Genomic DNA, 230,686 nt, shown 5'->3' on the forward strand with positions numbered 1-230,686 from the left:
CGGGCTGCTCTCGCGCGGACAGGGCCTCACCCTCGGCGGCGAGGAGACCTGCGACCTGCTGGGCACGTACGGCATCCACGTCCACCGGTCCCTGCCCGCCCCCACCCCCGACGCCGCGGCCGAGGCCGCGCGCACCCTCGGCCACCCCGTGGCCCTCAAGGCGACCGCGCCGCACCTCAGGCACCGCGCCGACCTGGGCGGCGTACGCCTGGACCTCGCGGACGAGGAACAACTGCGCAGGGCGTACGCCGAGTTGACCGAGCTGTTCGGCGCGCCGCAGGAGCTGCGCCCCGTGGTGCAGCGGATGGCACCGCGCGGCGTCGACACCGTCGTACGGGCGGTCATCGACCCCGCCGCCGGAGCCGTGCTCTCCTTCGGTCTCGCCGGGCCCCCCTCGCAGCTGCTCGGGGACATGGCGCACCGGCTGATCCCGGTCACCGACCGGGAGGCGACCTCGTTGGTGCGATCGATCCGGACGGCTCCGCTCCTGTTCGGTTGGCGCGGCTCGGCCCCGGTCGACACCCCCGCGCTGGAGGAGCTGATGCTGAGGGTGTCGCGGTTGGTCGACGACCACCCGGAGGTCGTGGCGGTCACCCTCGAGCCGGTCGTCGTCGCCCCGCACGGCGTGAGCGTCCTCGGCGCCTCCGTGCGCCTGGCCCCGCCCCCCGCCCGCGACGACCTCGGCCCGCGGACCCTCCCGGTGGCGTACTGAGGGCGCGCGGAGAGCCCGGAAAGCCGGGGGAGCGGGCCGGGGGCGGCCCCGCGCACGTGGAGTGCGCCGAGCGGTGCCTCGCAGTCAGCGGTCCCCCGTAGGATGGACGGCATGGCCAAGACCAGTACGACGACCCAGGGGCTGCGGGCGGCGATCGAGCGCAGCGGCTACTACCCGGCCCTCGTGGCCGAGGCGGTGGAGGCCGCCGTGGGCGGCGAGCCCATCCGGTCGTACCTGGTCCACCAGGAGACGACGTTCGACCAGAACGAGGTGCGGCGGCACGTGACCGTGCTCGTCCTCACCGACCACCGCTTCATCGTCAGCCACACCGACGAGCAGGCCGCGGACAACACCTCCCCGACGCCGTACGCCACCACCTCCACGGAGTCGGTCAAGCTCGGCCGGATCTCGTCGATCGTGGTCAGCCGCGTGGTCGCCAACCCGGAGTCGTACACGCCGGGCACACTGCCCCGCGAGATCGTGCTCACCATCGGCTGGGGCGCCGTCTCCCGCATCGACCTCGAACCGGCCGCCTGCGGCGATCCCAACTGCGAGGCCGACCACGGATACACCGGCAACTCGACGGCGGACGACCTGAGCCTGCGCGTCAGCGAGGCGGGTGACGGACCGGAGACGGTGCGCCAGGCGCTCGCCTTCGCGCAGGCGCTCTCCGAGGCGACCGCGGACCAGACGCGCTGATGGCCCAGCCCACCCAGCCCGCGTCCGCCGCGCAGCCCGCGCCCCCCTCGCACACCGCCGCCTGGGACCTCCACCCGCAGCCCCTCCCCCTGGACACCGCACCCCGGCCCGAGTACGGCACCGGTTCGCTCGCCGACCTGCTGCCCACGCTCGCCGCGGGGATGGGCGTCCCCGGGACGACCGCCGCGATCCCCGAGCTGACCCCCGCCGACCGGAACTGCGTGTTCCTGATCGACGGGCTGGGCTGGGAACAGCTGAAGGCGCACCCGGAGGAGGCCCCCTTCATGACGTCCCTGCTGGCCGCCTCGCGCGGCGGCACCGGACGTCCGCTCACCGCCGGCTACCCGGCGACGACCGCCACCTCCCTGGCCTCCGTCGGCACCGGCCTGCCGCCCGGCGCGCACGGCCTGCCCGGCTACACCGTGCGCAACCCGGACACCGGCGAGCTGATGAACCAGCTGCGCTGGCAGCCCTGGGCCCCGCCCGGCCCGTGGCAGCCCTACCCCACCGTCTTCCAGCTGGCCCACCGGGCGGGCGTGCACGCCGCCCAGGTCACCTCCCCGGCCTTCGAGAACACCCCGCTGACCAAGGTCGCGCTCAGCGGAGGCACCTTCCTCGGGCGGCTGTCCGGCGAGGAGCGGATGGACGCCGCGGCCGAGCAGCTGGCCGCCGCCGACCGCGCCCTGGTCTACACGTACTACGCCGAGGTCGACGGCGCGGGGCACCGCTTCGGCGTCGACTCCGACACCTGGCGCGGCCAGCTCATGTACGTCGACCGCCTGGTCCAGCGCCTGGCCGAACAGCTCCCGCCGCGCAGCGCGCTCTACGTCACCGCCGACCACGGCATGGTCGACGTCCCGTTCGACGAGGAGCACCGCATCGACTTCGACGAGGACTGGGAGCTGAGCGCCGGGGTGGCCCTGCTCGGCGGCGAGGGGCGCGCCCGCCACGTCTACGCCGTGCCCGGCGCCGCGAACGACGTGCTGACCTGCTGGCGCGAGGTGCTCGGCGAGCAGTTCTGGGTGGCCTCGCGGGACGAGGCGATCGAGGCGGGCTGGTTCGGACCGGCGGTCGACGAGCGCGTGTACCGGCGGATCGGCGACGTGATCGCCGCCGCGCGGGACGACGTCCTGCTGATCGCCTCCGAGCGGGAGCCGAACGAGTCGGCGATGGTCGGCAACCACGGTTCGATGACCCCCGCCGAACAACTGGTCCCGCTGCTCGAAGTACGCTCCTGAGGCCTGTCCCGACCCACAGCCCCGACCCGCCGTCCCGTCCCCGACAACCCAGGCCGAAAGGTGCCCGACCCCCCATGCCCGAGCTGGTGTTCTTCTCCGGAACGATGGACTGCGGGAAGTCGACACTGGCTCTCCAGATCGAGCACAACCGCTCGGCACGCGGCCTGGTGGGCATGATCTTCACCCGCAACGACCGGGCCGGCGAGGGCAAGCTCTCCTCCCGCCTCGGCCTGGTCACCGACGCGGTGGAGGTCGGGGACGGCACGGACCTGTACGCGTACCTCGTCGACCACCTCTCCCGGGGCCGGCGCGCGGACTACGTGATCGCGGACGAGGCGCAGTTCCTGGCGCCGGAGCAGATCGACCAGCTCGCGCGCGTGGTGGACGACCTGGAGCTCGACGTCTACGCCTTCGGGATCACGACCGACTTCCGCTCCAAGCTCTTCCCCGGCTCCCAGCGGCTGGTGGAGCTGGCCGACCGGGTCGAGGTGCTCCAGGTCGAGGCCCTGTGCTGGTGCGGCGCCCGCGCCACGCACAACGCCCGCACGGTCGGCGGGGTCATGGTCGTCGAGGGCGCCCAGGTGGTCGTCGGCGACGTCACCGACTCCGCGGACGAGGTCGGCTACGAGGTCCTGTGCCGTCGTCACCACCGCCGCCGCATGACGGCGGCGACGGCCCGCGCGGCGGCACTGGCCCCGGACGTCCTGCCCGTGACCCAGGGCTGACCCTCCCTTCGACCCGCCGCAGCTCCGTCCGACGCCCCGCGGTACCGGCCCGGAGCCCGTGCCCGTCTGAGCGGCCGGGCGCCGGCCACGCCTCGAGACGCGGCCGGCACCCGGGAGCCGTCACGCGGCGCACTACGGCGCTTCAGCCGATGCGGGCCCCCGCGCCGCCGACCCGGATGCGCGGGTCGCCCGCGCGCAGCGTCACCGTGAGCTCGCCGGGGCGGCCCAGGTCCTCGCCCTGGTACAGGGTGAGGACGGCGTCCTCGGGGACCAGGCCGAGCTCACGGGCGTACGCGCCGAACGCGGCGGCCGCGGCGCCGGTCGCCGGGTCCTCGACGACGCCGCCGACGGGGAACGGGTCACGGACGTGGAAGACGGTGGCCGACTCCCGCCACACCAACTGGACCGTGATCAGGTCCAGGCGGTGCATCAGGGCTTCGAGGCGTGCGAAGTCGTACGCGAGGTCCGCGAGGCGGGCGCGCGTCGCCGCCGCGAGAACCAGGTGGCGGGCGCCGGCGAACGCGATGCGGGGCGGGAAGGCCGGATCGAGGTCGGCGGCCGGCCAGTCGAGCGCGGCGAGCGCCTCCGCGAGGTCGGCACCGTCGATCCCCTCGACGTGCGGCTCGACGCTGGTGAGCGTGGCCCGGACCGTCCCGCCCTCCTCGGCCACCTCCACCGGCACGGTTCCGGCGCGCGTCGCGAACACCAGCTCCCCGGGGCCGATCCGCTCGGCGAGCGCGACGGCGGCCGCGACGGTGGCGTGCCCGCAGAACGGCACCTCGGCCTTGGGACTGAAGTAACGGATGCGGTACGCCCGCCCCTCCCGGCCGCCGAGGCCCTCCGGGGGCGCGGTCAGGAACGCGGACTCCGAGTATCCGAGCTCGGCGGCGACGGCCAGCATGGCGCCGTCGTCCAGACCGGTGGCGTCCAGCACGACGCCGGCGGGGTTCCCGCCGTCGGGGGTGGCGGAGAAGGCGGTGTAGCGCAGCACCTCGGGCCGCGGCGCGTTCGTCGTCATGCTCCTGGCAACCCGAGGCGGGCCCCCGGCTATTCCTGGACGCGGGTGGGACGGAGACGGGCGTCCACGCCCCACGCGACGTGTGTCCGGACACCGGACCGGCCTGTCCACCGTGCAAGCAGCCCCCGCGCTGCTGGACGGGCACACCGACGTGCGCGGACCGGTCGCTCTGCGGCGCCCGCGACGGACCCTCGCGCCGGAGACGGCCCACCGCCCCGGCGGCGCGCGAGCAGAACCGCTTGCCGAGGCCGGGAGGCACGCGAGCGACCGCGACCTCCGACTCGTCCTGCCCGGCCGGCTCGACGCCACCCGTGGGACCGGACGCACCCGACGCGGTGCCGGCTCCCGCACGAGGAGGGCCGGACCTGACGGGCGGCCAGGCCGGGGCCTCGTCGGCCGGCGGAGGCACGGCGTGCGGACGGAGGACCATGAGCGAGTCCTCCGGGCCGGGGGAGCGCAGCGGGCCCGGCGAGCCGACGGTGTCGAACCCGGGCGCCGGCGGACCGTCCCTGAACGTCACCCGGTCCGGGGGGAGTCCGCGCGTCAGCGCGGGCCCTGCAGCAGGCGGAACCGCGCCCCCTCCGGGTCCGCCACCGTGGCGACACGGCCGTGGGTCTCGTCGCGGGCCGGTTTGAGGACCTGGCCGCCCAGGTGCAGGACGTGGTCCACCGCGTCGTCCGCGTCGGTCACGGTGAAGTACGTCGTCCAGTGCGGTCCCCGGTCCCGCGGCACGGCGTTGCCCACGCCGTGGACGCCGGCCACGGGGCGGCCGCCCAGACGGAGGGTGACGTAGTCGAAGTCGGCCGAGACCACCGGCTCCTCGTCGTAGCCGAACACCGTCTCGTAGAACTTGGCGACGGTCGCCGACTCGAACGTCGTCAGCTCGTGCCAGGCGGGGGCGCCGGGTACGCCGGTGACGGCGGCGCCGAGGCGCGCGGCCGCCTGCCAGACGCCGAAGACGGCACCCGACGGGTCGGAACCGATCGCCAGCCGCCCGGCGTGGGCGGCGTCCAGCGGGCCGACCCCGATCGTGCCGCCGCACGACCGCACGGACTCGGCCGTCCGGTCGATGTCGGCCGAGGCGAAGTAGGGCGTCCACGCGACCGGCAGGTGACTGTCCGGCTGCAGCAGGCCGATGCCGGCCACCTCGCGTCCGTCGAGCAGGGCGCGCACATAGGGGCCGAACGGCTGGGGACCGGGCCGGAACTCCCAGCCGAACAGCGCTCCGTAGAACTCCTCGGTCGCGTCCAGCGAGTGCACCATCAGGCTCACCCAGCAGGGTGTGCCGGGCGCGTGCGGCATCCCGCCGTTCGGGCGGGCGGACCCCCGTGCGTCGGTCATCGTCACTCTCTTCTCGGCCGCCCTCGCGGCGGCCGTGCTCTTCTCGACTCCGGCGGGGCCGTGTCGCGTCCGCTCCGCGGACCGTCCCCGTGCCGGTCCGGACACCGGCCGTGGCCCGCGTGCCCTCGTGCGCGCGCCCGTGCGACGGCCCTGTTCCCGGAGGATGCCCGATGCGCGGGTCGTCGTCCCTCTCGGCGCGCTGGCCGACGGGAGTCGATCGGTTGTGCAGCGTGTGCCCGGTCCCGTACGCGTCGTGACCGGTGCCGTCCGGCCGAGCAGAGTAGCCGTACCCGGACGACTCGGCCACCCCGTGCGCGAGGATGGGGCCATGAACGCCACCATCTCCGCATCCGAGCTCGCGCGCGCACTGACGACCGGGAACCCTCCCGTCCTGCTCGACGTCCGCTGGCAGCTCAGCATGGCCAAGGCGGCCGGTGAGCCGCCGTTCGACGGGTGGGCCGCCTACGCGGCGGGGCACCTCCCCGGCGCCGTCTTCGTGGACCTGGACCGGGAGCTGGCGTCCGCGCCGGGTGCGCACGGACGCCATCCCCTGCCCGACCTGGCGGAGTTCGGCGCCGCGATGCGGCGGGCGGGCGTGTCGTCCCGGACTCCGGTGGTCGTGTACGACGGGGGCCTGGGCTGGGGGGCAGCCCGCGCGTGGTGGCTGCTGCGGTGGACGGGTCACCCGGACGTGCGGGTCCTCGACGGCGGGTTGCCGGCCTGGGAGGGGCCGTTGGAGACGTCGGAGCCGGCACCGGCCGAGGGCGACTTCACCCCGGTCCCGTCGGCGACCGGCCTGCTCGACGCCGACGGCGCGGCGGCGCTGGCGCGCTCCGGGGTGCTGCTGGACGCACGCGCGGGGGAGCGGTACCGCGGTGAGGTGGAGCCGATCGACCGGGTCGGCGGGCACATCCCCGGCGCGGTCTCGGCGCCCACGACGGAGAACGTCGGCCCGGACGGCCGCTTCCTGCCCGCCGGGGAACTGCGGGCGCGCTTCGAGGACCTGGGGGCGTCCGGGGACGCCCCGGTCGGCGTGTACTGCGGCTCCGGCGTCTCGGGGGCCCACGAGGTGCTGGCGCTGGCGGTCGCGGGCATCCCGGCGGCGCTGTACGTCGGTTCCTGGTCCGAGTGGTCGTCGGACCCGGAGCGGCCGGTCGCGGTGGGACCGGACCCGCAGTAGCCGGACGACAGGAAGGGGGCGCTCACCGCACGGTGGGCGCCCCCGACTGCTTCTGCTGCCTGCTCCTGCTACTCCTGCTTCTTGCGCCGCGTCCCGAACACGATCTCGTCCCAGCTCGGCACCGCCGCGCGGCGGCCGGGCCGGACGCCGTCCGCCTCGGCCTGACGGTCGGTGGCACCGATGAGACGGTCCCGGTGACTGCCGACCGAACGGGGCATGAGCACGTCCGCGTAGGCGGAGCCGGCCGAGGCCGCGGGAGCCGGCGGCTCCTCCGCCTCGGGCTCGGGATCGGGCTCCTCGGGGGCGGACTCGGGCGTCCGCTCGGGGACGACCAGATCGCCCCGGAAGCTCGGCACCGCCTCCAACAGGCTGGTCAGCGAGTCCCGTTCGCCCGAGGCCGTGGCCGTGGACTCCTCGGGGGGCTCGGACGCCTGCGCGGGCAGGGTCGGCCGCTCGCGGTCGCCGGAACGGTCCAGCGGGCGGTCGCGCGGCAGCCGCGCGATGCGCGGGACGAACGGGAAGCTGGGCTCGGGCGCGGCGAGGTCGTCGGACTCGCCGATCAGCGAGCGCGCCTCGTCGTCGACGGCCTGGACGAGCCGCCGGGGCGGGTCGTACGTCCAGCTCGCCGAGTGCGGTTCACCCGCCACCCGGTAGACCAGCAGCACCTCCCAGGTGCCGTCGTCGCGGCGCCAGGAGTCCCACTGGACGGTGTCCTTCTCCGCGCCGCGCAGCAGCAGCCGCTCCTGGACGGCCTCGCCGAGCGGGGGGCCGGAGTTCTCACCGGGCCGACGGACCGGGGTCTTGCGGGCGCGCTCGGCCATGAAGGCGCGCTCGGCGAGGACGGGGCCCTCGAAGCGGCGTACGCGGTCCACGGGGATGCCGGCCATCTGCGCGACCTCTTCCGCGGTCGCGCCGGCCCTTATACGCGCCTGGATGTCGCGGGGGCGGAGGTGGCTCTCCACCTCGATCTCGATCTGGCCGAGGCGGGGACGGTCGCCGCGCACGGCGGCGCGGAGCCGTTCGTCGATCGGAAGCGTGTACTCCGTGCTGTCCGCAGCCTTCAGCACCAGCCGTGTGCCGTCATTCGAGACGGCCACGACACGCAGTTCGGGCATGGGGACCTCCCGGGTGGTGCCTGCCGACGTCACGTGCGTCGCTGCTTCCGCTAGTCGAGTGTGGCCTGCCCGGGTGCAGCCTGCCACAACCTTGCCGAGTTGCCCGGCGTGTCGGGCACGGGCCCTGGATCGCCGTTATGGCACGGTTACCTATTCGCAACGCTAAGTGACCAACTGCGTCACCCTGTGCAACTAGCCCCCCTCCCGGCGGTCCTCCGAGGACCCGGACACCCTGACGGGAGACCGGACCCAGGGCTCGCAACAGTACTCCATTCGGACCACGGTCGTGGATGGGCGCGCCGACCGACTTCCGGCGAGAAGACGCGACCCGGCCGGAGTTACCCGGCTTCCCCGGTCTCGAACGTGGGGAACTTCACGCAACCACCGGAAACGGAACGAACACCTCGTGCCCGGGCTACGCCCCCAGGACCCTCCGCAAGTAGTCGTTCCCGAACCGGCGTTCCGGATCCAGCCGGTCCCGGAGCGCCGTGAACTCGGCGAAGCGCGGATACGCCCGGGAGAGGTAGTCGGCGTCCCGCGTGTGGATCTTCCCCCAATGGGGTCGCCCCTCGTGCGCGGTGAAGATGCGCTCGGCCGCGGTGAAGTACCCCCGATAGGGGGTGCCCCTGAACATGTGGACGGCGATGTACGCGCTGTCGCGGCCGGACGCCGTGGACAGGGTGATGTCGTCGGCCGGGGCGGTGCGCACCTCGACGGGGAAGCTGACCCGCAGGGGAGAGCGGTCGACCATCGCCTTCAGTTCGCGCAGCGTCTCCACCAGGGCCTCGCGCGGCACGGCGTACTCCATCTCCACGAAGCGCACCCGGCGCGGAGACGTGAACACCTTGTAGGGGATGTCGGTGTAGGTCCGCGCGGACAGCGCCCTGCTGGAGATCCGCGCGATGGCCGGAACGGTCGCGGGCACCGCGCGGCCGACCCAGTTGGCCGCCTGGAAGACGCCGTTGGAGAGGAACTCGTCCTCGAACCATCCCCTGAGCCGCGGTACCGGCCGCTCCGGGCCCGCGCTGCGGTTGTTGCGCTTGGTGTTGGTGTTGCCGGTGTGCGGGAACCAGTAGAACTCGAAGTGCTCGTTCTCGGCGTGCAGTTGGTCGAACTCGGCGCAGACCCGGTCGAAGGGCATCGGCTCCTCGCGGGCCGTGAGCAGGAAGACCGGCTCCACCGCGAAGGTGATCGCGGTGACGACGCCGAGGGCGCCGAGGCCGATGCGGGCGGCGGCGAAGACCTCCGGGTTCTCCCGCTCGGAGCAGGTGAGCACCGAACCGTCGGCGGTGACCAGCTCCAGACCCCTGATCTGGGCGGCGACGGAGGCGGAGTCGCGGCCCGTTCCGTGGGTGCCGGTGCCGGTGGCCCCGGCGACCGTCTGCTCCATGATGTCGCCCATGTTGGTCAGCGACAGGCCCTCGCGCGCGAGGGCCACGTTGAGCCTCCTGAGCGGGGTGCCGGCCTCGACCGTGACGGTGCCGGCCGCCCGGTCGACGTCACGGATGCCGGTCAGCAGGTGAGGGCGTACCAACACGCCGTCGGTGGCGGCTATGGAGGTGAAGGAGTGCCCGGTGCCCACCGGCTTCACCGGCAGGCCGTCCTCGGCCGCCCGGCGCACGGCGGCGGCCAGTTCGTCGACCGAGGCGGGCGTGACCTCCCGCGCGGGACGGGCGGAGACGTTGCCCCCCCAGTTACGCCACGTGCCGTTCTTCGCGCTCGCTGTGCTGCCCAACGGACCCTCCCCGATCCCGGGCCGGCCGCTTGAGCCGGCGGTACCCGAGGAAACCGACCGCGACCGCGACGGCCCCGGACACGGCCGGAACCCCGTACCCCGCCCGCGCCCCGGCCGCGTCGATCACCCAGCCGGCCACGGAGGAGCCGAGTGCGACGCCGACCGCGAGCCCGGTGCTCACCCAGGTCATGCCCTCGGTGAGCTGTGCGCGTGGTACGTGCTCTTCGATGAGGGACATCGTCGTGATCATCGTGGGAGCGATGGACAGGCCCGCAACGAACAGCGCCACGGCCAGAAACGGCAGGTTCCCGACCAGTAGGAGGGGGATCATACTCACGGCCATCGCGCAGACGCCCAGCAGCCAACGGCGTTCCGCCGCCCCCGCGAAGCGCAGCAGCCCGAACACGGCGCCCGCCGCGCAGGAGCCCAGCGCGTACACGGCGAGCACCACACTGGCGGCGGCCTTGTGCCCCTCCTCCTCCGCGAAGGCCACGGTGACCACGTCGACGGCGCCGAAGATCGCCCCCGTCGCCGCGAACGTCGCGACCAGGACCTGCAGGCCCGGGGAGCGCAGCGCGGAGCCGCCGCCGTCCTTGCGCTCGCGCGGATGGGGCGCGGGCTCGGTGGCGCGCTGTGCGGTCAGCCAGAAGACGCCGACCGCCAGGAAGCACGCCGCGAGCAGCGGACCGGCCTCCGGGAACCAGGCCGTGGACAGCCCGATGGAGATGATCGGCCCGAAGATGAAGCAGATCTCGTCCACCACGGACTCGAAGGAGTACGCGGTGTGCAGGCTCGGGGTGCCCCGGTACAGGGCGGCCCAGCGGGCCCGGATCATCGCGCCCACGCTCGGCACGCAGCCGATGCCGGCACAGCAGACGAACAGGAGCCAGTCCGGTCCGTCGAAGTGCGCGGTGAACAGCAGACCCGCCGCCGCGGTGAGCGAGACCAGCGTCGCCGGGCGCAGCACCCGCCGCTGCCCGTACTGGTCCACCAGGCGGGAGACCTGCGGGCCGGCCACGGCGGCGGCCAGTGCGATGGTGGCCGACAGGGCGCCGGCCAGGCCGTAGCGCCCCGTGAGCTGGGAGATCATGGTCACCACGCCGATGCCCATCATGGACAGCGGCATCCGGCCGAGGAACCCCGCGGCGGAGAAGGCCTTGCTGCCGGGGGCGGCGAACAGGGCGCGGTAAGGGCTGGGCACGGGCTCTCCGAGAGGCTCAGTAAGGTGCGACCATGGTCAATACAGCTTACTGATCAGGTCACCCTAATGCACCGGGGAACGCCACGTCGCGGCCGGTGACACCCCCGCCCTGTCCCGGTTGTCGGTGCCGGGTGGCAGGATCGAGACATGCCAGACCTGCTCGATGCCACCCCTTACGATGCCCTGCTCCTGCTCTCCTTCGGCGGCCCGGAGGGTCCGGACGACGTGGTCCCGTTCCTGGAGAACGTCACGCGCGGGCGCGGAATCCCCAAGGAACGCCTGAAGGAGGTCGGGCAGCACTACTTCATGTTCGGCGGGGTCAGCCCCATCAACGACCAGAACCGCGCCCTGCTGGACGCGCTGCGCAAGGACTTCGCCGACCACGGCCTGGACCTGCCGGTCTACTGGGGCAACCGCAACTGGGCGCCGTACCTCACCGACACCCTGCGCGAGATGGTCCGGGACGGCCGCCGCCGCGTCCTCGTCCTGGCCACCAGCGCCTACGCCTCGTACTCCGGCTGCCGCCAGTACCGCGAGAACCTCGCCGACGCGCTCGCGGCCCTGGAGGCGGAGGGCCTGGAGCTGCCGACGGTCGACAAGCTGCGGCACTACTTCAACCACCCCGGTTTCGTGGAGCCCATGATCGACGGGGTCGTCCGGTCGCTCGCCGACCTCCCCGAGGACGTCCGCGACGGCGCGCACATCGCCTTCTGCACCCACTCCATCCCGAACGCCGCCGCGGACACCTCCGGCCCCGTCGAGGAGCACGGCGACGGCGGTGCCTACGTCAGGCAGCACCTGGACGTGGCCCGGCTGATCGCCGACGCCGTCCGGGAGCGCACCGGCGTCGACCACCCCTGGCAGCTCGTCTACCAGTCCCGTTCGGGCGCCCCGCACATCCCCTGGCTGGAGCCCGACATCTGCGACCACCTCGAGGAGCGGCACGCCGCCGGGGTCCCGGCCGTGGTGATGGCCCCCATCGGCTTCGTCTCCGACCACATGGAGGTCCTCTACGACCTCGACACGGAGGCCAAGGCCAAGGCCGAGGAGCTGGGTCTGCCGGTGCGCCGCTCGGCGACCGTCGGCGCCGACCCGCGGTTCGCCGCCGCGGTCCGTGAGCTGGTCGTCGAGCGCGCCGCCGCCGAGCGCGGGCAGGACGTCACGCCGTGCGCCCTGGGTGCCCTCGGCGCGAGCCACGACCTGTGCCCGGTCGGCTGCTGCCCGGCCCGTGCCCCGCGCCCCGCCGCCGCGGGCGCCGACAGCCCCTACGCATGAGGAGCCCCGTGACCGACCCCCTGCACGCGGAACTGCTCCGGCTCGCCCGTGAAGCGGCACGGCGCGCGGGCGAGCTGCTGCGGGACGGCCGCCCGGCCGACCTGGCGGTCGCCGCCACCAAGTCCAGCCCGATCGACGTCGTCACCGAGATGGACATCGCGGCCGAGAAGCTGATCACCACGCTGATCACCGAGCGCCGCCCCCAGGACGGCTTCCTCGGCGAGGAGGGTGCCTCCACCGAGGGCACCAGCGGCATCCGCTGGGTGATCGACCCGCTCGACGGCACGGTCAACTACCTGTACGGCCTGCCCACCTGGGCCGTCTCCATCGCCGCCGAGCAGGACGGCGAGACGGTGGCCGGAGCCGTCGTCGCCCCGATGCGGGGGGAGGCGTACCACGCGGTGCGCGGCGGCGGCGCCTGGGCCACGGGCGCGTGGGACGGCGAGCGCAGGCTCACCTGCCGCCCGGCACCGCCCCTGGACCAGGCCCTGGTCTCGACCGGATTCAACTACGTCGCCGAGGTCCGCGCCCACCAGGCCGGCGTCGCGCAGCGGCTGATCCCCCTCCTGCGGGACATCCGGCGCGGCGGCTCGGCCGCGGTGGACCTGTGCGACGTCGCCGCGGGCCGCCTCGACGGCTACTACGAGCGGGGACTGCACCCCTGGGACCTCGCCGCCGGTGACCTGATCGCCCGCGAGGCGGGCGCGCTGACCGGCGGACGCCCCGGGGAGCGCCCGTCGTGGGACCTCACGGTCGCGGCCACCCCGGGCGTCTTCGAGCCCCTCCAGCGGCTCCTGGAGGACTTCGGCGCCTGGCACGACTGACAGGGCTCCGACGCCCCGTGGGGGGACGGGCGGAGAACGGAAGAACGACGGGCCCCGGCGCTGGATTCGCCGGGGCCCGCTCCGTACGGGCTGATCAGACGCCGGACGCGCCGACCTCCACGCCGTGCTCGGCGGCGAGACGGTGCAGGTCGTCGAGTTCGCCCTGCTCCACCTCGACGAGGAAGTCGTCGCCCTCGTCACGAGCCCGCGACAGATCGGACTCGGTCGCCCTTATGCGCTGCAGAAGTCCTGCGGTGAATGCGTCCATGCTGCGCCCCCTCGTCCTGGGTCGGTGGATCGGTGGCACGGGGGTGTGCCGTTCGGAAGGGACGATCACGTCTGAAGCGGATGCCCGGTGCCGCACGGCTGGAGGCGACGGTGCCGGACACCCACGCCCGCTCTGCGGAAGCGGTTTGATGCGCACCGCATGGTGGTGCGGTACATGCAGAGCGTGATCGCGGGATGTAAGACCCGTCCTCCCCAAGCTGCCTTCCGCGGAAACCTAACCGCACCGGAAAATCTCGTATTCCCGTTCCGTTCCCCCGGACGTTCCCCGGTCCCGCACCCGCCCGCCACCGTGTCCGCGCCGTCCGCCCACCCGTCCTGCCGCCGCCCGCCACCCGCCTTACAGCCGACTTACGGCCGAAAAAGGCAGGATGGAGGTCAACACACCCATCAGTACCCCTGCCCGCGTGCGCCCACCGGCGCCGTCCGGCAGGACATGAGGAAGGACAAGCGACGTGCGCGTACTCGTCGTCGAGGACGAGCAACTGCTCGCCGATGCGGTGGCCACCGGACTGCGCCGGGAGGCCATGGCCGTCGACGTCGTGTACGACGGTGCGGCCGCCATGGAGCGCATCGGCGTCAACGACTACGACGTGGTCGTCCTCGACCGCGACCTCCCGCTCGTGCACGGTGACGACGTCTGCCGCAGGATCGTCGAGCTCGGCATGCCCACGCGCGTGCTGATGCTGACGGCGTCCGGTGACGTCAGCGACCGGGTCGAGGGCCTGGAGATCGGCGCCGACGACTATCTGCCCAAGCCCTTCGCGTTCAGCGAGCTCATCGCCCGTGTGCGCGCCCTCGGACGGCGTACGAGCGTGCCGCTGCCGCCGGTCCTGGAGCGTGCCGGGATCAAGCTCGACCCCAACCGCCGCGAGGTCTTCCGCGACGGCAGGGAGGTCCAGCTCGCGCCCAAGGAGTTCGCCGTCCTGGAGGTGCTCATGCGCAGCGAGGGCGCGGTCGTCTCCGCGGAGCAGCTGCTGGAGAAGGCCTGGGACGAGAACACCGACCCGTTCACCAACGTGGTGCGGGTGACCGTGATGACCCTGCGCCGCAAGCTGGGCGAGCCGCCGGTGATCGTCACGGTGCCCGGCTCCGGTTACCGGATCTGATCACCCGTGGCAGCGACACCCGCACCCCCGCAGACGCCCCCCAAGCCCACCTGGGACCCTCCGACGCCCGCTCCGTTCCCGTGGCTGCGCCCGACCATCCGGATAAGGCTCACGCTGCTGTACGGCGGCATGTTCCTGATCGCCGGCATCCTGCTGCTGTCGATCATCTACCTGCTGGCCGCCCAGGCGCTCGACACCGGCAACGAGCCGCTCTTCAAGATCGTCGACGGCTCGAACATCAAGGTCGCCAGCGAGAACTGCCCCGCGGTCGACTCCAGCAGCCTGACGCTCCCCGAGTTCAACGCCGCGATCAGCGACTGTGTCGACCTCCAGCGCCGGATCGCCCTGGACAACCTGCTCAGCCGCTCGCTGCTGGCCCTGCTCGGTCTCGCGGTCATCGCCTTCGCCTTCGGCTACGCCATGGCCGGCCGCGTGCTCTCGCCGCTGGGCCGGATCACCCGCACCGCCCGCGCGGTGGCGGGCTCGGACCTGTCCCGCCGGATCGAGCTGGACGGCCCGGACGACGAGCTGAAGGAGCTGGCCGACACCTTCGACGACATGCTGGAGCGGCTCCAGCGGGCGTTCACCGCCCAGCAGCGCTTCGTCGGCAACGCCTCGCACGAGCTGCGCACCCCGCTGGCGATCAACCGCACGCTCCTCGAGGTGCACCTCTCCGACCCGAACGCCCCGGTGGAGCTGCAACAGCTGGGCAAGACCCTGCTGGCCACCAACGAGCGCAGCGAACAGCTCGTCGAGGGACTGCTGCTGCTCGCCCGCAGCGACAACCAGATCGTCGAGCGCAAGGCCGTGGACCTCGCCGAGGTGGCCTCCCAGGCGGTCGACCAGGCACACGCCGAGGCGGAGGCCAAGGGCGTGGAGATCCGCGGCACCCGCGAGCCCGCGGTCGTCCAGGGCAACGGCGTGCTGCTGGAGCGGATCGCCCTGAACCTGGTGCAGAACGCCGTGCGCTACAACGTGCCCGAGAACGGCTGGGTCGAGGTCACCACCCGGGTCCAGCACGGCCAGGCGGTCCTGGTGGTGGCCAACACGGGCCCGGTGGTGCCGGCGTACGAGATCGACAACCTCTTCGAGCCGTTCCGGCGGCTGCGCACCGAGCGCACGGGCAGCGACAAGGGCGTGGGACTCGGGCTGTCCATCGTCCGGTCGGTGGCCCGGGCGCACGGCGGGCACATCTCGGCCCAGCCGCGGGAGGGGGGCGGGCTCGTGATGCGGTTCACCCTGCCCGTCTGAAATCATGCCGCCGACACACGGGGATGTTCGCTTTGCGCGGAATTTTCGGAGCACTCTCCGGGCGTTCCCGTGTGTGATCGATCACATGGGCGATTTTCCGGCCATCCACTCTCCGTGATCATGCGACCCGTCGGAAGGCCGGGAAAATCCCGGTTTTCAGGGGCCCTGATCACGGGAAGTACACGGTGAGACGCCTTTGAAGTGCGGCATTCGGACCGTGTACGGTCCCCTTCGCCATCCAAGCCGATCACTCGTGAGGAGTCCGGTTGGGTGTCGATTGAGTAACAGACCTTGATGTGAGGCAAAATCTCCGCCTCGGGTCGGGCACAAGTCCGGCCTCTCACGCGTTACGTGCGCTGGAGACACCGCAGACACCCAGAGGGGGAGAGCGACATGGCAACCGACTACGACACTCCACGCAAGACCGACGACGACGTCGACTCGGACAGCCTCGAAGAACTGAAGGCACGCCGGAACGACAAGTCGGCATCTGCCGTGGACGTCGACGAGTTCGAGGCCGCCGAGGGCCTCGAACTGCCCGGAGCGGACCTCTCGAACGAGGAGCTGGCCGTCCGGGTCCTGCCCAAGCAGCAGGACGAGTTCACCTGCATGAGCTGCTTCCTGGTGCATCACCGCAGCCAGCTGGCCCGCGAGAAGAACGGCCAGCCGATCTGCCGCGACTGCGACTGAGGACGGGTCGGCCGTGACTGGCTCGACCCCTCCCCGGAAGCGCCGCTTCCTCGCGAGGGGAGCGGACACAGGGTCGCAGGACGGCCCGCAGCACGACGCGCGTGACGACGAGCGAGGCCCGACCGACACCGGGACGGCCTCGCTCGAACCGGCAGCCGACCGGGGTGACCTCCCGGTGTCCGTGGAGGTCACCGCCCCCGTGGCCCGCCGGCGGATCGCGGCGTTCCGGGAGAAGGCCAGGGAAGGCGCCCGCAGGGGCGGCGTCCACGCGCGGGCGGGACTGGCGCATCTCGCGGACCGGATCATCGAGATCGCCCCACGCGTGCCCGTACGGGACCTCCGGACGCTGCGCAGGCAGTTCCCCGGGCTCGGTCCGGAGGAGCTCGCCGACAAGCTCGTGGCGGGAGCCGCGAGGGCCACGGCGACCGTCGGGGCCGGAGTCGGCGCGGCGGCGGCGCTTCCCGTGCCGCCCGCGATGCCGGCGGAGCTGGCCGCCGAGGTCACCGGCGTCGCGGCGATCGAACTCAAGCTGATCGCCGAACTCCACGAGGTCTACGGCGTACGACCGCCGGGCAACCTCGCCCAGCGCAGCACCGTGTACCTGAACTCCTGGTCGGAGGAGCGCGGGATCGAGGCGACGAAACCCTCGACCGTGAGTGCGGCGCTCAACACCCGCATGAAGCGCGAACTGCGCCAGCGGATCATGAAGCGCACGGTCCGCAACCTGCCGAACCTGATGCCGTTCCTGGTGGGAGCGGCCGTCGGCGCGGCCATGAACCGCCGGGACACCAGAAAGCTCGCCGACCGCATCCGCACGGACCTGCGCAGGATCCAGGTGTCCTGGGACGAGCTGTCCGCGCTCCCCGACCTGGAGCGTCCCGCGGACGCCCTGGAGCTGGACCGCCTCCCCGAGGACGCCCTCAAGGAGCTCGGCGGCCGCACCGGGAGGCCGGGGAAGGGCGACGAGCGCGGGGAGCCGTGAAGCGCCCGCGGGTGAGGTCCCGCCCGCGCGTTCCCCCGCGTGTTCTCCCCGCGCGTTCCCCCGCGGGTTCTCCCGACGCGACTACGCGGCGGCCTGCGCCGCCCGCAGCGCCTCGGCCAGCCGCTCCGGCTCACGGGTCGACAGGAAGACGTAGGGAGTCGGGTCCTCCGGGTCCGTGATCTCCACGCGCAGCGCTCCGGGGATGTAGGCGCGCAGCAGCATGAAACAGCGTGGGTCGGCCTTGTAGGTGCGCCAGGCGCGGGCCTCCTCGGCGTCCAGGACCTCCGCCTCGCCCAGCGCCGTCACCGGGATCTTCGCCTCGCCCGCGATCAGGCTGCCGCCCACGACCCGGATGCGCACCGAGCCGTAGGAACTGGCCACCACCGCCGCGACGGCGGTGCCGCCGGCCAGACCGCCGAGCATCGGCAGCGTGCCGAACGGCAGCAGGATCAGCGCCATCGAGATCCCCGCCAGGAGGGAGATCAGCCACCAGGAGCGGGGGGCGGTCAGGCGTTCTTCGTACGGGGTGGCGGAGAGCTGCATGGATCCAAGCTTGGCACGGTGGCGGAGGAGGGCTGGTGCGCGGGTAAGGTCTGCGGCTGTGAGTGGTACTTCCGCAGCTCTCCAGCCCCCGGCCGACGCCGTGAAACCGGTGCGCCATCCGGACGCCCCCGCACCCGGTGAACTCCTCGGTGCCCACTACGGCCAGTGTTTCGGCTGCGGTGACGAGCAGGCCCACGGGCTGCACCTCAAGGCCCGCGCGGGCGAAGGGGTGTCGATCACCGCCGAGTTCACCGTGCAGACCGCCCACCAGGGCGCCCCCGGCCTCGCGCACGGCGGTGTGCTCGCCACCGCCCTGGACGAGACGCTCGGCTCGCTGAACTGGCTGCTGCGCGTCATCGCGGTGACCGGCAGGCTGGAGACCGACTTCGTCCTCCCCGTGCCGGTCGGCACGACGCTGTACCTGGAGGCGGAGGTCACGGCGGTGGCCGGACGGAAGATCTACTGCAGCGCCACCGGACGCATCGGCGGCCCGGACGGGCCCGTCGCGGTCCGCGCCGACGCGCTGTTCATCGAGGTCAAGGTCGACCACTTCATCGACCACGGCCGCGAGGAGGAGATCCAGGCCGCGATGAGCGACCCCGACCAGGTCCGGCGCGCCCGCGCCTTCGAGGTGAACCCGTGAGCGGGCCCCGCCGCGGCGCACTCGAGGTGCTGCTCCGGCGCGTCGACCCGGACGTACCGCTCCCGGCGTACGAGCACCCGGGTGACGCGGGAGCCGACCTGCGCACCACCGAGGCGTGCGAACTGGCCCCCGGTGAACGGGCCGTGCTGCCCACCGGGGTGTCTGTGGCCCTGCCCGAGGGGTACGCGGCCTTCGTGCACCCGCGATCCGGTCTCGCCGCCCGCTGTGGCGTCGCCCTGGTGAATGCCCCGGGGACGGTTGATGCCGGGTACCGTGGGGAGATCAAGGTGATCGTGGTGAATCTCGATCCGCGCGAGACCGTGCGGTTCGAGCGCTTCGACCGGATTGCCCAACTGGTCGTCCAGCAGGTCGAGAGGGTCCGCTTCGTGCCGGTGGCGGAGCTTCCCGGCTCGGCGCGGGCCGAGGGGGGCTTCGGGTCCACCGGCGGGCACGCCTCGGTGGAGGGCGAGAACGGCACAAGCGGTCAGGCCGCCGTCGGCGGCACAGCGGGTGGGAATCGATACGCTTCGGTCGTATCCGACCGGGAAGGACAGTGACGTGTTCGGACGTCGCAAGAAGAAGGATGCCGCCGAGGGTGCGGCCGGCGAGGCCGAGCAGGTCGTCGACGGTGTCGACGCTGAGGCGGACGGCGAGGGCGAGCGGCTGAGGCTCGAGCCGGCCCCGCGGCCCGACGGGCCCTGGGACAGCTCCGAGGTCCGTGAGCCCGGCGAGGGCCGGGTCGACCTGGGCGGTCTGTTCGTGCCCGGCGTCGACGGCATGGAACTGCGGGTCGAGGTCGCGGGCGACGCGATCGTCGCGGCCACCGTCGTGCTGCGCGACAGCGCCATCCAGCTGCAGGCCTTCGCCGCCCCCAAGCGTGAGGGCATCTGGGGCGAGGTGCGCGAGGAGATCGCGGCCGGCATCACCCAGCAGGGCGGCATCATCGACGAGGTCGAGGGCCCGCTGGGCTGGGAGCTGCGGGCCCAGGTGCCGGTGCAGCTGCCGGACGGCACCGGCGGCTTCCAGGTCGTGCGGTTCGTCGGTGTGGACGGCCCCCGCTGGTTCCTGCGCGGGGTGATCTCGGGTCAGGGCGCGGTGCAGCCGCAGGCCGCCGGGCTGCTGGAGCAGATCTTCCGGGACACGGTCGTGGTGCGCGGCGAGGGCCCGATGGCACCGCGCGACCCGATCGTCCTGAAGCTGCCGAACGACGCCCAGATGGTCCCGGAGAACGTCCAGCAGGAGGAGGGCTCCCGTTTCGCGGGCGGCATGAGCCGGCTGCAGCGCGGGCCGGAGATCACCGAGGTCCGCTAGGGTCTTCCGTTCGGATCGGGCCGGATCGGGGAGCGGGGTCCGGTGCCGTGCGTCGCGAGGCGGAGGAGGGCGGCAGGGCGGAGTCCCGCCGACCGACGACGACGCGGCGGTGGGGGCCCTCCCGCGCGAGCGGAGCCGCGCGCGGGGGAATGGTGCCAGGGCCCTCGGGCCCGGCGTGATCCGAACGAGAGGCCCCGGGTCCCGCCGGCGGACCGGGCCCGAGGAGACCGACGCCGTCGCCGGCGGCATCCCCGCTCGAAGAACCCGGTCGTGCCGCCCCGCGTCCCCGGCGTGATCCGCCGGACGGACCCCCGCGGACTTCCGACCGGGCCGTACCCGCCGGGTGCGACCCGGCAGGACCGTTGATCGACCGGGCGCCCGGTGGGGATACTGACGTCCGGTCGCGGGGGAGGGCGGAGCGATGAGCCAGGTGGTCACCGGCACCATGGTCCGGGTGTCGGACGTGCACAAGTCGTACGGCACCGGAGCCGCCGCGGTGCACGCGCTGCGCGGGGTCTCCTTCGACGTCCCGCGCGGCGAGCTGGTCGCCCTCAAGGGACGCTCGGGTTCCGGCAAGACCACGCTCCTGAACATCGTCGGCGGCCTCGACGCACCCGACCGGGGACGGGTCGAGATCGACGGACTCGACCTCGCCGGCCTCGACGAGAACGGGCTGCTCGCGCTGCGCCGGGACCACGTCGGCTTCGTCTTCCAGTCCTTCGGCCTCATCCCGATCCTCACCGCCGCCGAGAACGTCGGGGTCCCGCTGCGGTTGCGCCGGGCCGACCCGCGCGAGCGCGAGGAGCGCGTCGAACTGCTGCTGTCCCTGGTCGGCCTCGCCGACCACGCGGCCCAGCGGCCCGGCGAGCTGTCCGGCGGCCAGCAGCAGCGGGTCGCCATCGCCCGCGCCCTCGCCAACAGCCCCTCCCTCCTCATCGCCGACGAGCCCACCGGCCAGCTGGACGCGGAGACCGGGCACGCCGTGATGGAGCTGCTGCGCGCGGTCGTCCACAGCGAGCGGGTCACCGCGCTCGTCGCCACGCACGACGCGACCCTGCTCGACCTCGCCGACCGGGTCCTGGAGCTGAACGACGGCGAGATCGCCGAACGCTGAGGCGTCGCCCCCTCGTGCTCCGCACCGGCGTCAGGGTCGCGTCAAGGACGCTCCCCGAGCCCCGGCCGGTGGCTCCGGGGCGTGCCGTCCCGCCGTAAGGTCGACTGCGCCAGCCAGTTGACCGGAAGACAATGAGGCCATGGGACGCGGCAAGCTTCGGATCCACCTCGGTGCGGCACCGGGCGTCGGCAAGACGTACGCGATGCTGTCCGAGGCGCACCGGCGCGTCGAGCGCGGCACCGACTGCGTGGTGGCCTTCGTCGAGCACCACGACCGGCCGCGCACCGAGGCGCTGCTGCACGGCCTGGAGCAGGTCCCGCGCAGGGAACTGGAACACCGCGGGGCCGTCCTCCCCGAGATGGACCTCGACGCCGTCCTCGCCCGCCGCCCCCAGGTGGCCCTCGTCGACGAGCTCGCCCACACCAACGTCCCCGGGTCCCGCAACGCCAAGCGCTGGCAGGACGTGGAGGAACTGCTGGCGGCCGGGATCGACGTGCTCTCGACGGTCAACATCCAGCACCTCGAATCGCTGGGCGACGTCGTGGAGTCGATCACCGGCGTACGGGAGCGGGAGACCGTGCCGGACGAGGTGGTGCGGCGGGCGGACCAGATCGAGCTGGTCGACATGGCGCCCGAGGCGCTGCGCCGCCGCATGGCGCACGGCAACATCTACCAGCCGGACAAGGTCGACGCGGCCCTGTCGAACTACTTCCGCCTCGGCAACCTCACCGCGCTCAGGGAACTGGCGCTGCTGTGGGTGGCCGACCGGGTCGACGCCCACCTCCAGCGCTACCGCAGCGAGCACGAGGTCTCCGCCATATGGGGCTCGCGCGAACGGATCGTGGTCGGTCTGACCGGCGGCCCCGAGGGCCGCACCCTGATCCGGCGGGCCGCGCGGCTGGCGGAGAAGGGCGCCGGCGGCGAGGTCCTCGCCGTCTACATCGCCCGCGGCGACGGACTCACCGCCGCCTCGCCGAAGGAACTCGCCGAGCAGCGCTCCCTGGTGGAGGACCTGGGCGGCACCTTCCACCACGTCGTCGGCGACGACATCCCGGCCGCCCTGCTCGCCTTCGCGCGCGGGGCGAACGCCACGCAGATCGTGCTGGGCTCCTCGCGCCGCAAGACCTGGCAGTACGTCTTCGGCCCCGGCGTCGGCGCGACCGTCGCGCGGGACTCGGGACCGGACCTGGACGTGCACATCGTCACCCACGAGGAGATAGCCAAGGGGCGCGGGCTCCCGGTGGCCCGGGGCGCCCGGCTGGGGCGGTCGCGCAGGGCGACGGGCTGGGCGGTCGGCGTGGCCGGCCCGGCGCTGCTGGCCGTGCTGCTCAGCGCCGTCGACCCGGGGCTCGCCAACGACATGCTGCTGTTCCTGGCGCTGACGGTCGCGGCGGCCCTGGTCGGCGGACTGTGGCCGGCGCTGGCCTCGGCGGTGGCCGGCTCCCTGCTGCTCAACTACTTCTACACCCCGCCCCTGCACACCTGGACCGTCTCGGACCCCAGGAACATCGTCGCCATCGTGGTCTTCGTCGCCGTCGGCGCGGCGGTGGCCTCCGTCGTCGACCTCGCAGCCCGCCGCACCCACCAGGCGGCCCGGCTGCGCGCCGAGTCGGAGATCCTGTCCTACCTCGCCGGCAACGTGCTGCGCGGCGAGACCGGCCTGGAGGACCTGCTGGAGCGGGTGCGCGAGACCTTCGGCATGGAATCGGCGGCCCTGCTGGAACGCGCCGACGACGTCGAGCCGTGGACCTGCGCCGGACGCGCGGGCCGGGGACGGCCGGTCGAGCGGCCCGAGGACGCGGACGTGGACGTGCCGGTCGGCGACCACATGGCGCTCGCGCTGACCGGCCGGGTGCTGCCCGCCGAGGACGGCCGGGTGCTCGCCGCCTTCGCCGCGCAGGCCGCCGTCGTGCTGGACCGCCGCCGGCTGCGCGAGGAGGCGGACCGGGCCCGCGCCCTCGCCGAGGGCAACCGCATCCGCACCGCGCTGCTGGCCGCCGTCAGCCACGATCTGCGCACCCCGCTGGCCGGGATCAAGGCGGCGGTCTCCTCCCTGCGCTCCGAGGACGTCGACTGGTCGCCCGAGGACACCGCCGAACTGCTCGCGAGCATCGAGGAGGGCGCCGACCGGCTGGACCACCTGGTGGGCAACCTGCTCGACATGTCACGGCTGCAGACCGGCACGGTCACCCCGCTGATCCGCGAGATCGACGTGGACGAGGTGGTGCCGATGGCGCTCGGCGGGGTGTCCGAGGGCAGCGTCGTCCTGGACGTCCCCGAGACCCTGCCCATGGTCGCCGCGGACCCCGGGCTGCTGGAGCGGGCGATGGCCAACGTGATCGAGAACGCCGCCAAGTACAGCCCGCCCGGCGTGCCCGTCCTGGTCGCCGCCAGTGCCCACGCCGACCGCGTCGAGGTGCGGGTGGTCGACCGCGGCCCCGGGGTCCCCGACGAGGTGAAGGACCACATCTTTGAACCCTTCCAGCGGCACGGCGACGCCCCGCGCGGAGCCGGCGTCGGCCTCGGACTGGCCGTCGCGCGGGGCTTCGCCGAGGCCATGGGCGGCACGCTCGACGCCGAGGACACGCCCGGTGGCGGTCTCACCATGACGCTCACCCTCCGCGCGGCGGCAGCGGAGCGCCCGGAGCCCGTACCCGCCGCAGAACCGGAAAGGCAGCTCTCATGACCCGTGTGCTGGTGGTCGACGACGAGCCGGCGATCGTGCGCGCCCTCGTGATCAACCTCAGGGCACGCTCCTACGAGGTCGACGCGGCCCACGACGGGGCCGGCGCCCTCCGTACGGCCGCCGCCCGCCACCCCGACGTGGTCGTCCTCGACCTGGGCCTGCCCGACATGGACGGCGTCGAGGTGATCCGGGGGCTGCGCGGCTGGACCCGGGTCCCGATCCTGGTGCTGTCCGCGCGGCACGCCTCCGAGGAGAAGGTCCAGGCACTGGACGCGGGGGCCGACGACTACGTCACCAAGCCCTTCGGCATGGACGAGCTGCTGGCCCGGCTGAGGGCCGCCGTGCGCCGCGCCGAGCCCGTCGGCGACGGGGGCGACACGGTGGTGGAGACCGCCACGTTCACCGTCGACCTGGCCGCGAAGAAGGTCAACCGCGACGGCAAGGACGTACGGCTGACCCCCACGGAGTGGCACCTGCTGGAGGTGCTGGTGCGGGGCGGCGGCCGTCTGGTGGCGCAGAAGCAGTTGCTGCGGGAGGTGTGGGGGCCGTCGTACGGGACGGAGACGAACTACCTGCGCGTGTACATGGCGCAGCTGCGCCGGAAGCTGGAGGCCGATCCGTCACATCCGAAGCACTTCATCACCGAGCCGGGGATGGGCTACCGCTTCGAGAAGTGAAGGTCAGGACGGTGCCGGGCCGGAAGCCCGGCAGCGGTTGGACGGCGGGCGGCCGGGTCCGGCCGCCCGGGGCTACGTCACCGTCGGTGCCCCCCGGTACGCTTCAGATATGAGTGCTGTTCCTCGTTCCGAGAAGCCGGCGGGCCGGTTCCGGCGCATGCTCGACCGGCTCTCCTCGTCGCAGGAGGACCTGGAGTCCGAGGAACTGCGTGAGGACGCCGAGACCACCGGCTGTACGCGGATAGGCGACTGCCAGGACCGGCAGGTGGTGACGGTTACTGGTACCTTGCGCACGGTCACGCTGCGGCCGCGCGCGGGGGTGCCGGCCCTGGAGGCCGAGTTGTTCGACGGCTCCGCCGCGCTGGACGTGGTGTGGCTCGGCAGACGCTCCATCGTGGGGATCGAGCCGGGGCGCAAGCTGATCGCATCGGGCCGGATCTCGATGAGCCGGGGCCGCCGGGTGCTGTTCAATCCGAAATACGAACTGAGACCCCTCGGACGGGAGTAGCCGGTGACGTCGCTCGACAAGCCGACAACCGACGACAAGCCGACCACCGACGACACCTCCCCGGACGACGCCCGGGCGGTGACCGAAGCCGCGCTGTTCGAGGCGTTCGGCGGGGTGCGGGGCATGGTCGAGACGGTGCTGCCCGGGCTCCTCTTCGTCAGCATCTACACGGTCAACAAGGACCTGCACATGTCGGCGATCGCGGCGCTCGCCGTGGCGCTGGTGATGGTCGTGGTCCGGCTGGTGAGGAAGGACACCGTCAAGCACGCCTTCAGCGGTGTCTTCGGCGTCGCCTTCGGCGTGGTCTTCGCGATGATGACCGGCAACGCCAAGGACTTCTACCTGCCGGGCATGCTCTACACGCTGGGCCTGGCCCTGGCGTACATCGTCACCGCGATGGCCGGTGTCCCGCTGATCGGTCTGATGCTGGGGCCCGTCTTCAAGGAGAACCTCTCCTGGCGCACCCGCAACCCCGGCCGCAAGAAGGCCTACACCAAGGCCAGCTGGGCCTGGGGGCTGATCCTGCTCGGCAAGAGCGCGATCCTGTTCCCGCTGTACTGGTGGGCGGACACGACCCAGCTGGGCTGGGTGCTGGTCACGCTGAAGATCCCGCCCTTCCTGCTCGCCGTGTACCTGACGTGGGTGTTCCTGGCGAAGGCGCCCCCGCCGATCGACGTGTTCGCGGAGATGGAGGAGCGGGAGCGCGCGGAGGAGGAGCGCAGGGCCGCGTCCGCGCAGGAGGACGGCGGGGCGGCGCCGGCCGGACGGCACCGCAGGCAGCCGTAGCCCCCGGCGGACGAGCCCGCTCCGGCCCGTACGCGAGCGAGGGCGCCCGGAGATCTCCGGGCGCCCTCGCCGTCGTCGGCGGTGCTCAGCGCGCCGTCTCGTCCCGGCGCACCGAGAGCAGGTCCTCCAGCTGTTCCTCGCGGGCCTGGGCGGCCACGAAGAGCAGCTCGTCGCCCGCCTCCAGGGAGTCCTCCCGGGTCGGGGCCAGCACGCGCGTGCCGCGGATGATGGTGACCAGCGAGGTGTCCTGCGGCCACTGGACGTCGCCGACCCGGGTGCCGGCCAGCGCCGACTCCTCGGGCAGGGTCAGCTCGACGAGGTTGGCGTCGCCGTGGCTGAAGCGCAGCAGCCGCACCAGGTCGCCGACGCTGACCGCCTCCTCCACCAGGGCCGACATCAGGCGCGGGGTGGAGACGGCGACGTCCACCCCCCAGGCCTCGTTGAACAGCCACTCGTTCTTCGGGTTGTTCACCCGGGCGACGACCCGCGGAACCCCGTACTCGGTCTTGGCGAGCAGCGAGACGACGAGGTTCACCTTGTCGTCGCCGGTCGCCGCGATGACGACGTTGCAGCGCTGGAGCGCCGCCTCGTCCAGGGACGTGATCTCGCAGGCGTCGGCGAGCAGCCACTCGGCCTGCGGGACGCGCTCGACCGAGATGGCGGTCGGCGCCTTGTCGATGAGCAGGATCTCGTGGCCGTTCTCCAGCAGCTCGCCCGCGATCGAGCGGCCGACCGCGCCGGCTCCGGCAATGGCGACCCTCATCAGTGACCGCCCTCCTGTTCGGGGCCCTTGGCGAACGCCGCCTCGACCCGGTCGATCTCGTCGGTGCGCATCATCACGTGCACCAGGTCGCCCTCCTGCAGCACCGTCTGCGAACTGGGCAGGATCGCCTCGCCGAGCCGGGTCAGGAACGCGACGCGGACGCCGGTCTCGTCCTGCAGCCTGCTGATCCGGTGACCCACCCAGGCCGGGGAGGTGTGCACCTCGGCGAGCTGCACCCCGCCGGTGGGGTCGCGCCACAGCGGCTCGGCGCCCGAGGGGAGCAGCCGGCGCAGCATCTGGTCGGCCGTCCAGCGGACCGTCGCCACGGTGGGGATGCCGAGGCGCTGGTAGACCTCCGCGCGACGGGGGTCGTAGATGCGGGCGGCGACGTTCTCGATGCCGAACATCTCGCGGGCCACCCGCGCGGCGATGATGTTGGAGTTGTCGCCGCTGGAGACGGCGGCGAAGGCGCCCGCCTCCTCGATGCCCGCCTCGCGCAGGGTGTCCTGGTCGAAACCGACCCCGGTGACCCGGCGCCCGCCGAACGAGGAGCCCAGCCGGCGGAAGGCGGTGGGGTCCTGGTCGATCACGGCGACCGTGTGACCCTGCTCCTCCAGGGTCTGGGCCAGGGCGGAACCCACCCTTCCGCAGCCCATGATGACAATATGCATCGCGTCACACCGCGCTTCCTGCAGGCCCTTCGACCTTCACGACTCTCGTGCTCATGTCTCTCTTTCGGCTCGCCAGGCAACACGTCGCGGCCTGAGTGCGGGCCGCCGGGCAACATCATGCCGGGGGAACGCGGTTCCGGTTCCCCCCGGGGCCCGGCTGCCGCGTCCACCCGCCCGAGTCCAACGTATCCGCACCGCGCGGAGGCGCCCGGCACCCGGACGGACGAGCGGGCTCGGGAGACGCGAGGGAGGCGCCGCGGGGGGCGTGCGGTCAGCGACGCGCGATGCTCCGCACGCTCGCCAGCGTGAGGAACCCGAGACCGACGAGGGCGGCCGCGGCGCCGATCAGTTCTGCGGTCGCGTGCATGGAACCTCCACGGAGCGGCGACGGACGGGGCCCGGCCGTACGGACGGGGCTCAGTCATGGACGGGGCTCAGTCATATAGGCATGGAAGCGCCCCGACCTGCCGAACCCGCGGTTCGACCATCCGGTGATTTCACCCGGAGAGCAGAGGTCGTATGGATGCCGTATGGATGTGGGGTGGCGGCCGGGCCGCTCCCTGTTCGAAGGCCTACGATCCTCTGTTGTGTCCAAACTGACCGACGTGCCCAAACGAATTCTGATCGGGCGCGCACTGCGCAGTGACCGGCTGGGCGAAACGCTCCTGCCGAAGCGCGTCGCACTCCCCGTCTTCGCCTCCGACCCGCTGTCCTCCGTGGCGTACGCGCCCGGCGAGGTGCTGCTGGTCCTGTCCATCGCGGGCCTGTCGGCGTACCACTTCAGTCCCTGGATCGCCGCCGCGGTCGTCGTGCTGATGTTCACCGTGGTCGCCTCCTACCGGCAGAACGTGCACGCCTACCCCAGCGGCGGCGGCGACTACGAGGTGGCCACCACCAACCTCGGCCCCAAGGCCGGCCTGACCGTCGCGAGCGCCCTGCTCGTCGACTACGTCCTCACGGTCGCCGTGTCGATCTCCTCCGGCATCGAGAACCTGGGCTCGGCGATCCCGTTCGTCGTCGAGCACAAGGTGGCCTGCGCGATCGGTGTGATCGTGCTGCTGACGCTGATGAACCTGCGCGGGGTCAAGGAGTCGGGCACGCTCTTCGCGGTCCCGACGTACGTCTTCGTCGCGGGCGTCTTCACCATGATCGCCTGGGGGGCGTTCCGCACCGTGGTGCTCGGCGACGAGATGCGGGCACCGACGGCGGACTACGAGATCAAACCCGAACACCCCGGCCTGGCGGGCTTCGCCCTGGTCTTCCTCCTGCTGCGGGCCTTCTCCTCCGGCTGCGCCGCGCTCACCGGCGTCGAGGCGATCTCCAACGGCGTCCCCGCCTTCCGCAAGCCCAAGTCGCGGAACGCGGCGACCACGCTCTTCCTGATGGGCCTGCTCGCCGTCACCATGTTCTGCGGCATCATCGGGCTCGCCATGGCGACCGACGTCCGCATGGCCGAGAACCCGGCCAAGGACCTGGTCCACGACGGCGTCCCGCTCGGCGCGGACTACGTGCAGCACCCGGTGATCTCCCAGGTCGCCGAGGCCGTCTTCGGCCACGGCAGCTTCCTGTTCCTGATCCTCGCCGCCGCCACCGCGCTGGTGCTGTTCCTCGCCGCGAACACCGCCTACAACGGCTTCCCGCTGCTCGGCTCGATCCTCGCCCAGGACCGCTACCTCCCCCGTCAGCTGCACACCCGCGGCGACCGCCTCGCCTTCTCCAACGGCATCGTGCTGCTCGCGGGTGCCGCCGCGCTGCTGGTGTGGATCTACGGCGCCGACTCCACGCGGCTGATCCAGCTCTACATCGTCGGCGTGTTCGTGTCCTTCACGCTCAGCCAGACCGGCATGGTCCGGCACTGGAACCGCCTGCTGGCCACCGAGAACGACCGGGCCAGGCGCCGGCACATGATCCGTTCCCGGGCCATCAACACCTTCGGTGCCTTCTTCACCGGCCTGGTGCTGGTCGTCGTGCTCGTCACCAAGTTCACCCACGGTGCCTGGGTGGCGCTGCTCGGCATGTGCATCTTCTACGCGACGATGACGGCGATCCGCAGGCACTACGACCGCGTCGCCGAGGAGATCGCGGCCCCGGAGACCCCGGGCGACGACGTGGCGCGGCCCTCCCGCGTCCACTCGGTCGTCCTGGTCTCCAAGATCCACCGCCCCACGCTGCGGGCGCTCGCCTACGCCAAGCTGATGCGCTCGGACACCCTCGAGGCGCTCAGCGTCAACGTGGACCCGGCGGACACCAGGGCACTGCACGCGGAGTGGGAGCGACGCGGCATCGACGTCCCCCTGAAGGTGCTCGACTCCCCGTACCGGGAGGTCACGCGGCCGGTCATCGACTACGTGAAGAACCTGCGCAAGGAGTCGCCGCGCGACGTCGTCTCCGTCATCATCCCCGAGTACGTGGTCGGCCACTGGTACGAGCACCTGCTGCACAACCAGAGCGCGCTGCGGCTCAAGGGCCGGCTGCTGTTCACGCCGGGCGTGATGGTGACCTCGGTGCCGTACCAGCTCCAGTCGTCGGAGGCGGCCAAGAAGCGCGCCCGCAAGCGGCAGGAGTGGAACGCGCCCGGTTCGGTGCGGCGCGGTCCGGCGGAGCGGGCGAAGGAGCCCTCCGCGCAGAAGTAGACTGGTGGGCTGTTGTCCACGGGCCACGGCCCGCTCACCCGCCGACGATGTTGTGGAGTCACCCCGCCATGCAGGCAGAACCGAGGAAATCACTGGTGGGGGAGGAGTACGAGGTCGAGGTCGGCCCCGTCGCCCACGGCGGCCACTGCATCGCCCGTACGTCCGCCGGCCAGGTGCTGTTCGTCCGGCACGCGCTGCCCGGAGAACGCGTCGTCGCACGCGTGACCGAGGGCGAGGAGGGGGCCCGCTTCCTGCGCGCCGACGCGGTGGAGGTGCTGGAGGCCTCCAAGGACCGGATCGACGCCCCCTGCCCCTTCGCCGGCCCCGGCCGCTGCGGCGGCTGCGACTGGCAGCACGCCAAGCCGGGAGCGCAGCGCCGCCTGAAGGGCGAGGTCGTCGCCGAGCAGCTGAAGCGCCTCGCCGGACTCACGCCCGAGGAGGCCGGCTGGGACGGCACGGTGATGCCCGCCGAGGGCGACAAGGTCCCCGCGGGCCAGGTCCCGGCGTGGCGCACGCGCGTGCAGTACGCGGTCACCGCCGACGGCCGCGCGGGACTGCGCCGGCACCGCTCGCACGAGGTCGAGCCGATCGACCACTGCATGATCGCCGCCGAGGGCGTCAGCGAGCTCGGCATCGAGAAGCGGGACTGGACGGGCATGGACTCCGTCGAGGCGATCGCGGCGACGGGCTCGCAGGACCGCCAGGTCGTCCTGACCCCGAAGCCGGGCGCCCGCCTGCCCCTGGTCGAACTCGACCGGCCGGTCTCGGTCCTGCGCGTCGACGAGCGCTCCGGCCAGGTCCACCGCGTCCACGGCCGCCCCTTCGTCCGCGAACGCGCGGACGGCCGCACCCACCGGGTCGGCGGCGGCGGCTTCTGGCAGGTCCACCCGAAGGCCGCCGACACCCTGGTCACCGCGGTGATGCAGGGCCTGCTGCCCCGCAAGGGCGACATGGCCCTCGACCTGTACTGCGGCGTCGGCCTGTTCGCGGGCGCCCTGGCCGACCGGGTCGGCGAGCAGGGCGCGGTCCTCGGCATCGAGTCCGGCAAGCGGGCCGTCGAGGACGCCCGGCACAACCTCGCGGACTTCCCCCGCGTCCGCATCGAACAGGGCAAGGTCGAGTCCGTCCTGCCCCGCACGGGCATCACGGAGGTCGACCTCGTCGTCCTGGACCCGCCGCGCGCGGGCGCGGGCCGCAAGACGGTGGAGCACCTGTCGTCGCTGGGCGCGCGCCGGATCGCGTACGTGGCGTGCGACCCGGCGGCACTGGCGCGGGACCTCGGGTACTTCCGGGACGGGGGGTACCGGGTGCGGACGCTGCGGGTGTTCGACCTGTTCCCGATGACGCACCACGTGGAGTGCGTGGCTATTTTGGAGCCCGCTGCAAAGGGGCTCTGACCTGTGTCTTTCTTGTGCTTTCCAGATGTGGCCGGTGGTGCTCGACCTGTTTCCCGAAGTTCACCGCGTGGAGTCTGCTGTAGGTAGCCGCCACGTGGCTCACCTGCGGGTTCGCAGCGGGAGCGTGAGTCCGGAACGCCCTGCTCAACTCCGTCAGGGACGGGTTCGGGAAATGTCTTGACGCTCGTTCGACGCTGTTTCTGACGAAGTGTGAGGTGGCCGTCCCGGGACCGGATGGCGCGGGTCGGTCGGGTGCCCGGGATCGGTGGTGCCGGGCCTCGAATTCTTCGGGTGGGAGGTAGTCGAGGGCGGAGTGCAGGCGTTCGGTGCTGTACCAGCCGACCCACCGGACGACGGCACGTTCGACCTGGTCAGCGTCTCGCCAGGGCCCTCGGTGCTCGATCGGCTCGGCTCTGAAGGAGCCGTTGAGGGCCTCGGCCATCGCGTTGTCGTCACTGTCGGCGACAGAGCCGACCGACGCGGTCGCGTCGGCCTCGATCAGGCGCTCGCCGTAGCGAATGGACACGTATTGACCGGGTTCAACCAGTCGTGGCAACACTCCTGATCAGAGAGGTGTGCTGTGGGACGTCCCACAGGTCGGATGACGGAGTTGACGGGTCGGTCACCGATGAAGTCGCCGGGACGGCCGTCGACTCGGCGCGCACTTCGGGGGTGCAGGCATCAGAGCTGTGCTTCCCATCCGCCGGATCAATCATGCCCGGCTTCAGGGCCGCTACGACAACCGGCTCAGCTCAGTCCGGGCCGTGCCGCGAGAGGCGTTCCTCGACGACGGCTGGTTCGAGTACGAGGACGATGGCTGGTACCGGCCGGCATTCCTCGACGGCCGACGCGGCGGCGGCCTGGACCGGGTCCACGGTCGCGGGCGTGAACCTCCACGCCACCACGTGGCAGGCCGAAGTCAGCCGGTCGCCGCGCCCCCGGCTTTGGCGATGAGCATGTCCAGAAGCAAGAGCAGCACACCGCGCGCGTCGTCACGGGAGCGGGCATCGAGCAAGTGGATGGGTGTGTTCGGGTCACGCAGATGCAGTGCCGCCCTGATCTCCTCGGCGGTGTAGGGCTGTTCGCCGTGGAAACAGTTCGCGGCGACCACGAACGGAAGCCCGCGGTTCTCGAAGAAGTCGACGGCCGGGAAACTGCGGTCGAGGCGTCGTGTGTCGACAAGGACGATCGCCCCGAGTGCCCCGTTCAGCAGGTCGTCCCACATGAACCAGAAACGCTCCTGGCCAGGTGTGCCGAACAGGTAGAGCACGACCTGTGCGTCGGTGAGGGTGATGCGGCCGAAGTCCATCGCGACGGTGGTAACCGCCTTGGACTCGATGCCGTCGAGGTCATCGACGCCGAGGCCCGCGCTCGTCAGCCGCTCCTCGGTGCGCAACGGCTCGATCTCGGAGACCGTCCCGATCAGGGTCGTCTTGCCGACGCCGAATCCCCCAGCGATGAGGATTTTGACGGGGTCCGCTTCCTGAGCTGGGGTGTCATATCCAGGCAAGGTTGTCCCTGATTCTCATGAGCAGGTGGACATTGGTGGTCTCGGCCCCTTCCAGGGGTGGCCGGTGCTCGATCAGCCCCCGATCCGCGAGTTCGCCGAGAAGAAGCATCATGGGAGTGAGGCGGATGTGCATGCGCGCCGCGATCTCGGCGACCGCCAGGCCGCCCGGAGGCGAGCACATCGCGAGGATGGCCTGCCACTCGCTGGGCAGGCCGCCGTGGCCGTCCGCGACGGCCACCGCCGTGATCGTGGTGTCCATGGTGAGGGCGGTGTGTGCAGCCGCCGTACGTCCATCGGTCAGCGCGTACAGCCGCGTCCGGCGGTGGCCTCCCTCTCGCGGCCTGGGCTCGTCCGCCATTACGACGGCTGCGCCTGGCCGCGATCAGGCGTGCTCAGCCACTCACCGAGCGCCTGGGCGGTGCGCACGGCTTCACCGCCCAGCTCCCCCAGCCGCGCCTTGCGGGAGGTCACCACGATGAGCGTGCTGCCCTCCCCGCACCCGACGATGCAGAGATAGCAGTCGTCCATCTCGACCAGCTGGCGGATCACCCGGCCGCCGTCGACCTCCCTGGATATCGCCTTCATCGTGGAGGCGATGCCGGAGGACGCGGCGGCTATGCGCTCCGCCTGGTCCCGTTCCAGCTCGTACGAGCTGAGCTTGATCCCGTCGTTGGACAGGAGCACGGCTCCCTGGATGCCGGCGATCCTGCTCAGGTTGTTGTCCAGGACGCTGTAGATCATGTCGTTCGTTGTCGTCATGGCTGATCCTGTCGGAGTTCTTCTTCCACTGTCTGAGTCCCGTGTTCGTAGTCCGCCCAGGCGTCGGCCACTTCTTCGGGTGTCGCCGCATCCTGATGGACGCCGGTCTCCGGTGCGTGCGGCGCGCGGAGCTGCTCGGCGATGTGAGCCTGCGGGATCCGCTCGGGGAGGGCCGGCTTCGCGTCACCGTCCCGTGTCGCGGAAGGGACCGGCGTCCTACTCCTCACCGGCCGCTCGGGCGAGCGCTCCGGCGTCCTACGGCCGGCCGCCCCGGTCTTCGCGTGCAGGACCAGCTCGGGCTTGCGTTCGTCGAGCGGGCCCGGTGCCGGGGCGGGCGTCGCCGCCGCGCGCGGCGCTTCCTTTCCCGCCCGGACCGGTTCGGTCGGCACAAGGAGTTCCTCGGGAAGGATCACCACGGCCGACGTCCCCCCGTATACCGAGCGGCGCAGCGTCACTGTGGCCCCGAGCTGTTCGGCGATGTGGCCGACCACGAAGAGTCCGAGCCGGTGCGCGTTCTCCGCCAGGACGGAATACGGCGGGGCCGAGTGCAGACGCCCGTTCATCTCCTCGTAGGTTGCGGCGGTCACCCGAGGCCCGCGGTCCTCGATCTCGACCAACAGTCCGTCCGTCACCAGTTCGGCACGGATGACCACCTTCGACTGCGGCGGGGAGAACCGGGTGGCGTTGTCCAGGAGTTCTGCCAGGAGGTGGCTGATCTCGCTGATCACCCGCGGTGCCACGCTGATCTCGTCCAGGGACTGGCGCTCGATCCGCCGGAAGTCCTCGACTTCCGCGGCGGCTTCGCGCAGCAGGTCGGCGACGCGCATGGGCTCGGTGTGCGGATCGGGGATCTCCCCACCTGCCAGGATGAGCAGGTTCTCGATCTGCCGCCGCATACCCACCGTCAACTGGTCGGATCGCATCAACCGGGCGAGAAGCTCCTCGTCGTGCCCGAAGGCGTCCTGCAGTTCGTCGGTGAGGGCCAACTGGCGGCTGACCAGGTTTCCGGTGCGCGAGGCGATGCCCGCGGCGAACATACCGAAACCCTGACGCTCGGCCGCGAGCCGCGCATGCCCGTCGACGGATACGGAGACGACCCGGGCGAACGCGTCGCTGATACGTCCGACCTCGTCCCGGTCTCCGCTCACCGCGGGCAGCGCATCGTCGTCGACGGGCTGCCCGCGCTGGAGCCGGGCAACGACATCCGGCAGCGTGTCCTCAGCGATGGCCACCGTACGTTGGTGCAGACCGCGCAGGCGGCGGAGCACGGAGCGCGTGGTGAGCACGATGACGGCCGCGACGGCAAAGACGGCTGCGCCGTTTCCGACGATCAGCCAGATGACCTCGTTCTCCAACTGCGTGGCCTTGGCGTCGGCGTGCACGAGCAGTGCTCGCCCCTGTTTCGCGTCGAGCGCGGCAAGGCGCGGCGCGAACTCGTCATACGCGGCCTGCCAGGCGTCAGCTTCCTTGGGCAGCTCGATGCCGGACGCGGTGTTCTGGTGGTCGGAGATGACCGCGTCCTCGATACGGACCTTCGTCTTCCAGCCGTCCGAGGCGAAGACCTGGTCGTAGGCCGCTTTGTCCTCGGCCGTCAGGTACGGCGCGACCCACTCGTCGTACTGGTACCGCTGGGATCCGACGGAGTTGACGAATTCGGCGAACCCGGAAGGGCTCAGACGCCTGGACGGCCCGGCCATGGCGAGGATGGTGGTCTCGCGCGCCACCATCTCGGACACCGTGAACACCGTGACGACCAGGCCGCTCTCCTGGATGAGCTCGGGGTCTTCCGCATGGCTGAACTCGTTCTGGTACACCCGGATGATGTGGTCGACGAGGTCGGAGTAGTAGCCGATCGTCCGATCCGCGTCCCCGCTGCGGGCGTCCGCGCGCTCGCGGAACGCGGCCAGATCCGCGAGGCCGTGCTTCAGCTCCGCGACGTAGTGATCGTCCTCGCGCCCGGTCGCCGCCAGAGCTCCGTCCGCCGCCCGGCGAAACTCGTTCGCGGCCCGGTCCGTGGCCGCGCGCTGCTCGCGCAGCTCTTTCTCGGACACGGAGCCGCTCGCCCACCGTGTGGCGGTCATCCTCCGCTCAGCCTGCAGTTCGACCATCAGCCTGGTCAGGGGTACATCGGTCCGCTCACCGACTGCCACATCAGCGCGTAGTTGCTTTGACTGGTGTACCAGCGGCTGTGCGGTCATGACCACTTGGACACTCATCGCCAGAATAGGGACGATTGCCAGCCAAATGAGCAGCGTACGCAGGCGCAGAGTACGCCGCCGACGAGTCGCCGGCTGCCCTCGTGTGCCTTCGGGTTCTATGGGAGACATCAGTCCTCGGAGAGCGGGGAACCAGGGGGACGACCCGACCGCCGAGACCGGACGCAGTCCTGGGTTCAGGACTGGGGAAGTCCGGTTCGGCTCTGACGCGACGTGAAGTACCGATCATAACCAGCCACGCCGGAGAAACGGAGAGATGGCTTCCGTTGGTTGCATGTGGTAGAGGCGACGAAGCATTGCACATCGGGCGTTGGCGTTCACCTGACGCCTGGGCGCAGGCGTGCTCGTGCGGACAGGGCAACCCGTTCTCCCGGCCGCACGTCTTGGACCGACCGGCAAATGGGTCACTTGAGGCGTCGGATGATGGGCCGGCCATCCGAGCGGTAGCGGCTCGTCGATCGTCGGATGGGCATGCGGAGCGTGACGAGAGCGGCGACGGGGCGAAGGCAGAAGTCCACGGCCTCACCGCTCTTCTCGGTGCAGCGCCGGAGCGTGCGGCAGTCGTTCATCCACGAGTGGGTGCGCTCGATCACCCAGCGCTTGCCGGCCTGGATCGGGGCCGGCACGCCCTCGCGGGCGATCTCGGCCGTGAACCCAGGCTGGGCTACCCATACACGGAACTTGGTGCTGTCGTAGCCGCGCGGTCGGCCCGGGCGGTCGTGCCGGTGGCGGCCCGGCCGGCGCGGCCGTGGAGGTTCGGGGTCACGTGGTCCTCGGCGACCCGGACCCCTGGTCCGGGAGTGCTGGGTTCACGGAAGCAGTGGGCCGCGTCGTGCGCGTACTCGCTGACGTGTACCAAGTCGGGCAGAGGGGGCAGGGCCACCTGGTCAAGGGCTGGTGATCGCGCGACCCGGCGGCTTGTCGGCATCGTGTTCCGGCGGCTACAGCCGGCGGAGGACGGAACTCCGTGTCTCGATCTCCTGTGCGGAGAGCTTGTCGGTGAAGTGGCGGCGTACCGCGGCGTCCAGGCCGGGGTGCACGGTGGTGATGGCCTGGCGTCCGGTGTCGGTGAGGGTGACACCGCCGGCGCGTTCGCGGGTGACGAGTTGGCGCTTGCCCGTGCGGGTGAGCTGGTGGGAGATGCGTGTGCGGTCCCAGCCGAGCGACGCGGCGAGCTCGCTCCGGGCGCAGGGAACCCCCCGCCTTGCTCAGGTTGACGAGGATCGTCGGGTCCGGCTCGGGCAGGCCCGCCGCCTCGGCGGCGTCCGCGATCACACGGGCTAGGACGATCTCGTGGGCGCGCTTGAAGGCGGACCGGAGGACGACATCGTCGAGCACGCTCGGATCCCGGTCCGCGCCGCCGACCTCGTGACCCGTTCGCTCGACCGGTCCGCGGGTGAGGGGAGCGCTTTCACCGTCCGCGACCGTGCCATGGCCGACGCCGTCGCCCGCCTCATGGACGACGGCCCGACGTCCCGGGTCATGGTCTGGGCGCACAACGGCCACCTCGCGAAGGGCAGGTACGGGGACCGGGTCACCGCGTCCCACTGCTCGACAAGAGGGCCCCACGCTGCACAAGCCCACGTCCGCCGCGTGGAGTGCCGCTGATCGCTCTCCACGAGGGACTAATGGCGAGTACGTCGCGGCAGAGGGTGAGGTTCTTCGTGACGCTCGTCTGACGCTCTCGACGTCAGCGAGCAGGGTGGTGAGCCGAGAAGGTGGCTCTGACCTGCCGTTCTTCGGGCTCCGGCCTATTCGACACCTTTTCGATGACGCACCACGTGGAGTGCGTGGCTATTTTGGAGCCCGCTGCAAAGGGGATCTGACCTGCTGTTTCCCTGATCTCCCAGGATCCGGGCCGGTCGCGTCGACATGTTTTGGTGGGCGCGTGACGTGAAGCAGGTCGGGTGCCGGGCGTACGCCCCTGACCTGCGGCTTCGATCAGTGACGGGAAGGCGGACGCGTGGTGCTCCCGGTCTTCGCAGGGCTCGCGTCAGGCGGTTCTGACGCTGATGTGACGCTCGCTCCGGTGGCGTGTCAGGTCGTGGACGAAGGGGGGACCGTGCGGTTCGTGCGTCGAGCCGGGCGGCGACCGGACCAGGGCCGGCCACGCTGATGAGAGACTCCGGGCCCCGGGTGCGGCGTCGCCGAGGCGGTGCTCTCCGATCAGAGCGCTGACGAGGCCCCTTCACCGCTTGCCCCGCTGCCCAGGCGTACCGACGGAACCTGCGCGACGGCGACGGCGGTCAGACGCGTCGAGAGCAGCACTCCGGCGATGATCGACGCGGCTCCGGCAAGGAACACGGTTCCGGGCGCTCGGTTCCGCTCGGGGCGCTGTGCCGCGACGGCCACGAAAGCGGTAGCGAGCATCCCGGCCGGGCCGCGATCACCTTCTGCGTCGTGAGGCGGGCTGCCGGTGCCCAGAGCGTCGCTCAGGGGTACACCCGGCAGGGCGTTCCCGGGAGGCCGCCGGGGGGATGACGGGATGCGGACGCGCCGGGGCGGTCTGTCGTACCGCCGTCCGGGACCGGGGCTCGTACGGCGGGCCACGGCACCGTCTCTTCCGCGAAGGCACGGCTGAAGTCCAGCCACACCACCTGCTTCAGGACGCGCTCCGCGGGTGGAGGTCGTCCAGGGGCAGGTACTGATCCACCAGCCGGTCCATTTCCTCGTGTCCCCGATGGTCCTCGACAGGACCGCTCCTGCGCGTGCGCCGGAAACGGGCCGTGACGCTTGCCGGTGCCACCCTGGTCTCCACGCCCGCACCATCCCTCGGGGAGCGGCTCTTACGCTGGGCGCGCCCCCGAGGCTCCACGGAGCGTTACGCTCCGGCTGGGGCAATATCTGTGCCCGCGAGCTGAGATTTCAACGGAACAGGCAGACAGATTCTCTGCCGCATAAACAGAGTGGAATTTGTTACCGCATACCGGCCGCTGCGGCGTGCTACTGTCGATCTCAGTTGCAGTTGTGGTTCCCGAAACTTCAAGTGCCTCCGGCCGGCTCCTGTGCCGCTGGAAGTGCTTTTGTATATCCGGTCTTTTTCCGGACGGAGTGATCATCGCGGCGACACGGTGTCCGTGCAGTGCGGGCGCCGATGCACTGCCCCGAAGGAGAAAAGACATGGCTACTGGTACCGTCAAGTGGTTCAACGCGGAAAAGGGCTTCGGCTTCATCGAGCAGGACGGTGGCGGCGCTGACGTGTTCGCCCACTACTCGAACATTGCCGCCCAGGGCTTCCGTGAGCTGATCGAGGGCCAGAAGGTGACCTTCGACATCGCGCAGGGCCAGAAGGGGCCGATGGCCGAGAACATCGTTCTCGCCTGACGCCGACTGTCGCGTACTTGCAGCTGGGGCCCGCGTCCTTCGGGATGCGGGCCCCAGCTGCTCGCGTTTTCCCGCAGTGGTTTGGCCTGCGGACGACAGCCGGGAGACCCGTAGGCTCACCGTATACGGAGCGTCCTTCAGGGGTGCACGCGTCCCTCCATGGCCGCGGCGGGCGCTCGAACATCGCGTCCGCTTCGCGCATTCATTCCAACGCCTGTGCCTGCGCGGATTTTCCGTCGTCCGGATTCACTCTCGCATTCCGTCGGTCCATTCTTGCAATTCTCTGTGCTGCTCATCGCTGCGGGAATTCCTTGGCGCATGCCGCATCGAGGAAGGTTCCGCATGAAGCGCACACGCACGAACGACCGCTTCGCCCGCACCCGTGACGGCGGTACCGACTCCGGCGGGGGCGGCAGCCGATTCGGTTCATCGGCCGGGAGCCGCTCCGGCGGGCCGAGCCGTTCCGGTGGTTCCGGCCGCCGGCCCGCCCCACCGCCGCATCCATGCCCCCGGCCGGCCCGTACGAGCTGGCTCCCGCAACGCTCGGCACTCCCCCTGCCCGCCTGACCCACGGACAGGTGTGAGCCGAACAGAGCAGTGAGGTCCCACCGGCACGCCGGTGGGACCTCACTGTGTGCCGTGGGCCGGCGGATCAGTGGTCGGAGTAGCTGAAGTCGCCCACGGTCCAGGCACTGACGTCCTCGATCGCGACGCGGTACATCCCGCCTGTCTCCGGGATCCCCACCGCACCCTGCAGGATCCGGGCGACGTGGAAATGCAGATGCGTGGGCGGCCCGCCCCTCCGCGCGGGGGTGTCGAAGACGGCGGAGAAACCGCCCAGTTCGGCGGAGTCCGTCAGCACCTCAGACACCCTCTGTCTCCACATGGCTTCCGGAGCCAGCCGACCGGTGATGACAGCACCACTGGTGACCACGCTCAGGGACATCTGATTGCTCTGCCCGGACTCCACGAGGGCGGCTATCGCAACGAGCAACTCGTCAGGCTTCGGCATGGGATCGGATTCTATGCACCGGCCCCCTCGGGCGGCTTGGGTGGTGACGCGACCGGGCGAGGCGGGCGCACACGGCTCCCCTGGTACCCGCGCCACAGGTCAGGGGGTGCGCATGCGGCGGCAGCGGGCCAGGGGTGTGCCCCGAGGCACGGGTCGGCTGGCTTCCTCCGCGCCATCGGCGAAGCGCGACTGATCACACCCCTGCGCTCCGGGGGCGGTCATCGCCGCTGCTCCCGTCACCGACTGCGCATCGCGGCCCGCGCGCGTGAGCTCGTCGACCAGGGCACCCCGATCGAGGCCGCGTGCCGGATCGTCATCCTCGAAGACCAGCTCGGAGAAGCCCAGCGCATCAACGCCGAATACCGCCGCACCGGCGGATCGCCCGGTCCGTCGACCGCAGCCTGAGGTGAGCGGGCCCGCCGGTATCGGAGGAAGGCGGTACCGCCCCGCCCCCTCCTGTCCGGCCGCCGGTGTCGTCCGATCGTCCCGGAGCAGCCGCTGCCGGTGCCCCGCTCCGCCGGGAAGAAGAGATCACGCAGGCGATGGATCATCCCGGCCCCCTCTCCGGGTACCGTCAGGGTATGAGTCATCCGCACCCCGAGCTGAAAGCCGCCCCGCCCCTTCCCGAAGGAGGGCTGCGGGTCATCGCCCTGGGGGGCCTCGGTGAGATCGGCCGCAACATGACCGTCTTCGAGCACGCCGGCAAGCTGCTCATCGTCGACTGCGGCGTGCTGTTCCCCGAGGAGACCCAGCCCGGCGTCGACGTGATCCTGCCGGACTTCACCTCGATCCGGGACCGGCTGGACGACATCGTGGCCGTGGTCCTCACCCATGGCCACGAGGACCACATCGGCGGTGTGCCGTACCTGCTGCGCGAGCGGTCCGACATTCCCGTCGTCGGCTCCAAGCTGACGCTGGCGTTCCTGGAGGCCAAGCTCAAGGAACACGGGATCCGGCCGCGCACGGTGCGGGTGCGGGAGGGCGACCGGCGCGGCTTCGGGCCCTTCGACTGCGAGTTCGTGGCGGTCAACCACTCCATCCCGGACAGCCTCGCGGTCGCGATCCGCACCGGCGCCGGGATGGTGCTGCACACCGGCGACTTCAAGATGGACCAGTTCCCCCTCGACGACCGCATCACCGACCTGCGCGCCTTCGCCCGTCTCGGCGAGGAGGGCGTGGACCTGTTCCTCACCGACTCCACCAACGCCGAAGTGCCCGGCTTCACCACCTCCGAGCGTGAGCTGAACCCGGCGATCGAGCAGGTGATGCGGACCGCTCCACGCCGGGTCATCGTCTCCAGCTTCGCCAGCCACGTGCACCGCATCCAGCAGGTCCTGGACGCCGCCCACCAGTACGGCCGCAAGGTCGCCTTCGTCGGCCGGTCGATGGTCCGCAACATGGGCATCGCCCGTGACCTGGGCTATCTGAAGGTCCCCTCCGGTCTGGTCGTGAGCACGAAGGAGCTGGAGAAGCTCCCGGACCACAAGGTCACCCTGGTGTGCACCGGCTCCCAGGGCGAGCCGATGGCCGCGCTGTCGCGGATGGCCAACCGCGACCACATGATCCGCATCGGCAAGGGCGACACCGTCCTGCTCGCCAGCTCCCTCATCCCCGGCAACGAGAACGCCATCTACCGGGTGATCAACGGGCTCACCCGGTGGGGCGCCCACGTGGTCCACAAGGGCAACGCCAAGGTGCACGTCTCCGGGCACGCCAGCGCCGGCGAGCTCGTCTACTGCTACAACATCGTCAAGCCCCGCAACGTCATGCCGGTGCACGGCGAATGGCGCCACCTGCGGGCCAACGCCGACCTCGCCATCCGTACCGGCGTCGACCCCGACCGGGTCGTCATCGCCGAGGACGGCGTCGTCGTCGACCTCGTCGACGGGCGCGCGTCCATCACCGGCAAGGTCCCCGCCGGCAACGTCTACGTGGACGGCATGGAAGTCGGCGGCGCCACCGAGGCGTCCCTCAAGGACCGCCTCACCCTCGCGGAGGAAGGCGTCGTCACGGTGGTGGCGATCGTCGACGCGGACACCGGCGCCCTCGCCGAGGCCCCCGACTTCCTGGCCCGCGGTTTCGTCCACGACGACACCACCTTCGAACCGGTCGTCCCCGTCATCGAGAAGACCCTGGCCACCGCGGCCGAGGAAGGCGTCGGGGACGCGCGCCAGCTCGAACAACTCATCGCCCGTGCCGTGGCGAACTGGGCGTTCCGCACCCACCGCCGCAAACCCCTCATCATCCCCGTCATCATCGACGCCTGAGCCACGGCCCGGCAGGCGCCCAGGGCCGGACGCAGACGTGCGCGGGGTGAAACTCGGCGACGAGTCGTTGCTGATGTCCGGCCTCATCACCGGCCCACCGGGTCGGCCCGTACGAACGGGGCCCGGGTTCGCCCGGGTTCCGTCCGGGGCGGCCCGGTGGCGGGAGCGCTGCGCCGGGCATCTCGCAGTCCCTCCGACAGCTGACCTGCCGCCCGAGCAGCGACACGACGGCCACGGGGAGCAGAAGCACGCACAGCCTGGTGCACCGGCCGGAGGAGGAGAGAGCGTCCGCCGGTCGTGACGCTCATTTGACGATCAGGCCTCTCACAGCTCCTGCCCGAGGCAGGAAAACGCCATGTGACCCGTAGATCCTCCCGCCCCCATACCTGGTGACCTGTTTCCGATGACGCACCACGTGGAGTGCGTGGCGATCCTTGAGCCGACGGGGCCGAGCGCCTCGGGCCACTCGTCCACGCGGCGGACACGGACGCTCACGGCCGGTCCTTCCCCCGCGCCGCTGACGGGTTCCAGACAAGTGTCCGTCAAGGTCGACGCGTGATCACGCCGAACCCCCGGGTCACCGCTCTCCTGATCGCCGCCTTCCTGGTCGCCGGATGCGGAACCGAGACCGCCGGCCCGCCGCCGAGACGCCGCGGCAGCAGTCGCCCGCACCCGACATCACGCTCGACGCGGCCCCCCGGCAACTGCCCGGACTCGGGTCCGAGACCTGGTCGAAGCATGTCGCCCCGGCCGCCGACCTGTACCTGGGCGTCGGGGACCGGCCCGCCGTGCGCTTCGACCTGTCCCCGGCGAACCGGACCGAGGTCGCCGTCGCCGCCGGTCTGGTGCTCGCCGTCACGGTGGTGGTGACAGCGGCCGTCGCCACCCGGCTGGTCCGGCCGCTGCGCGCACTGACCGAGGCCGCCCGGCAGCCGCCGGACCGGCATGTCCGGGTGCCCGTCACCACCCGCGACGAGGTCGGCATCCTCGCCGCGGCCTTCGACGAGCCCACCGAGCGCCGCGCCCGGTGGGAGGCCCAGCGCAGGGCGATGGTCAGCGACATCGCGCACGAGCTGCGCAGCCCTCTGACCAATATCCGCGGCTGGCTGGAGGTCACCCGCGACGGGGTCGTGCCACCCGAGCCGGCCCTGCTCGCCTCCCTGCGCGAGGAGGCGGTCGTCCTCCAGCGCGTCATCGACGGTCTCCAGGACCTCGCCGACGCCGACGCCGGCACCCTGCGACTGCACCGGGAACCGGTCCGCGCCGACGAACTCCTCGGCCAGGTCGCCGCCGCCCACCGCGTCGCCGCCGACGCGGCCGGTGTCACCCTGCGCCCCACCCCACCGGGCGGCACGGTCACGCTGGCGGCGCGCCGCGACGGCGACGAGGTGGTGCTGGACGTCACCGACACCGGCACCGGCATCGCCCCCGACGAACTGCCCCACGTCTTCGACCGGTTCTGGCGGTCGGAGAAGTCCCGCAGCCGCCGCACCGGCGGCAGCGGCCTCGGCCTGCCCATCGTCCGGCACCTGCTGACCGCGCACGGTGGTACGGCCGGGGCGAGCGGCGAACCCGGCACCGGCTCGGTGTTCACGCTCCGGCTGCCGGCCGGCGGGGCGCCGCAGGACGGCTGACGGCTGAGGGCACTGTCCGCTCCCGTGCGCCGCCGGCGCTCGACGTCGTGCGCGGTGACCCGGGCCGGGCCGCTCGCGCGCAGTCGTGTCCAGTGGTGAGCCGCCGCAGCCGCGTCCACGTCCGTTCGAAAGTTTCGAATACTGTGCACATGCTTGCGTCACGCCTCTTCCTCGCCCCACCCCATCCCTCACGGCGGTTCGTGTGAGAGGCGGCTTGACCAGCGAAGGTGTACTCGTCGGGACCCCTTCTGGTGAAGGGAGTGTTTCCGAAAGGATGTCGAAACTGTTGACAGGCTCATGGCGTCTTACGAAAACTGTGGCCACCGAACGACAGGAGGCCGTCGTTCCCCCGCGTCATGCGGCCGGGGCGGCGGTCGGTCGTTGCGGCACGACGACGGGCGACCCCCGCCGTGTTCCATGCAAGGCCGCGGGCGGCAGAAGCCGCCCGGCCCCCACCAGCCTTCATCGGGAGGACGCATGCAGCAGGACGGCACGCAGCAGGACCAGATCAAGCAGAACCCCGCTCCCTTCGGCGGCTTGAGCCGACGAGGCTTCCTCGGTGGTGCCGGCACCGTCGCGCTCGCCACCGCGTCCGGGCTGCTGCTGCCCGGCACCGCCCACGCCGCCACCACCATCACCACCAACCAGACCGGCTACGACGGCATGTACTACTCGTTCTGGACCGACGGCGGCGGCTCCGTCTCCATGACGCTCAACGGCGGCGGCAGCTACAGCACCCGGTGGACCAACTGCGGCAACTTCGTCGCCGGCAAGGGCTGGAACACCGGCGGGCGCAGGACGGTCCGCTACACCGGCTACTTCAACCCGTCGGGCAACGGCTACGGCTGCCTCTACGGCTGGACGTCGAACCCGCTGGTGGAGTACTACATCGTCGACAACTGGGGCAGCTACCGGCCCACCGGCGAGTACAGGGGCACCGTCCGCAGCGACGGCGGCACGTACGACATCTACAAGACGACGCGCTACAACGCCCCCTCCGTCGAGGGCACCCGCACCTTCGACCAGTACTGGAGCGTCCGGCAGTCGAAGGTGACCAGCGGCTCCGGCACCATCACCACCGGCAACCACTTCGACGCCTGGGCGCGCGCGGGCATGAACATGGGCCAGTTCAGGTACTACATGATCATGGCCACCGAGGGTTACCAGAGCAGCGGAAGCTCGAACATCACGGTCAGCGGCTGACCTCTGTCCGGCGGACAACCGGCTGCGGCATCCGCCCTCTTGGCGGGTCCCGCAGCCGTGGTCGTCGCGAACGGGCGACCTGGAGGACAGCGACTCTCCGCACGCCTCAGGATTCCCGGCGCTCACACGACGCTCGGGTTCCGGGCGGACGAGGCCGGGGAGAGCGGGGGCGGCTGACCGGCGTCGCGACGTCGAGCTCATCGACCCGCACCGCGCGTACCACGGGGAGTGAGGGGCGCGGGGGGTGGAGCGGGGCCGAACTTCGGGGTCCGTCGTCATGCGCCCACGGACCCGGGCTCCGCTCGCCGCCCTTCCTCCCGTGCGGCTCCGGCGCTTCGCCGTCGGCATCGACGCCCGCTCGACGCGTGCCCGGCCCCCCTGGCGGATCGTCAGAGGATTCCGGGACTCACCGCCGCGCCTCCGCGGGCGCGGCGGAGGCGGCCGGGGCGCCGTGTGACGGGCACCGCTCCGCTTCCGTCACCCGATCACCCGAGGGCGCGTGAGCCGGCGGTGATCCGGTCCGGTCAGAGGCCCGACGGATGGTCGGAGAGCCAGTCGGCGTGCCGATCGCGCATGCGGTCCCGTTCCTCGGACGTGGCCAGGAAGACGTCGGCGCCACCGTCGTAGGGGTGGTGGACGCGCTGCATCCGGGTGTCGGTGATGAGGACCCCCGCCACCCTGTCGTCGGCGACGTCCCGGAGCAGTTCGTCGATGCAGCCCCGCCGCCAGGGCCGGCGGGCGACGGAGAGGTGGCAGTACGTGCGGTACTCGGGGTCGGGATCGTCCTCCACCAGCAGGCTCCGCCAGTACCCCGTGCCGGGTCGGAATGACGCGACCTCGTCCTCGGTCGCCCACACGGGAGTGATCACGTACACGTCCGCACCGGCGAACAGCTCGTCGAGGACGGTGTTGTAACGCTCCAGGACAACGGCGTACTCGCTCTCGTCCTCCGCGTACCGCTTCGACCCCGGCAGGCTGTGAAAGCGCACCCAGACATCCCGGTAGGGGCCCCGAAGCCGGTGCCCGACCGGAGGGCAACGGGGCCAACGCCGCTGCCACAGTTCCGTCAAAGCCGCCGGTCCGCCTCCGGACACCCCGCCGCACCCGCCCTTTCGCCCATGGATCCGCCGACGACCATGATGTCGGGCGACCGCCCGCCGGGGGAAACGATTTCCTGCCGGACGGGAAGGCGGGCGGTGCGCCGCGACGGGGCGAGGGCCCCCGTGCGACCGGGTCACGGGAATGGCATACGATGCGCGCGACCCATATGAAGATCACGTAAGAGGATGTACACGTCATGGCCATCCGTGCCCCGCACCGTTCCCTTCGCGGCATGTCCGTCGTCGCCGCCCTGCTCGCGATCGGCGCGGTGGGATGCTCGGAGGTCTCCGACGCCGTCGACAGCGCCAAGGACGGCGCGAAGAAGGTGGCTCGCCAGCGCTCCGTGTTCTCGCTGGACCTCGGCGACTGCTACAACCCGAACGGCAAGGCCGAGGGGGAGGCGTACGCCGTCGAGATCGTGCCCTGCGACGAGGCGCACGAGGGCCAGGTGGTCGGCGAGTTCGCGATCGACGCGGGCAAGGAGTACCCCGGCGACGACGGGGTCGCGGCGATCGCGGACGAGCGCTGCCCGGTCGAGGCGCAGAAGTACGCCCCGGACACCTGGGCGCTCCCCGAGGGCGTCGCCCTCTTCTACTACACCCCGACCAAGGAGAGCTGGGCGACGGGTGACCGCGCGGTGAGCTGCACCTACACCGCGGAGAAGGGCACGTTCAAGGGCTCGATGGACACCGCGAAGTCCCTCGAGCCCGAGCAGACCACGTACCTCGAGGGTTCGAACGCGGTCTACGAGGCCCTGTGGGCGAACCAGCCCGAGAAGGAAACCGTCGAGGACGACCTGGCCGGCTACAAGGCGCAGGCCAAGGCCGTCGCGGCCGCCCTCGACGCGCACGTCGAGGGCCTGGACGGCATCGGGGGCACCGAGGTCGGCAAGCTCCGCGCGACGCTGACGAAGGCGGCCGGGAACTGGAAGAAGGCCGCGAACGCCGCCGACGCCGACGCGTTCTACACCGCCTACGACCCGGCGTTCACCGACATCGACCCGAACAAGTCGGTCGCCGCCCGCAAGGAACTGGGCCTGGCCACCACCGTCCCGGCCGACGAGGCCGAGGTCTGGGCGGGCTGACGCACCGTCGGCCGGCGGGGCCGTGTCCGGCGAGGACCCGGCCCCGCTTCCTGGTGGCGCTCTCCACGGCGCGGACGCACGTCGACCCCGATGCCGGACATCCCGCAGCCCCGGCACGCGGGCGCGTCCCGGCACACGGACACGCAGGCGTGAACCGGCGCGCACCGGCACACCGCGGCCGGGTCCACGGCGGCGCTCCGTGGACCCGGCCGCGCCGGTGCGTCAGGGTGCGTCGTCCGACTCCGAGCGGGACCTCGCCGCCCGCCGCAGCCGGTGGTGGCGCGCCCGGCCCTGCTCCGTGACGACGTCGCCGACCATCGTCCGCACCACGTCCCGCAGCCCGTGCAGGGCGTGGTGCCGGGCCGGGCCCGCACCCGGGTCCTCCCGCAGTTCCCTCAGCAGCGCCCAGCACAGCAGCAGCATGACGACCACGAACGGCAGCGCCACCAGGATCGTCGCCGCCTGCAGCGAGTCCAGCCCGCCCACCACCAGCAGCACCGCAGCCACCGCGGCCATCAGCACGCCCCACAGCACGACCAGCCACGACGGCGGGTGCAGCGCCCCGCGGCTGGTCAGGGAGCCCATCACCAGCGACGCGGAGTCGGCGCTGGTGATGAAGTAGGTCATCACCAGGACCATCGCGACGAACGACGTGACCGTGCCGATCGGCAGCGCGTCCAGCATCGCGAACAGCGACGCCTCGGCGCCGTCCGCCACCGCGCCCGCGAGGTCCGCCTGGCCGGTCGACTCCAGCCGGAGCGCCGTGCCGCCCATCACGCAGAACCAGACGACGGTCGCCCCGCTCGGCACCAGCAGCACGCCGACGAGGAACTCGCGGACGGTCCGGCCGTGCGAGATGCGGGCGATGAACGTCCCCACGAACGGGGCCCACGACAGCCACCAGGCCCAGTAGAAGATCGTCCAGGCGCCCAGCCAGGCGTGGCCGGAGAAGGCGCCGGTCCGCGAGGCCATGGGCAGCAGGTTCTGCAGGTAGCCGCCGACGGCCGCCGGGATCGTGTCCAGGACGTAGACGGTCGGACCGAACAGGAAGACGAACACCATCACCGCCGCCACGAGCACGATGTTCAGCGTCGACAGCCACTTGATGCCCCGGTGCAGACCGGAGAAGGCCGAGGCGACGAACGCCGCCGACAGGACCGCGATGATGACCAGTTCCGTGGTCCGGGAGACGCCGATCCCCGCCGTGAGGTCGAGCCCCTCGGCCACCTGCAGCGCGCCCAGGCCCAGGCTCGTCGCCGTGCCGAAGACGGTGGCGAAGACGGCGAGCAGGTCGATCGCCCTGCCCTGCCACGACTCCGCCCGCCGGGCCCCGATGAGCGGCACGAACGCGGCGCTGATCCGGTTGCTGCGGCCCTTGCGGAACACGGTGTACGCCAGGGCGAGCCCCGTGATCCCGTAGATCGCCCACGGGGTGAGCGTCCAGTGGAAGAACGAGTACTCCAGGGCGGTGCGCGCCGCCGCGCCGGACCCGGGGCGCACGCCGCTCGCCGGGGGCGGCGCCAGGTAGTGCGTGAGCGGCTCCCCGACGCCGTAGAACATCAGGCCGATGCCCATGCCCGCGCTGAACATCATCGCGACCCAGGCGAGGTTCCCGAACTCCGGCTCGGAGTCGTCCCTGCCCAGCCTGATCCGGCCGAACCGGCTGAAGGCGATCACCAGGCACAGGACCAGGAACACGTCCGCGGCGACCACGAACAGCCAGCCGAAGTTGTTCAGGACCCACGTCAGGCTCGTGGAGGAGACGCCGTCGAAGGACTCCTCGCCGAGCCAGGCCCACAGGACGACGGCCGTGACGGCGGCCATCCCGACGGTGACGAGGACGCGGTCGGGACCGTCGGCCGCGGAGGGGGCGGGAGGGGGCTCCGGATGGAGCCGTTCGCTCGGTTCCGTGCTCATGACGTCCCACTATGGTGGGAAACGTCCCCGTGATGAGGGGTGGCACGCCGCCCTCACGTGGTCTTGCCCGCGCCCTGATCGCCCCGCGGACGCGGGGGTGCGTGCCACCGCGGCGGATGTCGCGGGTGCCGTCGGGCCGGCCTCGGCGATCCCCCGGCCCTCCTGCGCGATCCGGCGGACCAGCGCGACGGCGGCCGTGGTCCGGCCGGACCGGCCGGACGGCCCCCGGGCCGGGGCGGAGTCCGCCGACGGGGCCGGACGGGTTCAGCCGCCTCCGCCCCCACGAGGCCCCTGCCCCGCCCCGGAGAGGGCGTCCGCCGCCGGACCGACCGCCGCGGCCACGTCCGCCGGCCGCAGCTCGGGCCCTCCTCCGTGCGGCGCGGTGCTCTGCCGCACGACGAGGTGCGTCGCCAGTTCGATGCGCTGGGCCGCCTTGCCCGGGTCGTCCGGGCGCAGGAGCATGCGGGTCGCCTCCTCGGCCATCTGGCGCAGCGGCTGGTGGACCGTGGTCAGCGGCGGGCTCGACCACTGGGCCAGCGGCACGTCGTCGTAGCCGACGACCGAGAGGTCCTGGGGGACCCGCAGGTTCCTGACCCGGGCCGCCTCCAGCACGCCGAGCGCCTGGAGGTCGCTGCCCGCGAAGACCGCCGTCGGCCGGTCGGGGCCGTCCAGCAGGTCCATGGCGTGCTCGAAGCCGCCCTGCACCTGGAAGTCGCCGAAGCGGACGAGGCGCGGGTCGATGGCCAGGCCCGCCATCGCCATGGCCGAGCGGTACCCGTCGAGGCGGGCCAGGGAGCACAGCATGTCCTCGGGCCCGGTGATGATCGCGATGCGCTCGTGCCCGTGGTCGGTGAGGTGGCGCGTGGCCGCGAGGCCGCCGGCCCAGTTGGCGGAGCCCACGGACGGCACGTAGGGGTCGGGGTCCCCGGCCGGGTCGATGATGACGAAGGGGATGGCCTGCGCCGCGAGCCGCCGCTTCACCTCCTCCGGGAGCGAGGAGAAGACCAGCACGACGCCCAGCGGCCTGCGCCGCAGCACGCCCTCGATCCAGTCGGGCGCGGGGGCGTGCCGGGTGCCGCTCCTGGTGAGCACCACGGTCGCCTGGTTCTCCTGGGCGACGGTCTCCACGCCCCGGACGATCTCCATCGCCCAGACGCTGTCCAGCTCGTGGAAGACGAGCTCGATGAGGGGGGAGCGCGGCGCGCCGGGCTTCCGGCGGCGGTAGCCGTGGGTGTCCAGGAGTTGCTCGATCCTGGCCCGGGTGGCACGAGAGACGTCCGACCGGCCGTTCAGGACCTTCGAAACTGTCGGTAGTGAGACCCCGGCTTCTTTCGCCACCTCGGCCAGCGTCACCCGCGGTCTCACCCCGTCGTCATCGTGCATGTCAGCAGGATAGGCCATGTGCTCGATAACGGTTTGGGTCAGTGCCCGCAAGACCATTGACCCAAAAACCAGTCTGACCTTAACTGTGCGACAGCATGGACTTTCGGCAATGGTGTCGAAACTTTCGAAAGGCGAACGATGAAGACACGTGCGCGCTTGCCCAGACTGGTCGCCTCCGGTGCGACGCTCGCCCTCGCACTGACCCTCTCGGCCTGTGGCGACGGTAACGGCGGGGCGTCGGCGGACGACGGCAAGATCCATGTCCTGGTCTACGGGGACGCCACCAACAAGGTCGAGAAGCAGATCGTCGACACGTTCAACAAGACGTCCGACGTCAAGGTCGTCCTCGACACCATCCCCGGTGCGGACTACCAGAAGAAGCTGCAGACGATCATCAACACCCCGCAGGCCCCGGACGTCTTCTTCAACTGGGGCGGCGGCAGCATCAAGCCGTTCGTCAAGGCCGACCTGCTGATGCCGCTCGACGACTTCATCAAGAAGAACCCGGACCTGGAGGACAAGTTCCTGCCGTCCGTCTTCAACAACGCCGTCGTCGACGGCAAGCCGTACGGCATCCCGATGCGCGGCACCCAGCCGGTCCTGCTCTTCCACAACAAGAAGGTCCTCGACGAGGCGGGCGTCAAGCCGCCGAAGACCTGGGACGAACTGCTGGACGCGGTCGGGAAGCTCAAGGACGCCGGCGTCACGCCGATCGCGCTCGGCGGCGGCGACGTCTGGCCGACGCAGATGTGGTTCCAGTACCTCTACGACCGCATCGCGGGCCCGGAGCTGTTCGCGAAGGCCGTCGAGGGCGACAAGAGCGCCTGGGAGAGCCCGGACAGCAAGAAGGCCCTGAACATGATCAGGGAGCTCGTCGACGCCGGTGCCTTCGGCAAGAACTACGACTCCGTCAAGTACACCAACGGCGGCTCGGTCCAGCTGGTGGCCTCCGGCAAGGCGGGCTTCGAGCTGATGGGCTCCTGGTACTACTCCCAGCAGCTGACGGACCACCCGGAGTTCGCCGAGAAGGACCTCGGCTACTCCACCTTCCCGACCGTCGAGGGCGGCAAGGGCGACCCGGCCAACATCGCCGGCAACACCAACAACTACTACTCGGTGATGAAGAAGACCAAGCACCCCGAGGCCGTCGCCGAGTTCCTGAAGCTCATGTACTCCGACGAGTTCGTCAAGGCGCAGCTGGAGGTCGGCAACCTGCCGACCACGACCAACACCGACAAGTTCATCGAGACCGCGGGCAACCCCGAGTACTCGCGCTTCCAGTACGACCTGGTCGCCGACGCACCGTCGTTCCAGCTCTCCTGGGACCAGGCGTACCCGCAGAAGGCGAGCTCGGACATGCACAAGGCCATCCAGCAGTTCTTCAACGGACAGCTCGACACGGACGGCTTCATCAAGGCCATGCAGGCCCTCCCGACCGAGTGACGAACGGCTCATGACCACACAGATCACGAGCGCACGGCCCGCCGCCGGACCCCGCAAGGAGTCCCGGCGGCGGCCGCCCGCCTCGTCCGCAACGACGGTGGGCCGCCCCGGCTTCGCCTGGGCGCTGCCCGCCGCAGTGTTCTTCATCCTCTTCGCCATCACCCCGCTGATCATGGTCGCGGTGCTGTCCTTCATGACCTGGGACGGGCTCAGCTCGCCCCAGTTCGTCGGCATGGACAACTGGTCGCGCCTGATGGACGACCCGGTGATGGTCAAGAGCATCTGGCTGACCCTGCTGCTGACCGTGCTCGGCGTGGTCATCCAGACGCCGCTGAGCATCGTGCTCGGTGTCTGGGCCGCCGGCCACCAGCGCAACCGGGCCGTGCTGTCCGTCATCTACTTCATTCCGCTGCTGCTGTCCGCGACGGCCGTCTCCGTGCTGTGGCGGGCGCTGCTCGACCCGAACTTCGGCATCCCGGCCGACGCCGCCTGGCTGTTCGGCGACGGCAACCTGTTCGGTGAACAGGCCACCGCCATCGGGGTCCTGGCGTTCGTGAGCACCTGGCAGTTCACCCCGTTCCACACCCTGATCTACCAGGGTGCCGCCCGTGCGATCCCGCAGGTGCTGTACCAGGCGGCGGAGATCGACGGCGCGGGCCGCTACCGGCAGTTCTTCCACATCACCCTGCCGCAGCTGCGCAACTCGATGATCACCTCGATGATCCTGATGATCGTCGGCGGCCTGACCACCTTCGAGACCGTCCTCATCCTGACCCAGGGCGGCCCCGGCACCGACACCACCATCAGCGCCTACTACATGTACGACAAGGCCTTCAAGAGCTTCGACTACGGCACCGGCTCCGCCATCGCCCTGGTCCTGGTCGTCGCGGCCACGATCATCTCGCTGATCGTCGTCCGGGTCTCCGGATACGACAAGATGCGCAGCTCCATGGAGGGTGTGTCATGAGGCGCCGACCGAACTACGTGGCCGGCGCCGGATCGCTCCTCTGGCTCTTCGTGGTCGGCCTGCCGCTGTACGTGCTGCTCGCCGCCACCCTGCGCACCCGCCAGGACTACGCCGAGAACGGCCCGGTCTCGATCCCGGACAGCTTCACCCTGGACAACTACACCGGCGCCTTCGACTCCGGCTTCGGCCAGTACTTCCTCAACACCCTCGTCGTCACCGCCTGCGTGATCGGCATCGTGCTGCTGCTGGTCCCGCCGCTCGCCTACGCGATCGTGCGCAGCCGCTCCAGGGCCACGTCGGCGATCTTCCGGCTGTTCCTGCTCGGCCTCGCCATCCCGGCCCAGGCCGTCATCGTGCCGATGTTCTACCTGATCAGCGAGGCCGGGCTGTACGACAACCTGCTCGGCGTCATCCTGCCCACGGCCGCGTTCTGCCTGCCGATGTCGGCGCTGATCCTCAGCGGCGCGATGCGCGACATCTCCCCGGAGCTGTACGAGGCCATGGCCATGGACGGAGCCACCCCGCGGCGCATGTTCTTCCAGCTCGTGCTGCCGCTGTCCCGGGGCGGACTGTCCACGATCGTGGTCTTCTCCGCGCTCCAGGCCTGGAACGGCTTCCTGTTCCCGCTCGTCCTGACCCAGTCCGACTCCACCAAGGTGGTCACCCTGGGCCTGTACAACTTCCAGACCGAACACGGCATCGACATCCCCGGTCTGCTGGGAGCCGTGGTGCTGTCCATGGTGCCCATCCTGCTCGTCTACCTGTTCGCCCGTCGCGCCCTGGTCCAGGGCCTGATGGGTGTCGGAGGAAAGTGACTGCCGACGTGGCCGTAGAGACCACCCCCGAGATCCCCCTCTGGAACGACCCCGCCCACCCCGTCGCCGCCAGAGTCGACGCGCTGATCGGCGCGATGACCCTTCAGGAGAAGATCGCCCAGCTGTACGGCGTGTGGGTCGGCGCGTCCGCCAACGGCGGCGAAGTGGCCCCGCACCAGCACGACATGGAGGAGGCGGTCGACCTCGACGCGCTCCTGCCGAGCGGGCTGGGCCAGCTGACCCGCCCCTTCGGCACCGCACCCGTCGACCCGGCGCTCGGTGCGCTCTCCCTGCTGCGCACCCAGTCCCGCATCACCTCGGCGAACCGCTTCGGCATCCCCGCCGTCGCGCACGAGGAGTGCCTGGCCGGCTTCGCCGCCTGGGGCGCCACCGCCTACCCCGTCCCGCTGTCCTGGGGCGCCACCTTCGACCCCGACGTGGTGCGCCGGATGGCCGCCGCCATCGGCCGCGACATGCGGTCCGTCGGCGTCCACCAGGGCCTCGCACCCGTCCTCGACGTGGTCCGCGACGCCCGCTGGGGCCGGGTCGAGGAGACCATCGGCGAGGACCCCTACCTCGTCGGAACGATCGGCACCGCGTACGTCCAGGGCCTGGAGTCCGCCGGGATCGTCGCCACCCTCAAGCACTTCGTCGGCTACTCGGCCTCCCGTGCCGGACGCAACCTCGCCCCCTCGCCCATGGGCGCCCGCGAACGGGCCGACGTCCTGCTGCCGCCGTTCGAGATGGCGATCCGCGAGGGCGGCGCCCGCTCCGTGATGCACTCCTACACCGACACCGACGGCGTCCCCGCCGCCGCCGACGAGAGCCTGCTGACCGGACTGCTCCGGGACACCTGGGGCTTCGACGGCACCGTCGTCGCCGACTACTTCGGCATCGCCTTCCTCAAGACCCTGCACGGCGTCGCGGGTGACTGGGCGGACGCCGCGGGCGCCGCGCTCACGGCGGGCGTCGACGTCGAGCTGCCCACCGTCAAGACGTTCGGCGCACCGCTCGCCGAGGCCGTCGCCGAGGGCCGGGTACCGGAGTCGGTCATCGACCGCGCCCTGCGCCGCGTCCTCGGCCAGAAGGCGATGCTCGGCCTGCTCGACCCGGACTGGAGCCCGGTGCCGCCCGCACTCGACGGCGCCGACCTCGACGACCCCGAGGCCCTGCGCGGCAAGATCGACCTGGACCGCCCCGAGAACCGGGAACTGGCCCGCGAGGTCGCCGAGAAGGCGGTCGTCCTGCTCACCAACGACGGCACCCTGCCGCTCGCCCGCCCCCGCCGCATCGCCCTGGTCGGCCCCAACGCGACCGAGGCCACGGCCGTCCTGGGCTGCTACTCCTTCCCCCAGCACGTGGGCGTGCAGCACCCAGACGTCCCGGTCGGCATCGACCTGCCCACCCTGCGCGACACCCTGACCGCCGAGTTCCCCGACGCGGACATCACGGTGGCCCGCGGCACCGGCGTCGACGACGGCGACCTCTCCGGCGTCGCCGAGGCGGTGGACGCGGCCCGCGGGGCGGACGTCGTCATCGCCGTCCTCGGCGACCGCGCGGGCCTGTTCGGCCGCGGCACCAGCGGCGAGGGCTGCGACGCCGAGTCGCTGGCCCTGCCCGGCGCCCAGCAGCAGCTCCTCGACGCCCTGCTCGACGCGGGGACGCCGGTGGTGACGGTGCTGCTCGCGGGCCGGCCCTACGCCCTCGGCCGCGCCGTGGCGGAGTCCGCCGCGATCGTGCAGTCCTTCTTCCCCGGCGTCAAGGGCACCGCCGCCCTCGCCGGGGTGCTCAGCGGGCGGACCGCCCCCTCCGGCCGGCTGCCGGTGAGCGTGCCGCGCGGACCGGGCGCCCAGCCGACCACCTACCTCGGCGCGCGGCTCGCGCACGCCAGCGAGGTGTCCAACATCGACCCGACGCCCGCCTTCGGCTTCGGCCACGGCCTCACGTACACCACGTTCGCCTGGAGCGACCTCGTGGTGGACGCGCGGGAGGCGTCCACCGACGGCGAGTTCTCGCTGGCGCTGACCGTCCGCAACACCGGTGAACGGCACGGCACCGAGGTCGTCCAGCTCTACCTGCACGACCCGGTCGCCTCCGTCGTCCAGCCGGTGCAGCGCCTCGTCGGCTACACGCGGGTGCCGCTGGCCCCCGGTGAGGCACGCCGGGTGCGCGTCACGGTCCCGGCCGACCTCGCCTCCTTCACCGGCCGCGACGGCCGCCGCGTCGTCGAGCCGGGTGAGCTGGAGCTGCGGCTCGCCGCGTCCAGCACCGACCCGCGCCTGACGGCGACGGTCACCCTGACCGGCCCGCAGCGCCACGTGGACCACACGCGGCGCCTGCACGCCGGCTTCGTCCAGGAGCCCGCTGCCGACGCCTGAGCCGTCGGCAGCGCACGAGCGGTGTCCCCGGGGGAACTTCCCCCGGGGACACCGCTGTTCGGGGGTGTTCCGGGAGCGTCACCGGGTGTCCCCGTGAGCCTGGGGCGTGCACCTCGAACAGCGGCTCCCGGCCCCGGAGCCGGCGGTGCCCGGACCGCTGGACTCCGCCGACCGCCCCCGGCCTACGGGGAACCGCACCGTCGTCCCCGGCGTCACCCGCGACCTGCTCGACGGTTCCGGGCGCGGGCCGGCCGGGCCGTCACCGTCTCCGAGCGGGCTGCCCTCGCGGGTCGGGCGGAACGGGCGGGCGTGTCCCCCGCCCCGGACCGCCCGGGCGCCGGTCGTCGTGACCAGGTCCGCCCTCGCGCCCACCGGTCCGTCCCCGGGCGGGAGACCGCGCCCGCCGGAGACGACCGGTCCGGGCCGGCCGGCCCCGGGGCGCGGCCGGTCCCGCCGGGGCGCCGCCGCCCAGGTCAGGGCACCGGGCGCGTCAGGACCGCCGTGAACCGGTAGCGCGAGCCGCGGTACACCGAGCGGACCCATTCGACCGGCGTCCCCGTCTCGTCCCGGGAGTGGCGGGACAGCAGCAGCATCGGCAGACCCACGTCGGTGGCCAGCAGCCCGGCCTCCCGCGGTGTGGCCGGGGAGGTCTCGATGGTCTCGTCGGCCTCCGCCGGGCGCACGCCGTACACCTCGGCGAGCGCCGTGTAGAGCGAGGTGTGGCGGGCCAGGTTGCGGCGCAGGCCGGGGAAGCGCCGTGCGGACAGGTGGGTCGTCTCGATGGCCATGGGCTCGCCGCCGGCCAGCCGCAGCCGCTCGATGCGCAGCACCCGGTCGCCGCGCCCCACTTCGAGCAGGGCCGCCAGTTCCTCGTCGGCGGCGACGTACCCGATCTCCAGGATCCGCGAGGCGGGGCTGAGGCCCTGGGCCCGCATGTCCTCGGTGTACGAGGTGAGCTGGAGCGTCCGGTACACCTTCGGGCGCGCGACGAAGGTGCCCTTGCCCTGGATGCGGTCCAGCCGGCCCTCGCTGACGAGTTCCTGCATGGCCTTGCGGACGGTGGTGCGCGAGGTGCGGAACTCGACGGCGAGGAGGCGCTCGGCCGGCATCGGCGAGCCCGGCGGGCGCGCCTCGGTCATCCGCAGGAGGCGCTGCTTGATGCCGTAGTACTTCGGAACGCGGCCGGTGCGACCGGTGAGGCCGGGCGCCCCCGACGCGGCCTCGGCGCTGCTGACGTCCGTGCTCATGACCTGCCTTCCGGCTGCGGTGTCCGGCGCGCGGACGGCAGGGGCCGGCCGCGGTGCACGTCGGCGGACCGCCGGGTTCGGCGCCGCACGCTCGGCGAACCCGTTATAACCGCGCGTCCTCTTTTTGGTCTAGTCCAAATGTCGACGCGTATGGGTTTGGGCGGAGTTCGAGGCTCTCGGTGGGGTGTCGGAGTCGTTACCCGCGAGGGGTGGTACGACCCTTGACAGGGCCATAGGTCTAGGCCAAGCTCCCCTTGCTGGTCTAAACCATTTAGGGGAAGCCGGGTCCCAGCCCGCCGAGCTGTTGCGCCGTTTGTGAGGGTCACCGCCGAGGGCGTGGGTGTGCAAGGCAATTCCTGAGGAGGGGTGGCGCGTGAAGCGCAAGCTGATAGCCGCGATCGGTGTCGCGGGCACGTTGTTCTCCGTCGCTGCGTGCGGCGGCGACGACGGCGGTGACGGGGGCAAGAAGACCGGCGCGGACGGGTACGCCGGCGAGACGCTCACCGTGTGGGTGATGGACGGCTCGTCGCCCGACGACTGGCAGGCGGACCTCGCCAAGGAGTTCGAGGCGAAGACCAAGGCGAAGGTCGAGTTCGAGATCCAGAAGTGGAACGGCATCCAGCAGAAGCTGACCACCGCGCTGTCCGAGGAGAACCCGCCGGACGTCTTCGAGATCGGCAACACCCAGACCCCGGCCTACGCCAAGACCGGCGGCCTCGCGGACCTGGGCGACCTCAAGGCCGAGATCGGCCAGGACTGGGCCGAGTCCATGAACGAGTCGTCCGTCTTCGAGGGCAAGCAGTACGCGGCACCGTGGTACGTCGTCAACCGCGTCGTCGTCTACAACAAGAAGGTCTGGGCGGACGCGGGGCTGAAGGACACCCCGAAGACCCGCGACGAGTTCTACGACGCGCTCAAGACGATCGGTGAGAAGACCGACGCCGAGCCGATCTACCTGCCGGGCCAGAACTGGTACCACTTCGTCGGCCTGGTGATCGGCGAGGGCGGCGAGCTGGTCAAGAAGGACGGCGACAAGTACGTCTCCAACCTCGACGACCCGAAGGTCGTCGCCGCCACGGAGACCTACAAGAAGTTCCAGGCCCTGTCCGAGGCGCCCAAGGACAAGGACGAGGCCACCCCGCAGCAGGGCGAGGTCTTCGCCAAGGGCAACGTCGGCGCGTTCATCGGCATGGGCTGGGAAGCCGCCACCGCGATCAAGGCCAACCCGAAGATCGAGAAGGACCTCGGCTACTTCACCATCCCGGGCGAGACCGCCGACAAGCCCGAGGGCGTCTTCCTCGGCGGCTCCAACCTCGCCGTCGCCGCGGGCAGCAAGAAGCAGGACCTCGCCAAGGAGTTCCTGAAGATCGCGCTGTCCGACAAGTTCGAGGGCGCGCTGGCCAAGGCCAACGGCGTCATCCCGAACAAGGAGTCGCTGCAGAGCAACCTCGAGGGCAACGCCCCCGCCGAGGCCGCCGCGCCGGCCGCCGCCGTCGGCGGCACCACGCCGCTGATCCCCGAGTGGGCCGCGGTGGAGAACGACCCCAACCCGATCAAGACGTACCTGACCGCCGTCCTGAACGGAAAGTCCCCGGCCGAGGCCGCCGAGCAGGTCGAGGGCGAGCTCAACAAGCGCCTGGCGCAGCAGCAGTAGGCGCGCGAGCGCACGGATGGGGGCGGGGGCCGGCCACTCGCCGGCCCCCGCCCCGGCGTCGAGTACGTCGAGAAGAGAGAGCGCGAGCATGACCGTGCAGACCGAACGGCCGCCCTCCGGCCCGGCGGACGTCCGCAAGGCGGACGACACAGGACCCGGCAGGCCGACACCGCGAGCCGCGTCGCGCGCCGGCGCGCTCGCCCCGTACCTGTTGCTGCTGCCCGCCTGCGCGGCCACCGTGCTGCTGCTGGGCTGGCCGCTGCTGAAGGACCTGCTGCTGTCCTTCCAGAACCTCAACATGGCGCAGCTGATCCAGCACGTCACCGAGTGGAACGGCGTCGACAACTACAAGGAGGTCCTCACCGGCGAGGACTTCTGGCGGGTCACCCTCCGCTCGATCCTGTTCACGGCGGCCAACGTCGTCCTGATCATGGTCCTGGGCACGCTGACCGGCCTGCTGCTCGCCCGTCTCGGCAAGCGGATGCGGCTCACCCTGCTGATCGGCCTGGTGCTGGCCTGGGCCATGCCCGTCGTGGCCGCCACCACCGTCTACCAGTGGCTGTTCGCCCAGCGCTTCGGCGTCGTCAACTGGGTCCTGGACAAGCTCGGCTGGCACTCCATGGCCGACTACAGCTGGACCAGCAGCCAGATGTCGACGTTCTTCGTCGTCACCCTGCTGATCGTGTGGATGTCCATCCCGTTCGTCGCGATCAACCTCTACGCGGCGACCACCACCATCCCGAAGGAGCTCTACGAGGCCGCGTCCCTCGACGGCGCCGGCGCCTGGCGGAGCTTCACCACGGTCACCGTGCCGTTCCTGCGGCCGTTCCTCTACGCGACGACCTTCCTGGAGATCATCTGGGTCTTCAAGGCGTTCGTCCAGGTCTTCACCTTCAACGGCGGCGGCCCCGACCGGCTCACCGAGATCCTGCCGGTCTACGCCTACGTCGAGGGCGTCGGCAACCAGCACTACGGCATGGGCGCGGCGATCGCCGTCCTGACCATCCTGATCCTGCTCGGCCTGACCGCCTACTACCTCAGGATCGTGCTCAAGCAAGAGGAGGACGAGCTGTGAAGCGCTCGCTCTTTGCCAGGCTCTGGCCCAACATCACGGCCGTCGTCCTGTTCATCGGCTTCGTCTTCCCCGTCTACTGGATGTTCGCCACGGCCTTCAAGCCGACCGGCGACATCATCTCGGAGACCCCGGTCTGGTTCCCGACCGACGTCACCTTCGAGCACTTCAGGACCGCGACCGGCGTCGAGAACTTCTGGACGCTCGTCCGCAACTCGCTGGTCGTCACCGTCCTCGCGGTCGTCTTCTCGCTGATCATCGCCCTGGTCACGTCCTTCACCCTGGTGCGGATGCGGTTCAAGGGGCGGCGCGGCTTCGTCGTCGGCTTCATGCTCGCCCAGATGGCGCCCTGGGAGGTCATGGTCATCGCGATCTACATGATCGTGCGGGACGCCTCGATGCTGAACAGCCTGGTGCCGCTCACGGCCTTCTACATGATGATGATCCTGCCCTTCACCATCCTGACGCTGCGCGGCTTCGTCGCCGCCGTGCCCAAGGAGCTGGAGGAGGCGGCGATGGTCGACGGCTGCAGCCGCCTCACCGCGTTCCGCCGCGTCGTCCTGCCGCTGCTCGCGCCGGGCCTGATGTCCACCTCGATGTTCGGCTTCATCACCGCCTGGAACGAGTTCCCGCTCGTGCTGGTGCTCAACAAGGAGGCCGAGGCACAGACCCTGCCCCTGTGGCTGTCCAGCTTCCAGACCGTCTTCGGCGACGACTGGGGCGCGACCATGGCCGCCTCGTCCCTGTTCGCCATCCCGATCCTGATCCTCTTCGTCTTCCTGCAGCGCAAGGCCGTCAGCGGCCTCACCGCGGGCGCCGTGAAGGGATAACGCCACCTGATGACCGCACTCGCCAGTGGTACGACCGACACCCTGACCCGGGACGCCCTCACCGTCCTCCAGCCCGGCTTCGCCGGCACCACCGCCCCCGACTGGCTGCTCCGCCGCCTCGGCGAGGGCCTCGCCTCGGTCGGCCTGTTCGGCCGCAACATCGCCACGCCCGAGCAACTCACCGCACTGACCGCCCGGCTGCGCGCCGAGCGCGACGACGTGCTGGTCGCCATCGACGAGGAGAGCGGCGACGTCACCCGCCTGGAGGTGCGCACCGGTTCCTCCTTCCCCGGCAACCACGCCCTCGGCACGGTGGACGACGTGGCGCTCACCCGGGAGGTGGCCGCCGAACTGGGCCGCCGCCTCGCCGCCTGCGGGGTCGACTTCAACTGGGCCCCCTCGGCCGACGTGAACGCCAACCCCGACAACCCGGTGATCGGCGTCCGGTCCTTCGGCGCCGACCCCGCCCTGGCCGCCCGGCACACCGCCGCCTACGTCACCGGCCTGCAGTCGGCGGGCGTGGTGGCCTGCACCAAGCACTTCCCCGGACACGGGGACACGGCCGTCGACTCCCACCTCGCGCTGCCCCGCATCGACGCGGACGCGGCCCTGCTGAGCGAGCGGGACCTGGCCCCGTTCCGCGCGGCGATCGCCGCCGGAACCCGCGCGGTGATGAGCGCCCACATCCTGGTCCCGGCCCTGGACCCGGACCACCCGGCAACGTTGTCCCGGCGCATCCTGACCGAGCTGCTCCGCGGCGAACTGGGCTACGACGGCCTGATCGTCACCGACGGCATGGAGATGAACGCCATCGCCGGCACCTACGGCATCGAACGCGGCAGCGTCCTCGCCCTCGCGGCCGGAGCGGACGCGATCTGCGTGGGCGGCGGCCTGTGCGACGAGGGCATCGTGCAGCGCCTCCAGGACACGCTCGTCGCGGCCGTCCGCTCCGGCGAACTGCCCGAGGAGAGGCTGGCGGACGCCGCCGCCCGGGTCCGCGCCCTGGCCGACTGGACCACGAGGGCACGGCGGTCCCCGGCCCCGGCGGCCGCGTCCGATCCGGAGATCGGCCTCACGGCGGCCCGCCGCGCGGTGACCGTCACCCGCACCCGGCCCGCCGCCCCGCCCACCGGACCGGTCCACGTGGCCACGTTCAACCCGGGTGCGAACATCGCCGTGGGCGACGAGACGCCCTGGGGCGTCGGCGCGGAGCTGGAACGGCTGCTGCCGGGCACCACCACCGGCTTCTTCACCGGCCCCGACGCCGGTGAGGAGGCGCTGAAGGCGGCCGACGGCCGGCGCGTCGTCGCCGTGGTCCGGGACGAGCACCGGCATCCGTGGATGCGCACGGCCCTGGACACCCTGCTCGCCGCCGACCCGGACACCGTGGTCGTGGAGATGGGCGTACCGCAGTCCTCCCCGCGCGGCGCCCTGCACATCGCCACCCACGGCGCGGCCCGGGTCTGCGGCGTGGCGGCCGCGGAGGCGGTCGTCGCGGGCTGACACCGCGGCCGGAGCGGTCCGGGGCCCGCGCCCGGACCGCTCCGGCCCGTCCGTGTGCCGTCCGGGGCGGGGCGTCCTCTCCCCGGCGAACCCCGCGACGAACTTCCCGGTGCGGGCCGCCGGGGCCGCGTCCGGGGCGCCCCGCAGCTCGTCGGGGACCCGTCGCCGTGCTCCGGCTCGCGTACGCCGCCTCCCGGCGGCCGTCCGCCCTCGCCCGCCCCGCCCCGTGCAGCCCGCAGCCGCTCCTCCCGGTCCTCCTGCGTCCCGGGGCGAGGACCGGATCCCCGTGCGCGCATCGTCGGCCGGGGCTCCCGGGGCACCCGGCCCCCGCCGGAGGGGGCGACGCGGACGCGGTGAACGGCCGCCCGTCGCACGGGCGGCCGTTCAAGGCTCAGCCCGCGGCCGGCTGCATCAGCCGGGCCAGCAGGTCGTCCAGCGCGACCATGCCCGTCAGCCGGCCCGCGTCGTCGCGGACCACGGCCAGGGTGGTCCGGCGGCGGCGCAACGCGTCGATCGCGTCGGCGACCGTCGTGCCGTCCGTCAGCTCCGGCACCGGCCGGGCCAGCTCGCGGGCGCGCGTGGCCCGGCCGCGGGCCCGGGCGACCAGGGCGTCACGGGCGTGCACCGCGCCGAGGACCGCAGTGCCCTCGCGGACGAGGAGCCGTGTGCGGTCGTGCGCGGAGGCCACCCGCAGCAGCTCGTCGAGGCCGGCGCCGCCGTCGACCGAGGTGATCTCGGCGGCGGGGACCTGCAGCTCCCGCACCGGTGTCTCGGGCTCGGTCAGCGAACGCGTGAGCAGCTGCGAGTCGGTCGCGCTGATCAGGCCGAGCCGCTCGGACTCCGTCACCAGGTGGGTGAGCTGTTCGCGGTTGTGGACCGAGGCCAGCTCGTCGCGCGGGGTGACCCGGCACAGCCGTACGAGTCCGTTGCTCATCGCGTTGAGCAGCCGGATCAGCGGCCGTACGGCCTTCACCACGGCCCGGAAGGGCGGCGACAGCAGCATCGCCGAGCGCTCCGGGTGGGCGATGGCCCACGACTTGGGCGCCATCTCGCCGACCACCATGTGCAGGAACACCACCACGATCATCGCGACGGCGAACGCCACGCCGTAGCTGAGCGCGCCGGGCAGTCCCAGCTCGTGCAGCAGCGGGTCGAGTTCGTGGGAGATCGCGGGCTTGGACACCGAGCCCAGGCCCAGCGTGCAGACCGTGATGCCCAGCTGGGCGCCGGCGAGCATGAGCGACAGCTCGCGCATCCCCGCCAGAGCCGCTCCGGCGCCGCGCCGTCCCTCGGCCGCCGCCTTCTCCATGCGGTGCCGCTTGGCGGCGACCAGCGCGAACTCGGCCGCCACGAAGAACCCGCTGCCGACCAGCAGCAGCACGGTCACGAAGAGAGCCGTCGGGAAACTCATGAGGACCCCTCCGCCTTCGTCCGCTCCTCCACCAGGGGGGTGATCCGCACCCGCTCGGCCACGTGCCGGTCGAGCGTGCGCACGTCGATCACCGCGCCGCCACCCGTGGGCAGCTCGACGGTGACCCGGTCCCCGATGGCGGGGAAGCGGCCCAGCCGGTCCACGATCAGTCCGGCCACCGTGTCGTAGTCGTCCTCCTCGGGCAGGTGGACGCCGGTCGCCTCGGCCACCTCGTCCAGCCGGCGGCCGGCGTCCACCAGCCAGCCGTCGCCGTCCGCGACCGCCGCCTCGACGACCTCGTCGGACTCGTCGGCGATGTCGCCGACCAGTTCCTCGGCGATGTCCTCGTAGGTGACGACGCCGGCCACGCCGCCGTGCTCGTCCAGGACGACGGCGAACTCGTCGTCCTGCTCGCGCATCCGCGCCACCGCGTCGGGCAGCGGGAGCGTGTCCGGCAGCAGCAGGGGCCGGCGGGCCACCGCACCCGCGGTGGAGCCGGAGAACCGGCCGGCGGGCAGCGCCATCAGCTCGCGCACGCCCAGCACCCCCGCGACGTCGTCGGGGTGGTCGCCGAGCACGGGGTAGTTCGAGTGGCCGTGGGCGGCGATGAGGCCGACCGCCTCGTCGGCGCTCGCGTCCTTGCGCACGAACACGGCGTCCGCGCGCGGCACCATCACCTCGCGCAGGGTGCGCTCGGAGAAGTCCAGCGCGTGGTCCAGCAGGGCGGCGGTGTCCTCGGGCAGCGCGCCGCTCTCGTGGGACTCGCCGATCAGGTGGCCCAGCTCCTCCAGCGTGGCGCCGTGGTGCAGCTCCTCGACCGGCTCGATGCCGACGCGGCGCAGCAGCCTGTTCGCCGCGCCGTCGAAGACCCGCACGACCGGCCCGACGACCTTCAGATACGCCAGCGTGGAGCCGGCCAGTGCCTTCGCCAGCCGTTCCGGCACGGCGATCGCGAGGTTCTTCGGGGCCAGCTCGCCCAGCACCATCTGCACGACGGTGGCGAGGACGAAGGCCAGCACCACGGAGATGCCGCTCACGGCCGCGTCGGGGATGCCGGCGCCCGACAGCGCGGGCCTGAGCAGCGCGGACACCGAGGGCTCGGCGATGAAGCCGACGACCAGTCCGGTGACGGTGATGCCGAGCTGCGCGCCCGACAGCATGAACGACAGCCGCTGCAGCACCTTCAGGGCGCGCGCGGCCTTCCGGTCGCCCGCTTCGGCGTCACGGGCGAGCGCGAGCCGGTCGGCGGAGACGTAGGCGAACTCCTGGGCGACGAAGTAGCCGGTGCCGGCGGTGAGCACGAACACGGCGAACAGGCCCAGCAGGGCCTCGGCGGCACTCATCGAACACCACCCCGCCGGGTGCCGCGGTCAACAGTGCTGTGGCGGGATGGTCCGGGACTGTGTCCCGGCGGGTCCGTCGATCTGGCGGACAAGCAGGTGACTCCTCACATGTGGTCGGTATCGGGTGCAACGATCGTGGCCCGGCCCGTGTTCCCGCGCCACCGGACCGGTGCTCCGGGCACCGGTCCGGTGGACGTCCGTGCTGCCCGGCGGGCGGAACCGCCCGGAGGCCGAACCAGGAGCCGAGCCGGAGGCCGGGTCAGAGGTCGAACTCGTGCGGTGACAGACCCAGCGCGAAGCACGCCTCGCGCACGACCGCCCGCTCGTCCCGGTCGAAGTGGCCGTCCGCGCCGCCGATGACGATGCCGATCTGGACGACGGCCCGCGCCTCGGCCGGTTTCTTCTTCGCCTTGCCGATCTCCTGGAGCACGCTCACCTTGCCGAAGGCGAAGTCGGCGGTCAGCTTGTCGAGGTTCGCCTCGAAGCGGCGGCGCAGGTCGTCGGCGGGGAAGTTCTGCAGCACGTCGTTGGCGGCGATGAGCTGTGCCACGCGCTGCCGCTCGGACGGGTCGACGCCTCCGTCGGCGGCGGCGACCAGGGCGCACATGGCCATGCTCGCGTCGCGGAACGCGCCGCTCCTCAGCTCGTTCTTCCTCGCCTCCAGCTGCGTCTGCATCTGCGACGCGGACTCCTTGATGCGGTCCCACAGGGCCATGCGCACTCCCGTGATCGGGCGGGGCCGGTCGCCTCGCGGCACACTGCGGCCCCTGAATCTTCTACAGCAATGTAGAACTTAGCAGCACGGCGAGACGCCCCCGGACTGCCGCCGGCCCCGCCCGGCGCGGCGGCTCCCGGCCCTCGGGGACCGCGCGGACACGCGTCACGCCGTGCGGGCCCGGCAGGCGGTGCCCCTGGGTGGCGGACCGTGTCGTTGTTGGGCCGAACGGGTGAGCATGGGTAAGAATTGCCCGATGCAGACAGCCAGTGCGACCCAGGACGGAGCATGCCGGTGAACAGCCACGATGTCACCGACGAACAGTGGGAGGGGCTCGCCCAGGTCGTGCCGCTGCGGGGCCGCGACGCCTGGCCGTCCGCAGTGGGTCACCGTTCCATGCCCGAGGCCGAGACCGAGGCGCGCCGCCGCTTCGTCGTCCTGCGCGTGAACGTGTTCGCGGACGCCCGTGACGTCGCCGAGACGCTGATGGCCGGGATACCGGTGCTGCTCGACCTGACCGGTGCGGAGACGGAGGTCGCCAAGCGGGTCCTGGACTTCAGCACGGGGGTCGTCTTCGGGCTGGCGAGCGGAATGCACCGCGTGGACCGCAACGTGTTCCTGCTGACCCCGGCCGGCACGGAGGTGACCGGTCTGATGGAGGGCATCGGGGTTCCCGGGGTGTGAGCCACCGGGGCTCTCCGAAGGTTTCCGAGGGCTTCCGGAGGATGGGGCGTCAGGACGCCGTGCGGCGCGCGGGGAGGCGCGGGGGGTGCCCGGGGGCGCGAGCGCTCGGGCAGGACGCGTCGCCCGATCGTAGGAAGGCAGGCCGAGCGGAACGGTTCGCCCCGCATCGGCCCCCTAACGTCCCGCACATGACCCCGCCACCCCCGCCTTCCCCGGCCCACCCGGACGCGGACCCGTCGTCCGCACCACCGGCCCCGAGCGCGAGCCCGACGCCGCCCCTCCCCGACCGGGACGCGGCGCCGTCCCTCCCCGGTCAGGGCGCGGCGCCGTCCCTCCCCGGCCGGGAGACGGCGCCGACACCGGTCGCGCCGTCCGCCGAGCCCGCCGGTCGGGGTGGCCCGCGGCCCCTGCCGGGCGCCCGCTCCGACGGCACCGCGGGCCACCCCGACCGGCCGCGCGTCACCGAGCTGCTGCTGTCCGCCTTCGCCGGGCACCGCGGCGTCGAGCTCCCCCTCGGGGCGCTCACCCTGCTCGCCGGCCCCAGCGGCAGCGGCAAGACCAGCGCCCTGCGCGCCTACGAGGCCCTCGCCCGGCTCGGCGGCGGGGCCGGACTCGACGAGGCGTTCCCCGACCCGGACGCCTGCGTGCCGGAGCGGGCCAGGGCCGACGCCCAGCGCCGCCGCGGCTTCCGCATCGGCTGCACCGCCGACGGCCCCGAGGGCCCCGTCCGGCTCGAGGTCGCCGTACAGGCCGAACCCGAGCTGCGGATCGTGGGGGAGCGGCTCACGGCGGACGGGCAGGTCCTGCTGGAGACCGCACTGCGCGACCCCCGGCGCCGCGCCGTGCAGGCCGCCTGGCACACGGCCGGGACGACCCCGGTGACCCGCGCCCCCCTGCCGGACGACCGGCTCGGCACCGCACTGCTGCCGCTGCGCGTCGCCGGCAAGACGCCCGGACAGCGCAGGGTGCTCGCCGCCGCCGAGCAGATGGTGGTCGCCCTGCGCTCCGTCTTCCCCTGCGACCCCCGCCCCGACCGGATGCGCGCCCCCGTGCCGACCGGCACCGGCCGGCTGCTCGGCGGCTGCGACAACCTCGCCGACGTGCTGTGGCGCACCCGCGTGGAGTGCGGCCGTCGGCACGCGCTCCTCGTGGCCGCGGTGCGCGCCGGATGCGCCGGACCGGTCGCCGACCTGCTCGCCGAGCCGTACGGCACGGGACTGGTCCGCGCCCTGCTCGCCCGGGGCGACGGCACCCGGACGGATCTGCGGCTGCTGGGCGACGGCGAGCTGCGCTACACCGCCCTCGCGCTGGTGCTGCTCACCGGCCCCGGTGTGCTGGAGGTCGACGCGCCCGGAGAGGTCCCCGCCGCGCTCCAGACCCTCACGGTGCTCGCGGACGGACTCGACCGGGGCCTGGATCCGCGGCAGCGCGCGGAGCTGCTGCGGCTGGCGGCGAGGATGTGCGAGCGCGGGCACATCCGGCTGGTCGGCGCGGTGAGCGACGCGTCCTGGACCGCCGGGGTGGACGGGGTGACGGTGGTACGTCTGAACCGTGACTGACCACGACGACGCCCCCCTCGACGTGGCGAGACTCCAGCGCCGTCTCGCCGAGTTCGCCGCCGCGCGGAACTGGCAGCCGTACCACACGCCCAAGAACCTCGTCGCCGCGCTCAGCGTGGAGGCGTCCGAACTGGTGGAGATCTTCCAGTGGTTGACGCCCGAGGAGTCGGCCCGCGTCATGGACGACCCCGGCACCGCGCACCGTGTGACCGACGAGGTCGCCGACGTCCTCGCCTATCTCCTCCAGTTGTGCGAGGTCCTCGGCATCGATCCGCTGACCGCACTGGCCGCCAAGATCGACCGCAACGAGCGCAGGTTCCCGCTCCGCGGTCCCGGAGGTGTCCCGCCGACGACGGAGTGATGAACTCCATTTTTACTCTCCGTGGTCGGCCGGGTGGTCGGATGGCCATGGTTGTCCACAGATTTCGGTCTTCCTCTGGCTTTTTGTCTCACGCTCCCTCACTCTGGGTAGTGAACAGAGGGGTTCGATCGGGAGAAGGCGGGGGCAGCGCATGGACGCTGTGCGGCTCATCGTGACGAGCAGGCGGGCCCTGGCCGCGGGCGGCGGCGCGGCGGAGCTGCTGGCCGAGGTGTGGCAGGCGCAGGCCCTCGCGCAGGCGATAGGCAGCCGCCTCGCGGTCGCCGGTCCACCGGAACTGCGGGGCGAGGCGCTGGGGTTGACGGAGCTGGCGGGCCGCGGCTGCGGGGTGCTGGACACCCCCGAGCTCGGCCCGGGAGAACTGCGCGCGGCCCAGCTCACCGAGCTGGGCGAGGCCCGCCAGTCCCTGATGTACCTCGGCGGCCTGCTCGGCGAGGTCGGCATCGCCCTGGTCGGCCTCGCCTGCTCCGCGGACGACGAGGCCACGTACTGGCAGTGCATGGAGGCCATCGACGCGGCGGACGAGTCCCGGGACCGCGTCCTGGAGATGCTCCGCAAACTGGCCGACCGTGACCAGGCCGTACCGGAGCGGGAGGCCGGCTGACCGCACCGGCCATCCGCCCGGTGACCGGCACCACCACCCGGTGCCGTACCGGCCCCCTCCGCACCCCCGGTGGAAGACGACGCACGCCGTCGCCCGCACGGTCACCCGTACCGGTCGCCCGCACACCGGCCGAGGGCGGCGCCGTCGCCGCCCGCACCGGCCGGCCGCCCGCACCGACCCCCCGAACGGTCACTGCACCGCCGGCCGCCCACCCGCGCGGTCTTCGCGCAGTGCCGGCCGCGCCGCCGGTTCAGCGGGCCGCGCCGTCCTCCCCGGTGTCGGTCCGCACCGGTCCCGCCGCCTGCAGCTCCGCGTCCAGGGCCGACAGCTCCGCGTTCAGCGCCGCCATCAGCTCCTCCATCCGCTGCACCAGCCCCTCCGGCTGCCCGGCCCCGCCCTGCTGCGGCACGCTCTCTTCGGACATCGACGGCCTCCTCGGCCCGTGGCCCCCGAGGAGGCCGACAACGAATGACGCCCCGGCGCACACCGGCCGGCACGGGGCCGGGCGTTCCGGCTCCGCCCAGGCCAACGATCTTCACCGGGACCGGTCACCGGCCGCGGACCGGAGCGCGCCGGAGGGCCGGGCGGAAACGTTCCGCCCCGAGCGTGCAGGATGGACGCATGGATCTCCGTATCTTCACCGAGCCCCAGCAGGGGGCCACCTACGACACCTTGCTCACCGTCGCCAAGGCCACCGAGGACCTCGGCTTCGACGCCTTCTTCCGCTCCGACCACTACCTCAAGATGGGCTCCGTGGACGGGCTGCCCGGCCCCACCGACGCCTGGATCACCCTCGCCGGCCTCGCCCGCGAGACCAAGCGCATCCGGCTCGGCACGCTGATGACCGCCGGCACCTTCCGCCTCCCCGGAGTGCTCGCCGTCCAGGTCGCGCAGGTCGACCAGATGTCCGGCGGCCGCGTCGAGCTGGGCCTGGGCGCGGGCTGGTTCGAGGAGGAGCACAAGGCGTACGGCATCCCCTTCCCGAAGGAGAAGTTCGGCCGCCTCGAGGAGCAGCTGGAGATCGTCACCGGGCTGTGGGCCACCGAGGTCGGCGAGACCTTCGACTTCCACGGCACGTACTACGACCTCACGCGGTCCCCGGCGCTCCCCAAGCCGGCCCAGCGCAAGGTGCCGGTGCTCATCGGCGGCCACGGAGCGACCCGCACCCCGCGGCTGGCCGCCCGGTACGCCGACGAGTTCAACATGCCGTTCGCCTCGGTCGAGGACAGCGAGCGCCAGTTCGGCCGGGTCCGCGCCGCCGCCCGGGAGGCCGGCCGCGACCCGGGCGACCTCGTCTACTCCAACGCCCTCGTCGTCTGCGCCGGCAAGGACGACCAGGAGGTCGCCCGCCGCGCCGCCGCGATCGGCCGCGAGGTCGACGAGCTCAAGGCCAACGGCCTGGCGGGCTCCCCGGCCGAGATCGTCGACAAGATCGGCCGCTACGCCGAGATCGGCGCCGGCCGGATCTACCTCCAGCTCCTCGACCTGGACGACCTCGACCACCTGGAGCTGATCTCCTCCCAGGTCCAGTCCCAGCTGGCGTGACGCCCGCCGCGTGACGCGTCCGGCCGCAACGGGACCGCCCCCTGCGGGGCGGTCCCGTTCGCCGTGCCCGCGCGCCCGGACCGTCCCGCCCGAATAATTCCGCAGGCCTCCCGCGCCGTTCCCGGTACGTTGGCACCGCGCGCCGGATCCCCGCGCGTACGCGCAGTTCAGAAGGGTCTCGAGGTGTAACCACCGTGTTCCTGACGATCAGTACCACCGGCGCTCCCGAGCGCCCCGCGACCGACCTCGGTTTCCTGCTGCACAAGCATCCCGAGAAGGCGCAGGCGTTCTCCACCTCCTACGGCACGGCGCACGTCCTCTACCCCGAGGCGGACGCCGAGCGCTGCACGGCGGCGCTGCTGCTGGAGGTGGACGCGGTGGCGCTGGTCCGGCGCGGCAAGGGCAAGGGCCGCGGCGGCGCACCCGACGCGGCGCTCGCGCAGTACGTCAACGACCGCCCGTACGCGGCCTCCTCCCTCCTCGCCGTCGCGCTGAGCGGCGTGTTCTCCAGCGCGATGCGCGGCGTGTGCAACGCCCGCCCGGAACTCCCGGCGCAGCCGCGCCCGTTGCGCATCGAGGTACCCGCGCTGCCCGCCCGCGGCGGCCCCGACCTCGTCCGCCGGCTCTTCGAGCCGCTCGGCTGGACGGTCACCGCCGAACCCGTGGCGCTGGACGCCGAGTTCCCCGAGTGGGGCGACTCGCGGTACGTGCGTCTGGTCCTGGAGGCGGACACGCTCACCCTCGCCGAGGCCCTGCGCCACCTCTACGTGCTGCTCCCCGTCCTCGACGACGCCAAGCACTACTGGGTCGCCTCCGACGAGGTCGACAAGCTGCTGCGCGCCGGCGAGGGCTGGCTGCCCGCGCACCCGGAGCAGAAGCTGATCGCCGGCCGCTACCTGTCCCGCCGCTGGTCGCTGACCCGGCAGGCGATGGAGCGGCTGGAGCTGGTCCGGCTGGCCGAGGCGGACGACACCGACGTCGAGGAGATCGACAACGCCGTCGCGGCGGAGACCGAGGACGGTGCCGAGGAGAAGCCGGCCCCGCTCGCCGTGCAGCGGCGGGAGGCGATCGTCGCCGCGCTCCGCGCGTCCGGCGCCGCCCGGGTGCTCGACCTCGGCTGCGGCCAGGGCCAGCTGGTGCAGGAGCTGCTGCGGGACCCGTCGTTCACCGAGATCGTCGGCGTCGACGTGTCGATGCGGGCGCTGGCCATCGCCTCCCGCCGGCTGAGGCTGGACCGCATGGGGGAGCGGCAGGCGGCGCGCGTGCAGCTCCTCCAGGGCTCGCTCGCGTACACCGACCACCGGCTCGAGGGGTACGACGCCGCCGTGCTCAGCGAGGTGATCGAACACCTCGACCTGCCCCGCCTGCCCGCCCTGGAGTACGCGGTGTTCGGCGCGGCCCGCCCCCGCACGGTCCTCGTCACCACCCCCAACGTCGAGTACAACGTGCGCTGGGAGAGCCTCCCGGCCGGCCACGTCCGGCACGGCGACCACCGCTTCGAGTGGACCCGCGAGGAGTTCCGCGCCTGGGCGCGGAAGGTGGCCGAACGCCACGGCTACGGCGTGGAGTTCGTGCCCGTCGGACCGGACGACCCCGAGGTCGGGCCGCCCACCCAGATGGCCGTGTTCCGGGCCGGGACCGCGAAGGAGGCGAAGGCCGCATGACCACCACCACCGAGACCCCGCGGCCGCGGGGCCGCGCCCTGCCCGTCACCGACCTGTCCCTCGTGGTGCTGATCGGTGCCTCCGGCTCGGGCAAGTCCACCTTCGCGCGCCGCCACTTCAAGCCCACCGAGGTCCTCTCCTCCGACTTCTGCCGCGGCCTGGTGGCCGACGACGAGAACGACCAGAGCGCGTCGCGGGACGCCTTCGACGTGCTGCACTACATCGCCGGCAAGCGCCTGGCGGCCGGCCGCCGCACCGTCGTCGACGCCACCAGCGTCCAGCAGGACGCCCGGCGCCAGCTGATCGACCTGGCCAGGCAGTACGACGTGCTGCCGATAGCCATCGTGCTCGACGTGCCCGAGGCGGTGTGCGCCGAGCGCAACGCCGCCCGCACCGACCGCGCCGACATGCCCCGCCGGGTCATCCAGCGCCACACCCGCGAACTGCGCCGCTCGCTGCGCCACCTGGAGCGCGAGGGCTTCCGCAAGGTGCACGTGCTGCGCGGCGTGGAGGAGATCGAGCACGCCACCGTCGTCACCGAGAAGCGGTTCAACGACCTCACCCACCTCACCGGCCCGTTCGACATCATCGGCGACGTCCACGGCTGCTCCGCCGAACTGGAGGCGCTGCTGGGCAAGCTGGGCTACGTCGACGGCGTGCACCCCGAGGGCCGCACCGCCGTCTTCGTCGGCGACCTCGTCGACCGCGGCCCGGACAGCCCCGGCGTGCTGCGCCGCGTGATGGCCATGGTCAAGTCGGGCAACGCACTGTGCGTGCCCGGCAACCACGAGAACAAGTTCGGCCGCTACCTCAAGGGCCGCAAGGTCCAGCACACCCACGGCCTCGCCGAGACCATCGCCCAGATGGACGGCGAGAGCGAGGAGTTCCGCGCCGAGGTGCGGGAGTTCGTCGACGGCCTGGTCAGCCACTACGTCCTCGACGGCGGCAGGCTCGTGGTCTGCCACGCCGGTCTGCCGGAGAAGTACCACGGCCGCACCTCCGGCCGGGTCCGCAGCCACGCCCTGTACGGCGACACCACCGGCGAGACCGACGAGTTCGGCCTGCCGGTGCGCTACCCCTGGGCGGAGGACTACCGCGGCCGGGCGGCCGTCGTCTACGGCCACACCCCGGTCCCGGAGGCGACCTGGCTGAACAACACCATCTGCCTGGACACCGGCGCCGTCTTCGGCGGCAAGCTCACCGCGCTGCGCTGGCCGGAGCGGGAACTGGTCGACGTACCGGCCGAGCGGGTCTGGTACGAGCCGACCAGGCCGCTGCGCACCGAGGCACCCGGCGGACACGACGGCCGCCCGCTGGACCTCGCCGACGTGCAGGGCCGCCGGGTGATCGAGACCCGGCACGCCGGCCGGGTGTCCGTCCGCGAGGAGAACGCGGCGGCGGCCCTGGAGGTCATGAGCCGCTTCGCGGTCGACCCGCGCCTGCTGCCGTACCTTCCGCCGACCATGGCGCCCACCGCCACCTCGCACCTCGACGGCTACCTGGAGCACCCGGTCGAGGCCTTCGCCCAGTACGAGCAGGACGGCGTCGCGCGGGTCGTGTGCGAGGAGAAGCACATGGGCTCCCGCGCGGTGGCCCTGGTCTGCCGGGACGCGGAGGCCGCCCGCCGGCGCTTCGGGGTGGAGGGCCCCACCGGGTCCCTGTACACCCGCACCGGCCGCCCGTTCTTCGACGACGACGCCGTCACGGAGGAGATCCTCGGCCGGCTGCGCACGGCGGTCACCGAGGCCGGTCTGTGGGACGGGCTGGAGACGGACTGGCTGCTGCTGGACGCCGAGCTGATGCCGTGGTCGCTGAAGGCGTCCGGGCTGCTGCGCTCCCAGTACGCCGCCGTGGGCGCCGCCTCCGGCGCGGTCTTCCCGAGCGCCCTGGCCGCACTGGAGGGCGCGGCGGCCCGCGGCGTCGCGGTGCGGGACCTGCTGGACCGCCAGCGCGAACGGGCCGACGACGCCGCCGCGTTCACCGAGGCGTACCGCCGCTACTGCTGGAGCACCGACGGCCTGGACGGCGTGCGCCTGGCGCCGTTCCAGATCCTCGCCGTCCAGGGCCGCAGCCTGGCCGCCCTGCCCCACGACGAGCAGCTCGCCCTGCTCGACCGCCTGGTCGAGCACGACGCCACGGGCCTGCTGCAGACCACCCGCCGCCTCTACGTCGACACGGCCGACCCCGAGTCGGTGCGGGCCGGGGTCGACTGGTGGCTGGAGATGACCGGGCGCGGCGGCGAGGGCATGGTCGTCAAGCCGGTCGGCGCCCTGGTGCGAGGGGGAGCCGAGGGCCGCCTGGTGCAGCCCGGCATCAAGTGCCGGGGCCGCGAGTACCTGCGGATCATCTACGGTCCCGAGTACACCCGCCCGGAGAACCTGGCCCGGCTGCGCACCCGGTTCCTGAACCACAAGCGGTCGCTCGCGATCCGCGAGTACGCGCTCGGCCTGGAGGCCCTGGACCGGCTGGCCGGGGGCGAGCCGCTGTGGCGGGTGCACGAGGCGGTCTTCGGCGTGCTGGCGCTGGAGTCGGAGCCGGTGGACCCGCGGCTGTAGCGGGGCCGTACCGCGGTCGCGGTGCGCGTGGCCGGCCGGGCTCCTCCCAGGGAGGAGCCCGGCCGGCCACGTCGCCCCGAACCGTGCGCGTGAGGCGCACCCTGCGCGCCGTCGGCCGGCCGGGCGCGGCCCGTCACCGGCACGGGCCCGCCGGACGGACGGCCCCGCTCCGTCCCGCCCCGCGTCGCCTTGCCCCGCCCCGTCCGCAGCGCACCGGGCGGGCACCCGGGTGACGGAAGCGGGACGATTTCCGTCCCGTCCGCAGAGGGGTGAACGCACGCTCGGGTGGTCAGGATGGAAGCATGACCTACCACGTCGACTCCGAGGCCGGACGGCTGCGCCGCGTCATCCTGCACCGGCCCGATCTCGAGCTCAAAAGGCTCACCCCCAGCAACAAGGACGCCCTGCTCTTCGACGACGTGCTCTGGGTGCGCCGGGCGCGCGCCGAGCACGACGGGTTCGCCGACGTGCTGCGCGACCGCGGCGTCGCCGTCCACCTCTTCGGCGACCTGCTCGCCGAGACGCTGGACGTCCCGGCGGCGCGTGCGCTCGTCCTGGACCGCGTCTTCGACGAGAAGGAGTACGGTCCGCTGGCCACCGACCACCTCCGGGCCGCGTTCGAGACGCTGCCCGCGCGCGAGCTGGCCCAGGCGCTGGTCGGCGGGATGACCAAGCGGGAGTTCCTGGACGTCCACCCGGAGCCGGTCTCCGTGCGCTTCCACGCCATGGAGCTCGACGACTTCCTGCTCGATCCGCTGCCCAACCACCTCTTCACCCGCGACACCTCCGCCTGGATCTACGACGGTGTCGCCATCAACGCGATGCGGTGGCCCGCCCGGCAGCGCGAGACGGTGCACTTCGAGGCGATCTACCGGCACCACCCGCTGTTCCGGGGGGACTCCTTCCGCGTCTGGTCCGAGGGGCAGGCCGACTACCCGTCCACCATCGAGGGCGGGGACGTCCTGGTCATCGGCAACGGGGCGGTGCTGATCGGCATGAGCGAGCGGACCACGCCGCAGGCGGTGGAGATGCTCGCGCACAAACTCTTCGCGGCCGGCTCCGCCGAGACCATCGTCGCGCTCGACATGCCGAAGAGGCGCGCCTTCATGCACCTCGACACCGTGATGACGATGATCGACGGCGACACCTTCACCCAGTACGCCGGTCTCGGCATGCTCCGCTCGTACACCATCGAGCCGGGCGTGGGGGAGAAGGAGCTGAAGGTCACCGACCACCCGCCGGAGCACATGCACCGCGCGATCGCCGCCGCGCTGGGGCTCAGCGAGATCCGGGTGCTGACCGCCACCCAGGACGTCCACGCGGCCGAGCGCGAGCAGTGGGACGACGGCTGCAACGTCCTGGCCGTCGAACCGGGCGTCGTCATCGCCTACGAGCGGAACTCCACCACCAACACGCACCTGCGCAAGCAGGGCATCGAGGTGATAGAGATCCCGGGCAGCGAGCTGGGGCGGGGCAGGGGAGGGCCGCGCTGCATGAGCTGTCCGGTGCAGCGGGACCCCGTCTAGGAGGCCCCGACCACGCCACCGGGTCCCCGACCACGCCACCGGGTCCCCGACCACGCCACCGGGTCCCCGACCACGCCACCGGGACGCCCCGGCCACGCCACCGGGTCCCCGGCCACACCACCGGGTCGCATAGAAATTCTGTATCTCGTATAGAATTCCAGCCGTCCCTGTCCCCGTACCCCTGGAGCGCCCCCATGGCGACAGTCCCGACCGCCCTCGCCGGCCGCCACTTCCTCAAGGAGCTGGACTTCACCGAGCAGGAGTTCCTCGGCCTGCTCGGACTGGCCGCGGAGCTGAAGGCCGCCAAGAAGGCCGGGACCGAGAGCCGGTACCTGCGGGGGAAGAACATCGCGCTGATCTTCGAGAAGCCCTCGACGCGCACCCGCTGCGCCTTCGAGGTCGCCGCCGCCGACCAGGGCGCCTCGACGACGTACATCGACCCGAGCGGCTCGCACATCGGGAAGAAGGAGTCCGTCAGGGACACCGCGCGGGTGCTCGGCCGGATGTTCGACGCGATCGAGTTCCGGGGCGACGCCCAGTCCACCGTCGAGGCCCTCGCCGAGCACGCCGGAGTGCCCGTCTACAACGGCCTGACCGACGACTGGCACCCCACGCAGATGCTCGCCGACGTGCTCACCATGACCGAGCACAGCCCCAAGCCGGTGAAGGAGATCGCCTTCGCCTACCTCGGCGACGCCCGCTTCAACATGGGCAACTCCTACCTCGTCACCGCGGCCCTGCTGGGCATGGACGTGCGCATCGTCGCCCCGAAGGCCTACTGGCCCGCCCAGGAGGTCGTCGACCGGGCCCGTGAGCTCGCCGTGTCCAGCGGGGCCCGCATCACCCTCACCGAGGAGATCGGCGAGGGCGTCGCGGGCGCCGACTTCGTCGCCACGGACGTCTGGGTCTCCATGGGCGAGCCCAAGGAGGTCTGGGACGAGCGGATCGCCGCGCTCGCGCCGTACGCGGTGACCATGGACGTCCTGCGCGCCACCGGCAACCCGGACGTCAGGTTCCTGCACTGCCTGCCCGCCTTCCACGACCTGGGCACGAAGGTCGGCCGCGAGGTGTACGAGACCCACGGCCTGGAGTCGCTGGAGGTGACGGACGAGGTGTTCGAGTCGGCGCACTCGGTCGTCTTCGACGAGGCGGAGAACCGCCTGCACACGATCAAGGCGGTCCTGGTGGCGACCCTGGCCTGAGCCCCGGCCCCGCCCGTCGCGCGGGGAGCCGTCTCAGACGGGGCGCCGCTGGCGCGGGATCGCCGACAGCCGGAACCACACCGCCTTGCCGGACGCGGTGGGGCGGTGACCGCACGACGAGCTCAGGGCACGGATCAGCAGCAGCCCGCGCCCGTGCTCCTGCCAGGGGTCCGGCGCGTCGAGGTCCGGGCGGGTGAGGTCGCCGGGCGGCGCCGGGTCGGCGTCGTGCACCTCCACCTGGCAGCCGGTCGGCAGGAGCTCCACCACCAGCTCGATCGGGGCGCGCCCCGAGGTGTGCTCCACGGCGTTGGCCACCAGCTCCGCGGTCAGCAGTTCCGCCGTGTCGCTGTCGGCGGCGTGCTTCCGCTCGGCCAGCGCCGTACGGACCAGCGCACGGGCCACGGGCACCGCCGCGGTGGTGTGCGGCAGCGCGACGCGCCAGGAGGTGGAGGCGGAGGCGGAAGGGAGTTCGTGCACAGCGGGTCCGTTCATGGAGCAGGCTGTCCTGCTTTCAACCGGCAATGGTACGGCGCGCCCGGCGGGCCCCGTCGAGGGGGCCGTGCCGGAGCCCTCGACGGGCGCCGTCCAGGGCGTTCCGCCCCGGCGACGGGCGGCATACCCGCGCGGGCGCCCCGCCTCGCGCGTCCGCTCCGGCCGTTACCGGGATGTCGACGGCCCGTGACGGACGTGACGGCGCCGGACCGGTGAACCCGTACGGTCTATCGCGTGCTCGTGACGACGGTCACCGATGAGTGATAGCTTCGTGGGGTAGAGCTCAGTGAGCAGTGCCGCGCCCGCCCGAGGAGGCCGCCCTCATGAGTCCCTTCACCGGCTCCGCCGCCCGCACCGCCCGCTGGGAGCATCTGCGCGTCGAGCTCGCCGACGGCGTCGCCACCGTCACCCTCGCCCGCCCCGAGAAGCTCAACGCGCTCACCTTCGGCGCCTACGCCGACCTGCGCGACCTGCTCGCCGAGCTGTCCCGGGAACGGGCCGTGCGGGCCCTGGTGCTGGCCGGCGAGGGCCGCGGCTTCTGCTCCGGCGGCGACGTCGACGAGATCATCGGCGCGACCCTCTCCCTGGACACCGCCCGGCTGCTCGACTTCAACCGGATGACCGGGCAGGTCGTCCGGGCGGTGCGGGAGTGCCCGTTCCCGGTGATCGCCGCGGTGCACGGGGTGGCGGCCGGCGCCGGCGCGGTCCTCGCCCTGGCCGCGGACTTCCGGGTGGCCGACCCCAGTGCCCGCTTCGCCTTCCTCTTCACCCGGGTCGGTCTGTCCGGCGGCGACATGGGCGCCGCCTACCTGCTGCCCCGGGTGGTCGGCCTCGGGCACGCGACCCGGCTGCTCATGCTGGGCGAGCCGGTGCGGGCGCCCGAGGCCGAGCGGATCGGCCTGATCAGCGCGCTCGCCGACGAGGGCGGCGCCGACGAGGCCGCCCGGTCCCTCGCCCGCCGCCTGGCCGACGGCCCGGCGCTGGCGTACGCCCAGACCAAGGCGCTGCTCACGGCCGAGCTGGACATGCCGCTGGCCGCCGCCGTCGAACTGGACGCCGCCACCCAGGCCCTGCTCATGAACGGCGAGGACTACGCCGAGTTCCACGCGGCCTTCACCGAGAAGCGCCCCCCGAAGTGGCGGGGGCGGTAGCCGTGAGGATCGCCGTCATCGGCGGCGGGCCCGGCGGCCTGTACGCCGCCGCGCTGCTCAAGCGTCTCGACCCCGCCCGCGAGGTCACCGTCTGGGAGCGCAACGCCCCCGACGACACCTTCGGCTTCGGCGTCGTCCTGTCCGACGAGACCCTCGGCGGCATCGAGCACGCCGACCCGGTGGTCTACGCGGCCCTGCAACGGGACTTCGTGCGCTGGGACGACATCGACATCGTGCACCGGAACGCGCGCCACACCTCCGGCGGACACGGCTTCGCCGCCCTCGGCCGGCGCCGGCTGCTGCGGATCCTGCACGACCGCTGCCGCTCCCTCGGCGTGGAGCTGCGCTTCCGCACCGAGGCACCGGACGTGCAGCGGCTGGCCCGGACGCACGACCTGGTGGTCGCCGCCGACGGGGTGCACAGCACCACCCGCGAGGCCTTCGCGGACGTGTTCCGGCCCCGGATCACCGGGCACCGCTGCCGCTACGTCTGGCTGGCCGCCGACTTCGCCTTCGACGCCTTCCGCTTCGAGATCGCCGAGACCGAGCACGGCGTGATGCAGCTGCACGGCTACCCCTACGCCCGCCCGTCGTCCGGCCACCGCCCCTCGACGAGGCCCTCCGGGCCGCGGGACCAAGGCGCCTCCACGGTGATCGTCGAGATGCGCGAGGAGGTGTGGCGCGCCGCCGGATTCGACGAGATGGAGGAGAGCGAGTCGATCGAGCGCTGCGCCAAGATCTTCGCCGACGCGCTCGGCGGACGGCCGCTGAAGTCCAACAAGTCGGCGTGGACCACCTTCCGCACGGTCGTCAACGAACGCTGGTCGCACGGCAACGTCGTGCTCCTCGGCGACGCCGCCCACACCGCCCACTTCTCCATCGGATCCGGCACCAAGCTCGCCGTCGAGGACGCCCTGTCCCTGGCCGCCTCCCTGCGCGAGCAGCCCTCGATCGGGGAGGCGCTGACCGCGTACGAGGCGGAGCGGCGGCCCGTCGTCGCGTCCACCCAGCGCGCGGCCCGGGCCAGCCTCGAGTGGTTCGAGAACCTGGACCTGTACCTCGGCCAGCCGCCCCGCAGGTTCGCCTTCAACCTGCTCACCCGCAGCCGCCGCGTCACCCACGGCAACCTGCGGCTGCGCGACGCGCGCTTCACCGAGGCCGTGGAGCGCGAGTTCGGCTGCCCGCCCGGTACGCCCCCGATGTTCACCCCCTTCCGGCTGCGCGGCCTGACGCTGCGCAACCGGGTCGTCGTCTCCCCCATGGACATGTACTCCGCGGTGGACGGCGTCCCCGGCGACTTCCACCTCGTCCACCTGGGGGCCAGGGCGCTGGGCGGGGCGGGGCTGGTGATGACCGAGATGGTCTGCGTCAGCCCGGAGGGGCGCATCACCCCCGGCTGCGCCGGCCTGTGGACCGGCCGCCAGACCGAGGCGTGGCGGCGGATCACCGACTTCGTGCACACGCGGGCCCCCGGCACCGCGATCGGCGTGCAGCTCGGCCACAGCGGGCGCAAGGGCTCGACCAAGCCGATGTGGGAGGGCATGGACGAGCCGCTCGACGAGGGCAACTGGCCCCTCGTCGCCGCCTCCCCCCTCCCGTACAAGCCGGGCAGTCAGCTCCCCCGCGAGCTGTCCCGCGCCCAGCTCACCGACATAAGGGAGCAGTTCGCCTCCGCCGCCGCGCGGGCCGCACGGGCCGGCTTCGACCTGCTCGAACTGCACTGCGCCCACGGCTACCTGCTCTCCGGCTTCCTCTCCCCGCTGACCAACCTCCGTACCGACGCCTACGGCGGATCGCCGGAGAAACGGCTCCGCTTCCCGCTGGAGGTCTTCGACGCGGTGCGCGCGGTGTGGCCCGAGGAACGGCCCGTGACGGTCCGCATCTCCGCCACCGACTGGGCCGACGGCGGCACCACGGCCGAGGACGCGGTCGCCGTCGCCCGCGCCTTCGCCGCGCACGGCGCCGACGCGATCGACGTGTCGACCGGGCAGGTCGTGGCCGACGAGAAGCCGGAGTTCGGGCGCTCGTACCAGATGCCGTTCGCCGACCGCATCCGCCACCGGGCGGGCGTCCCGGTGATCGCGGTCGGCGCCATCTCCTCCTGGGACGACGTCAACTCCCTGATCCTGGCCGGGCGCACGGACCTGTGCGCGCTGGCCCGCCCTCACCTGTACGACCCGCACTGGACGCTCCACGCGGCGGCCGAACAGGGCTACGCGGGGCCAGGCGCCGACTGGCCGGCACCGTACCTGGCCGGGAGCAGGCCCCCGCAGACCGGCCGCACGGACGCTCCCAAGCCCCGGCTGACGCTCGGGAGTCGACGCCCCGCCCCACCGCCGTCGGTCACAGCCCCGCGAACGCGGCCCCCGCGTCCCTGAGGCGGTCGTGCAGGCCCCGGAACACGGCCGCCGAGCGGGTGCCCGGCCAGTCCGCGGGGAGCAGGGCGGCGGGCAGGCCGGGGTCGGCGTAGGGGAGGTGGCGCCAGGAGTCCAGGGCGAGGAGGTAGTCCCGGTAGGCCTCCTCGGGCGGGGTGTCCGGACGCCGCTCCCAGGCGCGCAGCACGCGCTCGTGGCGGTCCAGGAACGCCTCGTGCTGCTCCGCGATCCCGGCCAGGTCCCACCAGCGGGCGACCGCCCCGGCGGTGGGTGCGAAGCCGAGGTGCTCGCCGCGGAAGAAGTCGACGTACGCGTCGAGGCGCAGGCGCTCCAGGGTGTGCCGCGTCTCCTCGTACAGCCGCGCGGGGGCGATCCACACACCGGGCGCCGCCGTTCCGAAGCCGAGGCCGGACAGCCGGGAGCGCAGGACGTGCCGCTTCTGCCGCTCGGACTCCGGCACGGAGAACACGGCGAGCACCCAGCCCTCGTCCCCGGGCGGTGCGGTGGCGTAGATGCGCCGGTCGCCGTCCTCCAGCAACTGGCGGGCGTCCGGGGAGAGTTCGTACCCCGCCGCGCCCTGCGCGGTGCGGGCGGGGACGAGCAGCCCGCGCCGTTTGAGCCGGGACACCGAGGAACGGACGGAGGGGGCGTCCACGCCGACCGCGGCCAGCAGCCGGATCAGTTCGGCGACGGGCACCGGACCCGGCACGAAGCGGCCGTACGCGCCGTAGAGCGTGACGATGAGAGACCGTGGAGCATGCTGGGCTTGCTGGTCGGACACGTTGATCATCTTAGGTGGTGCCGGTCGGTTCCGTTCCCCGGCGTCACGCCTGGTCGTCCCCGGTGCCGGTACCGGCCGGGGCACGCAGCCGGAACCGCTGGAGCTTGCCGGTGGCGGTGCGCGGCAGCGCGTCCAGGAAGACGATCTCGCGGGGGCACTTGTACGGCGCGAGTTCGGACTTCACGAAGGCGCGCAGGTGCTCGGCGTCCCGCCGCGCGCCCTCCTTGAGAACCGCGTACGCCATCACCACCTGGCCGCGCGCCTCGTCCGGCCGCCCGACCACCGCCGCCTCCACGACGTCCGGGTGGCGCAGCAGGGCGTCCTCGACCTCCGGGCCGGCGATGTTGTACCCGGCCGAGATGATCATGTCGTCGGCGCGGGCGACGTACCGGAAGTAGCCGTCGGGATCGCGGACGTAGGTGTCGCCGGTGACGTTCCAGCCGTCGCGCACGTACTCCCGCTGCCGGGGGTCGGCGAGATAGCGGCAGCCGACCGGTCCGCGCACCGCCAGCAGTCCCGGCTCCCCGTCCGGCACGGGCCGGCCGTCGGCGTCCTGCACGCGCGCCCGCCACCCGGGCACCGGGACCCCCGTCGTGCCGGGCCGGATCAGCTCGTCGGCGGCGGAGATGAAGATGTGCAGCAGTTCGGTGGCGCCGATGCCGTTGATGATGCGCAGCCCGGTGCGCTCGTGCCAGGCCCGCCAGGTGGCGGCCGGCAGGTTCTCGCCCGCCGAGACGCAGCGGCGCAGCGAGGCGATGTCGTGCCCGTCCAGCTCGCCGAGCATGGCGCGGTAGGCCGTGGGCGCGGTGAACAGCACCGTCACCCGGTGCTCGGCGACCGCGGCCAGCAGCTGCTCGGGACGGGCCTGTTCGAGCAGCAGCGCGCTCGCCCCGGCCCGCATCGGGAAGACCACCAGCCCGCCGAGGCCGAAGGTGAAGCCGAGCGGGGGACTGCCGGCGAACACGTCGTCCGCGGCCGGCCGCAGGACGTGCCGGGAGAAGGTGTCCGCGATCGCGAGCACGTCCCGGTGGAAGTGCACGCACCCCTTGGGGCGGCCGGTGGTGCCGGAGGTGAAGGCGATGAGGGCGACGTCGTCGGACGCCGTGTCCACGGCCTCGTACGGGGTGCCGGGCGCCGGGCGGTTCAGCAGGTCGTCGGGGGAGTCGCCGCCGTAGGCGGTGATCCGCAGGCCCGGGACCTCGGCCTTGGCGAGGTCGTCCACCGTCCGCACGTCGCACAGGGCGTGGCGGACCTCGGCGATCCGGCAGACGGTGCCCAGCTCGTGCGGACGCTGCTGGGCCAGCACGGTGACCGCGATCGCGCCGGCCTTCAGCACCGCCAGCCAGCAGGCCGCCAGCCACGGTGTGGTGGGACCGCGCAGCAGCACCCGGTTGCCGGGCACCACCCCGAGGTCGCCGGTGAGGACGTGCGCGAGGCGGTCCACGCGGGCGCGCAGCTCGTCGTACGTCCAGCTCCCGCCGTCGGGCGTGCGGAAGGCGGGACGGTCGCCGGGCGGGCCGTGCAGCAGCTCGGCGGCGCAGTTCAGCCGCTCGGGGTAGGCCAGCTCCGGCAGGTCGAAGCGGAGCTCGGGCCACTGCTCGGGTGGCGGGAGGTGATCGCGGGCGAAGGTGTCGACGTGCGCGGTGACCCGTGGGTTCATGGCGGTTCGCCCCCTCGGCGTGGTGGGCTCGCATCCGGAGCGTATCGCGTTGGTGACGGCAGTCAACGGTTCGCGATAACCTCGGAAGTCGCCCCCGGTGGCGAGGGAAGGGACCGGCGATGACCGCATTCTCGCTCGAACCGGCACGACGCGCCTGGTGCGCCGAGCTGCGCGCGCTGGCCGCCGAACGCCTGCGCCCGCTCGCCGAGAAGGGCGAACCCGGCCGCGTCAACCGTCCGCTCGTCGCCGAACTCGGCGCCCTCGGCCTGCTGCCCCGCCTGTTCACCTCCGGCGCCCTCGACCTGTGCCTGATGCGGGAGTCCCTGGCCCGCGCCTGCACCGAGGCGGAGACCGCCCTCGCCCTCCAGGGCCTGGGCGCCCATCCGGTGCACGCCCACGGCACCGCCGCCCAGCGCGCCCGCTGGCTCCCCCGGGTGAGTGACGGCAGCGCGGTCGCGGCGTTCGCGCTCAGCGAGCCGGGGGCCGGCTCCGACGCGGCGGCGCTGTCGCTCGCCGCTCACCCGGACGGCCCCGGCCGCTGGCGGCTCACCGGCGAGAAGTGCTGGATCTCCAACGCCCCCGAGGCCGACCTCTACACCGTCTTCGCCCGCACCACCCCCGGCGCCGGCGCCCGCGGGGTCACCGCCTTCCTGGTCCCCGCCGACCGCCCCGGACTCACCGGAACCGGCCTCGACATGCTCTCCCCGCACCCCATCGGAGCCCTCGCCCTCGACGCCGTACCGGTGACCGCCGACGACCTCCTCGGCGAGGTGGACCGCGGCTTCCGGGTCGCCATGGGCACCCTCAACCTGTTCCGCCCCAGCGTCGGCGCCTTCGCGGTCGGCATGGCGCAGGCGGCCCTGGACGCCACCCTCGAGCACACCGCCCGGCGGGACGCGTTCGGCGGCCGGCTGAAGGACCTCCAGTCCGTCGCCCACCAGGTCGCCGAGATGGCCCTGCGCACGGAGTCGGCCCGGCTGATGGTGTACGCGGCGGCGACGGCGTACGACGCGGGCGCGCCGGACGTCCCGAAGCGCGCCGCCATGGCGAAGCTGCTGGCCACCGAGACCGCGCAGTACGTCGTCGACCGGGCCGTCCAGCTCCACGGCGCCCGGGCGCTGCAACGCGGGCACCTGCTGGAACACCTCTACCGCGAGGTCCGCGCACCCCGGATCTACGAGGGGGCGAGCGAGGTCCAGCGGGGCGTCGTCGCCAAGGAGCTGTACAAGAGCCTGGAGGACCGGTGACGCGAGAGCCCGGAGGACCGGTGGCACGGGAGCCCGGAGGACCGGTGGCACGGGAGCCCGGAGGACCAGTGGCACGGGAGTCCGCGGGACCGGTGACCGCCGAGCGGGTCAACCCGCCGTCCCTCTCCCCGCCGGCCGGCTTCTCGCACGCCGTGGTCGCCACCGGAACCCGGATGGTGTTCCTGGCCGGCCAGACCGCGCTCGACGGCGACGGCGAGGTGGTCGGCGACACGCTGCCCGAGCAGTTCTCCCGGGCCCTGGCCAACCTGCTCACCGCCCTGCGCGCGGCCGGCGGCACCCCCGCCGACCTGGCCCGCGTCACCGTCTACGCCACCGACGTCGCCGCGTACCGGACCCACGCCCGGGAACTCGGCCGGCGGTGGCGGGAGCTGGCGGGCCGCGACTACCCGGCGATGGCGGTGGTCGAGGTGGTCCGGCTGTGGGACGAACGGGCGCTGGTGGAACTCGACGGATTCGCCCTGCTGCCCTGAGGGAGCGGGGCTAGCCTGGCGGGATGCCGGAGATCGAACTGAGCGCGGGCACCGTCGAGTACGAGGACACGGGAGGCGAGGGGCCGGTCGTCGTGCTGCTGCACGGACTCGTCCACGACGCCTCGGTCTGGCGGAAGGTCATCGCCGAACTGCGCACCGGCCACCGGCTTCTCGCGCCGACCCTGCCGTACGGAGCGCACCGCAGGCCGATGACCCGGCCGCCCACGCCCGACCTGGTCAACGAGCTGGTCGCGGAGTTCCTGGAGCGGCTGGACCTGCGGGAGGTCACCCTCGTCGAGAGCGACTGCGGACGGGCCCAGACGGTCGCGGCCCGGCACCCCGAGCGGCTGGCGCGGCTGGTGCTGATCTCCTGCGAGGCGTTCGACAACTACCCGCCGGGCCTGCCCGGCAAGATGATCACCGTGGCCTGCAGGGTGCCCGGGGGCGTCCCGCTCATGGTCCGCGCGCTGGGCCTGAAACCGTTGCGCAGGCTGCCGGTCGGCCTCGGCGCGCTCACCAAGCGGCCCGTGCCGGACGAGATCGTCGACCGCTGGCTGCGTCCCCTGCGCACCGACCCGGCGATCCGGCGGGACTTCCGGCACTACGGGACCCACGTACGGCGGACCGAACTGCTCGAGGCCGCCCAGGGACTGCGGTACTTCGACCGGCCCGCGCTGGTCGTCTGGGCGACCGAGGACCGGATGATGCCCCGCGAGCACGGCCGCCGCCTGGCCGAGCTGCTTCCGCGGGGCCGGCTGGTGGAGCTCGACGACACGCGCACGCTGATCGCCGAGGACCGGCCGGAGCGGCTCGCCTCCCTGCTGCGGTGGTTCGTCGCGGAGGGGTGAGCGGAGCGGCGGCCGGGATCAGGTCCGGCGCGCGGCGGGGGTCAGGCGGCGACCACGAGACGGTCGGCGGGCGCCCGGTGCGGGGCGATCACCCGGCCGTCGGGGAGCAGCTCACCGGTGTCGTCGAAGACGATCGAGCCGTCGCAGAGCAGGCTCCTTCTCTGCACTTCACTCGCATGGGTGTTGGGAGGAGCGCAGGCCGTGGAAACCTCGTTGCTGCCCGAGGGCGTCACCTGAATCATGTCGCCATGGGGAGACGACCGAGCACAAAGACCGACAGTGCGCCTGTAGCTGCGGGTGTGCGTGTGGACTGGTGGGCTGTTCCCCACGGTGTGCGAAGCCAGGTTGAGGAACGTCTGGGGGCGCCTGTGCAAAGCGCCGTTACCCAGGCCGGTGGCTTCTCGCCTGGGGTTGCAGCCCGCATGCGTCTTGTCGACGGCCGACGGGTGTTCGTGAAGGCGGTGGGCGCTGAACCAAACCCTGACACCCCTGACCTCCACCGGTCCGAGGCGCGGATCACCGCGGCCTTGCCGATCGCAGCGCCTGTGCCGCAGCTGCTCATGACCTTGGATCTCGAAGGCTGGGTCGTTTTGGTCTTCGAAGACGTCGACGGAAGAATGCCGGCCCAGCCTTGGCAGCTGGACGAGCTCCACCGTGTTCTTGCAGCGGCTAACGAGCTGTCCGTGCTGCTCGATCCTTCGCCGATCGCGGCGCCACCGGTTGCTGATCGGTTCGGCGAAAAGTTCCAAGGCTGGCGTCGGCTTTCCGCTGCTTCCGCGGATGGGACAGACGACCTGGCCTGGCTCGATCCCTGGGCACGACGCAATCTGGGACGCCTCCTCGACCGAGAAGCCGCCTGGATCGCAGCTGCAGCCGGTAGTGCCTTGATCCATGGCGATCTGCGGGCGGACAACGTTCTGCTGACCGACGACCGCGTCATGGTCGTCGACTGGCCGTGGGCCGCAGTCGGAGCTTCGTGGTTTGACGTCGTCGCGATGGGCCCGAGCGTGATCATGCAGGGCGCCCCGGATGCGGTGAGTCTTCTTGATCAGCACCTGTTCGCTCGTGGTGCTGACCCGGAAGATGTCACCACCGTGCTCATCGCTATGGCTGGATACTTCCTTCGTCAGTCCGTGCAGGCCCCGCCGCCGGGGCTGCCGACGGTGCGGGACTTTCAGCGTGCTCAGGGTCAAGCTGCACTCCATTGGGTGCGTGAGCGGACACATTGGCGATAGAGCCTCGGGAAAGCCCGAGGTCAAGTTCCTGGTGAATCGGGGCGTGGGATGCCGAGGTCGGCGACGGGCCTCTTGACGAGTCGGGCGGCCTCGGCTTGCTTGGCGCGGAGGAAGGTCAGCGTCGAGTCGATGCCTTCGACCTCGCCGAGCCAGTGCTCCTCCTGGGCCCGCTTGCGGCGCAGGAGGAGGTCCCGCTCGATCTCCGCGAGGCGGGGCAGCATCTTGGGGTTGACCTGGAGCATCGGGCAGCGGATGCAGGCGTGTTCGTGGTTGCAGGGGGTGCCGTAGGGGCGGGCGCAGTTGCCGAGTTCGACCTTGCGCTTGTCGAAGTGCTCCTCGAAGTCGGCCCACTCCTCGGGCGTGACCTCGGTGTATTCGATCTCCGGTCGGAGTGATCGGCGGTGGTTCAGGAACCGCTGGTAGTTGGCGACGATGTCCTCGGCGAAGACCGCGACGTAGCCCTGGAGGGTCTGAAGGTTCAGGTGGCCGAGCAGGGCGGCGCCGATATGGATGGGCAGGCCGCCGTTGACGATCTCGGTGGCGAAGAGCCGCCGGAAGTCGTGCGGCGTGAAGGTCATGTCGGCGAAGGCTCGGTGGGTCTCGGCCAGTTCCTCGCAGCTGCGGGCGAACATGTGGATGAACGTGGTCGGGGAGATCACTGATCTCTGCGTGCCGTTCTGCCGTTGCATGAGGAACGGCATGGGCTCCGACCAGGTCTTCTCGTGAGGGTCGTAGCGGTTGAGCAGGCGGACCGGCCGGCCGTCGGGGGTGAGGCGGCGGATGATCTGAGCGACCGCGTGGAACAGGTCCGCGGACATCGGAATGACGCGCTCGCGCTCGCTCTTGGACGGAGCGATGACGAGCAGGGCGATGACCTCGTTGTTCGGGCGCCGATACTGGCGGATGCTCAGGTGGGTGAGCTCGCAGAGCTCTTCGACGCGGATGCCGCTGTGACGGAGGATCTCCAGGCCGGCCCATTCCCAGAACGCGGTGTCCTCGGCGAGCGTGACGTTGAGGACCCGCCCGTCCTCGTCGGTGACGCGGACGGGCGGCTCGTCCTGGCTCTTGGCCCAGGTGCGATCGCGGTCGCTGTCCGTGCGCCGGTAGGAGTGCCCGTCGAGCTCGAAGGTCTCTCCGAGCTCGACCGCGCGGGCCTTGTGGAGCAGGCCCGTTAAGTGCTCGTAGCGGCCTTCGACGTGCGCGACCAGGGTGGGCAGCAGCGGCTGGCGGACCCGGATGCGGTCGGACATCCGCTGGTGGATCTCCCGCTTGCGCTTGGCGAACCCCTTGAGTTCCTTCGGCCGGATCGGGCAGGGCACGACCCACTGGGCCCACTGCTCGGGCTCGTCGATGGCCCAGCTGTGCAGGTCGAGGTAGAGGGCGCGGACCGCCAGGAGGATGCCGGAGTCGTCCGCGCGGGTGCGGCGCTCGTCGCGGTCCCACCGCTTGATGGCCTCGCGCCACTGGTCATAGACCTCGGGGCTCAGCGCCAGGTCCTGCTGGCCCGGGTTGATCTTCTCGACCTTGGCCCAGAACGTGCTCGCGAGCCGGCGGGCCAGGGTCGTGATGGTGGTGTAGTCGGTTCCGGCCCGGCGCCGGGTCAGGTAGTCGATCAGCAGCTGGCGGACGCCCTGGTGCTGGATGGGGTAGCGGTCGACGAGCTGGGTGATGGTGAGCTGGCCGCGATAGACGTAGGCCCGCAGGGTCGGCGGGGTGCCGGGCGGGAAGTGGCCCATCTGGTGCAGCACCTGCCAGGTGCCAAGGCCCGCGAAACGGGTGGCGCCTGCCTTGCTGCCGTGGGTCACGCCGAGACGCTTCGACTCCATGCCGTAGTGCAGCAGCGCCGATGGAGTCAGGTCCTCCAGCGTGATGCCCTGCGTGGTCAGGGCGGCCGCCAAGTCGAACTTCGCCCGGAGCCGGTGCATGTGGTGGAAGTCGAAGGCATCGGCCGCGGCGAAGAACTTCTCCAACAGCGGATCGGACTGAAGCTTACGGAATCGCTGCGGGTAGTCCAGGAACTTGTTCGCGCGGAACCCGGAGACCGAGGGCCGGATGACCCGCAGGCAGAACGCGAGCTTGATACCGGCAACAAGGTCTGAGCTGTCTCGCCGGTCGCCATCGTGTGCAAGGACGCGTACCGACTCGGCGCCTTCGTCGTCGAAGCCGCTGGCCAGCCAACGCTCCTGCCACGTATCGCCGGGCATCTCCTCCCACACGGAGAAGACCCGCTGGACGGCCCTCCGACGGCGCCCCGGGTTCGGCTGCCCCTTGGTGGCTCGCTCGACAATGCGCAGGATCTCGTCGGCCGGTGCCCGGGACAGGTCCCCGAACGGGCCCGGCGGTGTGCTGGGCAGCGGTGCCGGTGCCGTCTTCAGCTCCGCGCCGGCGAACCGCGTGACAGGAGCGGGGACGAACGGCTCGTCGCCGCTGTAGTCGACGCGGCGGTTGCGGGCGGTGAAGGTCTTCAGGTCAGCCACCGAACACCGCCCTGAAGTCGTCCGGGTCGTAGCCAGGGGCAATGGCGGGCTGGAGGCGGGGGCGCTGGTAGTGCGTCTGGAGGGCGGCGAAGAGGTCCTCGACACGGGCGTGCAGGTAGCGGCCGGTGGTGGCCAGGTCTGCGTGCCGCAGGATGGCCCGGACCTCGACCAGCGTCAGGTTCGGGTCGTTCGCCATCCTCTCGGCCGCCGTGTGCCTCAGGTCGTGCAGGCTCCAGTTCGTGCCCAGCCGGTCGTCGGCCCGCTGGATGACGCGCCGCATCGCCCAGTAGGTGAGCGGCTTGTCCGGGCCGCGGCGGGTGCGGAAGACCGGCTCGTGCGGGGCGGGCATGCCCATCGCGTCGAGGTAGGCGGCCAGCACCACCAGGGCCTGCGGACTCGCCGGGATCGGCTCGCGCAGCTTCGTGCCCTTGGAGACGACGTAGACGATCTGGGCCGGCCAGTCGACGTCGGCCGGAGTGACGCCGAGCAGCTCGGAGGCGCGGGCGCCGCTGGAGACGTAGAGCAGTACCGCGGCGCGGTCCCGGTCGTGGTTCATGGCGGCGAAGAACTCGTCCCACATCACATCCGGGATGGCCCGGGGCTCGGTGGCCGGGACGCGCTGGCGAAGGCGGGAGCGGCGGAAGGCCGGCACGGCCTCCGCCGGACTGCGGTGAGCGAGCGCCCGGCGCCGTGCCTCCGAAACCGGGACCGGATTCAGCAGCGGGCCGTTGCCCAGGTCGCGGTGGAAGTCGTAGAAGCTGCTGACCACGGTCAGGGCGTGGTTGATCGTCGCCGGGGCGTAGCCGGCCTTGAGGTACCGCTTGCCGGTGCGGGGGTTCACCGAGCCGGGCTGCGGCGCGTCCGGCCGGGTGCGGCGGCGCTGCGGATTCGGTGCCGTACGAAGCCATCCCACTATCACTGCCACCTCCCCTTCCGTCGCCTTGTCCCAGGTCACGTTCAAGAGCCACAGGAACCGGAACCACCGCAGCAGGTCGTTGGCGTAACTGCGGCTGGTTGCTGGGCTGTTGTCGTTCAGAGCGAGGTCCCGCAGGTAGGGCGTCACCGACTCGACCGGACTTCCAGCGGGGTCGAGTACGGCGTACGCCGGGTGCTGGGTCTCCAGCTGAACGACCGAGCCGACGCGGGGCAGGACGGCCCGCCCCTCCATCAGCTGGTTGCGCAGGTGCGACGTCACACAGAACTCCTTGGGCAGTCGGACATCGCAGTGCCCAACGACCTCAAGAAGGTGCAGTTAACACACCAGCCCTGCTCGGGGTGGGCGGCCACCACGTGCGGGGCGGGGGACTCGGTCCGCCGGCAGGAAGGCTGGTGGGCACACATGGCGCACCTCCGTGTCGCTGGAAGGACCCGGACGGGTCGTGTCCGGACGGGTCGTACGGGTAGACCGTCCTCCCGCCGCGGACTCATCGGAACGGCCCGCCGTGAAGCGTGACGGTTTCCGGACGATCCCGGGACGGTTCCCCGACGGCCGGTGCGGACTCGCCACCGAAGGGGTGAGGATGACGGCCCCGGACCCGTCCGCCCGGTACTGGTGGAGGCCCCATTCCACTCAATTCGGGAGGTTTCCCCATGTCTGCGAATCCTGTTCTCGGCGTCCTGGCCGGCGCCGTGACGCTGTTGTTCGGCTCCGCCGCGGCCGCGCCCGAGGCGTCGGCCGCCCCCTCCGAGACCGTGACGGTGGACTCCGTGGGCCGGATCGCCGACGGGTTCGTCACCCTCTCCGGCACGTACCGCTGCGACGCCGGCACCGGACCGGTCTACGTCAGCTCCTCGGTGCGGCAGAGCCCGTCCGCGGACCCCCGCCCCATCGGCGGCACCCGGGCGGTGTGCGACGGCAAGGAGCACCGCTGGGAGAACACCGGCAGCGTGTCCGCCGGCACCCTGAAGGCCGGCCCGGCCCACGTCGAGGCCACGATCGTGGAACTGCGCCCCACGGGCATCCTCGTGCTGCCCCACTTCCACGCGGTGCAGCGACAGGACGTCGCGCTGGTCCAGGGCTGACCGGCACCGGGCCCGGCCGCACCGCGTGCCGCCGCCGGACGTGCGGGCGCGTGCCGGGAGCCCGTGGTCCCGGCTGTCCCGGGTGACCGGCGTGACGCGGATGTCCCGGAACAGCAGGCTCCGGGACCACCGAAACGGAAGAAGGGGCCCTTCCCGCCGAAGTCGGCGGGAAGGGCCCCGGTCGTGCCGGAGCCGGTCGCCGCGTGAGCGGGCGTGCGCTCGTGTCCTCCCGGCCCGCCGGCGTCCGCCTTCGGCGTGCGCCGCGTACCGGCCCTGCGGTCGGGGACGATGAGCTCGCGCCCCTCGGGGCCGGTGGTGGTCCCGGCCCGGTCCGGGGAGCCGTGGGCCGTGACGGTGCCGCCGCGGTCTTCGACGGCGACGGCGAACACGGTGTCGGCCTCGACGAGTGCCTGGCGGCCGTACGCGCCGAAGGGCTCGGCGACCCGGTCGGGATCGTGCCGCCCGCGGACGGGAAGTCGCCGTAGGCGGTCGAGCAGGTGCGGCACAGCCGGCCGGAGCAACAGGACCCGACGGCCGGTGGACCCGGCCACCGGCGAGGCCACGGACGTCCCGCGGTTCGCGGACTGCCCGGCGCCGGCCAAGCCGACCCGCTGGGGATCGACCTGCACGTCCTCGGCCGTCGACGACGAAACGGATCCCCGACTGTGTCGGGACCCGCCACGGAAGATCGAGGCCAGGGCGCGCAGCCCTTGCCGAAGGGGCCGGTGAGGAAAGCGCCGTGTCGCGGACAACGCGAGTGCGGGTGGGCGCTTGCGTCCCCTGGAGAGGACGTCAAACGCCCGTGTCGTAACCGCCGGTGCGTCGGCCGACCGTGAACGGCCTATGCCTCTATGAGGGCGTGAGCCCAGACTTCCCCGTTTTCGGTGATCACCACGATCTTCCCGTCGCTGAAGACGACGAATCTGTCCTGCGTGTTGGATCCCACTTGGGGCCCGTCTTTGTTGAGCTGAAGAGCCTCATCGATCTGCTTGATGTCGCCGTTGGTCATCTGGACGGTGTGGCACCAGACTTCGCCGTTACTGGTGATGGCGAAGATCTCGAAGTTGCCCGGTTCGACCTTATCGGAAAACACTCAGAACCGGTCGGAGAAGCAGACGGATTCCCATGTGGCGAAGTGGCCGTAAACGGTCTGGTGGGCGGGAAGTCGTGGGGGAGGTAGCGCCAAGGGATGCCGGTGCGATCGACGTGGAGGATGACGTCCGGGTGAATCCCATGATGTTATGAGAGCGAACCCGCGGATTCTCTCGAACTGCCTTCGATTTGCGCGAACTCGCTGAGGGCCGGTCTCTGGCGTCCTGTCCCTGACTCACTGCGCAAAGTAGCCGTCGGCCCTCTGCTCACCCGAGTTGCTTCGTGCTCGGTCTGTTCGTCAGTTCCAGGGTACTGCTGCTACGAGGTGCTTCACTCCTTGAGGATTGGTGCTGTGGCGCAGCGAAATTGCATCACAAGTCGGCTGCGCTACCATAAAAAATAGCGGATCCTGCCGTAGGAATGTGATCAACGGGGCATGATCGGCGGATGTCACAGCGCAGGCCGTAAGGCCCGGCACCGGCGTCAGCCGCCCACCGTCACCACCTTTCGTGGGCCACACGTTCCTTTTCCGATGACGCCCAGCACAAGGGGAGGCATCGTGATGACTGAACCCGACTACGGCCCCGAACCTTCAGAGCCACCGACCACCGTGCGGCTGATCTTCGAATACGAGGGGACCGATATCCGTCTGATATCCCGGCGGCGGGTGGCGATGATGCCCCCGCCCAGCGATCCGCTCAGAGAACGTGAGGATGCCCAGGGCTTCTGGGTCGAGGTCCGGGACGCGCAGCAGCGACCGCTGTACCGGCGTGTGATGTGCGATCCGGTACGCCGTGACGTCGAGGTGTTCTCCGACGAGCCGGAGTACTCGATCGCCCGCGTGCCGGTGGACGAGCCGCGCGGCCTCTTCGTGGTTCTGGTCCCGGACATCGCGAATGCCGATCATGCCGCGCTCATCCGCAGCCCGTTCGGCCTGCGGCCGACCGCTGCGGCGGAAGTGGCGCGCTTCGGCTTCGGACCTGATTTCAGCACAGAGGAAGACCTCTGAGATGAGCACGGTAGACGGTGCGGTCATCGGCACCACGAAGATCATTGACAACGGTCCCGCGTCGGCGCGCTGGAACCTGGTCATCATGGGCGACGGCTACAAGAACACCCAGCTGGGCCAGTTCGCCAACGATGTCCGGTCCTTCGTCAACAATTTCCTCGGTTCGGGACCCTTCAACAGGGTACCGACCGCGATCAACGTCTATCGCGTCGACGTGGCCTCCACTGACAGCGGCGCTGACGACCCCGCGACCCCGACCTGCGAGGGCACCGGAGCGGTAGCCCGGACATATTTCGACGCCTCGTTCTGCGGCGACGGCCTCCCCCACCTCTTGGTCGTCAAGAGCAGGACCGCCCTGGCTGTGGCGGGGAACCAGGTGCCCGAATGGAACCTGGTGATGGTCATCGTCAACACCACGAAGTACGGCGGATCCGGGGGAAGTGTTGCGGTCTTCTCTCTCGCGGACCGTGCCACGGAGATCGGTCTGCACGAGATGTGCCACACCGCGTTCGGTCTTGGTGACGAGTACGAGTTCTACCGCGGCTGCGGGAGGGACACCGACCGCGACAGGCACCCGCCGATCGAGCCCTGCGAAGCCAATATCACCATCGACGGCAACCGGACCACGAACAAGTGGCGTGACCTGATCGCGGCGAACACAAGGATGCCGACGACGCAGAACGCGGACTGCAGGTTCTGCGATCCGCAGCCCAACCCCGTCGGCGCAGGCACGGTCGGTGCTTTCGAAGGTGCTCACTACTACCACTGCAAGGCGTACCGTCCGCAGTTCACCTGCCGGATGCGGGCGCTCCGCAACCCCTGGTGCGCGGTATGCGAGCGCCGCATCTACCAAACTCTTGCTCCCTATGTGAAGCCCGTCGTGAAGCGAGTAGCGGCGGTGACCCGCAATTCAGGGCGCCTGGACGCCTTCTGGGCGGGCCGGGACGCCAAGCTCTGGACCAATTGGTGGGACCAAGCCCCCGGTGGGGGCTGGAAAGAGCACTCACCCATCGATATTCCGATCCGCTTCTTGGCCCCCGAGACCTCAGTCGCCGCAGTGGCCCAGAAAGATCGTCTAGACGTCTTCTGGGAGGGCAGGGACGGCAAAATATTTAACAACTGGGCGCAGGCCCCCGGCTGGAAGTGGAAACCCCTCATGCCTGTCCCCATCGCCCACGAACTCGACTTCACCGTACCTCCTGCCCCGGGCACCAGCATCGCAGCCGTAGTCCGGACCACCGACAATTGGAGACCAGTCGACGTCTTCTGGACCGGCACCGATTGCCAGATCTGGAGCAACCGGCGCACCGAAGCTCCCGGTGGGGACTGGAGTGACCATGCGCCTTTCCCTATCGCTGCCGAATTCTCCACGCTCCCTGCGGAACGGACAGGCATCGCCGCGGTGTCCCGGCACTCGAATCGTCTGGACGTTTTCTGGGCGGGCAGCGATGGTCAGATCTGGAGCACCTGGTGGGAGCAAGCTCCCGACATGGGCTGGAGAGACCACTTTCCCTTCCCCATCGCCCGTGCCTTCTCCACGCTCGCTGCGCAACGGACAGGCATCGCCGCGGTGGCCCGGAATTCGAATCATCTGGACGTTTTCTGGGCAGGCAGCGATGGTCAGATCTGGAGCACCTGGTGGGACCGAGCTCCCGACATGGGCTGGAGAGACCACTTTCCCTTCCCCATCGCCCGTGCCTTCTCCACGCTCGCCGCGGAACGGACAGGCATCGCCGCGGTGGCCCGGACCTCGAATCATCTGGACGTTTTCTGGGCAGGTCGGGACGGCAAGATCTGGACCAACTGGTGGACCCCCGGAAACGACTGGAAAGACCACCCGCCCCGCCCCATCGCCAGCCAATTTTCCGTACCGCCGGCCCCGGACACCGGCATCGCAGCCGTGGCCCGCACCAGCGGAAACCTCGACGTTTTCTGGACCGGTACCGACGGCAACGTCTGGACCAACTGGTGGACCCCTGGAGACGACTGGAAAGACCACCCCGCCTTTACCATCTGACACCAGCACATGCCCCCGGCGGTACATGTCGGCTGTGAGAATCAGGGGCCGCATCCCCGCTTCGCCCCGCTGAACTGGGACGGTGACACGGCCCTGACGTTCGGGAAGACCTTCGGCGAGCCCGGGCTCGACACCATCCGGACCGGCACCGAGCCGGTCACCGCTGCCCGGCGGTCGATGGGCCGGACCGGCAGGAACCGGCTCGCCGAGGTCGGCGAACCGCCCAGCGACCGCGCCGGCCGCGAGCGCGACTGCCGCCACGACGGCGTCACGGGACGGGCGTCACGGGACGCGGGCCGCGCCCACCGAGGCGATCCTGCGCCGCCCACCCGCAACGCCTCCCACCCCACCCGCGCGGCGGCGCCGGAGGCCGGCCGCGCTCGGAGGACCGTTCCCGCGGCCCGCTGTCCGCGGCTGCGTGATCCTCGGCGGGAGATCGAGGAGGACCTGGACGCGGGGGAGTCCTCCAAGGACGCCGACGGCCGGCAGCCGGTCGGCCGTCCGTGACGGGAACGGTCCGTCCCTCCGGTCCGGTGCGCTCAGTGGGGCAGGAGGGCGTCGAGAGCGTCGAGGAACACGTCCGTCATCGTTCGTGATCCGGTGCCGAACGCGGCGGCGAGCAGGTACCCCACGGCGGCGTCCTGTGCCACCGGCTCGGCGTGCTCCCCCCACGCGGCGGTGACCGAGCCGTCCCCGCGGGAAGTGAACTCGCCGATGCACTGCCTGTCCCTGAGCAGCCTGCTGGCTGTCGCGGAGCACGGCACGAGCCGGTACCGGGTGTCCGGAAGCATGACGTCCACGCGGTAGGAGCGGCGGGGGAGCCAGGCCCGGGCAGGCACGATGCGGGCCCGGCGGTCGTCGAGCGTCAGGGTGAGGTGGCCGCGGTCCCGGGTGCCGATCGGCGCGTACCGGTTGGGCGCGGCGCCCCGCGACCGGACCACCAGCGCGTGCGGCAGGTCTCCGCCCTCCACCGCCACGGAGCCCCGGTCGCCGTCGAGGCGGACCTCGATGGCACCGAAGATCTCGTCCGTGACGACGGGAGGGCCGCCTCCCCCGCCGGTGAAGGGGGAGTCCTCCGGTTCGGGGAACGGCAGCGTCGGATCGTGCATCACGGGACCTGCTCCTCGGAAGCGTGCCTGCACCTCCATGGAAACAGCGCGTACGTGCGGCTGCCACGGGGCCGGTCAGGCCGGGGCCGGCTCGCCGGCCGGCCAGTCCAGCAGGCGGGCGCCGATCACCGCCGTCTGGAGCATGTAGCGGTGGGAGGGGTCCGAGGGGTTGGCGCCGGTGAGCTTGTGGATGCGCTCCAGGCGGTAGGTCAGGGCGCGCACGCTCAGGGAGAGGCGGCGGGCCGCCTCCGCGGAGACGCAGCCGGCGTCGAAGTACGCGGTGAGCGTGTCGAGGAGGGGCTCGGCGCCGCCGCGGGCCGTGGTGAGCGGGCCCAGGGTGTTGTGGACCAGGTCGGCCATGGCCTGGCGGTCGCGGGCCAGGACGGGGTAGACGAGCAGGTCGGCGGCGCGCAGCACCGGGTCGTCCAGCCCCAGCCGCTCGGCGATCTCCAGGGAGCTCAGCGCCTCCTCGTAGGACTGGACGACACCGCCGGGACCGGACTGCGGGCGGCCGATGGCGACCTGGCCGCCGTCGGTGGCGGCGTGCGCCTGCTTGGCGAAGTGGGTGAGGACCTCGCCCTGGTGCCCGGGCGCGATGCACAGCAGCCGCCCGTCCTTGGTGGTGAGCAGGATGCTGCGGTCCCCGAACCGGGAGATGAGGGCGCGCTCCACCTGCCGCGGCACCGGGTCGCCCTCGTCGTAGGGGACGGGTCCCCGGGCGACGGCCACCGCGTGCGCGTGGGACAGCCGCAGGCCGAAGCGTTCGGCGCGCTCGGCGAGCCGTCCCAGGTCGCTGCGGCCGTAGAGCAGGTCGTCGATGAACTCCCGCCGGGCCGCCTCCTCCTGACGCACCGCCAGCCGCTGCGCCCGCTCGTACCCCTCGGCGAAGGCGTCCACCACCTGCTGGACGGCCGCGAGCGCGGCGTCGGCCGAGTCGGAACCGCGCGGCCATGCCTCGCGGGCGGCGGACAGGTGCACGCTGACGAGGGCGCGCAGGCCGAAACCCGCCTCCGCGGCCCGCTCGCCCAGGGCCCGCCGGGAGGCGATCTCGTCCCGGGTGAGGCGTCTGCCCGTGGCCGCGACCTCGGCCAGGATGTGGGCATAGCCGTCCAGATAGTGCTCCGGAATTTCCTGTTCTGCCACGCCGCCCCCTCGATCTTGACGCGTTCTTAGCGCGCCACCGGCATGGAGATCCTAAGGAACACTGCCGGAGTCCGGCAATGCGCGGACGGGCCCCCGCCGTGCAGGATGAGCCGCGGGGAGCACTGCGCAAGGTTCCGGTGCCGGGCACCGGCAGGTGCCCGGCACCGGGGTCGGAGGGGAGCGGTGCTGCCGCCGGTGCGAGCCGTGAACGGGAAGGGGGCCGGGATGCGCACGTTCGTGGAAGCCGCCACGGGACTGCCCACCCTCCTGTTCACCGCCGCCCTCGTCGTGGTGGTCTGCTTCTGGCTGCTGGTGGCCGCCGGTCTCGCCGGCAGCCGCGCCTTCGACCCCGACGCGGACCTCGGCGCCCTCGGGATGGGCGGGGTCCCGGTCGCGGTCGCGCTCTCGCTGCTGACGGCCCTCGCCTGGCTCCTCGCCACCGGCGCGGGCGTCCTGCTGGCCGCCACCGTCCCGGACGGACCCGCCGCCGGACTGCTGCGCCCCCTCACCGCGTGCGGCGCACTGCTCGTCTCCTGGCGGCTCACCCGCCTGCTCGTGCGGCCGCTGCACCGTCTCTTCCCGGACGAACCCGGGCCGTCGCGGTCCCCGCGCGGGCCCGGCGCGGACCGTGACGGCGCGTCACGCGCGGTGTGCCGGGCCGCGGACGGCATCCGTCCGCGTCTGCCGCAGAACCGCAGTGCCGGCTGAGCCGTCTCCCCATCCACCGGACCTTCACCCGCCTCGTCGGCGAGGCACCGCTCCACCCGAACTCCGCCCACCTCCCAGCCCATAAGGACGTGCCCCATGGATGCCGCCACCGTGGGCATCGCCGTACTCGTCGGCGTCGCCCTGCTGCTCCTGCTCATCGGCCTGCTCCTCGTCACCAGACTGTTCCGCAAGGTGGAGCAGGGCAAGGCCCTGATCGTCTCCAAGACCCGCAAGGTCGACGTGACGTTCACCGGGGCGGTCGTGCTCCCGGTGCTGCACAAGGCCGAGGTGATGGACATCTCGGTGAAGACCATCGAGATCACCCGGGCCGGCAAGGAAGGGCTGATCTGCAGGGACAACATCCGCGCGGACATCCGCATCACGTTCTTCGTCAAGGTCAACAAGACCGTGGAGGACGTCATCAAGGTCGCCCAGGCCGTCGGCACCGCGCGGGCCAGCGACCGGAACACGCTGCAGGAGCTGTTCCACGCCAAGTTCTCCGAGGCGCTGAAGACCGTCGGCAAGCAGATGGACTTCACCGACCTGTACACCAAGCGCGAGGAACTGCGGTACCGGATCATCGAGGTCATCGGCGTCGACCTGAACGGCTACCACCTCGAGGACGCCGCGATCGACTACCTGGAGCAGACGCCGCTGACCCAGCTCGACCCGGGCAACGTCCTCGACGCGCAGGGCATCCGCAAGATCACCGAGCTGACGGCCGTGGAGCACGTCCGCACCAACGAGGCCCAGCGCAACGAGGAGAAGGAGATCACCCGGCAGAACGTCGACGCGCGCGAGGCGATCCTGGAACTGGAGCGCCGGCAGGCCGACGCCGAGATCAAGCAGAAGCGGGAGATCGAGACCGTACGGGCCCGCGAGGAGGCCGAGACCGCGCGGGTGGTGGAGGAGGAGCGGCTGCGGGCGCAGAGCGCCTTCCTGCGCACCGAGGAGCAGCTCGGCGTGCAGCGCGAGAACCAGGCCCGCGAGGTCGCCGTCGCCGCCAAGAACCGCGAGCGGGTCATCGCCGTCGAGAGCGAGCGCATCGAGAAGGACCGCATGCTGGAGGTCATCGCCCGGGACCGGGAGACCGAACTGACCCGGATCGCCGCCGAGAAGGAGGTCGAGGCGGAGAAGCGGGAGATCGCCGAGGTCATCCGCGAGCGGGTGGCGGTGGACCGTACGGTCGCCGAGCAGGAGGAGTCGATCCTGAAGCTGCGGGCCGTGGAGGAGGCGGAGCGGCAGCGCCAGGCCGTGATCATCGCCGCGGAGGCCGAGGCGCAGGAGAGGCTGGTCAAGGACATCAAGGCCGCCGAGGCCGCCGAGCAGGCCGCCACGCACCGCGCCGCCGAGGAACTCACCCTCGCCGAGGCCCGGCTGAAGACCGCCGACCTGGACGCGCGGGCCAAGCTGCGGATGGCCGAGGGCATCCAGGCGGAGGCCGCGGCCGAGGGGCTGGCCGCCGTCCAGGTCCGCGACAAGGAGGCCGACGTCATCGAGAAGGCGGGCCGCGCCGAGGCCGGGGCCGCCGAGGCCCGGATGCGCGCGGAGGCCGAGGGGGCACGGGCCAGGGCACTGGCCGACGCGGAGGCGATCAGCGGGAAGCTCAGGGCGGAGGCGGCCGGCCTCACCGAGAAGGCGGCGGCGATGGCCGCCCTCGACGAGGCCTCCCGCGGCCACGAGGAGTACCGGCTGCGGCTGGAGGCGGAGAAGGACGTCCGGCTCGCCGGACTGGAGGTGCAGCGGCAGATCGCCGAGGCACAGGCCACGGTCCTGGCGACCGGACTGGAGAACGCGGACATCGACATCGTCGGCGGGGAGTCCGTGTTCTTCGACCGGCTGATGTCCTCGATCGCGCTCGGCAAGGGCGTGGACGGCTTCGTCCGGAACTCCGAGACCGCTCAGGCCCTCGCCGGGCCCTGGCTGGACGGCTCGGCGAGCTTCACCGACGACCTGGGCCGGATCCTGGGCGCCGTCTCGACGGCCGACGTGCGGAACCTCACGGTGTCCACGCTGCTGATGCGGCTGATGCAGCAGGGCGGCGAGAACACCGGACGGTTCGAGGAACTGATCGAGAAAGCAGGTGAGCTGGGTCTCTCGGACACACCGCTGGCCGGACTGAACGGCCGCGCCAGGGCCTGACCACCCTCCGCCCGGGAGCCGCCGCACAGGGGACGGCGGCTCCCGACCGCTCCCTTCCCGAGAGGCAGCCATGACCAGCAGCACCCACGAGCCCGCCGCCCGTCGGGAGGCCCCCGGCGAGGACGGCCACGCGACGGACGCCACCGCGGCCCCCGCGACGGTCGACGGCGGCGCCTACCAGGTACTGCGGGACCGCCTCGCCGCCCAGGCCGCCGAACTCGCCCGCCGCGCCGAAGCGCTGAACCACCGCCGCGCCGAGGAGTTCGGCGCGCCGGAGCTGCGCCTCACCGGCACCGAGCGCCTGCGCACCGACCGGGGCAGCGTCCCCCGCGACATCGTCGCCGTGGGCGACGTGCTCCTCTTCGGCTACGAGGCCCGCCCCCGGCCCGACCGGGACACCGCGGTCGGCGACGTCCTCGCCCCGCACGACCGCGACCTCAACCGGCTGCCCGACGACGCGGTGCCCGGACTCCTCGACGACCCCGACTTCGTCCGCGAGTTCGCCGCCCTGCACCGCTACTACCGCCAGGCCCGCCTGCTGCGGCTGCGCCGCGTCGACGGCAAGCTCCTCGCCGTCTTCCAGACCGGCGAGAAGGCCGGCGACATCCGCGTCCTGCGCTGGTCGGTGGCCGAGGACGGCCGGGCCGCGTTCCTCGACGCACGCGGCGACCGGGACCACGCGGCCACCCCGCCCGACGGCATCGACTGGACCCCCGCCACCCGCGAGGACCACGTGCTCGGCCGCCACCCGCACGTCTCCGTCCAGGGCGAGGTCTTCGTCGACACCCTCGGCGGCACCCTCACCGTCAAGACCGAGAACGACACCGGCACCCCCGACGGCATCCACACCGAGCCGGTCGACGAGCCCCTGCAGTCCCTCGCCGACGCGGACATCGCCCACGCCCGCGTCGGCCCCCTGGTCCTGCTGCGGATCCTCCCCTACAAGGAGACCGCGCACCGCCACCTGGTCTTCAACACCCTCACCCGCACCGTCGTCCGCCTCGACGGCATCGGCCAGGGCTGCCGCCGGCTGCCCGAGGACCAGGGCATCGTGTTCCCCGGCGGCTACTGCCTCGCCGCCGGCACCCACAAGACGTACGAACTCGACACGGAGGGGATGCAGTTCGAACGCGAGGTGCGCTCGCCGCACGGCGAGGACGTGCTGTACGCCTTCCACGCGCCCGGACGCGGACGGGGCCTGCTGCTGTCGTACAACCAGATCCGCGAGGCGGTCGCCACCCCGATGGCCTGCCACGGCTGGGCGCTGTTCGACGACGGACGGCTCGTCCTGCTGCGCCCCGAGGGCGACGAACCCGCCCGCGTCCACCCCGTCCAGCTCTGGGACTCGCCCTACGTCTCCGACACCCACGCCGCCGCACAGCCCGCCGGCGAGGGGCCGCTGGCCCGGGTCGGCAACGCCGACCTCGTACGCGGCATCTCCGACTGCCTGTCCCTGGCCCGCTCCGCCGCCGAGACCACCCCGACGGCCGAGATCTACGCGACCCTGGCGGCCGCCTGCGTCCGCGCCCTGGACACCCACCACTGGCTGGGTGATCCCGAGCTCGGCGACCTGCGCGCCCCCTTGGCGCAGGTACGCGCCACCGCCGAGCAGGTGCTGGCCGAGTTCGAGACCGTACGCGACCTCACCCGCCGGGCCGCCGACGCACTCGACGAGGCGGCCGACCGGGTCGCCTCGGTGGTGCGCCGGCTGCGCGGCGAGCGACCACGCGAAGCCACCGCCTGGGTCACCGGCCTCACCGAACTGCGCCACGCCCGGGGCCACCTGCTGACCCTGAAGGGCATGCGGTACGCGGACCACGCCCGCATCGACGCCCTGGCCGACACGGCCGAGACGGACCTCGCCTCCTTCGGGCAGCGCGCCGTCGCCTTCCTGGCCCGCGAGGACGCCTTCGCCGCCCACCACGCGGACCTCGAACGGCTGCACGCCGACATCGAGTCGGCCACCACCGCCGCCGAGGCCGCCCCGGTCGCCGCCCGCCTCGACGAGCTCGCCGACGGACTGCGCACGGTGACCGAGGTGGTCGCCGGGCTCGACATCGCCGACGCCACCGTCCGCACGGCCGTGCTCGAGCGGGTCGCCGAGGCCATGGGCGGCGTCAACCGCGCCCGCGCCGCCCTCGACACCCATCGCCGCGGCCTCCTCGACCGGGAGGCACGCGCCGGGTTCGCCGCCGAACTCGCCCTGCTCGGCCAGACGGTCACCGGAGCCCTCGCGGCGGCGGACGACCCCGAGGCGTGCGACGACCAGCTGACGCGTGTGCTTGTCCAGTTGGAGGCCCTGGAGTCCCGTTTCGCCGAGTTCGACGACGTCCTGGACGAGCTCGCCGCCAAGCGCACCGAGATCTACGAGGCGTTCTCCGCCCGCAAGCAGAGCCTCACCGACGCCCGCGCCCGCCGCGCCGGGCAACTCGCCTCCGCCGCCGAGCGCGTGCTGGAGACCATCGCCCGCCGCAGCGCCGCGCTCGCCGACACCGACGCGGTGAGCACCTACTTCGCCTCCGACCCGCTCGTCGCCAAGGTCCGCCGCACCGCCGACGAACTGCGCGGACTCGGCGACCGGGTGCGGGCCGAGGAACTCGACGGCCGGCTGCGGTCGGCCCACGAGGAGGCCGCCCGCGCCCTGCGCGACCGCACCGACCTCTACGCGGACGGCGGACGCACCATCCGCCTCGGCGGCCACCGCTTCGCCGTCTCCACCCAGCCCTTCGACCTCACCGTCGTCCCGCACGGCGACGGCCTCGCCGTCGCCCTCACCGGCACCGACTACCGCGCCCCCGTCACCGACCCCGCCCTCCTCGCCGACCGGCCCCTGTGGAACCGGCACCTGCCGTCCGAGTCGCCCGAGGTCTGCCGCGCCGAACACCTCGCCGCCCGGCTGCTGCACGAACACGGCCCCGACGCCCTGACCGGCGCCGACGACCTCGCCGGCCTGGTCCGCAGGGCCGCCGAGGAGGCGTACGACGAGGGGTACGAGCGGGGCGTCCACGACCACGACGCCACCGCGATCCTCACCGCCGTACTGCCCCTGTACGACGGCGCCGGAACCCTGCGCCACGCGTCCGCCGCCCGCGCCCACGCCCTGCTGTACTGGGCGCACGGCACCACGGCCCAGGAGCGCGCGGACCTCACCCGCCGCGCCCGCTCCCTGGCCCGGGCCCGCGACGCCTTCGGACCGCCGCCCGCGCTGGACGCGCTGCGGACGGAACTGGCCCGCGCCGTGGGGGAGTGGGACGAGGACGCCACCGTCCGACCCGCGGCCTGCGCCGCGTACCTCCTCGACGAACTGACCACCGGTCCCGACGGCTTCGTCATCAGCACCCGGACCCGCACCCTGCTCGACAAGTTCCGCCGCACGGTGGCGACCGGGGCCTACGACGAGGACCTCCCCGCCCTCGGCGACCTCGCCGCCCGCCGCCAGCTGGTCGAGGCGTGGCTGACCGCGTACACCGCCGCCACCGGGGACCGGGTGGCCCCCGGCGACCTCGCGGAGGCCGTGGCCGCGGAACTCTGCCCGGACCTGCCCCGCCACGAGTCGGACGCACCCCTGACGGTCACGGTGGAGGGGCTGATCGCCACCCACCCCCGGATCACCGACCGCCGCCTCACCCTCCGCCTCGACGAATTCCTCGACCGCACGGAGGGGTTCAGGGAGCGCGACGTGCCGGCCTTCCGCGCCTTCCAGCGCCGCCGCACCGCCCTCGTGACCACCGAACGGGCGCGGCTGCGGCTGGACGACCACCGGCCGCGCGTGATGTCGTCGTTCGTCCGCAACCGCCTGGTCGACGAGGTCTACCTCCCGTTGGTCGGTGACAGCCTCGCCAAACAGCTCGGCACCACGGGGGAGTCCGCCCGCACCGGCACCGGCGGCCTGCTGCTGCTCGTCTCGCCGCCCGGCTACGGCAAGACGACCCTCGTGGAGTACGTGGCGCACCGGCTCGGTCTGGTCCTGGTGCGGATCAGCGGCCCCGCACTCGGTCACGCGGTCACCTCGCTGGACCCGGCCGAGGCGCCGGACGCCACCGCCCGCCGGGAGGTCGAGAAGATCAACTTCGCACTGGCCGCCGGCAGCAACACCCTGCTCTACCTCGACGACATCCAGCACACCTCACCCGAACTGCTCCAGAAGTTCATCCCGCTGTGCGACGCCACGCGCCGGGTGGAGGGCGTGTGGGAGGGCGAGCCGCGCACCTACGACCTGCGCGGCAAGCGGTTCGCCGTCTGCATGTCCGGCAACCCCTACACCGAGTCGGGTGAGGTCTTCCGGGTCCCCGACATGCTGGCCAACCGCGCCGACGTCTGGAACCTCGGTGACGTGCTCACCGGCAAGGAGGACGTCTTCGCGCTCAGCTTCGTCGAGAACGCCCTCACCGCCAACCCGGTGCTCGCCCCGCTCGCCTCCCGCGACCGCGCCGACCTGGACCTGCTGATCCGCCTCGCCGGGGACGACCCCACGGCCCGCCCCGACCGGCTCACCCACCCCTACGCGCCCACCGAACTGGACCGGATCCTGGCCGTGCTGCGCCATCTGCTCACCGCCCGCCGGACGGTCCTCGCCGTCAACGCGGCCTACATCGCCTCCGCCGCGCAGTCCGACGACGCCCGCACCGAGCCGCCGTTCCTGCTCCAGGGCTCCTACCGCAACATGAACAAGATCGCCCAGCGGATCCAGCCCGTCATGAACGACGCCGAGCTGGCCGCCGTGATCGACGACCACTACACGGCCGAGGCCCAGACCCTCACCACCGGCGCCGAGGCGAGCCTGCTGAAGCTCGCCGAGCTGCGCGGCACGCTCACCGCCGACCGGTCGGCCCGCTGGACCGAGCTCAAGGCCGCCCACGTCCGCACCCTCGCCCTGGGCGGCCCCGACGAGGACGCGCTGACCCGTGCGGTGGCCGCGCTCGCCCTCCTCGGCGACCGCATCGCCGCCGTGGAGTCGGCCATCAGCCGCGCGGCGGACCCCCGTCGACCGACGGCCGACCCGGCCGCCCGCCGGACCGGGGGGACGAGCCGCTGAGACCTCCCCGAATCCCGCCGCCCCGGCGCTGTGCGAGCGGTGGCCGCGCATGGGGCGAGCGATCGGGTGCCGGGCTGCTCGGCGGGCGACCGTGGGCTGCGCCGGGGGTCAGGCGCGGCGGGCGGCCCAGGCGGTGCGCTCGGTGCGTACGGCGAGATCCCCGCGGCGCAGAAGGCTGTTCGTGCTGCCCGTGGTCCTGGCCGCCGCCGCGCCGGCGATGCCCCCGAAGCCGGTGCCCGACTCCCGCGAACGCCCCACCGGTCCCTTCGACACCATCGGTGCGCTGTTCTCCACCCCCGCCGTGACCGGTCTCGTCTTCGTCCTGCAACGACGTCACCCGCGAGCTCGGCACCGCTCTCGGTGTCGCCGTGCTCGGCGCGCTCCTGGCGAACGGCTACCGCAGCGCCATCGACGGCAGGCTCGAGGGCATCCCCGACGGGGCCGCGGACACCGCCCGCGAAGGCATCGCCGACGCCGTCGAGGTCGCACCCACCACCGGCAGCCACGCCCCCGGACCTGCTCCACGCCGCACGGCAGTCCTTCGTCGACGGCTGGCAGCAGGCCATGTGGATCGGCGCCGCCGTCACGGCCGCACTGCTCCTCCACGTCGCCCTGCGCGGTCCGGAGGACACCGCACCCCCCAGGCCCGACGACCGGGCGGCCCCGCGGACAGAAGCCGCGGAGAACGTCACCGCCCGCTGATCCCGCAGGAACCCCGTGCGGACGGAGCACGACGCCGCCCGCACGGCAGACGGCCCTCGGGCACACCGCGCTCCCGTACCGGCGCGCTCATCCGTCCGTCAGGGCGGCGACCAGCTCCTCCGCCGTGCGGGGGCCGACCCCGGTGTCCGCCAGCAGCCCGACCGTGCGCAGCAGCCGGGCCGCCGCCACGCCCCAGGGCAGCCGCAGCCCCGCCGCCGCGAGGAGGTCCGTGCGGGCCAGCACGTCGGCCGCGGGCCCGGTGTGCGCGCCCGACGGGGTGAGGAGGGCCGCGTCGTCGGCCCAGCGCAGGGCCAGGTCCACGTCGTGGGTGGCCATGACGACCGTCGTGCCGTTCGCGCGCAGCCCGTCGAGGGTGGTGAGCAGGCGTTCCTGGCCGTCGGGGTCGAGGCCGGCCGTCGGCTCGTCCAGGATCAGGACGCGGGGCCGCATGGCGACGGCGCCCGCGATCGCCGTCCGCTTGCGCTGCCCGTAGGACAGCAGATGCGTGGGCCGGTCGGCGAGCGCGGTGATGTCCAGCGCGGCCAGCGCCTCCGCCACCCGGGCGCGCACCTCCGTGTCGGACAGCCCGAGGTTCAGCGGCCCGAACGACACGTCCTGCCCGACGGACGCGGCGAACAACTGGTCGTCGGGGTCCTGCACCACCAGCTGCACGGTGGTGCGCAGGGCCGTCAGCCCTTTCCGGTCGTACCGCACCGCCCGCCCTTCGACGGTCAGCTCACCGCCGTCCGGCCGCAGTCCGCCGCTGAGCAGGCGCATCAGCGTCGTCTTGCCGCTGCCGTTGCGCCCCAGCAGGGCGAGCGCGCGCCCCTCGCGCACCTCGAAGTCGAGATCGGTGAGCACGGGCGGGCCGTCCTCGTACGCGAAGGACGCGCCCCGCAGGGCCACCAGCACGGACTCGCTCACGACAGGGGCCTTTCCAGTACGAGGGTGAGGGCGGCCAGCGCCGCCAGGAGCGCCACGCTCAGGGCCGTGAACCGGACGGAGACGCGGGCCTCGGGCACCAGCACGCGCAGGGTGCCGTCGTACCCGCGTCCCGCGAGACCGGTCTGCAGCCGCGCCGCCCGGTCGAAGGAGCGGACGAACGCGGTCGCCCCGAGCCCGCCGAGGGACCGCCAGGTCGCCGCCCGGGTGGTGTGCCCGAGCCGGGCCGCCTGTGCCTCCCGGACCCGCCGCACCGAGTCGAGCAGCAGGAAGCTCATCCGGTACGTCACCAGCGCCACGTCCACGAGCGGCGCGGGCACCCCGGCGCGCACCAGACGCGGCAGCAGGTCCGACATCGGGGTGGTGAACGCGAACAGCAGCACCCCGAGGGAAGCCGCCGACGTGCGCAGCAGCAGCTCCCCGGCGCGCAGCGGCCCGTCCTCGGCCGGGGACACGAACCCGCCCGGCCCGCCCACCTGGACCAGCAGCGTGAGCGCCCCGGTGACACAGAAGCCCAGCGGCACCCGGTACGCCCGCCACAACCGCCGCCCCGGCACCCCCGCCGGGCCGAGCAGCACCGCGAGCGCGGTCACGAGCACCAGGGCCGCGCCCGGCCAGGGCGGCAACGAGATCGCGAGCACGGTGAGACCGAGCCCCAGCACGGCCTTGTCCACGGGATGACGGCGGCGCCAGCGACTGCCGTGCGCCGCCGCGTCGATCGGCAGCACGGAGGATCAGTCCCGCGACCGGGACGCGGCCCCGCCGCCGTCGGCCGCACCGGCCCCGGTGTCCGCCGCCGGCCCGGCCGCGCCGCCGGAGCCGGGACGGGATCCGGGAGCGGGGCCGGACTCGGCACCGGAGCCGGCACCGGCGGTCGCCGCCGCCCGTTCCGCGCCCTGCCGCCTTCCGCGCCGCAGCCCGAAGTAGTACGCGAGGACGCCCGCGCCGATCGCCGCCTGGAGGGCGAACAACGCCGACTCGACCTCGCCGGACGGCGGTTCGTACAGCGGCGAGAACCACGGTTCGTAGTCCGGGGCGATCTCGGTGATCGCGGTCTCCGCCTCGGCGTCCGCGCCCGCGAAGGGCTCCTCCTTGTGGTCGCCGAGCCCGAGCACCAGCGGCAGCACCGCCAGCGCGGCCACGACGAGCAGCAGCAGGCCGTTGATCTTCGTGTTGCGGCTCACCGGGCCACCGCCTCGGCCGACTCCGCCGGCTTTTGCCCGGCCACCGAGGTGACCAGCACCCCGAGCCGCGTCAGTTCACCCCTGCTGGACTGCACGAGCATGCGCATCACCAGCACGGTCAGCAGGCCCTCGCTCACCGCGAGCGGGATCTGCGTGACGGCGAAGATGGAGCCGAACTTGCCGAGCGCGCCCGGGAACCCGCTGCCCGGGTCGGGGAAGGCGAGCGCCAGCTGCACGCTCGTCACGCAGTACGTCGACAGGTCGGCGACGAACGCGCCGAAGAACACGGCGACCATCAGCGGCACGTCGTACCGGCGCAGCAGCCGGTAGACGCCGTACCCGGCCCACGGGCCGACGACCGCCATCGAGAAGACGTTGGCGCCGAGCGTGGTCAGCCCGCCGTGGGCGAGCAGCAGCGCCTGGAACAGCAGGGTGATGGTGCCCAGCACCGCCATGACCGGCGGCCGGAACAGGATCGCGCCGAGTCCCGTGCCGGTGGGGTGGGAGCAACTCCCCGTCACCGACGGCAGTTTCAGCGCGGACAGGACGAACGTGAACGCTCCCGAGGCGCCGAGCAGCAGGGTGCTCTCGGGGTGTTCCCTGACTTCACGGATGAGCGACCGGGCTCCGTGGACGACGAACGGCGCCGACGCGACGCCCCAGGCGACCGCGTGCGCCGGAGGCAGAAAACCCTCGGCTATGTGCATGGCTCAGCAGACCCTCTCCAGCACCTCGTGGATGGTTGACGCGCCTTGGCCGGTCTCCTGGCTGACGGGTACCACCGCCCGTGCTCCGCCTTCCCGGGTCCCGGGGGACCCAGTGGCTGCCCGTGAGGGCCGGAGCCGGACTTCCCGATCACAGTGGCGAGGGCCGCACCGGTATCGCACCGATTTCCCGTCACCAAGGCGTGGTGACAGTAGTGCCCGTACCGGTCCGGTGACAAGCGGTCACGGGGGGAGCGCGGAAGGCGCCCGGCGGATCGCACCCCGGCGCACACCTGCGCATTCGGCACGGACCGTGCCGCCCGCCGGGGCGGGGAGTGAGGGGCTGCTGTCGTGGGCAGAACCTTGCTGCACTTAATATGCAACAGCGATATCCGGGCAACAGGGATGTGAGGTTCGATGACGACCCGACGAATACGGGGTGCCGCCGCCGCGGTGGCGATGGCCGGTGCGGTCGCCGCCTGCTCGGCGCCGGGCGGCGGGGCGGACGGCGGCGCGGCCGTCGAGTCCGTCGTGATCGGGGTCTCCACCGAACCGGACACCCTCAGCCCCCTGCTCGGCTACGGCAAGGACGGCAACTCCAAGATCTTCGACGGACTCCTCGCCCGGAACGCCGACCTGAGCCTCGAGCCCGCGCTGGCGAAGGCCCTCCCGGAGGTCACCGACGGCGGCCGCACCTACACCTACACCCTGCGCGAGGGCGTGAAGTTCAGCGACGGCGAGCCGCTGACCGCCGACGACGTGGTGTTCACGTACCGCACGGTCCTGGACGACGAGACCAACAACACCGCCAAGAGTGAACTGGACGCGATCAAGGAGGTCAAGGCGGAGGGCGACGACAAGGTCGTCTTCACCCTCGACTACCCCTACGCGGCCTTCGCCGCCCGCACGGTGCTGCCCATCGTCCCCGAGCACATCGCCGGAGGGCAGGACCCCAACACCGGCTCCTTCAACACGAAGCCGGTCGGCACCGGACCGTACGTCCTCGCCGGCTGGAGCAAGGGCGAAAAGCTCACCTTCAAGGCCAATCCGGACTACTGGGGCGGCGCGCCGAAGGTGAAAAAGCTCACCATGGCGATCATCGCCGACGACGACGTCCGCGCCACCCGGCTGCGCTCCGGCGACCTCGACGGCGCGACCCTCCCGCCCAACCTCGCCGCCACCTTCGAGGGCGACGACGACAAGAAGACGTACCGGGCGACGTCGTACGACTTCCGCGCGGTCACCCTCCCCACCGGCAACCCGGTCACCGGCGACACCGCGATCCGCCGGGCCCTGGACCTCGCCGTGGACCGGAAGGCCATGGTCGACAAGATCCTCGACGGCGCCGGCCGCCCCGCCTACGGCCCGCTGCCCCTGGACGACCCCTGGTTCGCGAAGGGCACCGAACGCGACCAGGACCTCGACGAGGCGAAGCGCGTCCTCGACGAGGCCGGCTGGAAGCCCGGCGAGGGCGGCGTCCGCGCCAGGGACGGCCGCCGCGCCTCGTTCACCCTCTACTACCCCTCCGGCGACAAGGTCCGCCAGGACCACGCCCTCGCCTACGCCTCCGACGCCAAGAAGGCCGGCATCGAGGTGAAGGTCGAGAGCGCCACCTGGGAGGTCATCGAACCCCGGATGAAGCACGACGCCGTCCTCGCGGGCTTCGGCAGCACCGGCGACCCCGACTTCGGCCTCTACACCCTGCTGCACTCCTCCCTCGCCGGGGACGGCTTCAACAACATGGCCCGGTACGACAACCCGGCCGTCGACGAGGCCCTCGCCACCGGCCGCCGCAGCCAGGACCCCGAGGACCGCAAGGCCGCCTACGACGACCTCCAGCGCGAGCTGGTGAAGGACCCCGGCTACACCTTCCTCACCCACATCGACCACATGTACGTCCTCGCCGACCGCTGGGACGGGCTGACCACGCAGACCGAGCCGCACGAGCACGGCTTCGCCAGCGGACCCTGGTGGAACGTCGAGGACTGGCAGCCGAAGAAATGACCACCCCGCCCTGGGGAGCGATGGCGCGTCTCGCGGCACGGCGGGCCCTGCTCGCCGTGCCCGTGCTCCTCGTCGTCACCTTCGGCGCGTTCGCCCTCGCCGCCGCCTCCCCCTTCGACCCCGTCAAGGCGTACGCGGGCACCGCCGCGCTCGGCGCCGACCAGGAGACCCTGGACCGGCTGCGGGAGAACCTCGGCGTGGACCGGCCCTTCACCGAACGCTGGTGGGACTGGCTGACCTCCGCCGTCTCCGGCGACCTCGGCCAGTCCAGCGTCATGCGGCAGCCCGTGGCCGAGGTGATCGGGGAGCGGCTGGTGTGGTCGGCGCTGCTGTGCGCCGTCGCGTTCGCCGTCGCCGTCCTGCTCGGCACCGTGCTCGGCGTGCTCGCGGCCCGCCGCCCCGGCTCACCGGTCGACCGCGCCGTCACCTCCCTCGCCTACGCGCTGGAGGCGGCCCCGGTCTTCTGGATCGCCCTGCTCGCCGTCTGGCTCTTCGCCCTGGAACTGGACGTCCTCCCGGCCGGCGGCCTCACCGACACCGGCAGCGAACACGTCACCGCCGGACAGCTCCTGAGCCACCTCGTGCTGCCCGCCGGCGTCCTCGCCGTCTCCCAGCTGCCCTGGTTCACGCTCTACGTCCGCCAGGGCGTCGGCGACGCGCTCGCCGAGGACCCCGTGCGCGGGGCCAGGGCCCGCGGCCTGAGCGAACGCACCGTCCTGCTCGGCCACGCCCTGCGCTCCGGACTGCTGCCGGTCCTCACCCTGATCGGCTCCCGCGTCCCCGAACTCATCACCGGCGCCCTGCTGGTGGAGAGCGTCTTCAGCTGGCCCGGCATCGCGGCGGCCACCGTGGAGGCGGCCACCGCCGTCGACTTCCCGCTGCTGGCCGCGCTCACCACCCTCGCCACCGCCGCCGTCCTCGCCGGGAACCTGCTCGCCGACCTGCTCTACGGACTGATCGACCCGAGGGTGAAGCTGAATGAGATGTGACCCCCATGGCTGACACCACCGCCGTGAAGGCGTGGCGCTCGCACGGCACCGCCCGCCGCTCCACCCACACCGTCCGCCTGCGCGTCTCCGCCGCCCTGGTCGCCGTGACGGTCCTCGCGGTCCTGCTGGTACCGCCCCTGGTCCAGCTCGACCAGCAGGCCGTCGACCTCGCGGCCAAGCTCCGGCCGCCCAGCTGGTCCCACCCCTTCGGCACCGACGACGTGGGCCGCGACCTGCTGCTGCGCTGCGTCTACGGGCTCAGGGTCTCGTTGCTGGTGGGCGTGGTGGCCGCACTCACCGCCACCGTGATCGGCACCGCCGTCGGCGCCGCCGCCGGGGCGCTCGGCGGCTGGGCCGACCGCGCGGTCATGCGCCTGGTCGACACCCTGTCCTCCGTCCCGCACCTGCTGCTCGGCATCTTCATCGTCGCCATGTTCCGGCCGGGCGTCTGGCCGGTGGTGGTCTCCGTCGCCCTCACCCACTGGCTGTCCACCGCCCGCATCGTCCGCGCCGAGGTCCTCTCGCTGCGTTCCCGCCCCTACATCGACGCGGCCGTCTCCGGCGGCGCGTCCCGGTGGCGGGTGGCGGTGCGGCACCTCCTCCCCGGCGTGCTGCCCCAGGCCGGCCTCGCCGCCGTCCTGATGGTCCCGCACGCCATGTGGCACGAGTCGGCCCTGTCCTTCCTGGGCCTCGGCCTGCCCACCCACACCGCCAGTCTCGGCACCCTCATCCAGGGCGCCCGCGGCTCCCTGCTCGCCGGACAGTGGTGGCCGACCCTCTTCCCCGGCCTCTTCCTGATCATCCCCACGCTCGCCATCGCCGGCCTCGCCGGTGTCTGGCGGGAGCGGATCAACCCCCGCCGCCGATCGGAGCTGATGCTGTGACCGAGCGACCCGCCGTGCTGTCGGTCCGCGGACTGTCCGTGCGCTTCCTGCTGCCCGGCGGCCGCCGGGTCGCCGCCGTCACCGACGCGCACTTCGACGTGGCGCCCGGCGAGTGCCTCGCCCTGATCGGGGAGAGCGGCTGCGGCAAGTCCGTCCTCGCCTCCGCCCTGCTCGGCCTGCTCCCGGCCAACGCCCGGACCGCGGGCCACGCCCACCTCGGAGACCTCGACCTGCTCACGGCCGACGAACGCACCCTCGCCCGCACCGTGCGCGGCCGTCGCATCGGCCTCGTCCCGCAGAGCCCGGCCGCCCACCTCACCCCCGTCCGCACCATCCGCTCCCAGCTGGAGGAGACGGTCGCCCAGCTCACCGGCGTCCGGGGCCGCGCGGCCCTGCGCGCCGCCGCCGAGCGGGCCGCCGAGCGCGCCGCCTTCCCTGCGGACCACCTCGACCGCCACCCGCACGAACTGTCCGGCGGCCTCGCCCAGCGCGCCGCCACCGCCCTCGCCCTGGTCGGCGAGGCACCCCTGCTGCTCGCCGACGAACCCACCACCGGCCTGGACCGCGACCTGGTGGACCGCACCGTCGACGAACTGCGCCGCCACGTCGACGCCGACGGCGGCCGGGCGCTGCTGATGATCACCCACGACCTGGCCGCCGCCGAACGCATCGCCGACCGGATCGCCGTCATGTACGCGGGCCGCATCGTCGAACTCGCCGACGCCGGCACCTTCTTCGGCGCCCCCGGCCCCCGCCACCCCTACAGCCGCGGTCTCCTCGACGCCCTTCCCGACCGCGCCTTCACCCCCATCCCCGGCATGCCGCCCGAACTCGGCGCCCTCCCCGACGGCTGCGCCTTCGCCGCCCGCTGCGGGCGGGCCACCGACACCTGTGCGACCCTCCCGGCCCTGACCGGATCGGTCGCCTGCCACCACCCGGTCCCGGCCGTCCGGGACCTCGTGACGGAGGACATCCGTGCTTGAACTGCGCGCCATCACCGCCGGGTACGACCGGCGCGCCCCCGTCGTCCGGGACGCCTCCCTCACCGTCGCCCCCGGTGAGGCCGTCGGACTGCTCGGCCCCAGCGGCTGCGGCAAGTCCACCCTCGCCCGCGTCGCCGCCCTGCTGCACCGCCCCGACGCCGGCACCCTCCTCCTCGACGGCACGCCCGTACGCCGCTGGCGCCACCGCGCCCCGCGCGGGCTGCGCACCGCATTCGGCGTCGTCTTCCAGCAGCCCCGGCTCTCCGCGGACCCCCGGCTGCGCCTGGCCGACCTGATCGCCGAGCCCCTGCGCGCCACCGGCCGGCGCGAGGAGATCCCCGCCCGGGTCCCCGGACTCGCCGACACCGTCGGCCTGACCGGCGACCTGCTCACCCGCCGCCCCCACGAGGTCAGCGACGGCCAGCTCCAACGCGCCTGTCTGGCCCGCGCGCTGGTGCTGCGCCCCCGCTGGCTGATCTGCGACGAGATGACCGCGATGCTCGACGCGTCGACCACGGCCGCACTGGTCGCGGTCGTCGAGGACTACCGCGCGGCGACGGGCGCGGGCCTGCTGGCCGTGGGCCACGACCAGATCCTGCTGGACCGCTGGTGCGACCGGACGGTCCACTGGGACACGGTGGTGCCCACCGGGAAGGAAGGGGCGAGGCCGCTCACGCCGGTCCGGTGACCGGCACCCGTGCGCACCGTCCGCCGCGCACACGGCCGGTGCGTCACTCCTCGCGTCCCCGCTCCTCCCGGTTCGCCTCGCCCTCCTCCTCGTCCTCCTCGCGCTCGCCCTCCGCCTGGGAAGGCGTCGTCCGGGGCGCGTCACGGCCGGGGCCGCGCGCGGCCCCGGCCGCCGCGTCGTCCTCCTCGCGTTCGCCCTCCGCCTGGGAAGGGGTCTGCTCACTCATCGTCGTTCTCCTCGTCTGGTGCGCCCGGCCGGCCTCGGCACCGTCGGTCAGCCGTCGCCGCCCATGGCCCTGCGCACCGCGTCCTTGGTGCGGTCCATGAGCGCGGCGACCGGTCCGAGCGCCACGTTCTTCGCCCCGGACTCGACACCCGGGTGCGGCCGGGTGGGTGCCATGGCCTCGGCGGCCTTGACGGCCTTGGCCATCGTGGCGAGACCGGTGACGTCGGTGCTGCGGCGGATGTGGGTGAACTCGTAGCGCTCCTCCGCGCGGGCGTGCTCCTGCACGTCCGTGCGCAGCGCCCGCAGCCGCGGCATGAACTCCGGGTCGTCGGTGTCCATCTCGTCCAGGGCGGCCAGTGTCTCCTTGGCCGCCCTCTCCTCGGCGAGCCGGTCCTCGACGACCTGCTCGCCGCCGGGCAGACGGCGGCGGGCGAAGGGGTGGACGACCTCCTCCTCGGCGGTCTCGTGCACGGCCAGCAGCCGCACCAGGCGGCGGAAGGCGTCCCGGCGTTCCTCGCCCGTGGTCGCCTCGACCTCGTCGAAGAGGTTGCGGATGTCGCCGTGCTGGCGCATCAGCAGGGCGACGACGTCGTCGTCCTCGGCCCGGTCGTCCCCGGCGTGCGGGGTGTGCAGCTCGGACATCTCGGCCCCTCCCTACTTCTCGCGCTGCGCGGGGTCGGGGTGCTCGCCCTCGGTCTGGACGCGGTACTCGCGGCCGAACATCTCGTCGTGCTCGGTCATGACCCGGTCGCTCGGCGGTGCCTCCCCGCCGTGGATCCGCTCCTGCATCTTCTCGAACCGCTCGTGCGCCTCCCGCACGTAACCGGTGCCGAGCGTGGTCAGGTCCATCTGGGTGTCCAGCAGCTCGCGGATGTACTGCTTGTTCGGCTCGAAGGTCAGCACGTTGGGCAGCTCGGGCGCGAGCACGGAGGCGGGGTCGCGGCCGTCGTGGCGGCGCATCAGGTCGCAGGCGGCGTGCAGGTGCTCCAGCTCCATGTTCAGGTGCAGCTCCCAGACCGCCCTGACCTTGGGGTCGCTCTCCTGCTCCATGAAGGAGTGGTACAGGTAGCACTCGTTGTACTCGTGGTTGACCAGCTGCTCCCACCACGTCTCACCCGGGTCCACCAGGGACTCGTAGTGGGTGACGTGCTCCTCCTCGATCAGCCCGATCTCCTGGTAGAGCTGGCGGGCGATCGGCTCCATGTAGGTGGGGCCGGTGTTCATGTAGAAGTTCATGGTCTGCTGCTCCGCCGACATGATCGTCAGCGCGTGCAGCTTGGAGAGCGGGTTCGTCTCGTCCTTGGCGTACGGGTCGCGGACGTTGTCGACCGGGTCGCGGTGGTGGTACCTGGTGGGCCGGCCGGGCATGACCTCGGTCAGGTTGTCGACGATCGACTCCGCCTTGCGGTGCTCGATCATCTCGTACAGGTTCGCGTACCGGTACAGGTGGTCGAAGTCCTCCAGCACACCGAACTGGTACGCCTGCTTCAGGTACGGGTCCGGCTCCATCCGGGCCACCCACGCCGTCAGGTCCACCGCCACCTGCTCGTAGGCGATCGTCGTCTCCAGCACCGAGGAGACGCCCGGGAGCAGCCAGTTCACCACCTTCTGCTGCTGCGCCTCGATGTAGCGCACCTGCGCGAGCTGCCGCTTGACCTCCGGGTCGACCGTGTGCCGGGCGAGCTGGTGGCTGAACAGGATCGCCTCCACCTCGATCCCGTTCATCGTGATGATCCGGCACCGGGTGTACGGGTCGCAGCGGTCCGGGTCGATCGGGGACACGTCGAGCTCCCGCCAGTTCCGCAACTGGCGGTCCAGCGGGATGCCCCGCTGTTCAAGGGGGTTGAACGTCACGGGCACTCTCCTCGTCGAAAGTCCGAGCGGGCGGAGTACCCCAGTGGCCGTCGTCCATGTCCCGGAGCGCGCAGGGGCACCGGCTTCATGCTTCGGCCTTCCCGAACGCCCCGCCACCGCAGGCGCGCGTACGGGTTACCCGTGCGAACCCGGCGAGGCGCCCTCCCGGAACCTCACGTCCCGGCGGCCGCCCCGATCCGGCGCACCGTCGACCGCGCACCGGCCCGGGCACTGGTCACGGCGGGGTGGCGTCGGCGCCCTTCCGTGTTCGCCCGGCGGTTCCCCGTGCCGCCTACCGTCCCGGTCTGCGATGAAGGTCCCGCACATTGATCGGGGGGTGACAATAGTGTGTGCCGCACAGTACCGTGTGGGTTGTGTCCGTAGAAGAACTGACCCTGAGCCAGGCGCAGGAACTGCGCCGCGGGACGGTGGTGCTCGCCTGTCTGGCGCTGCTCCGGAAACCGCAGTACGGCTATGCGCTCCTGGAGACGCTCAACGACGCGGGGGTCACCGTCGACGGAAACACGCTCTACCCACTGCTGCGACGCCTGGAGAAACAGGGGTTGCTGACGAGCGAGTGGAACACCGAAGAGTCCCGGCCGCGCAAGTTCTACCGTGTCAGCCCCGACGGATCCCGGGTCCGGACGGGCCTGGTGCGCGAGTGGCAGGACCTTGTCGCCTCGATCTCACGACTCACCAAGGAGGACGAATGAGTACGGGGGTGCTCACAGAGCGCTACGTCCACGAGGTCGTCCGGCGGCTCCCGCCGGACCAGCGTGACGACATCGCCCGGGAGCTCCGCGCCACCATCGCCGACACCATCGAGGGCCGCGGTGCCGACGACCGGCAGGCGGCCGAGCGCGAGGTGCTCGGTGAGCTGGGGGACCCGGTGCGGTACGCGGCCCGGTACACCGACCGGCCGCTGGCCCTGATCGGCCCGGACCTGTATCCCGCCTACATACGGGTGCTGGGCACCCTGGTGGCCACCGTGCTGCCGGCCCTCACCCTCGGCTTCGTGCTGCTGGAGGTGGCCGACGGCGGCGGTCTCGGCGCGGCCCTGCGGGTCGGTGCCGGCACGGTGATCGGCGTCGGCGCCCAGCTGGTCGCCGCGATCACGCTGGTGTTCGCCGTGACCGAGCGGGTCCGGCACCACCGCGGCACCACGGGGACCGACCGCTGGACGCCGGACGAACTGCCCGACGTCCAGCGGCCCGACCGGGGCGGCGTCACGGCGCTGGCCGCCGTGGCGTGGGACGTCCTGCTGTTCGCGCTGATCGTCTGGCAGCACACCGCCGAGCCGTACTGGGCGGACGGCGCAGCCGCCGGCGAGGGCGCGTACCTGGAGGTGCTGAACCCGGACCTGTGGTCGGGGTGGATCTGGCCGGTTCTGGCCGGCCTCGCCGGTCTCGCGGCCGTCGGGGTCGCACGGGTGGCCGGGCGGGGCTGGACCGTCCGGCTGGCCGGCTGGTACGCCCTCGCCCACGCGGTGTTCACACTGCCGCTGGCCTGGGTGCTGTACCGGCAGGAGCTGTTCAACCCCGACTTCCTCGCCGACGCCAAGACCCTGTGGGAGTCCCAGGAGTCCGTGTACGCCGGGGCGGCGGTCATCGTGCTCGCCATGGGGGTCAGCTCGGTGGTCAAGGCCTTCCGCACGGCGCGCGGCTGATCCGCGGGGAGCGACACGGAGGGGGCTGCCCGGTCCACGGCCGGGCAGCCCCCTCCGGGTGTCCGTCACGGCCGCGCCGTGCTCAGCGACTCCCTGATCCGGTTGCGGTCGACCTTCCCCGTCGACGTCCTCGGCAGCGGCTGCGACACCGTCTCGAACACGCTCGGCACGGCCGCCCGCACCGTCCGCTCCGCACAGTGCTGACGCAGTGCCAGGACGCCCGCGGAACCGGGTTCGGTCAGCCGCACGCGCGCGTGCAGGCGGTGGCCGGCGACCGGATCGGGGAGCGCGACGACGGCCGCCTCGGCGACCGCCGGGTGCTCCAGCAGGATGCTCTCGACGTGCTGCGTACTGACCTGGGTGCCGCGCACCTTGACCATGTGGTCGGTCCGCCCGAGTACGCTCAGCGAGCCGTCCTCGTGCCGCAGGACGACGTCACCGCTGCGGTAGTACACCACCCCGGGCGTGCCGTCGGGGTGCGGGGCGAACTTCCCGCCGTTCGGCACGTTGGCGTAACCCGTCGTCTGGAAGGGGGTGCTGACCAGCAGTTCTCCCTGGCCGGGGCCGGTCAGGGCGCGCCCGTCGTCCCCGGTGACCAGCCAGTGCACGCCGGGCAGCGGGCTGCCGATCGGCAGCGGCGCGGTGACCGGCCGGGTGCGGTCCACCTCGTACAGGAAGCTGTTGTTCGTCTCGGTGCAGCCGTAGTTGTTGAACCAGCGGGCGTGCGGGAACGCCGGGGGCAGGCCCGCCAGCACCCGGGCCGGCATCGCCTCGCCCGCGAAGACCAGGTGCTCCGGGGTGGTCAGCGGGCCCGACTCGGCCGCGGCCCGGGAGAGCAGTTCGAACAGCAGGGGGACGCCCTGGACCAGCGTGACGCGGTGGTCGGCGACCAGGCCGTGCAGGTAGCGCGCCGAGGTGCCCCGCTCCGGGTCGGCCAGCACCACCGTGCCGCCGTGCGCGAGGGTGCTCCACACGTCCAGCAGGCACAGGTCGAAGTTGAGCGGCGCGTAGTTGAGGACCGTGGAACCCGGCGCGAGGGCGAAGGCGTCCGCCGCCCACGCGGTGAACCGGGCCACCGCCCCCTGGGACAGGGGCACGATCTTCGGCAGGCCCGTCGAACCGGACGTGGTGAGCAGGAAACCGGTGGCGTCCTCGGCCACCTCCGCGGGCGGGCGCGGCTGCCCGGTGCCGCCGCACGCGGCGGGGGCGGACGGGTCCACCACGACGTCCACCAGCGGGTCGCCGGCCAGGCCGAGGACGACCGCGCACCCGGCCTGCTCGTACAGCTCCTTGAGCGGCAGGTCGGGCAGTTCGTGGGAGGGCAGCAGGAAGCCGCGGCCCGCCATCAGACAGCCCAGGACGAGCGCCACCGCCTCCGGCGACTTCCGCACCCGCAGGCCCACCGGACGGCCGGGGTACGGGGCGGCGGCGGCCTCCACCTGCTGGCGGGCCCGGCAGGCCATGGCGTACAGCTCGCCGTACCCGGTCGTGCGGCCCTCCCAGACGAGCGCGGGATCGGACGGCCGTTCGCCGGCCCGGGCGGCGAACGCCGCGGCGAGGGGCAGGGGGCGGCGGGTCATGCGCGCTCCTCCCGGGCCACCGCGCGCCCGGCCGTGGCCCGGATGGCGCGCACGGTACGGAAGTTGCGCCCGGTGAGTTCCTCGTCCGGCAGGTCGACGCCGTGCTCGTCCGACAGCCAGGCCGCGAGGTGCAGGATCCCGAGGCTGTCGATCACCGCGGTGGCGAGCAGGTCGTACTCCGGGTCCAGGTCGGCGGCGTCGAGACCGGGCAGGAAGCGCTCGACGACGAAGCCGGCGATGTCCGCCTCGGAGGGGGCGGGGGGCATCACCGGCACGGCGGGGGGATCGGCGGCCATGTTCGGTACGTCCTTTCACGGGTGCTGACGTGCTGGGCGCCGCCTCACACTTCGACGATCGTGCAGAACCAGTGCATTCCCGGGGACGCGACGCCGGTGAGGGCCACCAGGTCCCCGAGGGCCAGTTCGCCGGCCTCGATGTGCCGCCACAGGCAGACCAGTTGGTCGGCGGCGCCCATGTGGCCCAGGGAGCGGGCCAGTTCGGCGTTGGTGCGCGCGAGGGGGAGGCCGACGGCGTCGGCCACCGCGCGGAACGTCTGCTGGTTGTCGTTGAGATGGATCAGCCGGGTCAGTTCGGACCGGTCCCGGCCCGCGCGGGCCAGGGCCTCGTCGACGACGTCCGCGAGCCGTCCGGTGATCTCCTTCATGAACGCCTGGAAGCGCTCCGGGTCCCGGCCGAAGTGCCGGTAGACGGAGGCCATCGGGCTGACGTCCCTGAGCCCGCGGCCCGGCGGCGGCAGCGGCACGGCCGCCCCGCCGTACTCGATGCGGAACAGGTCCGCGTACTCGGGGTTGGTGAACTGCGCCGAGGACAGCCGGCGCAGCCGCGGATGACCGCGGCGGACGACGGCCGCGACGGCCCCGTCGCTGGCGACGCAGCCGTTGAAGTCCATGCGGTTGCTGTGCGCCTCGCTCACCACGTTCACCAGCACCACCAGCACGGTGTCGACGCCGGGGGAGAGGGCCATCGCGCCGGCGGCGTGGTCCAGGGCGGGCGACCACGCCGCGCACGCCTGCGTGAACAGCACGGTGGGCGTGCCGTGCGCGCCCAGGGACCGCGCCACGGCCGCCGAGGGGTCCCAGCCCAGGTAGTCCGGCACGTCGGAGTTGCCGACGACGATCAGGTCGAGGTCCGCGACGGTGACGTCGGCGTTCTCCAGGGCCTCCCGCGCCGCCCGGGCGGCCAGGTCGGTGGCGGTGACACCGGGGGCGGCGCGGTGGTAGGCGTCGTAGCCGAGGGCCGTGACCGTCTCGGGGTCGGGCACGTAGTCGGCCGCCGTCGCCGGCACGTCGTGCCGCTCGCCGAAGGCCATGCCCGTGGCGACGATGCCCGGCTCCGTTGGCGTGCCCATGTGCGCTCCCTTCCACTCCCGGCCGGGGGTCAGCCCGCCCGGCCCTTCGACGGTTCGGTGAGAACGGCGTCCTGTCCGGGGCCCCGCTCGGCGTCCTGGCCGGCGCTCCTCCCGGTGACGTCTCCGGCACCGCCCTCCTCGGCGGCCGCCTCGTGCGCGGCGGCGGGGGCCGGGAGCTCCCGGACCTCCTCCAGCGGGACGTCCAGGACGGCGAGGCGGCGCCGGGCCAGGTGCAGGACGAGCGCCAGGACGGCCATCGCGGCGGCCAGGACCAGCACGGCCGACTCCACGCCCAGCGCGTCGGCGAGCACGCCCGCCACCAGCGGTCCGGTCCACTGCACGGCCTGGAAGCCGAACTGGCCCGTGGCGGTGACCCGGCCCAGGTACGCGTCCGGGACCAGCCGGACCTCGTAGGACTCGGTGACGACGTTCATCGGGACCATGCTGGTCATGCCGATCATCATCACCAGGCCGATCTGCCAGGGCCGGGGCACGACCGCGGTCGCGGCGAAGGAGGCCGCGAACAGCCAGGCGGACAGCAGCAGCACCCGGCGGGCGCCGATCCGCCGCATCAGCCACGGACCCGCCACGGCGCCGATCACCCCGCCGGCGACCGCCAGGGAGGTCACCGCGCCGATCGTGGTCGGCCCGCCGCCCCGGTGCTGCACGATGACCACGAAGAGCAGCATGAAGCCCTGCGCCACCGCGTTCAGCACGGCGCCCCAGAAGAGCGTGAAGACCAGGTAGTCGCTGCGTCGGATCACGCGCAGGCCGTCCTTGACGTCCGCGACCAGACCGGGCCGGCCCTCCCCGTCGCCCCGCCGGTCCGGGCCGAGCGGCCGGCGGATGAGCAGCGAGCCGAGGGTGATGAACAGGAAGGAGACGGCGTCGAACAGGAACGGCACCCAGCGCGCCACCGAGTACAGCAGGCCGCCCAGCGGGGCGCCGAGGAGCTGGGCGAGCATGTCGCGGCCCATGCCCTGTGCCGTGGCGTCGGCGATCCGCTCCTTGGGCACGATCCGGCGCAGCACCGGCGAGGTGACGCCGGACCGCAGCCCGGCCGCGAGTCCGCTGACCAGCGCCAGCGCGTCGAGCCCGAGGACCGGCGGGTCACCCCGGTACACCAGCCAGGCGACGGCCCCCATCGACAGCGCCTCGACCAGCGCGGCCAGGCTCAGCAGCGCCCGCCGCGACACCCGGTCCGACAGCGCGCCGCCCAGCACCAGGGTGCCGAGCCGGCCCAGCATGTGCAGCATCGTGATGGTGCCCGCCTGGGCCGCCGAGCCGGTCGCGTGGAGCATGAGCAGGGGGAAGGCGAGCGTCGAGACGCTGTTGCCGAGCGACGACAGGCCCTCGCCGGACCACCAGACGACGTAGTCGCGGTCGCGCCACAGCGACGGCGGCCTCCCGGCCTTCCCGGCGCCCTCGGCGGTCCGTCCCGCCTCTTCGGTGGTCTGTCCGGTTCCCTCGGGACGTGACCGCACCATCGTCGTCCGTCCCCCGTCCGCTCGTGCGCTCGCTGGTCCGGGCCGGTGCCGCGGATCCCGGTCAGCATGCTGGTCGACGCGCCACCGGCCCGGCCAGGCAGCGCACCGGCAACTCCGGGGGAGGAAATGTTGCCGCCGGTGCCGCCCCCTCCGGCAACGGTCAGATCCAGCCGCGCTTGGCCGCCTGGTAGCCCGCCTCGAACCTGCTGGCCGCTCCCAGCCGTGCGCACAGGTCGGCGACGATCCTGCGCACGGTGCGCAGCGAGACGCCGAGACGCCGGCGGATCGCCTCGTCGTTCAGACCGCGCGCCAGCAGCCGCAGCAGCTCCTTCTCGCGGGAGCTGAGCCCGTGCTCGTCGAGGCCCGGCCCGGAGGACCCGAGCGGCACGGCCGCCTCCCAGACCCGCTCGAACAGGGAGTTCAGCGCCTCCACGGCCCCCGGTGCGGTGATCTGCACGACGCGGTGCCACGGGTCGTGCGGATCGGTGGGCAGCAGCGCCAGCGAGCGGTCGACGAGGAGCAGGTGCACGGGCAGCGACGGTACGGTGCGCACCCCGCTGCCCGGTTCGCCCTCCCAGACGGCGCGCAGGGCGAGGCGGGTGTCGCCGCGGATGCTGTCCGTGGTGACCGCGCGGTTCGCCACGCCGCGGTCCAGCACCTTGCACTGCAGCTCCTGCAGGGGTTCCAGCCAGCTCACCGAGGGCGCGCCGTCCGGCAGGAAGGCCAGCCACTCGGTCTCCGCCACGCGGGACAGTTCACACAGCCGGTCGGTGACGGCGGCGCGCCCGACGACGCACTCGAAGCCGGGCGCCCAGCCGCCGGGCCGGGACTCGGTGTACCGGTCGATGAGGGTCATGACGGCGGTCCGGTCCGCCTCGAACTCCCGCAGGCGGTCCTCGATCCCGGACATCTGCCGCAGCAACAGGGCCTTGAGGGCGAGGCGGGGGTCCACCAGCTCGCCGAGGGGGTCGCCGGACGGCCGCAGCAGGTCCAGTTTCCTCAGCCGTTCCAGGGCCAGGTGCACCTCGTCGGCGAAGACGCCCAGGTGGTCGGCGAGTTCGTCCACCCCCCGGTGCCGTCCCGTGATGAGCTGCCTGTACACCGAGTGGGTGAGCCGGTCGAGCCCTAACCTCTGCAGCATGGAGTCACACTCCCGTGTCCCCGTCACCTGTCACTCCTCGGGCCGTCGGTCGTCTTCACATGTCGTTCGTACACGTGAGGGAGCATCTTCGGCGCCGGCCGTGCGAACCGGCCGTCTTTCCTGTGAAGGAACGCGATGATCGATGATCTGGTTCCCGGCGGTGTCGAGCTGTGCGAGGCGTACGGCGACGCGGGACCCGAGGCGACGGCCTGCCTCTTCCCCGCCGAACAGGCCGTGGTGCGGGGGGTGTCGGAGGAGCGGCGGCGTGAGTTCACCACGGTGCGGGGCTGCGCGCGCAGGGCGCTGGCCCGGCTGGGGATCCCCTCGGAGCCGCTTGTTCCGGATGTGTCGGGCGCCCCGCGGTGGCCCCGCGGGACGGTCGGCAGCCTGACCCACTGCCCCGGCTACCGGGCGGCGGTGGCGGCCCGCGCCGGGGAGTACGCGGCGCTCGGGATCGACGCCGAGCCGGCCGCACCGCTGCCGGCCGTCGTGGCGGCGCGGATCCTGCCGGACGCCGAGCGGCGGTCGGCGGACGACCTGCGCACGGCCCTCGGGGTGCCGGCGGACCGGCTGGTGTTCTGCGCCAAGGAGGCGTCCTACAAGGCGTTCTCGCCCTGGCTGGGGCGTCGGTACGGGCTCCGCGACTTCGCGGTGCGTCCCCGCGCCGACGGCTCGTTCCGGGGCGTCGTGCCCGGGGGCCGGCACCGCTTCGAGGGCCGGTGGGCGGTGCGTTCCGGCTATTTCGTGGTGGTTGTCTGCCTGGCGTCCGCGCAGTGGTCCGGACTATTGGCGACGGGTGTTTCCCGCGGTAGCGGATGGCAGCAAGCGGTCATATGACGCTTTCCTGTAAGGCGGGGAACTCCCGCTCGCTCTTTCGGTCGAGTATGGTCCGGTCTTGGCCGAAACATGGACATGCTGGAATTGGCTTTGCGAGGACCTGGTCGACCGCCCCTGAGCCGGCCCACCGGCCGAAGGGGACGTGGCGCCGCCCTGCGCGCAGCTCGCGGGGTGGGTGCAGGCGGCCGCGCAAGTGTGATTTCCAAGGGGGATTCTGTCAATGGTGATTCACGCCGAGTTCGTTCCCTACGGCAGAATGGACGTTCATCAGCTACGTGAATTCCTGTTGAATCAGCGACGAATATCCGGCTGGACGCAGGAAGAGCTCGCGGAGCGTTCCGGCGTCAGCGTCCGGACGATCCGGAACCTGGAGACCGGGTCCAACACCAATCCCCGCCGGAGCTCCGTCGAGTTGCTGCTCGACGCCCTCGGCGGCGCTCCCGCGGCGCCCACCGGGCCGACCACCTGGGGCACCGGGGAGTGGCCCCTCATCCCCGCGCAGCGGACCTCGCCGGAGCAGGACCGCGTGGCACCCGCCCCCTGGCACGGCCCCCGGCCCCCCGGCGACCCGCTGGTGGGCCGCGAGGCCGACATGCGGCACGTCCTGGCCTCCGCGCAGCGCAGCCGGCTGATCGTCCTCACCGGCCCCGGCGGCGTGGGCAAGACCCGGCTCGCTCTCGCGGCGGCGTACCGGCTGCGTCCGCTCTTCCCGGACGGCGTCGCGGTCGTCGAACTGCGCGACTGCACGCCGGAACACCTCGAGCCGGTGCAGGCCCGCGCCGAACTGGTCCGCCTCACCGAGGGCCTGACCGGCGAGCCCGGCGGCACCGGACGGCGGCTGCTCGTCCTGGACGGCGCCGAGCGCGTCGTCCGGCAGACGGCCCGCCTCGCCCGCCGCCTCCTCGACGAACACCCCGGACTGCACCTGCTCGTCACCTCGCGCCGCGCCCTGGCCGCCGGGGCCGCCGAGAGCTGGGAGGTCGAGCCGCTGCGCGTGGACGGCCCCGGGGACCGCGACGCGGGACCGCCGAGCGCGGTGGAACTGCTGCTGCGCCGCGTCCGGTCCAGCCTGCCGACGCTGGACCTCGCCCCGCACATGCCGCAGGTCACCCTGTTGTGCCGGCTGCTGGACGGCGTGCCGCTGGCCATCGAGATCGCCGCGCAGCGCCTGCGGTCCCTGCCGATCGGCTCGCTGCTGCGGGAGGAGACCCTCTTCCCGCTGCTCGACCAGGTCGACGCGGGCGCGCTGAGCGCGCACCGCACCCTGTCCGACAGCGTGCGCTGGAGCTACGACCTGCTGCCCGCGCCGCACCGGGAGCTGCTGCACGACCTGGTGGCGCTGCCGGACCGGTTCGCGCTGGACGACGTCCTCGCCGGTCGCCGGGGCTCCACCGGAGCGGCGCCCCAGGTCGCCCACCAGTTGGCCGAACTCGCCGACGCCTCACTGGTCCAGACGCTGCGTCAGGGCCAGTACCAGTACCGCGTCCACGCCCTCGTCCGGCACGTCGTGGCCCGCACGCGGCAGCAGTCCGCCGCGTGCGCCCAGGGCGTGGACGAGTACCGGGCCCGGTCGGTGTCCGCGGCCGGCGCGGCGCACCCCGCCGCCTGACCGTCCCGGCCGGGCGGAGGCGATCCGCCCGGCCGGCACCGGTCACACCGGACGGCAGGCCGCCCGCACGGCCCGGAGCGAGAAGTGCTCCGGGCCGTCCAGGCACGCGAGCATGACCTCCTCCACCGGCGCCAGCAGGGACTCGTCCGGCTCCGTGGCCTGCCCCAGGCGGGACAGCAGCCGCTGGAGCACCAGCACCAGCCAGGCCGTGCCGGCCGGCGCGGTGCGCTCCTGCTCGAAGGAGTACAGCCAGGTGTACAGGCAGGAGGCCGCCGCGTGGTACAGGCAGTGCTCGGCGGCGGCGTCCTGCGCCTCGGCCGTGGTCGCGTCCAGGGTGCCCGCGGCGATCCGGGCGTAGAACCCGCCCCGCAGCACGGAGAGCTGGTCCAGGACCTTGGTGAGGGCGCCCGCCTCGGCCGGCGGCAGCTCCCGCCCGGCGATCAGCCGCGCCCGCGCCACGGCCGGCTCCCAGCCGCGGGTGATCTCGTCCTCGGCGGCGTTGGTCAGCCGCAGCGCGCGTCCCGAGGGCTGCCAGACGGGGGCTTCCCGCGCGTCGTCGAACAGGTCCCGCAGCACCGTGTTCCCGTCGCGTGCCGGGCGGTCGGAGACCAGCGCCACCGTGGGCAGCTGCGAGGCGACGCTGTGCAGGTTGACGTGCGTGGTGCCCTCGAAGATGCTCGCGATCGCGTGGTCGCGCTGGAGCTTCTGGAAGACGCCCGAGGCGACGCCCTCGCGCAGGTAGCCGCGCGCGCCCAGCACCCGCCCGGCCTCCGCCACGACCTCCTCGCCGAGGGTCGGCACCAGGTACTTCACCACCGACGACCACAGGCTCAGCCGGGAGGGCGCCACCGACAGCGAGCGCGCCACGGGCACTGCCGTGCACTCGGCGATCAGCAGGTCCAGGTGGGCGCGGACCAGATGCCGGCGGATGACGGGGATCCGGTAGATCTCCTGCCCGTACAGCACCCGCTCGCGGGCGTGCCGCAGCGCCGTCCGCAGCACCGAGTCCATCGTGCCCACCGACAGCGCGCCGATCGCCGTCCGCGTGATCTGGAGCACCTGGAGGATCCCCGCCAGGCCGCCGCCCGGACGGCCGAGCAGACAGCCGCCCGGGACCCGGGTGCCGCGGAAGGTGATGCCGCTGAGGTCGTGGCCCCGCAGCCCGACCGTGCGGACGAAGGGATGGTTGTCCCAGCTCCCCTCGTCCAGTTGTGACTTGTCGAGCAGCAGCAGGGACGATCCGACGCCCTCGACGTTCGCGTACACGGTGACGAAACGGCCCCGGGTGGCATTGCCGACCGGCCACTTCTCCCCCGTGAGGAGGTAGCCGTCGCCGTCCGGCACCGCGACCGTCTCGTTGGTGCCCAGGTCGCTGCCGTGGTCGGGCTCGGACACCGCGAAGCACGCCAGGTCCCCGTCGAGCAGTCCCCGGGCGACCCGCTCCCGCTGCTCCTCGTCGCCCCACAGCCACACCGGGTTGACGCCGAGCAGCGCCGATCCGAACATCACCGACACGGTGAGGTTGCGCCGGGCCAGGACCCGCGTCAGCAGGAAGAGCTGCTCCAGGTTGCGCAGCCCGCCGCCGAACGCCTCCGGCACCAGGTAGCGGGCGAAGCCCCAGGAACGCAGGAGGTCCACCGCTCCCGGCGGCAGCGCGTCGCGCTCCTCGTGCTCCACCGTCTCCGCGAAACCGAACGGGCCGCTCTTCGCAAGGGGATCGCCCAGGATCCGGTCCAGGTCCGCGGCGAGGGCGTGGGACGGCCGGTCGACGTCCTGCCCGGTCATGCCGTGGAGCCGCCGATGTCGTAACGGGCGAGGAGCAGTTCGACCTCGTCGTCGGTGGGCAGCGCGGCGCGGCCCGCCGCCACCTCGGTCCCGACGAAGTCGATGACGTCGCCGACCCGCTCCAGCTTCATCGCCTCCTCGGGGGTCAGCGACCGCAGACCGTACAGGTCCTCCAGGTTGTAGCCGAGTTCGGCCAGGACCAGCGAGTGGAAGCCCAGGTCGCCGATCAGGCGGTGCTCCGCGGTGACCTCGGGGAGCTTGCGCGGGGCGATCAGCCGGGTCATCCCGAGCACCACGGGGGCCACGGCCTCGGTGGCGCTTGCGGCAGGGGTGTGAGTCATGCCGCCGACGCTAGGCCGGGGCCCTGCCCCGCCCCAGGTAATGATCCCGGCAAGCTCGCGGCAACTGTCCCGGCCGGGAGGGCGTTGCTACCGCGCAAACTGCCGCCGCGCTGCCTGGCCGGGCCACGGCGGCGGCGGTAAGGCTGGTCGGCATGAGCACTCTCGACCCCGTCACCCCGGCGGCGCCGTGGATCGCCGGACGGTACGCCGTCGGACCGCCCCGGCTCCGGCTGTTCTGCCTGCCGCCCGCCGGAGGCGGCGCGAGCACCTTCAACGCCTGGCGGCCGCACCTGCCGCCGGGGATCGAGCTCGCCCCGGTGGAACTGCCGGGCCGCGGCTCACGCATCGGCGAACCGGTGCCGTACGCCCTGGGACCGCTGGCCGACGGGCTCCTCGACGGCGTGCGCGGCGAACTGGACCTGCCCTACGCGCTGTTCGGGCACAGCTTCGGCGCCGTCGTCGCCTACGAGCTGACGCGGCGCATCGAACGGCGGGACGACCTGCCGGCCCCCGCCGCGCTGCTGGTGTCCGCCCATCGCGCCCCGCACGTACCGCTCGGCCGCGAGCCCCTCACCGGCAGCGACGACCGGCGGCTGGCCGCCTGGCTGCACGGCCACGGCGGACTGCCCGGGGAACTGCTGGAGCACCCCGGGTTCCTCAGCCACCTGCTGCGCGCGGTACGGGCCGACCTGGAGCTCGCCGAGAGCTACCTCCTGCCGGAACCGGCCCCGGTGCGCTGCCCGCTGGTCGTCCTGGCCGGGGCCGACGACGACGTGGCCGCCCCCTCCGCGGTCGAGCCCTGGGCCGGGTACGGCGCGGCGCCGCCCCGGATGCGCGTCGTGCCCGGCGGGCACTCCTACCCGCGGACGCATCCGGAGGCGACGCTGAACGCCGTGACCGGGGAACTGCGCCGCCTCGGCCTACTCGGGGCGGAGCGCGACCGGCAGGGCTGACAGGCCGCTGAGGAAGTTGGAGTAGACGTGGGCGGGCTCCCCGGCGGGCTCCGCCCCGGCCACCAGGTCCCGCAGGCTCTCCAGCAGGGCCGACAGCTCGGCGCGGGCCAGGAACGCGCCCAGGCAGAAGTGCGGCCCGTACGCGAACGACAGGTGCTTGTTGGGGGAGCGGGACAGATCGAAGTCGTCCGGCCGGTCGAAGACCCGCTCGTCCCGGTTGGCCGAGGCCATCCAGGCGGTGACGATGTCGCCCTCCTCGACGAACCGGTCCCCGAGCAGCACGTCCTGCGCGGCGGTACGGCCGCTGTGCAGGGCCGGGGTGGTCCAGCGCAGGACCTCCTCCACGGCCGACGCGGTGCCCACCGCGCCGGACTTCAGCGCCCGCCACTGGTCCGGCCGCTCCATCAGGGCGTGCAGTCCGCCCACCATGGCGAAGCGGGTCGTCTCGTGCCCGCCCATGATGATGCTGTAGCAGTTGAAGACGATCTCCTCGTGCGTCAGCGGACGCCCGTCGATCTCCCGGCTCACCAGCAGACTGACCACGTCGTCGTACGGCTTCCTGCGGCGGTCGGCGGCCAGCTCCGAGAAGTACAGCAGCAGGCCGTTGCGCGAGGACCAGGTGGCCTCCTCGTCGGGCACGCCGTCCGCGGACGACAGCGCCGAGGAGGTGAGGGAGATGATGTGTCCCCGGTCGGCGGCCGGCACGCCCAGCAGGTCGCAGATCGCGGCGAGCGGGATGTGCGCGGCGACGTCGGCGGCGAAGTCCACCGTGCCCCGCTCGACCGCCTCCGCGACCAGCCGGCGGGTGCCGCGCCGCACGCTCTCCACCACCACCTCCAGGGACCGCGGCGAGAACGGCTTGAGCAGCGCGCTGCGCAGTGCCTGGTGCGGACGGCCGTCGGTGACGGCGAGCATCTTCCCGGCCGCCGAGTCGCCGCCCGCCAGCAGCGTGTCGAGCACGTTGCCCCGCTCGGAGGTGAACGTCTCGCTGTCGCCCAGCACGGCGGCCACGTCCGCGTAGCCGCTCACCACCCAGAACCCGGGACCGTGCGCGCCCTCGGGCTGCCAGTGCACCGGGGCCTCGGCGCGCAGCCGGCGCCACAGCGGGCCCAGGTCGTGACGGGCGTGCAGCAGCGGATCGGCGAGGTCCACCTCGTCGAGCCCCACCGGATCCGGTACGGGGCGGGTCTTCATGGTCATCTTCCTCGGGTCCCCCGGCTTCCCCGGGCTCGGTCGGTCTGCTTCCCGGTGACGCCGGTCAGCACGGCGGCTCGGTCGGTCCGGGGAAGAAGGCCGTCGTCGCCCCGGCGGTCTCCGCGCCGTCCACCGTGAACTGCTGGCCCGAGACGAAGGACGCCCCGGGCGAGGCGAGGAAGTGGAAGACCTCCGCGATCTCCTCGGGCAGCGCGTGCCGCCGGGCCGGGATGCGCGCGTTGACCTCGTCGAGCATGGCGTCGGTGTACTCGGCGCGCTGCATCGGCGTCAGCACCGCGCCCGGCGCCACGCACGCCGTGCGGATCAGCGGGGCCAGTTCGACCGCGAAGGTCTGGCAGAGCGACGCCACACCGGCCTTGCTGGCGTTGTAGTCGGCGTACAGCGGATAGCCGCGGGAGCCGTTGACGGACGCCGTCGCCAGCAGCACCCCTTCGCCCCGGCGCAGCATGTGCGGGACGGAGTGCCGCCACAGCGCGAGGACGCCCATCAGGTTGACGTCGAGGGTGCGCCGGGCCTCGGCCTCGGTGATCTCCAGGATGCCGTGCCGGACGCTGATGCCGGCGTTGGCGACGACCACGTCCAGCCGCCCCCGCTCGGCGGCGACCCGGTCGACGGCGTCCCGGACGGCGTCCCAGTCGGCGACGTCCACCTTGGCCCAGTGGACCTCGCCGCCGCCCTCCCGGGGCCCGTCCGGACGGTCCGCGGACGGGGGCTGCACGTCCAGGTTGACGACGTGGTCGCCGGCCCGGGCGAAGCGCTCGGCGGTGGCCTGCCCGATGCCGCTGGACGCGCCGGACACGATGACGGTGCGCATGACGATGCTGCCTTTCGCGTGCGTGGGGATCGGCCGGGTCAGACGATGACGCGCGGGTGGTCGAGGGCGTAACCGCTGAGGTTGCGGCGCAGGTTGCGGCTGACGGTGAGCTTCTTCAGCCAGCGGTCGGTGCCGTCGTAGCGGGCGGTGAAGGGCCTGCGGCCGTGCACCGCGCGGTAGTTGTCGACGATCAGCAGCGAGCCCGGTCCGACCGCGACGTCCTGCTGGACGCGGTGCAGCTCGGCCATCAGCCGGTCCAGCGCGGCCTCGGCCTCGGTGTCGCCGGGCAGCGTGTCCATGAACGGGCGGTCGATGCGCAGGTAGGGGCTCAGCCGGTCGCCGGACAGCACGGCCGTCGGCACCGGGCGCTCGGCCATGGCGCGCAGCCGGGGCAGCGCCGGGTGGCCGGGCGCGTAGGTCTCCAGCTGCCGGATGTGCTCGGTGTCCGGACGGATGTGGAACCGTTCCTCGGCGAGCACCGCCCGGTCGGCGTCGCCGAGCCGGACGTCGCGCACGGAGGCGACGGTGGTCGGCACCGCGTCGGGGTTGCGCAGCCCCATCAGCAGCAGGTAGTCGCAGCGGTTGGGGTGGAAGCCGTCCTCGGTGTGGAACTCCAGCAGCGTCTCGCTGCCGTGCCCGCTCTGCCGGTCCTCGTCCCCGCGGATCGGCAGGATGTTCTGGATGATCCGCCCCTCCTGGAGGGTCACCCAGCCGAACGGGTCGCCGAGCACCAGGCCGCACAGCGCCAGCCACACCTCCTGCTCGAGGGCCGTGCGGCCGTGGATCGCCTCACGCCAGTGGCCGGGCGTGGGCCCGAGCGCGGCGTCGTCCACCGGGAAGCCGTGCACCAGGCAGGCGGCGCTGCGCTCGCTGCGCCGGTACGACAGCAGGAACGTGCGCAGCCCCGCCGGCAGCAGCTCCTCGGCGGTGAGCGCCCGGTCGTAGAACTCGGGCAGGCTCGGCGCGCCGTACACCTCGGCGAGCTTGGCCGCGGCGGTGCGCAGCTCGGCGACCTCGTCGGAGTCCAGGACGTACGCGGCGGGGACGTCCGGGCCGTCCGGGCCGTCCGGGGTGTGCGCGGCGCCCCGGGGGGACGTGCCGACAGTCGGGTTCGTGGTTGCCATCTCGGTGTCCTCACCGGGTCGTGACCGCTCGGGTCGTCCGTCGTTCGGTCCTGTGCGGTCCGCGCCGCTCGGTCGCGGCCGGATCGCGTGGTGGAGCGCACCGGACCGGCCGAGCAGGGTCCCGGCCGTGTCGTGGTCCGGCGGTCGTGCGGGGTCGTGCGGTACGGGTGGTCCGGGCGGGGCCGTCCTAGCTCCAGTCCTGCGCGAACCGGTCCAGCTCCTCCTGGTCCAGCGCGATCAGCGGCTCCTGCGGGTCCGCCGCGTCCGCGTCCCCGGCCGGCAGCGGGGCGAGCTCCTTGACCGCCCCGGCGAGCGCGGCCACGGTCCGGTGCGCGAACACGTCCCGCGGGGCGACGTCCAGGCCCGCCTCGCGCGCCAGGGTGACCAGCTTGATCGAGACGATCGAGTCGCCGCCGAGGTCGAAGAAGCTGTCGTCGACCCCGACCCGCTCCACGCCGAGGGCCTCGGCGAACAGGGCGCACAGCAACTCCTCGCGCGGGCTGCCCGGCTCCCGCACGTCCGGCCCGGCGGAGAACTCCGGCGCGGGCAGCGCGCCCGGGTCGAGCTTGCCGCTCGCGGTGACCGGCAGCCGCTCCAGGACGACGACCGCGGCGGGCACCATGTGCTCGGGCAGCACCTCGGCGACCCGCCGGCGCAGCAGGGCCGGATCGGGCCGGGCCCCGGCGACCGGGGCGACGTACGCCACCAGCAGCCGGTGGCCGGGCCGGTCCTCGCGGACCACCACCACGGCCTGCGCGAGCGCGGGGTCCTCGGCGAGCACGGCCTCGATCTCGCCCGGCTCGACGCGGAACCCGCGCACCTTGACCTGCTGGTCGGCCCGGCCCAGGAACTCCAGGTCGCCGCCGGGCCCCCGGCGGGCCAGGTCGCCGGTCCGGTACATGCGCGCCCCCGGCGGGCCGAACGGGTCGGCGACGAAGCGCTCCGCGGTCAGCGCGGGACGGCCCAGGTAACCGCGCGCCAGGCACGCGCCGGCCACGTACAGCTCACCGGGCGCCCCCGCCGGGACCGGCCGCAGCGCGCCGTCCAGCAGGTACACGCGGGCCCCGGCGACCGGCTCGCCGAGCGGCGGACGGACCCGGCCGTCCAGCGGGCGGCTCATCGTCGCCATGACGGTCGCCTCGGTCGGGCCGTAGGCGTTGACCATCCGGCGCCCGGGCGACCAGCGCTCCACCAGGTCGGGCGGGCAGGCCTCGGCGCCCACCACGAGGGTCACCCCGGGCGGCAGCGCGTCCTCGGGCAGTACGGCCAGCGAGGACGGCGGCAGCAGCAGCGCCGTCACGCCGCACCGGGCCACCGTGGCCGCCAGCGCCGGACCGGGCAGCAGCTCGTCCGCCGGCGCGGTGACCGCGCACGCCCCGGTCAGCAGCGCGGTCGCCAGCTCCCACACCGAGGCGTCGAAGCTCGGCGAGGCGAACAGCAGCACCCGCTCGTCCGCGCGCAGGCCGAGACCGGTGCGCTGCTGGGCGACCAGGGCCGCGATCCCGAGGTGGGGCACCTGCACGCCCTTGGGACGGCCGGTCGATCCGGAGGTGTAGATCACGTACGCGGTGTGCGCGGGCCTCAGGGGCGCCACCCGGTCCGCGTCCGTCAGGTCGGCGCCGGAGAGCCCGTCGCCGGCCGGCGACGCGTCGAGGCAGCGGGTCCGCGCCGCGCCCGCCCCGGCGAGCAGCTCCCTCGTGCCGGACGTGGTCAGCACCAGGACCGGCCGCGCGTCGCCGACGATGTGCCGCAGCCGCTCCGGCGGATAGCCCGGGTCCAGCGGCAGGTAGGCGGCACCGGCCTTGAGCACGGCCAGGACCGCGAGCACCGACTCCACCGACTTCGGCAGCGCCACGCCCACGACGTCCTCCGGGCCGACGCCCTCGGCCACCAGCTCCCGCGCCAGCCGGTTGGCCCGTTCGTTGAGCTCGCCGTACGACAGGGTGCGCGTCCCGTCGGTCACGGCGGCGGCGTCGGGCCGCGCCCGCACCCGCTCCTCGAACAGGGCGGGGAAAGTGGACGGTTCCGGATGCGCGGGGCCCTCGGCGGCGGCACGCAGCGCGGTCCGCTCCTCGGCGGTGAGCAGGTCCAGCCGGCCCAGCGGGGCCGAGGGGTCGGCCAGGAAGCCGTCCAGGGCCGCGCGGACCCGGCGGAGCAGGGCGGCGCCCGACTCGGCGGTGAACAGGTCGGCGCGGTAGCTGAGTTCGAGGCTCAGCCGCTCGCCCGGCACGACCACCAGGTTCAGCGGGTAGTGCGAGGCGCCCGGCACGGGCTCCTCGTCCACCGTCATGCGCAGGCCCGGCACCTGCCGCCGGACGGCCTCGCCGTCGAACGGCGCGCTCGCGAAGTCGACGACGGTGTCGAAGAGTTCGCCCATCCCGAGAGCTCGCTGCACCTCGGTCAGCCCCAGGTGCTGGTAGGGGCGCAGACCGGCCTGCTGCTCCTGCAGGTCGGCCAGCAGCGCGCCGAACGGCCGGGCGGCGTCGAGGCGGACGCGGACCGGGACGGTGTTCATCAGCAGGCCCACGATGTCCTCGGAGCCGGGCAGCTCCGCCGGGCGGGCGGCGGTGGTGGCACCGAACACGACGTCGTCGCGGCCCAGCAGCCCGCCCAGGACGACCGCCCAGGCGCCCTGCACCAGGGTGTTGAGGGTCAGCCCGGCCCGGCGGGCGGCGGCGGTGAGCGCGGCGGTCCGTCCGGCGTCGACGGTGTGCGTCACCAGGTGCGGCACACCGGCGGTCGCGGCCTCCGCGTCCGGGGCGACCAGCGTGGGCTCCTCGAACCCGGCCAGCGCCCCGGCCCAGGCCCGGACCGCCGCCGCGTCGTCCTGCCCGCCGAGCCAGCGCACGAAGTCGGTGAACTGCGCCGGTGCCGGGGCCGGGTGGGTGCCGCCGCGGGCGTAGGCGGCGAACAGGTCGCGGAAGAACAGCGGCAGCGACCAGCCGTCGAGCAGCCCGTGGTGGTGCGACACCACCAGCAGGTGGTCGTCGTCCGCGAACCGGACCAGGGTGACCCTCAGCAGCGGTGGCTCGGCCAGGTCGAAGCGCCGCACCCGCTCGTCGGCCAGCAGCTCGGCGACCCGGACCCGACGCTCCTGTTCGCCCAGGCCGCCCAGGTCGACCTCGCGCCAGGGCGCCCGGACGTCCTCGTGCACCAGTTGCACCAGGCGGCCCGAGCCGAGCAGCCGGAAGGAGACGCGCAGCGCGGTGTGCCGGGCCAGGACCGCGTCGCAGGCCGCGCGCAGCACGTCGGGGGAGAGGGCGCCGGTGAGCCGTACGGGCGCCTGGGCGGTGTAGACGTCGACGCCGTCCGCGGCCAGCATCGCGTGGAAGTGCATGCCCTGCTGCAGCGGTGTCGGCGGCAGCACCTCGGCGTACGGCCGCTCCAGCGCGTCCAGTTCGGCCCGCTCCGCCTCGGTGAGGGTGATCGGCGGTCCGGCCGGGGAGGCCGTCCGGGCCGGCCCGGGGCGGGCCTCCCGGGCGGCCCCGGCGAGACGGGCGACGGTCTTGTGGACGAACACGTCCCGGGCGTTGACCGCGAGCCCGGCCCGGTGCGCGCGGGCGGCGAGTCGCATGGCGACGATGGAGTCGCCGCCGAGGTCGAAGAAGCTGTCGTCGACGCCGACGCGCTCCCGCCCCAGCACCTCGGCGAACACGTCGTGCAGGATCCGCTCCCGCTCGGTGGACGGCGCCCGGTAGGAGCCCGCCGCCTCGAACCGCGGCGCGGGCAGGGCCCGCCGGTCCACCTTGCCGTTGGGCGTGAGCGGGAAGGCGTCGACGGTCATCACCAGCGCCGGGACCATGTACGCGGGCAGCCGCTCGGCGACGGCCGCGCGCAGGGCCTCGGGACGCGGTCCTGCGCCGGGCACGGGCCGCACGTAGCCCACGATCCGCCGCACGCCGCCGGCGTCCTCGGACACCGCCGCCACCGCCCGGTCCACCGACGGGTCGGCCGCGAGGGCGGCCTCGACCTCGCCGAGTTCGACGCGGTGCCCGCGGATCTTCACCTGGAAGTCCGACCGGCCGCGGTACTCCACCACCCCGTCCGGCCGGCGCAGCCCCAGGTCGCCGGTGCGGTACATGCGCGCACCCGGCCCCCCGAACACGTCGGCGACGAACCGCTCGGCGGTCGCCGCCGGGCGGCCCAGGTAACCGCGGGCCACCCCGTCACCGGCGATGTACAGCTCGCCGACCACCCCGTCCGGGACCGGGCGCAGGAAGGCGTCCAGGACGTAGACGCGCGTGTTGTCGGCCGGGGTGCCGATGGCGGGGCCGGCCTCGGCGCCGCCGTGCCACAGCATGGCGTCCACGGTGCACTCGGCGGGGCCGTACAGGTTGTAGACCGACAGGTCCGGCACCGCGTGCAGCGCCTCCCACAGGTCGGCGCCCACCTCCTCGCCGCCGAGCGCCAGGACGCGCACCCGGTGCCCCTCGCCGGACGCCTCGAACACGCCGGCCGCCAGCAGCTGGCGGGCGACCGACGGCGTGGTGTCGACGACGTCGACGGCCGCGCGGGCCGCGAGGCCGGCCAGGGCGACGGCGTCCTTGCGGACCTCGTCGCCGACCAGCAGCAGTTCGTGCCCGCCGACCATCCACAGCAGCTGGCTCCAGGAGGCGTCGAAGCCGAGGGAGTTGGTCAGCGCCGCGCGCAGCGTCCGGCCCCCGGCGCGCCGCTGTTCCGGCTCGAAGAAGTTCGCCCGGTGGCTGTGGAACATGTTGACCAGGTTGCGGTGCTCGACCGCGACGCCCTTGGGCCGGCCGGTCGAGCCCGAGGTGTGGATCACGTACGCCAGGTGGCCCGGCCGCAGTGGCTCCGCGCGGTCCGCGTCCGTGAGGTCCGAGGCGTCCCCGGGCAGCGCGGCCCCGTCGGCGCACAGCGTCCGGCCGGGCACTCCCGGCGCGGTCGCCGCGTCGGTCAGGACCAGGACCGGAGCGGCCTCCGCGCAGATCGCCGCGATGCGCTCGGCCGGGTGGCCGGTGTCGATCGGCAGGTAGCCGGCGCCCGACTTCAGCACCGCCAGGATGGCCACCACCGCGTCCACGGTGCGCGGCAGCGCCACGCCGACCAGCAGGCCGGGGCCCGCGCCCTCGGCGACCAGCAGCCGCGCCAGCCGGTTGGCCTCGGCGTTGAGGGCGGCGAAGGTCAGGCGGGTGGCGCCGTCGCCGACGGCCACCGCGTCCGGAGTGGCCCGGACCTGTTCCTCGAACACCTGCGGCAGCGTCCGCGGCGGGTGGACCGCGGTCCGTCCGGAGCACGCGCGCAGGAGCTCCTCGCGCTCGGCCGGGAAGCACAACGGCAGCCGTCCCGCCGGGACGTCGGGCTCCTCGGCGACGTCGCGCAGCAGCCCGCACAGCCGGCGCAGCAGACCGGCCGCGGCGTCGGCGGTGTACACGTCCTCGCGGTGATTGAGCTCGAACCGCAGCCGTTCGCCGGGGTGCACGGCGAGACTCAGCGGGTAGTGGGTGCCCTCGAAGGCGTCGTCGACGACGTCCCGCAGCAGCGTCACCGCGAGACCGGGCACCTCGGCGCCGCGGACGGCCCCCTCGACGGGGACGTTCTCGAAGGCGACGGTGGTGTCGAACAGTTCCGTCACGCCCGCGGCGCGGTGGATGTCGGCCAGGCCCAGGTACTCGTGCCGGGCCAGCCCCGTCTGCCCGTCCTGGAGACGGGCGAGCAGTGCCGCCACCGGCTCGGCCGGGTCGATCCGCACCCGTGCGGGCACCGTGTTCATCGTCAGGCCCACGATCCGCTCGCTGCCCGGCAGTTCGGGCGGGCGGCCGGCGACCGTGCTGCCGTGGACCACGTCCTGACGTCCTGTCAGCACCGACAGCAGCAGCGCCCAGGCGCCCTGGACGACGGTGTTCAGGGTGAGCCCGCGGGAGCGCGCGGTCTCCGTCAGCCGCGCCGTGTCCGCCGGCGACAGCTCCGCGACCGCGCGCCGCTGGGCCCGCACCGGCCCGCCGGGCCCGGCCGGGCCCGCGACCAGCGTCGGCCCGTCCAGGCCGGCCAGCGCCGACCGCCACGCCCGTTCGGCCTCCTCGCGGTCCTGTGCCGCGAGCCAGCCGAGGTAGTCCCCGAACGGCACCACGGGCTCCAGCGCGTCGGCCGAGCCGCCGTCCCGGTAGATCCGGAACAGGTCGGCCAGCAGCAGCGGCAGCGACCAGCCGTCCAGCACGATGTGATGGTTCGTCACCAGCAGGACGTGCCGTTCGGCGGCGAGCCGGACGAGGGTGAAGCGCAGCAGCGGCGGCCGGGCCGTGTCGAAGCGCCGCGCCCGGTCGTCGGCCAGCAGCCGGGCCAGCCGCGGCCCCTGCTCGTCCGCACCGAGACCGGAGAGGTCGACCTCCTCCCACGCCGGTTCCGCGGACCGCGCGACGGCCTGGACGGCCTCGCCCGAACGGCGCCGCAGGAACCCCGCCCGCAGACTCGCGTGCCGGTCGACCAGCGCGACGGTGGCGCGGCGCAGCACCGCCGCGTCGAGCGCGCCGGCCAGCTCCAGGGGCGTCTGCACGGTGTAGAAGTCGACGGACGGCGCCGCGCCGCCCGCCGGGTCCGCCCCGTCCCCCTCGTCGAACAGGGAGTGGAAGAGCATGCCCTGCTGCAACGGGGTCAGCGGCAGCACCGCTTCCAAGGATGTCTGTCTCACAGTGTCGTCCCCCACTGGGCTTCGAGCTCGTCGAGTTCGTCCGCGTCGAGCCGCACCAGGCTCTCGGCGCGCGGTGCCGCGGCCTCGGGGCCGGTGTCCCGGGCCACCTCGGCGAGCCGTGCGATGGTCTTGTGACCGAAGATGTCCCTGGCGGTGAGGGCCAGGCCCGACCGGTGGGCCCGGGCCGCCAGCCGGGTGGCGGTGACGGAGTCGCCGCCGAGGTCGAAGAAGCTGTCGTCGACGCCGACGCGCTCCAGGCCCAGCACCTCGGCGAACACCTCGTGCAGGATCCGCTCCCGCTCGGTGGACGGCGCCCGGTGGGCGCTCGCCGTCCCGAACCGCGGCTCGGGCAGCGCCCTGACGTCGACCTTGCCGCCGGGCGTGCGCGGGAAGGCGTCCAGCACCGTCACCGCCGCCGGGACCATGTACGCCGGCAGCCGCTCCCCGGCGTGGGCGCGCACGGCCACCGGGTCCGGCCGCGTCCCGGCACCGGCCGCCGGCACGACGTACGCCACCAGCTGCCGTGCGCCCGGCCCGGTCCCGCGGGCGACGACCACGGCCCCGCCGACGCCCGGCGCCCCGGCGAGGACGCCCTCCACCTCGCCGGGCTCGATGCGGAAGCCCCGCACCTTCACCTGGCCGTCGGCGCGGCCCAGGTAGGCCAGACCGCCGTCGGCCGTCCAGCGGGCCAGGTCGCCGGTGCGGTACATGCGGGTCCCGGGCGGTCCGAACGGGTCGGCGACGAAACGCTCCGCCGTCGTGCCGGGGCGGGCCAGATAGCCGCGGGCGAGCCCGTCGCCGCTCAGGTAGACCTCGCCGGGGACACCGGGCGGCACCGGACGCAGCGCCGCGTCCAGCAGCCGGACCCGGGTGCCGGGCACCGGGCGGCCCATCGGCGGCACGGTCCGGCCGGACAGCGGGCCCGTCTGGGTGGCGATGACCGTCGACTCGGTGGGACCGTAGGCGTTGACCATGTGCCGGCCGGACGACCAGCGGGCCACCAGCTCCGGCGAGCACGCCTCGGCGCCCACCACCAGGTCGGTGCCCTCGGGCAGCACGTCCGCCTCCAGCGCCGCCAGCACCGACGGGGCGAGCAGCAGGCAGGTCACGCCCAGCTCGGCCACCAGCCCGGCCAGCGGGGGTCCGGGCACGAGCCGCTCGGACGGGGCGACCACGGCGGCGGCGCCGGTGAGCAGGGCCGTCGTCAGCTCCCACACCGACGCGTCGAAGCTCGGCGAGGCGAACTGCAGCACCCGGCTGCCCGGTCGCAGGCGCAGCCGGTCCCGCTGGTGCCGGACCAGCGGGGCCAGACCGGTGTGCGTGACCACGACGCCCTTGGGACGGCCGGTCGAGCCCGAGGTGTAGATGACGTACGCCGGGTGCGCGGGGGTGAGCGGCGCCCGGCGGTCCGCGTCGGCCGGGTCGGTGTCGGGCAGGGCGGCGACGGCGGACTCGTCGTCCACGTACAGCCGCGGCACCCCGGGCGCGAGCGTCGGGTCGTCCGCCCCGCGGGCGGTCAGCACCAGCAGGGGCCGGGTGTCGTCGAGCATCGCGGTCAGGCGCGCCCGCGGATAGCCGGTGTCGACCGGCAGGTAGGCCGCGCCCGACTTCAGCACCGCCACCACGGCGGTCAGGGCGTCGATGCCGCGCGGCACGGCCACGGCCACCAGGTCCTCGGGCCCCGCGCCGCGGGCCACGAGCGCCCGGGCCAGCCGGTTGGCGCGGGCGTTGAGCCCGGCGTAGTCCAGGGAGCCGGTGGGGGAGAGGACCGCGAGGGCCCGCGGGGCACGGCGGACCTGCTCCTCGAACAGGTCGGGGAAGGTCCGCGGCGTCACGCCCCCGGCGCCCTCGCCCGCGGCGAGCACCGTCGCGCGCTCGGCCCCGGTCAGCACGTCGACCCGGGCCAGCGGGAGGTCCCCGGGGGCGGCCAGGAACCGGGTCAGGAACGCGGTGAACCGGAGCCGGTGCACCTCCAGTTCGGCGGGGGAGTAGCGGTGGGGATTCGCCTCGAAGGCCACGCGCGCGCCGGTGCCGTCCGGGTGCGGGTGGCAGGTGATGTTCAGGTCGGTCACCGGCCCGCCGGACAGGGTGGTCAGCTTCGCCTCGCGTCCCGTGAACGCCGTCTCCGAGCCGGCCGGCATGATGTTGACGAGCACGCCGTACAACTGCTCCCCGCTGCCCAGCAGCTTCAGGTCGCGGCGCAGCTCGTCGTAGGGGTAGCGCTGGTGCGTCAGCAGCTCGCCGAGCCGGCGGGCGACCTGCCGGACCAGTGCGGTGCGGCCCTCGGCCGGGCGGACGGCGAGCCGCAGCGGCAGCGTGTTCGACAGCATGCCGGGCGCGTTGCGCGACCGGGCGCCCAGCCGCGCGGTGACCGGCACGCCGAGCGTCAGGTCCTCGGCCCCCGTCATCCCGTGCAGGTAGGCGGCGACCGCCGCCAGCAGCGCCACCGTCCACGGGGCGCGGGCCGCCCGCCCGGCCGCGTGCAGCGCCGCCAGCTCGTCGGGGGACAGCTCCGCCGAGGCGGACAGGGCGCTCGGCGCGGCACCCGTGGGCACGCCGGGGGCGAGGCTCGCGGTCTCGGGACGGTCCGCGAACACGCCGTTCCAGTACCGCCGGTCGGCGGCGTGGTCCTCCGAGGCGCGGTAGTCCGCCTCCTCCGCGAGCAGCGACCGCAGCGTGTCCAGCGGTTCGCCGGCCGGCTCCGTGCCGGCGGCCAGCGCCTCGTAGTGGGTGGCGATGCGGCGCGAGTGCAGCACCGATCCGAACGCGTCGGACAGGACGTGGTGGCTGCGCTGGTACCACAGGTGGTGGTCGGCGCCCACGCGCATCAGCACGTGCGCGGACAGGGCGTCCTTCGTCAGGTCCAGCGCGGTGGACCGGTCGGCGTCCACCAGCGCCCGCGCCGCGGCGAACGGGTCCGGCTCACCGGTGAGGTCGAGCTCCCGCCAGGTGGAGCAGCCCGGCGCCACCGGACGCTGGAACACCCCGTCCGGCCGCTCGACGAACTCCACGTCGAACGTGCCGCTCTCCGCCTCCGACCGGCGGACGGCGCGTCGCAGCAGCTCCCCGTCCAGCGGACCGCGGACCTCCATGACGGCCACGGTGTTGTAGGCCGGGTTGCCGGGTTCGAGGCCCTGGGCGTGGAAGACCCCCAGCTGGGCCGCCGTGAGCGGAAGCAGGCCGGGGTCGGCGGGCAGGCCGCCGTCGCGTGGTGTCATCTGGTTCGTCACCGCTCTCGTGGACTTCCGGGGACCGCCGGGCGCCGCCGGCGGTTCCCTGGGGCTTCCGGAGGACGTCGGCGGACGGTGCGGTGGCCCGCGGGACCGCCCCCGTCGTCCGCGGCGGAGGGCGGGCCGGCACCCCGCTCGATGCTGCACGGGCGGTCCGCCGGTCACCAGGCAACCGACCGGCAATCGCTGTTGCTGGTGTAACTGCCGCCGGGCCCGCGCTAGTTACCGGACCCCTGCCTGGCGCCGCCGCCCGACGGGCACCGAGGCTGGCGGTCACCGGGCGCGGCGCCCGCCCGCGTGCGAGCCGGCCGTGCCGCGGGCATCCCGTGTCAGCACGACATCCCGGAGAGGACGAGCACGTTGGGAATCGGAGACCGAGGCCTGCTCGACTGGCTGGACGAGGCGTCCGCCGAGCGCGGCCTGTACTACGCGCACCACGGCGAGGGCTGGGACTTCCGGTCCTACCGCGATCTGAGGGACCTGGTGCTGGGCACCGCCGCGGCCCTGCGGGAGCGGGGGATCGGACACGGCGACGTGGTGGCGCTGGTGCAGCGCTCCGGGCCCGGTTTCGTCGCGACCTTCTTCGGCGCGTTGGCCGCGGGCGCCACGCCCTGCACCATCGCCCCGCCGTTCGCCTTCCAGCGGGCCGACGACTACGAGAAGCACGCCGCCCACCTGTTCGCCACCGTGCGGCCCCGGATCACCGTCTGCGACGCGGATGCGCAGGAGCGCATCCGCAAGGTCGCCGCCGCGACCGACCTGCCGGAACCGGTCCTCTTCGACGAACTCGTGGCCGGGGCCGAGCCGCTGGACGGACCGCTGGCGCTCCCGCGGACCGCGCTGGTGCAGTTCACCTCGGGCTCCAGCGGCTTCTCCCGGGGCGTGCGGATCTCCGCCGACTCCCTGCGCGCCAACCTCACCGGGATGCGCCGCTGGCTGGGCTGTGCCCCGGAGCATCCGGCGATCAGCTGGCTGCCGGTCCACCACGACATGGGCCTGGTCGGCTTCCTGCTCAACGTCGTCGTCACCGGCTTCGACGGGCACATGCTCCAGCCGGACGACTTCATCCGCTCGCCGCAGCGCTACCTGCGGCGGATCAGCGAGCAGCGGATCGTCATGACGGCCATGCCCAACTTCGGCCTGTCCTACATCCTGCGCCGCGTCCGCCCGGACGACCTCGAGGGGCTGCGGTTCGACTCGCTGCGCTGCCTCATCGTCGGCGCCGAGCGCATCGACCCGCGGGTGCTGGACGACGTCCACGCCCTGCTCGGCCCGCACGGCCTCGACCGCGGCGCCCTGCTGCCCGCGTACGGCAGCGCGGAGGCGACCCTCGCCGTGACCGGGCTGGCCCCCGGCGAGGGCTGGACGACGCGTGAGCCGCACGAGGGCGACGCCGCGTCCCTCGCCGGCACGGCGGTCGTCGGCTGCGGCCGTCCGCTCGAGGGCCGCACGGTGACCATCCGCTCCGAGGACGGCGACGAACTGCCGGACGGACAGGTCGGCGAGATCGTCGTCAGCGGCGTGTCGATCGCCGACGGCTACGTCGGCGACGCCGGCTCCGCCTCCGGCACCGACCTCGGCGACCGGCTGCGGACCGGCGACGCGGGCTTCCTGCACGACGGGCAGCTGTTCGTGATCGGCCGGCTCGGCGACGGCCTGAAGGTCAGCGGCAAGATGGTGTTCGCCGAGAGCCTGGAGACGCTGCTGCACCAGCGCGGCGTCCCCGAGCGCCGCGTCGCGGTGCTGCTCGGCGTCCGCGACGGCACGCCGACCGGCGTGGCCGTCTTCGCGGGCCTCCAGGACGGCTGGCGGCGCGCCGCCCACGAGGTGCTGTCCGAGTGGCTGGGCGACGCCGAACTCCTCACCGTCGAGGTTCCGCGCGGCGGCATCGCCGTCACCTCGAGCGGCAAGCCCAGACGCCGGGTGATCTGGAAGGCGCTGTGCGGTGGCGCGTACGACGACACCGTCCGTCCGCTGACGGCCGGGGACGACTGACGACGGGAACGACGGGGAGCGGCGGGGGAGCGGACGCCGGACGATCGTCCGGGTGGACCGCTCCCGCCCGCCGCTCCGTCTCCGTGCGCCGCTCCGTTTCCGCCCTCCGCGCCGGCCCGGGCGGACGCGGCGTGACCGGCGTGGTCCGGGGCGCCGGTCACGGTGTCCGCGTGCGGCCCGCCGCCGGCGGTGAGGACGCCGCCGGCCGATTCCGCCCGGTGGTCCGGGCCCGGAACCCGCACCGGGAACGGGACCGACCGCCCCGGCGTGCGGCCGGGGCGGTCGGGAGCGAGCGGGACGATCGGAACGGCCGGGTGACCGGGGGAGGGCCGGGGACCGGGGGCGCGGAGGCCGGCGGGGTCAGCGGACCGCGGCCATCGTCTCCGCCCGCACCAGGTTCTCGGCGATCAGGAGTTCCTTCACCTTCTCGGACAGCATGCCCAACTGCCGCAGCACGTGGATGACCTGCTGGAACAGCAGCTGCCGATACGTGGCCATCATCGGGTTGGTCCGCGCGAACCGCACGCCCAGCTCCACGTCCAGGTCCATGCGTTCCCACAGCTCCCGCAGCATGAACCGGCGTGACATCAGCCGGATCGCCTCCAGCAGGAAGTCCTCCCGGTCGCGCAGCTCCGCCGAGGTCACCTGCTGGTACATGCCGGTGAGCGCGGTGACGCCGAAGGCGATGTGCCGGGCCTCGTCGCTCGCCACCATCCGCGTGATCTGCCGGATCAGCGGATCGCCGAAGCCGCTGCTGGCCAGCCGCAGCCCGGTGATGGCCAGGCCCTCCATGACCACCTGCATGCCGAGGTAGACGATGTCCCAGCGCGACTCCGACAGCACGTCGTGCAGCAGCGTCCCGAGGCCCGGGTTGACCGGGTACACCACGCCCAGCTTCTCGTCCACGTAGCGCGCGAACGCCTCCACGTGCCGCGCCTCGTCGGCGACCTGGGAGGCGGCGTACGTCTTGGCGTCCATGTCGGGGACGGTCTCGACGAGCCGGGCCGTCGTCACCAGCGCGCCCTGCTCCCCGTGGAGGAACTGGCTGCACATCCACGCCTGGTACTCCCACCGGAAGCGGGTGAGCAGCTCCGGGGGCACCGGGCTGCCCTCGCCGACCACGAACGACGCGAGCTTCGCGCCGTTCTCCTCGGTCAGTTCGGAACCGAAGCGGACGTCGTGGTCCCAGTCGATGTCGGTCGTGGCGTTCCACTGGGAGGCCTTGTTCTTCTCGTACAGGCTCCACACACGGCTGTCGCGCTTGCCGTAGTCCCAGTTCAGGCAGGCCCGGGTGAGGCTCTCCACCTCCATCAGGTCCGCCTTGACGGATTCCAGGGTGAAGAACGTCGGGTCGGCTGCCTCGTCAGGAAGGGCGGTCATCGTGAAGGGGATCCCCTCAGGGCACAGGAGCAGGACTGTTCCGCTGATCCTCCGCACCGCGCCCTCCCGCGGGCCAGGCAGGCCCCGGGCAACTGGGCGGCAGAGGTGTTGCCGGTCGGTGTGCCTGGCTCCGTCGCCGGCGGCCGCCCACCATGATCCCCGCGGGCCATCGCCCGGAGAACGCCGGCCGACGAAGGAGCGGGATGCGAACCGATGCCGCCGCACGACCCCTCCACTCCGCGCACACCCCGACGCGCGGTGTGGACAGCCCGTGGATCGTCGGCCGGGTGAGTGCCCCCGACACCCGTCTGCGGCTGGTCTGCCTGCCGCAGGCGGGCGGCAGCGCCGCGTCGTTCGCGCCCTGGCGGCTCACCCCGCCGCCGGGCGTGGAACTGGCCACGGTGGAACTGCCCGGCCGGGGCGTCCGCAGCGCCGAACCGGTGCCGGACACCCTGGAGCAGCTCGCCGACGCCGTGCTCGACGGCGTCGCCGGTGAACTCCACGCGCCGTACGCCCTCTTCGGCCACAGCTTCGGCGCCCTGCTCGCCTACGAGATCGCCGTCCGCGTCCGCCGCCGCGGCCTGCCCCCGCCCGCCGCACTGCTCGTCTCCGCCTCGCGCGCCCCGCACGTCCGGGTGCTCCGGCGGATCTCCGACCGCGGCGACGAGGGCCTGCTCAGCTGGCTGGAGGGGTTCGGCGGCTTCCCGCCCGAACTGCGCCGCTACCCCGCCTACCTGCGGTACGCCCTGCGCACGGTCCGCCGCGACCTGGCGCTGGCCGAGGCGTACACCGCCCCCGGCCCCGCGCCCGCCGGCTGCCCCCTGTACGTGTTCGGCGGCGCCGACGACCCGCTGGTGAGCCCGCGCCGGCTGGAGGACTGGCGGGACTGCGCCGCCGACGGGTTCGCGCTGCGGATGCTGCCCGGCGGCCACGACTACCCGTTCACCCAGGCCGGCCACACGCTCGAGGCCCTCGTGGAGGCGCTCGGCCCGCTCGTCCGGCCGCAGCTCCTTCCCTGATCCTCCCCGATCCACCGGCCGAACCCCGCCCGGGCGAGCGCGTCGCCGCACGCGCCGCCGACCGCTTCCGGGAAGACCTCACAGTGAAGACCAACGCCGCCCCGCACGACCGCCGGCCGTCGCCGAGCACCGCCCCGTCGCCGATCGAGGCCGCACTGCCCCTCACCCCGCTCCAGGAGGGCATGCTCTTCCACGCCCTGTACGACCCCGAGGGCGCGGACGTCTACACCGTGCAGGCCCCCTTCGAGCTGACCGGCCGGATCGACGCCGACGCGCTCAGGGCCGCGTGCGCGGACACGCTCGCCGGGCACGCCGCGCTGCGGGCCGGCTTCCGCGAGCGCGCCGGCGGGCAGCCCGTGCAGCTGATCCGCCGCACCGCGGCCACGTCCTGGACCGCGCTCGACCTCGCGGGGGACGAGGAGTCCGTACGCGTCAAGAAGCTGGTCGCCTTCCTGGAGGAGGAGCGGCGGCGGCGCTTCGACATGGCGGACCCGCCGCTGATCCGGTTCGCGCTCGTCCGGCTCGCCGCGGACCGGCACGCGTTCGTGCTGACCTACCACCACATCCTGCTGGACGGCTGGTCGGTGCCGCTGGTGCTGGAGGACCTGTTCACCCGGTACCACCACCACGCCACAGGCGGCGGCACCGTCACCGGCGCTCCCTTCACCCCCCTCGCCGACTACCTGCGCTGGCTGTCCCGGCAGGACCGGGCCGCCGCCGAGCGGGCCTGGGGCGAGGCGCTGGCCGGCCTGGCCGAGCCGACACTCGTCGCACCCGGCGCCGCCGAGGCCGGCGACGGAACGCTTCCCGGACTGGTCCGCGTCACGCTGCCCGAGGACACCAGCCGCGCGCTGGAGCGGGCCGCGCGCCGGCACGGCCTCACCCTCAACTCCGTCGTCCAGGGCGTCTGGGCGCTGCTGCTGGCCCTGCTCACCGGGCGCGACGACGTGGTGTTCGGGCAGACCGTGCACGGCCGCCCGGCCGGTCTGCCCGGCGCCGACCGGGTCGTCGGCCTGCTGATGAACACCGTCCCCGTCCGGGTACGGATCGATCCCGGGGAACCGCTGGCCGCGCTCTTCGCCCGGATCCAGGACGAACAGCTCGCCCTCGCCCCGCACCAGCACCTCGGGCTGGCCGACGTGCGGCGCCTGGCCGGCCACGGCCCGCTGTTCGACACCGCGACCAGCTTCGGCGACGCGCCCCTGGGCTGGGACACCCTGCGCGACGCCGTCCCCGGCCTGCGCGTCGCCCCCCTGCTGCAGGCCGGGGAGGGGACACGGGACACCGGGGCCGGGGAGGAGGAGCGGGGCACCGGGGCCACCGAGGGCCCGGACGCCCCCGGCGGGCAGGAGATCACCGGCGCCACCCACTACCCGCTCAGCGTCGTCGCCCTCGCAGGCCCCCGGCTGAGCCTCCACCTCAGCTACCGCAGGGACCTGTTCGACGACGACCGCATGGAGCTGATCGGCTCCCGCCTGCGCCTGCTGCTCGACGCCTTCGCGCAGGACCCCACGGCCCCCGTCGCCCGGCTGCCCCTGCTGACCGCCGAGGAACACCGGAGGGTGCTCGGCACATGGGGCCGCGGCTCCGGAGAGGTCCCCGAACCCGCCCCGCTGACCCGGCGGTTCGCGGAACAGGCGCGGACCACCCCGGACGCCCCGGCCGTGGCCGACGCCGAGCGCACCCTCACCTACCGCCGACTGGACGAGGAGTCCGGCCGGCTGGCCCGGCTCCTGACCGAACGGGGCGTCACCCGCGGCGACCTGGTGGCCGTCGCCCTGCCGCGCGGTACCGACCTGATCGTGGCGCTGGTCGCCGCGCTGAAGGCCGGCGCCGGGTACGTGCCGATCGACCCCGGCCACCCCGCCGAGCGCATCGCCTTCATGCTCGACGACGCCGAGCCCGCCGCCGTCGTCTGCGCCGACGCCGGGCACCCGGCCCTCGCCGGGCACCCGGCCCTGGTCCCGCTCGGCGACCCGGCCGTACGGGCGGCCCTGGCGGCGTTCGACGGGCCCGCACCGGCCGTCGACGTGCGGCCCGAGGACATCGCGTACGTGATCTACACCTCCGGCTCCACGGGCCGCCCCAAGGGCGTGGTCGTCGAGCACCGCACGGTCGACGGCTACCTCGCCTTCGCCCGTGCCGCCTACCCCGGCCTGGCCGACCAGGCGCTGGTGCACTCGCCGCCGTCCTTCGACCTCACCGTCACGGGCGTCCTCGGCCCCCTGACCGCGGGCGGCCTGGTCCGCGTCGTCGACCTGACCGACGTCGACGCCCCGGTCGGCGCCGGTGCCAGGCCGCCCGCCTTCGTCAAGGCCACCCCCAGCCACCTGCCGGTGCTCGTCGCCTCCGCCGACTGGTACTCGCCCACCGGACAACTCGTCCTCGGCGGGGAGCAGCTGACCGGCGAGGCGCTGGCCGAGTGGCGCGCCGGCCACCCGGACACCACGATCGTCAACGAGTACGGCCCCACCGAGGCGACCGTCGGCTGCATGGAGTACCGCCTGGAACCCGGCGACCCGCTGCCCCGGGGCGCGGTGCCGATCGGCGGGCCCGTGCCCGCCGCGCGGCTCTACGTCCTGGACCCCTGGCTGCGCCCGGTCCCGCCGGGCGTCCCCGGCGAGCTGTACGTCGGCGGTGACGTCCTGGCCCGGGGCTACGCCCGACGCCCCGGCCTCACCGCGTCCCGCTTCGTCGCCGATCCGTTCGGCGCGCCGGGCGCCCGGATGTACCGCACCGGCGACCTCGCGTGGTGGCGGCCCGACGGCACCATGGTCTACGCCGGGCGCACCGACGACCAGGTCAAGGTCCGCGGCCACCGGATCGAACTCGGCGAGGTCGAGGCCGTGGTCGGCGCCGACCCCGCGGTCGCCCGGGTGGCCGCGGCCGTGCGCGAGGACCGGCGCGGGGCGCCCCGCCTGGTGGCGTACGTGGTGCCCGGCCCGGGGAGCGACCTGACGGGCCTGGCCGACCGGATCGCCGGGCGGCTGCCCGCCTACATGGTGCCCTCGTCCTTCGTCCCGCTGACCGAGCTCCCGCTCACCCCCAACGGCAAGGTCGACCGTTCCGCCCTGCCCGCCCCCGAGCGGCCGGAGCGGTCCGAGCGGCCGGAGGGACCCGTGGAGGCCGGGCCGACCCCGGTGCCGGGTGCCGTGGATCCCGCGGCGATGCTGGCGGGTCTGTTCGGGCAGGTGCTGGGGTTGGAGGCGGTGGGGGTCGAGGAGGACTTCTTCGGTCTCGGCGGTGATTCGATCACGGTGATCCAGTTGGTGGCGCGGGCGCGTGAGGCGGGGGTGCGGCTGACGCCGAAGCAGGTGTTCACGCACCGCACGGCCGCCGCCCTGGCCGCCCTGGCGGAGGAGCCCGCACCCGCGAGGCCCGGACCGGAGCCGACCCCGGTGCCGGGTGCCGTGGATCCCGCGGTGACGCTGGCGGGTCTGTTCGGGCAGGTGCTGGGGTTGGAGGCGGTGGGGGTCGAGGAGGACTTCTTCGGTCTCGGCGGTGATTCGATCACGGTGATCCAGTTGGTGGCGCGGGCGCGTGAGGCGGGGGTGCGGCTGACGCCGAAGCAGGTGTTCACGCACCGCACGGCCGCCGCCCTGGCCGCTTTGGCGGAGGAGCCCGCACCCGCGAGGCCCGGACCGGAGCGGCCGGCCGCCGGCGCGGAGTCCGACACGGTCACCGTCGTCCCCGCCACACCCCTGATGCGGCGGCTGCGCGAACACGGCGGCGGCTACGACGCCTTCCACCAGTCGACCCTGCTGCGCGTCCCGCCGGCGATCGGCACCGACCGGCTGCGCACCGCCGTGGCCGCCGTCCTGGCCCGGCACCAGGCGCTGCGCGGACGGCTGCGCGAGGACGGGTCCCTCGCCGTGGACCCCGCCCCGCACGCGGCGCCGCGGGACGCCGTACGGCGGGTCGACGTCTCCGTCCTGAACGCCTCGGACGCCCCGGACACCCCGACCGCCCCGGACGAGGAGCTGCGCCGCCGGATCGCCGCCCACGCCGCGGAGGACGCCGACGCCCTCGCTCCGCGCGACGGCGCGATGCTGCGGGTCACCTGGTTCGACGCGGGGGAGGAGCGGCCGGGGCGGCTGCTCGTCACCGTCCACCACCTCGCCGTCGACGCGGTGTCCTGGCACACCCTGCTCACCGACCTCCACACCGCCTGGCACGCCGCCGCGTCCGGCGCCCCCGTGCGGCTCGACCCCGTGCCGCTGCCGCTCGCCGAGTGGAGCGGCGCGCTGCACCGGGCGGCGCACGAGGCGGACGTCCTCGCCGAGCTCCCCCACTGGCGGCGGACCCTGGCCACCGACGGCCCCGCCCTGACCGAGGCGCGCCTGTCGCCCTCCCGGGACATCCACGCCACCGCCGGCGAACTGCGCCGCACCCTGCCCGAGGACCTGACCGGGGAACTGCTCGCCACGGTGCCCACCGCGCTCGGCACCCGCACGAACGAGGTGCTGCTCACCGCCCTCGCCCTCGCGCTCGCCGCCCGGCGCGGCCCGGACCCCGGCGACACCTCCGTCCTGATCGACGTCGAGGGCCACGGCCGCGAACCGCTCGAGCAGGAGGCCGACCTGTCGGAAACCGTCGGCTGGCTCACCTCCCTGTACCCCGTCCGCCTCGACCCGGGGTTCCCCGACTGGAGCCCCGAGGGCGGCGACCCCGCGACCGACGACCGCCTCGGCGAGGCCGTGCGCCGGGTCGCGGCCCAGCTCGGCCGAGTGCCGCGCCACGGCCTGGGCTACGGCCTGCTGCGCCATCTCAACCCCGGGACGGCGGCCGACCTGGCCGCCCGCCCGACGCCCCAGCTGTGCTTCAACTACCTGGGCCGGCAGAGCGGTCCGGCGGCCGGGGAGGCGGACTGGGACATCGCGCCCGAGTCCGACGCGCTGCCGCTCGGCGCCGACCCGCGGATGCCGCTGACCCATGTCGTCGAGGTCGACGCCGTGGTCGAGGAGGGCCCGGCCGGACCCCGGCTCGTCGCCCACTGGCGGTGGGCCCGGCGGCTGCTGACGGAGTCCGAGGCCGGCGAACTGGCGGACCTGTGGTTCGCGGCCCTGCGGGCCCTCGTCGCCCACGGCACCGCGCGCCCGGCGCGCACCGCACGGGAGGACGCCGCCGAGCGTGCCCGGCTGGCCGCCCGGACCGGGCTGCCCGTCGAACGGCTGCTGCCGATGACGCCGACGCAGGAGGGCCTGCTCTTCCACGCCCGCTACGACAGCGCCGGCCTCGACGTCTACACCGTGCAGATCGCGCTGGAGACCGAGGGACCGCTGGACGTCGAACGGTTCCGGCAGGCCTGCGACGCCCTGCTGCGCCGCCACCCGACGCTCCGCGCCGCCTTCCTCCAGCGGCGCTCGGGCGAGCCGGTGCAGGCCGTGGTGGAACACGTCCGGATGCCCTGGCGGGTGCACGACCTGACCGGACTGCGCGGGCCGGAGCAGGACGCCCGCCGCGCCGAACTGCTGGACGCCGACCGGCACCGCCGCTTCGACCCCGCCGCGCCGCCGCTGATGCGCTGCACCGTGCTCGCGCTCGCCGAGGACCGGCACCACCTGGTGCTGAGCGTGCACCACCTGCTCGTCGACGGCTGGTCCACCTCCCTGCTGCTGCGGGACCTGCTGGCGCTGTTCGACCGGAACGGCGACGCCGCGGGCCTGCCCGCCCCCGGCGACCACCCCGGCCACCTGAGCTGGCTCGCCGCACAGGACCGGGACGGGGCGCGCACCGCCTGGGCGGAGGCCCTGGCCGACCTGCCGGCGCCCACCCTGGTGTGCCCCGGCCGGGACACCGCCCGCGTGCGGACCCTGCCGGAGACCCTCACCGTCGAGCTGTCCGAGGCGGACACCACCGCCCTGCTCGACGCGGCCCGCGGCCACGGCGTCACGCCGAACACCCTGGTCCGCGCGGCGTGGGCGCTGTGCCTGCACGACCTGACCGGACAGCGGGACCTCGTCTTCGGCGCCGTGGTCTCCGGCCGCGAGGCCGATCTGCCGGACGTCGCCGAGACGGTCGGGATGCTCATCAACACCGTGCCGGTCCGGGTCCGCCTGGACGCCGGCGAGCCGGTGGCGGACCTGCTGCGCCGCCTGCAGGGCGAGCAGGCCACGCTCCTGCCCCACCACCACCTCGCCCTGGCCGAGGTGCAGCGGGCCGTGGGACGGGGCACGCTCTTCGACAGCTGCGTGGTCTTCGAGAACTTCCCGACCGCCCAGGCCCTCCCGAGCCCCGACGACGGCCTGCGCCTGACCGGGCTGGCGGGCCACGACCCGTACCACTACCCGCTGAAGCTCATGGTCGCGCCCGGCAGCCGGCTCCGGTTGGAGATCGGCCACCGCGCCGACCTCCTCGACGCCGGAACCGGCGAACGGGTGGCCGCCCGGCTGCACGGGCTGCTGACCGCCCTGCCGCGGGAACTCACCGCCCCGACCGGGCGCTTCCTCCGCCCCGGCGCGGGTTCCGCGCCCTCGCCGGACACCGTCGGACGGCGGCTGTGCGCACTGGCCGCCGAGGTCCTCGGACGTACGGCCGTCGGCGCCGACGACGACCTGTTCGCCCTCGGCTGCGACTCGCTGACCGCGCTGCGCCTGACCGGCCGCATCGAGGCCGAGCTGGGCCTCGGCACCGACGTCTCGGCCGTCTTCCGCCACCGCACACCCCGGGCCCTCGCCGCCGCGCTCACCGCACGACCGGCCGGCGCCGGGACCGCACCACCCACCAGGAGAACGACATGACCAACCCCTTCGACGACGAGGACGGCACCTTCCACGTGCTCGTCAACGCCGAACGCCAGCACTGCCTCTGGCCCGCCTTCGCTCTGGTGCCGCCCGGCTGGGACGTGGTCCTGGCCGACAGCGACCGCCGGACCTGCCTGGATCACATCGAGCAGAACTGGACCGACATGCGCCCGGCGAGCCTCGCCGACGCGTAACCAGCCCCGCCCTCACAGACAGGTGGCCGTACCCATGCAGAACGACTCCGTGGTCGTCAACTCCTGGAACGAATGGGATCCCCTCGAGGAGATGGTCGTCGGCTCGGCCGACAACGCCTGCTTCGAGCCCACCGAGCCGGGCAGCCGCCCCGCCGTCCGCGACTCCCCCGGCATGCCCTTCCCGACCGGTCCGAAGTCCAAGGAGGCGATCGACCTCGCCAACGAGGAACTCGACGGACTCGTCCGCCTCCTGCAGTCCCAGGGCGTCACGGTCCGCCGGCCCGCCCCGCACGACTTCTCCCGCCCGCTCACCACACCCGACTTCGAGGTCGAGAACCAGTACTGCTCGGTCTGCCCGCGCGACGTGATGATCACCCTGGGCAACGAGATCGTCGAGGCCACCATGTCGCGCCGGGCCCGCTACTTCGAGTACCAGCCGTACCGCAAGCTGGTCTACGAGTACTGGAACGCCGACCCGCGGGTGCGGTGGACCACCGCGCCCAAGCCCTCGATGGCGGACGGCATGTACCGCGAGGAGTTCTGGGACTGGCCGCTCGAGCAGCGGCACGAGCGCATGCACGCCTTCGAGTTCTGCGTCACCCAGGACGAGGTCGTCTTCGACGCCGCCGACATGAGCCGGCTCGGCCGGGACGTCCTCGTCCAGGAGTCCATGACCACCAACCGGGCGGGCATCCGCTGGCTCAAGCAGCACCTGGAGCCGCGCGGCTTCCGCGTCCACACCGTGCACTTCCCGCTGGACTTCTTCCCCTCCCACATCGACTGCACCTTCGTGCCGCTGCGTCCCGGCCTGATCCTCACCAACCCCGAACGCCCGCTGCGCGAGGGCGAGGAGAAGATGTTCCTCGCCAACGACTGGGAACTGGTCGACGCCCCGCAGCCGGTGCTGACCAACGACGAGATGCCGCAGTACTGCCAGTCCTCCAAGTGGCTGTCGATGAACGTGCTCAGCATCTCCCCGACCAAGGTCGTCTGCGAGGAGAACGAGAAGCCCCTCCAGGACCTGCTGTCCGGCCTCGGCTTCGAGGTCTTCACGGTGCCCTTCCGGCACGTCTTCGAGTACGGCGGATCGCTGCACTGCGCCACCTGGGACGTCCGCCGCACCGGCACCCGCGAGGACTACTTCCCGCGCCTCGACTACACGCCTCTCGTCTGAGCCCGTCCGGTCCGCACCACCGGCCGCGGACCGGGTGCGCCGGACGCGTCACAGCGCGTCCGGCGCACCGCCGGACGCGCTGTCGGCGGACGGCCCGGTGCCGATGCCGTCACCGGCACCGGGCGGTGTCACTCCAGCGTGTCCTCCGGGAGGCCCTCTCCTCCGAACGCCTCGTCCGGCATGCTGCCGAAGAAGCCCCCCATGAGCTCGTCGATCCGCACCTCGGTGGCCCCCGCCGGAGCCGTGGCCTTCTCGCCCTTGCCCACGCGCAGCACCAGCGCGAACTTCTCGACCTCCGCCTTCTCCGCCAACCCGGCCAGATCGACGGACACTTCGGCCAGCTCGCCGTTCCTCAGCGTGAAGTCGGCCGTGACCTTCTCGTTCGGCGCGTCCTTGAGGTCCTTGGCCGTCGGGACCTCGGCCCCCGGCGGCAGCTCCTCCGTCAGCGGGCGGAGCTCGTCGAACAGCTCGGTCAGCAGGGTGCGGAAGGGAGCCGTGGCCTTGATGTGCTCGGTGCCGTCCGACCCGCCGGAGGTCTTGAAGTCGACCTCCCGGGCGACGACCTGCCGCAGTGCCTTCGTGATCTTCTTCTGCGTCTTGGCGTCGAGCGTGGGCTCCGCCGGGGGCTCTTCGTCCCCGGGTGCCTGGCCTCCCGTCACATACCCGCCGGTGTCCTCCAGTTCCTTCGTCGAGATCTTGATCCACTCGCCGCCGAGGAGCTTCTTGAACGCCCCGGCGTCGGCGGGCAGCTCGTCGACGGGCGGCATGGGGTTGCCCGTCGCCTGCGCGAGCGCGTCCACGTCGGCGCGGAGGTAGGTGTAGTCGCCGACCAGCCGGTACTCGAACAGGTCGCCGTCCGGGCCGCTGAACTTCATGGCCATGGCGCTGAAGTCCTTCTCGCCGGACTTCTCGAGTGGCTTCCTGGACTGCACGGAGACGGAGATCCTTGCGTCGCTGAGCAGTTCGGCGACCTCGTCGGGCATCTCCTCGCCGGGCTCCGCCCCGGCGTCCAGCGCCTTCAGCGTCTCGGCGTCGGTGTCCAGGTCCAGTTCGAAGGAGAGCGAGCGCTCCTTGCCCAGCTTGTCGAAGGCCTGGTCGAGTTTCTGTCCGGCGGACAGGTTCTCCACCGTGCCGCAGGCGGCGGAGCCGGCCAGGACCACGGTGGCGACGGCGGTGGCGGTGAGGGTCTTGCGTATGGCGGAAATGACTGTCTCCTCGTAAGTGCGACCGGAGCGGTCGTTGAAGAGACCGATCAACACCTCGAACGGTTGTACGTCCCGTGGGGCGGGGCCCGCCCGGAGGAGAGCGCGCCCGCCGGGGCCGCGCCGTACCGCTCCCGTCGCGACCGCCCCCGGACGTGCCCGACGCGGTCGCCGACGACGCCGAACGCGCACACCGCCACGGTGACGCCGGGATGCCGGGCCGCCGGGGCGGTCAGCCCGTCCGCACGGGGCCGTCGGCGAACGCGACGGCCAGGTCCGACTCGATGCGGGCGGCGCAGGCGCGCAGCGCGGGGAGGAGGGCGTCCCCGGTGCGCTCGGGCGGCTCGGGACCGGCGTGCAGGGCGATGTTCACGGCCCCGACGGCCCGTCCGCTGCGGTCCCGGACCGGCACGGCCAGCGAGCGCAGTCCCGCCTCCAGTTCCTGGTCGACCAAGGCGTGTCCCTCACGGGCGACCCGGTCCAGGGTGGCGGCGAGCGCGCGGGGCGAGGTGAGCGTGTGCGGGGTCAGGGCCCGGGGGCGCAGGGCGTCGATCCGTTCCCGCCGCTCCGCCTCGGGCAGGTCCGCGAGCAGCACCCGGCCCATGGAGGTGGCGTACGCGGGCAGTCGCGTGCCGGGCGTGATCCGGGCGCTGGTGATCTGTTCGGTGGCGGCCCGGGCCACGTAGTGGACCTCGGTGCCGTCGAGGACCGCGAGCGAGGCCGACTCCCGTACTCGTCCGGCCAGTTCGGCCAGGTGGGGCTGGGCGATGTCGGCGAGGGTGAGGGTGGACAGCCGTGCGTAGCCGAGCTCCAGGACGCGCGGGGACGGCAGGAAGCGGCGGCCGCGCTGTTCGACGTAGCCCAGTTGACGGAGCGTCAGCAGATTGCGGCGGGTGCTGGGATACGAGAGTCCGGCGGCCCCGGCGGCCTCGGCGAGGGTGAGCCCACCGCGCCGCCCTCCGAGCGCGGTCAGGACGGCGAGGCCCCTGGCCAGTGCCTGCAGGAAGGACGGCCCCAGTTCGGGCTTGGCGTCGGCGTAGCCGGGAGCGGGGGCGGCGGGCGGCACGACGGCCGCCCGCGAGGTGCCGTACAGCGCGTCCGCGATGCGCCGGGCCTCCTCCGTCATCGTGGCCAGCGCGTGCGCGCGCAGTGCGTCGCCGCTGTGGCGGCCGGTGTGCGCGAGCACGCTGATCGCGCAGACGGGCCGGCCGTCGGGATCCCGCACCGGGACCGCCAGTGCGACCAGGCCCGGGGCGACCAACTGGTCGTCCAGCGCCCAGCCGTCCGCGTCGGCCGCCGCGGTCCAGGCGGCGAAGTCGGCCTCCGTCCGCCCGGGGGGCTCGGCGGTGCGGCGCGGGGGGACGGCCGGGAAGTTCTCGTCGAGGGGGTCGGCGGCACGGCGGGCCCGCCACGCGTCGTACGTCTCGGGCCGCCACCCGGTGGCGAGCACGGCGCCGGCCGCACAGCGCTCGGCGGGCAGCAGGTCGCCGACGCGGAAGCCCAGGGGGATCACCCGGCCGGGCGGGACGGCCGTGCCGACGATGCGTGCGTCGCAGCCGTCGAGGACGATCGCCGAGACCGACTCGTCGAGGGCGCGGGCCAGCCGCTCGAGGCTCGGCCGCAGCGCGCGGGACGCGCCGCTCGCGTGCAGGTAGGCGTTGCCGAATTCCATCAGGCGCGGAGCGGGCGCGAGATCGCGTCCCGCGGCGCGCAGGTAGTCGAGGTGGGTCAGGGTCGCGGTGATCCGGTCGACGGTCGAACGCGCCAGGCCGGTCGCGCGGGCGAGGTCGCCCGGGCGCACGGAGCGGGGGGCGTCGGCCACGAGCCGCAGCACGGTCAGCCCGCGCTCCAGCGGCCCGGCGGCTTCCGCCGGTGGGTCGGCCGGCAAAGGGCTCACCGGCGCCGATGCCGTCGGTGCCGTCCTCGGAACGCCCGGCGCCATGGCACTTCCTCCTGTCTGTCGCCCCCCGGCGCATGGGGCCGAACCCGTCGCCGGGAGAACGCTACCGGCCATTGACAGCCGTCTCGACGATCGCACAGACTCGGCACATTCAGTCAACGAACATGAGTTCACTCAGCGAAAAAATGGCCCGGTGCGCTGCGGAAGGTGCCCCGCCGGACCGTCGTCCCCCTCACCCGCGCCCGCCGAGGTCCGAGCCCTCACGTCCCCCGTCAGGAGCACCCCGTGTCCCTCTCCCGAGGACTGGTCATCAACGGCCGGGAGGTCCCCGCCTCCTCCGGCCGCACCGCGTCCGACGTCAGCCCCTGGACCGGCGCCGTCTGCGCGGAGGTCGCCGCGGGCACCCCGGACGACGTGCGCCGTGCCGTGGACGCCGCCGACGCCGCGTTCGGGGCGTGGGCCGCGACCAAGCCGGCCGAACGCCGCCGGATCCTCCTGCGCGCCGCGCAGCTGATGGCCGAGCGCACCGACGAGGTCGTACGGCTGATGGCCGCGGAGGTCGGCGGTGTCGCGCCCTGGGCGGGCTTCAACGCCCACCTGGCCGCCGACATCCTGCTGGAGGCGGCGGCCGAGGTCAGCCGCCCGACCGGCCAGGTCCTCGCCACCGACGCCGACGGCGTCCACTCCGCGCAGGTGCGGGTGCCCAAGGGGGTGATCGCCGCGATCTCGCCGTGGAACGCGCCGGTCATCCTCGGCGTCCGCGCGGTGGCGATGCCGATCGCGCTGGGCAACACCGTGGTGATGAAGCCCAGCGAGGACGCGCCGATCGCCTGCGGCCTGCTGATCTCGGACGTCCTGCACGAGGCCGGACTGCCCGCGGGCGTGCTCAACGTCGTCACCAACGACCGTGCCGACGCGGCCGAGGTGGTCTCCGCGCTGATCGCCGACCCCCGGGTGCGGATGGTCAACTTCACCGGCTCCACGGAGGTCGGCCGCGCCATCGGCGTCCAGGCCGCCCGGCACCTCAAGCCCGCCGTCCTCGAACTCGGCGGCAAGAACGCCCTGCTGGTGCTTCAGGACGCGGACGTCGACTACGCGGTGGACGCCGCGGTCTTCGGCTCCTTCATGAACGCGGGCCAGATCTGCATGTGCGTGGACCGGGTCATCGTCCACCGCGCGGTCGCCGACGAGTTCACGGCCAGGTTCGCCGCCCGCGTCCGGGCACTGCCCTGCGGCGACCCGGGCGACCCGGGCACGGCGGTCGGCCCGGTCGTGAACGAGGCCGCCGCCCGCCGGGTCTCGGCGCTGATCGCGGACGCGGTCTCCCGGGGCGCCGAACTGGCCGCCGGCACCGGCGAGATCGAGGAACCGGGCACCCTGATCCGCCCGGTCGTCCTCACCGGGGTCACCGAGGACATGAAGATCTACCACGACGAGATCTTCGGCCCGGCGACCGTCGTCCACGTGGTCGACGACGCCGACGAGGCCGTCGCGCTCGCCAACGACACCCCGTACGGGCTCACCGCGGGCGTCATCACCGAGAACCTGGCCGAGGGCCTGGAGGTCGCCGGCCGTCTGCGCACCGGCATCGTCCACGTCAACGACCAGTCCATCGCGGACGAACCGCAGGCTCCCTTCGGCGGCGTGAGGAACTCCGGCTACGGCCGCTTCGGCGGACAGGCCGGCGCCGAGGCCTTCACCGACACCCGCTGGGTCACCGCGCAGGCCAGGGGCCACGCGAAGTTCCCGATCTGACATGGACGTCGATCGAGGTGGCAGGGGACTGTCGGTGGCTGGTGGCAGGATCACCGGCATGGTTTTCGTACGTACGACTCCGCCGCGGCCTGTCGAGGTGACCGAGGTCTTTCCCGAACTGGCTCCACTGGCGCGTCCCGCGATCCGGCTGCATCCCCGCCCGGGATCGCCTTCGGTCAGGGACAGCTCGGTCGGGGGACCGTTGCTGTGGCCGGCCGAGGAACCCTGGCCGCACTGCGAAGACGCGCACCTGCACGGTGACAGCGGGTTTCGCCAGTCGCCGGCAGGAGTGCGGCTCGACAGGCTCAGGCTGGCCCGGCTGCACGAGGACCCCCATGGTCCCTCGTCCAAGTCCGAGGAGGAGGCGACCCTGGAACAGAATGCCGCGAGGTACGAGGAGCGACTCGACGCCGGCCCTCCCTGGCCCGCGGAGTGTCCGGTCCCCCTGTTGCCCGTGGCCCAGCTGTATCTGCGCGACGTGCCCCTGTTGCGGCCGCCCGGAGAGGCCGATCTGCTCCAGGTCCTCTGGTGTCCCTACGACCACGAGCCGGACTGGAAGCCCGCGACTGCGGTGTTCTGGCGGTCCGCCGCCTCGGTCGTCGATGTCCTCGCCACGCCACCGGAACCGTATGAGGCCAACTACCCGGGCTACGTGCCGGAGCCGTGTCTGCTGGCACCGGAAGCGATCACCGAGTACCCCAACAGCCTTGACCTGAGCCCCGAATTGAGGCAGGTGGTGGGGGACTGGAGCAGATGGCAGGCCGCCGGTGCGGACGTGGACAGCTCGTACGCGGTCTATCCGGCGGAGTTCTACGACGAGAACCTGGCCGACGCTCCCGGCTGGAAGGTCGGTGGCTGGCCCCCGTGGGGCCGCACCGACCCGTACCGCCGGTACTGCGCTGTCTGCGACGCCCAGATGGTCCCGCTGCTGACCATCGCCTCCTTCGAATGGGGCGGTGGTACGCACGGCTGGGTGCCGTACGAGGACCGAACTGCCGCCCGCGCCGCCGGTCACCGCGCCGGCCAGTCCCCCGCGCAGCCGACGAGGGTCGAAGTGGGCAGCACGGACAACATGCAGCTCTACGTCTGCCCGACCTCCCCCGAGCATCCGCACACCGACCTGATCCAGTGAACTGCCTGGCCTGTCACCCCCTCCGGTGCGCCCACCGAAGCCGAGGCGCCCGCACGGTACGGGAAGATCCCGGCCGACTACGCGCACGGACAGGCCAGTCCGGGAACCGCGCGGTTGGGGGAGCACGTCACCACGGCCAGGGTGAGGTACGAGGGGCGCTCGAGGTAGCAGCCGTACGACACGTCGGCGCCCGAGCGCAGGCGTTCGGCGGCGGCGTCCACCAGCCGGGCCAGGCGCGCGGTGTCCCGGTCACCCTCCACCGCGAACCGCGGGGCGTACTCGGCCGGCCGCTCACCGAGCCAGGCCGCCGCCTCCTTCGCCTCGTCCCAGGTGCCCCGCACCAGTGAGCGGGGCTTGACGAGCCAGTACGCCGTCTCCAGCGGCGGGAGGTCCGACGTGCGGAACTCCGCGGCCACCTGGCGGTAGCGCTCGACCAGTTCCGGCCTGCTCCCGGCCGGGGGCGGATCGGGGTGCGGGGGCCGCCGCAGGGCCTCGTCGTCGAAGCGTGCCTTCGGGCCGGTCCAGAGGTAGGCGTGGTGGTGCACGGGCTGCTCCCGTTGCGAGGAGCGCCGGCCGGACGCGGGGAGGGACCCGGTCCGGCCGGCGGCGGGGAGGGGAGGAGGGTCAGGCGCCGAGGCCGAAGCGCGCCGGGTCGGTACCGGCGGCGTCCAGCTCCTCGGTGGTGAACCGCAGCGGCTGCGCGTCCGGCCGCTTGCTGTCACCCAGGGCCCAGGCGTCCTCCCCGATCCGGGCCGGGGTCACGCAGCCCTCGGTGCAGGGGCCGCCGCACGCCCTCGTGAACGAGGCCCCGCTGATGTCGAGCGCGTACAGGTTGGTTCCGTTCTTCATGACTGCACCTTCCAGCTCGTCCGAACGCGGCCAGGACCGGCCGCCGCCGCCCGTGGTGGGCGGGAGTGCACGGGAGGGGAGGTGGCCGTCCGGTTGTTTCCGCAGGTGAGCGGTGGGTGCGGACGGTTTCTCCTGGCTCTCCGTGAGCTCAGGGCGGCGGTCGGGGGGCGGGGACGAGTGTGGCACCCCGTACGCTGAGTCTGCGTACGGACACGGAGAGTGGACGGTACGTCGGATTTTCCGTCAGGCTGGAGGTGGACGCGGGGCGGCGTGAGGAGCCTCGGAGTTCCATGGGTGCCTGGACGGGCCTATGCGAATCTTGGAAACCCCGGAGGGGCGGCGGCTCGGGTACTCCGAAGGGCAGCAGAACGGACGGCTGATCTCCGACGCGAAAGAGATGAGTCTGCTCTGCCGACGCTATGACACACTGCGCTCACAGGCCCTCAACCCCAAGGAATCCCGGGCCCTGCCGGAGCGACTGCGAGAAGAGCTATGAGCAGCGGTACGTCGGAACTCGCCTGGTTCAAGTCCAGCTACAGCGGCAGCGAGGGCGACAGCTGCGTGGAGGTCGCGGTCGCCGAACAGGCCGTCCACGTACGGGACTCCAAGGACGTGACCCGCCCGGCCTTCGCCGTCGGCCGTGAGGGCTGGGGGCGGTTCGTACGGTTCGCGTCCGAGCGCTGAGCGAACGTGAGGGCGTGCCGTCCGCCGAAGTGGCGGACGGCACGCCCTCACCGCGTTCGGGAGCCCCTGGTCTCGTCCGTGGGGCCGTGGCCGAGGGCCGCGCGGTCGGTGAAACGGTCACCGAGGTCGCGCGCAGGCGCGGGTTTCGGCTGCTGGGCGGCGCTCTTCGCCCGCGGTGGAGGGCCCGGCGCCTCCACCGCATCCGGTGCGGAGAACCGCTCCCACGACGGCGGCACCGCCGCCGTGCCCCGTGCGGCAGGGCCCCCGTCGCTCACCGCGTACTGCACACCGTCTTCGGCGCCGCTCTGCTGCCGGCGGACTGCGCGTCCTGCACCCTCTGCACGTCCCGCAGGAGATCCGGGATGTCGGGGTCCTGGCCGGCGGCTGCCCTGGCGATGGTCAGCAGGACGGCCTCGTAGAAGGCGTCCCGCACGGCGGGTGCCATGACGTCCGACGCGTCCAGGCAGCGGGGTCCCGCACCGAGCCGCCGCGCGATCTCGCGTTCGACCGCGCCGCCCCGCGGCTTCACCCGGGGGTTCGCCGAGAAGACGTCCGCCCGGTCGGCCCACTTCTGCTGGCCCTCCTCGGAGGCCAGCCGGCGGATCAGCGCACGGGCCTGGGGGCGGTCGCTGAACAGCGCCGCGAAGTCGCCGGTCACCTCGCGGGCCCGCACCCGGCTGCCGCCCCCGGGCAGGAGCGGGGCGGAGTCCGTCAGGCGCGCGTGCCGCGCGTCGTCCTTGTAGAAGGAGGTCGCGAAGGAGCCCTGGTGCTCCAGGGCGCACCCGTCCCGGCCGTCGAACAGCAGCCCGTTGCCGTCCGGGGCGCCGCGGTGGTCGGTGAGCAGGGCGTCCCTGGCCGCCTCCCTGTCCTGCCGGAGCAGACCGGCCCACGCCTCCCAGGCGGTGCGCACCGGACCGCTGCGCCACCACTGTGTCCCGTCCGCGCCCAGCGCCCACTTCTCGTAGACGTCCGGGCCGTGCTGCTGCAGCACGAGGTCCTCGATCCAGTCGGTGCCGGGCCAGCCGGAGGCGCCGTCGTCGCCCATGCCGATGCACCAGCTCCTCAGGGGAGCCGGTGCACCGGGCGGCTCGTGGCCCCGGCGGTACCAGACGATGCTCTTCAGGTCCGCCTTGACCGGGACCCAGTAGACGTGTTCGGAGGACGAGCCGGTCGACTTCCAGGGCGCGCCGTACTCCTGCGGGTCGTAGAGGCCGTTCAGCGGCTTGAGGAGCTTCTGGTCGGCGTATTCGGCGAGTTCGCCGATGCCCGGCATGATCACGATGTCCGGGGGCTCCCCCGACTGCACCTTGGAGAGCAGCACCTCCCGTTGGGCCGCGGTGCCCTGGTAGCGGAAGGGGATGCCGAAGTCCCGCAGCACGGTCTCGAACTGCTCCGCCTGCTTGGCCGTCCACGTCCCGAGGATGGTCACCGGCTCCTCGTCGTCGTGCTGCGCCCAGACCACCACCATGCCGCCGGCGGCGATCAGCAGCATGACCACGAGGAACACCAGTACGTTGAACCGCCGGGTCACCGTCGCCTCCAGTAGTCGTTGTCGAGCCGGAGACCGAGCCCCAGCACGGGCAGGACGATGGCCAGCGTGCTGCCGACGAGAGCGCCCCGGTACACCGTGTCGGTCCAGGCGTTCTCGGCCGTCTCCTCCCGGACCTCCTCCGACTTCTCCGTGACGAGCTGCTGCGCCTCGGCCAGCCCCGGGCCGTCCTCACGCCGGGACACGTCGGTGATCTGCCGCAGGTCCGCGAGCGCCCCGCCGAGATCGTCCACGGTGGAGTACGTCGTCATCAGCGGGACCACCGCGAGCAGCACGGTGAGGACGAAGGCCGCGAGCAGGTACGGATTCCAGTCACGGCCGCAGCGGTCGCGCAGCACGAACAGCGCCGAGAGCAGGGTCAGCGCCACCGCGGCCAGGGCGAGTTCGGCGACCCACCACCCGCCGCGCTGCCACGGCCCCATGGTGGCGGTGGCTTCGGCGTGCTCCAGCTGGACCCGCTGCAGCGCGTCCAGGCGGTGGGTGAGCCCCACCGACTCGCGGGTGAGCAGCGACTCCGCCTCCTGGAGCTTCTGCTCCGGCATGAGGGGGTGGTCACGGTAGAGGGACGTGGCGAGGCCGAGCGAGTTGCTGTAGGTGGTGAGCAGGCCCTTGACCGTGCCGAGGTCCTGGTCCGTGCGGTCGGCGATCCGGGACAGACCCTGGTCGGCGGCCGAGAGCTGGGACCGGTAGGTCTCGCCCGAGCCCGCGACGCCGATGAGGTTCATCCTGACCAGGGCGTGGGCCTCCTGGTCGGCACGCAGGACCGCGAGCCGGGCGGCGGCGAGCCCCTGCACGGCCGGCGCCTCGCGGGACGCGAGTGCTTCGGCGCCGTGCTGGGCCTGACGGCAGGAGAGGAACAGGGCGGTCGCCGCCACGGCCGTGAGCAGGAACAGCACCAGCAGGTGCGCCTCCAGCAGCCGGCGGGTCCGCCAGGGGCTCAGGCGTCTGCGCCAGAAGGCGGCGGGGGAGTACCGGAGCCGGGAGGCGGCGCGTCCGGCCGTCACAGCAGCTTCTCCCCGCACGCGATGCAGTGACGGGCCTCGCTCCCGGCCGGGGTGCCGCAGCCGCGGCAGCGCGGGCCCGGCCGCGCGCCGACGGCTTCGGCCGGGGGGCCGCCGGGACGGGACCCGGCGCGCAGGATCAGCGGGCCGAGGGCACCGGCGTCGACGGTGCGCAGCCGGATCCGCCCCGCGGCCGCGTCCTCGACGTCGGCGACCGCGTGGATCTCGTCCAGCACCCAGTCCGCGCCGAACCGCACCGCCAGCCGGGCGGCCTGCCCCAGGTACCGCCTGGCGGCGTCCCACCGGTGCTCCTGGAGGGCGACGAGTCCCCGGCGGAGGTCGTCCCGCATGATGGCGGTGGCGTTGAGGCTGCGCACGCTGTCGGCGCCCGCCGGGGCGTGGTGCGGGGACTGCCCGGGGAGGTGCCAGCGGGCGGTGACGGGCACGTGGACGTCGCCGACGGAGACCATGGCGAACTGCAGCTCGGTCTCCAGCGGGTCGGCGTCGGAGTCGGCGACCAGGGTGAGCAGGTAGTCGCGTCCGCCCTGCTCCCACTGGTAGGTCGGGAAGCTCCAGCAGTGCGGCCGGCCGGGCCGGGGCAGCCTGCCGAGGCGGTGCGGCCGGGGCGCCTTCTCGCTGAGCGAGACCTGGCGTACGGAGGGCCGCACGGTCACCTCGATCGGCAGGCGGGGCGTGTGCACCCGGCGCAGCCGCTGGATGGCGGCGGTGATCGCGTGGCCGAGCCCGTCGTCCACGAACTCGGCCGTGCCGTGCAGCCGTTCGGCGAGGGCCAGCAGGGGGTCGGGAGCCCAGTCCGTGCCCACGGCGAACACATCACAGGTGAACTGCCCCGCGCACGCGTCCAGTTCCTCCTCGAGGCGGGTATCGCCCGCGGCGCTGCTGCCGTCGGTGATCAGCACCAGGTGGCGTACGGACACCGGCCGGCCGGCGAGCAGGGCGCGCGCCGCGGCCACCCAGGCGGCGTACCCGGCAGGACGCGGACCCTCCCGGTGCAGCGGGAGCGATCCCGCGACGAAGGCGGCCCGGCGCCGCTCGTCCCGGTCGGCGACGGCCCACTCGTCGTCACCCCGCGGGTAGCACCGGACCGGCTCGGGGCCGCTGCCGAGCACGGCGAAGGAGATGCGGTCGGGCAGCGCGCGCAGCGCTGTCGGCAGGGCGTGCCGGACGGCTGCCCGGTGGGGTTCGGCGACGTCCACCGCGATGATCACGGCGAGCTGGACCGCGGGCAGGTCGGTGGGGGCGCCGTCGGCGGCCACGTCGACCCGCAGACGGGCCTCGATCTTCGCGCTCCGGTGCGGGCGCAGATCGCCGTCGAGGTCGACGTGCAGTCGGATGCCCGGCTGCGGCGGCCGGGTGTGGCTGCTCATGTCGTACGTCACCGCTCCTTCGCCTTCGTCGCCGTGCACACCGGGTGCCGGGTGCCGGGTGCTGATCCGGTTCTTCGGGGCCGGTTCTTCGGGGTCGGTCCGTCGGGTCCGGTCCGTCGTGCGGTCAGAACACGGTCTGGGGCCGTACCGCGTGCATGAGGTCCACGAGGTGTTCGTGGGCGGCGGCCGACTCCTGGTGGTGTTCCGCCAGCCGCCGGTAGTGCGACTCCAACTGCTCGCGCAACTCGCGCTCCGGCGCGCTCAGACGTCTCAGGGCGCGGGCGTCGAGCCGTCCGGCCCCCCTTCCCGGAGAACCGGGCCGGTCGCTGAGGCCGTGCACCGCGTCCAGCTTCCATTCGTGGAGTTCGGTGCTCAGGCGCAGCGCCTCGTCCTCGGACAGGCCCGGCTCCCCGGCGCCCGGTCTTCGGCCCACGAGGCCGTGCAGTTCGGCCAGCGCCGCGTCGACCTCCGCGGGCGCGGGCAGCGGATCACCGTCCCCGGGCAGCCGGGCCGCGCGGATGCGCAGGGCGGCGATCCGGGCGACGGTGTGGTCCAGCGTGCCCTGCCGCACCCGGCCGAGCACGTCGATGGCCGCCCGGCGGTCGTGTGCGCGGAGCGCGAGCCGGGCCAGGCCGAGGGCGGCGCCGCCGTGCGCGGGGTTGCGGGCGAACACCGCCTCGTACAGTTCCCTGGCCGTGGGTCCGGCCGTGTCGCCGCCGAGCCACTCCGCGCAGTAGGCGAGGGCCAGTTTGGGCGCGTACTCACCGGGCAGTTCGAGGTGGACCCGCGTGAAGTGGGTCCTGGCCCCGGCGACCTGCCGCGGGTCGCCGTCGAGGTCGGCGCTGCGCAGCGCGAGCAGGGCGCGGTGCCACTCCAGCCGCCACCGGCGCACGGCGGACGGCCCGGGGATGGAGTCGGCCGTGTCGAGCTCCTCCTGGGCCCGCTGCAGGTCCCCGCGCGTGTTCCGGCCCAGCAGGACGCGCACGTTGTGCAGGCAGATCTCCACCGAGCGCGGCTTCTCGTCCTCCTGCTCGAGGAGCTGGCCCGGGTCGTAGCCGCTGCTCACCGCGAACCGCGCGGCCTGCGGATCGCCCGGGTACGGCCTCGGCACCGGCAGGCAGCCGGCGATCTCGGTGGGGGTGGGGGCGCCGAGGTCGAGGGCCGGTGCCACGGGTGGCTCGTACCGGTCGCGGCGGGGGCGGTCCAGCCAGTGCCCGATGCCCGGCACCGTGCCGAGCCGGGCGCCGAGCAGCTGTGCGGACGGCCGGAAGTAGTCGGAGGGCTCGGGCGGGTCGCTCTTGCCGCGCAGCGCGCGGATCTCCCGCAGGGCGCCGCGCAGTTGGCCGAGCATCTCACGGGCGTCGGCGAAGCGGCGGCCCGGATCGGTCCGCACGGCACGGTCGACGACCCGCTGGAAGGAGGCGGTGCCGAGGCCGGGCACCTCGGTGACGGCCCAGCGGGCGAGTTCCCGCAGGGTGACGCCGACGGTGTGCAGGTCGTGGGCGACGGTGGGCACGGCCGACGTCCCGGTCTCGGGCGCCATGTAGTCGGGCGTGACGTGGGCGGGCGGCTGGACCTGGCCCTGCTCGCGCATGCCGCCGAGATCGATGACCTTGACGCCGTCCTTGTGGTGCACCACGTTGGAGGGCTTCATGTCCCCGTACACGAAGACCCGTTCGCCGTCGGCGTGCAGGTGGACGAAGGCTTCGAGGATCTGGCAGCCGTACGCCGCGACGTGCTCGATGTCGAGGACGGACTCACCGCGCCGGACCTCCTCGGCGACCTTCGCGAGGGTGCCGTCACCGACGTCGTCCATGACGATGTAGCCACCGGTGACCTGACCGGTGTCGTCCCTCCGGGCGACGAAGTCGCGGATCTGGACGATGCGGGGGTGGCGGATGGCGACGAGGTTGCGGCGCTCGACGTCGGCGAGCCGGGCGCCGTCGTGCTCGTACCGGTTGAGCAGTCCCTTGACGGCGACGACGTCACCGAGATGGGTGTCCTCGGCGAGGTAGACCCAGCCCTGGCCGCCGTGCGCGATGGGTCCCATGATCCGGTACTGGTCGCGCAGCAGGTCGCCCTCGGCGAGTTCGGGCCGGTACGAGTAGCGCTCGCCACAGGCCGGGCAGAACCCCTCGAGCGGCACCGGGCCCTCGGTGTAGGGCGGTTCGAAGGTGATGCCGCAGTCGGCGGACGAACAGCCCATGCGGATGCGCAGCGGCGCCTCGGGACGGATGAGGCGTTCCCCGGCGGGGCGCGGCTCGCGCTCGGGGAGCGCGAGGAGCTCGCGGGGACCGAGTTCCCGCGGGTCCCCCGGCAGGGCGGGCAGCCCGGGGCCGTTCTCCGCGCGGCCGCATGCGGCACAGTAGCCGGTGGGCAGCACGGTGCCGCGGCAGGGGGCTCCGGTGAAGCGCCGGTGCGGACAGGTCGTCATCCTCTCGTCGTCCTCCTCCCTCGCCCGGGCCGGGCGGAGCACCGCATCACCGGCCCCCGTGGGTGCTCAGGTCGGCGCGCAGGGTCCTGATCAGCGCGCGTAACCGGGTGAGTTGCTGTTGCGGGTCCCGCACGTCGTCGATCAGGCGGCGCGCGGCCCGGTGCCGGTCGGCCGTCTCGGTCACGGAGCCGAGGGAGGCGCTGTCGACGACGCCGAGGCGGAGCGCCCGGCTGAACTCCGCGCGCTCCAGGCGGTCGAGCAGCGCGTCCGCGTGGCGCAGCAGCGCGGGCCGCAGGAGCAGGTCGCGGGACGCGGTCCAGCCGGGGCCGCCCTCGTGACGGAAGACGAGCAGCAGCCGGAAGCCGAACACCCGCAACCGGACCAGGAGATCGATCAGGGGACCCGGCCGGGGCTCCTCGTCGAGACCGTCGACGAGGACCGTGACCGGCCGGCCGGGCGCACGGTCGGCCGCCCGCGCGGGCCGGGGCCCCGCGCCGCGCAGCCAGTCCCAGTACGCCAGGTACTCGCCGGCCGGGAAGGTGACCTGGTCCAGGGCGTGGTCGATGAGGTCCGGCCTGCTGGCGCCGCCGCGGTGGACGACGTGGGCACGGTGCGTCAGATGGCGCAGCGAGCGGTCCTTGCCGCTGCCCGGAGGCACCACGGTGATCTTCACCGGGTCCTCGTCCGGGTCGTCGAACCACCGGGTCAACCGCTCCTCGAAGCCGTGGTCCCAGGCCCGTGGGCTGCTCAACTCCCTGATGACCGGCGAGAGTTCGGCGATGCGGTCGATGGGGATCAGATACGAGAAGGAGAGCCGGTTGTCCTCGGGCAGCAGTGCGCCCAGGTCGCCGCGCCAGCTGACCACGAGGCCGACCACACGGGCGGGACGGCCTTCCCGGGGCCGGGTGCACACGGCGGCGCCGCTGAAGCCGGCGCGCACCACCTCGGCCTTGGTGACGGCGTCGAGCTGCACCCGCTCGCCGCTGGCGCCGCCGATGCGCCCCCACAGGCTCATGCCGTCGTCGAAGCCCTCCGCGTAACCGGTCGCGTACACCTCCATCCCGCCCCACAGCCCGGTCTCCAGCGGGGCGCGGCGCGCCTGCGGGCGAGGACTGTCCAGGCGCAGCACGGCGACGTCCTCGCCGTCGGCGCCCTCCGGCAGCCAGCCGCCGGGCATGACGCGTGCGGAGACCGGCTCGATCTCCCTGTTCTCGGCGAACTCCAGCCACATGACGGCATCCGGGTGGCGCACCACGTGGGCACAGGTCAGCGCCGTGTACTGGTCGACGAGCACGCCGGCGCCGCAGACGGGGCCGTGCGCGTCCTCGCGCCGCAGCCTGAGCCTCCAGTCCGCACGCAGTTCCCCCATGCTGTCTCACACTACGTGCAAAGCATGGTGCGTCCCTAGACTTGTGAGCCGGGTGGATCGGTCAACCGACGGAAGACGGCGGTGTGTTGTCATGGGGGAGATGGAACCGATCGGTCTCGCTGAGGCCATCGGCGCGGTTCGCGCGGAACTGGCGCGGGCCCAGGCCGAAGGCGCGGAGAGCGACTGGCGGTTCACCGTGGAGCAGGTGAGCCTGGAGTTCTCGGTGCAGTTCCACCGGGCCGGCGAGGGCGGTGCGGGTCTGCGCCTGGGCGTGATCGAGGCACGTCTGGGCGGCTCGGTGAGCCACGACTCCACGCACCGCATCGAGGTCGCCCTCAAGCCCCTTCCCCGCCCCGACGGCCGTCACCACGAGGTGAGTCGAGAGGACGCCGCGGCCCACCACCGGCCGGGGTCGCACGGCGGCTCCCTCCTGCGGGGCCAGTGACCCGAGGACGGCGGCACCCGTGTGCGCCCCGGGGAATCCGGAGGGCGCACACGGGACGGGGCGGACCAGGTCTCCTCCGGGATCCGGGATCCGGGATCCCGGGCCTCCGGCGGCACCGGGCCTCCGGCGGCACCGGGGTGCCGGTCAGGCCACCGGACGGCTCGCCGGTGTCCGTGGAGACGCGCTTCCCGTCGCGGTGCCGGTGCGCGGTGGACCGGGTTCAGTAGTCGACGCGGTCGGACTTGGCCAGCCACGCGTCGAACGGCGCCGTACGGTTCGGCAGGTCCAGGTGCTCGATCCGCGTCGGCCACATCGACTGGGGCTTCTTGTCGAACAGGTCGTAGAACTTGCGGTCGTCGAAGCCGGCCACCGCGGCGTCGTGCCGATCGGCGCAGTAGACGATCCCGTCGACTCGCGACCACAGCGCGGAGGAGAGGCACATCGGACACGGCTCGCACGAGGTGATCAGGAGGCAGCCCTCGAGCGAGAAGGTGCCCAGTTCCTTGCAGGCGGCGCGCAGCGCGCTCACCTCGGCGTGCGCCGTCGGGTCCAGGGTCGCGGTGACCTGGTTGTTCCCGAACGCGACGACCTCGTCGTCCTGGGCGACCAGTGCGCCGAACGGACCGCCGCCGTTCGCCACGCTGTCGGTGGCCAGCCTGATCGCCTCTTCCATCCAGGCGCGCTTGAGCTCCTGGACGCTCGTTTCCCGGGTGTGCGCGGTCACGGTCACTCCTTTTCGGATGCGGTGGGGATTTCCCCGGATGCCCTGCCCGTGCGGGACACCGCACGCGGGGCGGCGAGCGGGGCCCGAGGGAGTCCACGGCACTCGCCCCTTGCTTCGTCGCTCGCCCCGTGGCACCTCGTGTGAGGAGTACACAGCCGACCGAGTGGGGCCAGCTAGGGGTGGAAGACCTGAAAACCCCGCAGGTTGGGGCCGTCTCTTCGTGGATTCCTCCAAGGCCTGCCCCGCGGTGGCGCTCGTACGATGTGCCCGCACGCGGCGCGGGCACACGTGCGCGGAACGGCACGGGGGAGTCCGGCCGGCAGCAGCCGCCAGGCCCTCTCGGGCCGCCCCTCGGCCGCCGGGCCCTGTCGGTGACCACTGGGCCGACTGGCCGGCGGCGGTCGGCGTCGTGTGTCCGACGGCGCTCAGCGGCGCTCCTGTTCGAAGGCCCGGAGCAGGTCCGCCGCGACGCTCACCGCGATCGTGGCGGGTTCCTTGCCGGTGATCCCGGGCAGCCCGATCGGGGTCTTGATCCGGTCGATGACGGCGGCGTCGTGGCCGCCCTCGGTGGCGAGGCGCTCGCGGAACCGCGCCCACTTCGCCGCCGAGCCGATCAGCCCGATGGAGCCGAGGTGGGTGGTGCGCAGGGCGGCGTCGCACAGGGCGGCGTCCTCGGCGTGGTCGTGCGTCATGATCAGCACGTGGGTGCCGTGCGGCAGCTCCTCCAGGACCTCCTCCGGCAGCAGCGGCGTGTGGTGGACGTGCACCTGCGCCACCGCGTCGGCCAGCACGTCGAGCCGTTCCGGGGCGATGACGTCGGCCCGGGAGTCGATCAGGTGCAGGTCGAGGTCCTGACGCGCCAGGATGCGGGCCAGCTCCAGGCCGACGTGCCCGACCCCGAAGACCGCCACGGCCCGGACCACCGGCAGCGGTTCGAGCAGCACCGCGACGGTGCCGCCGCAGCACTGCACGCCGTGCCGGTTGGTCACCTTGTCGTTCAGGGCGAAGTCGATCAGCTCCGGCTTCCGTTCGGCCGCGGCGATCATCTCCCGGGCCCGGTCGATCGCGACGGCCTCGACGTTGCCGCCGCCGATCGAACCCCACGTCCCGCTCCGCCCCACGACGAGCTTCGCACCGGCGTCGCGCGGGGCGTGGCCGCGCACGGCCGCGACGGTCACGAGCACACCGGGCTCCCGGCGTGCCCGCAACCGCGCGACCGCGGTGACCCACGTCATGTCAGGCACCGCTCAGCGCTTCGGCGCCGGCCCGGAACCGGTCGTCGGCGACGGACCCGCCGACGGCGTGCCCGTCCCCCGGGGCGCCGCCCCGGCGAGCCGCCTGGATCGCCCAGTACACCGCCTCCGGCGTCGCGGGCGAGGCCAGCTCGACGCCGACCCCGCTCGGCCCGAACGCGGCGGCGGCCTGCCGCAGCGCCTCGCGCACCGAGAAGGCCAGCATCAGCGGGGGTTCACCCACCGCCTTGGACCCGTAGACCGCGCCCTCCTCGGTGGCGTTCTCCAGCAGCGTGACGTTGAACTCCTCGGGCATCTCCGAGAAGCTCGGCAGCTTGTAGGTGCTCGCGGCCTGCGTCAGCAGCCGACCGCGGTTCGGCCCGTCGCCGACGTCCCAGCGCAGGTCCTCCAGGGTCAGCCAGCCCGCGCCCTGCACGAAGCCGCCCTCGACCTGACCGATGTCGATCATCGGGGACAGGCTGTCGCCGACGTCGTGCACGATGTCCACCCGCCGGATGCGGTAGGCGCCGGTGAAGCCGTCCACCTCCACCTCGGTCGCGGCGGCACCGTAGGCGAAGTACTTGAACGGCGAGCCGCGGAAGGACTTCGCGTCCCAGTGCAGCCCCTCGGTCCGGTAGTAGCCGGCCGCCGACAGCTGGACCCGCTGGAAGTACGCGGTGCGCACCAGGTCGTCCCAGGCCAGCTCCTCGTCGCCGCCCAGGGCGCGCGCGACGCCCTCGGTGATGCGCACGTCCGAGGCGTTCGCGCCGAGCTGCGCGGCGGCCACCCGGAGCAGCCGCTCGCGCAGCTGCTCGCAGGCGTTCTTGACCGCCCCGCCGTTGAGGTCCGCCCCCGAACTGGCGGCGGTGGCGGAGGTGTTGGGCACCTTGTCGGTGCGCGTCGGGGCGAGGCGGACCTTGTGCAGCGGGATGCCCAGCGTGGTCGCGGCCACCTGCATCATCTTGGTGTGCAGGCCCTGGCCCATCTCGGTGCCGCCGTGGTTGATCAGGACCGAGCCGTCCTTGTAGATCAGCACCAGCGCGCCGCCCTGGTTGAAGGCGGTGAGGTTGAACGAGATGCCGAACTTGATGCCGGTGAGCGCGAGGGCCCGCTTGGTGTGCGGGTGCGCGGCGTTGAACGCGGCGATCTCGCGCTTGCGGTCGGCGATGCCGGCGTCGTCCTTGACCTGCTGCCAGACCGTGGAGATCCGCTCGGGCTGGGTGACCGGCTGCCCGTACGGCGTCGTCTGGCCCTGGCCCGGCCGGTAGAAGTTGCGCTCCCGCAGTTCCATGGGGTCCAGTCCCAGCCGGGGCGCGCAGCGGCCCAGGATGTCCTCGATCACCAGCATGCCCTGCGGTCCGCCGAAACCGCGGAAGGCGGTGTTGGAGACCGTGTTGGTCTTCGCGACGCGGCCGGCGACGCGCGCGTTGGGGATCCAGTAGGTGTTGTCGATGTGGCACAGGGCCCGGGCGAGCACCGGCTCGGAGAGGTCCAGGCTCCAGCCGCCGTCCGCGACCAGGGTGGCGTCCAGGGCCTGGATGCGGCCGTCCGCGTCGAAGCCGATCCTCCAGGCGGCGTGGAACCCGTGCCGCTTGCCGGACATGGTCAGGTCCTGGGTCCGGTTGAGCCGGAACCGGACCGGCCGGCCGGTGAGCTTGGCGCCGAGCGCGGCGACGGCCGCGAACCCGTGCGGCTGCATCTCCTTGCCGCCGAAGCCGCCGCCCATCCGCAGGCACTGCACGGTCACCTCGTGGGCGGGCACCCCGAGCACGTGCGAGACGATCTCCTGGGTCTCCGACGGGTGCTGGGTGCTGCTCTGGACGAACACCTGCCCGTTCTCGTCGATCTGCGCCAGCGCCGCGTGCGTCTCGAGGTAGAAGTGCTCCTGGCCGGCGAACTGGAACTCGCCGGTGAACACGTGCGCGGAGTCGGCGAAGCCGGCGTCGACGTCGCCGGTCTCCATCACGGGCCGGGCGCCGTGGTAGCTGTCCGCCGCCATCGCGTCCTGCAGCGTGATCAGGGAGGGCAGCTCCTCGATCTCCACCTCGACGGCCGCCGCACCGAGCCGGGCCGCCTCCAGGGTCTCGCCGAGCACCCAGGCGACCGCATGGCCGTGGAACATGACCTCGTCGGGGAAGAGCGGTTCGTCGTGCTTCATGCCGGCGTCGTTGACGCCGGGCACGTCGGCACCGGTCAGCACGCGCACCACACCGGGCACGGCGAGGGCGGGCTCCGTGCGCAGCGCGGTGATCCTGCCGTGGGCCTTCATGACCTGGACGGGGTAGGCGTGCAGCACGTCCTTGGTGCGGTGCACCAGGTCGTCGGTGTAGAGGGCGGCACCGGTCACGTGCTGGACGGCGCTCTCGTGCGGCATCGGGACACCGACGACGGGCTTCTCGGGACGCTCGGACAGATGGCTCATGGCGACACCGCCTCGGTGGTCTGTGCGTACAGCTTCAGCAGGCTCTGGCCGAGCATCGCGGAACGGTAGAGGGAGCTGGCGCGGTGGTCGTCCATCGGCGTGCCCTCACCCCGCAGCACCCGCGCCGCGGCCTCGACGGTCTCCGCCGCCCACGGCCTGCCCTCCAGGGCCGCCTCCGTGGCGAGCGCGCGGATCGGGGTGGCGGCCACGCCGCCCAGGCCGATGCGCGCCTTGCGGACGGTCCCGTCCTCGATGTCGAGCGCGAACGCGACCGCCACGCTGGAGATGTCGTCGAAACGCCGCTTGGCGATCTTGTGGAAGGCCGCGACGGGGGACAGCGGCAGCGGGACGCGCACCGCGCGGATCAGCTCGCCGGGACGGCGCACGCTCCGCCGGTAGCCGGTGAAGTAGTCGGCCAGCGGGACCACACGCTCACCGTCGGCGCCGGCGAGCACCACCGACGCCTCCAGCGCGAGCAGCACCGGCGGGCTGTCACCGATGGGGGAGCCGGTGCCCAGGTTGCCGCCGAGGGTCGCGCTGTTGCGGATGAGCCGGGACGCGAACTGCGGGAACAGCTCGGCCAGCAGCGGCACCGTGCCGTCGAGGCGGCGCTCGATCTCGGTGAGCGTCACGGCCGCACCGATCTCGATGTGGTCGGCCCCGACGCGCAGCTCGCGCAGTTCGGGCAGCCGGTCGACCGCGACCACGCAACCGGCCCGCCGGGAGCGGATGTTCACCTCCACGCCCCAGTCGGTGCTTCCGGCGACCACCACGGCGTCGGGCCGCTCGCCCAGCAGCCGCAGCGTCTCGGCCAGGGTGCCCGGCCGCACGAACGAGCTGCCGTCCCGGGTGTAGTCGGTGGCGACCGGTTCGGGGGCGGGCTCCTCGCGCCGCCGCGCCAGGGGGTCCTCGTCGGTGGGTTCCCCGACGGCGAACGCGGCGTCGCGGATCGGGCGGTAACCGGTGCAGCGGCACAGGTTCCCGCTCAGCGCGTGCAGGTCGAAACCGTTCGGACCGTGCTCCGCGTCCGTGCCGCCGGCCGGGTCCGCGTGCGCGCAGCGGTCGGGCCGGTAGTACTCGGCGGCCATGCTGCAGACGAACCCCGGTGTGCAGTAACCGCACTGCGAGCCGCCGCGGACCGCCATCTCCTCCTGCACCGGGTGCAGCGCGGGCGGCCCGCCGGGCTCGCCGGCGGTGGCGAGGCCTTCGGAGGTGACGACCTCCTGACCGTCGAGGGCCGCGACCGGAACCAGGCAGGCGTTGACCGCCACCCAGTCGGTGGGCTTGTCCACCCCGGGACGGGCCACCAGGACCGAACACGCGCCGCACTCGCCCTCGGCGCAGCCCTCCTTGGTCCCGGTGAGGCCACGTTCACGCAGGAAATCCAGAACCGTCGTGTGGGGTGCCGCCGGGGAAATCGGTGTGGTCTTCCCGTTGACCTTGATCCGTGCCGCTACCATGGCAGATCCTCATTCCGGAGCGCGGCCGTACAGATTTTCCTAGTCGCCATTTCAGGGGCTTTCTCTTTCGGTGGCGAAGCTGAAGTGTGAGAACCCGGAGCGGAAATCGGCACGCGACGACGTGCCGCAGACGGGTGAGGAGATCAGGGGGAACCGGGGCCGCGATCGGGCACGCCGGCGGAGAAGGGCTGCTCAGCAGCCGTGCGCTACACGGCCCGGGATCCAGACGGTCCGCTGGGCGAGGCGATGCAGGTCGGAGAAGGTGAACATCCGACTTCGCCTCCTTTCCAGCGGTTCGCGAGCCGGTGGGCTCGAAAGTACGGTGCGCGGACCCGTCGGTCAAGCGTGTGCACGGAGATCAGGTGGCAGTTCGGATCAAGCGCACCGACGCATTCCCCTCCCCGTGACGATCCACTTCGCTCGGCGGGACGCCGGGGACATCGAGGACCCCGGACGGAAATCAGGAACGGCGTGAACGCCCCCCCGAACGCGGTGGCGGTGCGGACACGGCGGGCGCGATCCCCGCCTGCACGACCTGTCGAGGAGTACACAGCCAACCGGACGGAACCGGCCAGGGGTGGAAGGCACGAAGACACCCGCGGGCCGGTACCGGATCTTCGTGGACTCCTACGAGAACCGGTCGGCTCGTGACGCCACCGCTCCCCGAGCCGCGCCGCACAGCCGGGCGCGGCCGGCGGGCCCGGTCACCGCGCCGGCCGGGAACCACCGTCCACGCGGCCGGCGGCTCGCCCGGCGGGAACGGCCCCGGCTGCGCCTGCTGCGGCCTCGGCGGCGTCCGGTACGGGAGCCGGTGACATCATCACGGCACCCTCACTCCCCGAGCGTGGCGACGGCCTCCTCGTAACCGCCCGTCGGCGGCGCGGTGTCGGGCCCGTACACGAGGTTCAGCACGCCCGTCGTGAACGTCTCCGACCTCAGCAGCTTCAGCGGGATCGACGGCTCGCCCTCGTCGAACAGGCGCATGCCCTTGCGCACGGCGATCGGGTGAACGAGGAGGCGCAGCTCGTCGAGGAGCCCCGCGGCCAGCAGCTGCCGGACGACGGAGACCGAGCCGCTCAGCGAGACGTCACCGCCCGGCTCGCCCTTCAGCGCGGCGGCGACCTCGGCGACGTCACCCTGCGCCTGCTCGGAGTTCCGCCACCGCAGGTCGAGCCGCCGGCGTGAGAACACGATCTTCCGCATGTCGCCGAGCTGCTTGGCGAAGCCCGCGTCCTCGCCGCCCGCCGCCTCCCGCTCGGGCCAGGCGCCGGCGAAGCCGTCGTACGTCCTGCGGCCGAGGAGCAGGACGTCCGTGGTGTTCAGGCTCGCGCCGACGGCGGCTCCCATCGCGTCGTCGAAGTAGGGGAAGTGCCACTGGTCGGGCGCCTCGACGACGCCGTCGAGGGAGATGAACAGGCTGGCGGTGATCTTCCGCGGCATGGTGTCCTCCGGATCCGGGTGCGTGTACCGGGTACGACCGTGCCGCCCACCGGAAGTCATCGGTGGGCGGCACGCGGACGGTGTCCGGTTCCCCGCGGCGCTCCGAACCCGGTACGCCGCCCGCCGCCCGGCGCGGGTCCGTGACGCTGCCCAGCCAGCCCAGCAGGAACCCGGCCGGCACCGTCACCAGGCCCGGGATCGTCACGTCCCAGAGCCTGAAGTCGTGCCCCGGGAAGATCGACCCGGGTGTGCCGGACGCGTACGGCGACAGCGCGAGCGCCGCGACGCTCAGCACCGTGGCCCCCCACAGGCACCACAGCGCACCGCGGGCGGTGAAGCCGGGCCAGTACAGGGCGTACAGCAGGACGGGCGCGAGGGCGGCGCCGCAGACGGCGAGCCAGAGCGTCGAGACGACCACCAGGTTCCAGTCGGCGACGACGACCGCCACGACCGAGGCGGCCGCCCCCGTCAGCGCCGCCGACCACCGCGACGCGGCACCGTCCGCCGCGCCCGCCGGGCGCCCACCGGCGGGCGCGCCCAGCACGTCCCGTCCCAGGGCGATGCCGGCGGCGAGGGTCACGTCCACCACGGCCGCGAGCGCGGTGAGGAAGAGGACACAGGCCAGGGCCGCGACCAGGACGCCGCCGCTGTCGAGCGCCCGCCCGAGCACCAGCGGCGTGAACACCTGCGCCGCCGGACCGGCCCCGCGCAGCGCCTCGCCGACGAGGGCCGCCGCGCCGACGCCGACGACGGCGAGCGCCCCGTACAGCAGGGTGAGTTCGCCGAGCATCCAGCGGCCGACGGTCCGGGCGCCGCGCGGGCTCTTCGTCGAGATCGCCCGCATCAGCACGGCGGGCATCGCCAGCGTGGCCATCGTCATGCCGAAGGTCTGCCCGATCCGGTTCACGGCCCCCACCCACCCCTCACCGGTGTAGCCGCCCGGACGCAGGTACGCCTCGCCCGTCCGCGAGCCGTGCGCGGCGGCGTCGAGCAGCCGCCCGGGGTCCCAGCCGAAGCGGTGGAGCACGAGCACGGCGGCGACCACCAGCACGGGCAGGGCGATCGCCGACTTCGCGATCATCACCACGCCCGTGCCCCGGATCCCGCCGCTGACGGCCAGCGCCGTCATCACGCAGCCGATCACCACGATGCAGCCGGCCCGCACACCGGGCTGCCCGATCAGCGCCGCGGCGACGTTGCCGACCACCACCAACTGCACGACCAGCAGCGGGAAGCAGACGAGCAGGGTCACCGCGCCCCACGAGACGCGCACGGCGGGCCCGCCGCTGCCGCGCGCGTCCAGCATGTCCGCGGCCGTCAGCGAGGCGTGCCCGCGCAGCGGCTCGACGATCAGCACGAGGAAGAGCATGACCCCGATCAGGCTGCCCAGCATGACGCCGAGGCCGTCGAAGCCGGACGTGGCGACCATGCCCACCAGTACGGTGACCGTCGCGACCGTGGTGGTGTCGCCGCCCATCGCGATGCCCTGCTGCCAGGAGCGCAGCCGGCGGCTGTCGGACCGTACGAGAGCCCGGTCGTCCTCGTCGGCGCCGGTGACGATGCACAGCATCAGGCAGATCACGACGAACACCGAGAACACGGCGAAGACGAGGGACCGGGACGCGGGATCGAGCAGCGCGGTCACGACCACCTCCGGGCGTCCGGCCGGGGCTCGATCCGGTCGACCCGTCGCGCGTGCGCCACCAGCGCGTGCACGCCGACGGCGAGGGGCACCACGGCCAGGACCACGCCGAGGCTCACCGGCCCGGCGATCCGCGTGCCGTACGCGGCCGGTGCGAGGGCGGCGGGCAGCACGTAGAGCAGCCAGGTGACGGCGATCCGGACGCCGAGCCGCAGCCCGACGGCCAGGCGCGCCGCCTCCTCGGTGTCGCGTCGCTCGTGCTCCGCCGGAGGGCGCGCGCCGGCTGCGGGCTCGGCACGGTGCGGCGGCCCGTGCCAGGGCTGTGGTCCGAAGGACATGGGGCGGCTCCGCTCACGTTGCTCCGGCACCCCGGAAGGGGTGCGCGTACGGGTGTGGGGGTGGGCGCGGAGTCAACCAGACGCACGCGCGGACCCGTACGCCCCGGGCGCAGAGCTGTTCGCCCGCCCAATCGGGAGTCGTGCGGACGGTGAACGGTCACCGTGTGCCCGGGAGGCGTGGCGGCGGGGCGCCCGGCCGCGCGATGATGGGGAGCCTCCGTCCGGCGGTGGCCGTGCCCGGGTACGACGAGGAGCGGTCGGTGATGCCGCTCGTGCCCCGCCGCCGGTCGTCGCCGACCCTCCGGGCGCCGGCCGCGGAGGCGGTCCGGCGCCGTGCGGCACGCGGTGCGTGCTCCGGCGCACGCCGAGCGCGCGACGGGCGGGGTCTACCGGGCGGGGACGGCGTTGTGCGCGATGGCGTCCGCGTACCAGCGGGCGCTGGACTTCGGGGTGCGCCGCTGGGAGGCGAAGTCGACGTGGACGATGCCGAACCGCTTGCTGTAGCCGTAGGCCCATTCGAAGTTGTCCAGCAGCGACCACAGGAAGTAGCCCCGTACGTCGGCGCCGTCCTGGATGGCCCGGTGCACGGCCGCCAGGTGGGAGTGCAGGTACTCCACCCGCTCGGGGTCCTTGATCTCGCCGGAGGGGTCGGCGTAGTCGTCGTAGGCCGCGCCGTTCTCCGTGACGAGCAGCGGCGTGCCCGGCAGGTCGTCCCGGAGCCGCAGCAGCAGCTCGTGCAGGCCGTCCGCGTCCACCGGCCAGTCCATCGCCGTGCGCGGACCGGGGACGGGCACGAAGCGCACGTGCTGCTCCGCGCCCGCCCACGGGGAGGGCGACTCGGACGTGCCGGCGGCGACCACGGTGGGCGAGTAGTAGTTGATGCCCAGCGAGTCGATGGGGGCGGAGGCCGTCTCCAGGTCGCCGTCGGCCACGAAGGACCAGTCGGTGACCGCGGCGGTGTCGCGCACCAGGTCCTCGGGGAGCCTCCCGTGGAAGACCGGGTCGAGGAAGATCCGGTTGCCGACCGCGTCGATCCTGCGTGCGGCGTCCACGTCCTCGGGCGCGTCGGTGTGGGGGCGCAGCGCGTGGAGGTTGAGCGTCAGGGACACCTCCACGGGAGCGGGGAGGGCAGCCCGCAGGGCGCGGGTGGCGAGTCCGTGGGCCAGGTTGAAGTGGTGGGCGGCGCGCAGCGAGGCGAGGGCGCTGGTGCGGCCGGGGGCGTGGACGCCGTTGCCGTAGCCGAGGAAGGCCGCGCACCAGGGCTCGTTGAGGGTGGTCCAGGTCGCCACCCGGTCACCCAGCGCCTCGGCCATGAGGCCGGCGTAGTCGGCGAAGCGGTACGCCGTCTCCCGGTGCGGCCAGCCGCCCGCGTCCTCCAGCTCCTGCGGCAGGTCCCAGTGGTAGAGCGTGGCCACCGGCCGGATGCCGGCCTCGCGCAGTTCGTCGGTGAGCCGCCGGTAGAAGTCCAGGCCCTTCTGGACGGCGGGGCCGCGGCCGGTGGGCTGCACACGGGGCCAGGCGATGGAGAAGCGGTAGTCGGTGACGCCGAGGCGGCGCAGGAGCGCGACGTCCTCGCCGAGGCGGTGGTAGTGGTCGGCGGCGATGTCGCCGGTGTCGCCGTTGCGCACCTTGCCGGGCGTCCGGCTGAAGGTGTCCCAGATCGACGGGGTGCGGCCGTCCTCGGCGGCGGCGCCCTCGATCTGGTAGGCCGCGGTGGCGGTGCCCCAGCGGAAGTCGCCGGGGAAGCGGAGCATCGCGGTGGTGTCGGGGCGTGCGTCGAGCGCGGTCATGAGGAGGTGACTCCAGAAGGTGTGAGGTCTGTGGTGAGGGGGGCGCGGCCGGGCCCGCCCGGATGCCGGGCGGGCCGCCGCCCGGCGGGTCAGCCCTTGACGGCGCCCTGCATGATGCCGCCGACGATCTGCCGGCCCAGCAGGCCGAAGACCAGGAGCACCGGCAGCGTGCCGAGCAGGGTGCCCGCCATGATCACGGACTGGTCGTGGACGTAGCCGCCGCCGAGCTGGCGCAGTGCGACCTGGACGGTCGGCTCGGAGGAGGAGAGGGCGACGATGGGCCAGAAGAAGTCGTTCCAGGCGGCCATGAAGGTGAGCAGGCCGAGGACGGCCATCCCGGGCCGGGCGACGGGGACGACGATCGACCAGAAGATCCGGGCGGTGGACGCGCCGTCGACGCGTGCCGCCTCGATCAGCTCGTCCGGGAGCGACTGCACCAGGTACTGGCGCATGAAGAAGACGCCGAAGGCCGAGACCAGACCGGGCAGGATCACCGCCTGGAGCTGGTTGACCCACTGCAGCTCGGCGATCAGCATGAACAGCGGGATCACGCCCAGTTGCGGCGGGATCATCATGGTGCCCACGGTGACCGCGAGCAGGGCGCCCCGTCCCCGGAAGCGGAGTTTGGCGAAGGCGAACCCGGCGAGGGTGCAGCACAGCACGGTGCCCAGGGTGATCGAGCCCGACACGATCAGGGAGTTGAGCAGGGCCTTGCCGATGTCGGCCTCTTCCAGCACCGCTTCGAAGTTGCGCATCAGGTTCGGGCCCGGCAGCAACGAGGGCGGCACCCGCGCCATGTCGGCGTTGGAGCGGCTGGCGGCCACGATCGTCCAGTAGAACGGGAACGCGGAGACCAGCACGGCGACGATCAGGATGGCGTAGGCGAGCTTTCCGCCCTGCATGGTGCGGCCCGCGCGGGAGCGGCGCGCGCGGGAGCGGCGCGGGAGCTCCGGCCGGGTCCCGGGCTCGGGGGGTGCGGTCGGCGGGCCGGCGAGTGCGGTCATCGGACGGCCTCCTTGCGGGAGCGGCGGCGCGCGATGAGGGCGTTGAGCCCGACGAGCACCACGATGAGCAGGAACATCACCCACGCCACGGCGGCGGCGCGGCCGAGGTGGAAGAAGCCCCAGCCCTGCTCGTACATGTAGAGGCCGAGCGTCTGGTACTGGTGCGAGATGCCGCCCGAGATCGAGCCCTCGAACAGCAGGGGCTCGCCGAACAGCTGGGTGGCGCCGATGGTGGAGACGACGACCGTGAAGACGATGGTGGGGCGCAGTCCGGGCAGGGTGACGTGGAAGAACTGCCGCCACCGTGAGGCCCCGTCCACCTCGGCGGCCTCGTAGAGCTCGCTGGGGATGGACTGCATGCCGGCCAGGTAGATCAGCGCGTTGTAGCCGGTCCAGCGCCAGATGACGATCGTGGAGACGGCGACCTGGGAGGCCACGGTGCCGGTCTGCCAGTCGACCGGGCCGATGCCGACGAGTCCGAGCACGTAGTTGACCAGGCCGAAGTCGTGGCCGAACAGCTGGGCGAAGACCAGCGTGGCCGCGGCGACGGACGTCGCGTACGGCAGCAGCATCGCCGTGCGCAGGAAGGTCCGGCCGCGCAGCTTGTAGTTGAGCAGGTGCGCGAGGCCGAGCGCCATCACCAGCTGGGGCACCGTGGAGAGCACCCCGATGGTGAACGTGTTGCGCAGCGAGAGCCAGAAGTAGTCGTCCGACAGCAGCGCGGTGTAGTTGTCGAGGCCGCGCCACTGCATGTCGCCGGGCGTCTGCAGCTCCACGCGGTAGAGCGACACGAAGGCCGTGTAGATCAGCGGGAAGAGTCCGAAGGCGGCGAACAGGGTGAAGAACGGGGCGATGTAGGCGTACGGCGAGAACTTCTGCCAGGCTCGCCGGACGGCGCCGGGCCGGGGCGGCGCCGCCTGCTTCGGCGACGCCGGCGGGGCGGAGGCGGTGAGGGTCACGGTGCGGCCCTTCGGATGGTCGTGAGCGGGTGCGGGGCGTGTGCCGGGCGGGCGCCGCCACCGGGCCGGACGGCGCCGGCCCGGTGGCGGTCCCCGGTCAGCCGGTGATGTTCGCGACGCCCTTCTTGGCGTTCCTCCACGCCTTGTCCGGGGCCAGGCCCTTGCGCTCGACCTCGCTCAGGGCGTTGGTGATCTGCTGGCTCACGTTCTGGTCGTGGACGCCGAGGACCTGGACGGGCGCGGCCTTGGCGGCGTCACCGAAGATCTGGCCGATCGGTGCGTTCGAGAAGTACGGGTCCTTCGCGTCGGCGATCTTCTCGATGGCGCCCGTGGCGGACGGGAAGCTGCCGTGCTTCTGGAAGAGCTTGGCCTGCTGCTCGGGCGCGGTCAGCCAGGCGATCAGCTTGTAGGCCTCTTCCTTGTTCTCGGCCGCCCTGGGCACGGCGAGGTAGGAGCCGCCCCAGTTGCCCGCGCCACCGGGCAGCGCGGCGACGTCCCACTTGCCCTTGCCGGCCTCGCCCGCCTGGCCCTTGATGTAGCCGAGCATCCAGGCCGGGCAGGGCAGGGTCGCGAACGACCCGGCGGCGAAGGCCTGGTTCCACTGCGGCGACCACTGGTCGAGCTCGGCGCTCAGCCCGCTCCGCGCGGCCTCCACCGACGTGTTCCAGGCCTCCTTCAGGGCCGGGTTGGTCTCCCAGATCAGCTTGCCCGAGGTGTCGTAGTAGCGCTCCTTCTCCTGGCCGATCATGACGGAGTAGAGGCTGCCGACGCTGTCCAGCCAGGCGCTCTTGCCGGGGGCCTTCTTCTTGTACTGCTTGCCGAGCTGGAGGTAGCCCTCCCACGTGGACCACTTCTCGGCCAGCTCCGCCCGGTCGGTGGGCAGACCGGCCTCGGCGAAGAGGTCGGTGCGGTAGCACATGGCCTCGGGGCCGACGTCGGTGCCGAGACCGAGGACCTCGCCGTTCGCCCCGGTGGCGGCCGCCCACTTGGCCTCGGCGAACTCCCCCTCGAGCTTGTCCGCGCCGTACTTGCGCAGGTCCTCGAACTTGTCGGCCTGCTGCTGGACGACGGAGGCGATCCGGCCCACCTCGACGCCCTGGACGTCCGCGAGGCCGCCGCCGCCGGCGAGGCGGGTCTGGAGGGACTTCCAGTAGTCGGCCTCGTCCTCGGTGTCGGTCTGCTTGATGGTGACGCCGGGGTTGAGCTTCTCGTACTCGGCGTAGAGCCCGGCTTCCTTGTAGCCGAAGGAGCCGAAGAGGTCGACGGTGAGGGTGACCTTCCCGTCGGCGCCGGAGGCGCCGTCCGACGAACCTCCGCAGGCGGCCAGGAGCGCCCCGGCGAGTGCGACCGCCCCCAGGCGGACGGTGGCCCTCTTGGCGGCTCGGGCAATGGGCATGGGAAGCCTCCTTGGCTTCTGGGTGGAACGAGCGCCGAGATTTTGAGAGCGCTCTCAAAACGTGGGGGGAGCGTGCCCGCACCGCATTCGTCCCGTCAAGACTTGAAGAGATAACGAAGCGGAGAATGGCGAAATCTCCGGTTTGCACCTATAGACGCCTCGTCCTGCGCGATGTATTGACAAGTGATTTCAGGAGTCTTACTTTTCGGCCACCTGAGAGCGCTCTCAGGCCGGGCTCCTCAACTCTCCCCAACGGTTCCGCCGCGGCTCAGGGCACTCCGCTCCCGGGCCACTGCCGCCGCCGCTGACGAGCCCGCCCCTCTGGATGACACGAGGTGTACCCCATGCCAACTCCCCGACCACGGCCGGCTGCCGCAGTGGTCCTGGCCGCCGCACTGGCGGCCGTGGGCCTCGGCCCGGCCGCGACTCCGGCGGCGGCCGCCACCGTCCCTGTAGGAGCCGGGAGTTACTCCGACACCCGGCCACCCGGCACGACCGGCCCCACGAACAACACCGGCGCGCCGGTCACCCCGAAGGTCACGCAGGCCGCCAAGGACAAGCCCGTGCCCACCAACGACTGGTGGTCCTCCCTCGCCTTCCGGCGCTACGGCGACAACCCGTACTCCACGCCCATGTACGGCCACCCGCTCACGTACCAGGCCGTCTCCGGCGGACTGGAGGTCGGCTACCCGACCAGCCCCGCCGTCGTGGGCGAGGGCCGCCAGTACGAGTACGCGCACAAGCGCGACCTCACCCTCGGCCTGAGCGGGCTCAACTCGCCCGACACCAAGGCCGACGCCTGGTCCGACTGGACGGTCACCCCGTACTGGTCCGACGGCACCCGCACCCTGCGGACCACCATCGGCCACGGCATGCCCTTCGTCTACGCCCAGGGCACCGGCGGCAACGCCCAGATCACCACCGCGGCCACCCCGACCGTCTTCTCCGACCAGGGCAACGTCGTCGGCATCACGGTCGGCGGGCACCACTACGCCCTCTTCGCGCCGACCGGCAGCGACTGGAACGTCTCCGGCACCACGATCACCGCCGGACTCGGCGGCAAGGACTACTTCTCCCTCGCCGTGCTGCCCTCCACCGACGCGCTCGCGACCTTCCGCAAGTACGCGTTCAGCTTCGTCACCGGCTCGCAGGTCGACTGGAGCACGTCCGGCGGCACGGTCGGCGCCACGTACAGGCTCACCACCGTGGCCAAGGAGGGCACCGAACGCGGCACCCTCCAGGCCCTCTACCGGCACCAGTGGCTCCACACCACCGACACCCTCACGCCGTACACGTACGTGTCCCCCCGCGGCACCATGAAGGTCCGGGAGGGCGCCTCCTTCACCACCCGCCAGAAGGCCGCCCCGGTCCTGCCCGGACTGCCGAGGACCAGCGCGGTCGACACCGCCCGGCTGCGCGCCCACCTGTCCGAGGTCGCGAACTCCTCCGACCCCTTCTCCGGGGCGACGGACACCTACTGGACCGGCAAGGCGCTGGGCAGGCTCGCCCAACTGGTGCCGCTCGCCGACCAGATCGGTGAGACCGCGGTCCGCGACAAGCTCGTCGGCCTGCTCAAGGGCCGCCTGCAGGAGTGGTTCACCGCGGGCGGGGCGAGCGAGTTCTCGTACGACAAGGACTGGAAGACCCTCATCGGCTACCCCGCCTCCTACGGCAGCGACACCGAGCTCAACGACCACCACTTCCACTACGGCTACTACGTCTACGCGGCGGCGATCGTCGCCCAGTACGACGCCTCCTGGGCCGCGGACTCCGCCTGGGGCGGCATGGTCAGGACCCTGATCCGCGACACCGCCAACCCGAGCCGCACCGACGGCGCCTTCCCGTTCCTGCGCGGCTTCGACGTCTACGCCGGGCACAGCTGGGCCTCCGGCCACCAGGGCTTCGCCGCCGGCAACAACCAGGAGTCCTCCTCGGAGTCCACCAACCTCAGCGCGGCGCTGGTGCTCTGGGGCTCGGCCACCGGCGACACCGCCCTGCGCGACCTCGGCAGCTACCTGCTCGCCACCGAGGGCGAGGCGATCGCCCAGTACTGGTTCGACGCCGACCAGCAGGTCTTCCCCGGCTCCTTCACCCACGACACGGTCGGCATGGTGTGGGGCAGCGGCGGGGCGTACTCCACCTGGTGGACCGCCAACCCGGAGGAGATCCACGGCATCAACGTCCTGCCCGTGACCGCGGGCGGCTCCCTGCACCTGGCCGGGGACAAGGACGCGATCCGGCGCAACATCGCGGAGATGGAGCGCGAGAACGGCGGGCCCGCCGTCGAATGGCGCGACATCCTCTGGGAGTTCCAGTCGCTGGCCGACCCGGCCGGCGCGAAGGCGAAGTGGGACGCCGGCCACGCCGGATACACCCCGGAACAGGGCGAGTCCAAGGCGCACACGTACCACTGGATCACCACCCTGGACGCGCTCGGCGCCCCCGACCCCTCGGTGACCGGCGACCTGCCCACGTCCGCGGTGTTCACCAAGGACGGCACCCGCACCTACGCCGCCCACAACCACGGCTCCACGGCCCGCACGGTCACCTTCTCCGACGGCAAGAAGCTCACCGTGCCCGCGCGTTCCACCGCGACCGGGACCGGCACCGGCGGCCAGGACCCCGGGCCGTCCACCGGCAACACCTTCCGGCTCCGCTCCGGCGGCGCCCTCACCACGGACACCGGCACCGCGGCCGTCAGCGACACCGTCCCGTCGGCCGGGGGCCGCAACCACGACGGCACCCCGAACAAGCCGCTCGTCTACGAGGTCAAGGGCGTCGACGCCACCCTCAGGACGGGCGCGTCCACCACGTTCCGCCTCCTGGTGGACGCCGGCACCGCGGTCGGTCTCGGCCAGCAGGCCCGCATCAGCTACGACCTCACCGGCGACGGCACCTTCGACCGGACCGAGACGTACCACTACTTCGCCACCGACCCGGTCACGGGCTGGGAGGAGTACAACCAGACCCGCGGCCTGAAAGCGGCGACCGGCACCCTCGGGAACCTGAACGGGGGGACGGTGCGCCTGGAGGTCTGGAGCGCGATCGGCAACGCGGACGCGCTGCTGCGCACCGGCGGCGACACGTCCGTGGTGGTCATTCCCTACGAGTGACGCACGCGGCGGCCTCCGGCGGGTGACGGCGGCGGGCGCGGGGCCCGGGCCCCGCGCCCGCCGTCCGCCGGCCCGCCCTCCGTGCGCCGGGGGCGCGGGGACGCGCACGTCCCGGCCGCCCGCACGTCCCGGGCCGGCCGGCGCCGAGCGCCGGTCAGGCCGCGGCCCGGCGGACCGGCGTCGTCCGGGTGATCACGGGAGCGGGCACCTCCTCGCCGGGCGCGTCGGGCAGACGCATCAGCAGCTTGACCGCGATCCGGCCCGTGCCCTCGATGTCCTGGCGGACCGTGGTGAGCGGCGGCTCCGCGGCCCGGACCACGGAGGCCGTGTCGTCGAGGCCGACCACCGCGACGTCCTGCGGTACCCGCACCCCGCGCTCGCGCAGCGTGCGCAGGGCCACCGTGTCGTTGGAGGCGAAGACCGCGCCGGTCCCGGGGTGCCGGTCCAGCAGTGCGCCCATCGCGCGGGCTCCGCCCTCCTCGGCGACGTCACCCTCGCACGGCAGCAGCGGATCGGCGTCGGCCAGGACGTCGCGGTAACCGTGGAGCCGGTCCGTCGCCGAGGTCCGGTCGCGCGGGCCCGTGATGTGCGCGATGCGCCTGCGGCCGAGGGCGTCGACCACCCGGGTGGCGGGACCGACCTGGCCGGCCACGTCCTCGTCGCCGCCGACGGCGGTGATGACGCCGTCGCGGACGGCGATCGCCTCGGCCCGCGGGAGACGGGGACCGCCGGTGTGGATCCCGGCGTTGCGGACGACGAGGTCCGCCGCGTCGTCGGTGGCGCGGGGAGTCAGCCCGCCGACCGGCATGGTGGACACCTTTCGACAACCTCCTGCGGGGCGTATAGCTTGGGATTTCCGAGGGCCGCGTCCGAGGCCGGACGAGAGGTCGGCGAGGTGCACCAGGACGGTGCTGCGGCTGCTTCGCCGGTAACGCCGGGCCGGACAGGACCGGCTCGGTTTCTGGTCGGTGCACTGAAGCTTGCCCGGCAGCGCACTGCCCTCCCCTCCCGTGCCGGGTGGGGTCGGAGTCGGTGCGCAGGTGTGTGACGGCCGCCGTCCCCGCGGTTCTGGCGTGGCCGTGGACAGGCCGGCGGATCCCCGGATCCGGTGAGGGCCGCTCCGCCGGGAACACCGGCACGCACATGAGTCTCAGGAGGTCGTATGTCCCCCACCTTCGAGCCGGTCCAGCCGGTCCTGGAGCCGGCCGCGGCCGCGTTCGCCGAGGCGACCGCCGATCCGCCCTACCTGTTCGACCTGCCGCCGGCCGAGGGCCGCAAGGCCGTGGACGAGGTGCAGTCCGGCGACATCGCCAAGCCGGACGTCGACGAGGAGTGGATCACCGTCTCCGGCGGTCCCACGGGCAGCGTGCGCGCCCGCGTCGTCAGGCCCGCCGGGGCCGAGGGCACCCTGCCCGTGATCCTCTACATCCACGGCGCCGGCTGGGTCTTCGGCAACGCCCACACCCACGACCGGCTGGTGCGCGAACTGGCCGTCGGCGCGGACGCGGCGGTGGTCTTCCCCGAGTACGACCTCTCCCCCGAGGCCCGTTACCCGGTGGCGATCGAACAGAACTACGCGGTGGCCCGGTGGGTCGTGACCCAGGGCGCGTCCAAGGGCCTGGACGGCGCCCGGCTGGCCGTGGCCGGTGACTCCGTCGGCGGCAACATGACCGCGGCCCTGACCCTGATGGCCAAGGAGCGCGGCGACGTGGCCCCGGTCCAGCAGGTGCTGTTCTACCCGGTGACCGACGCGAGCTTCGACACCGGTTCCTACCACCAGTTCGCGACCGGCTACTTCCTGCGCCGCGACGGCATGCAGTGGTTCTGGGACCAGTACACGACCGACGAGGCGGAGCGGGCGCAGATCACCGCCTCGCCCCTGCGCGCCACCACCGAGCAGCTCACCGGCCTGCCCCCGGCCCTGGTCGTCACCGCCGAGGCCGACGTCCTGCGCGACGAGGGCGAGGCCTACGCGAACAAGCTCCGCGAGGCGGGCGTGCCCGTCACCGCCGTCCGCTACCAGGGCGTCATCCACGACTTCGTGATGCTCAACGCCCTGCGCGGGACCCGCGCCGCCGACGCGGCCATCGGCCAGGCCGTCACCGTCCTCCGCGCCGCGCTGCACACCCGCTGACGCGGCACCCCGGCCGGCCCTTCCGGGAAGGGCAGGCCGGGGTCGCCACCCCGACCGCCCCGCCCGTCCACGGCGCCCTCACGGACGCCGGCAGCCGACGCGAAGGCCGCGCGGCCCGTCCCGAGAGGGAGGTCCGCGCGGCCTTCGCACGTGCTCTCCTCACATCCGCCGTCGCACGGTGACCCCGGCGACCAGACCGCTCAGGAGCACGCCCACGACGCCGCGGCGCGCACCGCCGGGTCGGGTGACGACGGCACCGACGACCTGCCCGTCTCACAGGTGGTCAGGACGGGTGAACTCCAGTCCTGGTCCCTGGCCGAGCACCTGGTCGACACGCCCCCCGTCCGCTCCTGAACGACGTGCCGCGCCTCCGCCCGTCCGCCTCCCCGGCCCGGGAGGGCGGACGGATCATGCCTTCCCTCCTCGGCGCGGGCGTGCGCAGGCGGCCGTGGCGGTCGGGGTGAGCGCGAACGCCGACGCCGTCACCCGTCGACCGGTGCCGTCGGCACCGCCCGGACGGTCCTGCCGCTGGGCGGGCAGGGGACGCAGTCCCCGTGGTCGGCGAGGGCGGTGACGAGGGTCGGGCCGCGTCCGCCGGTGGGGAGGGGGTCGGGTGCGGTGTCCGTCGGGCGGGGAGCACGGGTGCGGCGTCGACCGAGGGCCGGCCCTCGCGGTCCGCGGCCGGCCGTCGCCCCGTCGTGACCGCCCGGGACGGGCGCGGGCGTCCGCCGGAGCCCCGGCCACCCGTCCCGATTCGGTGACGCACGTCACACCCGGCTGCTGTCAGCAATCGGGGAGCCGTCCCGTTCAAGGGGCACGCGAACGAGACAGGAGCGTCATCATGAAGCACCGCATCGTCGTCCTCGGCGCCGGATACGCCGGGGCCTTCGCCGCCGGGAACCTGGCCCGCCGGCTCTCTCCCGCGGACACCGAGATCACCGTCGTCAACGCCGTGCCCGACTTCGTCGAGCGGATGAGGCTCCACCAGCTCGCGAGCGGCCAGGACATCGCCTCCCGCAGGCTCGCCGACGTGTTCGCGGGCACCGGGGTGCGGCTGCGCGTGGCGCGCGTCACCGGCGTCGCCCCCGACCGCGGGACCGTCGCCGTGACCGGCGAGGACGGTGACGGCGAACTCGCCTACGACACCCTCCTCTACACGCTCGGCAGCTCCGTCGCCCACCACGGCGTCCCCGGTGCGGCCGAGCACGCCTACGACGTGACCGGCGTGTCCTCGGCGCTGCGGCTGCGCGAGCGCCTGGCCGGCCTGGGCGAGGGCGGCACCGTGCTGGTCGTCGGCGAGGGACTGACCGGCATCGAGACCGCCACCGAGATCGCCGAGTCCCGGCCCGACCTCTCGGTCGCGCTCGCCGCCCGCGGCGAGCCGGGCGCCTGGCTCTCCCCGGGGGCCCGCCGCCACCTGCGCCGGGCCTTCGACCGGCTCGGCATCACCGTCCACGAGCACACCGCCGTCGAAGCCGTCGAGCCGACGCGCGCGATCGCCGCCGACGGCACTTCCGTCCCGGCCGACGTGACCGTGTGGTCGGCCGGGTTCGCCGTGCACCCCCTCGCCGCCGCAAGCGGCCTGGAGGTCGCCGGAACCGGCCAGATCGTCGTCGACCGCACCATGCGCTCGGTCTCGCACCCGGACGTCTACGCCGCCGGCGACTGCGCCTACGCGATCGGCGAGAACGGCCGGCCACTGCCGATGTCCTGCGCCTCGGCCGGCGTCACCAACATGCAGGCGACCGCCGCGATCATCGCGCGCCTGACGGGGGACGAGGTCCCGGTCACCGGCCTGAAGTACCACGGCAACCACATCAGCCTCGGACGGCGGGACGCGATCATCCAGATGGTGGACGGCGACGTCCGGCCGAAGTCCTGGTACCTGGGCGGCCGGACCGCCGCACGGTTCAAGTCGGGCGTGCTCAAGGGGGCCGGGTGGGGCGTCGCCCACCCGACCTTCGGCATGCCGAAGCGCAGGCGCCGCCTGGCCACCGCGCCCGGCCCGGCCGGTGCGCCCGACCGGGCCGGCGCGAGGGCCGCCGCCTAGGCTGCTGCACATGGACAGCGCAGCCGTCGAACGGTTCGAGGCCGGCCGGGGTCGGCTGGCCTCGCTCGCGTACCGCCTGCTCGGCTCGGCCGCCGACGCCGAGGACGCCGTGCAGGACGCGTTCCTGCGCTGGCAGGCCGCGGACCGCGAGCGGATCGAGGTGCCGGAGGCGTGGCTGACCAAGGTGGTCACCCACCTCTGCCTCGACCGGCTCCGCTCGGCGCAGGCGCGCCACGAGCGGGCGGCCGGCGCCTGGCTGCCCGAGCCGCTCCTCGAGGGTGACCCGATGCTCGGCCCCGCCGACACCTTCGAGCAGCGCGAGTCGGTGTCCCTGGCCGTACTGACCCTCATGGAGCGCCTCTCACCGGTCGAACGGGCCGTCTACGTCCTGCGGGAGGCCTTCTCGTACGGCCATGCCGAGATCGCCCGGATCCTCGACATCACCGAGTCCGCGAGCCAGCAGCACGTCCACCGGGCCCGGACGCGGATCGCCGCCGAGCGCCGCCGCGGCAGCGAGGAGGTGGACCCCGCGTCCGCGCGCCGGGTCGTCGAGGAGTTCCTCGCCGCCGCCGCGTCGGGACGCACCGAACGGCTGGTCACGCTGCTCACCGACGACGTGACGGCGGTCTCGGACGGCGCCGGACGGGCCAGGCGGCTGCTGCGGTTCACGACGCGCGAGCGCGTCGCCTCCTACGTGCGGGCGGGGTTCAGGCCCACGCCGGCGAAGCGGCGGCTGGCCGGCGGCTCGCCCACGTTCCACGTCGCGCTGGTCAACGGCTCCCCGGCGGTCCTCGCCGTGGTCGGCGACCGGGTCGTGGGCGCCGTGGCGTTCGAAGTCGGTGACGGCAGGGTCGCGTCCCTGTGCGGTATTGCCGCCGCGGACCGGCTCGCGCGCCTCAACGAGGCCTGGCGGCAGCACGGAAGCGACGCACCGGTCGTCGCCGCATGGTGACCGGAGCCGACGGGATCCGGTGACGCGTCCGGACCGCCGCGGGCCCGGCCGCGGGGCCGCGACCGGGCCCGCGGCGGACGAGGCCGGACAGCGCACCCGTCCCGCCGGCTACGCGACCGGGCGGACCGTTCGGGGGGACCGCGCGGTTCGGGGAGCGCGTCACCACGGCCGGGGAGAGGTACGAGGGGCGTTCGAGGCGGCAGCCGTACGACACGTCGGCGCCCGGGCGCGGGCGTTCGGCGGCGGCGCCCACCAACCGGGCCGGACACGCGGTGTCCCGGTCGCCCTCCGCCGCGAACCGGGGCGCGTACTCGGCCGGCCGTTCACCGCGCCGCGCGACGTGACGCTTCCAGCGGTGCCGTTGACGTTGGGTTCCCGAGGAATCCGGGACCTGCCGGAGCGACCGCGAGGAGAGCCATGAGGAGCGGTACGTCGGAACCCGCCTGGTTCGAGTCCAGCCACAGCGGCCCCCAGGGCGACAGCGCGTGGAGGCCGCGATCACCGAACAGGCCGTCCACGTGCGGGACTCCAGGGATGTGGCCCGCCCGTCCTTCGCCGTCGGCCGTGAGGGCCGGGGGCGGTTCGTGCGGTTCGCGTCGGAGCGCCGAGCGACCTGAGGGTGCGCCGTCCGCCGGAGTGGTGGACGGCACACCCTCACCGCGTTCGGGAGCGCGGGCCACGCGGCTTCGTCACCGTCCGAAGCCGATCGTGGCGTACGCGTAGGCCTCGCCCTCCCTCGGCGCGCGGTTCCAGGACCGTGTGGTCAGTCGCGGAAGCATGCCCTCGGCCAGGGCGTGCCGGGGCAGGGACAGACCGAACTCGTCCTGCACGGCGGCCAGCAGACACCGCTCGCGGTCCGCCTCACCGACGCCGCGCAGGACCCGTTCCGGATCGAGGGCCCCGGGCACCGGCCCCGAGCGTTCGACGTCCGTGCCGCGCAGCGTGTACGCGTACAGCTCCTCGCCCCGTTCGGCGACCGACAGGTGGAACACCGTGAGGCCGCCGTCGCGAGTGCGGTGCGCCCACAGCACCACCGCGCGTCCGTCGCGCGAGGCGGCGGCGGCCGGGGAGGCGAAGAAGTTCCCGGGGGCCGACGTCCGCGGGGCCGTGTCGTAGCCGAACGCCCACCCGGAGCCCGTCCGGCCCACCGCCAGCACGGCCCGGTCCTCCCACGGCGCCGAGTCGTCCCGCTGCCCGGAGTCGTAGGGGAACCACCCGGCAGGGAGCAGGGGCGGAGCGGTCAGGCCCGCGCCCCCGTCCTCCCCGATCAGACCGGGCAGCGCCTCCGGCTCCGCGCCCTCCACCCACAGGCACCGGTAGGAGCCGTGCGGGGCGTTCCACCGCGGAGTCTCCGCCAGCCAGCACAGTCCCGGCGGATCCAGGTCCGGTACCGGATCGGGCGCCGGGCCCGGCCGGCCGGCCCGAGGCGTGGCCAGCAGCTCCAGTCCGCGCTCCCGCGTCACCACCGGACCCAGTACGGGGTCCCCCAGCAGACCGAGCGGTGCCAGCAGGTCCGGCCCCGGCGGCGACCACGACGGCAGCGCGGCACGGATCACCCGCCACGCCGTGTCCGTGTCCCCCCACCTCGCCGACTCCCACGCCTCGGCCACCGCCTGACCGAAGGCACCGCCCGGCGCGTAGCGGTAGGTGCGGTCGCGCACCTGAGCGAGGACCGCATCCGCGGCCGACGTGACACCGTCGTCGGTCCTGGTGCCCAGCAGGAACCGGCGGGGAGCAGCGCCGGGGCGCTCCTCCCGCAGGTGCGCGGCGGCCATCACGGGCACCAGCTCACCCGTGTAGCGCGGATCGGCGACGAGCTCACCGAATCCGCGGTACCTGTGCCCGACGCCGTGTGACAGCGCGTTCAACTGTTCCAGCATGGCCCGGGCGAGGGGCCGTCCGTAGCGCTCCGCCTCGGTGAGCAGCTCCCGGGCGGTCTCCCACCTTCCGCTCAGGGCCTCCTCCCGTGCACGGTCCACACCGGCGTCCAGGGCGCGGGTGGTGTCGTTCACGAAGCCGGGAATGCCCGCCCGGTCGGAGTGGAAGTGCTGGTACATCCGCTGCATGTAGGCGCGGAACGACGGATACCGGTCCGGGAACTCGCCGCTCCACCCTTTGTAGACGTACAGGGCCCACTCGCCGTCCTCGTCGGTGTCACCCGGATCCAGCAGGGCGTAGGACATGTCCGAGTCGGTCTCCAACCGCAGTGCCCGCCGCCACATTCCGGCCAGCAGCACCTCCTGCTCGGTCGAGCGCTCGGTCAACCCCTGCCGGTAGGCCGGGGTCATGTCGAACGGATCCCCGAACCAGTCGATCTCGTGGGCCGCGCCCAGCCGGTAGACGGATCCCCCGTCGAGCCGCCAGCCGTTGCTGGCAGCGAGGAACCGCCGGTAGGACGGAGGGAGCCGGGTTCCCAGGCGCTCCTCGGCGGCGGCTATCTCCTCCTCGGCCGCGGGCGGGGCGGCGAGCGCCAGGTCGGCGAGGGTCATGCCGCCCTCGGTCAGGTCCTCCATGTCGTCCTCGCCGGGAACCCATTCCTCCTGCCAGCGACGGAGGAACTGCTGCCAGTCGAAGTGGTTCTCGGTCTTCTCGCTCACGGGCCGATTGTGGCAGCCGCCACTGACAGCGATGCCGAGCCCAGGTTCCGCCGGGCGGGCGGCAGGCGGCGCCGCTCATCGACCGGAATCGGCGGCGTGCCGACATGGCGAACGCGGGGTCGACCGGGCCGGCGGGAGGAACACCCGTGTGCGCCGCGGGAGTTCAGGGGCGCACACGGAACGGGACGGATCAGGTCTTCCCCGGGTCCCGGTCCCGTGCCTGCGGCGGTGCCGGGATGCGGACCGGCGGGAGCAGGGCCATGGCACTCATGAACCAGCCGCCCGCCGAGGGGCCGTGGTTCTCCGCCGGCGCGGTGACCGCCGGCGGGCCGCGGCACCGCCCGGCACACCGCCGAGCTCGGCGACCGCGCCCGAGAGGTCGCTCGGTGGAGGCGCGGGGTGGCGCATGACTCCATCGGAGCGGCCGGAGAGGGGGCGAGGGCCGTGTGCGAGCAGTGCGAGCGGGGAGCCGGCCATGACGGTCCGTTCCGCCCGGCAAGGGGGGGCGGGCTGTTGCTCGGGACGCCCGTTCGACGTTCCGGGCGCCCGGTGACGCATCAGTTCGAAGGCGCAGCGGCCGGGAGCCTCCGGTACCGGACGAAAGTCCCGGGGAAGCCCCGGGGAAGTCGCAGAAGCGCCGCCACTTCCCCTCCCGCTGCGCGTTCGCGCGGGTCGGCAGAGGCGTGACGGCGCCTTCTCCGCGCGCTCTCAGATGTCCCGGAAGATCTCGATCTGCGCCCCGATCGAGTTCAGCCGCTCCGCCAGGTCCTCGTACCCGCGGTTGATGACGTACACGTTGCGCAGGACGGACGTGCCCTCCGCCGCCATCATCGCCAGCAGGACGACCACCGCGGGGCGCAGGGCCGGCGGGCACATCATCTCGGCGGCGCGCCAGCGGGTCGGGCCCTCGACCAGGACGCGGTGCGGGTCGAGCAACTGCAGGCGCCCGCCGAGGCGGTTGAGGTCGGTCAGGTAGATCGCGCGGTTGTCGTAGACCCAGTCGTGGATCAGGGTCTTGCCCTGGGCCACCGCCGCGATCGCCGCGAAGAACGGGACGTTGTCGATGTTCAGGCCGGGGAACGGCATCGGGTGGATCTTGTCGATCGGCGCCTCCAGCTTGGAGGGGCGCACGGTGAGGTCCACCAGCCGGGTGCGGCCGTTGTCGGCGAAGTACTCGGGCGTGCGGTCGTGGTCGAGGCCCATCTCCTCCAGGACCGCGAGCTCGATCTCCAGGAACTCGATGGGGACGCGGCGGACGGTGAGTTCCGACTCCGTCACCACGGCCGCGGCCACCAGGCTCATCGCCTCGACCGGGTCCTCGGAGGGGGAGTAGTCCACGTCGACGTCGATGGTGGGCACGCCGTGCACGGTGAGCGTGGTGGTGCCGATGCCGTCGACCTTGACGCCCAGCGCCTCCAGGAAGAAGCACAGGTCCTGGACCATGTAGTTGGAGGAGGCGTTGCGGATGACGGTGATGCCGTCGTGCCGGGCGGCGGCGAGCAGCGCGTTCTCGGTGACCGTGTCCCCGCGCTCGGTCAGCACGATCGGGCGGTCGGGAGCGACGGAGCGGTCGACCACCGCGTGGTACTGGCCCTCGGTCGCGGCGATGTCCAGGCCGAACCGGCGCAGCGCGATCATGTGCGGCTCGACGGTGCGCGTCCCGAGGTCGCAGCCGCCGGCGTACGGCAGCATGAAGCGGTCCGTGCGGTGCAGCAGCGGGCCGAGGAACATGATGATGGAGCGGGTGCGGCGGGCGGCGTCCGCGTCGATGGCCGCGAGGTCCAGCTCGGCCGGGGGCACGATCTCCAGGTCGACGCCGTCGTTGATCCACCGGGTGCGCACGCCGATGGAGTGCAGCACCTCCAGGAGGCGGTAGACCTCCTCGATGCGCGCGACGCGGCGCAGCACCGTGCGCCCGCTGTTGAGCAGCGAGGCGCACAGCAGCGCCACGCACGCGTTCTTGCTCGTCTTCACGTCGATGGCGCCGGAGAGCCGGCGGCCGCCCACCACGCGCAGGTGCATCGGCCCGGCGTAGCCCAGGGAGACGATCTCGCTGTCGAGCGCCTCTCCTATGCGGGCGATCATCTCAAGGCTGATGTTCTGGTTGCCGCGCTCGATGCGGTTGACGGCGCTCTGGCTGGTGCCGAGCGCCTCGGCGAGCTGCGCCTGGGTCCAGCCACGATGCTGCCTGGCGTCGCGGATGAGCCTGCCGATGCGTACGAGGTAGTCGTCTGCCATGGGGTTGAGGTTATCTCAGATATGAGATGGCACCTCTCGGGGGGTCCGTTCGGGTGACGCGGCGTCAGTGTCGCCTGGTGCGACGGGTCCGGCGCCATCCGAAGGGTCCGGGCAGATCCATCGATGTCGTGCGGCGTCCCGTGCTGCTGTGCGTGTACCGAGGGCCGTTCCTGCCGCCGGTGGTGAGGGACCACGACCGCTTGTTGATGTTCAGTCGCACCCCCGGGAGGATCCGGAAGCTCTTGCGGAACGTCAGTGGCATGCGTACCTCCGGTCGGATTCGTGGTGGCTGCCCTACGGTTACCCCCACTTGGCGTACTGATGGCTGTACGCGACCGGTTCCTCGAACGCGACGGACATCACCGGCTCGGTCGCGTGCGCCGGCACGGCGGGCCCGACGGTGTACCGGTGCCGCGACACGTCCCCCTCCTCGCGCAGTTCCAGCACCCCCGGTTCCGGGCACCGCCAGGTCAGCCGGCCGACGTCCTCCGCGAAGGCGTTCGACACGCTGCTCCAGCCCGTGCCGTCGGCCCGCAGTTCGAGGTCGGAGCACTCCATCGCGCCGTGGTCGAAGGCGTCGCTGCTCCAGTGCCCGATCAGCGCCTCGTCCAGCCCGGTCCGCGGGTCCCGGGCGTCCCGCTCGGCGATCCGCACCCGGGTCGCGAGGCCCGCGTCGCCCAGGCCGACGACGCGGTCGCCGTGCAGGATGACGCCGACGCCCCGCTCCGGGTCCCGGACGCAGTCGAACACGATGCCGACGTAGGGGACGCCGTCGCGGGAGACCGGGTGGACGTGCACCGCGCGGACGGTGGCCAGGCGCTCCGGGCGTTCCCTCTCCTCCGGGTCGAGGGTGGCGTAGTGGGCCCGCAGGGAGGGCCACAGGCCCCGCGGCAGGGGGGCGGAGCCGCCGTGGGCGGGCGGGGTGGGGTCGGCGCTCCTCATGGGCGGGAAGTAGACCACGCCGGGCCTGGGCATGACCATTCGGCCCCCGTGTACTAGAGTTATCTCGACATCGAGATATCTGCCGAGAAGCACCGCAGCCGCCACCCCGGTAAGGGATACCTAACTTAGCCTTACCTTAGCGGATCGGCCGAGATGCCGTGGCGGCAGGATCGTGGTGGTACGCGCACATCAATGAAGGAGACTGTCGTGTCGGCGAACAGCTTCGACGCCCGCAGCACGCTGCAGGTGGGCGACGAGTCGTACGAGATCTTCCGGCTGGACAAGGTCGAGGGCTCCGCGCGCCTTCCCTACAGCCTGAAGGTGCTGCTGGAGAACCTGCTCCGCACCGAGGACGGCGCGAACATCACCGCCGACCACATCCGCGCCCTCGGCGGCTGGGACTCCCAGGCCCAGCCGTCGCAGGAGATCCAGTTCACGCCGGCCCGCGTGATCATGCAGGACTTCACCGGCGTGCCCTGCGTCGTGGACCTCGCCACCATGCGCGAGGCCGTCAAGGAGCTGGGCGGCGACCCGGCGAAGATCAACCCGCTGGCCCCGGCCGAGCTGGTGATCGACCACTCCGTCATCGCCGACAAGTTCGGCACCAACGACGCCTTCAAGCAGAACGTCGACCTGGAGTACGGCCGCAACCGCGAGCGCTACCAGTTCCTGCGCTGGGGCCAGACCGCGTTCGACGAGTTCAAGGTCGTCCCGCCCGGCACCGGCATCGTCCACCAGGTGAACATCGAGCACCTGGCCCGCGTGGTGATGGTCCGCGACGGCAAGGCCTACCCGGACACCCTGGTCGGCACCGACTCGCACACCACGATGGTCAACGGCCTCGGCGTCCTCGGCTGGGGCGTCGGCGGCATCGAGGCCGAGGCCGCCATGCTCGGCCAGCCGGTCTCCATGCTGATCCCGCGCGTCGTCGGCTTCAAGCTCACCGGTGAGCTCACGCCCGGCACCACCGCCACCGACCTGGTGCTCACCATCACCGAGATGCTGCGCAAGCACGGCGTCGTCGGCAAGTTCGTCGAGTTCTACGGCGAGGGCGTCGCCGCCACCTCCCTGGCCAACCGCGCCACCATCGGCAACATGTCGCCGGAGTTCGGCTCCACCGCCGCGATCTTCCCGATCGACGGCGAGACCCTGAACTACATGCGTCTGACCGGCCGCAGCGACCAGCAGGTCGCCCTGGTCGAGGCGTACGCCAAGGAGCAGGGCCTCTGGCTGGACCCGAAGGCCGAGCCGGACTTCTCCGAGAAGCTCGAACTGGACCTGTCCACCGTCGTCCCGTCCATCGCCGGCCCGAAGCGCCCGCAGGACCGCATCGAACTCACCCGCGCCGCCGAGCAGTTCAACGCCGACGTGCTCAACTACGTGCAGGCCGGCGTCACCGGCGGCGACGACCGCAAGCCGGGCGTCCCGCAGCAGGAGCAGCCGCACGGCGTCGAGTCCCCGGTCGACGAGGCGAGCGCCGAGTCCTTCCCGGCCTCCGACGCCCCCGCCTACGGCAGCGACGACAATGGCGCCGGCGCCCCGCAGCACTCCGCCGTCGTGCCCGGCCCCGGCCCGTCCAACCCGGTCCGGGTCACCGCCGCCGACGGCACGACCTACGAGCTGGACCACGGCGCGGTGACGGTCGCGGCCATCACCTCCTGCACCAACACCTCCAACCCGTACGTCATGGTCGCCGCCGCCCTGGTGGCCAAGAAGGCGGTGGAGAAGGGCCTGACCCGCAAGCCCTGGGTCAAGACCACCCTCGCCCCGGGCTCCAAGGTCGTCACCGACTACTTCGAGAAGGCGGGCCTGACCCCGTACCTCGACAAGGTCGGCTTCAACCTCGTCGGCTACGGCTGCACCACCTGCATCGGCAACTCCGGCCCGCTGCCGGAGGAGGTCTCCCAGGCGGTCAACGAGCACGACCTCGCGGTCACCTCGGTGCTCTCCGGCAACCGCAACTTCGAGGGCCGGATCAACCCCGACGTCAAGATGAACTACCTGGCGTCCCCGCCGCTGGTCGTCGCCTACGCGATCGCCGGTTCCATGAAGGTGGACATCACCAAGGAGGCCCTCGGCACCGACACCGACGGCAACCCGGTCTACCTGAAGGACATCTGGCCCTCCGAGGCCGAGGTCAACGACGTCGTGGCGAACGCCATCGGCGAGGACATGTTCTCCAAGTCCTACTCCGACGTCTTCGCCGGCGACGCCCAGTGGCAGGCGCTGCCCGTCCCGACCGGCGACACCTTCGAGTGGGACGCCGAGTCCACCTACGTGCGCAAGCCCCCGTACTTCGAGGGCATGGGCATGGAGCCGGCCCCGGTCGAGGACATCTCCGGCGCCCGCGTGCTGGCCAAGCTGGGCGACTCGGTCACCACCGACCACATCTCCCCGGCCGGCGCCATCAAGGCCGACACCCCGGCCGGCAAGTACCTCACGGAGCACGGCATCGAGCGCCGCGACTTCAACAGCTACGGCTCCCGCCGCGGCAACCACGAGGTCATGATCCGCGGCACGTTCGCCAACATCCGCCTGCGCAACCAGATCGCGCCGGGCACCGAGGGCGGCTACACCCGCGACTTCACCCAGGACGGCGGTCCGGTGTCGTTCATCTACGACGCCTCCCGCAACTACCTCGAGCGGGGCATCCCGCTGGTCGTCCTGGCCGGCAAGGAGTACGGCTCCGGCTCGTCCCGCGACTGGGCCGCCAAGGGCACCGCGCTGCTCGGCGTCAAGGCCGTCATCGCCGAGTCCTACGAGCGCATCCACCGTTCGAACCTCATCGGCATGGGCGTCCTGCCGCTGCAGTTCCCGGAGGGCCAGTCCGCCGACTCCCTCGGCCTGACCGGCGAGGAGACCTTCTCCGTCTCCGGCGTCACCGAGCTGAACGAGGGCACCACCCCGCGCACGGTGAAGGTCACCACCGACACGGGCGTCGAGTTCGACGCGGTCGTCCGCATCGACACCCCCGGTGAGGCCGACTACTACCGCAACGGCGGCATCCTGCAGTACGTGCTGCGCAGCCTGATCCGCAAGTAAGCGGCTCGGCAGGGCGGTCGAGGGCCGCACCCCCGGTGGCGGGGGTGCGGCCCTCGCCGTGCCCACCGCGTCCCGCCGGACGCCGAAACGCCGTCAGGTGACGAGGTGGCGGTGGGCCGCGGCGCACAGCGTGTGCGTCCCGTCCTGACCGGGCGCCAGGACGGTGACCGGGAAGGGCTCGACGAGCCGACGCGCCGGCTGCGCGAGCGGCTGCTCGACACGGACGCGGGCGGCGTCGACCCGGACCGCTCCGGGAACGTCCCCGCCGGGGCCGGGCCGGACGTCCGGCCCGGCCCCGGCGGGCCGGTACGGCAACCAGGCGCCGGGACGGCCGCGTTCGTCCCTCAGGACACCGGGGTGGGCCGGCAGGCGCTCGAGGACCCGCGGACCGGTGACGTCGGGGCGAGCGCGGTCGTCGACGGCCGCCACACGAAGTGACCCGGGCCGTCGGGCACTTCCTCCCCGCCGCGTTCCGCACACCCGGATGCGCCGGTGCCGGGCGCGGTCCGGCGCGACAGTCGTTTACAACCACGCCCCCTCGGCGCTACCGTGCCCTCACGGGCGGGGTGGGAGCGCTCCCATCTCCCGGTGGACCGGAACCCGCCGCCGGAGCGCCCCCGCCTCGCCCGGCCTCGCGCATCCCCGCACATCGCCGCGTACGACCCGTCAGGCCCACAGCGAACGACAGGTGTGTCATGATCGCGACAGCATTTCGGGGTGGGGCCGCTCCCCGGTCGTCCCTCCCCGCCCGCTCCAGAGCCCTCTTCCTCGCCCTGGTCTCCTTGCTCGCGACCCTGCCGGCCGTCGGCCTGGTCGTGACGACGGGCGGCTGGAGCGGCGGCCACCGGTCCGAGGTGACCGTCACCGTCACCGACGCCGGCGGCGGGGCGGTCCTGCCCTGCCGGGGCGGCTGAACCCCGCGTGGCGGTCCCGACGCGGACCCGGCGTGTCCGGCCGTCATCGGAACCGCCCCCTCTCATGACTCCAACAGGGAGTGGAGCCAGTCGAGCTGGCGCCGCACGTGCACCGCGTCCCCGCCCTCGTGCCCGTTGAACGGGTAGGCGTGGAGCTCCTTGGCCGGCTCCGCGCCCGTCAGGTCCGCGTAGCGGTTGAACGCGGCGTACGCCCCGCTCGGCGGGCAGACCGTGTCGCGCAGGCCGACCCCGAAGTGGGCCGGGGCGTGGGCGCGGCGGGCGAAGGAGACGCCCTCGACGTAGGAGAGCGTGCGGCGGGCGGCCTCCTCGGCGCCCCGGTGGACCGAGAGGTAGGCGGTGATCTCGCCGTACGGGCCCGTGTCGGCGAGGTCCAGGGCGCGGGGGATGCCGCACAGCAGCGGGGCGGTGACCAGCGCCGCCGCCAGGTCCGGCACCAGGCCCGCCACCGCCAGGGCGAGCCCCCCGCCCTGGCTGTTGCCGACCGCCACGACGCGCGAGGGGTCCACGCCCGGCAGGGCGCGCACGGCGGCGACCGCGCGCACCGCGTCGGTGATCAGCCGGCGGTAGTGGTAGTCCCGCGGGGCGAGCAGCCCGCGGACCGCCGGACCGGGACCGCCCGGCGCGGCGGCGTGCGGATCGGGGGTGTCACCGCCGCAGCCGTACTGGTCCCCCTGTCCCCGGTTGTCCATCAGCAGATGCGCGTACCCGGCGTTCACCCAGGTCAGCCGCTCGTGCGGCAGGCCGCGCCCGCGCCCGTAGCCGGCGTACTCGACGACCGCCGGCATGCCCTCGGCCGTTCCGGCCGTGGAGCCGGGACGCCGGGGAAGGCTGAACCAGGCGCGCACGGGGTCACCGGCGAAGCCGCGGAACGTCACGTCCCAGGTCTCGGTCAGCCGCAGTCCGTTCTCCACCGGGCGGGACGAGACCAGCGGATCCCCCTCGGCCGACGCCTCCTTCAGGGTGGTCTCCCAGAAGGCGTCGAAGTCGGCGGGCTCCCCGATGTCCGGGCGGTGGCGCTCCAGTTCAGCCGGGGGGAGGTCGAACGCGGGCACGGGGCACACCTCGCAGGGTCGAAGGGGGACGGGGCGACCGATCGTTGCGGGATATTGCCAGAAAGTTCCGGAGAACGTAATAGGTCGTCTCAGCCCTTTATCGTGGGCGAGTTCGTGTTCCATCCTCTCAAGAATCCAGCGTGCGCCATCCATTGACAGCGCTTACTGCTCCCCTTAGGTTGCCGCGAGTTACCGATAAGAGCTCGAAAGTTTCGGTTCTGCGTCCTACGGCACGGAAGGCCCGAGCACTATGAGCACCCCCACCACGTCGGCTCCACCGCCGGGCACGCAGGACCCGCCGCCGGCGAAGACCCCACCGCACCGCACGCGTTCCCCCGCACGCACCGGCTGGCGCCGGGCCCTGCGCAGGGACTGGCAGCTGTACTCGCTGGCCGTGCTGCCGCTGCTGTTCTTCCTGGTGTTCCGCTATCTGCCGATGATCGGCAACGTGATCGCCTTCCGCCGGTTCGAGCCCGGCGGTTCGATCCTCGGCGAACACTGGGTGGGCCTGCGCTACGTCGAGATGTTCCTCACCGACCCCACCTTCTGGCAGGTGTTCCGGAACACCCTGTGGCTCGGCGGCCTCACCCTCGTGTTCTGCTTCCCGATCCCGATCGTGCTGGCACTGCTCCTCAACGAGGTGCGCCGGCGGGCCCTGAAGCGGTTCGTGCAGTCGGTCTCGTACCTGCCGCACTTCCTGTCGATCGTGATCGTCGCGGGCATCACCCTGCAGATGCTCGCCACGGACGGGCCCGTCAACCACATGCTGGGCTGGTTCGGCCACGAGCCGGTCCGGTTCATCCAGGAACCCGACTGGTTCCGCACCATCTACGTCGGCTCGGAGATCTGGCAGACCGCCGGCTGGGGCACGATCCTGTACCTCGCCGCGCTCACCACCATCGACGAGGACCTGTACGAGGCCGCCCGCATCGACGGCGCCAGCCGCTGGCGGCAGACCTGGCACGTCACCCTGCCCGGCATCCGCCCGACCATGATCACACTGCTGATCCTCAACATCGGCACCTTCATGGCGGTCGGCTTCGAGAAGATCCTGCTGCTGTACAACCCGCTGACGTACCCGACCGCCGACGTCATCTCGACGTACCTGTACCGGACCGGTGTCGAGTCCAACAGCTTCAGCTACGCCGCCGCCATCGGCCTGTTCGAGGCGGTCATCGGCCTGATCCTGATCACTTCCGCGAACCAGATGTCGCGCCGCACCGTGGGGACGAGCCTGTGGTGAGCCTTCCGTCCCCGCGCAAGCCGCGCACCTCGGTCAACCAGCCGACCCCCGGCTACCGCGTCTTCCAGGGCGTCAACGGGGTGATCCTCACCCTCGTCGTGGTCGTCACCCTCTACCCGTTCGTCAACATCGTCGCCCGCTCGTTCAGCGGCGAACGGCAGATCCGGGCCGGCGAGGTGACGCTGTGGCCCAAGGGGTTCAACCTCACCACGTACGAGATCGTCTTCAACGACGGGATGTTCTGGCGGAACTACGGCAACACCGTCTTCTACACGGTGGTCTCCACCGCCGTCGCCATGGCGCTGACGACCTGTTACGCCTACGTCCTGTCGAAGAAGCACCTCAAGGGACGCGGATTCCTCGTCGGGGTCGCCGTGTTCACCATGTTCTTCACCGGCGGCCTGATCCCCAACTACGTGCTGATCACCAGCCTCGGCCTGAAGAACACCGTGTGGGCGCTCGCCCTGCCGAACGCGATCAGCGTCTTCAACCTGCTGGTGATGAAGGCCTTCTTCGAGAGCCTGCCCGACGAACTGGAGGAGGCCGCCCAGATCGACGGCCTCAGCACCTACGGCATCCTGCGGCGGATCGTGCTGCCGCTGTCGAAGGCGGTCGTCGCGACGATGGTGCTGTTCTACTCCGTCTCCTTCTGGAACTCCTGGTTCAGCGCCTTCCTCTACATGGACAGGACCGACCTGATGCCGGTCACCGTCTACCTGCGCAACCTGATCGCGGGCGCCACACAGGGCGGCAACGCCGGCGCCACCACCGAGCAGCTGAGCCAGACCGCGGCCAACATCCAGGCCGTCACCATCGTGCTCACCTCGCTGCCGATCCTCTGCGTGTACCCGTTCGTCCAGCGCTACTTCGTGTCGGGCGTGATGCTCGGCGCGGTCAAGGGCTGACCACCTTCCCGCACCCTCCCCCCGCTTCCCCCGACTCCGCACATCCAGGGAGCCCTCCGTGAACAACGCAGGTCTGTCGCGGCGCCAGATCCTCGCCGCCGCCGGATTCATCGGTCTCGCCACCCTCACCGCCTGCGGCAGCGGCGACGAGTCGTCCGACGGCAAGGACCTCTCCAAGAAGCAGGACGGCGCCATGAAGCAGTACCGCGCCGGCGACCGGTTCAAGGCGACGAAGCCGCTGTCCTTCGAGGTGCTGCACAACAACAACCCGGTCTACCCGTTGAAGGACGACTGGCTGTTCTGGAAGGAGCTCACCGAGCGCACCGGCGTCACCCTCGAGCCGATCGCCGTCCCGCTCAGCGACTACGAGAAGAAGCGCAGCCTGCTCATCGGCGCCGGCGACGCCCCCTTCCTCATCCCGAAGACCTACCCGGGCGCCGAGACCCCGTTCGTGTCCTCCGGCTCCATCCTCCCCGTCAGCGAGTACCTCGACCTGATGCCCAACTTCCAGGCCAAGGTGAAGCAGTGGAGACTCCAGCCCGAACTGGACTCCCTGCGCCAGTCCGACGGAAAGTTCTACCTGCTGCCCGGCCTGCACGAGAAGGTCAAGTCCGGCTACTCGCTGGCCCTGCGCACCGACGTCCTCGACAAGCACGGCCTGAAGGCGCCCGGCACCTGGGACGAGGTGTACGAGGTCCTGAAGGCGCTCAGGGAGGAGTACCCGGACCGCTACCCGTTCTCCGACCGCTGGAGCACGAACACCACCTTCCCGGCCGGCGCCCTGTTCGGCTACCTCGGCCAGGCCTTCGGCGTCCGGGCCGGCTGGTCCTACCTCAACATCAGCTGGGACCCCGCACAGGAGAAGTTCGTCTTCACCGGCGCCTCCGACGGCTTCCGCCAGATGGTCGAGTACGTGCGCAAGCTGGTCGCCGACCAGCTCATGGACCCCGAGAGCTTCACCCAGACCGACGACGACGCGGTCAAGAAGCTGCTGGCGGAGAAGTCCTTCGTCATCAGCGCCAACCCGCAGGAACTCGTCCAGAACTACCGCTACAACCTGCAGAAGCAGGTCGAGGGCTCCAGGATCGAGATGATCCCGGTGCCGCTCGGCCCGGCCGGCCCCGTGGTGCTCGGCGGCAGCCGCCTGGAGAACGGCATGATGATCTCCAGCAAGGCACTGGAGAGCGACAGCTTCGTCGCCCTGATGCAGTTCGTGGACTGGCTCTGGTACTCCGACGAGGGCCAGCTGTTCACCAAGTGGGGCGTCGAGGGCGTCACCTACACCAGTTCCGGGCCCGGCGCGTACCGGCCCAAGGAGGGCGTCAGCCTGCTCGGCTCCGACCCGGACGCCCCGAAGGACATGCAGAAGGACTTCGGCTTCTACAACGGCGTCTTCTCCTACGGCGGCAGCTGGGAACTGGTCTCCTCCTCCTTCGGCCCCGACGAGAAGAAGTTCCAGGCCGCCATGGCGCAGCGCGAGCAGCTCCCCGTCGACCCGCCGCACCCGCTCGGGTCCGTCGAGCAGGAGCAGGCCTCCCTGTGGGACACGCCGCTGAAGGACCACGTCACGCAGAACCTCCTGCAGTTCGTCCTCGGCAAGCGTCCGATGTCCGAGTGGGACGACTACGTCGCCGAACTGAAGGCGAAGAACATGCAGCAGCTCGTCGACCTGCACAACAAGGCGTACGAGCGGTACGAGAAGGAGAACGCGTGATCCGCGTCCCCACCGAACCGGCCGGCCGGCTGTCCGACGCCTGGCGCCTGTGCGTCGGCACCGGCCGCGCCGAGCTGGCCCTGCGCCGCGACCACCAGGACTCCCTCGCCCTGCTCCAGCGCGAGATCGGCTTCCGGTACATCCGCGGCCACGGCCTGCTCAGCGACGGCATGGGAGTCCACCGGCCCTACACCTGGCAGGGCGCCCGGCACGTCCACCACAGCTTCACCTACGTCGACCAGGTCGTCGACGCCTACCTGGAGCGGGGCATCCGCCCGTTCCTGGAACTCGGCTTCATGCCGGAAGGCCTGGCGTCCGGGAGGCAGACGGTGTTCTGGTGGCGCGGCAACGTCACCCCGCCCCGCGAGACGAACGAGTGGACCGCCCTCGTCCGGGCCACGCTCACCCACCTCGTCGACCGCTACGGAGCCGACGAGGTCCGCACCTGGCCGATCGAGGTGTGGAACGAGCCCGACCTGCCCGGGTTCTGGGAGAACGCCGACGAGGCGGCCTACCACCGGCTGTACGAGGCCACCGCGCACGCCGTCAAGGAGGTCGACGCCGGCCTCCAGGTCGGCGGGCCCGCGGTCTCACCCGGCGCCGACGGCTGGCTGGAGCGGTTCGCGGAGTTCGCCGAACGGCGCGACGTGCCCGTCGACTTCGTGTCCCGGCACGCCTACACCTCCGGGCGCGCCCAGCACGTCCCGTTCGGCGTCCACCAGACCCTCGCCCCGGCGGGCGACCTGCTCGACCAGTTCGCCGCGCCCCACCGGGAGCTGAAGGGCACCCGGCTCGCCGGACTCCCCGTCCACATCACCGAGTTCAACTCCTCCTACCGCCCCGACAACCCCGTCCACGACACCGCCTTCCACGCCGCCTACCTCGCCCCCGTCGTCACGGCGGGCGGTGACCACGCCGACTCCTTCTCCTACTGGACGTTCAGCGACGTGTTCGAGGAGACCGGCGTGCCCACCGCGCCGTTCCACGGCGGCTTCGGCCTCCTCACCCACCGGCAGATCAAGAAGCCGACCTACCACCTGTACGCGTTCATGGCCCGCATGGGGCAGGAGCGACTGGCCCACGGCGGGGACCACCTGGTGACCAGGCACGCCGACGGCCGGGTCACCGTCCTCGCCTGGGCGCCCGTCGACCCGAGCGGCCTGACGCCCGGCCCCGAGCGGCACGCCCTGCGCCTGTCCGTCCCCGTCGGCACCCGGCCCGCGGGGGAGGTGTTCGTCCGCCGCTCGACCGTCGACGAGGAGCACGGCAACGCCTACGCCGCCTGGCGGCACATGGGCAGCCCGCGCTCCCCGGAGCCGGCGCAGCTGGACGTCCTGCGCGAGGCCGCCGAACCGTCCCGCGGCCACCGCCGGCTGCCCGTCGAGGACGGCCGCGTCGACCTGGCCCTGACGCTCGCCCGGCACGAGGTCACCCTCGTCGAGCTGACCCCGCTCGAGGACGAGACCCCGCCCTGGTGGGACGAGCGGCGGCTGCTCGGCCGGGAGACGCCGTGAGCGGCGCGGTCCGCGCGAACGGCTTCGGCGCGGGAGCCCTCTCCCGCGCCGCGGCCCTCGTCCACACCCTGGTCACCGTCGAGGCGCTGCTGCTCCTGGCCGCCTCGCCGGGCCTGGCCGGACTGTTCCTGCTCGCCGCCGACCCGTCCAACCTGCCCCTCGCGGCCCTGTGCCTCCTGCCGCTCGGCCCGGCCCTCGCCGCCGCCGTCTACGCCCTCCACCACCGCAGCCGCGACCTCACCGACCTGCACCCGGCCCGCGCCTATCTGCGCGGCTGGCGCCTGGGCGCCCTCCCCGCGCTGAAGCTGTGGACGCCGCTGCTGGCATGGCTCACCGTCATCGCGTTCACCCTCACCCACTTCTCCGCGACCGGCCTGCCCACGTGGTGGGCCGTCCTGCTCGGCGTGATCGGCACGGTCTTCCTGCTGTGGGGGGCGCACGCCCTCGTCCTCACGGCGCTGTTCACCTTCCGCGCCCGGGACACCGCCCGCCTCGCCGCCTACTTCCTGCTCCGGCACGGCCGCGCCACGCTCGGCGCGCTCTCCCTGCTCGTCCTCACGGCCGCCCTGACCGCCCTCATGACCGAGGCCCTGCCCGCCCTGCTGGCGGCGCCGCTGCTGCTGTCGCTCCTGCAGAGCAGCCGCCCGGTGATCACCGAGACCCAGGAGGAGTTCACCGCATGACCGCGCCCCGCCCCGGAGACGACGGCAGGCTCCCGCACACCGACGGGATCCCGTACGGCGGCGACTACAACCCCGAGCAGTGGCCCGAGGAGGTGTGGGACGAGGACCACCGGCTGTTCGCCCGGGCGGGCATCGACACCCTCACCGTCGGCGTCTTCTCCTGGTCCCTCATCCAGCCCGCGGAGGACACCTACGACTTCACCGTCCTCGACCGCGTCCTCGACCGCGCCGCCGCCGAGGGCCGCCGGGTCTGCCTCGCCACCGGCACCGCCGCACTCCCGCCCTGGCTGGCGAAGCGGCACCCCGAGGTCAACCGCACCGACTTCGAGGGCCGCCGGCACCGCTACGGCCAGCGCCACAACTTCTGCCCCAGTTCACCGGCGTACCGCCGGCCGGCCACCGCGCTGGCCGGCCGCCTCGCCGAACGCCACGCCGGCCACCCCGCCCTGCTCGCCTGGCACGTCAACAACGAGTACGGCGGCGCCTGTTACTGCGACCTGTGCGCCGAGGCCTTCCGCACCTGGCTGCGGGAGCGCCACGGCACCCTGGACGCCCTCAACGACGCCTGGTGGACCACCTTCTGGTCGCACCGCTACACCGACTGGGACCAGGTCGAGCCGCCCAGCGCCCTCACCGAGCACTGGCGCGGCCCCGACCACACCGCCTTCCAGGGCCTCACCCTGGACTACCACCGCTTCACCACCGACGCCCTGCTCGGCTGCTTCCTCGCCGAGAAGGAGGCGATCCGCGCCCACGACCCGGACACCCCCGTCACCACCAACTTCATGGGGATGTTCCGCCCCCTCGACTATCACCGCTGGGCGCCCCACCTCGACTTCGCGTCCTGGGACAGCTACCCGCCCCTCGACGCGCCCCCCACCGCCCCCGCCCTGGCCCACGACCTGACGCGCGGCCTGAAGGGCGGCGCCCCCTTCTGGCTGATGGAACAGACCCCGTCCACCACCGCCTGCCGCGACGTCAACCCGCTGCGCCGCCCCGGCGAGCTGCGCCTGGCCACCCTCCAGGCCGTCGCCCACGGCGCGGACGCCGCGCTGTACTTCCAGATGCGCGCCTCGCGCGGCGCCTGCGAGAAGTACCACGGCGCCGTCATCGGGCACGCGGGCCGCGCCGACACCCGCGTCTTCCGGGAGGTCGCCGAACTGGGGGAGGAGCTGAGGACGCTGGGCGGCGCGACGCTCGGCGCCCGCACCCCCGCCCGCACCGCCCTCCTCTTCGACTGGGACAGCTGGTGGGCGCTGGAGACGTCCGACGGCCCCTCCCGCCTCGTCCGCTACCAGGACACCGTCCACGCCTACTACCGCGCCGCCCGCGAGGCCGGGGCCGACGTGGACGTCGTCCCGGTCACCGCCGACCTCACGCCCTACGCCGTGGTCCTCGCCCCCGTCCTGCACATGGTCAAGGACGACCTGCCGGCCCGCCTGGAGGCGGTCGCCGCACGCGGCGGCACCGTGCTGGCGACCTTCCTCTCCGGCCGCGTCGACGAACACGGCCGCGCCTTCCCCACGGACGTCCCCGGACCGCTCGCCCCGCTGACGGGCATCAGGATCGACGAGTGGGACGCGCGCCGGGAAGAGGTCGTCAACCCGGTCCACCTGGGCGGCCTCACCGCTGACGCCCGCCTGGTCTTCGAGCTCGTGCAGCCGCGCGGCGCCGAACCGGTCGGCACCTACGGCGCCGACTTCTACGCCGGCACCCCGGCCGTCACCCGCCACCGCGTCGGCGAGGGCGAGGCCTGGTACGTCGCCACCGCCCTGGACCGGCCGGGCGTCGACCACGTGGTCCGCCGCGTCCTCGCCCGGCACGACCTCGTCGGCCCGTACGCCGGCCACCGCACCGTCGAGACCGCGACCCGCGTCGCCCCCGACGGCACCCGCCTGCTCTTCCTCCTCAACCACGCCTCCGAGCCGGTCCGCCTCACCGCGCACGCCACCGCCACCGACCTGCTCACCGGCGAGCACGTCGAACGGGACGGTCCCCTCACCCTCGGCCCGCTCGGCGTGACGGTCCTGCGCCTTCAGTAGATCGTGCGCCCCCGCCCGTCCGGCACCCCGGACTTGCGCAGGAAGTAGCTGTTGACCTGGTCGCGCCACTCGCGGGCGCTGCGCAGCTGCTCCTCGAACCGCTCGGCCACGCGCGCGTGCCGGGCCGGTTCCACCAGGTCGGCGAGGCCCGCCCACACCCGGCGGGCCTCCTCGACCTCCTCGACGCCCTCGAAGTGCGTGTCGTAGATGTGCTGGATCACGGTCCTCCCGCTGTGCAGCACATGGCCGTACGGCACGTGGTGGAAGAACAGCAGCAGCTCGTCGGGGCAGGTCTCCGGCGACTCGTACACCTCGGACCACGGCTTGGCGTACTGACCGGCGTACCCGGTGCCGGTCGCCGTGCTGCGGTCGACGCCGACGCCGTCCCGGTCGGCGAAGTGGTAGGTGCCCCAGGGGCTGTACTCGTAGCCGTCGACGCTCGGCCCGTAGTGGTGGCCCGGCTGCACCATGAAGCCGACACCGAGCGGGGCGGTGTACTTCTCGTACGTCGACCAGGAGCCGTCCAGCACCGCGTGCAGCCCGGCGACCAGCCGTTCCTCCGCTCCCGGGTGGGTCAGCGCGATCCACTCGCCGAGGACCGCCCGCGGGTCCGCCGCCGGGTCCCAGGCCAGGCGCCCGAAGGTGTAGAGGTTGGCCTGGGCGAGGGGGTGACCGGTCCAGAACGGGTCGTCGCCCGCGTTCGACACGGCCACGAGCCCGTCCGCCAGCCGTCCGGTGCTCACCTCGCCGTCCGGACGGAACCGCAGCGCCTCGCTCCACATCGGGCCCAGCCAGCACACGTGCCGCTGCTGCCCGGTGTACTCCTGCGTGACCTGCAGTTCCACCGCGAGCCGGGTGTCCGGCACGGCACCGATCAGCGGGGAGACCGGCTCGCGCACCTGGAAGTCCATCGGCCCGTGCTTGACCTGGAGCACCGCGTTCGCCGCGAACTCCCCGTCCAGCGGGGTGAAGTGGTCGTACGCGGCCCGTGCCCGGTCGGTCCTGCGGTCCCGCCAGTCCTGGTGGTGGTCGTAGACGAAGGCCCGCCAGTGCACCGTGCCGCCGTACGGCTCCAGCGCGGCGGCCAGCATGTTCGCGCCGTCGGCGTGCGAGCGGCCGTAGGCGAACGGGCCGGGCTGGCCCTCGGAGTCGGCCTTCACGACGTATCCGCCGAAGTCGCCGATCTCCTCGTACACCCGGCGGGTCGCCTCCGCCCACCAGCCGCGCACCGCCCCGTCCAGCGGGTCGGCGGTGGGCAGCGAACCCAGCACCATCGGCGCGGCGAAGGTGACCGACAGATGCGTGCGGACGCCGTACGGACGCAGCGCGTCGGCGATCGCGGCCACTTCGCCGATCCGGTCGGTGAGCAGGTGCGCCTCGGTCTCGTGCACGTTGACGTTGTTGACCGCGACGGCGTTGATCCCGCACGCGGCGAGCAGCCTGCCGTACGCCCGCACCCGGTCCAGGTCGCCGCGCGCCCTGCCGTCCGCCCAGAACAGCGAACCGCCCGCGTAGCCGCGTTCGACCTGGCCCATGACGGGGTGCACGGCCACGTTGTCCCAGTGGTCGAGCATGCGCGTCGCGAGCGCCGGACGGTGCGTCTCCCGGGCCCGCTCGCCGTGGAAGGCGTCCTCCCCGAGCCGTACGACGTGGAACAGGCCGTACAGCAGGCCGCGTGCGCCGGAGGCGGTGACGGTCGTGGTCCCGTCCCGGCGTTCGAGCGCGAACCCCTCGTCGCCGGGATCGTCACCGGTCAGTTCGAGGACCAGCTCGGGCTCCTCCGCGGCGCCGTCCCGTACCACCCGGCCGCCGAACCGCTCGCAGGCGTCGGCCAGTTCGCCGTACACCGTGTCCACCAGCGGCCCCGCGGCGGCGCGTACCAGCGAGCGCCGACCGCCGACCGCCCGGAACGCGGCGGGCGGCAGCCATGCCGCGTCGAAGTCCCCGGAGTCCGTCATCCCCGCTCTTCCCCTCGCCTCGGACGCGCCGCCCGGAGTGCCCCGGGAACCGCTCCCATTCTGGTGCACCGGGGACCGGAGAGGTACCCGGCGGCCCGGGGGATCCAGGGAAGAGGCGGGTCCGGACGGCGTCCGGACCCGCCGTGCGAGCAGGCGTCAGCTCAGCAGTTCCACCTCCGTCAGCGCCGCCTCACCGGTCAGCACCAGCCGGTAGTGGCCGTACGCCTCCGGCTCGTCCACCGAGAAGACCCGCGTCTGCCGGTCCCAGCGGAAGGACTCGTCCGTCCGCTCGTCCAGGTCCGTCCACGTCTCACCGTCGGCCGAGCCCTGCAGCACCCAGCCCGTGGGAGCCTCGGCGTGGTCACCGGACGTCAGCGTGTACTGCACGGCCTTCGTCTCCCCGGTGACGGGCAGCTCGACGGCGGACACCGTGGCGCCGGTCGCCGACGTGTCGTCGAACAGGGCGCCCTCGCCCTCGACCGCGTCCTTCCGGGGCGTGGGCACCTCGTCGTCCTGGGTGATCGACACCGGCGCGGCCTTCGCGCCGGTGCCCCACGAGGACGGGCGCGGGCCCATGTCGAACTCCAGGACCCCGCCCCTGGCGATCAGCGAGTGCGGCAGCGAGGTGGAGTCCCAGCGCTTGCCGTTGACCTTCAGCCCCTGCACGTACACGTTCTTCGCGCTGTTCTGCGGCGCCTTGACGACCAGCTCGCGGCCGTTCTCCAGGTGCACGGTCGCCTTCTCGAACAGCGGGGAGCCGATGGCGTACTCGCCGCTGCCCATCACCAGCGGGTAGAAGCCGAGCGCGGAGAACAGGTACCAGGCCGACTGCTCGCCGTTGTCCTCGTCGCCGTGGTAGCCCTGCCCGATCTCGCTGCCGGTGTACAGGCGGGACAGCACCTCGCGGACGTTCTTCTGCGTCTTCCAGGGCTGCCCGGCCGCGTCGTACATGTACAGGGCGTGGTGGGCGACCTGGTTGGAGTGCCCGTACATGCCCATCCGGACGTCCCGCGCCTCGGTCATCTCGTGGATGACGCCGCCGTAGGAGCCGACGAAGTCCGGTGAGGCCGTCTCGGGGGTGGAGAGGTACGCGTCGAGCTTGTCCGCGAGGCCGTCCCGGCCGCCGTAGAGGTTGGCGAGGCCCCGGCTGTCCTGCGGGGCGGTGAAGGCGTAGCCCCAGCCGTTGGTCTCGGTGTAGTCGTGGCCCCACACGCGGGGGTCGTACTTCGCGGAGTCCACGCGCCACTTGCCCGCGAGGTCCTTGCCCTGGAAGAACCCGGCCTCCGGGTCGAAGAGGTTGACGTACTCCCGGGCGCGGTCGAGGAAGTACGCGGACTCCTCCCGGTAGCGCTTCTCGCCGGTCCTCTCGTACAGCGCCTCGCCCATCTTCGCGATGCCGTAGTCGTTGAGGTAGCCCTCCAGCGCCCAGGACAGGCCCTCGTGCGTCTCGGTGCTCGTGTAGCCGAGGAACGGCGAGGTCGCCATGCCCTTGCGGCCCACGCCCGACGACGGGGGCACGACGGTGGCGTTCTTCACGGCCGCGTCGTACGCCGCCTCCGCGTCGAAGTCGACGCCCTTGACGTACGCGTCCGCGAACGCGACGTCCGAGGAGGTGCCGGTCATCAGGTCGGCGTAGCCGGGGGAGGACCAGCGGGAGGTCCAGCCGCCGTCCTTGTAGTGCTGCACGAACCCGTCGACCAGCTCACCGGCCTTGGAGGGGGTCAGGAAGGAGTACGCCGGCCAGGTGGTGCGGTAGGTGTCCCAGAAGCCGTTGTTGACGTACACCTTGCCGTCCACGATCTTCGCGCCGGTGTGCGTCGGGGTGTCCGGCTCCGGCATCCTCGAGAACGGCGAGGCGTACTTGTACTCCCCGTCGACCTTCTCGAAGCCCGAGTTCGGGTACAGGTACAGCCGGTACAGGCTGGAGTAGAGCGTGGTCAGCTGGTCCGGCGTGGCGCCCTCGACCTCGACCTTGCCGAGGATCCGGTCCCACTGGCGCTGGGCGCTCTTCTTGACCGCCTCGAAGGACCGGCCCCCGGGGATCTCCTGGCGCAGGTTGTCCTTCGCCTGGTCGACGCTGATCAGGGAGGTGGCCAGGCGCAGGGTGACCCGGCGGTCGTCGCCCGCGTCGAACCGCAGGTGGCCCCTGACCCCTTCCGCGGAGCCCTCCGTCACCGGCTTGTCGAACTCGCCGTAGACGAACAGCCGGGTCGCGCCCGTGGACAGCCCGGACTTGACGTCCGAGTAGCCGGTGACGATCCCGTTCTCCTCGTCGAGCGTCAGCCCGGCCTGGTCGGTGACGTTGTCGAAGAGCACGCTCGCGTCGTCGCCGGGGTAGGTGAAGCGCAGCATCGCCGCGTGGTCGGTGGGCGCCATCTCGGCCTTCAGGCCGTTCTCGAACCGCACCCCGTAGTAGTACGGCCGGGCGGTCTCGTTCTCGTGCCGGAAGGCCAGTTCGCGTGCCTCACGCCCGAGGTCGGGGGTGCCGGCGGCGACGGACGGCATCACCTGGAAGGTCTGCCGGTCGCCCATCCAGGGGCTCGGCTCGTGGCTCGCGCTGAACGCCTGGATCGTCGGCAGGTTGTCCGCGTTGTTGCCGCGCGCGTAGTCGTACAGCCAGCTCAGCGAGCCGGCGTTGGTGACCGGGGTCCAGAAGTTGAAGCCGTGCGGCACGGCGGTCGCGGGGAAGTTGTTGCCGCGGGAGAAGGCGCCGCTGGAGTTGGTGCCCCGGGTGGTCACGGCGTAGTCGGAGAGGTGCGCCCTGGGCCGCTCGGGCGCGACCTGCCGCAGCGCCACGTCGTCCAGCCAGCCCCGGAACTTCGCCGGGCCCTCGGGGGAGTCGTACGCCACCAGGATCCGGTCGACGGTCTTGCCGGCCGCCACCGAGCCGATCCGGGAGACCACGTTGTTCCACTGGTTGACGTAGAGGACCTTCGAAGCGCCCTGCCCCCGCGGGGTCAGCGGGAACCCGTGCTGGTCGGCGGCGCCCAGGTCGCTCAGGTGGGTGCCGTCGGTGAAGGCGAGGTCCACGGAGACGTTGGTGGCGTCGTAGTCGAGGTCGCCGTCGGCCATCGAGGGGAAGATCCGGTACGACAGCTGGGTGTTCCGGCCGACCGCCACGTCGACGTCGAATACCTTGTTGTACGAGTACGCCCGCCCGTCGGCGGTGTGCCGGCCGGCGTACCGCAGGGCGCGCTTCCCGGTGAAACCGGCGCCCGCCTTGGCCGTGGGCGATCCGCTGGGGCCGCGGTCGACCAGCGAGAGCATGTCCTGCGGGACGGGCCCGTCGTCGCCGCCGGTGGAGAACTGGACGTCGGCCAGCTGGATGATGCCGCCGCCGTGGTTCTTCGTGAACTCGATGCGGAAGTGCCGGTACGCGGCGACGGCCGACGCGTCGACGTCGTAGACCTTCGTCCGGAACCGTTCCGCGAAGGACTCGCCCGAGCGGGTGTCGAGGGTCTTCCAGTCCTCGCCGTCGGTGGAGCCCTTCAGGGTCCAGTCCTGCGGGTCGCGCTCGGCGTGGTCGTTGGCGGAGGTGAGCGCGTACCGGACCACCTCGACCGGTGCGTCCAGGTCGAACTCCGCCCAGCCGGTGGGCTCGAAGGCCAGCCACTTGGTGCCCGGTTCGCCGTCGACGAGGTTCTCCTTCACCTCCCCGCCGCCGGTGTTCTCCGCGCTCGCGCGGACGTCCGTGACGTGGTCGGTGACATTGCCCGGAATGCCGGTGCTGTACCCGCCGTCGACGCCCGAGGCGCGCTTGTCGCCGTCGGGTGTGGTGTCGACGGTGTTCAACCAGTCCGGAGCGGGGTCCCCGGACTCGAACGACGAGGCGAACTCCCGGTCCGCCTTCGGCGGCGCCTCGGGCAGCGCGACCGCGGCGCCCTGTGAGCCCGCGGTCAGAGCGAAGGCGGTCGCCGCGACGACCGCCGTCCCCCATCTGTGCCGAAGTCTGTGCCGAACTCCGTGTTGCATGCGCGAGCACCCTCCCTGCGCTGGACAACGTTGTCAATCTCAATGCGCAAGCACCAGTAGTGGGTCAAGTGACCGCTGCTGTCAAGGGTGTTGAATGTGCCATTCCGGCTCGCCGACGAGGTTTTATCCGTGCGGGAACGCGTCGGCCGCTCACATTTCCGCGAGGTCTCAACTCGGAAAAGACCCACGGTGAACCTTGTATTCGATCTTGCTCCGTCGCCGGGAAGTGGACTATACCTGTCGGCACTCCGGGGCATCTCCACCGCACCCGACCATGTACCACCCGCACTTTCTGCACGACCCAGCTTGACCCGAACGCGGTGCCGGGGAGGATCCGGTTCACCGCCTGAGTCCTGGAGAAGGCGAGGACTTGAGCATGGGATCCACGTCCGCCGAGAACACCGGCACCGGTGACCGCCCCACGGCCGGCGTCGGCCGCCGCGATCTGATCAAGCGGTCCGCCGCACTCGGCCTGATTTCCGTACCGACGATGAGCTTCCTGTCCGCGTGCGCCAGCGGAGGCGGGGACGACGACTCCGGGCAGAACAAGGGCGAGACGTCCGAGTCCAACCCGTTCGGGGTCAAGAAGGGCAGCAAACTCGACGTCGTCATCTTCAAGGGCGGCTACGGGGACGACTACGCCAAGGCGTGGGAGGCCGCCTTCAAGAAGAAGTGGGGCGTCACCTCCACCCACACCGGCACCCAGGAGATCACGGGCAAGCTCCAGCCCCGGTTCAACGCCGGGAACCCGCCGGACATCGTCGACGACGCCGGCGCCCAGCAGATCCCGATCGACGTGCTGTACAAGAACGGCCAGCTCCTCGACCTGGCCGAGGTGCTGGACGCCCCGTCGATCGACGACCCGAGCAAGAAGGTCCGCGACACCCTCGTCCCCGGCACGCTCGACGCGGGCATGCAGGAGGGCAAGGTCGTCGCCCTCAACTACATCTACACGGTGTGGGGTCTGTGGTACTCCGGCAAGCTCTTCGAGGAGAAGGGCTGGGAGGCGCCCAAGACCTGGGACGACTTCCTCGCCATCTGCAAGGACGCCAAGTCCCAGGGCATCGGCGGCCTCGCCCACCAGGGCAAGTACCCGTACTACATCAACGTCGCCATCATGGACCTGATCGCCAAGAAGGGCGGTCTGGACGCCATGAAGGCGATCGACAACCTCGACCCCAAGGCGTTCGTCGGCTCCGACGCCGCCAAGGAGGCCATCGAGGCCGTCTACGAGGTCGTCGAGAAGGGCTATCTGATGCCCGGTACGAACGGCCTGACCCACAACGAGTCGCAGACCCGCTGGAACCAGTACAAGGCCGCGTTCATCACCAGCGGCTCCTGGCTGGAGAACGAGCAGCTCAAGACGACGCCGGCGGACTTCGACATGAAGTTCCTGCCGATGCCGCTGCTGCCCGGCAGCGCACTGCCCTTCGAGGCGATCCGGGCCGGCTCCGGTGAGCCGTTCATCATCCCGTCCAAGGCCAAGAACCTGCCCGCGGCCAAGGAGTTCATGCGGGCGATGCTCTCCAAGGAGTGGTCGACCATCTTCGCCAAGGAGGCGAACTCGCTGACCATCCTCAAGGACGGCGTCGACCCGAACGTCCAGCTGCGGCCGGGCACCCAGTCCACCGTCGAGGCCTCCAAGGCGGCCGGCGACAACACCTTCCGCTACCTGTACACCGAGTGGTACAGCGAGATGGGCACCGCCATCGAGAACGCCTCCAACGAGCTGATGGCCAAGCGCATCCAGCCGAACGAGTGGCTGAAGCGGGCCCAGGCCGCGGTCGACAAGCAGGCCAAGGACCCCGACTCGAAGAAGAACCGCCGCGACTGATCTCGCTCGCTCGACCGACCGGAATCCGGGCCGGCGGAATTCTCCCCGGCCCGGAACGGGGACACCAGGGGCAGGAACGCCATGCGCAAAGGGCAGCACCGGTTCGTCGCGGGATTTCTCCTCTTCCCCGTGGCGCTCTACCTGATCTTCGTGATCTGGCCGTACATCCAGACGTTCGGTTATTCACTGACCGACTGGAAGGGGCAGTCGCAGACCTTCAGCTTCGTCGGCCTGGACAACTACGCCAAGTTGCTCGAGGACGACATCTTCATGGGAGCCATCTGGCACAACATCCTGTTCCTGGTGTTCATCCCGGTGATCACCATCCTGCTCGCCCTGTTCTTCGCCTTCATGGTGAACGCGGGCGGACGCGGACGTTCCGGAGGTGTCTCGGGAGTCGCCGGATCCAAGTACTACCGGGTCATCTATTTCTTCCCGCAGGTGCTGTCCCTGGCCATCATGGCGGTGCTCTTCGGAGCGGTGTACCGCAGCGACAACGGCGGCATGCTCAACGGCGTCCTGATCAAACTCGGGCTGGTCGACGAGAACAACCCCGTGGAATGGCTCAACGAGCCGAACTTCGTGCTGTGGGCGCTGATCGCGGTGGTCGTCTGGCACGGCGTCGGTTTCTACCTGGTGCTGTTCTCGGCCGCCATGCAGTCCATTCCCCGGGACATCTACGAGGCCGCGCTGATCGACGGCGCCGGCCGCGCCCAGTCCTTCTTCCGCATCACCCTGCCGCTGCTGTGGGACTCCGTGCAGACCGCGTGGGTCTACCTCGGCATCGCGGCGATGGACATGTTCATCCTGGTCTCCACCATGACCGCCGGCGACTACGGCGGTGGCCCCGACCACCACAGCGAGGTCATGTCCACCGTGATGATGCGCAACTTCCTCCTGTACGGCAGGAGCGGCTACGCCTGCGCCATGGGCGTGGTCATGCTGGTCCTCACCCTGATCGTGTCCGTGGTCATGCTGCGCGCCACCCGTCGCGAGCGCATCGAGTTCTGAGGCGGAGTAACGACGATGAGCGCACCCCTCAAGGAAACCGCCCCCACCGGGGGCCCCACCCCGCCCCCGCCGCCGGTGAGCAAGGCGTCCGCGCGCCCCGGTGACCGGCGCGGCGAAGGCGTCGTGCTGAACGTCTTCTCGCACGGCTTCCTCGCCCTGTGGGCGGTGCTGATCGTGCTGCCGCTGGTGTGGCTGGTGCTCAGCTCCTTCAAGACCGACGCCCAGATCGGCGGCTCGGCCTTCGGCTGGCCGCAGAACTGGGACATGGGCGTCTTCTCCCGCGCCTGGGAGAAGGGCATCGGCGACTACTTCCTCAACACGGTCGTCGTACTGGTCTTCTCCGTGCCGCTGACCATGCTGTTCGGGTCGATGGCGGCCTACGTGCTGGCCCGGTACGAGTTCTGGGGCAACCGGTTCCTGTACTACTTCTTCGTCGCCGGTGCGATGTTCCCCGTGTTCCTCGCCCTGGTGCCGCTGTTCTTCATGGTCAAACGGCTGGACATGCTGAACACCTACCAGGGCCTGGTCCTGGTGTACGTCGCCTACTCGATGCCGTTCACGGTGTTCTTCATGCACGCCTTCTTCCGGACGCTGCCCACGGCGGTCTTCGAGGCGGCGGTCCTCGACGGGGCCTCGCACACCCGGACGTTCTTCCAGGTGATGTTGCCGATGGCGAAGCCCGGCCTGCTCAGCGTCGGCATCTTCAACACGCTGGGCCAGTGGAACCAGTACATCCTGCCGACCGTGCTGATGCAGCCGCAGAGCGGTGACGACCCCGAACGCTACGTGTTGACCCAGGGGCTCATCCAGCTCCAGCAGCAACAGGGGTACGCCTCCGACCTGCCGGTGCTCTTCGCGGGTGTGACGATCGCCATGGTGCCCATGTTGGTCGTGTACCTGTCCTTCCAGCGCCAGGTCCAGGCCGGCCTCACCTCGGCCACCCTGAAATAACCCTGCGGAACCGCTCCCACACGCGCCGCTCCCGTTCCCGGGGGCGGCGTCCGCGTATGTGTCCGTGCACCCGGATGTACCCGGAAACGGTTCAACCTCTTGACGGGAGGCAACCCGAACAGCTCAGCTTAGAGTTCACTAGTTGGACATGAGCGGGGTCTCGCCGAAGCGGCCCCGCGCGCAGGAGGTCGTCGTGGAGACTCCGGGGTCGCAGTCGTCGCTGCATCGAGCCAACCTGGAGCGGGTCGTCCGAGCAGTACGCCTTGCGGGTTCCCTCACCCAGGCCGAGATCGCGAGGACGACGGGCCTGTCCGCGGCGACGGTCTCCAACATCGTCCGGGAACTGAAGGACGGCGGAACGGTCGAGGTCACGCCCACGTCGGCGGGCGGACGCCGGGCCCGCAGCGTCTCGCTGAGCGGGGACGCCGGCATCGTCATCGGCGTCGACTTCGGTCACACGCATTTGCGGGTCGCGGTCGGGAACCTCGCCCACCAGGTGCTGGCCGAGGAGTCCGAGCCACTGGATGTGGACGCCTCCTCGACCCAGGGCTTCGACCGGGCGGAGCAGCTGGTCAACCGGCTGATCGAGGCCACGGGGGTGGACCGCGCCAAGGTCGCCGGGATCGGTCTCGGCGTGCCCGGACCGATCGACGTGGAGTCCGGGAGCCTCGGCTCGACCGCGATCCTGCCGGGCTGGACCGGCACCAAGCCCGCCGAGGAGCTGCGGGGGCGGCTCGGCGTGCCGGTGCACGTGGACAACGACGCCAACCTCGGCGCGCTCGGCGAGATGGTCTGGGGCAGCGGCCGGGGCGTGCGCGACCTGGCGTACATCAAGGTCGCCAGCGGTGTCGGCGCGGGCCTGGTGATCAGCGGGAAGATCTATCGGGGTCCCGGCGGCACCGCAGGAGAAATCGGGCATATTACACTCGATGAATCCGGCCCGGTCTGTCGCTGCGGCAACCGCGGCTGCCTGGAGACCTTCGCGTCCGCGCGCTACGTGCTGCCGCTGCTCCAGCCCGGTCACGGCACCGACTTGACGATGGAGGGCGTCGTGCGGCTGGCGCGGGACGGTGATCCGGGCTGCCGTCGGGTGATCGCCGACGTCGGCCGCCACATCGGCATGGGAGTCGCCAACCTGTGCAACCTGCTGAACCCGAGCCGCGTGGTCCTGGGCGGTGATCTCGCCGAGGCCGGCGAGCTGGTGCTCGGGCCGATCAGGGAGTCCGTCGGCCGCTACGCGATCCCCAGTGCGGCGCGCCAACTGTCCGTTCTCCCCGGGGCGCTCGGGGGCCGTGCGGAGGTGCTCGGAGCGCTCGCCCTCGCCCTCAGCGAGATGGGCGATTCGACCCTTTTGGACGGCACCGCGACCGGCTCGCTCGCGACGGCGACCCCTGCCTTCACTTAGAGAACGGATGGCACCGTTGCCATCTCGTTAAGGATTTACTTCTTGACGTCGCACGTGTGGCCGAGTTGACTTCCAGCCACCTCGGCCGCAACGACGCGGCCTCGTCAGGGAGGTTCAGTAGAAGTGAACATGCGTATGCGTCGTGCCGCCGTCGCCGTCGCCGCGGGTGCGATGGCCGTCTCGCTCGCCGCCTGTGGCAGCGCCAAGGAGTCGGGCGACAAGAAGGACTCCGGCGACTCCGCCGCCAAGGGCGACAACATCAAGGTCGGTCTGCTCCTGCCGGAGAACCAGACCGCGCGGTACGAGAAGTTCGACAAGCCCTTGATCGAGAAGAAGGTCAAGGAGCTCACGAACAACAAGGGCGAGGTCGTCTACGCCAACGCCAAGCAGGACGCCAGCCTGCAGAACCAGCAGGTCGACACGATGGTGACCAACAAGGTCGACGTGCTCATCGTGGACGCGGTGGACTCCAAGGCCATCGCCGGCTCGGTCAAGAAGGCCAAGGACGCCGGCATCCCGGTCGTCGCCTACGACCGCCTGGCCGAGGGCCCGATCGACGCCTACACCTCGTTCGACAACGTGACCGTCGGCAAGACCCAGGGCGAGGCCCTGCTGGAGGCGCTGGGCGACAAGGCCAAGGACGGCCAGATCGTCATGATGAACGGGTCCGCCACCGACCCGAACGCCGCCCAGTTCAAGGAGGGCGCGCACTCCGTCCTCGACGGCAAGGTGAAGGTCGGCCGCGAGTACGACACCAAGGAGTGGAAGCCGGAGAACGCCAACGCCAACATGGAGGGCGCCATCTCCGCCCTCGGCAAGGACAAGATCGTCGGCGTCTACTCCGCCAACGACGGCATGGCGGGCGGCATCATCACCGCCCTGAAGGCCGCCGGCATCGACGACATCCCGGTCACCGGCCAGGACGCCGAACTCGCGGGTGTGCAGCGCATCGTCACCGGTGAGCAGTACATGAGCGTCTACAAGCCGTACCCGCAGGAGGCCGACGTCGCCGCGGAGATGGCCGTCGCGCTCGCCCAGGGCAAGTCGCTGGACTCCATCGCCAAGGACAAGGTCGACAGCCCCACCGACAAGGGCATCCCCTCGGTCCTGGTCCCGGTCGTGTCGCTGACCAAGGACAACATCAAGGACACCGTGATCAAGGACGGCATCTACACCGTCCAGGAGATCTGCACGGACAAGTACAAGGCCGCCTGCGACAAGATCGGCCTCAAGTAAGCAGTCCCCGAGTCCCGTGACACGTACGGGAGTCCGTGACCTGGGCTCCCCCACGGGACCGACTGCCACGCGCTCCGCCGGCGCCCCGCACACACCAGCCCCGCAAGCTACGCGGGGCGCCGGACGGAACACCCCCCCAATTCTCTGCACTACCTTCCGCCGGGTCAGGCGGCGAAGGAGATGGTTCACGTGTCCGCTACGCCCGTGCTGGCGTTGCGCGGGGTCTCCAAGCGGTTCGGTGCCGTCCAGGCGCTCACCGACGTTGAGCTTGAGGTCCACGCCGGTGAAGTGGTCGCCCTGGTGGGCGACAACGGCGCCGGAAAGTCCACGCTGGTCAAGACGATCGCCGGCGTGCATCCCATCGATGAGGGCGTCATCGAGTGGGAGGGCAAGGCCGTCCAGATCGGCAAGCCGCACGACGCCCAGAACCTGGGCATCGCGACGGTCTACCAGGACCTCGCGCTGTGCGACAACATCGACGTCGTCGGCAACCTCTACCTGGGCCGGGAGCTGCGCAAGCGCGGTGTCCTGGACGAGGTGGAGATGGAGCGCCGCTCCCGCGAGCTCCTCGACACCCTGTCGATCCGCATCCCCAGCGTCCGGATCCCGATCGCCTCGCTCTCCGGCGGCCAGCGCCAGGTCGTGGCCATCGCCCGGTCCATGCTCGGCGAGCCCAAGCTGGTGATCCTCGACGAGCCCACCGCCGCCCTCGGCGTCGAGCAGACCGCGCAGGTCCTCGACCTGGTCGAGCGGCTGCGCGAGCGCGGCCACGCGGTCATCCTCATCAGCCACAACATGGCCGACGTGAAGGCCGTGGCGGACAAGGTCGCCGTACTGCGCCTCGGGCGCAACAACGGCGTGTTCGAGGTCAAGTCGACCTCGCAGGAAGAGATCATCTCCGCCATCACGGGCGCCACGGACAACGCCGTGACCCGTCGTGCGGCGCGCACCAATGGGGAGATCAAGAAGTGAGCACCGAGAAGACCACGACGCCCGCCGAGGAGCACGTCGTGGAGAACCCCGAGGCGGCCGCCGCAGCGGTCCCGGTCGTCGACCCCCGGCTGCTGGTGCGCGAGCAGGGATTCGCGGGCTACCTCAACGAGTTCAAGCGGAAGCTGAAGTCCGGCGACCTCGGGTCCATCCCCGTCGTCATCGGCCTGCTGGTCATCTGGGCCATCTTCACCGGCCTGAACTCCAACTTCCTCACCGCCGGCAACTTCTCCGACATGTCCGTCGCCATGGTCGGCACGGGCATGATCGCCGTCGGCATCGTCTTCGTCCTGCTGCTCGGCGAGATCGACCTGTCGGTCGGCTCGGTCAGCGGTGTCGCGGGCGCCACCTTCGCGGTGCTGAGCGTCACCAACGGCATGAACGAGTGGCTCGCCTTCGTGCTGGCCATCCTCACCGGCACGGTGGCCGGCGCGATCCACGGCTTCTTCTTCGCCAAGGTCGGCGTCCCGGCGTTCGCCGTCACCCTGGCCGGCCTGCTGTTCTGGAACGGCTTCATGCTCCAGATCCTGGGCGACAACGGCACCATCAACCTCGACTCCGAGGGCGTGGTCGCCAAGCTGACCAGCTACTACTTCTCCGACGTGGCCGCCGCCTACGGCCTGGCGATCGTCGTGACGGCGGCGTACTTCCTCACCGCCTTCTTCGACAACCGCCGCCGCGAGGCCGCCGGTGTGCCGTCCCGGCCGCTGAACGAGATCATCGTGCGGACCGTGCTGCTCGCCGTCCTCGCGTTCGTCGTCGCGTTCGTCTTCAACCAGTACAAGGGCCTGCCGCTGGCCGTGGTGATCTTCCTCGCGGTCCTGCTGGTCACGGACTTCGTGCTGCGCCGCACCGCCTACGGCCGCAAGGTCTTCGCCCTGGGCGGCAGCGTCGAGGCGTCCCGCCGTGCCGGTATCAACGTGGCCATGGTCCGGGTCTCGGTCTTCGCGATCGCCGGTACCTTCGCCGCGCTGGGCGGTCTGTTCATCGCCTCGAAGATCGCCTCCGCCAACCAGGGCGCCGGCGGCGGCGACCTGCTGATGAACGCCATCGCCGCCGCGGTGATCGGCGGCACGTCCCTCTTCGGCGGCCGCGGCCGCACGTGGAACGCGCTGCTCGGTGTGATGGTGATCGTCTCGATCCAGTACGGCCTCGCCCTGGAGGGCATCGCCTCCCCGGTGCAGTACATGATCACCGGTGGCGTGCTGCTGGCGACGGTCGTCATCGACGCGGTCACCCGCAAGACGCAGAAGACGGCCGGCCGCGCCTAGCGGCACCGTCCCCCGCGGTCCTGTGCCCGGCGCCCACGGCGGCGCCGGGCACAGGCGTGTCGTGGAACGGGCCGATGGCGGGTACTGCCGAACGCGTGACGTACGACGCACCGCCCGGGCACCGCCCGCAGGAGCGGAACATTAGACTCGACGAGCCCGGCAACAGCTCGATCAGCTCTACTGCAAGGAGGCACGGGTGCCGCTGCTGACCCGCATCAGGGGACCGCGCGATCTGGACCGGCTCACCCTGGAGGAGCTCGACCAGCTGGCCGGGGAGATCCGGACCTTCCTCGTCGACGCGGTCTCCAAGACCGGCGGCCACCTCGGCCCCAACCTCGGTGTGGTGGAGCTCACCATCGCCCTGCACCGGGTCTTCGAGTCCCCCAAGGACAAGGTCCTGTGGGACACCGGCCACCAGTCCTACGTGCACAAGCTGCTGACCGGCCGGCAGGACTTCTCCAAGCTGAAGATGAAGGGCGGCCTGTCCGGCTACCCCTCGCAGGCCGAGTCCGAGCACGACGTCATCGAGAACAGCCACGCCTCCACCGTCCTCGGCTGGGCCGACGGCATCGCCAAGGCCAACCAGCTCATGAAGCGGGACGACAGCCACGTCGTCGCGGTCATCGGCGACGGCGCGCTCACCGGCGGCATGGCCTGGGAGGCGCTGAACAACATCGCCGACGCCAAGGACCGCCCGCTCGTCATCGTCGTCAACGACAACGAGCGCTCCTACGCGCCCACCATCGGCGGCCTCGCCAACCACCTGGCGACCCTGCGCACCACCGACGGCTACGAACGCTTCCTGGCCCGCACCAGGGACCTCCTGGAGCGCACCCCGGTCGTCGGCCGCCCCCTCTACGACACCCTGCACGGCGCCAAGAAGGGCCTGAAGGACTTCATCGCCCCCCAGGGCATGTTCGAGGACCTGGGCCTGAAGTACGTCGGCCCCATCGACGGCCACGACATCGAGGCACTGGAGTCCGCCCTGGCCCGCGCCAAGCGCTTCGGCGGCCCGGTGATCGTGCACTGCCTCACCGAGAAGGGCCGCGGCTACCAGCCGGCCCTCCAGGACGAGGCCGACCGCTTCCACGCCGTCGGCAAGATCCACCCCGACACGGGCCTGCCGATCGCCACCTCCGGCGCCGACTGGACGAGCGTCTTCGGCGACGAGATGGTCAAGCTCGGCGAGGAGCGCGAGGACATCGTCGCCATCACCGCCGCCATGCTGCAGCCGGTCGGCCTCGACAGGTTCGCCAAGCGCTTCCCCGAGCGGGTCTACGACGTCGGCATCGCCGAGCAGCACGGCGCCGTCTCCGCGGCCGGCCTGGCCCACGCCGGCGTCCACCCCGTCTTCGCGGTGTACGCCACCTTCCTCAACCGCGCCTTCGACCAGGTCCTGATGGACGTGGCCCTGCACAAGTGCGGCGTGACGTTCGTCCTCGACCGGGCCGGCGTCACCGGCACCGACGGCGCCTCCCACAACGGCATGTGGGACATGTCCATCCTCCAGGTGGTGCCCGGACTGCGGCTGGCGGCCCCGCGCGACGCCGACCAGGTCCGCGCCCAGCTGCGCGAGGCCGTCGCGGTCGAGGACGCCCCGACCGTGGTGCGCTTCTCCAAGGGCGCCGTCGGCCCCGCCGTGCCCGCCGTGGGCCGCGTCGGCGGCATGGACGTGCTGCGCGAGCCCGGCACCGACACCCCCGACGTGCTGCTGGTCTCCGTGGGCGCCCTCGCCCCGATGTGCCTGGAGGTCGCCGCCCTCCTCGACCGGCAGGGCATCTCCACCACCGTCGTCGACCCGCGCTGGGTCAAGCCCGTCGACGAGGCGATGGCGCCGCTCGCCGCGAAGCACCGCGTCGTCGTCACCGTCGAGGACAACTCCCGCGTCGGCGGGGTCGGCTCCGCGATCGCCCAGGCGCTGCGCGACGCCGGCGTGGACGTGCCGCTGCGCGACTTCGGCATCCCGCCGCGCTTCCTCGACCACGCCTCCCGTGCCGAGGTCCTGGCCGAGATCGGGCTCACCGCCCCCGACATCGCCCGCCAGGTCACCGGCCTGGTGGCCAAGCTCGACGGACTCCCCCCCTCCCGGCTCCGCTCGAGCGGGAGGACCCCCACCGAGCGCTCCGCCGCCGACGCGGTCGACTCGGTGCAGCCGGCCCGCGACTGATCCGTCACCACGCGTCGCCCGGATGGGCCGCCCGTGCCACTGTGAGGAGTGGCGCGGGCGGCCCGTCTGCGTGAGGGTGCACGTACCGGGGCATACGCCCTACGCCCCCTCTCGATCATGTCGAGGACGACAAGCGTGGGAGGTACCAGTGACCAGCCCCCTCTTCCGGACGAAGAACGTCGAGCAGTCCATCCTCGACACCGAGGAACCGGAGCACGCGCTCAAGAAATCCCTGTCCGCGCTGGACCTGACCGTCTTCGGCGTCGGCGTCATCATCGGCACCGGCATCTTCGTCCTCACCGGTACGGTCGCCAAGAACAACGCCGGGCCCGCGGTGGCCCTGGCCTTCGTGGTGGCCGGCGTCGTCTGCGCGCTCGCCGCGCTCTGCTACGCCGAGTTCGCCTCCACCGTCCCGGTGGCGGGCTCCGCCTACACCTTCTCGTACGCGTCCCTCGGCGAGCTGCCGGCGTGGATCATCGGCTGGGACCTGGTCCTGGAGTTCGCGCT

At 72.7% G+C, this 230,686-nt stretch carries 180 protein-coding genes, 8 pseudogenes and 1 riboswitch (2 of these 189 running past the window's edge); of the genes and pseudogenes, 104 read left to right on the forward strand and 84 right to left on the reverse strand.

Annotated elements, in window-relative coordinates; all coding sequences use genetic code 11:
• The 4 genes from FHS37_RS12420 to FHS37_RS12435 all read left to right on the forward strand — a co-directional run.
• Nucleotides 1–712: the end of a bifunctional acetate--CoA ligase family protein/GNAT family N-acetyltransferase gene (locus FHS37_RS12420; protein ID WP_184820235.1), read on the forward strand. Its footprint begins 2,213 nt before the window's first position; only the last 712 of its 2,925 coding nucleotides appear in the window; the start codon falls outside the window, past its left edge; it ends in the stop codon at nt 710–712.
• Between the two features lie 102 nt (nt 713–814).
• Nucleotides 815–1,411: a DUF5998 family protein gene (locus FHS37_RS12425; RefSeq protein ID WP_184820237.1), complete on the forward strand. Its 597-nt coding sequence runs from the start codon at nt 815–817 to the stop codon at nt 1,409–1,411.
• On the forward strand, nt 1,411–2,649 hold the full coding sequence (locus FHS37_RS12430; RefSeq protein ID WP_184820239.1) for an alkaline phosphatase family protein: 1,239 nt from the start codon (nt 1,411–1,413) through the stop codon (nt 2,647–2,649). The genes FHS37_RS12425 and FHS37_RS12430 overlap by 1 nt, the downstream gene beginning before the upstream one ends.
• Nucleotides 2,650–2,723: 74 nt before the next feature.
• The gene (locus tag FHS37_RS12435; protein WP_184820241.1) at nt 2,724–3,374 is read left to right on the forward strand and encodes a thymidine kinase; all 651 of its coding nucleotides are present in this window, start codon (nt 2,724–2,726) and stop codon (nt 3,372–3,374) included.
• A 142-nt stretch (nt 3,375–3,516) separates the two neighbouring features.
• On the opposite strand, the gene FHS37_RS12440 is transcribed toward FHS37_RS12435, so the two are convergent.
• Both FHS37_RS12440 and FHS37_RS12445 read right to left on the reverse strand, forming a co-directional pair.
• Nucleotides 3,517–4,392, reverse strand: a complete 876-nt coding sequence (locus FHS37_RS12440) for a PhzF family phenazine biosynthesis isomerase (RefSeq protein ID WP_184820243.1) — start codon at nt 4,390–4,392, stop codon at nt 3,517–3,519.
• A 543-nt stretch (nt 4,393–4,935) separates the two neighbouring features.
• Complete coding sequence (locus FHS37_RS12445; RefSeq protein WP_184820245.1) at nt 4,936–5,733, reverse strand: VOC family protein; 798 nt, start codon at nt 5,731–5,733, stop codon at nt 4,936–4,938.
• A gap of 328 nt (nt 5,734–6,061) precedes the next feature.
• Between FHS37_RS12445 and FHS37_RS12450 the strand changes: the two genes are divergently transcribed.
• Nucleotides 6,062–6,913, forward strand: a complete 852-nt coding sequence (locus FHS37_RS12450; RefSeq protein ID WP_184820247.1) for a sulfurtransferase — start codon at nt 6,062–6,064, stop codon at nt 6,911–6,913.
• Between the two features lie 68 nt (nt 6,914–6,981).
• On the opposite strand, the gene sepH is transcribed toward FHS37_RS12450, so the two are convergent.
• The 3 genes from sepH to FHS37_RS12465 all read right to left on the reverse strand — a co-directional run bounded on the left by sepH (nt 6,982) and on the right by FHS37_RS12465 (nt 10,964).
• The gene (gene sepH, locus FHS37_RS12455) at nt 6,982–8,028 is read right to left on the reverse strand and encodes a septation protein SepH (protein WP_184820249.1); all 1,047 of its coding nucleotides are present in this window, start codon (nt 8,026–8,028) and stop codon (nt 6,982–6,984) included.
• Nucleotides 8,029–8,443: 415 nt separating this feature from the next.
• Nucleotides 8,444–9,763 (reverse strand): D-arabinono-1,4-lactone oxidase, encoded by a 1,320-nt coding sequence (locus FHS37_RS12460; RefSeq protein WP_184820251.1) that lies wholly within the window; start codon nt 9,761–9,763, stop codon nt 8,444–8,446.
• Nucleotides 9,723–10,964 (reverse strand): MFS transporter, encoded by a 1,242-nt coding sequence (locus FHS37_RS12465; RefSeq protein ID WP_184820253.1) that lies wholly within the window; start codon nt 10,962–10,964, stop codon nt 9,723–9,725. Before FHS37_RS12465 ends, FHS37_RS12460 begins: the two co-directional genes overlap by 41 nt.
• Before the next feature lie 147 nt (nt 10,965–11,111).
• On the opposite strand from FHS37_RS12465, the gene FHS37_RS12470 reads away from it, so the two are divergent.
• Both FHS37_RS12470 and FHS37_RS12475 read left to right on the forward strand, forming a co-directional pair.
• A complete protein-coding gene (locus FHS37_RS12470; RefSeq protein WP_184820255.1) occupies nt 11,112–12,239 on the forward strand; it encodes a ferrochelatase in 1,128 nt (375 codons plus the stop codon).
• Between the two features lie 8 nt (nt 12,240–12,247).
• Entirely contained in the window at nt 12,248–13,063 is an 816-nt protein-coding gene (locus FHS37_RS12475) for an inositol monophosphatase family protein (RefSeq protein WP_184820257.1), read from the forward strand.
• 94 nt (nt 13,064–13,157) lie between these two features.
• Here the strand turns inward: FHS37_RS12475 and FHS37_RS12480 are convergent, their stop codons facing one another.
• Nucleotides 13,158–13,331 carry a hypothetical protein gene (locus FHS37_RS12480; protein ID WP_184820259.1) on the reverse strand — a complete coding sequence of 58 codons (174 nt, stop codon included), beginning with the start codon at nt 13,329–13,331 and terminating at the stop codon, nt 13,158–13,160.
• Nucleotides 13,332–13,803: 472 nt separating this feature from the next.
• Between FHS37_RS12480 and FHS37_RS12485 the strand changes: the two genes are divergently transcribed.
• From FHS37_RS12485 to FHS37_RS12500, 4 genes are all read left to right on the forward strand, one after another.
• Nucleotides 13,804–14,457, forward strand: a complete 654-nt coding sequence (locus FHS37_RS12485; protein ID WP_184820261.1) for a response regulator transcription factor — start codon at nt 13,804–13,806, stop codon at nt 14,455–14,457.
• Nucleotides 14,458–14,463: 6 nt separating this feature from the next.
• A complete protein-coding gene (locus FHS37_RS12490; protein WP_184820263.1) occupies nt 14,464–15,708 on the forward strand; it encodes a sensor histidine kinase in 1,245 nt (414 codons plus the stop codon).
• Between the two features lie 393 nt (nt 15,709–16,101).
• Nucleotides 16,102–16,398, forward strand: a complete 297-nt coding sequence (locus tag FHS37_RS12495; protein ID WP_003993510.1) for a DUF4193 domain-containing protein — start codon at nt 16,102–16,104, stop codon at nt 16,396–16,398.
• Nucleotides 16,399–16,411: 13 nt separating this feature from the next.
• Nucleotides 16,412–17,380: a hypothetical protein gene (locus FHS37_RS12500; RefSeq protein ID WP_184820265.1), complete on the forward strand. Its 969-nt coding sequence runs from the start codon at nt 16,412–16,414 to the stop codon at nt 17,378–17,380.
• Between the two features lie 81 nt (nt 17,381–17,461).
• On the opposite strand, the gene FHS37_RS12505 is transcribed toward FHS37_RS12500, so the two are convergent.
• Nucleotides 17,462–17,923 (reverse strand): DUF3093 domain-containing protein, encoded by a 462-nt coding sequence (locus FHS37_RS12505; RefSeq protein ID WP_184820267.1) that lies wholly within the window; start codon nt 17,921–17,923, stop codon nt 17,462–17,464.
• Between the two features lie 58 nt (nt 17,924–17,981).
• Between FHS37_RS12505 and FHS37_RS12510 the strand changes: the two genes are divergently transcribed.
• From FHS37_RS12510 to FHS37_RS12545, 8 genes are all read left to right on the forward strand, one after another.
• A complete protein-coding gene (locus tag FHS37_RS12510) occupies nt 17,982–18,566 on the forward strand; it encodes a PaaI family thioesterase (protein WP_184820269.1) in 585 nt (194 codons plus the stop codon).
• The gene (dut, locus tag FHS37_RS12515; RefSeq protein WP_184820271.1) at nt 18,563–19,123 is read left to right on the forward strand and encodes a dUTP diphosphatase; all 561 of its coding nucleotides are present in this window, start codon (nt 18,563–18,565) and stop codon (nt 19,121–19,123) included. The genes FHS37_RS12510 and dut overlap by 4 nt, the downstream gene beginning before the upstream one ends.
• Before the next feature lies 1 nt (nt 19,124).
• Nucleotides 19,125–19,877: a DUF3710 domain-containing protein gene (locus tag FHS37_RS12520; protein WP_184820273.1), complete on the forward strand. Its 753-nt coding sequence runs from the start codon at nt 19,125–19,127 to the stop codon at nt 19,875–19,877.
• Nucleotides 19,878–20,298: 421 nt separating this feature from the next.
• The gene (locus tag FHS37_RS12525) at nt 20,299–20,991 is read left to right on the forward strand and encodes an ABC transporter ATP-binding protein (RefSeq protein ID WP_184820275.1); all 693 of its coding nucleotides are present in this window, start codon (nt 20,299–20,301) and stop codon (nt 20,989–20,991) included.
• Between the two features lie 139 nt (nt 20,992–21,130).
• Nucleotides 21,131–23,677, forward strand: a complete 2,547-nt coding sequence (locus FHS37_RS12530) for a DUF4118 domain-containing protein (protein WP_184820277.1) — start codon at nt 21,131–21,133, stop codon at nt 23,675–23,677.
• On the forward strand, nt 23,674–24,354 hold the full coding sequence (locus FHS37_RS12535; protein WP_184820279.1) for a response regulator: 681 nt from the start codon (nt 23,674–23,676) through the stop codon (nt 24,352–24,354). The genes FHS37_RS12530 and FHS37_RS12535 overlap by 4 nt, the downstream gene beginning before the upstream one ends.
• A gap of 109 nt (nt 24,355–24,463) precedes the next feature.
• On the forward strand, nt 24,464–24,862 hold the full coding sequence (locus FHS37_RS12540; protein ID WP_184820280.1) for an OB-fold nucleic acid binding domain-containing protein: 399 nt from the start codon (nt 24,464–24,466) through the stop codon (nt 24,860–24,862).
• 3 nt (nt 24,863–24,865) lie between these two features.
• Nucleotides 24,866–25,648, forward strand: coding sequence for a DUF3159 domain-containing protein (locus tag FHS37_RS12545; protein WP_184820282.1), 783 nt, complete (start codon nt 24,866–24,868; stop codon nt 25,646–25,648).
• An 85-nt stretch (nt 25,649–25,733) separates the two neighbouring features.
• On the opposite strand, the gene FHS37_RS12550 is transcribed toward FHS37_RS12545, so the two are convergent.
• Together FHS37_RS12550 and FHS37_RS12555 are read right to left on the reverse strand one after the other, a co-directional pair.
• The gene (locus FHS37_RS12550) at nt 25,734–26,411 is read right to left on the reverse strand and encodes a potassium channel family protein (RefSeq protein ID WP_159536200.1); all 678 of its coding nucleotides are present in this window, start codon (nt 26,409–26,411) and stop codon (nt 25,734–25,736) included.
• Nucleotides 26,411–27,082, reverse strand: coding sequence for a potassium channel family protein (locus tag FHS37_RS12555; protein WP_184820284.1), 672 nt, complete (start codon nt 27,080–27,082; stop codon nt 26,411–26,413). Before FHS37_RS12555 ends, FHS37_RS12550 begins: the two co-directional genes overlap by 1 nt.
• Before the next feature lie 587 nt (nt 27,083–27,669).
• Between FHS37_RS12555 and FHS37_RS12560 the strand changes: the two genes are divergently transcribed.
• Nucleotides 27,670–29,715, forward strand: a complete 2,046-nt coding sequence (locus tag FHS37_RS12560) for an APC family permease (RefSeq protein WP_184820286.1) — start codon at nt 27,670–27,672, stop codon at nt 29,713–29,715.
• 68 nt (nt 29,716–29,783) lie between these two features.
• Nucleotides 29,784–31,112, forward strand: a complete 1,329-nt coding sequence (locus tag FHS37_RS12565; RefSeq protein WP_184820288.1) for a class I SAM-dependent RNA methyltransferase — start codon at nt 29,784–29,786, stop codon at nt 31,110–31,112.
• On the opposite strand, the gene FHS37_RS41015 is transcribed toward FHS37_RS12565, so the two are convergent.
• From FHS37_RS41015 to FHS37_RS12595, 6 genes and pseudogenes are all read right to left on the reverse strand, one after another.
• Nucleotides 31,081–31,671 (reverse strand): integrase core domain-containing protein, encoded by a 591-nt coding sequence (locus FHS37_RS41015; protein WP_364718098.1) that lies wholly within the window; start codon nt 31,669–31,671, stop codon nt 31,081–31,083. The two genes, FHS37_RS12565 and FHS37_RS41015, sit on opposite strands and share 32 nt — an antisense overlap.
• A 360-nt stretch (nt 31,672–32,031) precedes the next feature.
• Nucleotides 32,032–32,622: a GTP-binding protein gene (locus tag FHS37_RS12575; protein WP_184820291.1), complete on the reverse strand. Its 591-nt coding sequence runs from the start codon at nt 32,620–32,622 to the stop codon at nt 32,032–32,034.
• Entirely contained in the window at nt 32,609–32,980 is a 372-nt protein-coding gene (locus FHS37_RS12580; RefSeq protein ID WP_184820293.1) for a DUF742 domain-containing protein, read from the reverse strand. Before FHS37_RS12580 ends, FHS37_RS12575 begins: the two co-directional genes overlap by 14 nt.
• Nucleotides 32,980–33,381 (reverse strand): roadblock/LC7 domain-containing protein, encoded by a 402-nt coding sequence (locus tag FHS37_RS12585; RefSeq protein ID WP_030826382.1) that lies wholly within the window; start codon nt 33,379–33,381, stop codon nt 32,980–32,982. Before FHS37_RS12585 ends, FHS37_RS12580 begins: the two co-directional genes overlap by 1 nt.
• Nucleotides 33,378–35,579, reverse strand: coding sequence for a sensor histidine kinase (locus tag FHS37_RS12590; RefSeq protein ID WP_229889939.1), 2,202 nt, complete (start codon nt 35,577–35,579; stop codon nt 33,378–33,380). The genes FHS37_RS12585 and FHS37_RS12590 overlap by 4 nt, the downstream gene beginning before the upstream one ends.
• Before the next feature lie 422 nt (nt 35,580–36,001).
• A pseudogene (locus FHS37_RS12595) lies at nt 36,002–36,298 on the reverse strand (transposase); the annotation flags it as partial.
• Nucleotides 36,299–36,890: 592 nt separating this feature from the next.
• On the opposite strand from FHS37_RS12595, the gene FHS37_RS12605 reads away from it, so the two are divergent.
• Together FHS37_RS12605 and FHS37_RS12610 are read left to right on the forward strand one after the other, a co-directional pair.
• Nucleotides 36,891–37,205 (forward strand): erythromycin esterase family protein, encoded by a 315-nt coding sequence (locus FHS37_RS12605; RefSeq protein ID WP_229889938.1) that lies wholly within the window; start codon nt 36,891–36,893, stop codon nt 37,203–37,205.
• A gap of 1,512 nt (nt 37,206–38,717) precedes the next feature.
• Entirely contained in the window at nt 38,718–38,921 is a 204-nt protein-coding gene (locus tag FHS37_RS12610) for a cold-shock protein (RefSeq protein WP_184820297.1), read from the forward strand.
• A 652-nt stretch (nt 38,922–39,573) separates the two neighbouring features.
• Here the strand turns inward: FHS37_RS12610 and FHS37_RS12615 are convergent.
• A complete protein-coding gene (locus FHS37_RS12615; RefSeq protein ID WP_184820299.1) occupies nt 39,574–39,933 on the reverse strand; it encodes a hypothetical protein in 360 nt (119 codons plus the stop codon).
• 36 nt (nt 39,934–39,969) lie between these two features.
• Here FHS37_RS12615 and FHS37_RS39275 point away from each other — a divergent pair, with 36 nt between their 5' ends.
• The 4 genes and pseudogenes from FHS37_RS39275 (at nt 39,970) to xynA (ending at nt 45,037) form a co-directional block, all read left to right on the forward strand.
• Nucleotides 39,970–40,338, forward strand: coding sequence for a MerR family transcriptional regulator (locus FHS37_RS39275; RefSeq protein WP_245005490.1), 369 nt, complete (start codon nt 39,970–39,972; stop codon nt 40,336–40,338).
• A 176-nt stretch (nt 40,339–40,514) separates the two neighbouring features.
• A complete protein-coding gene (locus tag FHS37_RS12620) occupies nt 40,515–42,200 on the forward strand; it encodes a ribonuclease J (protein WP_184820301.1) in 1,686 nt (561 codons plus the stop codon).
• A gap of 737 nt (nt 42,201–42,937) precedes the next feature.
• Nucleotides 42,938–43,834 (forward strand): annotated as a pseudogene (locus FHS37_RS12625) (sensor histidine kinase); the annotation flags it as partial.
• Between the two features lie 477 nt (nt 43,835–44,311).
• Complete coding sequence (xynA, locus tag FHS37_RS12630; RefSeq protein WP_184820303.1) at nt 44,312–45,037, forward strand: endo-1,4-beta-xylanase XynA; 726 nt, start codon at nt 44,312–44,314, stop codon at nt 45,035–45,037.
• 524 nt (nt 45,038–45,561) lie between these two features.
• Here xynA and FHS37_RS12635 read toward each other — a convergent pair.
• A complete protein-coding gene (locus tag FHS37_RS12635) occupies nt 45,562–46,026 on the reverse strand; it encodes a DUF3885 domain-containing protein (protein WP_229889937.1) in 465 nt (154 codons plus the stop codon).
• A 308-nt stretch (nt 46,027–46,334) separates the two neighbouring features.
• Here FHS37_RS12635 and FHS37_RS12640 point away from each other — a divergent pair, with 308 nt between their 5' ends.
• Nucleotides 46,335–47,222 (forward strand): septum formation family protein, encoded by an 888-nt coding sequence (locus FHS37_RS12640; RefSeq protein WP_184820308.1) that lies wholly within the window; start codon nt 46,335–46,337, stop codon nt 47,220–47,222.
• A 222-nt stretch (nt 47,223–47,444) separates the two neighbouring features.
• Here the strand turns inward: FHS37_RS12640 and FHS37_RS12645 are convergent, their stop codons facing one another.
• Nucleotides 47,445–49,139, reverse strand: a complete 1,695-nt coding sequence (locus tag FHS37_RS12645; protein WP_184820309.1) for a BCCT family transporter — start codon at nt 49,137–49,139, stop codon at nt 47,445–47,447.
• Nucleotides 49,140–49,403: 264 nt separating this feature from the next.
• Complete coding sequence (locus FHS37_RS12650) at nt 49,404–50,522, reverse strand: LacI family DNA-binding transcriptional regulator (protein ID WP_184820311.1); 1,119 nt, start codon at nt 50,520–50,522, stop codon at nt 49,404–49,406.
• A gap of 138 nt (nt 50,523–50,660) precedes the next feature.
• On the opposite strand from FHS37_RS12650, the gene FHS37_RS12655 reads away from it, so the two are divergent.
• From FHS37_RS12655 to FHS37_RS12670, 4 genes are read left to right on the forward strand one after another with little or no spacing between them, the layout of a single operon-like run.
• Complete coding sequence (locus tag FHS37_RS12655; RefSeq protein ID WP_184820319.1) at nt 50,661–51,965, forward strand: ABC transporter substrate-binding protein; 1,305 nt, start codon at nt 50,661–50,663, stop codon at nt 51,963–51,965.
• A gap of 10 nt (nt 51,966–51,975) precedes the next feature.
• Nucleotides 51,976–52,932, forward strand: coding sequence for a carbohydrate ABC transporter permease (locus tag FHS37_RS12660; RefSeq protein ID WP_184820321.1), 957 nt, complete (start codon nt 51,976–51,978; stop codon nt 52,930–52,932).
• On the forward strand, nt 52,929–53,747 hold the full coding sequence (locus FHS37_RS12665) for a carbohydrate ABC transporter permease (protein WP_184820323.1): 819 nt from the start codon (nt 52,929–52,931) through the stop codon (nt 53,745–53,747). The genes FHS37_RS12660 and FHS37_RS12665 overlap by 4 nt, the downstream gene beginning before the upstream one ends.
• Nucleotides 53,744–56,125, forward strand: a complete 2,382-nt coding sequence (locus FHS37_RS12670; RefSeq protein ID WP_184820325.1) for a beta-xylosidase/alpha-l-arabinosidase — start codon at nt 53,744–53,746, stop codon at nt 56,123–56,125. The genes FHS37_RS12665 and FHS37_RS12670 overlap by 4 nt, the downstream gene beginning before the upstream one ends.
• A 473-nt stretch (nt 56,126–56,598) precedes the next feature.
• Here FHS37_RS12670 and FHS37_RS12675 read toward each other — a convergent pair whose 3' ends face one another.
• Nucleotides 56,599–57,372, reverse strand: a complete 774-nt coding sequence (locus FHS37_RS12675) for a GntR family transcriptional regulator (protein WP_184820327.1) — start codon at nt 57,370–57,372, stop codon at nt 56,599–56,601.
• 373 nt (nt 57,373–57,745) lie between these two features.
• Here FHS37_RS12675 and FHS37_RS12680 point away from each other — a divergent pair, with 373 nt between their 5' ends.
• The 4 genes from FHS37_RS12680 (at nt 57,746) to FHS37_RS12695 (ending at nt 62,431) form a co-directional block, all read left to right on the forward strand.
• Complete coding sequence (locus FHS37_RS12680; protein ID WP_184820335.1) at nt 57,746–59,026, forward strand: extracellular solute-binding protein; 1,281 nt, start codon at nt 57,746–57,748, stop codon at nt 59,024–59,026.
• An 88-nt stretch (nt 59,027–59,114) separates the two neighbouring features.
• Nucleotides 59,115–60,101, forward strand: coding sequence for a carbohydrate ABC transporter permease (locus FHS37_RS12685; RefSeq protein WP_184820337.1), 987 nt, complete (start codon nt 59,115–59,117; stop codon nt 60,099–60,101).
• Nucleotides 60,098–60,928 carry a carbohydrate ABC transporter permease gene (locus tag FHS37_RS12690; protein WP_184820339.1) on the forward strand — a complete coding sequence of 277 codons (831 nt, stop codon included), beginning with the start codon at nt 60,098–60,100 and terminating at the stop codon, nt 60,926–60,928. The genes FHS37_RS12685 and FHS37_RS12690 overlap by 4 nt, the downstream gene beginning before the upstream one ends.
• A gap of 9 nt (nt 60,929–60,937) precedes the next feature.
• Entirely contained in the window at nt 60,938–62,431 is a 1,494-nt protein-coding gene (locus tag FHS37_RS12695; protein ID WP_184820341.1) for a glycoside hydrolase family 3 protein, read from the forward strand.
• Between the two features lie 391 nt (nt 62,432–62,822).
• Here FHS37_RS12695 and FHS37_RS12700 read toward each other — a convergent pair whose 3' ends face one another.
• The 3 genes from FHS37_RS12700 to FHS37_RS12710 form a co-directional block, all read right to left on the reverse strand.
• Entirely contained in the window at nt 62,823–63,842 is a 1,020-nt protein-coding gene (locus FHS37_RS12700) for a hemolysin family protein (protein WP_184820343.1), read from the reverse strand.
• Entirely contained in the window at nt 63,839–65,185 is a 1,347-nt protein-coding gene (locus tag FHS37_RS12705; protein WP_184820345.1) for a hemolysin family protein, read from the reverse strand. Before FHS37_RS12705 ends, FHS37_RS12700 begins: the two co-directional genes overlap by 4 nt.
• 259 nt (nt 65,186–65,444) lie before the next feature.
• Nucleotides 65,445–65,900, reverse strand: a complete 456-nt coding sequence (locus FHS37_RS12710; RefSeq protein WP_184820347.1) for a tellurite resistance TerB family protein — start codon at nt 65,898–65,900, stop codon at nt 65,445–65,447.
• Nucleotides 65,901–66,188: 288 nt separating this feature from the next.
• Between FHS37_RS12710 and FHS37_RS12715 the strand changes: the two genes are divergently transcribed.
• From FHS37_RS12715 to FHS37_RS12730, 4 genes are all read left to right on the forward strand, one after another.
• Nucleotides 66,189–66,584: a cell division protein SepF gene (locus FHS37_RS12715; protein ID WP_184820349.1), complete on the forward strand. Its 396-nt coding sequence runs from the start codon at nt 66,189–66,191 to the stop codon at nt 66,582–66,584.
• Between the two features lie 188 nt (nt 66,585–66,772).
• Nucleotides 66,773–68,143: an ATP-binding protein gene (locus FHS37_RS12720; protein ID WP_184820351.1), complete on the forward strand. Its 1,371-nt coding sequence runs from the start codon at nt 66,773–66,775 to the stop codon at nt 68,141–68,143.
• Nucleotides 68,136–68,504, forward strand: coding sequence for a nucleotide pyrophosphohydrolase (locus FHS37_RS12725; RefSeq protein ID WP_184820353.1), 369 nt, complete (start codon nt 68,136–68,138; stop codon nt 68,502–68,504). Before FHS37_RS12720 ends, FHS37_RS12725 begins: the two co-directional genes overlap by 8 nt.
• A gap of 151 nt (nt 68,505–68,655) precedes the next feature.
• A complete protein-coding gene (locus FHS37_RS12730) occupies nt 68,656–69,126 on the forward strand; it encodes a DUF6099 family protein (protein ID WP_184820355.1) in 471 nt (156 codons plus the stop codon).
• A gap of 250 nt (nt 69,127–69,376) precedes the next feature.
• Here the strand turns inward: FHS37_RS12730 and FHS37_RS12735 are convergent, their stop codons facing one another.
• Nucleotides 69,377–69,550, reverse strand: coding sequence for a hypothetical protein (locus FHS37_RS12735; protein WP_184820357.1), 174 nt, complete (start codon nt 69,548–69,550; stop codon nt 69,377–69,379).
• Nucleotides 69,551–69,747: 197 nt separating this feature from the next.
• Between FHS37_RS12735 and FHS37_RS12740 the strand changes: the two genes are divergently transcribed.
• From FHS37_RS12740 to argF, 5 genes are all read left to right on the forward strand, one after another.
• Nucleotides 69,748–70,671, forward strand: a complete 924-nt coding sequence (locus FHS37_RS12740; RefSeq protein WP_184820359.1) for an LLM class F420-dependent oxidoreductase — start codon at nt 69,748–69,750, stop codon at nt 70,669–70,671.
• A 194-nt stretch (nt 70,672–70,865) separates the two neighbouring features.
• Entirely contained in the window at nt 70,866–72,335 is a 1,470-nt protein-coding gene (locus FHS37_RS12745; protein ID WP_184820361.1) for a 3' terminal RNA ribose 2'-O-methyltransferase Hen1, read from the forward strand.
• Nucleotides 72,332–74,890: a polynucleotide kinase-phosphatase gene (locus FHS37_RS12750; RefSeq protein ID WP_184820363.1), complete on the forward strand. Its 2,559-nt coding sequence runs from the start codon at nt 72,332–72,334 to the stop codon at nt 74,888–74,890. The genes FHS37_RS12745 and FHS37_RS12750 overlap by 4 nt, the downstream gene beginning before the upstream one ends.
• A 302-nt stretch (nt 74,891–75,192) precedes the next feature.
• Complete coding sequence (locus FHS37_RS12755; RefSeq protein ID WP_184820365.1) at nt 75,193–76,416, forward strand: arginine deiminase; 1,224 nt, start codon at nt 75,193–75,195, stop codon at nt 76,414–76,416.
• A 194-nt stretch (nt 76,417–76,610) separates the two neighbouring features.
• Complete coding sequence (argF, locus tag FHS37_RS12760) at nt 76,611–77,618, forward strand: ornithine carbamoyltransferase (RefSeq protein WP_184820367.1); 1,008 nt, start codon at nt 76,611–76,613, stop codon at nt 77,616–77,618.
• 33 nt (nt 77,619–77,651) lie between these two features.
• On the opposite strand, the gene FHS37_RS12765 is transcribed toward argF, so the two are convergent.
• Nucleotides 77,652–78,110 (reverse strand): ATP-binding protein, encoded by a 459-nt coding sequence (locus FHS37_RS12765; RefSeq protein WP_184820369.1) that lies wholly within the window; start codon nt 78,108–78,110, stop codon nt 77,652–77,654.
• Nucleotides 78,111–78,433: 323 nt separating this feature from the next.
• Between FHS37_RS12765 and FHS37_RS12770 the strand changes: the two genes are divergently transcribed.
• Both FHS37_RS12770 and FHS37_RS12775 read left to right on the forward strand, forming a co-directional pair.
• Entirely contained in the window at nt 78,434–79,261 is an 828-nt protein-coding gene (locus FHS37_RS12770) for an enoyl-CoA hydratase family protein (RefSeq protein WP_184820371.1), read from the forward strand.
• The gene (locus FHS37_RS12775) at nt 79,246–81,639 is read left to right on the forward strand and encodes a bifunctional salicylyl-CoA 5-hydroxylase/oxidoreductase (protein WP_184820373.1); all 2,394 of its coding nucleotides are present in this window, start codon (nt 79,246–79,248) and stop codon (nt 81,637–81,639) included. Before FHS37_RS12770 ends, FHS37_RS12775 begins: the two co-directional genes overlap by 16 nt.
• On the opposite strand, the gene FHS37_RS12780 is transcribed toward FHS37_RS12775, so the two are convergent.
• Nucleotides 81,605–82,426 carry a PaaX family transcriptional regulator gene (locus FHS37_RS12780; RefSeq protein ID WP_184820375.1) on the reverse strand — a complete coding sequence of 274 codons (822 nt, stop codon included), beginning with the start codon at nt 82,424–82,426 and terminating at the stop codon, nt 81,605–81,607. The two genes, FHS37_RS12775 and FHS37_RS12780, sit on opposite strands and share 35 nt — an antisense overlap.
• A gap of 34 nt (nt 82,427–82,460) precedes the next feature.
• Nucleotides 82,461–84,077, reverse strand: coding sequence for an AMP-binding protein (locus tag FHS37_RS12785; protein WP_184820377.1), 1,617 nt, complete (start codon nt 84,075–84,077; stop codon nt 82,461–82,463).
• 119 nt (nt 84,078–84,196) lie between these two features.
• Between FHS37_RS12785 and FHS37_RS12790 the strand changes: the two genes are divergently transcribed.
• The 3 genes from FHS37_RS12790 (at nt 84,197) to FHS37_RS12800 (ending at nt 86,663) form a co-directional block, all read left to right on the forward strand.
• Entirely contained in the window at nt 84,197–85,324 is a 1,128-nt protein-coding gene (locus FHS37_RS12790) for an acyl-CoA dehydrogenase family protein (protein ID WP_184820379.1), read from the forward strand.
• A gap of 92 nt (nt 85,325–85,416) precedes the next feature.
• Nucleotides 85,417–85,815, forward strand: coding sequence for a RidA family protein (locus FHS37_RS12795; RefSeq protein ID WP_184821111.1), 399 nt, complete (start codon nt 85,417–85,419; stop codon nt 85,813–85,815).
• 23 nt (nt 85,816–85,838) lie between these two features.
• The gene (locus FHS37_RS12800; RefSeq protein ID WP_184820381.1) at nt 85,839–86,663 is read left to right on the forward strand and encodes an alpha/beta fold hydrolase; all 825 of its coding nucleotides are present in this window, start codon (nt 85,839–85,841) and stop codon (nt 86,661–86,663) included.
• 41 nt (nt 86,664–86,704) lie between these two features.
• Here FHS37_RS12800 and FHS37_RS40470 read toward each other — a convergent pair whose 3' ends face one another.
• Nucleotides 86,705–86,905: a DUF5999 family protein gene (locus FHS37_RS40470; protein WP_268254589.1), complete on the reverse strand. Its 201-nt coding sequence runs from the start codon at nt 86,903–86,905 to the stop codon at nt 86,705–86,707.
• Between the two features lie 180 nt (nt 86,906–87,085).
• On the opposite strand from FHS37_RS40470, the gene FHS37_RS12805 reads away from it, so the two are divergent.
• Nucleotides 87,086–87,898: a phosphotransferase family protein gene (locus tag FHS37_RS12805; protein ID WP_308439472.1), complete on the forward strand. Its 813-nt coding sequence runs from the start codon at nt 87,086–87,088 to the stop codon at nt 87,896–87,898.
• A gap of 20 nt (nt 87,899–87,918) precedes the next feature.
• Here the strand turns inward: FHS37_RS12805 and FHS37_RS12810 are convergent, their stop codons facing one another.
• Nucleotides 87,919–90,375, reverse strand: a complete 2,457-nt coding sequence (locus FHS37_RS12810; RefSeq protein WP_184820386.1) for a tyrosine-type recombinase/integrase — start codon at nt 90,373–90,375, stop codon at nt 87,919–87,921.
• The gene (locus tag FHS37_RS12815; RefSeq protein WP_229889934.1) at nt 90,368–91,570 is read right to left on the reverse strand and encodes a tyrosine-type recombinase/integrase; all 1,203 of its coding nucleotides are present in this window, start codon (nt 91,568–91,570) and stop codon (nt 90,368–90,370) included. The genes FHS37_RS12810 and FHS37_RS12815 overlap by 8 nt, the downstream gene beginning before the upstream one ends.
• Before the next feature lie 395 nt (nt 91,571–91,965).
• Here FHS37_RS12815 and FHS37_RS12820 point away from each other — a divergent pair, with 395 nt between their 5' ends.
• Together FHS37_RS12820 and FHS37_RS41020 are read left to right on the forward strand one after the other, a co-directional pair.
• Nucleotides 91,966–92,397, forward strand: a complete 432-nt coding sequence (locus FHS37_RS12820; RefSeq protein ID WP_184820388.1) for a DUF6299 family protein — start codon at nt 91,966–91,968, stop codon at nt 92,395–92,397.
• A 341-nt stretch (nt 92,398–92,738) separates the two neighbouring features.
• The gene (locus tag FHS37_RS41020) at nt 92,739–92,882 is read left to right on the forward strand and encodes a hypothetical protein (protein WP_184820390.1); all 144 of its coding nucleotides are present in this window, start codon (nt 92,739–92,741) and stop codon (nt 92,880–92,882) included.
• 356 nt (nt 92,883–93,238) lie between these two features.
• Here FHS37_RS41020 and FHS37_RS12830 read toward each other — a convergent pair whose 3' ends face one another.
• Entirely contained in the window at nt 93,239–93,490 is a 252-nt protein-coding gene (locus FHS37_RS12830; protein ID WP_184820392.1) for a hypothetical protein, read from the reverse strand.
• Between the two features lie 30 nt (nt 93,491–93,520).
• A pseudogene (locus FHS37_RS39285) lies at nt 93,521–93,612 on the reverse strand (transposase); the annotation flags it as partial.
• 439 nt (nt 93,613–94,051) lie between these two features.
• Here FHS37_RS39285 and FHS37_RS12835 point away from each other — a divergent pair.
• Genes FHS37_RS12835 through FHS37_RS12845 form a run of 3 tightly spaced genes read left to right on the forward strand, consistent with a single transcriptional unit; the run spans nt 94,052 to nt 97,022 of the window.
• Complete coding sequence (locus FHS37_RS12835; RefSeq protein WP_184820394.1) at nt 94,052–94,498, forward strand: hypothetical protein; 447 nt, start codon at nt 94,052–94,054, stop codon at nt 94,496–94,498.
• 1 nt (nt 94,499) lies between these two features.
• A complete protein-coding gene (locus FHS37_RS12840) occupies nt 94,500–96,515 on the forward strand; it encodes a M64 family metallopeptidase (protein WP_184820396.1) in 2,016 nt (671 codons plus the stop codon).
• A 9-nt stretch (nt 96,516–96,524) separates the two neighbouring features.
• Nucleotides 96,525–97,022: a hypothetical protein gene (locus FHS37_RS12845; RefSeq protein ID WP_184820398.1), complete on the forward strand. Its 498-nt coding sequence runs from the start codon at nt 96,525–96,527 to the stop codon at nt 97,020–97,022.
• A 32-nt stretch (nt 97,023–97,054) separates the two neighbouring features.
• On the opposite strand, the gene FHS37_RS12850 is transcribed toward FHS37_RS12845, so the two are convergent.
• Both FHS37_RS12850 and FHS37_RS12855 read right to left on the reverse strand, forming a co-directional pair.
• Entirely contained in the window at nt 97,055–97,624 is a 570-nt protein-coding gene (locus FHS37_RS12850; RefSeq protein ID WP_229889933.1) for a hypothetical protein, read from the reverse strand.
• Nucleotides 97,625–97,699: 75 nt separating this feature from the next.
• Entirely contained in the window at nt 97,700–98,767 is a 1,068-nt protein-coding gene (locus FHS37_RS12855) for a PucR family transcriptional regulator (protein ID WP_184820400.1), read from the reverse strand.
• Nucleotides 98,768–98,992: 225 nt separating this feature from the next.
• On the opposite strand from FHS37_RS12855, the gene FHS37_RS12860 reads away from it, so the two are divergent.
• The 3 genes from FHS37_RS12860 to FHS37_RS12870 all read left to right on the forward strand — a co-directional run bounded on the left by FHS37_RS12860 (nt 98,993) and on the right by FHS37_RS12870 (nt 106,652).
• The gene (locus FHS37_RS12860; protein WP_184820402.1) at nt 98,993–99,475 is read left to right on the forward strand and encodes a hypothetical protein; all 483 of its coding nucleotides are present in this window, start codon (nt 98,993–98,995) and stop codon (nt 99,473–99,475) included.
• A gap of 96 nt (nt 99,476–99,571) precedes the next feature.
• Nucleotides 99,572–101,617: a flotillin family protein gene (locus FHS37_RS12865; protein WP_184820404.1), complete on the forward strand. Its 2,046-nt coding sequence runs from the start codon at nt 99,572–99,574 to the stop codon at nt 101,615–101,617.
• A gap of 70 nt (nt 101,618–101,687) precedes the next feature.
• Complete coding sequence (locus FHS37_RS12870; protein ID WP_184820406.1) at nt 101,688–106,652, forward strand: DNA repair ATPase; 4,965 nt, start codon at nt 101,688–101,690, stop codon at nt 106,650–106,652.
• Between the two features lie 108 nt (nt 106,653–106,760).
• On the opposite strand, the gene FHS37_RS12875 is transcribed toward FHS37_RS12870, so the two are convergent.
• Nucleotides 106,761–106,928: a hypothetical protein gene (locus tag FHS37_RS12875; RefSeq protein ID WP_184820408.1), complete on the reverse strand. Its 168-nt coding sequence runs from the start codon at nt 106,926–106,928 to the stop codon at nt 106,761–106,763.
• A 38-nt stretch (nt 106,929–106,966) separates the two neighbouring features.
• Between FHS37_RS12875 and FHS37_RS12880 the strand changes: the two are divergent.
• Nucleotides 106,967–107,354 (forward strand): annotated as a pseudogene (locus tag FHS37_RS12880) (MFS transporter); the annotation flags it as partial.
• 87 nt (nt 107,355–107,441) lie between these two features.
• On the opposite strand, the gene FHS37_RS12885 reads toward FHS37_RS12880, so the two are convergent.
• From FHS37_RS12885 to FHS37_RS12900, 4 genes are read right to left on the reverse strand one after another with little or no spacing between them, the layout of a single operon-like run.
• The gene (locus FHS37_RS12885) at nt 107,442–108,278 is read right to left on the reverse strand and encodes an energy-coupling factor ABC transporter ATP-binding protein (RefSeq protein ID WP_184820416.1); all 837 of its coding nucleotides are present in this window, start codon (nt 108,276–108,278) and stop codon (nt 107,442–107,444) included.
• A complete protein-coding gene (gene cbiQ / locus FHS37_RS12890) occupies nt 108,275–109,024 on the reverse strand; it encodes a cobalt ECF transporter T component CbiQ (RefSeq protein WP_184820418.1) in 750 nt (249 codons plus the stop codon). The genes FHS37_RS12885 and cbiQ overlap by 4 nt, the downstream gene beginning before the upstream one ends.
• Before the next feature lie 6 nt (nt 109,025–109,030).
• Nucleotides 109,031–109,480 (reverse strand): energy-coupling factor ABC transporter substrate-binding protein, encoded by a 450-nt coding sequence (locus FHS37_RS12895; protein ID WP_184820420.1) that lies wholly within the window; start codon nt 109,478–109,480, stop codon nt 109,031–109,033.
• Nucleotides 109,477–110,187, reverse strand: coding sequence for an energy-coupling factor ABC transporter permease (locus tag FHS37_RS12900; protein ID WP_184820422.1), 711 nt, complete (start codon nt 110,185–110,187; stop codon nt 109,477–109,479). The genes FHS37_RS12895 and FHS37_RS12900 overlap by 4 nt, the downstream gene beginning before the upstream one ends.
• 30 nt (nt 110,188–110,217) lie before the next feature.
• Nucleotides 110,218–110,400: riboswitch (cobalamin riboswitch) on the reverse strand.
• 201 nt (nt 110,401–110,601) lie between these two features.
• Between FHS37_RS12900 and FHS37_RS12905 the strand changes: the two genes are divergently transcribed.
• From FHS37_RS12905 to FHS37_RS12925, 5 genes are read left to right on the forward strand one after another with little or no spacing between them, the layout of a single operon-like run.
• Nucleotides 110,602–112,188, forward strand: coding sequence for an ABC transporter substrate-binding protein (locus FHS37_RS12905; protein WP_184820424.1), 1,587 nt, complete (start codon nt 110,602–110,604; stop codon nt 112,186–112,188).
• 20 nt (nt 112,189–112,208) lie between these two features.
• A complete protein-coding gene (locus tag FHS37_RS12910; RefSeq protein ID WP_184821117.1) occupies nt 112,209–113,177 on the forward strand; it encodes an ABC transporter permease in 969 nt (322 codons plus the stop codon).
• A gap of 5 nt (nt 113,178–113,182) precedes the next feature.
• Nucleotides 113,183–114,061 carry an ABC transporter permease gene (locus FHS37_RS12915; protein ID WP_184820426.1) on the forward strand — a complete coding sequence of 293 codons (879 nt, stop codon included), beginning with the start codon at nt 113,183–113,185 and terminating at the stop codon, nt 114,059–114,061.
• A complete protein-coding gene (locus FHS37_RS12920) occupies nt 114,058–115,044 on the forward strand; it encodes an ABC transporter ATP-binding protein (RefSeq protein WP_184820428.1) in 987 nt (328 codons plus the stop codon). The genes FHS37_RS12915 and FHS37_RS12920 overlap by 4 nt, the downstream gene beginning before the upstream one ends.
• Entirely contained in the window at nt 115,037–115,732 is a 696-nt protein-coding gene (locus tag FHS37_RS12925) for an ABC transporter ATP-binding protein (RefSeq protein ID WP_184820436.1), read from the forward strand. The genes FHS37_RS12920 and FHS37_RS12925 overlap by 8 nt, the downstream gene beginning before the upstream one ends.
• A 43-nt stretch (nt 115,733–115,775) precedes the next feature.
• Here the strand turns inward: FHS37_RS12925 and FHS37_RS12930 are convergent, their stop codons facing one another.
• Genes FHS37_RS12930 through FHS37_RS12940 form a run of 3 tightly spaced genes read right to left on the reverse strand, consistent with a single transcriptional unit; the run spans nt 115,776 to nt 117,811 of the window.
• On the reverse strand, nt 115,776–115,958 hold the full coding sequence (locus tag FHS37_RS12930) for a hypothetical protein (RefSeq protein WP_184820438.1): 183 nt from the start codon (nt 115,956–115,958) through the stop codon (nt 115,776–115,778).
• 47 nt (nt 115,959–116,005) lie between these two features.
• Nucleotides 116,006–116,599, reverse strand: coding sequence for a hemerythrin domain-containing protein (locus FHS37_RS12935; protein ID WP_184820440.1), 594 nt, complete (start codon nt 116,597–116,599; stop codon nt 116,006–116,008).
• Between the two features lie 12 nt (nt 116,600–116,611).
• On the reverse strand, nt 116,612–117,811 hold the full coding sequence (locus FHS37_RS12940) for a hypothetical protein (RefSeq protein ID WP_184820442.1): 1,200 nt from the start codon (nt 117,809–117,811) through the stop codon (nt 116,612–116,614).
• Between the two features lie 374 nt (nt 117,812–118,185).
• Between FHS37_RS12940 and FHS37_RS12945 the strand changes: the two genes are divergently transcribed.
• Together FHS37_RS12945 and FHS37_RS12950 are read left to right on the forward strand one after the other, a co-directional pair.
• Nucleotides 118,186–118,524 carry a PadR family transcriptional regulator gene (locus FHS37_RS12945; RefSeq protein ID WP_184820444.1) on the forward strand — a complete coding sequence of 113 codons (339 nt, stop codon included), beginning with the start codon at nt 118,186–118,188 and terminating at the stop codon, nt 118,522–118,524.
• On the forward strand, nt 118,521–119,477 hold the full coding sequence (locus FHS37_RS12950) for an HAAS signaling domain-containing protein (RefSeq protein ID WP_184820446.1): 957 nt from the start codon (nt 118,521–118,523) through the stop codon (nt 119,475–119,477). The genes FHS37_RS12945 and FHS37_RS12950 overlap by 4 nt, the downstream gene beginning before the upstream one ends.
• Before the next feature lie 65 nt (nt 119,478–119,542).
• Here the strand turns inward: FHS37_RS12950 and FHS37_RS12955 are convergent, their stop codons facing one another.
• The 5 genes from FHS37_RS12955 to FHS37_RS12975 form a co-directional block, all read right to left on the reverse strand.
• Complete coding sequence (locus FHS37_RS12955) at nt 119,543–121,057, reverse strand: AMP-binding protein (RefSeq protein ID WP_184820448.1); 1,515 nt, start codon at nt 121,055–121,057, stop codon at nt 119,543–119,545.
• A complete protein-coding gene (locus tag FHS37_RS12960; RefSeq protein WP_184820450.1) occupies nt 121,054–121,353 on the reverse strand; it encodes an acyl carrier protein in 300 nt (99 codons plus the stop codon). Before FHS37_RS12960 ends, FHS37_RS12955 begins: the two co-directional genes overlap by 4 nt.
• A 44-nt stretch (nt 121,354–121,397) precedes the next feature.
• Nucleotides 121,398–122,426 (reverse strand): 3-oxoacyl-[acyl-carrier-protein] synthase III C-terminal domain-containing protein, encoded by a 1,029-nt coding sequence (locus FHS37_RS12965; protein ID WP_184820452.1) that lies wholly within the window; start codon nt 122,424–122,426, stop codon nt 121,398–121,400.
• A 29-nt stretch (nt 122,427–122,455) separates the two neighbouring features.
• Nucleotides 122,456–123,913, reverse strand: a complete 1,458-nt coding sequence (locus FHS37_RS12970) for an MFS transporter (RefSeq protein ID WP_184820454.1) — start codon at nt 123,911–123,913, stop codon at nt 122,456–122,458.
• A 160-nt stretch (nt 123,914–124,073) separates the two neighbouring features.
• A complete protein-coding gene (locus FHS37_RS12975; protein WP_184820456.1) occupies nt 124,074–125,054 on the reverse strand; it encodes a helix-turn-helix transcriptional regulator in 981 nt (326 codons plus the stop codon).
• 135 nt (nt 125,055–125,189) lie between these two features.
• Between FHS37_RS12975 and FHS37_RS12980 the strand changes: the two genes are divergently transcribed.
• Entirely contained in the window at nt 125,190–125,891 is a 702-nt protein-coding gene (locus FHS37_RS12980) for a 4'-phosphopantetheinyl transferase family protein (protein WP_184820458.1), read from the forward strand.
• Between the two features lie 286 nt (nt 125,892–126,177).
• Entirely contained in the window at nt 126,178–127,500 is a 1,323-nt protein-coding gene (locus tag FHS37_RS12985) for a helix-turn-helix domain-containing protein (RefSeq protein WP_229889930.1), read from the forward strand.
• A gap of 42 nt (nt 127,501–127,542) precedes the next feature.
• Here FHS37_RS12985 and FHS37_RS12990 read toward each other — a convergent pair whose 3' ends face one another.
• Together FHS37_RS12990 and FHS37_RS12995 are read right to left on the reverse strand one after the other, a co-directional pair.
• Nucleotides 127,543–129,285, reverse strand: coding sequence for an acyl-CoA dehydrogenase family protein (locus FHS37_RS12990; protein WP_184820462.1), 1,743 nt, complete (start codon nt 129,283–129,285; stop codon nt 127,543–127,545).
• On the reverse strand, nt 129,282–129,626 hold the full coding sequence (locus FHS37_RS12995; protein ID WP_184820464.1) for an acyl carrier protein: 345 nt from the start codon (nt 129,624–129,626) through the stop codon (nt 129,282–129,284). The genes FHS37_RS12990 and FHS37_RS12995 overlap by 4 nt, the downstream gene beginning before the upstream one ends.
• 152 nt (nt 129,627–129,778) lie before the next feature.
• Between FHS37_RS12995 and FHS37_RS13000 the strand changes: the two genes are divergently transcribed.
• On the forward strand, nt 129,779–130,579 hold the full coding sequence (locus FHS37_RS13000) for a thioesterase II family protein (RefSeq protein ID WP_184820466.1): 801 nt from the start codon (nt 129,779–129,781) through the stop codon (nt 130,577–130,579).
• On the opposite strand, the gene FHS37_RS13005 is transcribed toward FHS37_RS13000, so the two are convergent.
• The 5 genes from FHS37_RS13005 to FHS37_RS13025 all read right to left on the reverse strand — a co-directional run bounded on the left by FHS37_RS13005 (nt 130,547) and on the right by FHS37_RS13025 (nt 143,596).
• Nucleotides 130,547–131,773 carry a cytochrome P450 gene (locus FHS37_RS13005; RefSeq protein WP_373304272.1) on the reverse strand — a complete coding sequence of 409 codons (1,227 nt, stop codon included), beginning with the start codon at nt 131,771–131,773 and terminating at the stop codon, nt 130,547–130,549. The genes FHS37_RS13000 and FHS37_RS13005 overlap by 33 nt on opposite strands.
• A 64-nt stretch (nt 131,774–131,837) precedes the next feature.
• Entirely contained in the window at nt 131,838–132,608 is a 771-nt protein-coding gene (locus FHS37_RS13010) for an SDR family NAD(P)-dependent oxidoreductase (protein ID WP_184820470.1), read from the reverse strand.
• Between the two features lie 38 nt (nt 132,609–132,646).
• Nucleotides 132,647–133,732 (reverse strand): guanitoxin biosynthesis L-enduracididine beta-hydroxylase GntD, encoded by a 1,086-nt coding sequence (gene gntD / locus FHS37_RS13015; RefSeq protein ID WP_184820478.1) that lies wholly within the window; start codon nt 133,730–133,732, stop codon nt 132,647–132,649.
• A 187-nt stretch (nt 133,733–133,919) separates the two neighbouring features.
• Nucleotides 133,920–140,378, reverse strand: a complete 6,459-nt coding sequence (locus tag FHS37_RS13020; RefSeq protein ID WP_184820480.1) for a non-ribosomal peptide synthetase — start codon at nt 140,376–140,378, stop codon at nt 133,920–133,922.
• Nucleotides 140,375–143,596 (reverse strand): non-ribosomal peptide synthetase, encoded by a 3,222-nt coding sequence (locus FHS37_RS13025; protein ID WP_184820482.1) that lies wholly within the window; start codon nt 143,594–143,596, stop codon nt 140,375–140,377. The genes FHS37_RS13020 and FHS37_RS13025 overlap by 4 nt, the downstream gene beginning before the upstream one ends.
• A 372-nt stretch (nt 143,597–143,968) precedes the next feature.
• Here FHS37_RS13025 and FHS37_RS13030 point away from each other — a divergent pair, with 372 nt between their 5' ends.
• A complete protein-coding gene (locus FHS37_RS13030) occupies nt 143,969–145,603 on the forward strand; it encodes an AMP-binding protein (RefSeq protein WP_184820484.1) in 1,635 nt (544 codons plus the stop codon).
• A 360-nt stretch (nt 145,604–145,963) separates the two neighbouring features.
• Here the strand turns inward: FHS37_RS13030 and FHS37_RS13035 are convergent, their stop codons facing one another.
• On the reverse strand, nt 145,964–146,983 hold the full coding sequence (locus FHS37_RS13035; protein WP_184820486.1) for a diiron oxygenase: 1,020 nt from the start codon (nt 146,981–146,983) through the stop codon (nt 145,964–145,966).
• Between the two features lie 203 nt (nt 146,984–147,186).
• Between FHS37_RS13035 and FHS37_RS13040 the strand changes: the two genes are divergently transcribed.
• The 4 genes from FHS37_RS13040 (at nt 147,187) to FHS37_RS13055 (ending at nt 156,113) form a co-directional block, all read left to right on the forward strand.
• Nucleotides 147,187–148,002 carry a thioesterase II family protein gene (locus FHS37_RS13040; RefSeq protein WP_184820488.1) on the forward strand — a complete coding sequence of 272 codons (816 nt, stop codon included), beginning with the start codon at nt 147,187–147,189 and terminating at the stop codon, nt 148,000–148,002.
• Between the two features lie 83 nt (nt 148,003–148,085).
• Nucleotides 148,086–154,742: a non-ribosomal peptide synthetase gene (locus FHS37_RS13045; RefSeq protein WP_311136964.1), complete on the forward strand. Its 6,657-nt coding sequence runs from the start codon at nt 148,086–148,088 to the stop codon at nt 154,740–154,742.
• Complete coding sequence (locus tag FHS37_RS13050; protein ID WP_184820490.1) at nt 154,739–154,939, forward strand: MbtH family protein; 201 nt, start codon at nt 154,739–154,741, stop codon at nt 154,937–154,939. Before FHS37_RS13045 ends, FHS37_RS13050 begins: the two co-directional genes overlap by 4 nt.
• Nucleotides 154,940–154,973: 34 nt before the next feature.
• The gene (locus tag FHS37_RS13055; protein WP_184820492.1) at nt 154,974–156,113 is read left to right on the forward strand and encodes a glycine amidinotransferase; all 1,140 of its coding nucleotides are present in this window, start codon (nt 154,974–154,976) and stop codon (nt 156,111–156,113) included.
• A gap of 128 nt (nt 156,114–156,241) precedes the next feature.
• Here the strand turns inward: FHS37_RS13055 and FHS37_RS13060 are convergent, their stop codons facing one another.
• Together FHS37_RS13060 and FHS37_RS13065 are read right to left on the reverse strand one after the other, a co-directional pair.
• The gene (locus FHS37_RS13060) at nt 156,242–157,273 is read right to left on the reverse strand and encodes a hypothetical protein (RefSeq protein ID WP_184821121.1); all 1,032 of its coding nucleotides are present in this window, start codon (nt 157,271–157,273) and stop codon (nt 156,242–156,244) included.
• Nucleotides 157,274–157,547: 274 nt separating this feature from the next.
• Nucleotides 157,548–159,212 (reverse strand): IclR family transcriptional regulator domain-containing protein, encoded by a 1,665-nt coding sequence (locus FHS37_RS13065; protein ID WP_308439461.1) that lies wholly within the window; start codon nt 159,210–159,212, stop codon nt 157,548–157,550.
• A gap of 288 nt (nt 159,213–159,500) precedes the next feature.
• Here FHS37_RS13065 and FHS37_RS13070 point away from each other — a divergent pair, with 288 nt between their 5' ends.
• Both FHS37_RS13070 and FHS37_RS13075 read left to right on the forward strand, forming a co-directional pair.
• Entirely contained in the window at nt 159,501–160,970 is a 1,470-nt protein-coding gene (locus FHS37_RS13070) for an aldehyde dehydrogenase family protein (protein WP_184820496.1), read from the forward strand.
• 58 nt (nt 160,971–161,028) lie between these two features.
• Nucleotides 161,029–162,102: a hypothetical protein gene (locus FHS37_RS13075; RefSeq protein WP_221499741.1), complete on the forward strand. Its 1,074-nt coding sequence runs from the start codon at nt 161,029–161,031 to the stop codon at nt 162,100–162,102.
• Nucleotides 162,103–162,179: 77 nt separating this feature from the next.
• On the opposite strand, the gene FHS37_RS13080 is transcribed toward FHS37_RS13075, so the two are convergent.
• Nucleotides 162,180–162,647, reverse strand: a complete 468-nt coding sequence (locus FHS37_RS13080) for a hypothetical protein (RefSeq protein WP_184820498.1) — start codon at nt 162,645–162,647, stop codon at nt 162,180–162,182.
• 79 nt (nt 162,648–162,726) lie between these two features.
• Nucleotides 162,727–162,951 carry a DUF397 domain-containing protein gene (locus tag FHS37_RS13085; protein WP_184820500.1) on the reverse strand — a complete coding sequence of 75 codons (225 nt, stop codon included), beginning with the start codon at nt 162,949–162,951 and terminating at the stop codon, nt 162,727–162,729.
• 283 nt (nt 162,952–163,234) lie between these two features.
• On the opposite strand from FHS37_RS13085, the pseudogene FHS37_RS38810 reads away from it, so the two are divergent.
• Nucleotides 163,235–163,447: pseudogene (locus tag FHS37_RS38810) on the forward strand (Scr1 family TA system antitoxin-like transcriptional regulator); the annotation flags it as partial.
• On the forward strand, nt 163,444–163,635 hold the full coding sequence (locus FHS37_RS13090) for a DUF397 domain-containing protein (protein ID WP_184820502.1): 192 nt from the start codon (nt 163,444–163,446) through the stop codon (nt 163,633–163,635). The pseudogene FHS37_RS38810 and the gene FHS37_RS13090, both read left to right, overlap by 4 nt.
• 271 nt (nt 163,636–163,906) lie before the next feature.
• Here FHS37_RS13090 and FHS37_RS13095 read toward each other — a convergent pair whose 3' ends face one another.
• From FHS37_RS13095 to FHS37_RS13115, 5 genes are all read right to left on the reverse strand, one after another.
• Complete coding sequence (locus FHS37_RS13095) at nt 163,907–165,166, reverse strand: ABC transporter substrate-binding protein (protein WP_184820509.1); 1,260 nt, start codon at nt 165,164–165,166, stop codon at nt 163,907–163,909.
• Nucleotides 165,163–166,188 carry a hypothetical protein gene (locus FHS37_RS13100; RefSeq protein WP_184820511.1) on the reverse strand — a complete coding sequence of 342 codons (1,026 nt, stop codon included), beginning with the start codon at nt 166,186–166,188 and terminating at the stop codon, nt 165,163–165,165. The genes FHS37_RS13095 and FHS37_RS13100 overlap by 4 nt, the downstream gene beginning before the upstream one ends.
• Complete coding sequence (locus FHS37_RS40475; RefSeq protein WP_184820513.1) at nt 166,185–167,573, reverse strand: vWA domain-containing protein; 1,389 nt, start codon at nt 167,571–167,573, stop codon at nt 166,185–166,187. Before FHS37_RS40475 ends, FHS37_RS13100 begins: the two co-directional genes overlap by 4 nt.
• Before the next feature lie 124 nt (nt 167,574–167,697).
• Entirely contained in the window at nt 167,698–170,007 is a 2,310-nt protein-coding gene (locus tag FHS37_RS13110) for a tetratricopeptide repeat protein (RefSeq protein WP_184820515.1), read from the reverse strand.
• A 46-nt stretch (nt 170,008–170,053) separates the two neighbouring features.
• Nucleotides 170,054–171,376 (reverse strand): S1 family peptidase, encoded by a 1,323-nt coding sequence (locus FHS37_RS13115; RefSeq protein WP_184820517.1) that lies wholly within the window; start codon nt 171,374–171,376, stop codon nt 170,054–170,056.
• 100 nt (nt 171,377–171,476) lie between these two features.
• Between FHS37_RS13115 and FHS37_RS13120 the strand changes: the two genes are divergently transcribed.
• The gene (locus FHS37_RS13120) at nt 171,477–171,821 is read left to right on the forward strand and encodes a trypco2 family protein (RefSeq protein ID WP_229889851.1); all 345 of its coding nucleotides are present in this window, start codon (nt 171,477–171,479) and stop codon (nt 171,819–171,821) included.
• Nucleotides 171,822–172,041: 220 nt separating this feature from the next.
• Here the strand turns inward: FHS37_RS13120 and FHS37_RS13125 are convergent, their stop codons facing one another.
• From FHS37_RS13125 to FHS37_RS13175, 11 genes and pseudogenes are all read right to left on the reverse strand, one after another.
• Nucleotides 172,042–172,545, reverse strand: coding sequence for a nucleoside deaminase (locus FHS37_RS13125; protein WP_229889850.1), 504 nt, complete (start codon nt 172,543–172,545; stop codon nt 172,042–172,044).
• Nucleotides 172,546–172,970: 425 nt separating this feature from the next.
• Entirely contained in the window at nt 172,971–173,780 is an 810-nt protein-coding gene (xdhC, locus tag FHS37_RS13130) for a xanthine dehydrogenase accessory protein XdhC (RefSeq protein WP_184820521.1), read from the reverse strand.
• Nucleotide 173,781: 1 nt separating this feature from the next.
• Nucleotides 173,782–176,199 (reverse strand): xanthine dehydrogenase molybdopterin binding subunit, encoded by a 2,418-nt coding sequence (gene xdhB / locus FHS37_RS13135; protein ID WP_184820523.1) that lies wholly within the window; start codon nt 176,197–176,199, stop codon nt 173,782–173,784.
• A complete protein-coding gene (locus tag FHS37_RS13140; protein ID WP_184820525.1) occupies nt 176,196–177,659 on the reverse strand; it encodes a xanthine dehydrogenase small subunit in 1,464 nt (487 codons plus the stop codon). The genes xdhB and FHS37_RS13140 overlap by 4 nt, the downstream gene beginning before the upstream one ends.
• Nucleotides 177,660–178,490: 831 nt before the next feature.
• Entirely contained in the window at nt 178,491–179,099 is a 609-nt protein-coding gene (locus FHS37_RS13145) for a dihydrofolate reductase family protein (RefSeq protein ID WP_184820527.1), read from the reverse strand.
• A gap of 316 nt (nt 179,100–179,415) precedes the next feature.
• Nucleotides 179,416–180,669, reverse strand: a pseudogene (locus FHS37_RS13150) (sodium:solute symporter family transporter); the annotation flags it as partial.
• Nucleotides 180,670–180,740: 71 nt separating this feature from the next.
• Nucleotides 180,741–181,079 carry a hypothetical protein gene (locus FHS37_RS13155; protein ID WP_184820529.1) on the reverse strand — a complete coding sequence of 113 codons (339 nt, stop codon included), beginning with the start codon at nt 181,077–181,079 and terminating at the stop codon, nt 180,741–180,743.
• A gap of 386 nt (nt 181,080–181,465) precedes the next feature.
• Nucleotides 181,466–182,869, reverse strand: coding sequence for a GH1 family beta-glucosidase (locus FHS37_RS13160; protein ID WP_184820531.1), 1,404 nt, complete (start codon nt 182,867–182,869; stop codon nt 181,466–181,468).
• A gap of 89 nt (nt 182,870–182,958) precedes the next feature.
• Nucleotides 182,959–183,873 (reverse strand): carbohydrate ABC transporter permease, encoded by a 915-nt coding sequence (locus FHS37_RS13165; RefSeq protein WP_184820533.1) that lies wholly within the window; start codon nt 183,871–183,873, stop codon nt 182,959–182,961.
• Nucleotides 183,870–184,832 (reverse strand): carbohydrate ABC transporter permease, encoded by a 963-nt coding sequence (locus FHS37_RS13170; RefSeq protein ID WP_184820535.1) that lies wholly within the window; start codon nt 184,830–184,832, stop codon nt 183,870–183,872. Before FHS37_RS13170 ends, FHS37_RS13165 begins: the two co-directional genes overlap by 4 nt.
• Before the next feature lie 97 nt (nt 184,833–184,929).
• Nucleotides 184,930–186,228, reverse strand: a complete 1,299-nt coding sequence (locus tag FHS37_RS13175; RefSeq protein ID WP_184820537.1) for an ABC transporter substrate-binding protein — start codon at nt 186,226–186,228, stop codon at nt 184,930–184,932.
• A gap of 344 nt (nt 186,229–186,572) precedes the next feature.
• Here FHS37_RS13175 and FHS37_RS13180 point away from each other — a divergent pair, with 344 nt between their 5' ends.
• Nucleotides 186,573–189,341 (forward strand): glycosyl hydrolase, encoded by a 2,769-nt coding sequence (locus FHS37_RS13180; protein WP_184820539.1) that lies wholly within the window; start codon nt 186,573–186,575, stop codon nt 189,339–189,341.
• 154 nt (nt 189,342–189,495) lie between these two features.
• Here the strand turns inward: FHS37_RS13180 and FHS37_RS13185 are convergent, their stop codons facing one another.
• Nucleotides 189,496–190,149: a substrate-binding domain-containing protein gene (locus FHS37_RS13185; RefSeq protein ID WP_184821127.1), complete on the reverse strand. Its 654-nt coding sequence runs from the start codon at nt 190,147–190,149 to the stop codon at nt 189,496–189,498.
• A 354-nt stretch (nt 190,150–190,503) separates the two neighbouring features.
• Here FHS37_RS13185 and FHS37_RS13190 point away from each other — a divergent pair, with 354 nt between their 5' ends.
• The 4 genes from FHS37_RS13190 to FHS37_RS13205 all read left to right on the forward strand — a co-directional run bounded on the left by FHS37_RS13190 (nt 190,504) and on the right by FHS37_RS13205 (nt 194,477).
• Nucleotides 190,504–191,475: an alpha/beta hydrolase gene (locus FHS37_RS13190; RefSeq protein WP_184820541.1), complete on the forward strand. Its 972-nt coding sequence runs from the start codon at nt 190,504–190,506 to the stop codon at nt 191,473–191,475.
• Nucleotides 191,476–191,625: 150 nt separating this feature from the next.
• The gene (locus FHS37_RS13195) at nt 191,626–191,829 is read left to right on the forward strand and encodes a hypothetical protein (RefSeq protein WP_373304234.1); all 204 of its coding nucleotides are present in this window, start codon (nt 191,626–191,628) and stop codon (nt 191,827–191,829) included.
• A 487-nt stretch (nt 191,830–192,316) separates the two neighbouring features.
• Nucleotides 192,317–193,525, forward strand: coding sequence for an NAD(P)/FAD-dependent oxidoreductase (locus FHS37_RS13200; protein ID WP_184820543.1), 1,209 nt, complete (start codon nt 192,317–192,319; stop codon nt 193,523–193,525).
• A gap of 10 nt (nt 193,526–193,535) precedes the next feature.
• Nucleotides 193,536–194,477 carry a sigma-70 family RNA polymerase sigma factor gene (locus tag FHS37_RS13205; protein WP_184820544.1) on the forward strand — a complete coding sequence of 314 codons (942 nt, stop codon included), beginning with the start codon at nt 193,536–193,538 and terminating at the stop codon, nt 194,475–194,477.
• Between the two features lie 133 nt (nt 194,478–194,610).
• Here FHS37_RS13205 and FHS37_RS39295 read toward each other — a convergent pair.
• A pseudogene (locus tag FHS37_RS39295) lies at nt 194,611–194,814 on the reverse strand (hypothetical protein); the annotation flags it as partial.
• An 80-nt stretch (nt 194,815–194,894) separates the two neighbouring features.
• Here FHS37_RS39295 and FHS37_RS13210 point away from each other — a divergent pair.
• Nucleotides 194,895–195,094: pseudogene (locus FHS37_RS13210) on the forward strand (DUF397 domain-containing protein).
• A 72-nt stretch (nt 195,095–195,166) separates the two neighbouring features.
• On the opposite strand, the gene FHS37_RS13215 reads toward FHS37_RS13210, so the two are convergent.
• The 4 genes from FHS37_RS13215 to FHS37_RS13230 form a co-directional block, all read right to left on the reverse strand.
• The gene (locus FHS37_RS13215; RefSeq protein WP_184820547.1) at nt 195,167–197,074 is read right to left on the reverse strand and encodes an SMI1/KNR4 family protein; all 1,908 of its coding nucleotides are present in this window, start codon (nt 197,072–197,074) and stop codon (nt 195,167–195,169) included.
• 708 nt (nt 197,075–197,782) lie between these two features.
• A complete protein-coding gene (locus FHS37_RS13220) occupies nt 197,783–199,312 on the reverse strand; it encodes a helix-turn-helix domain-containing protein (protein WP_184820549.1) in 1,530 nt (509 codons plus the stop codon).
• 64 nt (nt 199,313–199,376) lie between these two features.
• A complete protein-coding gene (locus FHS37_RS13225) occupies nt 199,377–199,574 on the reverse strand; it encodes a DUF4236 domain-containing protein (RefSeq protein ID WP_184820551.1) in 198 nt (65 codons plus the stop codon).
• A 38-nt stretch (nt 199,575–199,612) separates the two neighbouring features.
• The gene (locus FHS37_RS13230; protein ID WP_184820553.1) at nt 199,613–200,293 is read right to left on the reverse strand and encodes a hypothetical protein; all 681 of its coding nucleotides are present in this window, start codon (nt 200,291–200,293) and stop codon (nt 199,613–199,615) included.
• Between the two features lie 168 nt (nt 200,294–200,461).
• Between FHS37_RS13230 and FHS37_RS13235 the strand changes: the two genes are divergently transcribed.
• From FHS37_RS13235 to FHS37_RS39300, 3 genes are all read left to right on the forward strand, one after another.
• A complete protein-coding gene (locus FHS37_RS13235; protein WP_308436698.1) occupies nt 200,462–203,296 on the forward strand; it encodes an aconitate hydratase in 2,835 nt (944 codons plus the stop codon).
• Between the two features lie 105 nt (nt 203,297–203,401).
• The gene (locus tag FHS37_RS13240) at nt 203,402–203,734 is read left to right on the forward strand and encodes a hypothetical protein (protein ID WP_184820557.1); all 333 of its coding nucleotides are present in this window, start codon (nt 203,402–203,404) and stop codon (nt 203,732–203,734) included.
• Nucleotides 203,735–203,991: 257 nt separating this feature from the next.
• Entirely contained in the window at nt 203,992–204,210 is a 219-nt protein-coding gene (locus FHS37_RS39300; RefSeq protein WP_229889847.1) for a hypothetical protein, read from the forward strand.
• 62 nt (nt 204,211–204,272) lie between these two features.
• Here the strand turns inward: FHS37_RS39300 and FHS37_RS13250 are convergent, their stop codons facing one another.
• Entirely contained in the window at nt 204,273–205,283 is a 1,011-nt protein-coding gene (locus FHS37_RS13250; RefSeq protein ID WP_184820559.1) for an acetylxylan esterase, read from the reverse strand.
• A 250-nt stretch (nt 205,284–205,533) separates the two neighbouring features.
• Between FHS37_RS13250 and FHS37_RS13255 the strand changes: the two genes are divergently transcribed.
• Genes FHS37_RS13255 through FHS37_RS13280 form a run of 6 tightly spaced genes read left to right on the forward strand, consistent with a single transcriptional unit; the run spans nt 205,534 to nt 213,384 of the window.
• Entirely contained in the window at nt 205,534–206,526 is a 993-nt protein-coding gene (locus FHS37_RS13255) for an ABC transporter permease (protein WP_184820561.1), read from the forward strand.
• Nucleotides 206,523–207,431 (forward strand): carbohydrate ABC transporter permease, encoded by a 909-nt coding sequence (locus tag FHS37_RS13260; RefSeq protein ID WP_184820563.1) that lies wholly within the window; start codon nt 206,523–206,525, stop codon nt 207,429–207,431. The genes FHS37_RS13255 and FHS37_RS13260 overlap by 4 nt, the downstream gene beginning before the upstream one ends.
• Nucleotides 207,432–207,489: 58 nt before the next feature.
• Entirely contained in the window at nt 207,490–209,145 is a 1,656-nt protein-coding gene (locus FHS37_RS13265) for an ABC transporter substrate-binding protein (RefSeq protein ID WP_184820565.1), read from the forward strand.
• Nucleotides 209,142–210,659, forward strand: coding sequence for a GH39 family glycosyl hydrolase (locus FHS37_RS13270; protein WP_184820567.1), 1,518 nt, complete (start codon nt 209,142–209,144; stop codon nt 210,657–210,659). The genes FHS37_RS13265 and FHS37_RS13270 overlap by 4 nt, the downstream gene beginning before the upstream one ends.
• Nucleotides 210,656–211,342 (forward strand): hypothetical protein, encoded by a 687-nt coding sequence (locus FHS37_RS13275; protein WP_184820569.1) that lies wholly within the window; start codon nt 210,656–210,658, stop codon nt 211,340–211,342. Before FHS37_RS13270 ends, FHS37_RS13275 begins: the two co-directional genes overlap by 4 nt.
• Complete coding sequence (locus FHS37_RS13280; protein WP_184820571.1) at nt 211,339–213,384, forward strand: beta-galactosidase; 2,046 nt, start codon at nt 211,339–211,341, stop codon at nt 213,382–213,384. The genes FHS37_RS13275 and FHS37_RS13280 overlap by 4 nt, the downstream gene beginning before the upstream one ends.
• On the opposite strand, the gene FHS37_RS13285 is transcribed toward FHS37_RS13280, so the two are convergent.
• Nucleotides 213,378–215,342 (reverse strand): alpha-glucuronidase, encoded by a 1,965-nt coding sequence (locus FHS37_RS13285; protein WP_184820573.1) that lies wholly within the window; start codon nt 215,340–215,342, stop codon nt 213,378–213,380. The two genes, FHS37_RS13280 and FHS37_RS13285, sit on opposite strands and share 7 nt — an antisense overlap.
• 156 nt (nt 215,343–215,498) lie before the next feature.
• Nucleotides 215,499–219,314 (reverse strand): GH92 family glycosyl hydrolase, encoded by a 3,816-nt coding sequence (locus FHS37_RS13290; RefSeq protein ID WP_184820575.1) that lies wholly within the window; start codon nt 219,312–219,314, stop codon nt 215,499–215,501.
• A gap of 376 nt (nt 219,315–219,690) precedes the next feature.
• On the opposite strand from FHS37_RS13290, the gene ngcE reads away from it, so the two are divergent.
• From ngcE to FHS37_RS13335, 9 genes are all read left to right on the forward strand, one after another.
• Entirely contained in the window at nt 219,691–221,148 is a 1,458-nt protein-coding gene (gene ngcE / locus FHS37_RS13295; RefSeq protein WP_184820577.1) for an N-acetylglucosamine/diacetylchitobiose ABC transporter substrate-binding protein, read from the forward strand.
• Nucleotides 221,149–221,229: 81 nt separating this feature from the next.
• Nucleotides 221,230–222,159, forward strand: a complete 930-nt coding sequence (locus FHS37_RS13300) for a carbohydrate ABC transporter permease (protein WP_184820579.1) — start codon at nt 221,230–221,232, stop codon at nt 222,157–222,159.
• Between the two features lie 15 nt (nt 222,160–222,174).
• Nucleotides 222,175–223,110, forward strand: coding sequence for a carbohydrate ABC transporter permease (locus FHS37_RS13305; RefSeq protein ID WP_184820581.1), 936 nt, complete (start codon nt 222,175–222,177; stop codon nt 223,108–223,110).
• A 193-nt stretch (nt 223,111–223,303) separates the two neighbouring features.
• Nucleotides 223,304–224,515: an ROK family transcriptional regulator gene (locus tag FHS37_RS13310; protein ID WP_184821129.1), complete on the forward strand. Its 1,212-nt coding sequence runs from the start codon at nt 223,304–223,306 to the stop codon at nt 224,513–224,515.
• A gap of 135 nt (nt 224,516–224,650) precedes the next feature.
• Nucleotides 224,651–225,751, forward strand: a complete 1,101-nt coding sequence (locus FHS37_RS13315) for an ABC transporter substrate-binding protein (RefSeq protein WP_184821131.1) — start codon at nt 224,651–224,653, stop codon at nt 225,749–225,751.
• A gap of 180 nt (nt 225,752–225,931) precedes the next feature.
• Nucleotides 225,932–226,723, forward strand: coding sequence for an ATP-binding cassette domain-containing protein (locus tag FHS37_RS13320; protein ID WP_039830834.1), 792 nt, complete (start codon nt 225,932–225,934; stop codon nt 226,721–226,723).
• Nucleotides 226,720–228,012, forward strand: coding sequence for a sugar ABC transporter permease (locus FHS37_RS13325; protein WP_184820583.1), 1,293 nt, complete (start codon nt 226,720–226,722; stop codon nt 228,010–228,012). The genes FHS37_RS13320 and FHS37_RS13325 overlap by 4 nt, the downstream gene beginning before the upstream one ends.
• A 196-nt stretch (nt 228,013–228,208) precedes the next feature.
• A complete protein-coding gene (gene dxs, locus FHS37_RS13330) occupies nt 228,209–230,179 on the forward strand; it encodes a 1-deoxy-D-xylulose-5-phosphate synthase (RefSeq protein ID WP_184820585.1) in 1,971 nt (656 codons plus the stop codon).
• Between the two features lie 148 nt (nt 230,180–230,327).
• Nucleotides 230,328–230,686, forward strand: partial view of an amino acid permease gene (locus FHS37_RS13335; protein ID WP_184820587.1) — the beginning only. Its footprint extends 1,165 nt past the window's final position; only the first 359 of its 1,524 coding nucleotides appear in the window; it begins with the start codon at nt 230,328–230,330; its stop codon lies off the right edge, out of view.

The organism is Streptomyces griseomycini, assembly GCF_014203535.1.
GTDB classification, from domain to species: Bacteria; Actinomycetota; Actinomycetes; order Streptomycetales; family Streptomycetaceae; genus Streptomyces; species Streptomyces griseomycini.

Excerpts from the sequence above, each read along its gene's own strand:
- FHS37_RS12425 (WP_184820237.1), top strand. The coding sequence starts at position 815 with ATGGACGGCATGGCCAAGACCAGTACGACGACCCAGGGGCTGCGGGCG.
- FHS37_RS12430 (WP_184820239.1), top strand. The coding sequence starts at position 1,411 with ATGGCCCAGCCCACCCAGCCCGCGTCCGCCGCGCAGCCCGCGCCCCCC.
- FHS37_RS12435 (WP_184820241.1), top strand. The coding sequence starts at position 2,724 with ATGCCCGAGCTGGTGTTCTTCTCCGGAACGATGGACTGCGGGAAGTCG.
- FHS37_RS12440 (WP_184820243.1), bottom strand. The coding sequence starts at position 4,392 with ATGACGACGAACGCGCCGCGGCCCGAGGTGCTGCGCTACACCGCCTTC.
- FHS37_RS12445 (WP_184820245.1), bottom strand. The coding sequence starts at position 5,733 with ATGACCGACGCACGGGGGTCCGCCCGCCCGAACGGCGGGATGCCGCAC.
- FHS37_RS12450 (WP_184820247.1), top strand. The coding sequence starts at position 6,062 with ATGAACGCCACCATCTCCGCATCCGAGCTCGCGCGCGCACTGACGACC.
- sepH (WP_184820249.1), bottom strand. The coding sequence starts at position 8,028 with ATGCCCGAACTGCGTGTCGTGGCCGTCTCGAATGACGGCACACGGCTG.
- FHS37_RS12470 (WP_184820255.1), top strand. The coding sequence starts at position 11,112 with ATGCCAGACCTGCTCGATGCCACCCCTTACGATGCCCTGCTCCTGCTC.
- FHS37_RS12480 (WP_184820259.1), bottom strand. The coding sequence starts at position 13,331 with ATGGACGCATTCACCGCAGGACTTCTGCAGCGCATAAGGGCGACCGAG.
- FHS37_RS12495 (WP_003993510.1), top strand. The coding sequence starts at position 16,102 with ATGGCAACCGACTACGACACTCCACGCAAGACCGACGACGACGTCGAC.
- FHS37_RS12505 (WP_184820267.1), bottom strand. The coding sequence starts at position 17,923 with ATGCAGCTCTCCGCCACCCCGTACGAAGAACGCCTGACCGCCCCCCGC.
- FHS37_RS12525 (WP_184820275.1), top strand. The coding sequence starts at position 20,299 with ATGAGCCAGGTGGTCACCGGCACCATGGTCCGGGTGTCGGACGTGCAC.
- FHS37_RS12530 (WP_184820277.1), top strand. The coding sequence starts at position 21,131 with ATGGGACGCGGCAAGCTTCGGATCCACCTCGGTGCGGCACCGGGCGTC.
- FHS37_RS12535 (WP_184820279.1), top strand. The coding sequence starts at position 23,674 with ATGACCCGTGTGCTGGTGGTCGACGACGAGCCGGCGATCGTGCGCGCC.
- FHS37_RS12540 (WP_184820280.1), top strand. The coding sequence starts at position 24,464 with ATGAGTGCTGTTCCTCGTTCCGAGAAGCCGGCGGGCCGGTTCCGGCGC.
- FHS37_RS12550 (WP_159536200.1), bottom strand. The coding sequence starts at position 26,411 with ATGAGGGTCGCCATTGCCGGAGCCGGCGCGGTCGGCCGCTCGATCGCG.
- FHS37_RS12555 (WP_184820284.1), bottom strand. The coding sequence starts at position 27,082 with ATGCATATTGTCATCATGGGCTGCGGAAGGGTGGGTTCCGCCCTGGCC.
- FHS37_RS12565 (WP_184820288.1), top strand. The coding sequence starts at position 29,784 with ATGCAGGCAGAACCGAGGAAATCACTGGTGGGGGAGGAGTACGAGGTC.
- FHS37_RS12580 (WP_184820293.1), bottom strand. The coding sequence starts at position 32,980 with ATGGCGGACGAGCCCAGGCCGCGAGAGGGAGGCCACCGCCGGACGCGG.
- FHS37_RS12585 (WP_030826382.1), bottom strand. The coding sequence starts at position 33,381 with ATGACGACAACGAACGACATGATCTACAGCGTCCTGGACAACAACCTG.
- FHS37_RS12590 (WP_229889939.1), bottom strand. The coding sequence starts at position 35,579 with ATGACCGCACAGCCGCTGGTACACCAGTCAAAGCAACTACGCGCTGAT.
- FHS37_RS12610 (WP_184820297.1), top strand. The coding sequence starts at position 38,718 with ATGGCTACTGGTACCGTCAAGTGGTTCAACGCGGAAAAGGGCTTCGGC.
- FHS37_RS12615 (WP_184820299.1), bottom strand. The coding sequence starts at position 39,933 with ATGCCGAAGCCTGACGAGTTGCTCGTTGCGATAGCCGCCCTCGTGGAG.
- FHS37_RS12620 (WP_184820301.1), top strand. The coding sequence starts at position 40,515 with ATGAGTCATCCGCACCCCGAGCTGAAAGCCGCCCCGCCCCTTCCCGAA.
- xynA (WP_184820303.1), top strand. The coding sequence starts at position 44,312 with ATGCAGCAGGACGGCACGCAGCAGGACCAGATCAAGCAGAACCCCGCT.
- FHS37_RS12640 (WP_184820308.1), top strand. The coding sequence starts at position 46,335 with ATGGCCATCCGTGCCCCGCACCGTTCCCTTCGCGGCATGTCCGTCGTC.
- FHS37_RS12645 (WP_184820309.1), bottom strand. The coding sequence starts at position 49,139 with ATGAGCACGGAACCGAGCGAACGGCTCCATCCGGAGCCCCCTCCCGCC.
- FHS37_RS12650 (WP_184820311.1), bottom strand. The coding sequence starts at position 50,522 with ATGCACGATGACGACGGGGTGAGACCGCGGGTGACGCTGGCCGAGGTG.
- FHS37_RS12655 (WP_184820319.1), top strand. The coding sequence starts at position 50,661 with ATGAAGACACGTGCGCGCTTGCCCAGACTGGTCGCCTCCGGTGCGACG.
- FHS37_RS12660 (WP_184820321.1), top strand. The coding sequence starts at position 51,976 with ATGACCACACAGATCACGAGCGCACGGCCCGCCGCCGGACCCCGCAAG.
- FHS37_RS12665 (WP_184820323.1), top strand. The coding sequence starts at position 52,929 with ATGAGGCGCCGACCGAACTACGTGGCCGGCGCCGGATCGCTCCTCTGG.
- FHS37_RS12675 (WP_184820327.1), bottom strand. The coding sequence starts at position 57,372 with ATGAGCACGGACGTCAGCAGCGCCGAGGCCGCGTCGGGGGCGCCCGGC.
- FHS37_RS12685 (WP_184820337.1), top strand. The coding sequence starts at position 59,115 with ATGACCGTGCAGACCGAACGGCCGCCCTCCGGCCCGGCGGACGTCCGC.
- FHS37_RS12695 (WP_184820341.1), top strand. The coding sequence starts at position 60,938 with ATGACCGCACTCGCCAGTGGTACGACCGACACCCTGACCCGGGACGCC.
- FHS37_RS12700 (WP_184820343.1), bottom strand. The coding sequence starts at position 63,842 with ATGAGTTTCCCGACGGCTCTCTTCGTGACCGTGCTGCTGCTGGTCGGC.
- FHS37_RS12705 (WP_184820345.1), bottom strand. The coding sequence starts at position 65,185 with ATGAGTGCCGCCGAGGCCCTGCTGGGCCTGTTCGCCGTGTTCGTGCTC.
- FHS37_RS12710 (WP_184820347.1), bottom strand. The coding sequence starts at position 65,900 with ATGGCCCTGTGGGACCGCATCAAGGAGTCCGCGTCGCAGATGCAGACG.
- FHS37_RS12715 (WP_184820349.1), top strand. The coding sequence starts at position 66,189 with ATGCCGGTGAACAGCCACGATGTCACCGACGAACAGTGGGAGGGGCTC.
- FHS37_RS12720 (WP_184820351.1), top strand. The coding sequence starts at position 66,773 with ATGACCCCGCCACCCCCGCCTTCCCCGGCCCACCCGGACGCGGACCCG.
- FHS37_RS12730 (WP_184820355.1), top strand. The coding sequence starts at position 68,656 with ATGGACGCTGTGCGGCTCATCGTGACGAGCAGGCGGGCCCTGGCCGCG.
- FHS37_RS12735 (WP_184820357.1), bottom strand. The coding sequence starts at position 69,550 with ATGTCCGAAGAGAGCGTGCCGCAGCAGGGCGGGGCCGGGCAGCCGGAG.
- FHS37_RS12740 (WP_184820359.1), top strand. The coding sequence starts at position 69,748 with ATGGATCTCCGTATCTTCACCGAGCCCCAGCAGGGGGCCACCTACGAC.
- FHS37_RS12750 (WP_184820363.1), top strand. The coding sequence starts at position 72,332 with ATGACCACCACCACCGAGACCCCGCGGCCGCGGGGCCGCGCCCTGCCC.
- FHS37_RS12755 (WP_184820365.1), top strand. The coding sequence starts at position 75,193 with ATGACCTACCACGTCGACTCCGAGGCCGGACGGCTGCGCCGCGTCATC.
- argF (WP_184820367.1), top strand. The coding sequence starts at position 76,611 with ATGGCGACAGTCCCGACCGCCCTCGCCGGCCGCCACTTCCTCAAGGAG.
- FHS37_RS12765 (WP_184820369.1), bottom strand. The coding sequence starts at position 78,110 with ATGAACGGACCCGCTGTGCACGAACTCCCTTCCGCCTCCGCCTCCACC.
- FHS37_RS12770 (WP_184820371.1), top strand. The coding sequence starts at position 78,434 with ATGAGTCCCTTCACCGGCTCCGCCGCCCGCACCGCCCGCTGGGAGCAT.
- FHS37_RS12780 (WP_184820375.1), bottom strand. The coding sequence starts at position 82,426 with ATGATCAACGTGTCCGACCAGCAAGCCCAGCATGCTCCACGGTCTCTC.
- FHS37_RS12785 (WP_184820377.1), bottom strand. The coding sequence starts at position 84,077 with ATGAACCCACGGGTCACCGCGCACGTCGACACCTTCGCCCGCGATCAC.
- FHS37_RS12790 (WP_184820379.1), top strand. The coding sequence starts at position 84,197 with ATGACCGCATTCTCGCTCGAACCGGCACGACGCGCCTGGTGCGCCGAG.
- FHS37_RS12800 (WP_184820381.1), top strand. The coding sequence starts at position 85,839 with ATGCCGGAGATCGAACTGAGCGCGGGCACCGTCGAGTACGAGGACACG.
- FHS37_RS40470 (WP_268254589.1), bottom strand. The coding sequence starts at position 86,905 with ATGATTCAGGTGACGCCCTCGGGCAGCAACGAGGTTTCCACGGCCTGC.
- FHS37_RS12805 (WP_308439472.1), top strand. The coding sequence starts at position 87,086 with ATGCGTCTTGTCGACGGCCGACGGGTGTTCGTGAAGGCGGTGGGCGCT.
- FHS37_RS12820 (WP_184820388.1), top strand. The coding sequence starts at position 91,966 with ATGTCTGCGAATCCTGTTCTCGGCGTCCTGGCCGGCGCCGTGACGCTG.
- FHS37_RS12835 (WP_184820394.1), top strand. The coding sequence starts at position 94,052 with ATGACTGAACCCGACTACGGCCCCGAACCTTCAGAGCCACCGACCACC.
- FHS37_RS12840 (WP_184820396.1), top strand. The coding sequence starts at position 94,500 with ATGAGCACGGTAGACGGTGCGGTCATCGGCACCACGAAGATCATTGAC.
- FHS37_RS12845 (WP_184820398.1), top strand. The coding sequence starts at position 96,525 with ATGCCCCCGGCGGTACATGTCGGCTGTGAGAATCAGGGGCCGCATCCC.
- FHS37_RS12850 (WP_229889933.1), bottom strand. The coding sequence starts at position 97,624 with ATGCACGATCCGACGCTGCCGTTCCCCGAACCGGAGGACTCCCCCTTC.
- FHS37_RS12860 (WP_184820402.1), top strand. The coding sequence starts at position 98,993 with ATGCGCACGTTCGTGGAAGCCGCCACGGGACTGCCCACCCTCCTGTTC.
- FHS37_RS12865 (WP_184820404.1), top strand. The coding sequence starts at position 99,572 with ATGGATGCCGCCACCGTGGGCATCGCCGTACTCGTCGGCGTCGCCCTG.
- FHS37_RS12870 (WP_184820406.1), top strand. The coding sequence starts at position 101,688 with ATGACCAGCAGCACCCACGAGCCCGCCGCCCGTCGGGAGGCCCCCGGC.
- FHS37_RS12875 (WP_184820408.1), bottom strand. The coding sequence starts at position 106,928 with ATGGTGTCGAAGGGACCGGTGGGGCGTTCGCGGGAGTCGGGCACCGGC.
- FHS37_RS12900 (WP_184820422.1), bottom strand. The coding sequence starts at position 110,187 with ATGCACATAGCCGAGGGTTTTCTGCCTCCGGCGCACGCGGTCGCCTGG.
- FHS37_RS12905 (WP_184820424.1), top strand. The coding sequence starts at position 110,602 with ATGACGACCCGACGAATACGGGGTGCCGCCGCCGCGGTGGCGATGGCC.
- FHS37_RS12910 (WP_184821117.1), top strand. The coding sequence starts at position 112,209 with ATGGCGCGTCTCGCGGCACGGCGGGCCCTGCTCGCCGTGCCCGTGCTC.
- FHS37_RS12915 (WP_184820426.1), top strand. The coding sequence starts at position 113,183 with ATGGCTGACACCACCGCCGTGAAGGCGTGGCGCTCGCACGGCACCGCC.
- FHS37_RS12930 (WP_184820438.1), bottom strand. The coding sequence starts at position 115,958 with ATGAGTGAGCAGACCCCTTCCCAGGCGGAGGGCGAACGCGAGGAGGAC.
- FHS37_RS12935 (WP_184820440.1), bottom strand. The coding sequence starts at position 116,599 with ATGTCCGAGCTGCACACCCCGCACGCCGGGGACGACCGGGCCGAGGAC.
- FHS37_RS12950 (WP_184820446.1), top strand. The coding sequence starts at position 118,521 with ATGAGTACGGGGGTGCTCACAGAGCGCTACGTCCACGAGGTCGTCCGG.
- FHS37_RS12955 (WP_184820448.1), bottom strand. The coding sequence starts at position 121,057 with ATGACCCGCCGCCCCCTGCCCCTCGCCGCGGCGTTCGCCGCCCGGGCC.
- FHS37_RS12960 (WP_184820450.1), bottom strand. The coding sequence starts at position 121,353 with ATGGCCGCCGATCCCCCCGCCGTGCCGGTGATGCCCCCCGCCCCCTCC.
- FHS37_RS12965 (WP_184820452.1), bottom strand. The coding sequence starts at position 122,426 with ATGGGCACGCCAACGGAGCCGGGCATCGTCGCCACGGGCATGGCCTTC.
- FHS37_RS12970 (WP_184820454.1), bottom strand. The coding sequence starts at position 123,913 with ATGGTGCGGTCACGTCCCGAGGGAACCGGACAGACCACCGAAGAGGCG.
- FHS37_RS12975 (WP_184820456.1), bottom strand. The coding sequence starts at position 125,054 with ATGCTGCAGAGGTTAGGGCTCGACCGGCTCACCCACTCGGTGTACAGG.
- FHS37_RS12980 (WP_184820458.1), top strand. The coding sequence starts at position 125,190 with ATGATCGATGATCTGGTTCCCGGCGGTGTCGAGCTGTGCGAGGCGTAC.
- FHS37_RS12990 (WP_184820462.1), bottom strand. The coding sequence starts at position 129,285 with ATGACCGGGCAGGACGTCGACCGGCCGTCCCACGCCCTCGCCGCGGAC.
- FHS37_RS12995 (WP_184820464.1), bottom strand. The coding sequence starts at position 129,626 with ATGACTCACACCCCTGCCGCAAGCGCCACCGAGGCCGTGGCCCCCGTG.
- FHS37_RS13000 (WP_184820466.1), top strand. The coding sequence starts at position 129,779 with ATGAGCACTCTCGACCCCGTCACCCCGGCGGCGCCGTGGATCGCCGGA.
- FHS37_RS13005 (WP_373304272.1), bottom strand. The coding sequence starts at position 131,773 with ATGAAGACCCGCCCCGTACCGGATCCGGTGGGGCTCGACGAGGTGGAC.
- FHS37_RS13010 (WP_184820470.1), bottom strand. The coding sequence starts at position 132,608 with ATGCGCACCGTCATCGTGTCCGGCGCGTCCAGCGGCATCGGGCAGGCC.
- gntD (WP_184820478.1), bottom strand. The coding sequence starts at position 133,732 with ATGGCAACCACGAACCCGACTGTCGGCACGTCCCCCCGGGGCGCCGCG.
- FHS37_RS13025 (WP_184820482.1), bottom strand. The coding sequence starts at position 143,596 with ATGACACCACGCGACGGCGGCCTGCCCGCCGACCCCGGCCTGCTTCCG.
- FHS37_RS13035 (WP_184820486.1), bottom strand. The coding sequence starts at position 146,983 with ATGACCGCCCTTCCTGACGAGGCAGCCGACCCGACGTTCTTCACCCTG.
- FHS37_RS13040 (WP_184820488.1), top strand. The coding sequence starts at position 147,187 with ATGCGAACCGATGCCGCCGCACGACCCCTCCACTCCGCGCACACCCCG.
- FHS37_RS13050 (WP_184820490.1), top strand. The coding sequence starts at position 154,739 with ATGACCAACCCCTTCGACGACGAGGACGGCACCTTCCACGTGCTCGTC.
- FHS37_RS13055 (WP_184820492.1), top strand. The coding sequence starts at position 154,974 with ATGCAGAACGACTCCGTGGTCGTCAACTCCTGGAACGAATGGGATCCC.
- FHS37_RS13075 (WP_221499741.1), top strand. The coding sequence starts at position 161,029 with ATGGTTTTCGTACGTACGACTCCGCCGCGGCCTGTCGAGGTGACCGAG.
- FHS37_RS13085 (WP_184820500.1), bottom strand. The coding sequence starts at position 162,951 with ATGAAGAACGGAACCAACCTGTACGCGCTCGACATCAGCGGGGCCTCG.
- FHS37_RS13090 (WP_184820502.1), top strand. The coding sequence starts at position 163,444 with ATGAGCAGCGGTACGTCGGAACTCGCCTGGTTCAAGTCCAGCTACAGC.
- FHS37_RS40475 (WP_184820513.1), bottom strand. The coding sequence starts at position 167,573 with ATGAGCAGCCACACCCGGCCGCCGCAGCCGGGCATCCGACTGCACGTC.
- FHS37_RS13110 (WP_184820515.1), bottom strand. The coding sequence starts at position 170,007 with ATGACGACCTGTCCGCACCGGCGCTTCACCGGAGCCCCCTGCCGCGGC.
- FHS37_RS13115 (WP_184820517.1), bottom strand. The coding sequence starts at position 171,376 with ATGGGGGAACTGCGTGCGGACTGGAGGCTCAGGCTGCGGCGCGAGGAC.
- FHS37_RS13120 (WP_229889851.1), top strand. The coding sequence starts at position 171,477 with ATGGAACCGATCGGTCTCGCTGAGGCCATCGGCGCGGTTCGCGCGGAA.
- xdhC (WP_184820521.1), bottom strand. The coding sequence starts at position 173,780 with ATGACGTGGGTCACCGCGGTCGCGCGGTTGCGGGCACGCCGGGAGCCC.
- xdhB (WP_184820523.1), bottom strand. The coding sequence starts at position 176,199 with ATGAGCCATCTGTCCGAGCGTCCCGAGAAGCCCGTCGTCGGTGTCCCG.
- FHS37_RS13140 (WP_184820525.1), bottom strand. The coding sequence starts at position 177,659 with ATGGTAGCGGCACGGATCAAGGTCAACGGGAAGACCACACCGATTTCC.
- FHS37_RS13145 (WP_184820527.1), bottom strand. The coding sequence starts at position 179,099 with ATGCCGCGGAAGATCACCGCCAGCCTGTTCATCTCCCTCGACGGCGTC.
- FHS37_RS13155 (WP_184820529.1), bottom strand. The coding sequence starts at position 181,079 with ATGTCCTTCGGACCACAGCCCTGGCACGGGCCGCCGCACCGTGCCGAG.
- FHS37_RS13160 (WP_184820531.1), bottom strand. The coding sequence starts at position 182,869 with ATGACCGCGCTCGACGCACGCCCCGACACCACCGCGATGCTCCGCTTC.
- FHS37_RS13165 (WP_184820533.1), bottom strand. The coding sequence starts at position 183,873 with ATGACCGCACTCGCCGGCCCGCCGACCGCACCCCCCGAGCCCGGGACC.
- FHS37_RS13175 (WP_184820537.1), bottom strand. The coding sequence starts at position 186,228 with ATGCCCATTGCCCGAGCCGCCAAGAGGGCCACCGTCCGCCTGGGGGCG.
- FHS37_RS13180 (WP_184820539.1), top strand. The coding sequence starts at position 186,573 with ATGCCAACTCCCCGACCACGGCCGGCTGCCGCAGTGGTCCTGGCCGCC.
- FHS37_RS13185 (WP_184821127.1), bottom strand. The coding sequence starts at position 190,149 with ATGCCGGTCGGCGGGCTGACTCCCCGCGCCACCGACGACGCGGCGGAC.
- FHS37_RS13190 (WP_184820541.1), top strand. The coding sequence starts at position 190,504 with ATGTCCCCCACCTTCGAGCCGGTCCAGCCGGTCCTGGAGCCGGCCGCG.
- FHS37_RS13200 (WP_184820543.1), top strand. The coding sequence starts at position 192,317 with ATGAAGCACCGCATCGTCGTCCTCGGCGCCGGATACGCCGGGGCCTTC.
- FHS37_RS13205 (WP_184820544.1), top strand. The coding sequence starts at position 193,536 with ATGGACAGCGCAGCCGTCGAACGGTTCGAGGCCGGCCGGGGTCGGCTG.
- FHS37_RS13220 (WP_184820549.1), bottom strand. The coding sequence starts at position 199,312 with ATGGCAGACGACTACCTCGTACGCATCGGCAGGCTCATCCGCGACGCC.
- FHS37_RS13225 (WP_184820551.1), bottom strand. The coding sequence starts at position 199,574 with ATGCCACTGACGTTCCGCAAGAGCTTCCGGATCCTCCCGGGGGTGCGA.
- FHS37_RS13230 (WP_184820553.1), bottom strand. The coding sequence starts at position 200,293 with ATGGTCATGCCCAGGCCCGGCGTGGTCTACTTCCCGCCCATGAGGAGC.
- FHS37_RS39300 (WP_229889847.1), top strand. The coding sequence starts at position 203,992 with ATGATCGCGACAGCATTTCGGGGTGGGGCCGCTCCCCGGTCGTCCCTC.
- FHS37_RS13255 (WP_184820561.1), top strand. The coding sequence starts at position 205,534 with ATGAGCACCCCCACCACGTCGGCTCCACCGCCGGGCACGCAGGACCCG.
- FHS37_RS13280 (WP_184820571.1), top strand. The coding sequence starts at position 211,339 with ATGACCGCGCCCCGCCCCGGAGACGACGGCAGGCTCCCGCACACCGAC.
- FHS37_RS13285 (WP_184820573.1), bottom strand. The coding sequence starts at position 215,342 with ATGACGGACTCCGGGGACTTCGACGCGGCATGGCTGCCGCCCGCCGCG.
- FHS37_RS13290 (WP_184820575.1), bottom strand. The coding sequence starts at position 219,314 with ATGCAACACGGAGTTCGGCACAGACTTCGGCACAGATGGGGGACGGCG.
- ngcE (WP_184820577.1), top strand. The coding sequence starts at position 219,691 with ATGGGATCCACGTCCGCCGAGAACACCGGCACCGGTGACCGCCCCACG.
- FHS37_RS13300 (WP_184820579.1), top strand. The coding sequence starts at position 221,230 with ATGCGCAAAGGGCAGCACCGGTTCGTCGCGGGATTTCTCCTCTTCCCC.
- FHS37_RS13305 (WP_184820581.1), top strand. The coding sequence starts at position 222,175 with ATGAGCGCACCCCTCAAGGAAACCGCCCCCACCGGGGGCCCCACCCCG.
- FHS37_RS13315 (WP_184821131.1), top strand. The coding sequence starts at position 224,651 with ATGCGTCGTGCCGCCGTCGCCGTCGCCGCGGGTGCGATGGCCGTCTCG.
- FHS37_RS13320 (WP_039830834.1), top strand. The coding sequence starts at position 225,932 with ATGGTTCACGTGTCCGCTACGCCCGTGCTGGCGTTGCGCGGGGTCTCC.